187 protein-coding genes, 5 tRNA genes and 2 pseudogenes (1 of these 194 running past the window's edge) are annotated in these 230686 nt (G+C 65.0%); 122 read left to right on the top strand and 72 right to left on the bottom strand.

What is annotated here, in order from left to right; translation table 11 throughout:
• Positions 1–110: 110 nt before the first annotated feature.
• A complete protein-coding gene (locus NKF27_RS17050; RefSeq protein WP_253553604.1) occupies positions 111–833 on the bottom strand; it encodes a hypothetical protein in 723 nt (240 codons plus the stop codon).
• A gap of 324 nt (positions 834–1157) precedes the next feature.
• Between NKF27_RS17050 and NKF27_RS17045 the strand changes: the two genes are divergently transcribed.
• Entirely contained in the window at positions 1158–3293 is a 2136-nt protein-coding gene (locus NKF27_RS17045) for a PhoX family phosphatase (protein WP_253553601.1), read from the top strand.
• 342 nt (positions 3294–3635) lie between these two features.
• On the opposite strand, the gene ppk1 is transcribed toward NKF27_RS17045, so the two are convergent.
• Positions 3636–5858 (bottom strand): polyphosphate kinase 1, encoded by a 2223-nt coding sequence (gene ppk1 / locus NKF27_RS17040; protein ID WP_253553586.1) that lies wholly within the window; start codon positions 5856–5858, stop codon positions 3636–3638.
• 47 nt (positions 5859–5905) lie between these two features.
• Positions 5906–6913 carry a porphobilinogen synthase gene (gene hemB / locus NKF27_RS17035; RefSeq protein WP_253553583.1) on the bottom strand — a complete coding sequence of 336 codons (1008 nt, stop codon included), beginning with the start codon at positions 6911–6913 and terminating at the stop codon, positions 5906–5908.
• A 204-nt stretch (positions 6914–7117) separates the two neighbouring features.
• Between hemB and elbB the strand changes: the two genes are divergently transcribed.
• Positions 7118–7783 carry an isoprenoid biosynthesis glyoxalase ElbB gene (gene elbB, locus NKF27_RS17030; RefSeq protein ID WP_045991160.1) on the top strand — a complete coding sequence of 222 codons (666 nt, stop codon included), beginning with the start codon at positions 7118–7120 and terminating at the stop codon, positions 7781–7783.
• A 167-nt stretch (positions 7784–7950) separates the two neighbouring features.
• Here the strand turns inward: elbB and tatC are convergent, their stop codons facing one another.
• The 13 genes from tatC to NKF27_RS16965 all read right to left on the bottom strand — a co-directional run bounded on the left by tatC (position 7951) and on the right by NKF27_RS16965 (position 20580).
• Positions 7951–8727 (bottom strand): twin-arginine translocase subunit TatC, encoded by a 777-nt coding sequence (tatC, locus tag NKF27_RS17025; protein WP_045991159.1) that lies wholly within the window; start codon positions 8725–8727, stop codon positions 7951–7953.
• The gene (gene tatB, locus NKF27_RS17020; protein WP_253553580.1) at positions 8724–9200 is read right to left on the bottom strand and encodes a Sec-independent protein translocase protein TatB; all 477 of its coding nucleotides are present in this window, start codon (positions 9198–9200) and stop codon (positions 8724–8726) included. Before tatB ends, tatC begins: the two co-directional genes overlap by 4 nt.
• Positions 9201–9206: 6 nt before the next feature.
• Positions 9207–9470 carry a Sec-independent protein translocase subunit TatA gene (gene tatA / locus NKF27_RS17015; protein ID WP_045991157.1) on the bottom strand — a complete coding sequence of 88 codons (264 nt, stop codon included), beginning with the start codon at positions 9468–9470 and terminating at the stop codon, positions 9207–9209.
• Positions 9471–9527: 57 nt separating this feature from the next.
• On the bottom strand, positions 9528–9860 hold the full coding sequence (locus NKF27_RS17010) for a phosphoribosyl-ATP diphosphatase (protein ID WP_045991156.1): 333 nt from the start codon (positions 9858–9860) through the stop codon (positions 9528–9530).
• 22 nt (positions 9861–9882) lie between these two features.
• Positions 9883–11505 (bottom strand): ubiquinone biosynthesis regulatory protein kinase UbiB, encoded by a 1623-nt coding sequence (ubiB, locus tag NKF27_RS17005; protein ID WP_253553577.1) that lies wholly within the window; start codon positions 11503–11505, stop codon positions 9883–9885.
• Entirely contained in the window at positions 11502–12143 is a 642-nt protein-coding gene (locus NKF27_RS17000; protein ID WP_253556499.1) for an SCP2 domain-containing protein, read from the bottom strand. Before NKF27_RS17000 ends, ubiB begins: the two co-directional genes overlap by 4 nt.
• 7 nt (positions 12144–12150) lie before the next feature.
• Positions 12151–12897: a bifunctional demethylmenaquinone methyltransferase/2-methoxy-6-polyprenyl-1,4-benzoquinol methylase UbiE gene (gene ubiE, locus NKF27_RS16995; RefSeq protein WP_253553574.1), complete on the bottom strand. Its 747-nt coding sequence runs from the start codon at positions 12895–12897 to the stop codon at positions 12151–12153.
• Between the two features lie 128 nt (positions 12898–13025).
• Positions 13026–13409, bottom strand: coding sequence for a gamma-butyrobetaine hydroxylase-like domain-containing protein (locus tag NKF27_RS16990; RefSeq protein WP_253553571.1), 384 nt, complete (start codon positions 13407–13409; stop codon positions 13026–13028).
• A 123-nt stretch (positions 13410–13532) separates the two neighbouring features.
• On the bottom strand, positions 13533–14855 hold the full coding sequence (gene hslU / locus NKF27_RS16985) for an ATP-dependent protease ATPase subunit HslU (protein WP_045991152.1): 1323 nt from the start codon (positions 14853–14855) through the stop codon (positions 13533–13535).
• 2 nt (positions 14856–14857) lie between these two features.
• On the bottom strand, positions 14858–15376 hold the full coding sequence (gene hslV / locus NKF27_RS16980) for an ATP-dependent protease subunit HslV (RefSeq protein WP_045991151.1): 519 nt from the start codon (positions 15374–15376) through the stop codon (positions 14858–14860).
• A 273-nt stretch (positions 15377–15649) separates the two neighbouring features.
• Positions 15650–16384 carry an SPOR domain-containing protein gene (locus tag NKF27_RS16975; RefSeq protein WP_108132302.1) on the bottom strand — a complete coding sequence of 245 codons (735 nt, stop codon included), beginning with the start codon at positions 16382–16384 and terminating at the stop codon, positions 15650–15652.
• Positions 16385–16387: 3 nt separating this feature from the next.
• On the bottom strand, positions 16388–18073 hold the full coding sequence (gene argS / locus NKF27_RS16970; protein WP_045991149.1) for an arginine--tRNA ligase: 1686 nt from the start codon (positions 18071–18073) through the stop codon (positions 16388–16390).
• A gap of 281 nt (positions 18074–18354) precedes the next feature.
• Positions 18355–20580, bottom strand: a complete 2226-nt coding sequence (locus NKF27_RS16965) for a primosomal protein N' (protein ID WP_253553567.1) — start codon at positions 20578–20580, stop codon at positions 18355–18357.
• Positions 20581–20749: 169 nt separating this feature from the next.
• On the opposite strand from NKF27_RS16965, the gene rpmE reads away from it, so the two are divergent.
• Complete coding sequence (gene rpmE / locus NKF27_RS16960; RefSeq protein ID WP_045991147.1) at positions 20750–20962, top strand: 50S ribosomal protein L31; 213 nt, start codon at positions 20750–20752, stop codon at positions 20960–20962.
• A gap of 489 nt (positions 20963–21451) precedes the next feature.
• Positions 21452–22723: a malic enzyme-like NAD(P)-binding protein gene (locus tag NKF27_RS16955; protein ID WP_253553565.1), complete on the top strand. Its 1272-nt coding sequence runs from the start codon at positions 21452–21454 to the stop codon at positions 22721–22723.
• A gap of 451 nt (positions 22724–23174) precedes the next feature.
• Here NKF27_RS16955 and NKF27_RS16950 read toward each other — a convergent pair whose 3' ends face one another.
• Together NKF27_RS16950 and NKF27_RS16945 are read right to left on the bottom strand one after the other, a co-directional pair.
• Positions 23175–23879, bottom strand: coding sequence for a YdiY family protein (locus NKF27_RS16950; protein ID WP_231498599.1), 705 nt, complete (start codon positions 23877–23879; stop codon positions 23175–23177).
• Positions 23880–24026: 147 nt separating this feature from the next.
• Complete coding sequence (locus NKF27_RS16945; protein WP_253553562.1) at positions 24027–26555, bottom strand: penicillin-binding protein 1A; 2529 nt, start codon at positions 26553–26555, stop codon at positions 24027–24029.
• A 239-nt stretch (positions 26556–26794) separates the two neighbouring features.
• Between NKF27_RS16945 and pilM the strand changes: the two genes are divergently transcribed.
• The 12 genes from pilM to eno all read left to right on the top strand — a co-directional run bounded on the left by pilM (position 26795) and on the right by eno (position 43207).
• The gene (pilM, locus tag NKF27_RS16940; protein ID WP_045991143.1) at positions 26795–27847 is read left to right on the top strand and encodes a type IV pilus assembly protein PilM; all 1053 of its coding nucleotides are present in this window, start codon (positions 26795–26797) and stop codon (positions 27845–27847) included.
• Positions 27844–28416 carry a PilN domain-containing protein gene (locus NKF27_RS16935; RefSeq protein ID WP_222570016.1) on the top strand — a complete coding sequence of 191 codons (573 nt, stop codon included), beginning with the start codon at positions 27844–27846 and terminating at the stop codon, positions 28414–28416. Before pilM ends, NKF27_RS16935 begins: the two co-directional genes overlap by 4 nt.
• On the top strand, positions 28413–29081 hold the full coding sequence (locus NKF27_RS16930; RefSeq protein ID WP_253553559.1) for a type 4a pilus biogenesis protein PilO: 669 nt from the start codon (positions 28413–28415) through the stop codon (positions 29079–29081). Before NKF27_RS16935 ends, NKF27_RS16930 begins: the two co-directional genes overlap by 4 nt.
• The gene (locus NKF27_RS16925; protein WP_253553546.1) at positions 29078–29569 is read left to right on the top strand and encodes a pilus assembly protein PilP; all 492 of its coding nucleotides are present in this window, start codon (positions 29078–29080) and stop codon (positions 29567–29569) included. The genes NKF27_RS16930 and NKF27_RS16925 overlap by 4 nt, the downstream gene beginning before the upstream one ends.
• Positions 29566–30981 (top strand): type IV pilus secretin PilQ, encoded by a 1416-nt coding sequence (locus NKF27_RS16920; RefSeq protein ID WP_367399244.1) that lies wholly within the window; start codon positions 29566–29568, stop codon positions 30979–30981. Before NKF27_RS16925 ends, NKF27_RS16920 begins: the two co-directional genes overlap by 4 nt.
• A complete protein-coding gene (gene aroK / locus NKF27_RS16915; RefSeq protein ID WP_045991139.1) occupies positions 30981–31529 on the top strand; it encodes a shikimate kinase AroK in 549 nt (182 codons plus the stop codon). Before NKF27_RS16920 ends, aroK begins: the two co-directional genes overlap by 1 nt.
• Positions 31526–32644, top strand: a complete 1119-nt coding sequence (gene aroB / locus NKF27_RS16910; protein WP_108449770.1) for a 3-dehydroquinate synthase — start codon at positions 31526–31528, stop codon at positions 32642–32644. Before aroK ends, aroB begins: the two co-directional genes overlap by 4 nt.
• A 578-nt stretch (positions 32645–33222) precedes the next feature.
• A complete protein-coding gene (gene gltB, locus NKF27_RS16905) occupies positions 33223–37668 on the top strand; it encodes a glutamate synthase large subunit (RefSeq protein WP_253553532.1) in 4446 nt (1481 codons plus the stop codon).
• A gap of 34 nt (positions 37669–37702) precedes the next feature.
• On the top strand, positions 37703–39121 hold the full coding sequence (locus tag NKF27_RS16900; protein ID WP_045991136.1) for an FAD-dependent oxidoreductase: 1419 nt from the start codon (positions 37703–37705) through the stop codon (positions 39119–39121).
• 174 nt (positions 39122–39295) lie between these two features.
• A complete protein-coding gene (locus tag NKF27_RS16895) occupies positions 39296–40951 on the top strand; it encodes a CTP synthase (protein ID WP_045991135.1) in 1656 nt (551 codons plus the stop codon).
• A 5-nt stretch (positions 40952–40956) separates the two neighbouring features.
• Positions 40957–41808, top strand: coding sequence for a 3-deoxy-8-phosphooctulonate synthase (gene kdsA, locus NKF27_RS16890; protein ID WP_108449773.1), 852 nt, complete (start codon positions 40957–40959; stop codon positions 41806–41808).
• A gap of 103 nt (positions 41809–41911) precedes the next feature.
• Entirely contained in the window at positions 41912–43207 is a 1296-nt protein-coding gene (gene eno, locus NKF27_RS16885) for a phosphopyruvate hydratase (protein WP_253553529.1), read from the top strand.
• Between the two features lie 758 nt (positions 43208–43965).
• On the opposite strand, the gene fdxA is transcribed toward eno, so the two are convergent.
• Entirely contained in the window at positions 43966–44289 is a 324-nt protein-coding gene (gene fdxA / locus NKF27_RS16880) for a ferredoxin FdxA (RefSeq protein WP_045991132.1), read from the bottom strand.
• Positions 44290–44541: 252 nt separating this feature from the next.
• Positions 44542–47133: a DNA mismatch repair protein MutS gene (gene mutS, locus NKF27_RS16875; protein ID WP_253556498.1), complete on the bottom strand. Its 2592-nt coding sequence runs from the start codon at positions 47131–47133 to the stop codon at positions 44542–44544.
• Between the two features lie 351 nt (positions 47134–47484).
• Between mutS and NKF27_RS16870 the strand changes: the two genes are divergently transcribed.
• The 11 genes from NKF27_RS16870 to NKF27_RS16820 all read left to right on the top strand — a co-directional run bounded on the left by NKF27_RS16870 (position 47485) and on the right by NKF27_RS16820 (position 56524).
• Entirely contained in the window at positions 47485–47643 is a 159-nt protein-coding gene (locus NKF27_RS16870; RefSeq protein WP_045991131.1) for a YqaE/Pmp3 family membrane protein, read from the top strand.
• 190 nt (positions 47644–47833) lie between these two features.
• Positions 47834–48334 carry a CinA family protein gene (locus NKF27_RS16865; RefSeq protein ID WP_253553526.1) on the top strand — a complete coding sequence of 167 codons (501 nt, stop codon included), beginning with the start codon at positions 47834–47836 and terminating at the stop codon, positions 48332–48334.
• A 293-nt stretch (positions 48335–48627) separates the two neighbouring features.
• Complete coding sequence (recA, locus tag NKF27_RS16860; protein ID WP_045991129.1) at positions 48628–49698, top strand: recombinase RecA; 1071 nt, start codon at positions 48628–48630, stop codon at positions 49696–49698.
• A gap of 144 nt (positions 49699–49842) precedes the next feature.
• Complete coding sequence (locus NKF27_RS16855; RefSeq protein WP_253553523.1) at positions 49843–50316, top strand: regulatory protein RecX; 474 nt, start codon at positions 49843–49845, stop codon at positions 50314–50316.
• A 183-nt stretch (positions 50317–50499) separates the two neighbouring features.
• Positions 50500–53106, top strand: coding sequence for an alanine--tRNA ligase (alaS, locus tag NKF27_RS16850; RefSeq protein ID WP_253553520.1), 2607 nt, complete (start codon positions 50500–50502; stop codon positions 53104–53106).
• A 113-nt stretch (positions 53107–53219) separates the two neighbouring features.
• Positions 53220–54470, top strand: coding sequence for an aspartate kinase (locus tag NKF27_RS16845; RefSeq protein WP_253553517.1), 1251 nt, complete (start codon positions 53220–53222; stop codon positions 54468–54470).
• Positions 54471–54661: 191 nt separating this feature from the next.
• Positions 54662–54856 carry a carbon storage regulator CsrA gene (gene csrA, locus NKF27_RS16840; protein ID WP_045991125.1) on the top strand — a complete coding sequence of 65 codons (195 nt, stop codon included), beginning with the start codon at positions 54662–54664 and terminating at the stop codon, positions 54854–54856.
• Positions 54857–54941: 85 nt separating this feature from the next.
• Positions 54942–55034 (top strand) — tRNA-Ser (locus NKF27_RS16835).
• An 83-nt stretch (positions 55035–55117) separates the two neighbouring features.
• Positions 55118–55194: transfer RNA gene (locus tag NKF27_RS16830), tRNA-Arg, on the top strand.
• Positions 55195–55260: 66 nt separating this feature from the next.
• Positions 55261–55337, top strand: a tRNA-Arg gene (locus NKF27_RS16825).
• Positions 55338–55657: 320 nt separating this feature from the next.
• Positions 55658–56524, top strand: a complete 867-nt coding sequence (locus NKF27_RS16820) for an urea carboxylase-associated family protein (protein ID WP_253553503.1) — start codon at positions 55658–55660, stop codon at positions 56522–56524.
• A gap of 52 nt (positions 56525–56576) precedes the next feature.
• Here the strand turns inward: NKF27_RS16820 and NKF27_RS16815 are convergent, their stop codons facing one another.
• Positions 56577–57602, bottom strand: coding sequence for a tRNA-dihydrouridine synthase (locus NKF27_RS16815; protein WP_253553500.1), 1026 nt, complete (start codon positions 57600–57602; stop codon positions 56577–56579).
• Positions 57603–57789: 187 nt separating this feature from the next.
• On the opposite strand from NKF27_RS16815, the gene NKF27_RS16810 reads away from it, so the two are divergent.
• The 4 genes from NKF27_RS16810 (at position 57790) to NKF27_RS16795 (ending at position 63345) form a co-directional block, all read left to right on the top strand.
• Positions 57790–58038, top strand: a complete 249-nt coding sequence (locus tag NKF27_RS16810) for an OadG family protein (RefSeq protein ID WP_253553497.1) — start codon at positions 57790–57792, stop codon at positions 58036–58038.
• A 72-nt stretch (positions 58039–58110) separates the two neighbouring features.
• Positions 58111–59922, top strand: a complete 1812-nt coding sequence (gene oadA, locus NKF27_RS16805) for a sodium-extruding oxaloacetate decarboxylase subunit alpha (RefSeq protein WP_253553494.1) — start codon at positions 58111–58113, stop codon at positions 59920–59922.
• A 9-nt stretch (positions 59923–59931) separates the two neighbouring features.
• Positions 59932–61254: a sodium ion-translocating decarboxylase subunit beta gene (locus NKF27_RS16800; RefSeq protein WP_045991120.1), complete on the top strand. Its 1323-nt coding sequence runs from the start codon at positions 59932–59934 to the stop codon at positions 61252–61254.
• Between the two features lie 312 nt (positions 61255–61566).
• Complete coding sequence (locus tag NKF27_RS16795) at positions 61567–63345, top strand: lysophospholipid acyltransferase family protein (protein ID WP_253553480.1); 1779 nt, start codon at positions 61567–61569, stop codon at positions 63343–63345.
• Positions 63346–63422: 77 nt separating this feature from the next.
• On the opposite strand, the gene NKF27_RS16790 is transcribed toward NKF27_RS16795, so the two are convergent.
• Positions 63423–64049, bottom strand: coding sequence for a YigZ family protein (locus NKF27_RS16790; RefSeq protein ID WP_253553478.1), 627 nt, complete (start codon positions 64047–64049; stop codon positions 63423–63425).
• A complete protein-coding gene (gene lexA / locus NKF27_RS16785) occupies positions 64049–64525 on the bottom strand; it encodes a transcriptional repressor LexA (protein ID WP_045991117.1) in 477 nt (158 codons plus the stop codon). The genes NKF27_RS16790 and lexA overlap by 1 nt, the downstream gene beginning before the upstream one ends.
• A gap of 276 nt (positions 64526–64801) precedes the next feature.
• Between lexA and ccmA the strand changes: the two genes are divergently transcribed.
• From ccmA to NKF27_RS16720, 13 genes are all read left to right on the top strand, one after another.
• Positions 64802–65443, top strand: a complete 642-nt coding sequence (ccmA, locus tag NKF27_RS16780; RefSeq protein WP_108449931.1) for a cytochrome c biogenesis heme-transporting ATPase CcmA — start codon at positions 64802–64804, stop codon at positions 65441–65443.
• Positions 65440–66174: a heme exporter protein CcmB gene (gene ccmB / locus NKF27_RS16775; RefSeq protein WP_108449932.1), complete on the top strand. Its 735-nt coding sequence runs from the start codon at positions 65440–65442 to the stop codon at positions 66172–66174. The genes ccmA and ccmB overlap by 4 nt, the downstream gene beginning before the upstream one ends.
• A 51-nt stretch (positions 66175–66225) precedes the next feature.
• Positions 66226–66966, top strand: coding sequence for a heme ABC transporter permease (locus NKF27_RS16770; RefSeq protein ID WP_045991114.1), 741 nt, complete (start codon positions 66226–66228; stop codon positions 66964–66966).
• Positions 66963–67175 carry a heme exporter protein CcmD gene (ccmD, locus tag NKF27_RS16765; protein ID WP_231498600.1) on the top strand — a complete coding sequence of 71 codons (213 nt, stop codon included), beginning with the start codon at positions 66963–66965 and terminating at the stop codon, positions 67173–67175. Before NKF27_RS16770 ends, ccmD begins: the two co-directional genes overlap by 4 nt.
• Positions 67165–67635, top strand: coding sequence for a cytochrome c maturation protein CcmE (gene ccmE / locus NKF27_RS16760; RefSeq protein ID WP_253553475.1), 471 nt, complete (start codon positions 67165–67167; stop codon positions 67633–67635). The genes ccmD and ccmE overlap by 11 nt, the downstream gene beginning before the upstream one ends.
• A gap of 221 nt (positions 67636–67856) precedes the next feature.
• Positions 67857–69857 carry a heme lyase CcmF/NrfE family subunit gene (locus tag NKF27_RS16755; RefSeq protein WP_124803422.1) on the top strand — a complete coding sequence of 667 codons (2001 nt, stop codon included), beginning with the start codon at positions 67857–67859 and terminating at the stop codon, positions 69855–69857.
• Between the two features lie 61 nt (positions 69858–69918).
• Complete coding sequence (locus NKF27_RS16750; RefSeq protein WP_253553472.1) at positions 69919–70467, top strand: DsbE family thiol:disulfide interchange protein; 549 nt, start codon at positions 69919–69921, stop codon at positions 70465–70467.
• Positions 70458–71060, top strand: a complete 603-nt coding sequence (locus NKF27_RS16745; RefSeq protein ID WP_367399243.1) for a cytochrome c-type biogenesis protein — start codon at positions 70458–70460, stop codon at positions 71058–71060. The genes NKF27_RS16750 and NKF27_RS16745 overlap by 10 nt, the downstream gene beginning before the upstream one ends.
• Complete coding sequence (ccmI, locus tag NKF27_RS16740) at positions 71057–72277, top strand: c-type cytochrome biogenesis protein CcmI (RefSeq protein ID WP_108132331.1); 1221 nt, start codon at positions 71057–71059, stop codon at positions 72275–72277. The genes NKF27_RS16745 and ccmI overlap by 4 nt, the downstream gene beginning before the upstream one ends.
• Positions 72278–72280: 3 nt before the next feature.
• A complete protein-coding gene (gene smc, locus NKF27_RS16735) occupies positions 72281–75778 on the top strand; it encodes a chromosome segregation protein SMC (protein WP_108132332.1) in 3498 nt (1165 codons plus the stop codon).
• Positions 75779–76003: 225 nt separating this feature from the next.
• Entirely contained in the window at positions 76004–78013 is a 2010-nt protein-coding gene (gene zipA / locus NKF27_RS16730) for a cell division protein ZipA (RefSeq protein ID WP_253553469.1), read from the top strand.
• A gap of 192 nt (positions 78014–78205) precedes the next feature.
• A complete protein-coding gene (gene ligA / locus NKF27_RS16725; protein WP_253553466.1) occupies positions 78206–80248 on the top strand; it encodes an NAD-dependent DNA ligase LigA in 2043 nt (680 codons plus the stop codon).
• Positions 80245–80517: a YheU family protein gene (locus NKF27_RS16720; RefSeq protein ID WP_108449937.1), complete on the top strand. Its 273-nt coding sequence runs from the start codon at positions 80245–80247 to the stop codon at positions 80515–80517. The genes ligA and NKF27_RS16720 overlap by 4 nt, the downstream gene beginning before the upstream one ends.
• A gap of 139 nt (positions 80518–80656) precedes the next feature.
• Here the strand turns inward: NKF27_RS16720 and mnmC are convergent, their stop codons facing one another.
• Together mnmC and NKF27_RS16710 are read right to left on the bottom strand one after the other, a co-directional pair.
• Positions 80657–82702 (bottom strand): bifunctional tRNA (5-methylaminomethyl-2-thiouridine)(34)-methyltransferase MnmD/FAD-dependent 5-carboxymethylaminomethyl-2-thiouridine(34) oxidoreductase MnmC, encoded by a 2046-nt coding sequence (mnmC, locus tag NKF27_RS16715; protein ID WP_253553463.1) that lies wholly within the window; start codon positions 82700–82702, stop codon positions 80657–80659.
• 260 nt (positions 82703–82962) lie between these two features.
• Positions 82963–83262, bottom strand: a complete 300-nt coding sequence (locus tag NKF27_RS16710; RefSeq protein WP_045991104.1) for a YciI family protein — start codon at positions 83260–83262, stop codon at positions 82963–82965.
• A 220-nt stretch (positions 83263–83482) separates the two neighbouring features.
• Here NKF27_RS16710 and NKF27_RS16705 point away from each other — a divergent pair, with 220 nt between their 5' ends.
• Positions 83483–84505, top strand: coding sequence for a PHP domain-containing protein (locus tag NKF27_RS16705; protein WP_253553460.1), 1023 nt, complete (start codon positions 83483–83485; stop codon positions 84503–84505).
• 79 nt (positions 84506–84584) lie between these two features.
• A complete protein-coding gene (locus NKF27_RS16700; protein ID WP_045991103.1) occupies positions 84585–85208 on the top strand; it encodes an L-threonylcarbamoyladenylate synthase in 624 nt (207 codons plus the stop codon).
• Positions 85209–85388: 180 nt separating this feature from the next.
• Here NKF27_RS16700 and NKF27_RS16695 read toward each other — a convergent pair whose 3' ends face one another.
• Together NKF27_RS16695 and NKF27_RS16690 are read right to left on the bottom strand one after the other, a co-directional pair.
• Complete coding sequence (locus NKF27_RS16695; RefSeq protein ID WP_253556497.1) at positions 85389–86357, bottom strand: ion transporter; 969 nt, start codon at positions 86355–86357, stop codon at positions 85389–85391.
• Between the two features lie 98 nt (positions 86358–86455).
• Positions 86456–87337, bottom strand: a complete 882-nt coding sequence (locus NKF27_RS16690; protein ID WP_253553457.1) for an inorganic triphosphatase — start codon at positions 87335–87337, stop codon at positions 86456–86458.
• A gap of 135 nt (positions 87338–87472) precedes the next feature.
• On the opposite strand from NKF27_RS16690, the gene NKF27_RS16685 reads away from it, so the two are divergent.
• The 6 genes from NKF27_RS16685 to glrR all read left to right on the top strand — a co-directional run bounded on the left by NKF27_RS16685 (position 87473) and on the right by glrR (position 95487).
• Entirely contained in the window at positions 87473–88153 is a 681-nt protein-coding gene (locus tag NKF27_RS16685) for a TIGR00153 family protein (RefSeq protein WP_045991100.1), read from the top strand.
• A gap of 83 nt (positions 88154–88236) precedes the next feature.
• Positions 88237–89502, top strand: a complete 1266-nt coding sequence (locus NKF27_RS16680) for an inorganic phosphate transporter (RefSeq protein ID WP_045991099.1) — start codon at positions 88237–88239, stop codon at positions 89500–89502.
• A 244-nt stretch (positions 89503–89746) separates the two neighbouring features.
• Positions 89747–91057: an amino-acid N-acetyltransferase gene (argA, locus tag NKF27_RS16675; RefSeq protein WP_213228518.1), complete on the top strand. Its 1311-nt coding sequence runs from the start codon at positions 89747–89749 to the stop codon at positions 91055–91057.
• 771 nt (positions 91058–91828) lie between these two features.
• Entirely contained in the window at positions 91829–93376 is a 1548-nt protein-coding gene (locus NKF27_RS16670) for an ATP-binding protein (RefSeq protein ID WP_253553454.1), read from the top strand.
• The gene (locus NKF27_RS16665; protein WP_231498601.1) at positions 93373–93960 is read left to right on the top strand and encodes a hypothetical protein; all 588 of its coding nucleotides are present in this window, start codon (positions 93373–93375) and stop codon (positions 93958–93960) included. The genes NKF27_RS16670 and NKF27_RS16665 overlap by 4 nt, the downstream gene beginning before the upstream one ends.
• 141 nt (positions 93961–94101) lie before the next feature.
• Positions 94102–95487: a two-component system response regulator GlrR gene (gene glrR, locus NKF27_RS16660; protein WP_253553451.1), complete on the top strand. Its 1386-nt coding sequence runs from the start codon at positions 94102–94104 to the stop codon at positions 95485–95487.
• A gap of 120 nt (positions 95488–95607) precedes the next feature.
• Here the strand turns inward: glrR and xseA are convergent, their stop codons facing one another.
• Positions 95608–96996: an exodeoxyribonuclease VII large subunit gene (gene xseA, locus NKF27_RS16655; RefSeq protein WP_253553448.1), complete on the bottom strand. Its 1389-nt coding sequence runs from the start codon at positions 96994–96996 to the stop codon at positions 95608–95610.
• Positions 96997–97182: 186 nt separating this feature from the next.
• Between xseA and NKF27_RS16650 the strand changes: the two genes are divergently transcribed.
• The 4 genes from NKF27_RS16650 (at position 97183) to NKF27_RS16635 (ending at position 102405) form a co-directional block, all read left to right on the top strand.
• Positions 97183–98916, top strand: coding sequence for an alkaline phosphatase D family protein (locus NKF27_RS16650; protein ID WP_253553435.1), 1734 nt, complete (start codon positions 97183–97185; stop codon positions 98914–98916).
• Positions 98917–99086: 170 nt separating this feature from the next.
• Positions 99087–99707 (top strand): hypothetical protein, encoded by a 621-nt coding sequence (locus NKF27_RS16645; protein ID WP_253553433.1) that lies wholly within the window; start codon positions 99087–99089, stop codon positions 99705–99707.
• A complete protein-coding gene (locus NKF27_RS16640; protein ID WP_253553430.1) occupies positions 99704–101275 on the top strand; it encodes a GMC oxidoreductase in 1572 nt (523 codons plus the stop codon). The genes NKF27_RS16645 and NKF27_RS16640 overlap by 4 nt, the downstream gene beginning before the upstream one ends.
• Before the next feature lie 35 nt (positions 101276–101310).
• Positions 101311–102405, top strand: coding sequence for an alpha/beta hydrolase (locus tag NKF27_RS16635; protein ID WP_253553427.1), 1095 nt, complete (start codon positions 101311–101313; stop codon positions 102403–102405).
• Between the two features lie 31 nt (positions 102406–102436).
• On the opposite strand, the gene NKF27_RS16630 is transcribed toward NKF27_RS16635, so the two are convergent.
• The 4 genes from NKF27_RS16630 to NKF27_RS16615 all read right to left on the bottom strand — a co-directional run bounded on the left by NKF27_RS16630 (position 102437) and on the right by NKF27_RS16615 (position 106749).
• Entirely contained in the window at positions 102437–103507 is a 1071-nt protein-coding gene (locus NKF27_RS16630; protein ID WP_253553424.1) for an AbrB family transcriptional regulator, read from the bottom strand.
• A 235-nt stretch (positions 103508–103742) separates the two neighbouring features.
• On the bottom strand, positions 103743–105248 hold the full coding sequence (locus tag NKF27_RS16625; RefSeq protein ID WP_045991091.1) for a tripartite tricarboxylate transporter permease: 1506 nt from the start codon (positions 105246–105248) through the stop codon (positions 103743–103745).
• 95 nt (positions 105249–105343) lie between these two features.
• Positions 105344–105778, bottom strand: coding sequence for a tripartite tricarboxylate transporter TctB family protein (locus NKF27_RS16620; RefSeq protein ID WP_222570041.1), 435 nt, complete (start codon positions 105776–105778; stop codon positions 105344–105346).
• On the bottom strand, positions 105775–106749 hold the full coding sequence (locus NKF27_RS16615) for a tripartite tricarboxylate transporter substrate binding protein (protein ID WP_253553422.1): 975 nt from the start codon (positions 106747–106749) through the stop codon (positions 105775–105777). Before NKF27_RS16615 ends, NKF27_RS16620 begins: the two co-directional genes overlap by 4 nt.
• Before the next feature lie 124 nt (positions 106750–106873).
• On the opposite strand from NKF27_RS16615, the gene NKF27_RS16610 reads away from it, so the two are divergent.
• The 6 genes from NKF27_RS16610 (at position 106874) to NKF27_RS16585 (ending at position 114766) form a co-directional block, all read left to right on the top strand.
• A complete protein-coding gene (locus NKF27_RS16610; protein WP_253553405.1) occupies positions 106874–107542 on the top strand; it encodes a response regulator in 669 nt (222 codons plus the stop codon).
• Positions 107539–108984 carry a sensor histidine kinase gene (locus NKF27_RS16605; RefSeq protein WP_253553401.1) on the top strand — a complete coding sequence of 482 codons (1446 nt, stop codon included), beginning with the start codon at positions 107539–107541 and terminating at the stop codon, positions 108982–108984. The genes NKF27_RS16610 and NKF27_RS16605 overlap by 4 nt, the downstream gene beginning before the upstream one ends.
• Positions 108985–109109: 125 nt before the next feature.
• The gene (locus NKF27_RS16600) at positions 109110–110213 is read left to right on the top strand and encodes an ABC transporter substrate-binding protein (protein ID WP_253553398.1); all 1104 of its coding nucleotides are present in this window, start codon (positions 109110–109112) and stop codon (positions 110211–110213) included.
• Positions 110214–110339: 126 nt separating this feature from the next.
• Entirely contained in the window at positions 110340–111809 is a 1470-nt protein-coding gene (gene guaB / locus NKF27_RS16595) for an IMP dehydrogenase (protein WP_045991087.1), read from the top strand.
• Positions 111810–111975: 166 nt separating this feature from the next.
• Complete coding sequence (gene guaA / locus NKF27_RS16590) at positions 111976–113553, top strand: glutamine-hydrolyzing GMP synthase (protein ID WP_045991086.1); 1578 nt, start codon at positions 111976–111978, stop codon at positions 113551–113553.
• Positions 113554–114241: 688 nt separating this feature from the next.
• Positions 114242–114766 (top strand): AlpA family transcriptional regulator, encoded by a 525-nt coding sequence (locus tag NKF27_RS16585; protein ID WP_253553395.1) that lies wholly within the window; start codon positions 114242–114244, stop codon positions 114764–114766.
• Between the two features lie 210 nt (positions 114767–114976).
• Here NKF27_RS16585 and NKF27_RS21260 read toward each other — a convergent pair.
• Positions 114977–115192, bottom strand: a pseudogene (locus tag NKF27_RS21260) (type II toxin-antitoxin system HigB family toxin); the annotation flags it as partial.
• Positions 115189–115491, bottom strand: coding sequence for a hypothetical protein (locus tag NKF27_RS16575; RefSeq protein ID WP_045991267.1), 303 nt, complete (start codon positions 115489–115491; stop codon positions 115189–115191). The gene NKF27_RS16575 and the pseudogene NKF27_RS21260, both read right to left, overlap by 4 nt.
• A 268-nt stretch (positions 115492–115759) precedes the next feature.
• On the opposite strand from NKF27_RS16575, the gene NKF27_RS16570 reads away from it, so the two are divergent.
• On the top strand, positions 115760–117481 hold the full coding sequence (locus NKF27_RS16570) for a GGDEF domain-containing protein (protein WP_253553393.1): 1722 nt from the start codon (positions 115760–115762) through the stop codon (positions 117479–117481).
• A 148-nt stretch (positions 117482–117629) separates the two neighbouring features.
• Entirely contained in the window at positions 117630–118421 is a 792-nt protein-coding gene (locus NKF27_RS16565; protein WP_253553390.1) for an META domain-containing protein, read from the top strand.
• 93 nt (positions 118422–118514) lie between these two features.
• On the opposite strand, the gene NKF27_RS16560 is transcribed toward NKF27_RS16565, so the two are convergent.
• Complete coding sequence (locus NKF27_RS16560; protein WP_253553387.1) at positions 118515–119615, bottom strand: GGDEF domain-containing protein; 1101 nt, start codon at positions 119613–119615, stop codon at positions 118515–118517.
• 191 nt (positions 119616–119806) lie between these two features.
• A complete protein-coding gene (locus NKF27_RS16555; protein WP_108132350.1) occupies positions 119807–120526 on the bottom strand; it encodes a YebC/PmpR family DNA-binding transcriptional regulator in 720 nt (239 codons plus the stop codon).
• Between the two features lie 156 nt (positions 120527–120682).
• Between NKF27_RS16555 and NKF27_RS16550 the strand changes: the two genes are divergently transcribed.
• The 4 genes from NKF27_RS16550 (at position 120683) to NKF27_RS16535 (ending at position 127960) form a co-directional block, all read left to right on the top strand.
• A complete protein-coding gene (locus NKF27_RS16550; RefSeq protein ID WP_253553384.1) occupies positions 120683–121870 on the top strand; it encodes a Xaa-Pro peptidase family protein in 1188 nt (395 codons plus the stop codon).
• A gap of 69 nt (positions 121871–121939) precedes the next feature.
• Positions 121940–123778 (top strand): ABC transporter ATP-binding protein, encoded by a 1839-nt coding sequence (locus NKF27_RS16545; protein ID WP_253553381.1) that lies wholly within the window; start codon positions 121940–121942, stop codon positions 123776–123778.
• A gap of 170 nt (positions 123779–123948) precedes the next feature.
• On the top strand, positions 123949–126978 hold the full coding sequence (locus NKF27_RS16540) for an EAL domain-containing protein (protein WP_253553378.1): 3030 nt from the start codon (positions 123949–123951) through the stop codon (positions 126976–126978).
• A 43-nt stretch (positions 126979–127021) separates the two neighbouring features.
• Positions 127022–127960, top strand: a complete 939-nt coding sequence (locus NKF27_RS16535) for a CorA family divalent cation transporter (RefSeq protein WP_222570050.1) — start codon at positions 127022–127024, stop codon at positions 127958–127960.
• A gap of 112 nt (positions 127961–128072) precedes the next feature.
• Here NKF27_RS16535 and NKF27_RS16530 read toward each other — a convergent pair whose 3' ends face one another.
• From NKF27_RS16530 to NKF27_RS16495, 8 genes are all read right to left on the bottom strand, one after another.
• Positions 128073–129314, bottom strand: a complete 1242-nt coding sequence (locus NKF27_RS16530; protein WP_253553374.1) for an MFS transporter — start codon at positions 129312–129314, stop codon at positions 128073–128075.
• A complete protein-coding gene (locus NKF27_RS16525; RefSeq protein ID WP_253553371.1) occupies positions 129311–130258 on the bottom strand; it encodes a hydroxymethylglutaryl-CoA lyase in 948 nt (315 codons plus the stop codon). The genes NKF27_RS16530 and NKF27_RS16525 overlap by 4 nt, the downstream gene beginning before the upstream one ends.
• A 19-nt stretch (positions 130259–130277) precedes the next feature.
• Positions 130278–130826, bottom strand: a complete 549-nt coding sequence (locus tag NKF27_RS16520) for a TRAP transporter small permease (RefSeq protein WP_108132356.1) — start codon at positions 130824–130826, stop codon at positions 130278–130280.
• Between the two features lie 7 nt (positions 130827–130833).
• Entirely contained in the window at positions 130834–131880 is a 1047-nt protein-coding gene (locus tag NKF27_RS16515) for a TRAP transporter substrate-binding protein (protein WP_045991077.1), read from the bottom strand.
• 68 nt (positions 131881–131948) lie between these two features.
• Positions 131949–133241 (bottom strand): TRAP transporter large permease, encoded by a 1293-nt coding sequence (locus NKF27_RS16510; RefSeq protein WP_045991076.1) that lies wholly within the window; start codon positions 133239–133241, stop codon positions 131949–131951.
• Between the two features lie 52 nt (positions 133242–133293).
• The gene (locus NKF27_RS16505; protein WP_108449960.1) at positions 133294–134502 is read right to left on the bottom strand and encodes a CaiB/BaiF CoA-transferase family protein; all 1209 of its coding nucleotides are present in this window, start codon (positions 134500–134502) and stop codon (positions 133294–133296) included.
• A gap of 74 nt (positions 134503–134576) precedes the next feature.
• Positions 134577–135278, bottom strand: coding sequence for a GntR family transcriptional regulator (locus NKF27_RS16500; protein ID WP_108132359.1), 702 nt, complete (start codon positions 135276–135278; stop codon positions 134577–134579).
• Positions 135279–135556: 278 nt separating this feature from the next.
• Positions 135557–136303 (bottom strand): Crp/Fnr family transcriptional regulator, encoded by a 747-nt coding sequence (locus tag NKF27_RS16495; RefSeq protein WP_253553368.1) that lies wholly within the window; start codon positions 136301–136303, stop codon positions 135557–135559.
• 178 nt (positions 136304–136481) lie between these two features.
• On the opposite strand from NKF27_RS16495, the gene thpD reads away from it, so the two are divergent.
• From thpD to NKF27_RS16480, 3 genes are all read left to right on the top strand, one after another.
• Entirely contained in the window at positions 136482–137405 is a 924-nt protein-coding gene (gene thpD, locus NKF27_RS16490; protein WP_253553366.1) for an ectoine hydroxylase, read from the top strand.
• An 89-nt stretch (positions 137406–137494) separates the two neighbouring features.
• On the top strand, positions 137495–137704 hold the full coding sequence (locus NKF27_RS16485; protein WP_108132360.1) for a hypothetical protein: 210 nt from the start codon (positions 137495–137497) through the stop codon (positions 137702–137704).
• A 198-nt stretch (positions 137705–137902) separates the two neighbouring features.
• On the top strand, positions 137903–138256 hold the full coding sequence (locus NKF27_RS16480; protein WP_253553363.1) for a DUF488 domain-containing protein: 354 nt from the start codon (positions 137903–137905) through the stop codon (positions 138254–138256).
• Positions 138257–138278: 22 nt separating this feature from the next.
• Here the strand turns inward: NKF27_RS16480 and NKF27_RS16475 are convergent, their stop codons facing one another.
• Genes NKF27_RS16475 through NKF27_RS16465 form a run of 3 tightly spaced genes read right to left on the bottom strand, consistent with a single transcriptional unit; the run spans position 138279 to position 139191 of the window.
• Positions 138279–138611 (bottom strand): Rha family transcriptional regulator, encoded by a 333-nt coding sequence (locus NKF27_RS16475; protein WP_253553360.1) that lies wholly within the window; start codon positions 138609–138611, stop codon positions 138279–138281.
• Positions 138612–138614: 3 nt separating this feature from the next.
• Positions 138615–138908: a type II toxin-antitoxin system RelE/ParE family toxin gene (locus NKF27_RS16470; RefSeq protein WP_253553357.1), complete on the bottom strand. Its 294-nt coding sequence runs from the start codon at positions 138906–138908 to the stop codon at positions 138615–138617.
• Positions 138895–139191 carry a type II toxin-antitoxin system RelB/DinJ family antitoxin gene (locus NKF27_RS16465; protein WP_253553354.1) on the bottom strand — a complete coding sequence of 99 codons (297 nt, stop codon included), beginning with the start codon at positions 139189–139191 and terminating at the stop codon, positions 138895–138897. Before NKF27_RS16465 ends, NKF27_RS16470 begins: the two co-directional genes overlap by 14 nt.
• Positions 139192–140079: 888 nt before the next feature.
• Between NKF27_RS16465 and NKF27_RS16460 the strand changes: the two genes are divergently transcribed.
• A complete protein-coding gene (locus tag NKF27_RS16460) occupies positions 140080–140400 on the top strand; it encodes a DNA-binding protein (protein ID WP_253553351.1) in 321 nt (106 codons plus the stop codon).
• 120 nt (positions 140401–140520) lie between these two features.
• Here NKF27_RS16460 and NKF27_RS16455 read toward each other — a convergent pair whose 3' ends face one another.
• Positions 140521–141336: an acyl-CoA thioesterase II gene (locus NKF27_RS16455; RefSeq protein WP_108132364.1), complete on the bottom strand. Its 816-nt coding sequence runs from the start codon at positions 141334–141336 to the stop codon at positions 140521–140523.
• Positions 141337–141458: 122 nt separating this feature from the next.
• Here NKF27_RS16455 and tadA point away from each other — a divergent pair, with 122 nt between their 5' ends.
• Positions 141459–141911, top strand: a complete 453-nt coding sequence (tadA, locus tag NKF27_RS16450) for a tRNA adenosine(34) deaminase TadA (protein WP_253553337.1) — start codon at positions 141459–141461, stop codon at positions 141909–141911.
• An 86-nt stretch (positions 141912–141997) separates the two neighbouring features.
• On the opposite strand, the gene NKF27_RS16445 is transcribed toward tadA, so the two are convergent.
• The 4 genes from NKF27_RS16445 to mltF all read right to left on the bottom strand — a co-directional run bounded on the left by NKF27_RS16445 (position 141998) and on the right by mltF (position 150056).
• Positions 141998–144073 (bottom strand): GGDEF domain-containing protein, encoded by a 2076-nt coding sequence (locus tag NKF27_RS16445; RefSeq protein WP_253553334.1) that lies wholly within the window; start codon positions 144071–144073, stop codon positions 141998–142000.
• Between the two features lie 120 nt (positions 144074–144193).
• Positions 144194–146218, bottom strand: coding sequence for a diguanylate cyclase (locus NKF27_RS16440; RefSeq protein ID WP_253553332.1), 2025 nt, complete (start codon positions 146216–146218; stop codon positions 144194–144196).
• 377 nt (positions 146219–146595) lie between these two features.
• The gene (locus NKF27_RS16435) at positions 146596–148566 is read right to left on the bottom strand and encodes a diguanylate cyclase (protein WP_253553320.1); all 1971 of its coding nucleotides are present in this window, start codon (positions 148564–148566) and stop codon (positions 146596–146598) included.
• Between the two features lie 14 nt (positions 148567–148580).
• Entirely contained in the window at positions 148581–150056 is a 1476-nt protein-coding gene (gene mltF, locus NKF27_RS16430; protein WP_253553317.1) for a membrane-bound lytic murein transglycosylase MltF, read from the bottom strand.
• Between the two features lie 140 nt (positions 150057–150196).
• Between mltF and purL the strand changes: the two genes are divergently transcribed.
• Both purL and NKF27_RS16420 read left to right on the top strand, forming a co-directional pair.
• On the top strand, positions 150197–154114 hold the full coding sequence (gene purL, locus NKF27_RS16425; protein ID WP_253553303.1) for a phosphoribosylformylglycinamidine synthase: 3918 nt from the start codon (positions 150197–150199) through the stop codon (positions 154112–154114).
• A 109-nt stretch (positions 154115–154223) separates the two neighbouring features.
• A complete protein-coding gene (locus NKF27_RS16420) occupies positions 154224–155099 on the top strand; it encodes a crotonase/enoyl-CoA hydratase family protein (RefSeq protein ID WP_253553301.1) in 876 nt (291 codons plus the stop codon).
• Between the two features lie 90 nt (positions 155100–155189).
• Here the strand turns inward: NKF27_RS16420 and NKF27_RS16415 are convergent, their stop codons facing one another.
• A complete protein-coding gene (locus tag NKF27_RS16415) occupies positions 155190–158261 on the bottom strand; it encodes an efflux RND transporter permease subunit (RefSeq protein WP_253553297.1) in 3072 nt (1023 codons plus the stop codon).
• Positions 158262–158264: 3 nt separating this feature from the next.
• Positions 158265–159386, bottom strand: a complete 1122-nt coding sequence (locus NKF27_RS16410) for an efflux RND transporter periplasmic adaptor subunit (RefSeq protein ID WP_253553294.1) — start codon at positions 159384–159386, stop codon at positions 158265–158267.
• 229 nt (positions 159387–159615) lie between these two features.
• Between NKF27_RS16410 and NKF27_RS16405 the strand changes: the two genes are divergently transcribed.
• From NKF27_RS16405 to nadA, 7 genes are all read left to right on the top strand, one after another.
• Positions 159616–161457, top strand: a complete 1842-nt coding sequence (locus NKF27_RS16405; RefSeq protein WP_253553291.1) for a DEAD/DEAH box helicase — start codon at positions 159616–159618, stop codon at positions 161455–161457.
• Between the two features lie 163 nt (positions 161458–161620).
• Positions 161621–162793, top strand: a complete 1173-nt coding sequence (locus NKF27_RS16400; protein ID WP_253553288.1) for a ScpA family protein — start codon at positions 161621–161623, stop codon at positions 162791–162793.
• Positions 162790–163782 carry an SMC-Scp complex subunit ScpB gene (gene scpB, locus NKF27_RS16395; protein WP_253553285.1) on the top strand — a complete coding sequence of 331 codons (993 nt, stop codon included), beginning with the start codon at positions 162790–162792 and terminating at the stop codon, positions 163780–163782. Before NKF27_RS16400 ends, scpB begins: the two co-directional genes overlap by 4 nt.
• Positions 163779–164648, top strand: coding sequence for a 23S rRNA pseudouridine(2605) synthase RluB (gene rluB, locus NKF27_RS16390; RefSeq protein WP_045991996.1), 870 nt, complete (start codon positions 163779–163781; stop codon positions 164646–164648). Before scpB ends, rluB begins: the two co-directional genes overlap by 4 nt.
• A gap of 69 nt (positions 164649–164717) precedes the next feature.
• Positions 164718–164793, top strand: a tRNA-Lys gene (locus NKF27_RS16385).
• Between the two features lie 41 nt (positions 164794–164834).
• Positions 164835–164910, top strand: a tRNA-Lys gene (locus tag NKF27_RS16380).
• A 482-nt stretch (positions 164911–165392) separates the two neighbouring features.
• Entirely contained in the window at positions 165393–166421 is a 1029-nt protein-coding gene (gene nadA, locus NKF27_RS16375) for a quinolinate synthase NadA (protein ID WP_045992009.1), read from the top strand.
• Between the two features lie 198 nt (positions 166422–166619).
• Here the strand turns inward: nadA and NKF27_RS16370 are convergent, their stop codons facing one another.
• Positions 166620–168182, bottom strand: coding sequence for a M48 family metalloprotease (locus NKF27_RS16370; protein WP_239452522.1), 1563 nt, complete (start codon positions 168180–168182; stop codon positions 166620–166622).
• Positions 168183–168329: 147 nt separating this feature from the next.
• Here NKF27_RS16370 and NKF27_RS16365 point away from each other — a divergent pair, with 147 nt between their 5' ends.
• Both NKF27_RS16365 and NKF27_RS16360 read left to right on the top strand, forming a co-directional pair.
• The gene (locus tag NKF27_RS16365) at positions 168330–168572 is read left to right on the top strand and encodes a sulfurtransferase TusA family protein (protein ID WP_045991997.1); all 243 of its coding nucleotides are present in this window, start codon (positions 168330–168332) and stop codon (positions 168570–168572) included.
• Positions 168569–169690 carry an AI-2E family transporter gene (locus tag NKF27_RS16360; RefSeq protein WP_253553282.1) on the top strand — a complete coding sequence of 374 codons (1122 nt, stop codon included), beginning with the start codon at positions 168569–168571 and terminating at the stop codon, positions 169688–169690. Before NKF27_RS16365 ends, NKF27_RS16360 begins: the two co-directional genes overlap by 4 nt.
• 94 nt (positions 169691–169784) lie before the next feature.
• Here the strand turns inward: NKF27_RS16360 and NKF27_RS16355 are convergent, their stop codons facing one another.
• On the bottom strand, positions 169785–170261 hold the full coding sequence (locus tag NKF27_RS16355; protein WP_253553280.1) for a peroxiredoxin: 477 nt from the start codon (positions 170259–170261) through the stop codon (positions 169785–169787).
• Positions 170262–170474: 213 nt separating this feature from the next.
• On the opposite strand from NKF27_RS16355, the gene dapA reads away from it, so the two are divergent.
• The 4 genes from dapA to purC are packed head-to-tail and all read left to right on the top strand — an operon-like array spanning position 170475 to position 173952.
• The gene (gene dapA, locus NKF27_RS16350) at positions 170475–171359 is read left to right on the top strand and encodes a 4-hydroxy-tetrahydrodipicolinate synthase (RefSeq protein WP_045992000.1); all 885 of its coding nucleotides are present in this window, start codon (positions 170475–170477) and stop codon (positions 171357–171359) included.
• Positions 171360–171419: 60 nt separating this feature from the next.
• The gene (locus NKF27_RS16345) at positions 171420–172385 is read left to right on the top strand and encodes a lipoprotein-34 (RefSeq protein ID WP_162816537.1); all 966 of its coding nucleotides are present in this window, start codon (positions 171420–171422) and stop codon (positions 172383–172385) included.
• Complete coding sequence (locus NKF27_RS16340) at positions 172385–173182, top strand: MBL fold metallo-hydrolase (RefSeq protein WP_045992002.1); 798 nt, start codon at positions 172385–172387, stop codon at positions 173180–173182. The genes NKF27_RS16345 and NKF27_RS16340 overlap by 1 nt, the downstream gene beginning before the upstream one ends.
• 56 nt (positions 173183–173238) lie before the next feature.
• Positions 173239–173952: a phosphoribosylaminoimidazolesuccinocarboxamide synthase gene (purC, locus tag NKF27_RS16335; protein WP_045992003.1), complete on the top strand. Its 714-nt coding sequence runs from the start codon at positions 173239–173241 to the stop codon at positions 173950–173952.
• A 42-nt stretch (positions 173953–173994) separates the two neighbouring features.
• Here the strand turns inward: purC and tsaA are convergent, their stop codons facing one another.
• Positions 173995–174711, bottom strand: a complete 717-nt coding sequence (gene tsaA, locus NKF27_RS16330; RefSeq protein WP_253556496.1) for a tRNA (N6-threonylcarbamoyladenosine(37)-N6)-methyltransferase TrmO — start codon at positions 174709–174711, stop codon at positions 173995–173997.
• Positions 174712–175008: 297 nt separating this feature from the next.
• Here tsaA and NKF27_RS16325 point away from each other — a divergent pair, with 297 nt between their 5' ends.
• Entirely contained in the window at positions 175009–175530 is a 522-nt protein-coding gene (locus tag NKF27_RS16325; protein WP_253553277.1) for a GNAT family N-acetyltransferase, read from the top strand.
• A gap of 170 nt (positions 175531–175700) precedes the next feature.
• Here the strand turns inward: NKF27_RS16325 and nadC are convergent, their stop codons facing one another.
• Positions 175701–176558 carry a carboxylating nicotinate-nucleotide diphosphorylase gene (gene nadC / locus NKF27_RS16320; RefSeq protein WP_045992832.1) on the bottom strand — a complete coding sequence of 286 codons (858 nt, stop codon included), beginning with the start codon at positions 176556–176558 and terminating at the stop codon, positions 175701–175703.
• Between the two features lie 107 nt (positions 176559–176665).
• Between nadC and ampD the strand changes: the two genes are divergently transcribed.
• The 6 genes from ampD to NKF27_RS16290 all read left to right on the top strand — a co-directional run bounded on the left by ampD (position 176666) and on the right by NKF27_RS16290 (position 184907).
• Positions 176666–177223, top strand: a complete 558-nt coding sequence (gene ampD, locus NKF27_RS16315) for a 1,6-anhydro-N-acetylmuramyl-L-alanine amidase AmpD (RefSeq protein WP_253553274.1) — start codon at positions 176666–176668, stop codon at positions 177221–177223.
• A 358-nt stretch (positions 177224–177581) separates the two neighbouring features.
• Complete coding sequence (gene aceE, locus NKF27_RS16310) at positions 177582–180254, top strand: pyruvate dehydrogenase (acetyl-transferring), homodimeric type (RefSeq protein WP_045992830.1); 2673 nt, start codon at positions 177582–177584, stop codon at positions 180252–180254.
• A gap of 74 nt (positions 180255–180328) precedes the next feature.
• Positions 180329–182398 (top strand): pyruvate dehydrogenase complex dihydrolipoyllysine-residue acetyltransferase, encoded by a 2070-nt coding sequence (aceF, locus tag NKF27_RS16305; RefSeq protein WP_253553271.1) that lies wholly within the window; start codon positions 180329–180331, stop codon positions 182396–182398.
• Between the two features lie 289 nt (positions 182399–182687).
• The gene (gene adk / locus NKF27_RS16300; RefSeq protein ID WP_253553268.1) at positions 182688–183344 is read left to right on the top strand and encodes an adenylate kinase; all 657 of its coding nucleotides are present in this window, start codon (positions 182688–182690) and stop codon (positions 183342–183344) included.
• Positions 183345–183444: 100 nt separating this feature from the next.
• Positions 183445–184164 (top strand): tRNA (adenosine(37)-N6)-threonylcarbamoyltransferase complex dimerization subunit type 1 TsaB, encoded by a 720-nt coding sequence (gene tsaB, locus NKF27_RS16295; RefSeq protein ID WP_045992827.1) that lies wholly within the window; start codon positions 183445–183447, stop codon positions 184162–184164.
• A gap of 38 nt (positions 184165–184202) precedes the next feature.
• Positions 184203–184907 carry a class I SAM-dependent methyltransferase gene (locus NKF27_RS16290; RefSeq protein WP_301271195.1) on the top strand — a complete coding sequence of 235 codons (705 nt, stop codon included), beginning with the start codon at positions 184203–184205 and terminating at the stop codon, positions 184905–184907.
• On the opposite strand, the gene plsB is transcribed toward NKF27_RS16290, so the two are convergent.
• On the bottom strand, positions 184891–187335 hold the full coding sequence (plsB, locus tag NKF27_RS16285) for a glycerol-3-phosphate 1-O-acyltransferase PlsB (RefSeq protein ID WP_108448211.1): 2445 nt from the start codon (positions 187333–187335) through the stop codon (positions 184891–184893). The two genes, NKF27_RS16290 and plsB, sit on opposite strands and share 17 nt — an antisense overlap.
• Positions 187336–187476: 141 nt before the next feature.
• On the opposite strand from plsB, the gene NKF27_RS16280 reads away from it, so the two are divergent.
• Positions 187477–188589, top strand: coding sequence for a phosphatidylserine/phosphatidylglycerophosphate/cardiolipin synthase family protein (locus NKF27_RS16280; RefSeq protein ID WP_253553265.1), 1113 nt, complete (start codon positions 187477–187479; stop codon positions 188587–188589).
• Between the two features lie 118 nt (positions 188590–188707).
• Here NKF27_RS16280 and NKF27_RS16275 read toward each other — a convergent pair whose 3' ends face one another.
• Positions 188708–189445 (bottom strand): YecA family protein, encoded by a 738-nt coding sequence (locus NKF27_RS16275; RefSeq protein ID WP_222516007.1) that lies wholly within the window; start codon positions 189443–189445, stop codon positions 188708–188710.
• A 97-nt stretch (positions 189446–189542) separates the two neighbouring features.
• Here NKF27_RS16275 and NKF27_RS16270 point away from each other — a divergent pair, with 97 nt between their 5' ends.
• The 3 genes from NKF27_RS16270 (at position 189543) to NKF27_RS16260 (ending at position 193150) form a co-directional block, all read left to right on the top strand.
• The gene (locus NKF27_RS16270) at positions 189543–190133 is read left to right on the top strand and encodes a SprT-like domain-containing protein (protein ID WP_253553262.1); all 591 of its coding nucleotides are present in this window, start codon (positions 189543–189545) and stop codon (positions 190131–190133) included.
• A 170-nt stretch (positions 190134–190303) separates the two neighbouring features.
• Positions 190304–192253: an acetate--CoA ligase gene (acs, locus tag NKF27_RS16265; RefSeq protein WP_253553248.1), complete on the top strand. Its 1950-nt coding sequence runs from the start codon at positions 190304–190306 to the stop codon at positions 192251–192253.
• 234 nt (positions 192254–192487) lie between these two features.
• Positions 192488–193150 carry a response regulator transcription factor gene (locus NKF27_RS16260; RefSeq protein WP_045992823.1) on the top strand — a complete coding sequence of 221 codons (663 nt, stop codon included), beginning with the start codon at positions 192488–192490 and terminating at the stop codon, positions 193148–193150.
• 108 nt (positions 193151–193258) lie between these two features.
• On the opposite strand, the gene NKF27_RS16255 is transcribed toward NKF27_RS16260, so the two are convergent.
• A complete protein-coding gene (locus NKF27_RS16255; protein WP_253553245.1) occupies positions 193259–194206 on the bottom strand; it encodes a LysR family transcriptional regulator in 948 nt (315 codons plus the stop codon).
• Between the two features lie 249 nt (positions 194207–194455).
• Here NKF27_RS16255 and NKF27_RS16250 point away from each other — a divergent pair, with 249 nt between their 5' ends.
• Both NKF27_RS16250 and NKF27_RS16245 read left to right on the top strand, forming a co-directional pair.
• A complete protein-coding gene (locus tag NKF27_RS16250) occupies positions 194456–195955 on the top strand; it encodes a CoA-acylating methylmalonate-semialdehyde dehydrogenase (RefSeq protein ID WP_253553242.1) in 1500 nt (499 codons plus the stop codon).
• Positions 195956–196194: 239 nt separating this feature from the next.
• Positions 196195–196782, top strand: a complete 588-nt coding sequence (locus tag NKF27_RS16245; protein ID WP_253556494.1) for a peroxidase-related enzyme — start codon at positions 196195–196197, stop codon at positions 196780–196782.
• 2 nt (positions 196783–196784) lie between these two features.
• Here NKF27_RS16245 and NKF27_RS16240 read toward each other — a convergent pair whose 3' ends face one another.
• The 4 genes from NKF27_RS16240 to NKF27_RS21190 all read right to left on the bottom strand — a co-directional run bounded on the left by NKF27_RS16240 (position 196785) and on the right by NKF27_RS21190 (position 200086).
• A complete protein-coding gene (locus tag NKF27_RS16240) occupies positions 196785–197450 on the bottom strand; it encodes a hypothetical protein (protein WP_253553240.1) in 666 nt (221 codons plus the stop codon).
• 179 nt (positions 197451–197629) lie between these two features.
• A complete protein-coding gene (locus tag NKF27_RS16235; RefSeq protein WP_253553227.1) occupies positions 197630–198781 on the bottom strand; it encodes a diguanylate cyclase in 1152 nt (383 codons plus the stop codon).
• A 240-nt stretch (positions 198782–199021) separates the two neighbouring features.
• The gene (locus NKF27_RS16230; RefSeq protein ID WP_253553225.1) at positions 199022–199687 is read right to left on the bottom strand and encodes a hypothetical protein; all 666 of its coding nucleotides are present in this window, start codon (positions 199685–199687) and stop codon (positions 199022–199024) included.
• A 114-nt stretch (positions 199688–199801) separates the two neighbouring features.
• Complete coding sequence (locus NKF27_RS21190) at positions 199802–200086, bottom strand: XRE family transcriptional regulator (protein WP_071211119.1); 285 nt, start codon at positions 200084–200086, stop codon at positions 199802–199804.
• Between the two features lie 323 nt (positions 200087–200409).
• On the opposite strand from NKF27_RS21190, the gene NKF27_RS16220 reads away from it, so the two are divergent.
• From NKF27_RS16220 to NKF27_RS16195, 6 genes are all read left to right on the top strand, one after another.
• Positions 200410–201831 (top strand): APC family permease, encoded by a 1422-nt coding sequence (locus NKF27_RS16220; RefSeq protein ID WP_253553223.1) that lies wholly within the window; start codon positions 200410–200412, stop codon positions 201829–201831.
• A 165-nt stretch (positions 201832–201996) separates the two neighbouring features.
• A complete protein-coding gene (gene glaH / locus NKF27_RS16215; RefSeq protein WP_253553221.1) occupies positions 201997–202992 on the top strand; it encodes a glutarate dioxygenase GlaH in 996 nt (331 codons plus the stop codon).
• 142 nt (positions 202993–203134) lie between these two features.
• Entirely contained in the window at positions 203135–204337 is a 1203-nt protein-coding gene (gene lhgO, locus NKF27_RS16210) for an L-2-hydroxyglutarate oxidase (protein ID WP_124803342.1), read from the top strand.
• Between the two features lie 245 nt (positions 204338–204582).
• Entirely contained in the window at positions 204583–205545 is a 963-nt protein-coding gene (locus tag NKF27_RS16205) for a TAXI family TRAP transporter solute-binding subunit (RefSeq protein WP_253553219.1), read from the top strand.
• A complete protein-coding gene (locus NKF27_RS16200) occupies positions 205545–206144 on the top strand; it encodes a DUF1850 domain-containing protein (protein WP_253553217.1) in 600 nt (199 codons plus the stop codon). The genes NKF27_RS16205 and NKF27_RS16200 overlap by 1 nt, the downstream gene beginning before the upstream one ends.
• A 139-nt stretch (positions 206145–206283) precedes the next feature.
• Positions 206284–208287 carry a TRAP transporter permease gene (locus NKF27_RS16195; RefSeq protein ID WP_253553215.1) on the top strand — a complete coding sequence of 668 codons (2004 nt, stop codon included), beginning with the start codon at positions 206284–206286 and terminating at the stop codon, positions 208285–208287.
• A 91-nt stretch (positions 208288–208378) separates the two neighbouring features.
• Here NKF27_RS16195 and NKF27_RS16190 read toward each other — a convergent pair whose 3' ends face one another.
• A complete protein-coding gene (locus NKF27_RS16190; protein WP_253553213.1) occupies positions 208379–209077 on the bottom strand; it encodes a YbaY family lipoprotein in 699 nt (232 codons plus the stop codon).
• Between the two features lie 249 nt (positions 209078–209326).
• Here NKF27_RS16190 and purE point away from each other — a divergent pair, with 249 nt between their 5' ends.
• The 3 genes from purE (at position 209327) to NKF27_RS16175 (ending at position 212126) form a co-directional block, all read left to right on the top strand.
• The gene (gene purE / locus NKF27_RS16185) at positions 209327–209848 is read left to right on the top strand and encodes a 5-(carboxyamino)imidazole ribonucleotide mutase (protein ID WP_253553206.1); all 522 of its coding nucleotides are present in this window, start codon (positions 209327–209329) and stop codon (positions 209846–209848) included.
• 37 nt (positions 209849–209885) lie between these two features.
• The gene (locus NKF27_RS16180; protein ID WP_253553204.1) at positions 209886–211001 is read left to right on the top strand and encodes a 5-(carboxyamino)imidazole ribonucleotide synthase; all 1116 of its coding nucleotides are present in this window, start codon (positions 209886–209888) and stop codon (positions 210999–211001) included.
• A gap of 135 nt (positions 211002–211136) precedes the next feature.
• Positions 211137–212126: a BMP family protein gene (locus NKF27_RS16175; RefSeq protein WP_253553202.1), complete on the top strand. Its 990-nt coding sequence runs from the start codon at positions 211137–211139 to the stop codon at positions 212124–212126.
• A gap of 137 nt (positions 212127–212263) precedes the next feature.
• Here the strand turns inward: NKF27_RS16175 and NKF27_RS16170 are convergent, their stop codons facing one another.
• Positions 212264–213274, bottom strand: a complete 1011-nt coding sequence (locus NKF27_RS16170) for a YeiH family protein (protein WP_253553200.1) — start codon at positions 213272–213274, stop codon at positions 212264–212266.
• A 201-nt stretch (positions 213275–213475) separates the two neighbouring features.
• Here NKF27_RS16170 and NKF27_RS16165 point away from each other — a divergent pair, with 201 nt between their 5' ends.
• Positions 213476–214420, top strand: coding sequence for a LysR substrate-binding domain-containing protein (locus tag NKF27_RS16165; RefSeq protein ID WP_253553198.1), 945 nt, complete (start codon positions 213476–213478; stop codon positions 214418–214420).
• A gap of 57 nt (positions 214421–214477) precedes the next feature.
• Here NKF27_RS16165 and NKF27_RS16160 read toward each other — a convergent pair whose 3' ends face one another.
• Entirely contained in the window at positions 214478–215278 is an 801-nt protein-coding gene (locus tag NKF27_RS16160; RefSeq protein ID WP_108132396.1) for a TraX family protein, read from the bottom strand.
• A 183-nt stretch (positions 215279–215461) separates the two neighbouring features.
• Between NKF27_RS16160 and NKF27_RS16155 the strand changes: the two genes are divergently transcribed.
• The 10 genes and pseudogenes from NKF27_RS16155 to NKF27_RS16115 all read left to right on the top strand — a co-directional run bounded on the left by NKF27_RS16155 (position 215462) and on the right by NKF27_RS16115 (position 225409).
• A complete protein-coding gene (locus NKF27_RS16155) occupies positions 215462–216421 on the top strand; it encodes a LysR family transcriptional regulator (protein WP_045992806.1) in 960 nt (319 codons plus the stop codon).
• Positions 216422–216604: 183 nt separating this feature from the next.
• Positions 216605–217180, top strand: coding sequence for a TRAP transporter small permease subunit (locus tag NKF27_RS16150; RefSeq protein ID WP_108132397.1), 576 nt, complete (start codon positions 216605–216607; stop codon positions 217178–217180).
• Between the two features lie 90 nt (positions 217181–217270).
• On the top strand, positions 217271–218593 hold the full coding sequence (locus tag NKF27_RS16145; protein WP_045992804.1) for a TRAP transporter large permease subunit: 1323 nt from the start codon (positions 217271–217273) through the stop codon (positions 218591–218593).
• 136 nt (positions 218594–218729) lie between these two features.
• Positions 218730–219788 carry a twin-arginine translocation signal domain-containing protein gene (locus NKF27_RS16140; RefSeq protein WP_045992803.1) on the top strand — a complete coding sequence of 353 codons (1059 nt, stop codon included), beginning with the start codon at positions 218730–218732 and terminating at the stop codon, positions 219786–219788.
• A gap of 99 nt (positions 219789–219887) precedes the next feature.
• Positions 219888–221267, top strand: a complete 1380-nt coding sequence (locus tag NKF27_RS16135; protein WP_253553190.1) for a glutamine synthetase family protein — start codon at positions 219888–219890, stop codon at positions 221265–221267.
• A 60-nt stretch (positions 221268–221327) separates the two neighbouring features.
• Positions 221328–222713 carry an aldehyde dehydrogenase family protein gene (locus NKF27_RS16130; protein ID WP_253553188.1) on the top strand — a complete coding sequence of 462 codons (1386 nt, stop codon included), beginning with the start codon at positions 221328–221330 and terminating at the stop codon, positions 222711–222713.
• A 7-nt stretch (positions 222714–222720) separates the two neighbouring features.
• The gene (locus NKF27_RS16125) at positions 222721–223899 is read left to right on the top strand and encodes an iron-containing alcohol dehydrogenase (RefSeq protein ID WP_185696393.1); all 1179 of its coding nucleotides are present in this window, start codon (positions 222721–222723) and stop codon (positions 223897–223899) included.
• 124 nt (positions 223900–224023) lie between these two features.
• Complete coding sequence (locus NKF27_RS16120) at positions 224024–224758, top strand: GMP synthase (RefSeq protein WP_253553186.1); 735 nt, start codon at positions 224024–224026, stop codon at positions 224756–224758.
• 260 nt (positions 224759–225018) lie between these two features.
• A pseudogene (locus tag NKF27_RS21255) lies at positions 225019–225171 on the top strand (BrnT family toxin); the annotation flags it as partial.
• Positions 225140–225409, top strand: a complete 270-nt coding sequence (locus tag NKF27_RS16115) for a BrnA antitoxin family protein (RefSeq protein WP_108132401.1) — start codon at positions 225140–225142, stop codon at positions 225407–225409. The pseudogene NKF27_RS21255 and the gene NKF27_RS16115, both read left to right, overlap by 32 nt.
• 94 nt (positions 225410–225503) lie before the next feature.
• Here NKF27_RS16115 and NKF27_RS16110 read toward each other — a convergent pair whose 3' ends face one another.
• A complete protein-coding gene (locus tag NKF27_RS16110) occupies positions 225504–227591 on the bottom strand; it encodes a cation-translocating P-type ATPase (protein ID WP_253553184.1) in 2088 nt (695 codons plus the stop codon).
• A gap of 503 nt (positions 227592–228094) precedes the next feature.
• Between NKF27_RS16110 and cadR the strand changes: the two genes are divergently transcribed.
• Positions 228095–228544, top strand: coding sequence for a Cd(II)/Pb(II)-responsive transcriptional regulator (gene cadR, locus NKF27_RS16105; protein ID WP_045992798.1), 450 nt, complete (start codon positions 228095–228097; stop codon positions 228542–228544).
• Positions 228545–228687: 143 nt separating this feature from the next.
• Here cadR and msrA read toward each other — a convergent pair whose 3' ends face one another.
• From msrA to iadA, 3 genes are all read right to left on the bottom strand, one after another.
• Positions 228688–229197 carry a peptide-methionine (S)-S-oxide reductase MsrA gene (msrA, locus tag NKF27_RS16100; RefSeq protein WP_253553183.1) on the bottom strand — a complete coding sequence of 170 codons (510 nt, stop codon included), beginning with the start codon at positions 229195–229197 and terminating at the stop codon, positions 228688–228690.
• Positions 229198–229199: 2 nt separating this feature from the next.
• A complete protein-coding gene (gene msrB, locus NKF27_RS16095; RefSeq protein WP_045992796.1) occupies positions 229200–229646 on the bottom strand; it encodes a peptide-methionine (R)-S-oxide reductase MsrB in 447 nt (148 codons plus the stop codon).
• Between the two features lie 115 nt (positions 229647–229761).
• A protein-coding gene (iadA, locus tag NKF27_RS16090) for a beta-aspartyl-peptidase (RefSeq protein WP_253553181.1) crosses the window boundary here: on the bottom strand, positions 229762–230686 show its 3' portion. 233 nt of this gene lie beyond the right edge of the window; the window shows 925 of its 1158 coding nt (coding positions 234–1158); its start codon lies beyond the right edge, outside the window; it ends in the stop codon at positions 229762–229764.

The following is a 230686-nucleotide window of genomic DNA, read 5'->3' as shown; positions in this document are numbered from 1 at the left end:
TCGTCATCGCTCACGATATGACTTCAGCATTCCCTCTCGTCGCTTCAAACGCCTCTACACGTTTTTTGGGCCAGTGGCAGCGAAGTTTAGCGATAGCGATCACGCTGCCTCTACGCGGGCTCGGGTTCCCTCTCCCTTGGCTGACCCTCGCCTTCAATGTCCGAGGGCACCAGCGGCAGGTCTACGGGCAAGTGGCGGGCACAGAAGTCCAGGCAGTCGAGGCCGGTGACGGCCTGGGGGGCCAGTGGGCAATTCCAGGGCGACTCGCGCAGACGCTCCGGAAGAAGGTCGCTCAGGTCCTCCATGTCCTGGCTCTTGGGCCAGCACAGCCAGCGTTCCCGTTCCGGGGCCTCGGGGTGGCGCCACTTCAGCATCCAGTCGTCGCCCCAGGGCAGCACGCCCAGGGTGTCGGGTTCGGGCGGCGGCAGACCCTGGAAGGCGCTGGCCCACCAGCGGGGCGAGAGGTGATGGCGTCCCAGGCGTCGGCTGCACTGGGCCAGCAGGGTACGCTGCACCACCATGACATCCAGGGCGCTGTCATCACGATAGAGCACATGGAGCGCGAGAGTGTGCGGTATTACGCAAAGCTCCCGCTCAACCAGTTCATCCAGTGACTCCCTGCTGTCGACCTCCTCGGCCAGGGCGCCGTCCAGCGTTACCAGGGTGACCGATTGAGGCGGTATGACGAGACAACAGGGAAGTGCCTGGTCGAGGCATGAAAGCGATTGGACATTGGCGGCGCTGCCCCGGTCGAGGCTCTGTTGATCGACACAGTGGACCCAGTACCAACGAGGCTCGGGATCTTCGTCGGCTGAAGGGGCGCGTTGGGGCATAAGAAGTATGCGCTGATGTCGGTGTCCCAGATTCCACATGGTTCTGGTCCTGTCGATAGCGATTGTTGGTGCACTGTGTCGACGAGCGAAGCCATTTTCTTTCACCAACTGTTACTCTTTTTACAATAGCGCTACTTCCTGTGCTCTGCGTCAACCTCGTCTATCGTCATACGAGTGTCATCTGGACTACCTAGTGTTGTCGGCGGACCGCCGTCGCCCCTGTGATCGACTTTCCCCTCCGATACCCGAGGCCGGCAACAGTGACTGGCACCGACAGCCCACGCCTTGACGGCGAACAGAGGGCTGCAAGAAGAGGACTGCGCAATGAGCAAGGAAATTGAAGATCATCGTCTGTTGAACCCCAGCCGTAATGAACCCTTCTCCTCGGTGCTCGACCGTCGTCTTTCCCGGCGAGCGGTGATGAAGGGTGGCATGGGCATGGCGGCCATGACCATGCTGGGAAGCTTTGGTCTCTCGGCCTTCGCCAACGAGCCGTCGTCAGGGATGGCCAAGACGCCGCTGGCGCTGGCCTTCGAGTCGATTGCCGGTTCGCGCAGCGACGCCGTGGTGGTGCCGCCGGGCTATACCGCCCAGGTGCTGGTGCCCTGGGGTACGCCGCTTGACGACAGCGCGCCCGAATGGAGCGAGGATCTGACGATGACGCCCCAGGCCCAGGCCCAGGCGGCCAGCGTCGGCATGCATCACGACGGCATGCATCCTTTCGCGCTGGATGAGAGCACGGCTTCCGAGCGCTTCCTGCTGGTGATGAACAACGAATACATCGACGAGAACGCGCTGTGGGCGCCCCAGGGCGGCCCCACCAACATGACCGAAGGCAAGCGTCCGGCGGATGAGGTGCGCACCGAGATCAACGCCCACGGGGTGACCGTGGTCGAGGTGAAGAAGGACGCCGATGGTCGCTGGAGCCACGTCAAGGGCTCCGCCCATAACCGTCGCTACACCAGCGCCACCCCGATGCACCTGTCAGGGCCGGTGGCGGGCAGCGACTACGTCAAGACCCGGTATTCCCCGGGCGGCACCCAGGCTCGCGGCACCAACAACAACTGTGCCCACGGTTACACGCCCTGGGGTACCTACCTCACCTGCGAGGAGAACTGGCCGGCCTACTTCGTCAAGAACGAGGGCCGTACCCTGGACGATGACCGACTTGGCATCGCCAGCGGGCGCGGGCGCTACGGCTGGGAGACCGCCGCGGGCGATGACAGCGAACGCGACGACGAATTTACCCGTCTGATCGGCGACCCCGTCGCCGACGACGCCAGCGGTGACTACCGCAACGAGCCGCGTCAGTTCGGCTATATCGTCGAGATCGACCCCTATACCGGCAGGCAGGCGATCAAGCGCACGGCGCTGGGCCGCTTCCGCCACGAGGGCTGCTGGCCGGGCAAGCTGGTAGCAGGCGAGCCGGTGGTGTTCTACTCCGGTCACGACTCGCGCAACGAGTACATCTACAAGTTTGTCTCCGAGGCGGCCTGGGACCCGGCGGATGCCATCGCTCCTGGCGCCGAGGCCGATCGCCTGGCGATCGGTGACAAGTACATGGACAGCGGCACCCTTTACGTCGCTCGCTTCAACGCCGATGGCAGCGGCGAGTGGCTGCCGCTGACGCCGGACGCCACCACCCAGGATGGCCGTACCCTGGCCGAGGCGCTCGAACTCGACGCCGATGACCTGGCTGGGGTGATCATCCACACCTGTGACGCCGCCGACCTGATGGGTGCCACGCCAATGGATCGCCCTGAGTGGGGCGCGGTGGACCCGTCCACCGGCGAGGTCTACATGACCCTGACCAACAACTCGAAGCGTACCGAAGACGGCACCGAGGCGACCCTGACCGGCGACGGCGACAACATCACCGCGCTGGGCAACGGCTACGCCACGGCACCGGTCAATGCGGCCAACCCGCGGGCGAACAACGAGGCCGGTCAGATCATCCGCTGGCGCGAGGGCAGCGATGCCACCGCCTTCGACTGGGAGGTATTCGTGTTCGGTGCCGCGGCCAGTGACCAGAACAACCTGTCCGGGCTGACCGCAGACAACGAATTCGCCAGTCCCGATGGGCTCTACTTCGATGAGCGCGGCGACGGCCAGGGCATCCTGTGGATCCAGACCGACAACGGCTACGAGGGCGTCACCGAGAGCACCAATGACCAGGTGCTGGCGGTCGTGCCGGCGGGGCTCGAGCGTGCCGATGGTGCCGCCGCGGTGATCTCCTGGGCCAACCAGGACAAGCTCAAGCGTTTCTGCGTGGGCCCCAACGGCTGCGAGGTCACTGGCATCTTCCCCACGCCGGACAAGACCGCGCTGTTTATCAATATCCAGCATCCGGGCAACTGGCCGGCCAGTGACGACGCGACCCAGACGTCTGATGCCAGCGTGCGGCCGCGCGCCGCCACGGTGGTGATCCAGCGCGAAGACGGCGGCCAGATCGGCGTCTAGGACGTGTCCGAAAGGTGTCGGCTTGCGTCGGCCTTTCGGGCAACCTCCAGGGGCGTTCTCTACGTCTGACGTCTTGCGCCGCCCCAGCACCCCGGCTCCCTTTTCAGGGAGCCGGGGTGTTTTTTCTAGGGTCTGGGTGTTCAGGGCTGGATGATCGGCAGCCTGAAGCGGGAGGCGGTTGGTCCGGGAACCGCTTGGGTTGGCCAAGGCGCAGGTCGAGCGGCAACCGGCAGCCGTCAGGACACATGACGACAACATGAAAAAGCCCCTCGCCAGCGTCGCTGGCGAGGGGCCTGGGTGGTGTTATCGACGCGCCGATGGCGCGTCAATGCGGGGCGTTATTCAAGCGCGAGCGGCGTAGGCGTACAGCAGCGTTTCCTGGGCGGAGATCGGTGCGGCCTCGCCCGGGTCCTGCTTGATGTAGGTGCCGTCGGCCTGCAGCAGCCAGCTCTGGCAGTTGTCGACCAGGTAGGTCTCGAGGTCCTTGCGCACCCGGGCGGCGAGCTTCTTGTCGAGCAGCGGGAAGCAGGTCTCGACCCGATGGAACATGTTGCGCGCCATGAAGTCCGCGCTGGAACCCCATATCTCGGGCTTGCCGTCGTTGTGGAAGTGGAACACCCGGGTGTGTTCGAGGAAGCGACCGATCACCGAGCGCACCCGGATATTCTCGGAGATGCCGGGCAGGCCAGGGCGCAGGCAGCACATGCCGCGGATGATCAGGTCGCACTCGACGCCGGCCTGGGAGGCGCGGTAGAGCGCCTGGATCAGCTTGGGTTCGGTCAGCGAGTTGCACTTGACGATGATATGGGCGCGCTTGCCCTTGCGCGCGTAGCTTGCCTCCCGCTCGATCATTTCCACGACCCGTTCGTGCAGGGTGAAGGGGGCGTGGAGCAGCTTCTCGATCTGGCGGGTGCGGCCCATGCCGGACAGTTGCTGGAATACCTTGTGCACGTCGGCGCACAGCACCGGGTCCGCGGTGAGCAGGCTGTAGTCGGTGTAGAGCTTGGCCGTCTTGGAGTGATAGTTGCCGGTGCCGAGATGAGCGTAGTGGCGCAGCGCGCCCTTCTCGCGGCGCACGATGTGCATCATCTTGGCGTGGGTCTTGTAGGCCATCACCCCGTAGATGACGATGGCGCCGGCCTCCTGCAGGCGTGACGCCAGCGCCAGGTTGTCGGCTTCGTCGAAGCGGGCGCGCAGTTCGATGACCACCGTCACTTCCTTGCCGTGGCCGGCGGCCTCGACCAGGGCGTTGACGATGGGTGAGTCGGCACCGGTGCGATACAGGGTCTGCTTGATCGCCAGCACGTCGGGGTCGCGGGCGGCCTCGCGCAGCAGGTCCTCCACCGGGGTGAACGACTGGAAGGGGTGGTGCAGCAGGATGTCGCCTTCCTGCATCGACTGCATGATGGAGTTGGGTTGCTTGACCTGCTTGGGCACGCCGGGGGTAAAGGAGCGGTACATCAGATCGGGCCGGTCGGCGTCACCCAGTACCGACATCATGCGGGTCAGGTTGACCGGGCCATTGACCCGATAGAGGTCACTGGCTTCGAGCTGGAACTGCTTGATCAGGAAGTCGGAGAGCTCCTCGGGGCAGTTGTCGGCCACCTCCAGGCGCACGCCGCTGCCGTAGCGCCGGGCCAGCAACTCGCCGCGCAGGGCCGAGGCCAGGTCCGAGACTTCTTCGGGATCGACCGTCATGTCGGCGTTGCGGGTCAGACGGAACTGGTAGCAGCCCTTGACCTTCATCCCCGGGAACACCTCGTCGGCGTGGGCGTGGATCATCGACGACAGAAACAGGTACTCGGTGAAGCCTTCCTCGCACAGATCTTCCGGCAGCGCGATGACCCGGGGCAGCGAACGTGGCGCCGGCAGGATGGCGAGGCCGCCCTCGCGGCCGAAGGCGTCCTTGCCCTCGAGCTCGACGATGAAGTTGAGGCTCTTGTTGACCAGCCGCGGGAAGGGGTGCGAGGGGTCCAGCCCGATGGGGCTGACCACCGGGATGATCTCGGTAGAGAAGTAATCATGGACCCACTTGCGCTGCTGCTTGGTCCAGTCCCCACGCCGACGGAAGCGGATGTTGTGGGCTTCCATGGCAGGGATCAGCTGCTCGTTGAGGATGCGGTACTGACGCTCCACGTGCTCGTGGGCGATCTTCGAGATCTCGTCGAGCACCGAACGTGGGCTGCGGCCGTCGGCACCGGTGGAGTCGTCGCCCAGGGCCAGCTGGCTTTTCAGTCCGGCCACCCGGATCTCGAAGAACTCGTCCATGTTGGAGGAGAAGATCAACAGGAACATCAGGCGGTTGAGCAGCGGGTGCGCCTGGTCCAGCGCCTGTTCCAGCACCCGGATGTTGAACTGCAGATGCGACAGCTCGCGATTGAAGTAGAGGCTCGGGTCAGTGAGGTCGGCCTCCGGGTCCGGCATTGCCTTGGGCTTGATGCCGGTGCGCGTCTGGTTAAGGCGCGGCACCGGGGTATCGGCCTGGGGCGCGTCGCTCATCGAGACGTCGGACTTGCCCAGGGTCGCATGTTCAATCGTGGCGTTGTCGCTCTGCGCGTCTTCCATGGTGGTTCCTCATCGGGGCTCGGGAAGGGCGCCGCTCCCTCCCCTGATCAGCGGGCCAATAGCCTGGCCGCGCGTTTGGCAAAGTAGGTCAGCACGCCGTCGGCGCCGGCACGCTTGAAGCACATCAGCGACTCGAGGATGACAGTGTCAGGGTCCAGCCAGCCGTTGTCGAAGGCGGCCATGTGCATGGCGTATTCACCGCTCACCTGGTAGGCGTAGGTGGGCACCCGCAGCTCGTCCTTGACCCGGCGGACCACGTCCAGGTAGGGCATGCCGGGCTTGACCATCACCATGTCGGCACCTTCGGTGATGTCCATGGCGACCTCGTGGAGGGCCTCGTCGCTGTTGGCGGGGTCCATCTGGTAGGTCGACTTGTCGGCCTTGCCCAGGTTGGCCGCCGAGCCCACCGCATCGCGGAAGGGGCCGTAGTAGCGTGAGGCGTACTTGGCGCTGTAGGCCATGATGCGGGTGTTGGGCAGGCCTTCACGCTCGAGCAGTTCACGGATGGCACCGATACGCCCGTCCATCATGTCGGAGGGGGCGACCACGTCGGCCCCGGCCTCGGCATGGGACAGCGCCTGCTTGATCAGGGTCTCGACGGTGCGGTCATTGGCCACATAGCCGTCTTCATCGAGGATGCCGTCCTGACCGTGGCTGGTGTAGGGGTCCAGGGCGACATCGGTGATCACGCCGAGCTCGGGCAGGGCGGCCTTGAGCTCGCGCACGCTGCGCTGGACCAGGCCGCTGGCGCTGTAGGCTTCTTCCGCCAGCTCGCTCTTCTTGTCGGCGTCGACCACCGGAAACAGCGCAATGGCGGGAATGCCCAGCTCGACGGCCTCGCGGGCCTCTTCGATCAACAGGTCCAGCGACAGGCGCTCGACCCCGGGCATGGACGGTACAGCCTCGCGGCGGCCTTCGCCCTCGAGCACGAAGACTGGCCAGATCAGATCGTCGGCACTCAGCTGGTTCTCGCGCATCAGGCGGCGGGAGAAGTCGTCCTTGCGCATGCGGCGAGGACGGCTGGCGGGGTAAAGACGAGGGGTAATGGCACTCAAGACGGCACTCCACGGAAGCAAGGATTCGGCGCCACGCGCTAGTCTGGTGGCACTTCATGACAAAAGCATGACATTGATTGAGTATATTCCTCCTCTCCCGTTCGCCGAAAGTCGCGTCTTGTCGCACCCGTGGCGACTCTCTAGAGTAGTGGCAGTCTTGGCCGCGTCCGGCCCCGTTCGCGACGCGCTATAAAGGAGAATGACATGAGTAAACAGGTAGCGATCGTCTTGTCGGGCTGCGGCGTACAGGATGGTTCCGAGATCTACGAGACCACCCTGACCCTGCTGCGCCTGGACCAGCTGGGCATCGCCTATCGCTGTTTTGCCCCGGATATCGCTCACCAGGAGGTGATCGACCACCACAGCGGGGAGGCCGTCGAGGAGACGCGCAATGTGCTGGTCGAGTCCGCCCGCCTGGCCCGGGGCGAGATTTCGCCGCTGGACGAACTGTCGGCATCGGACTTCGATGCCCTGATCCTGCCCGGTGGCTTCGGGGCGGCCAAGAATCTTTCGAACTACGCCACGGCCAAGTCCGAGATGGAGGTCCACGAAGACCTGGCTGAGCTGTTGATCGAGTTTCACGATGCGCGCAAGCCGATCGGCCTGATGTGCATCGCGCCGGTGCTGGTGCCCAAGGTGCTGGGGCCGGGCATCGCCGTCACCATCGGTACCGACCCCGAGGTGTGTGGTTGCATCAGCGCCATGGGCGGCCTGCATCGCAGCTGTGCGGTGGACGATATCGTGGTGGACTTCGAGCATCGCCTGGTGACCACCCCCGCCTATATGCTGGCTACCCGCATCAGCGAGGCGGCGCTGGGCATCAACAAGCTGGTGGATCGAATCGACGAGATGATGGACGTCAACACCTGAGCGCCGTCTCAGCGGGGCCAGGCCCCGCTGAGACGCCAGACGATGGCGGATCATTGTCGCCAAGCGCCTTGAACACCACCGGCGCGAGAGCGGTAAAAAAGCAAAGCCCGAGGCCAATGCCTCGGGCTTTGTGCATTCTGCTGACGGGGGCTTTGCCGGTGTGGCGATCACGCCTCGTCCGGCGCTTCCTCGTCATCGCTGCTCCGCCTCTTGACCAACCGGCCGAACAGCAGCCCGACCTCGTAGAGCAGGTACATGGGTACCGCCAGCAGGCTCTGGCTGACCACGTCCGGCGGGGTCATCAGCATGCCGATGACGAAACAGCCGAGGATGACGTAGGGGCGCTTGGCGCTCAGGCTCTTGACGCTGGCGGCGCCGGTGAGGATGAGCAGGAAGGTGGCAATCGGGATCTCGAAGGCGATACCGAAGGCGAAGAACAGCTTCAGCACGAAGTTGAGATACTGGTTGATATCGGTCATCACCTGCACGTTCTCCGGCCCGGTCTGGGTGAAGAAGGCGAACAGCAGGGGAAAGACCACGTAGTAGGCGAAGGCCGCTCCGAGATAGAACAGCAGGACGCTCGAGGCCAGAAGCGGTAGCGCCAGGGCCTTTTCCTTGTCGTACAGCCCTGGCGCCACGAAGGCCCAGGCCTGGTGCAGGACGAAGGGAATGGCCACGAACACCGCCACTACCAGGGTCAACTTGAACGGCGCCAGGAAGGGCGACGCCACCTCGGTGGCGATCATCTGGGAGCCTTCCGGCAGCAGCTCCATCAGGGGGTCTGCGACAAACTGGTAGATGTCGTTGGAAAAGGCGTAGAGCGCCAGGAAGATCACCAGAATGGCGATCACGGCGCGCATCAGCCGCGAGCGCAGCTCCACCAGGTGTTCGATCAGTGGGGCGTGGCCCTGGCTTGACGGCGGAGTGTCACCGGTATCGCTCATCGGGTGGCGGAGTCCTTGTGCTCGGAAGAGGCGGTGTCATCGCTGGGCGCTGATGCGGGGGAGAGCGTGGAAGCCGAAGCGCTGGACGACGAGGCGCGTGCGGCACTGTCGACGGCGTCGTCCAGCCGCTGGCCGGCCGAGGCAGACTGGGCGCCGGTGGAATCCGCCTGCCCGCCGTTGCCCTTGTTCGGGGTGTCGGCGATGGATTCCACGCTGCGCTTGGCTTGTTCGGCGCTGCGCTTGGCCTGGTTGACGCTGTCGTCCAGCTTGCGTTCCTGCTCCTTGAGCTTCTGGCGCAGTTCCTCGGCCTCGAGCTGGGCGCTGATCTCGCGCTGCATGCCGGCCACCGAACGCTTGATGCGTCCGATCCACAGGCCGGCGGTACGCGCGGCCTTGGGCAGGCGCTCGGGACCCAGCACCAGCAGTCCCACCACCCCGATGATCAGCAGTTCCAGAAAGCCGATATCGAACATGTGGCGTTACTTGCGCTCGTCGGAGGATTCGGGCTTGCGCTCCGCCTCGACGTCGTAGGTGTTGTTGGGCGTATCGGTCTCGTCATGACGGACCTGGGCCTGGGGCTTGGCCTCCTCCGACTTGTCCTCATCTTCGTTGACGGCCTTCTTGAAGCCCTTGACCGCGCCACCCAGGTCGCTGCCAACGTTGCGCAGCTTCTTGGTGCCGAAGATCAGGATGATGATGCCGAGCACGATCAGCAGTTGCCAGATACTGATACCACCTAACATAAGAACTTCCTCAATATGCGGCGCCAGGCGCCGTGAATCGTTGGTTCCCGCCGAGGCTCAGGAGCGGCGCGAGGCCTTCTCCTCATGCCCCGAAACGCCGAAGCGTCGGGCGAGTTCATCCAGCACCTGCCGATGGTCGAGTCCCAGGTGCGAGAGCATCACCAGACTATGAAACCACAGGTCTGCCGTTTCGGCGATCAACGCCTCGCGACTGGCTGGATCCGCGTCAACATCCTTGGCGGCAAGTACGGTCTCCACCGCCTCTTCGCCCACCTTCTCGAGTATCTTGTTCAGCCCCTTGTGATGCAAGGAGGCGACGTAGGAAGTGTCAGGATCGGCGTGCCGACGTTCGCTGAGGGCGGCGTCGAGCTGGTTCAGAATATCGCTCATCGGTGAAGATTCCATTAAAAGATCAGTTCCAGATCACCAGCAATGTGCCGATGCCCGCGGCCACCAGTACCGGCCAGGGCTGGTCGGACAGCCAGCCGGACAAAGGCTGCCAGGCCAGCGCCACAGCGGCCAGGGCGAGCCCTAGTCGGGTCCGGCGTATGCGCCTGGCCTGGCGGGTTAGCTGGCCGAGGATGTGGGTCATGACCTCACCCTGCTGGGTGATCTGGCGCGATCGCTTCTCGGTCTGGGACAGTGCCTGGTGGGCCAGCACCGGCAACTCCGGTAGCTGCCGGGTCAGCTCCGGCGCCTGCCGCTTAAACGACTCCCACAGGCCCTGGGCGCCGGCGCGCTCCTTCATCCAGCGCTCCAGGTAGGGCTTGGCGGTGGCCCACAGATCCAGGTCCGGGTAGAGCTGACGGCCCAGGCCCTCGATGTTGAGCAGGGTCTTCTGCAGCAACACCAGCTGGGGCTGGACCTCCATGTTGAAACGTCGCGCGGTCTGGAACAGGCCCAGCAGCACCTGGCCGAACGAGATGTCCTTGAGCGGCTTCTCGAGGATCGGCTCGCAGACCGTGCGTACCGCAGCGGCGAACTCGTTGGCGCGGGTATCTTCGGCCACCCAGCCGGACTCGATGTGCAGCGCCGCGACCTCGTAGTAGTCCTGGTGGAAGAAGGCCAGCAGGTTGCGCGCCAGGTAGTCCTGGTCTTCCCGGGTAAGGCTGCCGACGATGCCGCAGTCGATGGCGATGTACTGGGGATCGGACGGCGCCTGGCGGGAGACGAAGATGTTGCCCGGGTGCATGTCGGCGTGGAAGAAGTTGTCGCGGAACACCTGGGTGAAGAAGATCTCCACGCCGCGCTCGGCCAGGCGCTTCAGGTCGGTGCCCTGGGCCTTGAGCGCCTCGATGTCGGCCACCGGCACGCCGTGGATGCGTTCCTGGACCATCACCTTGTGGCGGGTCAGCGGCCAGTGGATCGACGGCACGTACAACAGTGGCGACTTGTCGAAGTTGCGCTTGAGCTGGGAGGTGTTGGCCGCTTCCTTGGTCAGGTCGAGCTCGTCGAACAGGGTGGTCTCGTAGTCGCGGACCACTTCCACCGGGTGCAGGCGGCGCGCTTCCGGCACCTTGTTCAGCGCGCGTGCCAGCAGGTACATCAGCGCCATGTCCTGGCGCATGACCCGCTCGATGCCTGGGCGAATCACCTTGACCACCACGTCCTGGCCGTCGGGCAGCCTGGCGGTGTGGACCTGGGCAATCGAGGCCGAGGCCAGCGGCTCACGGGAAAACTCGGCGAACAGTATCTCGAGCGGCTCGCCCAGGGATTCCTCGATCAGCGCCTCGGCCTGTTCGCCGGGGAAGGGCGGTACCTGATCCTGCAGCCGCTTGAGCTCATTGGCGATGTCGTCGGGGAACAGGTCGCGCCGGGTCGACAGCATCTGGCCGAACTTGACGAAGATCGGTCCCAGTGATTCCAGCGCCAGGCGCAGGCGTTCGCCACGGGAGCGCTCGCCGACCGGAATCAGCTTGAGCGGCGACCAGGTGAATATCAGGCGCAGCCACCAGGGCAGCTTTTCCAGCGGCAGCAGGGTGTCGAGACGGTAGCGGGTGACGACCCAGATGATACGCAGCGGGCGGAGGATCATGAGGCGTCGTTCTCCCGGGCCAGCCGTCGAGTCAGACGCTTGAGGCGTGCCTCGGTGCGGTCGGTGGCCAGCTCCAGCTCGGTCAGCGCCTCGCGCATGGCCTCGAGCTGATGGCGGCCGGGCAGCCAGCGGGCCTCTTCGAAGACATACTCGGAGACGTCGGCACATAGCTCACGGTGGGTACGCAGGCCCCAGCGTGACAGGCCGCGCAGTCCTTCGGCGAGCTGGTGAGCCGGCAGGTCGCCGAGATAGCGGGCAAGCTCAGCCTCCCAGTCCAGATCGAGATCCAGCAGCAGGTCGCGGGTCGCCTCGAGCAGGTGGATCTTGCCGCGTACCGCCAGACGGCCCTCGAACATTAGACGTTCCATGTCGGCGCCGCCGGCCAGTCGGCCAAGGGTATCGCTGTCCAGCTCGACGATGGCGTCCCAGGCGCCTTCATCGACTTCGTCTACCAAGAGCAGGTCAACCCCCTGGGGGTGATAGCACAGCGCCAGCTGGACACGCGGGGACTCCAGGCACATCAGCACCCGCTGGCCGGCCAGCGAACGCAGCCGAGAAGGCGAGGCAGGGTCGCGTGCGAGCAGGGCGTTGACGGTCTTCTCGATGCCGGCCAGCAGCAGGGTCGGGGTCAAGGCCATCATGTCCTCAAAGCTTGATGCCGCGGTGCAGCGCGACGATGCCGCCGGTGAGATTGGTGTATTCGACGCGCTCGAGTCCGGCGGTTTCCATCATGCCCTTGAGCGTTTCCTGGTCCGGATGCATGCGGATCGACTCGGCCAGATAGCGATAGCTGTCGGCGTCGCCGGCCACCAGTTCGCCCATCCTCGGCAGCAGACGGAAGGAGTACTCGTCGTAGGCACGGGTCAGAAGCGGGTTGTCAGGCTTGGAGAATTCCAGCACCAGCAGGCGGCCGCCGGGCTTGAGGATGCGCGCCATGGAGGCCAGTGCGGCGTCCTTGTCGGTGACGTTGCGCAGGCCGAAGGCGATGGTGATGCAGTCGAAGGTGTTGTCGGGAAATGGCAGGCATTCGGCATTGGCCTGGACGTACTCGACGTTGCCACCGACACCACGGTCGATCAGCTTGTCGCGTCCCACCCCAAGCATGGAGGCGTTGATGTCGGCCAGCACCACCTTGCCGCGCGGTCCCACCATGCGCGAGAACTTCAGCGCCAGGTCGCCGGTACCGCCGGCGATGTCGAGTACGCTATGACCAGGCCGGACGCCAGAACGTTCGATGGTCAGTCGCTTCCACAGCCGATGGATACCGAAGGACATCAGGTCGTTCATCACGTCGTAGCGAGCCGCCACGCTGTGGAAGACATCGGCGACACGTGAGGCCTTTTCCTCGACCGGCACGTCCTGAAAACCGAAGTGGGTGGTGCGCTTATCCATGGGACTCCCGAGTCGTGAGCGATTGCGAGAAGAGCCGATGGGGGCTCTTTGGCAGCGGCCATTGTAGCCTTGCCGAGGTGGCTTGTCTTTGACCGTCACCCGGCTTGTCGCCACACCGGTGTCGATCGCTACAGCTGACGGATCTCGATACCCAGCGGCTCGCGACTGGCGCCGGCCTCGTCCAGACGCTGGAGATAGTCGGTCCAGTTGGCCTCGCGCTCGCGGATCAGCCAGTCCAGATAGTCCCAGCTGTAAAGGCCGCTGTCGTGGCCATCGTCGAAGTGCAGCTTGAGGGCGTAGCGGCCCGCCTGGGTGATGTCGGCAAGGCCCACGTCCTTCTTGCCGACCTGAAGGGTGGCGGTGTCGCCGCCGTGGCCACGGACCTCGGCGGAGGGAGAAAACACCCGCAGGTACTCCACCGACAGGCGGTGGCGGGAGCCGTCGGCGTAGCCGATCTCGAGCTCGCGGGCCTTTCTGTGGTAGTGCACCAGGGTCGGAGTGGGGGCGCTCATGGCGATCCTCTCTGTTTCAGCACGGTGGGCGTGCCCTGACTTCAGCATTTGCGGCATCGAAAGCACGACCGGGCCGCGGCGCAGTGCGCGGCGGCCCGGTCATCGAGGGTGCTTGGCCGGTGGTTACAGGATATACCGGCTCAGATCCTCGTCCATGGCCAGTTCGCCGAGCTGAGAATCGACGTAGGCACGGTCGATGACCAGCGGGTTGCCGAGATCCGAGCCCTTGAACGAGGCCTCCTCGAGCAGCCGCTCCATTACCGTGTGCAGGCGACGGGCGCCGATGTTCTCGGTGCCTTCATTGACGTTGAAGGCGATCTCGGCGATGCGCTCGATGCCGTCATCGGTGAAGCGCACTTCGAGGCCGTCGGTGGCCAGCAGCGCCTCGTACTGACGGGTCAGGGCGGCGGACGGCTCGGTCAGGATGCGCTTGAAGTCGTCCGGCGTCAGCGCCGACAGCTCGACACGGATCGGCAGACGGCCCTGCAGCTCGGGGATCAGATCCGAGGGACGCGACAGGTGGAAGGCGCCGGAGGCGATGAACAGGATGTGGTCGGTCTTCACCATGCCGTACTTGGTCGACACCGTGGAGCCTTCGATCAGCGGCAGCAGGTCGCGCTGGACGCCCTCGCGGGAGACCTCACCGCCGCTGGACTGACCGCTGCCCTTGGCGACCTTGTCGATCTCGTCGAGGAAGACGATGCCGTTCTGCTCCACCGCCTCCACCGCGCGGGACTTGATGTCGTCCTCGTTGACCAGCTTGCCGGCCTCTTCGTCGCGCAGGATGGTGAAGGCCTCCTTGACCGTGACCTTGCGGGTCTCGGTCTTGCCCTTGCCCATGCCGGAGAACAGGTTCTGTAGCTGGCTGGTCATCTCTTCCATGCCCGGCGGTGTCTGGAACTCGAGGTTGGGCGCCTGGGGCGACACCTGGATCTCGATCTCCTTGTCGTCGAGCTGGCCTTCACGCAGCTTCTTCCTGAACATCTGGCGCGTCGAGGAGTCCTCGCGCGGCTCGTTTTCCTGGCCACGGGGCGGCGGCAGCAGGGCGTCGAGGATGCGATCCTCGGCGGCGTCCTCGGCGCGGTGGCCGACCTCTTCCTTGGCCTGCTCGCGTACCAGCTTGATCGCTGCCTCGGTCAGGTCACGGATGATCGACTCGACGTCACGGCCGACGTAGCCCACCTCGGTGAACTTGGTCGCCTCGACCTTGATGAAGGGAGCCTTGGCCAGCTTGGCCAGGCGCCGGGCGATTTCGGTCTTGCCGACGCCGGTGGGGCCGATCATCAGAATGTTCTTGGGGGTGACCTCCTGGCGCAGCTCGCCGTCGAGCTGCATGCGGCGCCAGCGGTTACGCAGGGCGATGGCCACGGAGCGCTTGGCATCCTGCTGACCGACGATGTACTGATCCAGCGCGTGGACGATTTCGCGGGGCGTCATCTGGGTCATGATCAAAGCTCTTCCAGGGTCACGTGATGGTTGGTGAACACGCAGATGTCACCGGCGATCTCCAGCGACTTCTCGGTGATCTCGCGGGGCGACAGTTCCGTGTTCTCGAGCAGCGCGCGGGCGGCGGACAGGGCGTAGTTGCCGCCGGAGCCGATGGCGATGATGCCACGCTCGGGTTCCACCACGTCACCGTTGCCGGTGATGATCAGCGAGGCCTTCTTGTCGGCCACCGCCAGCAGCGCCTCGAGGCGGCGCAGGGCGCGATCGGTGCGCCAGTCCTTGGCCAGCTCCACCGCGGCCTTGACCAGGTTGCCCTGGTACTTCTCCAGCTGGGCCTCGAAGCGTTCGAACAGGGTGAAGGCGTCGGCGGTGCCGCCGGCAAAACCGGCCAGCACCTGGCCGTGATAGAGGCGACGCACCTTGCTGGCGTTGCCCTTCATCACCGTGTTGCCCAGTGACACCTGGCCATCGCCGGCCAATGCCACCTGGTCGCCGCGGCGAACGGAAACGATCGTGGTCATGGAGAATTCTCCTTGGGGAAGCCGAGGCCTCCGGTGACTGTCGAGGGGCAGAGCCCTCTGCATAAGCGATAGGCTGGTAGGTGCGGGCGGGTCGCAAGGATTTCAAGCGCGGGCGACTCGGGAATGCGGCTCGCTGCGCCAAGAAGACGGTGCAACAGAGGAAGAGAGACGCCGCCACGATGGGTGCTTGAGCGGTGGCCAGTACGCACCAGGCCCAGACGTGATGTTCTGGGCCTGGTGGGCGTAGCTTCAGAAGGAGGAGGTGTGCCGACGTCAGTTCTGCAGCTGGATCAGCAGCGGCTCGATGCCTTGAGTGCTCATTAGATCCTGGGCCCGCGACAGTTCATTGCGATCGCTGTAGGGGCCGACCTGCACGCGATGCCAGGTGGCGCCGCCGGTGGCTTCGACCTCGCTGATCTTGGCCAGCAGGCCGAAGTCCTTGAGTCGCCCGGCGAGCTGTCGGGCATCGTTGACCTCGCGGAAGGAGGCCGCCTGCAGCATGTAGCGACGCTCGGCGCTGCGCGGTGTCTCGGATGGCGTGGACGACGCTTCCTCTTCGCGGGAGTTGGCGGCGATCACCGCGGCGATGGGGTCGTCCGCGGAGATCTCGTCCTCGCTCGGCTGGGCCGCCTCGGGGCGCTTGGCGGTGGACGCCGGCATCTCCTCGTCGGAGGCGATGACTTCGGACTCCGGCAGCAGGGTATAGAACTCGAACGTCGGCATCGGCGGCTCGCTTTCGCTGGCCTGTCCGCCTTGTGCACTGCCACTCGCATTGCTGCCCTGCTGCTCGCCGCTGGAGGGCTTGGGCAGTACCGCCGCCACCGGTGAACGGGGATCCTGCCAGGGAGCGGTACCGTTCTGGTGGTGGGCCAGCAGGAAGCCTGCGACCACGCCGACGGCGGCCCACAGCCAGCCGGGGATACCTCCGCGGGCCTGCTTGGGTGCTTGCCTGCGCTTCTGGCTGGTGGTTGCTCCGCGCTTGCGCGGGGGCGCCTTGCGAGTGGCCATGGCTTACATCTCCTCCGGTGCACCGACGCCCATCAGGTCGAGTCCATTACGCAGCACCTGACGCGCGGCCAGGCCCAGCGCCAGGCGCGCATTGCGCAGGGCGTCGTCGTCGACCATGACTTTGCAGGCGTTGTAGCAGCTATGGAAGTCGGCTGCCAGATCCTGCAAATATTGGGCGATCTGCTGCGGCTCTCGGGCCTTGGCGGCGTGCTCGACCACCTCGGGATAGCGCGCCAGGCGATTGAGCAGGGCCTTTTCCTGGTCTGCCTCAAGCAGGCCCAGGTTGGCCATGGCGGTGGCGTGGTCGAAGGCCAGGCCTTCGCTCTCGGCCTTGCGCAGCACGCTGCACACCCGGGCGTGGGCGTACTGGACGTAGTACACCGGGTTGTCATTGGACTGCGAGCGCGCCAGATCGATGTCGAAGGTCAGCTGGGAGTCGGCGCGACGGGCGGCGAGGAAGAAGCGGGTGGCGTCGCGGCCGACCTCGTCGATCAGGTCGCGCAGGGTGACGTAGCTGCCGGCCCGCTTGGACAGCTTGACCTCGACCCCGGAACGGGTGACCAGCACCATCTGGTGCAGCACATAGTCCGGCCAGCCCTGGGGGATACCGACATCCAGCGCCTGCAGGCCGGCGCGTACCCGGGTCACGGTGGAGTGGTGGTCGGCACCCTGCTCGTTGATCACGCTGGTGAAGCCGCGCTGCCACTTGTCCAGGTGGTAGGCCACGTCGGGCAGGAAGTAGGTGTAGCCGCCCTCGCTCTTGCGCATCACCCGATCCTTGTCGTCACCGAAGTCGGTGGTGCGCAGCCACAGGGCGCCGTCCTGCTCGTAGGTGTGGCCGTTATCGGTCAGGCGACGGGCGGTCTCCTCGACCTTGCCCTGCTGGTACAGCGAGGACTCGAGGAAGTAGACATCGAAGCCGACGCCGAAGGCGCGCAGGTCCAGGTCCTGTTCGCGACGCAGGTAGGCCACTGCGAACTCGCGGATGGCGTCGAGATCCTCCGGGTCACCCTTGGCGGTGACGTGGCGGTCGTCGGCGTGGATGGTCTCGCCGGCCAGGTAGGCCTTGGCCACGTCCTCGATGTAGCCACCGCGGTAGCCGTCCTCCGGCCAGCCGTCGCTGTCCGGGCCCAGCCCCTTGGCGCGGGCCTGCACCGACAGCGCCAGATTGGTGATCTGGGCGCCGGCGTCGTTGTAGTAGAACTCGCGGGTGACGTCGTAGCCGGTGGCCTCGAGCAGGCGACACAGGCAGTCGCCCACCGCGGCGCCCCGACCGTGGCCGACATGAAGGGGGCCGGTGGGGTTGGCGGAAACGAACTCCACCTGCACCTTTTCGCCAGCGCCGGCCAGGCTGCGGCCGAAGGCGTCGCCGGCGTCCAGCACCTGGCGCACCACCTGGGCCGCGGCGTCGGTGGCGGCGAAGAAGTTGATGAAGCCGGGGCCGGCGATCTCGACCTTGGACACGGCGGCGCTTTCGGGCAGGGCCGCGACCAGTTTTTCCGCCACCTGGCGCGGTGCGGCCTTGGCCGGCTTGGCCAGCATCAGGGCGAGGTTGGTGGCGTAGTCGCCGTGGGCCTTGTCCTTGGTCGGGTCGACCTTGTAGGCCGGGGAAAGCTCCTGGGGAACGACTTCCTGCTGCTTGAGCTCGGCAAGAGCGGCATCCAGCAGCGCAACGATGGTGTCTTTCATGAGGCGTCTATGTCCTGTGGCACGGTGGCCGAGCGTGGCGAATCCTGGCGGGAGCACCTGTCGGCGGGCAGACCGCGTATTATCGATGATTGCGCCTGGCCTTTAAAGGCCGGGGCGGCAAAGCTCAGCGTATCGGACCTCAGCTCAGGGTCTGCGGATCGACGTCAATGGACCAGCGGATACGCCGCGCCTCGGGCCAGGCTTCCAGACGGTGGGCCAGCCATTCCAGCGCGGAGCGTAGAAAGCAGCGGCTGCGACGCAGCCTCTCTTCTTGTGGGTCCTCAGCTCAGGGTCTGCGGATCGACGTCAATGGACCAGCGGATACGCCGCGCCTCGGGCCAGGCTTCCAGACGGTGGGCCAGCCATTCGAGCGCGGGGTGCAGCTGACTGCGTCGCTCCGCCATCAGCGCGATCTGCAGGTGGTAGCGGTTCTGACGGCGCTCCATGGGGGCAGGTACCGGGCCGAGGCAGTCGAGATCCAGAGCCAGGCTACGTACCTGCTCGCGCAATTCGCCGGCGATCTCCCGGGCGAGTGCCGTCAGGGCGTCTTCCCGGGGGCCTTCCAGGCGGACCAGGGCCATGAAGCGCAGTGGCGGCAGGGCGGCGATGCGGCGTTCTTCCAGCAGCGACTCGGCCAGGGCGTCGTAGCCGCGCTCGGCCAATAGACGAAGGCTGGGGTCGTCCGGGTGCATGGTCTGCACCAGCACTCGGCCAGGGTGGGCGGCGCGGCCGGCGCGCCCGGCCACCTGCTCAAGCAACTGGGCCGAGTGCTCCAGCGCGCGAAAGTCGCTGGCGTAGAGGCCGGCGTCGGCGTTGACCACCACGACCAGGGTGACGTGGGGCAGATGGTGGCCCTTGGCCAGCATCTGGGTCCCGACCAGGATCGCTGGTTCGCCACGCCGGACCTCGGTGAGCATCTTCTCGAGCGCGTCCTTGGCCCGGGTGCTATCGCGGTCGATGCGGTGGACCGGGGTCTCGGCAAAGGTTTCGGCCAGGCTCTCCTCCGTACGCTCGGTGCCGCTACCCAGCGGACGCAGGTCGGCGCTGCCGCAGTCCGGGCAGGCGTCGGGAATGACCCGGCGGCGATCGCAGTGGTGGCAGGCCAGCATCGGCGGCTGGCGGTGCCAGGTCATGCGTGCGTCACAGTGGTCGCACTCGGCCATCCAGCCGCAGGCGTGACAAGCCAGGGTGGGGGCGAAACCGCGGCGATTGATGAACACCAGCACCTGGTGGCCGGCATCCAGCGTTGCCTTGATGGCGTCGATGACCGGCGGAATCAGGCCGCCGCGTCGAGGGCGCCCCTTGAGGTCGACCAGCTCCAGTCGAGCGGGAGCGTGGCGAGTGGCCCGCCGGGTCAGCCGCAGGTGAGCGTAGTCACCGGTGCGCGCGCGGTGCAGGCTCTCCAGCGATGGCGTGGCGCTCCCCAGCAGCAGCGGAATGCCATGGCGCTTGGCGCGCACCACCGCCAGGTCGCGGGCGTGGTAGCGTAGCCCGTCCTGCTGCTTGAACGAACCGTCGTGTTCTTCGTCGACGATGATCAGGCCTGGACGTGCCAGCGGGGTGAAGATGGCCGAGCGGGTACCGATGATAATCGGCGCCCTCCCGCTGGCCGCCGCCTCCCAGGCGTCCAGGCGCTCGTGGTCGGTCAGCCCCGAGTGCAGCGCCACCACCGGGACCCGGAAGCGCTGGCGAAAGCGCCCCAGGGTCTGCGGAGTCAGGCCGATTTCGGGAATCAGCACCAGCGCCTGGCGCTTCTTGGCCACCACCGCCTCGATCAACTGCAGGTAGACCTCGGTCTTGCCGCTGCCGGTCACCCCGTGCAGCAGGCAAGGGTGGAAGCGATCGAGCCCCTGGTGGAGCTGGTTCAGCGCCTTGGCCTGCTCGTCGTTCAGGGCCAGCGCCGGGCTCGCCAGCAGGCCCTGGCTGTCGTCGGGGGTGGGGCCGGTGAGGGTTTCCTCGTGGCAGCTCACCAGCCCCTTGGTTTCCAGCGCCTTGAGCTGGTCGCGGGTGAAGGATTGCGCATGGATCACCTGGGTGGTGAGGCCCTGGGGATGCTGGCGCAGCATCTCCAGCAGTTCGGCCTGGCGCGGAGCCCGGCCCAGGCGGGCAGGATCGCCGTTCAAGGCGACCTGCCAGCGTTCGCGTACCCGCGCCTCCAGCGGGCGTCCCTGACGCAGCAACACCGGCATGGCATGGGCCAGGGTGTCGCCGAGGGCGTGCTGGTAGTAGCGCGAGGTGAATCGACATAACCACAGCCAATCGCCTGGCAGCGGCGCCTTGTCCAGACAGGCCTGGATCGGCTTCAGCTTGGCCAGCGGCAGGTCGCTGTCGTCACGACAGTCGACGATGACGCCCACCACCTGGCGGCGGCCGAACTCGACGCGCACGCGCAGCCCCGGCGACCAGCCCCCTTGCGGGGGCACCCCCTGGGGGAGGTAGTCGAACAGGCGGCGAAGGGGGGATGGAATGGCGATCCGCAGCACGCGCGGGGCAGGAGAGTCAGCCAATTGGCCTCCACAATGAAGTCTGCTAGAATACTCCGCCGCTTCCTTGATGGGAGCGGATCACCGGCCGGCACAGGGGCTTGACGACGCACCAACGAGTGCCCGTGCCATTACCCGTATGCGGTGCCTGGCAATGGATCAGGTGGCGGCATACCGAAAAGTGAGGTTCACGATGAAACAAGGTATCCACCCGGATTACAAGACGGTCAATGCGACCTGTTCCTGCGGCGCCACCTTCGAGGTCGGTTCCACCGCTGGCCACGACCTGAGCCTGGACGTCTGCTCTCAGTGCCACCCGTTCTACACCGGTAAGCAGAAGCAGGCCACCACCGGTGGTCGCGTCGAGCGCTTCAACAAGCGTTTCGGTGCCGCGCTCAAGCGTTGATCGTACGGAGCTGAACGCGCCAGCGAGAAACGCTGGCCGACGATGCTCGGGCAATGTCCCCTTCGAACCCGCCTTCATGGCGGGTTCGTTGCGTCTTGGGGGCGCGCAGAGGAACGGGGGCAAAGGACAGGGCCCGCGACCGCGTGAGCGTTCCCGTTATTGCGTTGCATCAATGCGCAACGCGCGGCGGGCGACTAGGCTTCAAGCAGCAAAGGGAGGCGATGGTCGGGCCTCATCGTTGTCACTGAGCGAACTCGCGCTTGCCCAAGCGGTGAGCTTCCAGCGTCACCCTTGGCCCATCTCTGCGCTCACCTTCCTTGCATCTTTCTTCATGACAAGGGTTGGTGCAATGCAGCAAAAGTTGTCGACATTGTCAGCGAAAATCCTGAAACGGGCGTATAACTGACGCTTTTCTCAATCGTGTTGAGAAATGGAATATTTTTCTATATTGTGTTGCCACCGTTCCACAAGGACATCCGGACACCAAGCATGACGGACGCAAAGAAGCAGGCTGCGCTGGACTATCACGCCCTCCCCATTCCCGGAAAGCTGTCGGTCGAACTGACCAAGCCGACCGCCACGGCCAAGGACCTGGCGCTGGCCTACAGTCCCGGCGTGGCGGAGCCGGTGCGAGAGATCGCGCGGGACCCGGAAAACGCCTATCGCTATACCGGCAAGGGCAACACCGTGGCGGTGATCTCCGACGGCACCGCCATCCTTGGCCTCGGTAACCTGGGGCCGCTGGCGAGCAAGCCGGTGATGGAAGGCAAGGGTGTGCTGTTCAAGTGCTTCGCCGGCATCAACTCTGTGGATATCGAGGTCGACGCCGAGAGTCCCCAGGCATTCATCGATACCGTGGCGCGGATCGCCGATAGCTGGGGCGGCATCAACCTCGAGGACATCAAGGCACCGGAGTGTTTCGAGATCGAGCAGGCGCTGGTCGAGCGCTGCAAGATCCCGGTGTTTCACGATGATCAGCATGGCACCGCCATCGTCACGGCGGCGGGTATGCTCAATGCGCTGGAAATTGCCGGCAAGTCCCTCGATCAGGCGCGTATCGTGTGCATGGGCGCCGGCGCCGCGGCGATCGCCTGCATGAAGCTGCTGGTGGCCTGTGGTGCTCGCCCCGAGAACCTGGTGATGCTCGATCGCAAGGGCGTTATCCATACGGGTCGTGAGGACCTCAACCAGTACAAGGCGATGTTTGCGGTGGACACCGACAAGCGCACCCTGGATGACGCCATCGATGGTGCCGATGTGTTCATCGGTCTGTCCGGCCCTGGCCTGATGACCGCCGATCATATTCGCAAGATGGCCAAGGACCCGATCGTCTTCGCCTGCACCAATCCGGATCCGGAGATCCATCCCGACCTGGCGCGGGAGACCCGCCCGGACGTGATCATGGCCACCGGACGTTCGGACTATCCGAACCAGGTCAACAACGTGCTCGGTTTTCCCTTTATCTTCCGCGGAGCCCTGGACGTGCGCGCCACCCGCATCAACGAAGAGATGAAGGTCGCCGCCGTCCACGCGCTCAAGGACCTGGCGCGGGAGCCGGTGCCCCAGGCGGTGCTGGAAGCCTACGAGAAGGACGCCATGAGCTTCGGCCGTGAGTACATCATTCCGACCCCGGTGGACGTGCGTCTGCTGGAGCGGGTGACCTCGGCGGTGGCCCAGGCAGCGGTGGACTCCGGCGTGGCCAGAAAGCCCTACCCGTCGCACTATCCGCTCAAGACCATCGACGACGTCTACGGCGGCTGAGCCAGGCGCCGATAGATCCAGGCGCCGCTAGATCCAGACGCCGATAGATCCAGACGTCTCGACAGCAACGACAAGGCCCTCCAGTGGAGGGCCTTGTCGCGTCTGGTGGCTGTAATCCGATCGGTCCTGGTCGCTAGAACTCGTAGCGCAGCGAGGCCATCGGGGAATGGACGCTGCTTTAGAACTCGTAGCGCAGCGAGGCCGAGGTGATGCGGTCGGTCTTGGCCTCGGCGTCCTCAAGGGATGAGAGCTGCTTGGGGACTCGTAGCTTAGAACTCGTAGCGCAGCGAGGCCATCGGGGAATGGACGCTGCTTTAGAACTCGTAGCGCAGTGACGCCGAGGTGATGCGGTCGGTCTTGGCCTCGGCGTCCTCGGGGGGATCCCAAGGGATGGGAGCTGCTTGAGAACTCGTAGCGTAGCGAGGCCGAGGAGCCGGTCGGTTCTTGGTCGCTAGAACTCGTAGCGTAGCGAGGCCGAGGTGATGCGGTCGGTCTTGGCCTCGGCGTCCTCGGGGGGATCCGAGTTGTGCTTGATCTCGTGGGACAGGCGCAGCGACATATGGGCGTTGATGCGGGTATCCAGGGCGGTATAGGAGCGCACCGTCGAGTTCTTGCGGGTGGTCTCCAGCGACAGTTCCTGTTCGAGGGTGGCGCTATCGCTCAGCGCATAGCCGGCCTCCAGGGCGCCGTAGGCCACCGCCAGACGCTGGTCGTTCTCGCCGGGCAGGATGTCGGCACGATAGCCGGGGCCTGCCTCCAGCGCCAGGTGGGCGCGGTCGTCGTCGATCAGCTGGCGGCCGTAGCCGGTAATGGCGGTGAACTGGTGGTCGTAGCCGCTGAAGCGATCCTTCTCCCAGCGGCCGAAGCCGAACAGATAGTGCGGGCCGACCAGTTCCCGGCGTTGGCGAAAGGACACCAGATACTGTTCCGCACTGGTCTCGCTGTCCTCGCTGGCGTGGCGGGCCTCGCCGCGCAGGCGTGACAGCCAGGCCCCCTGCAGCCAGGTGAGCTGAGCCTTGCCGAGAAAGGTCTCGCTGTTGGAGTTGCCCGACAGATGGGTGTAGCCGAACTCGACATGGCCGAGAAAGTCCGGCGAGTCGTCATGGACGGGGATCGGGGCGTAGAAGGCGTCCGCCAGCGCGGCTTTTATCGGCACAAAAAGCCCGAAAATGCATAGTGCCGTCGCGGGCAAATAAAAACGGGAAATCACCATAAGGTGGTCTCTAGGAAGGTTCAAGGCGTGGTGGGTAGCGCGAAGTGACAAGGGACCCCTCCTTCCCGACGGGAAGGAGGGGTAATGGCCTTAGAAGATGGCTTCGTAGGCGCCGGTACCCTGGGAGCCGCTGTGGCGCTCGACGGCGCTTTCGACACGGCGGGGCTGTACGGTGGGCATGTGGTCTTCGTCGAACAGTTCCTCGACGCCGCCACCCTGGCCGTCGCGCAGCAGGCGACCGCTGTTGGCGTCGACCCTGGCGGTGATGATGCCGGGCGGCTGTTCGGGGATGTTCTCCGGCTTGCCGGCCAGCGCCTGGCCCATGAAGTCGACCCAGATCGGCAAGGCGGCCTGGGCGCCGTACTCGGCGGTGGGGGTGTTGTCGTCCTTGCCCACCCACACGGTAGTAGCGTAGTCGCCGTTGAAGCCGGCAAACCAGGCATCACGCTGGTCGTTGGTGGTGCCGGTCTTGCCGACGATGTCGGTGCGCTCGAGTGCCAGGGCGCGGCGGGCGGTGCCGCGCTCGACCACGTCGCGCAGCATGTCGCGCAGCAGGTAGACGGCACGCTCGTTGGCGACCCTGGGCGCCACCTCGTAGGTCTTGCCGTCGATCTGTGTGGTGGTCTGGCCTTCGCTGCATTCGCGGCAGGCCACGCGGGGGCTTGCCTCTTCCACCAGGGTCTGCTGCTCGCCCTGGGTGATCTTCTCGATGAACCAGGGCGACACCCGGAAGCCGCCGTTGGCCAGCACCGCGTAGGCGTTGGTCATTTCCAGCGGGGTCAGGCTGGCGCTGCCCAGTGCCAGCGACAGGCCGTTGGGTAGACGATCACGGGAGAAGCCGAAGTCCACCAGGAAGTCGATGGTGCGACTCAGCCCGATGTTCTGCAGAAGGCGAATGGTGACCAGGTTGCGAGAGCGGGCAAGGCCGACCCGCAGTCGGGTCGGGCCGAGGAAGTCACCGCTGGAGTTGGACGGGCGCCACAGTTCGTTGCTGCCGTCGTTGAGTACCACCGGGGCATCGTTGATGACGGTGGCGGGGGTCACCTCGCCACTGTTCAGGCCCGCCAGGTAGATGAACGGCTTGAAGATGGAGCCGGCCTGGCGACGGGCCTGAATCGCGCGGTTGAACTTGCTGGCGTCGAAGTCGAAGCCGGCCTGGAGTGCGAGGATCGCGCCGGTCTGCGGGTCCATCACTACCAGTGAGCCCTCGGCTCCCGGTTGCTGGGACAGGCGCCAGCTACCGTCCTCGCGCTGGAGGATGCGTACCAGGTCACCCCGGCTGGCGATCTGGGACGCCGAGGAGGGCGCCGCGCCGCGATAGCGGGCGCTCTTGTAGGGCGCGGCCCAGTCCAGCCCATCCCAGGCCAGGGTAATCAGCTCGCCCTCATGGGCCAGCACCTGCATCTCGCGACCTTCGCTCTTCACCACGATGGCGGGTTCCAGCGGACCATAGGTCGGGGTGCGCTCCAGTACCTGCAGCCAGTTGCTGACGTCGCCGTCGACGCCCTCGACGCTGGTCTGGCTGCGTTCGGCCGCGCGACGGGCCGTTTCCATGACCTCGGGGGACTCGGACAGCTCTTCCTCCAGGCCGGTGCGCTCGGTCTTTTCCTGGGCTTCGGCCAGACTCTGAGGAATCTCGGTGTCCTCAGGCCCGCGCCAGCCATGGCGGGTGTCGTAGGCGATCAGGCCATTGGCCAGCGCCTGGCGAGCCATGGGCTGGAGCTCGCTGTCGATGGTGGTGGTGATGCGATAGCTGCCGGTATAGGCCTCGTCACCGAAGCGATCGGTGGCGAACTGACGGGCCATCTCGGCGACATAGTCGGCCTGAACCTCGGCCTTGGCCACGTGGCGACTGGCGGTGATCGGCGCCTGAACCGCCTCGTCATAGGCGCTCCGGTCGATGTAGCCCAGCTCGCGCATGCGAAACAGGATCCAGTTGCGGCGAATCAGCGCGCGCTCGGCGTTGGCCAGGGGGTTGAAGGCCGAAGGCGCCTTGGGCAGGCCTGCGATCATCGCGTGCTGGGCCAGCGTCAGCTCATCGAGCGGCTTGTCGTAGTAGACCTCGGCGGCGGCGGCGATGCCGTAGGCACGGTGCCCCAGGAAGATCTTGTTGACATAGAGCTCCATGATTTCCTGTTTGCTCAGGATCTGTTCCATCTGCAGCGACAGCAGGATCTCACGCAGCTTGCGGGTAAAGGTGCGGTCCAGCGTCAGCAGATAGTTGCGCGCCACCTGCATGGTGATGGTCGAACCGCCCGACTGGATATCGCCACCGCTGGACACCAGTTCCACTGCGGCCCGGGCCAGGCCCTTGGGGTCGACGCCGGGGTGTTCGAAGAACGCCGAATCCTCTGCTGCCATCAGTGCCTGGAGCATTGGCTCGGGAATGTCCTCGAAGTCGACCGGCATGCGGCGTTCCTCGCCGAATTCGCCGATCAGCTGACCGTCGCGGGTGTAGATGCGCAGTGGCGTCTGCAGCTCGAAGTCCTGCAGTTGACGGACATCGGGAAGCCCAGGAGCGAAGTAGAGGGCGGCACCGACGACGCCCAGGGCCGCGGCGGCGCCAAGCGATATCACCAGCCACACGGCGGAGAAAATGAGCGTTCTGAGATACTTCATGAAATCGCGGTGTCCATGCTGAGAACGAAAAACGGCGGGGCGAAGAGATGGGGTAAGGCAGTCCTTTGCGTCGGCCATTATAGGAACTGGGAGGGCCTGTCACCACCATTGTGACGAATTGCCCGTCTTGTTGCACAAAGTGCCGTCATGGATCAGTAAGGCCCGGCTCGGTTTTGGCTAGGCTGGCGCCACAGCGTCGTGCATCGGGCGCGGTGCCATGGTGGCAGTGTGATGGGCTCATGTGGTTTTCCTCGAAGGACAAGGGTCTGGTCGGTGTCGATATCACCTCCGCCTCGGTCAAGTTGATCGAGCTGGTGGAGGACGACGCCGGCCACCGCGTGGCCGGCTACGCGGTCAGACCGCTGCGTCAAGGGGCCGTGGTGGAGCGCCGCATACGTGATATGGGCGAGGTCATCGAGGTGCTGTCGCGGGTGGTCGAGCTGGCCTCTCCAGGGAGTCGAGAGGCCGCCGTGGCGGTGCCATCCCGCGCGGCGATAACCCGGGTACTGCGCTATCCGGCAGCGCTCGATGATGAAGAGATCGAGGCCCGTATCGAATGGGAGTCAGACAAGCACATACCGTTTCCGTTCCGTGAGGTGGCCTTTGACTTCTATCGCCTGGGGCGCTGCTCCGACGATCCGCAGTGGCAGGAGGTGCTGCTGGTGGCCTGTCGTCGCCAGGACGTCGAGCAGTTGACCCAGGCGCTGGAGGCCAGCGGGCTCATGCCTGCGGCGGTGGATGTCGAGAGCTTCGCCATCGAGCGGGCCATCGCTGGCCTTTGCCGTCGTCGCCGACTGGGGGACGGCGCCCTGGCCCTGGTGGACGTGGGCGCCTACCTCAACACGCTGCACGTGGTGGTGGCCGGGCGCATCGTCTACAGCCATGACAGCCTGTTCGGCGGCATGCAGCTCACCGAAGCGATCCAGCGTCACTACGGTATCGGCATGGATGAGGCCGGCTTCGGCAAGAAACGGGGCGGTTTGCCGGACGACTATTCGCAGACGGTGCTGGGGCCCTTCGTCGAGACCCTGGTGGAGCACATCCAGCGATCGTTGCAGCTGTATCAGGTGTCGGACCATGTGCGCCCGCTCGAGCGACTGCTGTTGACGGGAGGTGGCAGCCTGGTCGCGGGGCTTGCCGATCGTCTGAGCCAGGCCCTCGGCCTGCCGGTCAGCCAGGTGGACCCGCTGGAGGGGATGGCGCTCAAGCCATCGCTGGACGCGGCGGCACTACGCGGCGAAGCGCCGGCCCTGCTGACCGCCTGCGGCCTGGCCATGCGAGGACGACCATGAAAGATGTGACGATCAACGAGGTCCAGGTCAATCTGCTTGACTGGCGCGAGGCCGCTCGCGCCAGGCGCACGCGACGCTTCTGGCTGGCGGTGGCGCTGTCGGCGTTGGCGGGTGTCGGGCTCGCGTTGATGGCGACGCTGTGGCTGCAGTGGGGGTTGAGGCAGATGGAGGCCCGCCAGCGACATGTCGCCGCTGCCGTCGAGCGTCTGGAAGAAAAGTCCGCCGAGATGGTCGATCTCGAACGCCAGCTCTCATTGCTGGATCAGGAACAGGCGTTGCTCGAGCGGCTGCAGGACGAGCGGCGCCAGACGCTTGCGGTGGTCAACGCCCTGGCAGCCACCCTGGCGCCGGGGGTCCGCTATCAGCGTGTCGAGCGCATCGGCGACAGATTGATGCTCGAGGGCGAGGCCGTGGACAGCGCCAGGCTGGTCGAGCAGCTGCGCTCCCTCGAGCGAGCGCAGGTCTTTGCCGAACCACTCTTGTCGCGGGTGGGGGCCGAGCAGGGCTATCAGCATTTTGCGCTGGAGATGACCCTCGCGGCATTGCCGGCGCTGGAGCCCTTGCCATGAATTCAGAGCAGGGCGGTGACGTCAGCTGGCGTGAGCGCTGGCTCGATGAGTGGCGCCGGCTCAAGGCGCTGGACTGGCGTCGGCTGGAGCTGAGTGAGGCCGGGCGCTGGCCGATGTCGCTGCGGACCCTGGTGGCGATCCTGGCTTTCGTGCTCGCCCTGGTGGCCATGGTGGTGGGCTATCTGCATCCCCTGTCACAGCGTCTGGTGGAGCTGCAGCGTCAGGAGCGAGAGGTGGTCGCCGACTTCGAAGGTCGCGCACGCGAGTTGGCGGAGCTTGATCGCCTCAAGCGGCTGTTGGTAGATCTCGATCAGCGTGTCAGCGATCGGCGTCGCATGTTGCCGGATGGTGCCGCCATCCCATCGCTGTTGGAAGGTATCGGCCAGGTGGCCAAGCGTCGCGGGCTATCGCTGGAGGAGCTCGAACTGAGGCCGGCGCGTCCCCTGGAGCTGTATGTCGAGCGGCCTTTTGATCTGCGGGTGCGGGGCGACTACCACGCCATCGGTGGTTTCGTGGCTGATCTGGCCAACCTGCCCCGACTGGTGACGTTGCACGATTTCAGCCTGTCGCCGGTCGAGGGAGGGCTTGAGCTGCACGCGCTGGCGCAGACCTACAGTATTGGTGACGGGGCGCGCGTCGCCGATGCGCTGGTGGAGGGTTCATGAGGTGGCGCCGGCTGGTGGGCGTGCTGATGGGCGCCTTGTTGGGTGCGGCCCTGACGGGTTGCCAGCAGGCGGACCTCGACGCCCTGGATCGGCGTCTGGCCGAGGCGCTGGCGCCGGAGCTCGATCGGCGGCCGGTAGCGTTGCCTGAAGTAGTGAGCCTGCCGGTGCTGCAGTATCGCTACGCCAACGCGAGAAGCCCCTTTCGCTTCGAGGGCCAGGGCTTCGGCGGTCAGCGGTTTGGGCAAGGCAGCGGTCTTGCTGCCTTTTCCCTGGACGAACTTGAACTGGTGGGAGTGCTGGGTCGAGGGCAGCGGCATTGGGCGCTGTTCGAGGCGCCCGATGGTCATCTCTATCGGGTGGCGCAAGGGGAGATGCTGGCCAATCCGCCCGCCAGGGTTGCGGCGATCAGCGCTGAGGCCGTCAGGCTGGAGGCGGTTGCAGGCAAGGACTATCGCTGGAAGGAGCGTGTCATGAGGGTAGGCGAGTGAGCAGGCGACCTGATATCGGTTCATGTCGGACAGGCGAGTCGGCGTTTTCGCCTGGGCAGGCGATCGCGCGGTGGCTGGTGGGGCTGGTGGTCGGTGTGCTGCTGGTGTCGCCGGGCTGGGCGCAGGGCGAGGGCTATCAGGGCGCGCCGATCACTCTGAACTTTCAGGATGTCGAGGTGCGCTCGGTGCTGTCGGTGTTGAGTGACTTCACCGGCCTCAATATCGTCGCCAGTGACAGCGTCGCTGGGCGGGTGACCCTGAACCTGGAGGCGGTGCCCTGGGACCAGGCGCTGGACATGGTGCTGGAGAGCCAGGGGCTCGATAGTCGTCGGCAGGGCGACATCCTGCTGGTGGCGCCGGTCTCGGAGCTGGCCGAGCGTGATCGTCTCAAGCTCGAGGCGGCCTCGCGGCTGGACGAGCTTGAGCCACTGGTGACCGAGCATATCGAAGTGCGCTATGCCAAGGCGGCGGAGCTCGCCGCCTTGCTGCGTGGCGAGAACGGTTTCGGGCTGTTGTCCGATCGCGGGCGCGTGGCCACCGATCCGCGCACCAATACCCTGCTGGTCCAGGACGTGGCCAGTCAGCTCGACGAGATTCGCTGGACCCTGGCGCGCCTGGATGTGCCGGTACGCCAGGTGCAGATTTCGGCGCGCATCGTGGTGGCCCGAGACAACACCGCCGAGGAGATTGGCGTCAACTGGGGGGCGCGCAGCCGCCACGACAAGTTGCCTGTGGGGAGCGGGGACGGTGCCCTGTCCGGGGCGCTGGGTGAATCGGTACAGATCGGTGATGGGGTCTTCGGCAATCGAGGGGATGCCTACGGTGGCCTGGGGGTGGATCTGGGCGATGCCCTGGATCCGGGAAGCTCGTTCAAGTTCGGCTATCTGGCCGGGGATGTGCTGCTGGATCTGGAGTTGCATGCGCTGGAGAGCGAGGGCAAGAGCCAGACCATCTCCGAGCCGCGGGTGATCACCGCCAATCAGCACACCGCCCTGATCAAGCAAGGCAAGGAGATCCCCTACCAGGAGTCCACCTCCAGCGGTGCCACCAACGTGGAGTTCAAGGAGGCGGTGCTGGCGCTGGAGGTCACCCCGCAGATTACCAGCGATGACCGCATCGTCATGGATCTGACCATCAACAACGACACCCTGGCCGAGCAGAGCTTCGACGGCGAGCCGGCCATCGATACCAACGAGATCCAGACCCAGGTACTGGTCGAGGACGGCGAGACCGTGGTGCTGGGGGGGATTCTCACCACCCAGCAGCTGCATACGCTGTACAAGACGCCCTGGCTTGGCGATATCCCCTGGCTGGGAAAGCTGTTTCGCTATACCGAGGACGTCAACGATAAGGTAGAGTTGTTGGTATTCATCACTCCTCGGATACTCGACGACGGCCTGGCGACTCACTGATGCAGGAAGTACCCAACCTGATTCTGATAGGCCCCATGGGGGCGGGAAAGAGCACCATCGGCCGCCTGCTGGCGGCCGAATTGTCACGTCCGTTCTACGACAGTGACCACGAGATTCAGTCACGCTGTGGCGCGGATATCCCCTGGATATTCGATGTCGAGGGCGAGAGCGGCTTTCGTGACAGGGAAAGCGCCATGATCAGCGAGCTGGTGGACTACGACAAGGTAGTGATCGCCACTGGCGGCGGCGCGGTGCTGCGCGAGGAAAATCGCCAGCGTATCCGCGAGGGCGGCACCGTCATCTATCTGTTCACTACCGTGGAGCAGCAGTTGAAGCGCACCGCCAAGGATCGCAACCGGCCGCTTCTGCAGCGCGGCGATCGCGAGCAACTGCTGCGCGACATGTTCGCCCTGCGTGACCCCTTGTATCGCGCCACCGCGGACCTGGTGATCCGCACCGACCGCCGCGGGCCGCGCTCGGTGGTCAACGATATCGTTCGTCGCGTCCATCGCCTCCTCGATCCTCTCACCTGCAAGGCCTCATCATGAGCACACCCACGTCCGTGAATCCCTTGACCCTGACCGTCGCCCTGGGCGATCGCAGCTACCCCATCCATATCGGACCGGGGCTGGTCGATGACGGTGAGCGTCTGGCCTCCTATCTCAGCGGTCGCCAGGTGATGGTGGTGACCAACGACACCGTCGCCGCGCACTATCTCGAGCGGCTGACCTCGGCGCTGGCAGCGGCCGACGACCGCCTCAGGATCGAGACCCTGGTGCTGCCGGATGGTGAAGCCCACAAGAATGTCGATGGCGTCTCGCGCATCTGGGACGCCCTGCTGGAGGCCGGCTTCAACCGCAAGGCCACGCTGGTGGCGCTGGGCGGCGGGGTGATCGGCGATATGGTCGGCTTCGCCGCGGCGTCCTACCAGCGCGGCATCTCCTTTATCCAGGTGCCCACCACCCTGCTGTCCCAGGTGGATTCTTCGGTAGGGGGCAAGACCGGGGTCAATCATCCGCTGGGCAAGAACATGATTGGCGCCTTCTGGCAGCCCCGCGCAGTGCTGATCGATACCGCCACGCTCTCGACCCTGCCCGAGCGCGAACTGTCCGCGGGTCTTGCTGAGGTGATCAAGTACGGACTGATCCATGACAGTGACTTTCTCGGCTGGCTGGAAGATGAGATGGCTGCGCTGCGTGACCTCGACGATGTTGTGCTCGCCAAGGCCATCGAACGTAGTTGCGCGATCAAGGCCGAGATCGTCGCCCTCGACGAGACCGAACAGGACGTGCGGGCGCTTTTGAATCTGGGGCACACCTTCGGGCACGCCATCGAGGCCTACATGGGCTACGGTACCTGGCTGCACGGCGAGGCGGTGGGTGTGGGCATGCTGATGGCGGCTGACCTGTCGATGCGCCAGGGCTTTATCGAGCAGGCCGATGTGACGCGCACCCGTCGAGTGATCGAGCGGGCGGGTCTGCCGGTGGCGGCGCCCAGGGAGATGACGGTTGAGGATTTCGTGTCGCGCATGAAGCTCGACAAGAAAAATACCGATGACCGCATGCGCCTGGTGCTGATGCGCGCGCTCGGCGAGGCCTGCGTCTACGATCAGACCCCGCCGGCGCTGCTCGGCGAATGCATCGAGGCCTATCCACGGGCCTGATGATGCCAGTCTCCAGCGTATCGACTGCGACGCCCGCCTTGTGCGGGCGTTGTCGTGTCTGGGGCACGCTGAGCGGCAAGGTTGGCTTTGGTTGGCACGGGTCGCTTTGGCGTGGCTTTGGCGTGGAAAGGGGCGGCTAGAGACGGAACAGGTATTGGCCGAACAGGGCTTCACGGAGTGCGCTACGAGGTGCTGTCGACGGCTTCGGGATAGGGGGAATAGGCGCCGCTCATGCGTGGATCTGTATGTCGTATGCCTGATCGGCATGGGGTGTCGACAGTTTTTGCGACTAAAGTCTAGTGGCGAAAGGCGTACAGCAAGACTTGCTGGAAACGGCTTCCAAGTCGTTGACCTGATAAGGTTTTTTTTCGAAGCCTTGGTGCAAGCATCAGATTTACGGTGTTTTTTTATCGGGCGTGCGCGGCGGGGAGATTGCGCGAGGGCGGGGGGCTGGCTATGCTGGGTACCCATTTTTCGTGCAGTTAGCGAAAGCCCTTAAGGGCTTAAAATCAAAAGAAAAACCGATAATAATATCGCGATTATGCTGTGACTACAACCCTTTCACCTGAGGCGCGCCCATGAACAGAGGTCTTCACCAGCCCGGCGAGTTCCGTGACAACTGCGGGTTTGGCCTGATCGCCCACATGGAAGGGCAGGCTAGCCATGAACTGCTCAGTACTGCCATCGAATCCCTGACCTGCATGACCCACCGTGGCGGTATTGCTGCCGACGGCAAGACCGGTGACGGCTGTGGCCTGCTGTTGAAGATGCCCGACGGCTTCATGCGCCACGCCGCCAAGGAAAGCCTGGGTATCGAACTGGGCGACAGCTATGCCGTGGGCGTGATCTTCCTGCCCGACGACGACCAGCGTGAGGAGCGCGCCCGCCAGGTGCTCGAGGCGAGCCTGACAGAGCGTGGTGTCAAGGTGCTCGGCTGGCGCGAGGTGCCGGTGGACCCCAGCGTGTGCGGCCCGATGGCGCTGGAGTGCCTGCCGCGTATCCGTCAACTGTTCGTCGAGCCCGGTGACGCCGAGGAAGCCTTTGACGTCTCGCTGTTCATGGCCCGCCGACTGGCCGAGCAGGCGCTGATCGACGAGCCGGACTTCTACGTCAGCTCGCTGTCCAGCGACGTCGTCTCCTACAAGGGACTGGTAATGCCGGTGGATCTGCCGGCCTTCTATCAGGACCTGGGTGACGAGCGCCTGGAAACCGCCATCTGCGTGTTCCACCAGCGTTTCTCCACCAACACCGCGCCGCGCTGGCCGCTGGCTCAGCCGTTCCGCCTGCTGGCCCACAACGGCGAGATCAACACCATCGAGGCCAACCGTGGCTGGGCCAACTCGCGCAAGGAGAACTTCGTCTCCGAGCGGCTGCCCGACATCGCCAGCCTCGACCAGATCGTCAATACCACCGGTTCCGACTCCTCGAGCATGGACAACATGCTCGAGGTGCTGCTGACCGGCGGCATGGAGCTGCATCGGGCGGTGCGCATGATGGTGCCGCCGGCCTGGCAGAACGTAGAGATCATGGACGGCGATCTGCGTGCCTTCTATGAGTACAACTCCATGCACGTGGAGCCCTGGGATGGTCCCGCCGGTGTGGTCATGACCGATGGCCGTCAGGCCCTGTGCATGCTCGACCGCAACGGCCTGCGCCCGGCGCGCTGGGTGATCACCCGCAACGGCTTCATCACCCTGGCCTCCGAGATCGGTACCTACGACTACAAGCCCGAGGATGTGGTGGCCAAGGGTCGTGTCGGCCCCGGTCAGGTCCTCGCCGTGGACACCGAGACCGGCGAAGTGCTGCACACCAGCGACATCGACGAGCGGCTGAAGTCGGCCTATCCCTACAAGCGCTGGCTCAAGCAGGAAGCTCAGTTCCTGGAGTCCGCGCTGACCGAGCTCGCCGCCTTCAAGAACATGGACTCCGACACCCTTCAGGTGCAGCAGAAGATGTTCCAGGTCAGCTTCGAGGAGCGTGACCAGGTGCTGCGTCCGCTGGGCGAAAGCGGCCAGGAAGCGGTGGGCTCCATGGGTGACGACACCCCCATGGCGGTGCTCTCCGGCAAGCACCGGATGCTGTCGGACTACTTCCGTCAGAAGTTCGCCCAGGTCACCAACCCGGCCATCGATCCGCTGCGCGAAGCCATCGTGATGTCGCTGGAGACCTGCATCGGTGCCGAGCGCAACGTGTTCAAGGCGACCCCGGAGCACGCCCACCGCATCGTGCTGACGACCCCGATCCTGTCGCCGCGCAAGTTTACCGCTCTGGTCGGCCAGGACGACCCGGCCTTTGCCAGCCAGCGTCTGTCGCTGGGCTATGACCCGGAGCAGACAGGGCTCAAGGCGGCGCTGCTCGAGCTGTGTCGCGAGGCCGAGGCGGCGGTTCACGAGAACAAGGTGATCCTGGTGCTGTCCGACGCCGACCTGCCCCAGGGGCAGGTGCCGATCCATCCGGCGCTGGCGGTGGGCGCGATCCACAACGAACTCGGTCGCAAGGCCCTGCGCCCGCGGGTCAACCTGATCGTCGAGACCGGCTACGCCCGTGACGCCCACCAGATGGCGGTGCTGTTCGGGGTGGGCGCCACCGCGGTCTATCCGTGGCTGGCCTATCAGGTGATGGCCGACATGCACCGCACTGGCGAGCTGTCCGGCAATCCGGCGGACGCCCGCGAGAACTACCGCAAGGGCCTGCAGAAGGGGCTGTTCAAGATCCTGTCCAAGATGGGCATCTCGACCCTGGCCTCCTACCGTGGTTCGCAGCTGTTCGAGGCGGTGGGTCTGTCCTCCGAGGTGATGGATCTTTGCTTCACCGGCATGGCCTCGCGCATCGAGGGCACCGGCTTCAACGAGATCCAGCTGACTCAGGTGGCGCTGGCCAAGGACGCCTGGAAGCCGCGCAAGGGCATCTCCCAGGGCGGCCTGATGAAGTACGTCCATGGTCACGAGTACCACGCCTACAACCCCGATGTGGTCAAGGCGTTGCAGGAGGCGGTGCAGGAGGGCGACTACGCCAAGTGGAAGAAGTTTGCGCAGCTGGTCAATGATCGCGCGCCCGCCACCATCCGTGACCTGCTGAAGCTGAAGCCCGCCGCCGAGGCGTTGCCGCTCGAGGAAGTCGAACCGGTCGAGGACCTGCTGCCACGCTTCGATAGCGCCGGCATGTCGCTGGGTGCGCTGTCGCCGGAGGCCCACGAGGCCCTGGCCCAGGCCATGAACGAGGCCGGTGGGCGCTCCAACTCCGGTGAGGGTGGTGAGGATCCGTCGCGTTACGGCACCATCAGAAGCTCCAAGATCAAGCAGATCGCCTCCGGGCGCTTCGGTGTCACCCCGGCCTATCTGGTCAACGCCGAGGTGCTGCAGATCAAGGTGGCCCAGGGCGCCAAGCCCGGCGAGGGCGGCCAGCTTCCCGGTGGCAAGGTCAACGAGTTGATCGCCCGGCTGCGTTATTCGGTGCCGGGGGTGACCCTGATCTCGCCGCCGCCGCACCACGACATCTACTCCATCGAGGATCTGGCCCAGCTGATCTTTGACCTCAAGCAGGTCAATCCCGACGCCCAGGTGTCGGTCAAGCTGGTCTCCGAGCCCGGCATCGGCACCATCGCCACCGGCGTGGCCAAGGCCTACGCTGACCTGATCACGGTGTCCGGCTACGACGGCGGCACCGCGGCGAGCCCGCTGACCTCGATCAAGCACGCCGGTTCACCCTGGGAGCTGGGTCTACCGGAGGTGCATCAGGCGCTGCGCATCAACGGCCTGCGCGACAAGATCCGGCTGCAGACCGACGGCGGCCTGAAGACCGGCCTGGACGTGATCAAGGCGGCGATTCTTGGCGCCGAGAGCTTCGGCTTCGGTACCGCACCGATGGTGGCGCTGGGCTGCAAGTACCTGCGCATCTGCCACCTCAACAACTGCGCCACCGGTGTCGCCACCCAGATGCAGTACCTGCGCGACGAGCACTTCCGTGGCACCGTCGACATGGTCAAGCACTACTTCCGCTTCATCGCCGAGGAAGTGCGCGAACTGATGGCGCTGGTGGGTGTGCGCAAGCTCACCGACCTGATCGGGCGCACCGACCTGCTCGAGGTGTTCGAGGGGCTGACGCCTTCGCAGCACAAGCTTGACCTGACGCCGTTGCTGGCCAACGACCATGTGCCGGCAGATGCCCCGCAGTACTGCCAGGTCAGCCGTAACGTGCCGCATGACCCGGGCGCCAAGAACCTCGAGGTGCTGGAGGCGCTCAAGGACGCCATCGAGTCCAAGGGCGGGGCCGACGTGTCCTTCACCATCACCAACTGTGATCGTTCGGTGGGTGCGCTGACTTCCGGCGCCATCGCCAAGCGTTACGGCGAGGCGGGTCTTGACGACGCGTCGGTGACCGCGCGCTTCACCGGTGTCGCCGGTCAGAGCTTTGGGGTGTGGAACGCCCGCGGACTCAATCTGTACCTGGAAGGTGACGCCAACGACTATGTCGGCAAGGGCATGAACGGTGGCAAGATCGTCATCACCCCGCCGAAGAATAGTCAGTTCGAGAGCCACAAGACGGCGATCATCGGCAACACCTGCCTGTACGGCGCCACCGGCGGCAAGCTGTTTGCCGCGGGTACCGCCGGCGAGCGCTTCGGCGTGCGCAACTCCGGCGCCCACGCGGTCATCGAAGGCTCGGGCGATCACTGCTGCGAGTACATGACCGGCGGCATCGTCTGCGTGCTCGGCGAGACCGGCGTCAACTTCGGTGCGGGCATGACCGGCGGCTTCGCCTACGTGCTCGACGAGGATCGCTGCTTCGTCGACCGTTACAACCACGAACTGGTGGAGATCCATCGGGTCAACACCGAGGCCATGGAGGCCTATCGGAGACACCTCAGGGAAACCATCGAGGAGTATGTGGCCGAGACCGGGTCATTGCGCGGTCAGGCGATCCTCGAGGACTTCAGCGACTTCATCCGCCACTTCTGGCTGGTGAAGCCCAAGGCGGCGAGCCTGAATGGCCTCTTGGCCCAGTCCACGCGTCAGCCCGAATAACCCGACGGCGTCCCGAACAAGGCAGGAGAACATCATGGCAAACCGTTTGAACAACGACTTTCAGTTCATCGACGTCGGTCGTCAGGATCCGCAGAAGAAGGCGGCGCGCACCCGCGCCCGCCAGTTCGCCGAGATCTACGAGCCGTTCAAGCCCATGGAGGCGGCCAGCCAGGCGCATCGCTGCCTGCACTGCGGTAATCCGTACTGCGAGTGGAAGTGTCCGGTCCACAACTACATTCCCAACTGGCTGCAGCTGGTCAGCGAGGGCAACATCCTTGAGGCGGCGGAGATGTCGCATCGCACCAACTCGCTGCCCGAAGTGTGTGGCCGGGTGTGCCCCCAGGACCGCCTGTGCGAGGGTGACTGCACCCTCAATGACGGTTTCGGCGCGGTGACCATCGGTTCGGTGGAGAAGTACATCACCGACACCGCCTTCGCCATGGGCTGGCGCCCGGACATGAGTCAGGTGACCTGGACCGACAGGAAGGTCGCGATCATCGGCGCGGGCCCCGCTGGCCTCGGCTGCGCCGACATCCTGGTGCGCAACGGCGTCAAGCCGGTGGTCTTCGACAAGTACGCCGAGATCGGCGGCCTTCTGACCTTCGGCATTCCTGAGTTCAAGCTCGAGAAGACGGTGATGGAACGTCGTCGTGCGGTGTTCGAGGAGATGGGCGTGGAGTTCCGCCTCAACGTCGAGGTGGGCAAGGACGTCGCCTTCGAGGACCTGTTGGCGAAGTACGACGCAGTGTTCCTCGGCATGGGCACCTATACCTATATGGAAGGTGGCTTCCCCGGCGAGGACCTGCCCGGGGTGCACAAGGCGCTCGACTACCTGATCGCCAACGTCAACCACCGCCTGGGCTTCGAGAAGAACCCCGAGGACTTCGTCTCGCTGGAAGGTCAGCGTGTAGTGGTGCTGGGTGGTGGCGATACCGCCATGGACTGCAACCGTACCGCCATTCGCCAGGGCGCCCGTGAGGTGACCTGCGCCTACCGCCGTGACGAAGAGAACATGCCGGGCTCCCGGCGCGAGGTGGCCAACGCCCGTGAGGAGGGCGTGGACTTCCTGTTCAACCGTCAGCCGGTGGCGGTGGTCGGTGAAGAGCGGGTCGAAGGCGTCAAGGTGGTGCGTACCCGCCTGGGCGAAGCCGACGAGAACGGCCGTCGCCGTCCCGAGGTGGTACCGGGCTCCGAGGAGATCATCCCCGCCGACGCCGTGGTCATCGCCTTCGGCTTCCAGCCGAGCCCGGCGCCCTGGTTCGAGTCGGTGGGCATCGAGGTCGATGAGCGTGGCCGGGTCAAGGCGCCTGAGCATGGCAGCTTCGCCTTCCAGACCACCAACGAGAAGATCTTTGCCGGTGGCGACATGGTGCGCGGCTCCGATCTGGTGGTGACCGCGGTCTACGAAGGTCGCCAGGCCGGCGAGGGCATCCTCGACTACCTCGACATCTGAGGCTCTGCCGAGCCCCGTCCCCCGCGTGAGAACCATGGCGGAGGGGCGGGGCGGTTTCTCCAGGATGACTTCCTGTTGTGCAAATTGAGCCGTTAGTCGATATCTGCTAGTCTGTCGTCCCATCCTGGCGCGGCTTCCTGCCGGGCCTACCGATCACGTTTCGACAGGTTCTCCATGACACGATATATCTTCGTGACCGGCGGCGTTGTGTCCTCTCTTGGCAAGGGCATTGCGTCGGCCTCGCTGGCGGCGATTCTCGAGGCTCGCGGCCTCAAGGTCACCATGCTCAAGCTCGACCCGTACATCAACGTGGATCCGGGCACCATGAGTCCCTTCCAGCACGGCGAGGTGTTCGTCACCGAGGATGGCGCCGAGACCGACCTGGACCTGGGCCACTATGAGCGCTTCATCCGCACCAAGATGACCCAGTCCAACAACTTCACCACTGGCCGGGTCTACGAGCACGTGCTGCGCAAGGAGCGTCGTGGCGACTACCTGGGCGGCACGGTACAGGTCATCCCGCACATCACCGACGAGATCAAGCGTCGTGTCTACGAAGGTGGCGAGGGCTTCGACGTGGCACTGGTGGAGATCGGTGGCACCGTGGGTGACATCGAGTCGCTGCCGTTCCTCGAGTCCATCCGTCAGATTCGCAGCGAGAAGGGCGCCAGCAACGCCATCTTCATGCACCTGACGCTGGTGCCCTACATCCAGACCGCCGGCGAGACCAAGACCAAGCCGACTCAGCACTCGGTCAAGGAGCTGCGCTCCATCGGTATCCAGCCGGATATCCTGATCTGCCGCAGCGAGGTCGAGCTGGAAGAGACCGAGCGTCGCAAGATCGCGCTGTTCACCAACGTGGAAGAACGCGCGGTGGTACCGCTGCAGGACGCCGATACCATCTATCGGATTCCGCTGATGCTGCACGAGCATGGGCTCGATGACATCGTCTGCGACAAGCTGCGCCTCGAGGCCGACGAGGCCGACCTCAGCGAGTGGGTCAAGGTGCTCGACGCCAAGCTCAACCCGCTCAAGTCGGTGAACATCGCCATGGTCGGCAAGTACATGGAGCTGCTGGACGCCTACAAGTCTCTGAACGAGGCGCTGATCCACGCCGGCATCCAGACCCGCGTGAAGGTCAACGTCGACTACATCGACTCCGAGGACATCGAGCGTCACGGCACCGACCGGCTGGCCGGCAAGGACGCCATCCTGGTGCCCGGCGGCTTCGGTGAGCGCGGTGTGGAAGGCAAGATTGCCACCGCGCGTTTCGCCCGCGAGAACGACATTCCCTACCTGGGCATCTGCCTGGGCATGCAGGTGGCGGTGATCGAGTACGCGCGCCATGTGGCCGGCTGGAACGATGCCGACTCCACCGAGTTCACCCACGACACCCAGCACCCGGTGGTGGGCCTGATCACCGAATGGCTCAACCCCGAGGGCAAGATCGAGGTGCGTGACGAGGCCTCCGATCTGGGCGGTACCATGCGTCTGGGTGGCCAGGAGTGCCGTCTGGCCAAGGGGTCCAAGGCCCGCGAGGCCTACGGTGACGACATCATCGTCGAGCGTCATCGTCATCGCTTCGAGGTCAACAACCAGTTCATCGAGGACCTGGAAAAGGCAGGCCTGGTGGTCTCCGGACGCAGCGTCGACAACTCCCTGGTGGAAATGGTCGAGCTGCCGGACCACCCTTGGTACGTGGCCTGTCAGTTCCACCCGGAGTTCACCTCGACGCCGCGTGATGGCCACCCGCTGTTCACCGGCTTCGTCAACGCGGCCCTGGGTCACAAGGCCAAGCGCACCCGCGCCCAGTCCGCGCATCAGGAGTGATCGCCATGTCAGACGCCCAGCGTACCATCGAATTTGCCGGCCTGAGGGCCGGCAATTCATTGCCTCTGGTGCTGTTTGCAGGGATGAACGTGCTCGAATCTCGTGAGCTGGCCCTCGAGGTCGCCGAGGCTTACGTCGAGGTGACCGGCAAGCTCGACATCCCCTATGTGTTCAAGGCCAGCTTCGACAAGGCCAACCGCAGCTCGGTGCATTCTTACCGGGGCCCTGGCCTGGACAAGGGGCTCGCGATCCTCGATGAGGTCAAGTCGCGCTTCGGGGTGCCGGTGATCACCGATGTCCACGAACCGCACCAGGCGGCACCGGCGGCCGAGGTGGCCGATGTCATCCAGCTGCCGGCGTTTCTGGCTCGCCAGACCGACCTGGTGGTGGCGATGGCCGAGACCGGTGCGGTGGTCAACATCAAGAAACCGCAGTTCCTGGCCCCCCACGAGATGCGCCACATCATCACCAAGTTCCAGGAAGCCGGCAACGAGCGGCTGCTGCTGTGCGAGCGCGGCTCGAGCTTCGGCTACAACAACTTGGTGGTGGACATGCTCGGCTTCGGCGAGATGAAGGACACCGGCTTCCCGCTGCTGTTCGACGTGACCCACTCGCTGCAGCGCCCGGGCGGGCGCAGTGACAGCGCCGATGGCCGCCGCGCCCAGGTGCTGGACCTGGCCAGGGCCGGGGTGGCGGTAGGCATCGCCGGGTTGTTCCTGGAAGCTCACCCCGATCCCGATTCAGCAAAATGCGACGGCCCCTGTGCACTCCCGCTTGATAAGCTCGAGCCTTTCCTGTCGCAGATCAAGGCGCTGGATGACGTAGTAAAAAAACTACCGTCGATCGAGATACGCTGACGCTACCTCCGTTGGATCGTGTGTTCTGGCCCTGGGGCCTATGGTGTCACCCGGGCGGATCGACAACGCTGACACGAGTTTTTCACCCACAAGGATCCTCAAGATGACCAAGATCGTCGATATTCGTGCCCTCGAGGTGCTGGACTCTCGCGGCAACCCCACCGTGCAGGCGGAAGTCCGCCTGGAAAGTGGCGCGATCGGTGTCGCCTGCGCACCGAGCGGCGCCTCCACCGGCTCTCGCGAGGCGCTGGAGCTGCGTGATGGTGACAAGAGCCGCTACCTCGGCAAGGGCGTGCTGAAGGCGGTGGACGCGGCCAACGGCAAGATCCGTGAGCGTCTGCTGGGTATGGACGCACGCGATCAGCGCGGGCTGGATGATGCCATGCTCGAGCTCGACGGCACCGACAACAAGGAAAACCTGGGCGCCAATGCCATCCTGGCGGTCTCCCTGGCCGCGGCCAAGGCCGCCGCCAACGCCAAGGGCATGCCGCTCTACGCGCACATCGCCGAGCTCTACGGCCAGCCGGGCAAGTACCTGATGCCGGTGCCGATGATGAACATCCTCAACGGGGGCGAGCACGCCGACAACAACGTCGACATCCAGGAGTTCATGGTCCAGCCGGTCGGCGCACCGAGCTTCCGCGAAGGGCTGCGCGTCGGCGCCGAGATCTTCCATGCGCTGAAGAAGGTGCTGTCGGCGCGTGGTCTGGCCACCGCCGTCGGTGACGAGGGCGGCTTCGCCCCCAACCTGGCCTCCAACGCCGAGGCGCTGGCGGTCATCAAGCAGGCCGTCGAAGACGCCGGCTACGCGCTCGGCAAGGACGTCACCCTGGCGCTGGACTGCGCCGCCAGCGAGTTCTACAAGGACGGGCAGTACCTGCTGGCCGGCGAGGACAAGAGCTTCGACGCCGAGGGTTTCGGTGACTACCTGGTGGGTCTCAGCGACGAGTACCCGATCGTGTCCATCGAGGATGGTCTGGACGAGTCCGACTGGGACGGCTGGAAGTCGCTGACCGCCAAGCTCGGCGATCGCGTGCAGCTGGTGGGTGACGACCTGTTCGTGACCAACACCCGCATTCTCAAGCGCGGCATCGACGAGTCCATCGGCAACTCCATCCTGATCAAGTTCAATCAGATCGGCTCCCTGTCCGAGACCCTCGATGCCATTCGCATGGCTCAGGACGCCGGCTTCACTGCGGTCATCTCCCACCGCAGCGGTGAGACCGAGGACACCACCATCGCCGACCTGGCCGTGGGCACCTGTGCCGGTCAGATCAAGACCGGCTCTCTGTGCCGCAGCGATCGTGTGGCCAAGTACAACCGTCTGCTGGTCATCGAGCAGGATCTGGGTGAGCGTGCGAGCTATCCGGGTCGCTCCGCCATCAAGGGGCAGGCGTAGGCCCTTGGCAAGGCACCGATGGTGCTAGTGTCGACGCGTCTTGTAAGAGATTGACTACAGTTCTTGTAAGACATTGACTATTTTGACGCCGAAAAGGCTCGCAACCGTGTTGCGGGCCTTTTTTATCGCCTTGATTTTTTGAGACTTTTTTCACCAGGCCCTCTCGGTCTGCGTCATGGGTGAGAAAAGTAGGGTGCTTGTGATGACCCCAGAAACTGACAGAATGGCCACACGAATCGAGAGGTCAGGCTTCGCGGCGGCAAGCCGCCCGTCTGTCCCACGGAAACTTCATTGTTTCGGCATCGTTTCCGCAAGGAGGTGGAGTCGACGTCGGCAGTGAAGGGGCATGGATGTCCTCGGTGGTTGACACCCGGATGGGCCGGACTTGCCACTCTACGGTTCAGGTAGGTGTTTTCGGGATGCGTTCAGGAGTCAAGAGCGCGCCTGGTGCGACAGGAAGTCGCTTCTGGGCACGGAGGGCGCTCAGGGAGTAGGGCGGAGGGAGCCGCCCAAGGAAACGCTTGGAGCGGGCGGCCTACGGGCCGCCTTTTTTTATGCCTGCCTGTCGGGCACCTGCTTCGAAAGGCCATTGCGCCACGTCCTTCCTGCGCCGATGTCGGGCAGAAGTCCGGGCCGGTCGATGCTTGTCCGGGGGCGAGTGGGCCGGAACCCTTCTTCAAGATTTGCTTTACACAAACGCGACAGCCGCCCGGATAAGGCGGCTGTCGCGTTTGTTCAGGTGCTGCCTGGCGCGGTGCTCAGCGCTCGAGCTTTTCCAGCTTGCCCGGCTTGCCGTCCCACTGCTCGGCGTCTTCCGGCGGATCCTTCTTCTCGGTGATGTTGGGCCACACCTCCGCCAGCTCGGTATTGATCTCCAGGAACTGTTCCTGGCCCTCGGGCAGTTCATCCTCCGAGTAGATCGCCTCGGCCGGGCATTCCGGCTCGCACAGGGCGCAGTCGATGCATTCGTCGGGGTGAATCACCAGGAAATTGGGGCCTTCGTAGAAGCAGTCCACCGGGCAGACCTCGACACAGTCGGTGTACTTGCACTTGATGCAGTTTTCGGTGACGACGAATGTCATGCCAGTCTCCCTTCCTCGGGCCAGCGCCTTGCCGGCCTCTCTGTACAGTGGTGGCTTTCGCCCGGGTCGTTGGTGACGTGCGTGCGGCGTGGCGCCCATGCAGGCCATGCAACCTTCGCGTCCGGCGCGATATGCCGGCGCCTCTTAAGCCTATATGTTATATAAAAATGGCTTTTTTATAATCTACGGTCCTTGGGTGCCACATTCTAGTCCTCGCGCCGCCATCGGGCAAGAGTATGGCCCACAGGGGCGTCATAGTGCCGACTTCCAGCGGTAGAGCAGTTCCAGCGCCTGGCGTGGACTGAGGTCGTCGACCGCCAGGCCGCCGAGCTCTTCCACCAGCGGGTGGGGGGTGCTGGCGAACAGGTCTGCCTGCTGTGGGGCGGCCTGATGGTGCCGGTTGCCACTGTCAGGATCGGCGCTCTTGCGGCCGTGATCGATCTCCTGCTGCTCCAGCGCGGCGAGCTTGGTCCGTGCCTCGGCGATGACGGTCTGGGGCACACCGGCCAACTGGGCCACCTGCAGGCCATAGCTCTGGCTCGCGGGGCCGTCCTCGACCCGGTGCATGAAGACGATGCCATCATTGTGTTCGGCGGCGGTCAGGTGGACGTTGGTCACCGCCGGCGCCTCTGTGGCCAGCGCCGTCATCTCGAAGTAGTGGGTGGCGAACAGGGTAAAGGCGCGGGTACGGGTCAGGTGTTCGGCGCTGGCCCAGGCCAGTGACAGGCCGTCGAAGGTGCTGGTGCCCCGGCCGATCTCGTCCATCAGCACCAGGCTGTGGTCGGTGGCGTTGTGCAGGATATTGGCGGTTTCGGTCATCTCCACCATGAAGGTGGAGCGCCCGCCGGCCAGGTCATCGCTGGAGCCGATGCGGGTGAAGATGCGATCCACCGGGCCGATGGTGGCGCTGTCGGCGGGCACAAAGCTGCCGCTGTGGGCGAGCAGGGTGATCAGGGCGGCCTGGCGCATGTAGGTCGACTTGCCGCCCATGTTGGGGCCGGTGATCACCAGCATGCGGCGATCGTCGTCCATGCGCAGGTCGTTGGGCACGAAGGGGCCGTCGCTGACCTGTTCGACCACCGGATGGCGACCACCGCGGATATCGAAGCCGGGGGTCTCTGACAGCGTCGGGCGGACGAAGTCCAGCGCCCGGGCACGCTCCGCCAGGGTGCACAGTACGTCGAGTGCGGCCAGCGCCCTGGCCGTCGCCTGGAGCCTGGCAAGTTCGGCGTTGAGACTGTCGAGCAGGCCGTCGTACAGCAGTTTTTCCCTGGCCAGGGCGCGGGACTTGGCCGACAGCGCCTTGTCCTCGAATTCCTTGAGCTCCGGGATGATGAAGCGTTCGGCGTTCTTCAGCGTCTGGCGGCGAATATAGTCGGCTGGGGCCTCCTTGGCCTGGGCACGGGGGATCTCGATGTAGTAGCCGTGAACCCTGTTGTAGCCGACCTTGAGCCCGGCAAGCCCGGTGCGCGAGCGTTCGCGGGTCTCGAGCTTCACCAGGTAGGCGCCGGCGTGTTCGGCCAGACCCCGGTGCTCGTCGAGCTCGTCGTCGAAGCCTTCGGCGATGACGCCGCCGTCGCGGATCACCACGGGGGGATTGTCGACCAGGGCTCGGGTCAGCAGTTCGGCCAGCTCCGGGAAGGGGCGAATGTGCTGACGCAGGCTGTCGAGCGTGGTGCCGTCGGCGTAGCCGGCAAGGCTCGCCTCGAGTGCCGGCAGGGCGTTGAGGGCGTCGCGGAGCCGTGCCAGGTCCCGCGGGCGGGCACTGTTGAGGGCCACCCGGGCCAGAATGCGTTCGACGTCACCGATCGCCTTGAGGTCGTCGCGCAGCGGCTCATGGCCGTCATGGTCGAGCAGCAGGCTGATAGCCGCCTGGCGTCCCATGACCTGCTCGCGATCACGCAGCGGTCGATTGAGCCAGCGCTTGAGCAGGCGTGAGCCCATGGCGGTGGTGGTGGTGTCGAGCACGCTGGCCAGGGTGTTGTCGCCGCCCCCGCCAAGGTTGGTGTCGATCTCCAGGTTGCGCCGGCTGGCAGCGTCGATGACCACGGTGTCGTCGCGACTCTCGACGCCGATGGCGGTGACATGGGGCAGGGCGCTGCGCTGGGTGTCTCTGGCGTAGTCCACCAGTACCCCGGCGGCGATGATCGCCGCGTGCAGGTGGGCGCAGCCGAACCCCTTGAGGTCCTGCACGCCGAACTGGTCACACAGCACCCGATGGGCGCTCTCGTGGTCGAACAGCCAGTCGCTCTGACGCCGCAGGCCCCGGCGTTCGCCAAGCGCCGGCGGCAGCTCGGTACTTTCCGGTACCAGCAGCTCCGCCGGGTCCAGGCGGGTCAATTCCGACAGCATCTCTGCCTCGCTTTCCACCTCGAGCACGCTGAAGCGGCCGCTGGAGACCTCGAGCCAGGCCAGCCCGATGCGCTCGCCCTGGGGCGCGATCGCCACCAGCAGGTTATCGCGGCGGGCGTCGAGCAGGGCTTCGTCATGGAGGGTGCCGGGGGTGACGATACGCACCACCTTGCGCTCCACCGGTCCCTTGGAGGTGGCCGGGTCGCCGATCTGTTCACAGATCGCCACCGACTCGCCGGCGCTGACCAGGCGTGCCAGGTAGCCCTCGGCGCTGTGATAGGGAATGCCGGCCATGGGAATCGGCTTGCCGGCGGACTGCCCGCGCTGGGTCAGGGTAATGTCGAGGGCCGCGGCGGCGCGCTTGGCGTCCTCGTAGAACAGCTCGTAGAAGTCCCCCATGCGGTAGAACAGCAGCACCTCGGGGTGCTCGCGCTTGATCCGCAGGTACTGGGTCATCATCGGCGTATGGCTGGGGGCGCTGGGCTTGGCCATGTCGTTCATGGGATCTCGAAGCGATGTTGATGAGTCGTCGGCGGCGGGCCGGCATCGCGAGGGACGCTGGCGAAAGGCGTCAAGGATAGCATGGGCGCAGGGCGCGCCTGTACCGCTGTGCCGAGATCCGTCTCGGGCTTTCTTCCCGGGGGCCAGGCGTGTCAGCATGATGTATCCACGATGCAGCATTTGTGGGGCCAGAGGGTGTCCGTCTACCCTTGTGGGTGATCGGTCGACGCCTTTTCTGGTGAGTGCGGAGCGATTTTCAAGGAACTCTCTTCCCTTGCGGGACTCTCTCAAGGAGTCGTCCACAAGGAACTGTCTTTACGGACTATTCAAAGGAGCTGTCATATGGATGTTGTACGCATTATTCTCGCGATCCTGCTGCCCCCGCTGGGCGTCTTCCTGCAGGTGGGCTTTGGTCTGCACTTCTGGCTCAATATCCTGCTGACCCTGCTGGGCTATATTCCCGGTATCGTTCACGCCATCTGGATCATTGCCAAGCGCTGAACCTGCCTGGATGACGGGTATCACTGTCGCGGCGACCTCGGTCGCCGCGATGCGTTGGTGGGCGCTGTACCTGTCGGCTTGTTGTCGCGGTTGTCGTGGCAAGACGTTTCCGAGGCGACGACGAGCCTGTCATTGTTGTCGTGATGTCGTATCGTGACACCCTGTTTTCACCACAAGAGACGGGCCTGCGATGACAAATGCAAACGATCGTGTTCGTCGCCTGGCGATTCGGCTGGGTGAGTTGTGTGTCGAGCGTGGGGTCTCGGTGACCGCCGCCGAGTCCTGTACCGGTGGCGGCGTGGCCGCTGCCATTACCGATATCGCCGGCAGTTCACGCTACTTCGAGACCGGCTACGTGACCTACTCCAACGCCGCCAAGCAGCGGCTGCTGGGGGTGCCCATCGAGACCCTGGACGCCCATGGCGCCGTCAGTCAGCCGGTGGTGGAGGCGATGGTAGAGGGTGCTTGTCGCGACAGCGGTGCCCGACTTGGCGTCTCGGTCAGTGGCGTCGCCGGTCCGGATGGCGGCAGCGCTGAAAAGCCTGTCGGTACGGTGTGGTTTGCCTTCGCCGTCGACGGGCGGCTCGAGGCCGATCGGCAGCGCTTCGCCGGCGGTCGCGATGAGGTTCGCCAGGCCGCCGTGGTCCATGCGCTCGAAGGCCTGATCCGGCGGCTCGAGAGCCTGACCTGAGCCTAGCAGGCGGTGCCCTTGAGGTGGCCGCGGGCGTAGCGTCCAGCGCCGTGCGCCGGGCGTGGAGCGCAAGCGTTCCGGCCCCGCGGCTGTGGCGGTGCAGCGATCAACCCCTCATCCACTATTGATTTGCCCTATGCGCTCGATTCGTCACCTCGAAGGGCTGGTCGTCGTCCGCAAATTTCGTCATACTACTGTTCAGTCATACAGTAATTGCCAGGGTCCGGCGCAGGGCCCGATGGGGACTCGGGCAAGGCGCTCGACCCCGATCCATTGTCTACAGGAGCTCCGTAATGGCGCAGGATCAGAACCGCAGCAAGGCGCTGGACGCCGCCCTTTCCCAGATCGATCGCCAGTTCGGCAAGGGTACGGTGATGCGTCTGGGAGACGCTCCCAGGGTGGTGATGCCGTCGGTATCCACCGGCTCGTTGGGTCTCGATATCGCACTTGGCATCGGCGGTCTGCCCTATGGTCGAGTGGTGGAGATCTTTGGTCCGGAGTCCTCGGGCAAGACCACCCTGACACTGTCGGTGATCGCCCAGGCCCAGAAGGACGGCAAGACCTGCGCCTTTATCGACGCCGAGCATGCCCTCGATCCCAGCTACGCCGAAAAGCTCGGCGTCAATCTGGATGATCTGCTGGTGTCGCAGCCGGATACCGGTGAGCAGGCGCTGGAAATCTGCGACATGCTGGTGCGTTCCGGTGGCGTCGACGTGATCATCATCGACTCGGTGGCGGCGCTGACGCCCAGAGCCGAGATCGAAGGCGAGATGGGCGACTCCCACGTCGGCCTGCAGGCCCGACTGATGTCCCAGGCGCTGCGCAAGATCACCGGCAATATCAAGAACGCCAACTGCATGGTGGTGTTCATCAACCAGATCCGCATGAAGATCGGGGTGATGTTCGGTAGCCCCGAGACCACCACCGGCGGTAACGCCCTGAAGTTCTACTCGAGCGTGCGTCTGGATATCCGTCGTACCGGCTCGGTCAAGCAGGGCGACGAGGTCACCGGCAACGAGACCCGGGTCAAGGTGGTCAAGAACAAGGTGGCGCCGCCCTTCCGTCAGGCCGAATTCCAGATCCTCTACGGCAAGGGCATCTACCACGCCGGCGAGGTGGTGGACCTGGGTGTTCAGTGCAAGCTGGTGGACAAGGCCGGCGCCTGGTACAGCTATCAGGGCAACAAGATCGGCCAGGGCAAGGCCAACGCCGCCCAGTTCCTCGAGGACAACCCGGCCATCATGGAAGAGATCGAGTCCCAGATTCGTGCCCAGCTGCTGACCCAGCCGGAGCCGAAGAAGAGCGAGAAGGAAGCGGAAGCCGCGGCGCCCGCTGGCGACGACCTTGGCGACGATCTGCTGTAGCAGGTCGACTCGCGGCAGGCCGGCACGCCGGCCTGTGACGTCGCAACGTACGACTTTCCTCGGGCCCCTCGACAGGGGCCCGAGGCGTTTGTGAGGCGGGCTCGCGCCGTCGGTGCTCGCCGTCCCGTGCCAACAGGAGATGACATGCACAAGGCTGCCAGCCAGATGTCCCCACGTGAGCACGCCATCGATCTGCTCGCTCGACGCGAATACGGCCGTGAAGAGCTGCGAGGGCGATTGCTGGCCAAGGGTCACGTCCTCGAGGAGATTGACCAGGCCCTGGAAGCGCTTGCCGATCAAGGTCTGCAGAGCGACCGGCGCTTCGCCGAGAGCTTTCTGCGCGGTCGGTTGATGCGGGGGCAGGGGCCGGTGAAGATGCTGGCGGAACTGGGCCAGAGGGGCGTCGATCGAGCGCTGGCCAGGGAGGCGCTGGCAGAACTGGAGCGCGAGGAGTCCGTCGACTGGTATCGACTGGCGAGCGAAGCGCTGGAGCGGCGCTTCGGCCGAGAGCTGCCAGCGGATCCCAGGGAACGTGCTCGGCGTGAACGCTTTCTGGCCGGGCGCGGTTTCGACTTCGACCAGGTGCGCGAGGCGATACGGGCCCTCGGCGATCATTGAACCGCCGCCAGACGGGCCTTCTCGGAGGCGGTTTTGCACGACCCACTTTAGTCGCTTGACAACTACGCTATAATGTCCCCTTTTGCGACAGCCCCGGGTCGCGGTTTCATGCTCGGATGCTCCGGCGTGCCACGGCAGTGGGCCGGTTCGACGCGCTCTATCGCTCATCGCCACGGATATTTCATGAAAAGCGCAGATATCAGACAGGCCTTTCTGAGGTTCTTCGAAGAACAGGGTCATACCCGCGTGCCGTCCAGTTCGCTGGTGCCGGGCAACGATCCGACGCTGTTGTTCACCAACGCCGGCATGGTGCCGTTCAAGGACGTCTTTCTCGGGCGTGACCCCAGGGACTATGTGCGGGCTACCTCCTCCCAGCGCTGCGTGCGTGCCGGTGGCAAGCACAACGATCTGGACAACGTCGGTTACACCGCGCGTCACCACACCTTCTTCGAGATGCTGGGCAACTTCAGCTTCGGCGACTACTTCAAGCGCGACGCCATCGGCTTTGCCTGGACCTTCCTGACCGAGGTGCTGGGACTGCCCAAGGAGAAGCTGTGGGTCACCGTCCACGTCAGTGATGATGAGGCCGAACGCATCTGGAAAGACGAGATCGGTATCGATCCCGAGCGCTTCTCCAAGCTGGACGAAGACAACTTCTGGCAGATGGGCGACACCGGCCCCTGCGGACCCAGCTCCGAGATCTTCTACGATCATGGCGCCGAGGTGTGGGGCGGCCCTCCCGGCAGTCCGGAGGAAGACGGTGATCGCTACATCGAGATCTGGAACCTGGTGTTCATGCAGTTCGATCGCGACGCCAGCGGCGAGATGAAGCCGCTGCCCAAGCCGTCCATCGATACCGGCATGGGGCTGGAGCGCATCGCCGCGGTCATGCAGGGGGTCCACTCCAACTACGAGATCGACCTGTTCCAGAATCTGCTCAAGGCCGCCGCCGAGGCGACCGGTGCGAGCGACCTGGAGGCGCCGTCGCTGCGCGTGATCGCCGACCATATCCGTTCCTGTGCCTTCCTGATCGCGGACGGCGTACTGCCTTCCAACGAAGGGCGTGGTTACGTGCTCAGGCGGATCATTCGCCGGGCGATCCGCCATGGTCACAAGCTGGGCGCCCAGGGAGCCTTCTTCCACCGCCTGGTGGCGGCGCTGGACGCCGAGATGGGCGAGGCCTACCCGGAGTTGCGCCAGGCTCGCGCGCAGATCGAGCGCGTGTTGCTGAAGGAAGAAGAGCAGTTCGCTCGCACCCTGGATCATGGCATGGGCCTGCTGGAGCAGGCGCTGGCCGCGCTCGACGGTGACACCCTGCCGGGCGAGACGGTGTTCAAGCTCTATGACACCTACGGCTTTCCCTATGACCTCACCGCCGATGTCTGTCGAGAGCGTGGCGTCACCCTCGATGCCGAAGGCTTCGAGCGGGAGCTCGAGGCGCAACGCGAGCGGGCCCGCGCGGCCAGCCAGTTCGGCGCCGAATACAGCGCCACCATCGAGCTTGAGGGACAGACTGAGTTCACCGGCTACGACCGCCTCGAGGACAGTGCCAGGGTGGTCGCGCTCTATGACAGCGAAGGCAATGCGCTCGAGCGCCTGACGCCTGAGCATCCCGCCGTGGTGGTGCTGGACCGCACCCCCTTCTACGGCGAGTCCGGTGGCCAGGTCGGCGATACCGGCTACCTGAACGTCGAGGGCGGGCGGTTCCTGGTCAAGGACACCCAGAAGCAGGCAGGGCATCACCTGCATCAGGGGGTGTTGCTCGAGGGTGAGCTGGTGGTCGGCAGCGAGGTCACGCCCCAGGTGGACGAGAGCCTGCGTGCGGCGACAGTACGTAACCACTCGGCGACCCACCTGCTGCACAAGGCCCTGCGTCTGGTGCTGGGCGATCATGTCCAGCAGAAGGGCTCGCTGGTGACCCCCGAGCGCCTGCGTTTCGACTTCAGCCACTTCGAGGCCATGAGCGCCGAACAGCTCAAGGAAGTGGAGCGCCTGGTCAACCAGCAGGTGCTGGCCAATGCGCCGACCCGGATCGAGAGCATGACCCTCGATGAGGCCAAGGAAAAGGGCGCCGCTGCCCTGTTCGAGGCCAAGTACGCCGACAGCGTGCGGGTGCTGACCATCGGTGCCGACGATTTCTCCATCGAGCTGTGTGGTGGTACCCACGTGGCCCGCAGTGGCGACATCGGCTGCTGTCATATCGTCGCCGAGAGCGGCATCGCCTCAGGCGTGCGGCGGATCGAGGCGATCACCGGTGAGGGGGCGCTGGCCTACTTCGGTGAACAGGAGGCGCGCCTCGCGCGTGTGGCCGAACGTCTCAAGGCCAAGCCCGAGCAGCTCGAGGAGCGCGTCGACAGCCTGGTCGAGCGTAATCGCGGCCTGGAGAAGGAGCTCGAGCGGCTCAAGGCCAAGCTTGCCAGCGCCGCCGGCAGCGACATGCTGGCAAGTGCCACCGAGGTCCAGGGCGTCAAGGTACTGGCGACGCACCTGGACGGCGTGTCGGGCAAGGAGCTGCGCGGTGTGCTCGACCAGCTCAAGAACAAGCTCGGCTCCGGCATCATCGTGCTGGGGGTGGCCGACGAGGCCGCCGGCAAGGTCAGCCTGATCGCCGGGGTGACCGATGATCTGACCGCCAGGGTCAAGGCCGGGGAGCTTGTCAATCACGTCGCCGGGCAGGTCGGCGGCAAGGGCGGCGGTCGTGCCGACATGGCCCAGGCCGGTGGCAGCGACGTCAATGCACTGCCGGCGGCGCTGGAGAGCGTGCCGGCCTGGGTTGACGCCAAATTGTGAACCCTGCGGGGTCGGGGGCTCGAGAGGGTCCCCGGCCCTTTTTTCTGCCCTGACAAAACTTCGCAGAGACAACAGTTTCATTCATTGAATCCAACGAGCGAGGAAGACGGCATATGGCACTATACGTACAGAAGTTCGGTGGGACGTCGGTCGGCTCGGTGGAGCGCATCAAGGCCGTGGCCGAAAAGGTCAAGGGCTTCCGCGACCAGGGCCATCAGGTCGTGGTGGTGGTCTCCGCCATGAGCGGCGAGACCAACCGCCTGATCGGGATGGCCAACGAGATCAACGACGAGCCGACCCCGCGCGAGATGGACATGCTGGTGTCCACCGGCGAGCAGGTGACCATCTCCCTGCTGGCGATGGCGCTGCACAAGCTGGACGTGCCGGCAACGTCCTACACCGGTTCCCAGGTCGGCATCATGACCGACAGCGCCCACACCAAGGCGCGCATCCAGCGCATCGAGACCGATGAGATGCGCGAGGACCTGGACGCTGGCCAGGTGGTGGTGGTCGCCGGTTTCCAGGGGGTCGATGAGGAAGGCAATATCACCACCCTGGGGCGCGGCGGCTCGGACACCACCGGTGTGGCGCTGGCGGCTGCGCTCAAGGCCGACGAATGCCAGATCTACACCGATGTGGACGGCGTCTACACCACCGACCCGCGGGTCTGCTCCAAGGCCCAGCGCCTGGATTCGATCACCGTGGAGGAGATGCTGGAGCTCGCCAGCCTCGGCTCCAAGGTGTTGCAGATTCGCGCCGTCGAATTTGCCGGCAAGTACAATGTTCCGCTGCGCGTGCTGTCCAGTTTCGAGGACGGCCCCGGCACCCTGATCGTTGCAGACTCCGAACAAGACGAGGATTCCATGGAAGAACCGCTGATCTCAGGCATCGCCTTCACCGCCAACGAAGCCAAGCTGACCCTGCTCAACACGCCTGACGTGCCGGGCGTGGCCTCGCGCATCCTGGGCCCGATCGCCGACGCCAATATCGAGATCGACATGATCGTGCAGAACGTGGCGCCGGCCGGTGACTACACCGACTTCACCTTCACCGTGGCCAAGGGTGACTACAAGCAGACCATGCGCATCCTCGAGCAGCAGGTCATTCCCGATCTGGGCGGTGGCGAGTTGCGTGGCGACGATAATATCGCCAAGGTGTCTCTGGTAGGGGTGGGTATGCGCTCACACGCCGGTGTCGCCTCGAAGATGTTCCGCGTGCTGGCCGAGGAGAACATCAACATCCGCATGGTCTCGACCTCGGAGATCAAGATCTCCGTGGTGATCGACGAGAAGCAGATGGAACTGGCGGTACGTGCGCTGCACAAGGCATTTGGTCTCGACAAGGCCGATATCGAGAGCGAATAAGTTTCTCGGCGCGGCGCACACCTTCTACGCTTTAAGGAGTCCCCTTCCGCCAATGCGGAAAGGGGGCTTCCCTTAAACGGCACAATCAGGTGTCATGAGTCGCTCGTGCTCGCCACCAAGAAAGAGGGCACGTCGTCCGGAAGCGTGACGGCGTAGCGACTCACGTAACAAGTCTGAGAAGGAGATCAGTCATGCTCATCCTGACACGCCGCGTCGGCGAAACCCTGATGATCGGGGACGATATCACCGTCACCGTTCTGGGGGTGAAGGGAAATCAAGTGCGTATCGGCGTGAATGCGCCCAAGGACGTTGCTGTCCACCGTGAAGAGATCTACCAGCGCATCCAGCGCGAGAAGGCTGACGATGGCGCCGCCGATGACGAATGAAATCGGTGGCCGGTCGGAGAACTTTTTTTACCTTGGGCTGGACAAAGGCCTTACGTCTCGGTAGGATACGCACCGTGCCGATGAGGGAGAGGTGGCCGAGTGGCTGAAGGCGCTCCCCTGCTAAGGGAGTATGGGGTTTATAGCCTCATCGAGGGTTCGAATCCCTCCCTCTCCGCCATTTTACGATGCATGTCGTGAAGCGGCTTCATGGGTACCGATGATCAGGCATGTTGGATGCCTGGTGCATCAAGAGATTGATACGCGCCCGTAGCTCAGCTGGATAGAGTACCTGACTACGAATCAGGTGGTCGGAGGTTCGAATCCTCCCGGGCGCGCCATCTTCTCCCAGGTTGCATTCCGATAGTTTCCTGGAATACGACATCGCAATGAATTTCATTGCCTACGCGCCCGTAGCTCAGCTGGATAGAGTACCTGACTACGAATCAGGTGGTCGGAGGTTCGAATCCTCCCGGGCGCGCCAGATTCAGACCCGCTCTCTTCGGAGGGCGGGTTTTCTGTTTCCTGCCAAGTTTCGTGCTGACCGGCTGGCGATCACTGCCGGTTGCGATCGTTTAGGCGCCTGTCGAAGGATGGGCGCCTTTTTTTATGCTGTTTCCTGACTCCTTTCCTGACTCCTTTCCTGACAAGTTTCGTGCCGACCGGCTGATGGCGTCGATCAGTTGCGAACGTTGCCGTGTCGCGCGTCGGTCGTTGTCTCCCTTGGCCTGGTCTAGGCTGAAGCCTTGTGGCTTTCACACATAGGGGAAGCCTTGTGGCTTTCACGCGTAAGGAGGGTGGTGCATGGGCAGCAAGGTGGCGGCAGCGTATCAGGCGACCAGGGGCTCGATGCTCGAGGTGGATCGCGCCTTCTATGACGGCCTGACCGAACGGGCGGGGAGTCGGCGTCGGGTGGCCAGTCACCGGGTGCCGATTCGTGATGGGCTGGCCTGGGAGGTCAAGGCGGGGCAGGTCTTTCGCATCGCCATCGTCGATGGCGCTCAGGTCGGGGACTTCAATATGTGGCACCGCCATGACCCGCGCGAACGCATGTGGGCCTCACGCACCCGTCAATTGCAGCGGGCCCATGTCAGTACCTACGACAGGCTGTGGTCGACGCTGCCCTTCCTGCGTCCGATGGCCACCATCATCGACGATACCCTGGCCGGCTACGGTGAAGACGTCGAAGGCGGGCGTGTGCATGACCTGCTGGGAACCCGCTGCGACCCCTACGTCAATCGCCTGTTGACTGGCGAGGACTTCGACTTTCACTGCCATTCCAACCTGGTGCGGGCGGTCGCTCCCTGGGGACTGACCGAGTTCGACGTGCATGACGTGCTCAACGTCTTCCAGTGCACCGGGCTCAACGACGATGACCAGTACTTCATGAAGGCCTGCCCGGCACGGCCAGGGGACTATCTCGAGCTGTTCGCCGAGATCGACCTGTTGTGCGCACTGTCCTGCTGCCCGGGTGGCGACCTGTCGGTGGATCTATGGGGGCCTGACGCCAGGGATCCGCTGTCCACCTGTCACCCGCTGGCGGTGGAGGTGTTCGAGGTGGCGCCCGAGCGGCTGGCGCAGTGGCAGCCGCCCAAATCTCCGCCCTACGCCGGCGCCCACGGGCGGCGTGATCCCGATGTGGATTGGGCCGATCTCAAGGACAAGAGCTAGGCGCTGCTCCGATCGGATTCCTCTTCGGGAGGGGAGGTTGGCCTGCCTATCCCTATTGGGCGGCGGCGACTGCCTCGCCTCGGTGCTTGGGGGAGGCGAGATTCTGGCGCAGTGTGGCGTCTGGAGTCGTGACGGGGCCTGGTTCAGGGTGCTGGGCGCCGAGCCCCGCAAGGAATTCATCGAGGTCGGTGATGCGTCGCAGGGCCTGAAAGCGGGAGGCGGCCTCGCGATCGCGCGCCTTCATGTGGTTCATCCACTGCTTTAGTAGGGACACCACCACTTTTGCCGGGAGTGTGGTACGCTGCATTGCAGCATAGGACGTCAGGATGTCGGCACGCTCCGTCCAGGATGTGGCCGGCAGGCGCTCTCCGGTGCGCTGCCAGTGGCGGATGCGCAGGGCGAGTCTAGGGTCGGCAAGGGCGCCGCGGCCAAGCATGACGTCGCGACAGCCGGACAGGGTGCGTGCCTTCCAGTAGTCCTCGAGGCTCCAGATGTCGCCGTTGGCGACGACCGGGATGCGCAGGCGCTGGTTGATGCGTCCGATCCACTCCCAATGGGCCGGCGGGCGATAGCCCTCGTCCCGGGTGCGGGCATGCACCACCAGTTGGGTGGCGCCGGCGGCCTCGGCGGCCAGGGCGCAGTCCAGTGCCCGACGGCGATCGGAGAAGCCGAGGCGGATCTTGGCGGTGACCGGGATGCTGTCGCCCACGGCACGGTGGACGGCGTCCACGGCACGCTCCAGGCGTCGTGGGTCGCGCAACAATGAGGCGCCGCCGTCGTGGCGATTGACCAGTTTGGCCGGGCAGCCGAAGTTCAGGTCCAGGCTGATGGCGCCGAGGCGCAGCGCCTGCCGGGCATTGGCGGCCAGGGCATCGGGGTCGGAGCCGAGCAGCTGCAGGTGCACCGGGATGCGGTTGCGTGTGATGACGCCTTCGGTCGCCAGTTCCGGGCAGTGCTTGTAGAACACTCGAGGCGGCAGGCGCGCGTCCACGACCCGCACGAACTCGGTGACCGTCCAGTCGAAGCCGGCGTCACGGGTCAGCAGGTCGCGGGTGTGGGCGTCGATCACGCCCTCCATGGGCGCTAGCCCAATGCGACCTTCGTCTAACCCCTGTTTATGTAGTAATTTAACAACCAAAACTGCTACCTTTAGACCATGGTGCTGTGCCGGGGATGTGGCAGGGTATAGCATCAAAATTTTTGCGCAAGCCGTACGATCCAGAAAGATCAAGGCAACTTTGGCGCTACAACGCGGAGGATCCCGCATGCAAGACACTCAGTTGCTCAACGAGGGCCTCAGCCTGATGGCGCTCGGCATGGGTTTTGTTTTTGTTTTTCTTACGGTGCTGGTGATCACCACCACGCTGATGTCTCGCATCATCGGTCGCTACTTTCCCGAGCCGATGCCGGTCGAGGCGCCCAAGCGCGGGGCGACACCCGCCGCGCCAGGCCAGGACGATGCGGTGATGGCGGCGATCTCCGCCGCGATTCACCGTTACCGCCAGCGTCGCTGAGGTCGTCCGTACCAGGCGACGACCCTGACCGTGAATTTCGACAAAGCGCTTCATAACGATAAGGACCCAGCCATGAGCGAATCTGCACGCCCGCTAGGCATCACCGATGTCGTGCTACGCGACGCCCATCAGTCTCTGTTCGCCACCCGCATGCGTATCGACGACATGCTGCCCATCGCCGAGAAGCTCGACAAGATCGGCTTCTGGTCGCTGGAATCCTGGGGCGGCGCCACCTTTGACGCCTGTATCCGCTATCTCGGCGAAGATCCGTGGGAGCGGATACGGGCGTTGAAGGAAGCCATGCCCAATACGCCGCAGCAGATGCTGCTGCGCGGCCAGAATCTGCTGGGTTATCGCCACTATGCCGATGACGTGGTCGACCGCTTCGTTGAGCGCGCCAAGACCAACGGCGTCGACGTCTTCCGCGTGTTCGACGCGATGAATGATCCGCGCAACCTCGAGCGTGCGATCCAGGCGGTCAAGGCCAACGATGGCCATGCTCAGGGTACCATCTCCTACACCAAGAGCCCGGTGCATACCCTGGACAGCTGGGTGGAGCTGGCCAAGTCCATCGCCGAAATGGGCGCCGACTCTCTGGCGATCAAGGACATGGCGGGGCTTCTTACCCCCTATGACGCCTTCGAGCTGGTCACCAAGCTCAAGTCGGCGCTGAATATTCGCATCCATCTGCACTGTCACGCCACCACCGGGCTTTCGTCGGCGACGGCACTGAAGGCCGCTGAGGCTGGCGTCGACAACGTCGATACCGCCATCTCCTCGATGTCGATGACCTACGGTCACAGTCCCACCGAGTCGCTGGTGGCGATGCTCAAGGACACCGAGCGCGACACTGGCCTGGACCTGGAGGCCCTGGAAGATATTGCCGCCTACTTCCGCGAGGTGCGCAAGAAGTACGCCGCGTTCGAGGGCTCGCTCAAGGGCATCGACTCGCGCATCCTGGTGGCCCAGGTGCCGGGCGGCATGCTGACCAACATGGAAGGCCAGTTGAAGGAGCAGGGCGCCGGTGACCGTCTCGACGAGGTGCTCAAGGAGATTCCCCGGGTCCGTGAAGACCTCGGCTATATCCCGCTGGTGACGCCCACCTCCCAGATCGTCGGCACCCAGGCGGTGATGAACGTGATGATGGGCGAGCGCTACAAGTCCATCTCCAAGGAGGTGCAGGCACTGCTCAAGGGCGAGTACGGCGCTGCGCCGGCGGACTTCGACAGCGAATTGCAGAGCCGGGTGCTGGACGGTGCCTCACCGATCACCGAGCGTCCCGCGGATCGGCTGGACCCCGAGATGTCGCGGCTGACCGATGAACTCGCGGCCAAGGCCAAGGATGACGGCATCCGTCTGGCTGAAGGCGAGCGTCGGGTGGACGACGTTCTGACCTATGCACTGTTCCCGCAGATCGGGCTCAAGTTCCTCAAGAACCGCGACAACCCCGACGCCTTCGAACCTGCGCCCAGCGTCGAGGCGGCGACGCCCGCTGCGCCCGCCAAGGCGCCGGCGGCCAAGGCTGGTACCGCCGGACCCGAGACCTACACCGTCAAGGTCAACGGCACCGCCTACGTGGTCGAGGTCGCCGAGGGTGGCGACATTTCCCAGGTCAAGGAAGCGCCCGCTGATGGCTCTCCTGCCGCTGCACCGGCGGCGCCGGCAGCCTCCTCCGGCGAGACCATCGATGCACCTCTGGCCGGCAACATCTTCAAGGTCAACGTCAAGCCCGGCGACAGCGTGGCCGAGGGCGACGTGGTGGTTATCCTCGAGGCGATGAAGATGGAGACCGAGGTCCGTGCTGCCGCTGCCGGCACCGTGTCCGATGTCCAGGTCGCCGAGGGCGACAGCGTCTCCGTCGGCGACACCCTGATCGTGCTTTAAGGACCTCCCATGGAGAAGATTCTGACCCTATGGTACGGCTCCGGGCTGTACAACCTGACCCTGGGCCAGGCGGTGATGCTGGTGGTGGGCCTGCTGCTCTTGTGGCTGGCCATCGCCAAGAAGTTCGAACCGCTGTTGCTGGTGCCGATCGGCTTTGGCGGCATCCTGGCCAATATCCCCGAGGCGGGGCTGGCGCTGTCGGCGGCGGAGCAGGCGGCCCACCTGGGCCGTCCCGAGCTGCTGGCGCAGATGGCCCAGGCGCTCGGCACCAGCCTGCCGGCGGGTGCCGATGTGGATACCTGGCGCTACGCCATCAGCGAGACGCTGCACGGCGATATCTCGCCGGCGCTGCTTCGCACCGCCAATGACCTGGCCATGGATGGGGGTTATTCCCATGGCATGCTGTATCAGTTCTACAGCGTGGCCATCGCCTCCGGTATCGCGCCGCTGGTGATCTTCATGGGGGTCGGCGCGATGACCGACTTCGGTCCGCTGCTGGCCAACCCGCGCACCCTGTTCCTCGGTGCCGCCGCCCAGTTCGGCATCTTCGCCACCCTGATCGGGGCGGTGGGCATGACCGCCATGGGCTGGATGGACTTCAGCCTCAACCAGGCTGCGGCCATCGGCATCATCGGTGGTGCCGACGGCCCGACCTCGATCTATGTCTCGAGCATTCTGGCCCCCGAGTTGCTGGGTGCCATCGCCGTGGCGTCCTACTCCTATATGGCGCTGGTGCCGCTGATCCAGCCACCGATCATGAAGGCGTTGACCACCCAGAAGGAGCGCAGCATCGCCATGACCCAGCTGCGCCCTGTGTCGAAGCTCGAGAAGATCGTGTTTCCGCTGGCGCTGCTGATCCTGGTGGTATTGTTCCTGCCTGATGCGGCGCCACTGCTCGGGATGTTCTGCTTCGGCAATCTGATGCGCGAGTGCGGGGTGGTCGAACGGCTCTCGGACACGGCGCAGAACGCCCTGATCAACATCGTGACCATCTTCCTCGGGCTGTCGGTGGGCTCCAAGCTGATGGCCGACCGCTTTCTGGCGGTGGAAACCCTGGGCATCCTCGGGCTCGGCATGGTGGCCTTTGCCATCGGCACCGCCTGCGGTGTGCTGATGGCCAAGCTGCTCAACCTCATCAGCAAGCATCCGATCAATCCGCTGATCGGCTCCGCCGGTGTCTCGGCGGTGCCCATGGCGGCGCGGGTGTCCAACAAGGTAGGGCTCGAGTCCAATCCCCACAACTTCCTGCTGATGCATGCTATGGGGCCCAATGTCGCCGGCGTCATCGGCTCGGCAGTGGCCGCCGGGGTGATGATCAAGTATCTGGGGTGACACCCCGCGATAGTGATCAAACACCAGGAACAAGGTCTTCCGGGCGATGGGCCCACTCCCTATGAGCCACAGGCGTCCGCCGGCGTCATCGGATCAAAGGTAGCCGCCGGGGTGATGATCAAGTGCCTGGGCTAAGGGCATCCGGGCCCGCAGCCCTGGTTTGACCGAACGCAGCGCCCCCGCCGCCAGGTGGGGGCGCTGCTTTTGTAGCTGACTCCGGTCGAGCCCGTCATCCCGCTTACATGCGATCGCCACGGTGCTGTCATGCGCGCTTTCTAGTCTGGCGGCTATTGCCACCGACGGAGGACGGGCATGATCGATGTCGAAAAGGCCTTGATGGCCAAGGTGCCGAAGGCACAGAGCTGGCCAGCCTGGTGCCGCCGCCTGTTGAGTGCCGGCCTCAAGCGCCTGGTGCACGAGCGCGAGATCAACGCCTTTCTCGAGCGTCATCGCCGCGCCGGAGGACTCGAGTTCATCGACGCGGTGCTCGATCATCTGAACTTCGGCTATTCGCTGTCGTCGCGTGATCGCGACAACATTCCGGTCGCCGGCAGGGTGGTGATCGTCGCCAATCATCCCCTCGGTGCTCTGGATGGGCTGGCGCTGGTACGCATGGTGGCGGATGTACGCCCTGACGTGAAGATCGTCGCCAATGATCTGTTGATGCAGCTTTCGCCGTTGGCACCGTTGCTGCTGCCGGTGGACAACCTGTCGCGCAGGGGCTTTCGCAAGAGCCTGCAGGGCATCGTTGATGCCCTCGACGATGAACAGGCGGTGATCGTCTTCCCCGCCGGCGAGGTGTCGCGGGCGGGACCCAAGGGGGTAAAGGACGGCAACTGGCTGTCGGGTTTCCTGCACGCGGCCCGGCGCACCAATGCGCCGATCCTGCCGGTGCACGTTGGCGGTCGCAACTCCTCGCTGTTCTATTCGTTGGCCTCGCTGTACTCGCCGCTGGGCACGCTGCTGTTGCCCCACGAGATGTTCCGCCAGAAAGGGCGGCACATCACGCTCAAGGTGGGGGGCGAGATCCCGCTGTCACGCTTCGACCGCGAGGACCTGGCCACCGTCGCCAAGCTCAAGCTGTTGCGCAAGCACGTCTACCGTCTGGGGCGGGGACGCAAGGGCGTGTTTGTCTCCGAGGCCGGTATTGCCCATCCGGAAAATCGCCAGCACCTGCGAGAGGAGCTGGTCGACGCCGAGGTGCTGGGCAGGACGCCTGACGGCAAGCAGATCCTGCTGTTTGACCATCGTCCCGACTCTGCGGTGATGCGTGAGATCGGGCGGCTGCGTGAAATTGCCTTTCGCCGGGTCGGCGAGGGCACCGGCAAGAAGCGGGATCTGGACGAGTACGACGAGCACTATCGTCATCTGGTGCTGTGGGACGATCGTGACCTGGAAATCGCCGGGGCCTATCGTCTCGGTGAGGTCGGGCGCATCCTCGATAGCAAAGGCATCGAAGGGCTCTACAGCGCCACCATCTTTCATCTCGAACAGGCGCCGATGGATCGCTGGCGCCACGGGCTGGAGCTGGGCCGCAGCTTTGTCCAGCCACGCTACTGGGGACGTCGCAGTCTCGACTATCTCTGGCATGGTCTTGGCGCCTACCTGCGCCATCATCCCGAGGTGCGCTGGCTGTTCGGGCCGGTGACCATTCCCAATCATCTACCGCCCCTGGCCAAGGACCTGCTGGTCAGCTACTACCGGCACTACCACGGGGACGGTGACAGCCCGATCCGGGCCAAGGCGGTGTGCACGATGTCGCGCGCCGGGCGCGAGGAGGCGGATCGGCTGTTCGCCGGCAACGATGCCGGCGAGGACTTTCAGCGCTTGAAAGGCGCCCTGCAGGCCATGGGGGCGGGGGTGCCGGCGCTCTACAAGCAGTACGTGGAGGTGGCCGAACCCGGTGGCGTCAGCTTCAAGGCCTTCGGCGTGGATACCGCCTTCGGCTACTGCATCGATGGCCTGGTGGTGGTCGACGTGGCACGGCTCAAGGCCGACAAGCGCAGACGCTATATCGGTGAAGACGCTGTCTCGTCTGGAGAGGAGGCTCTCACCAAGGACGAACACGCCGTCCTGGAGCGGCCGCTTTAGCAGGGGGCGCGTCGGACCGGCCCCGGAGGCGGAACAGACGGGGCTGGAGGCTCCCACGACGTTAGCATCGAGCGGGCCTAGCCTGCCCGATGGTCCAGGGACTCGATGCGGCCCTTCAGGCGAGTGCTGAGCTCGCTCAGGTCGGTGGACCGTTCACTGGGCCAGCCCAGGGTCAAGGTGACGCCTTCGGCCCCGTAGTCGACCGCCTGCACCGGGATATCCTGCGCCTGGCACCACTGCCGGGCGTCGGCCTCGCCGGCAAAGTCGACCCGTATCTTGAGTGGGCGGCGCTCGATGCATTCGCCCCTGGGCAGGCTTTCCAGCACCGTGACCAGCGCCTGGGTATAGGCGCGGGCGAGTCCGCCGGTACCGAGTTTGGTGCCTCCGAAGTAGCGGGTCACCACCGCGCCCACCTGGCCGATGCCATCGCCATCGAGTGCCTGAAACATCGGTCGGCCGGCGGTACCGCCCGGCTCGCCGTCATCGGAGAAGCCAATGTTCACCTGCTCCCCGGGCGGGCCTGCGATGTAGGCGCTGCAATGATGGCTGGCATTGGGATGCTGCCTGCGAGCCTCGGCCAGCAGCGCTTCGAAGTCCGCCACCTTGGGGGCGTGGGCCACCCAGGCGATGAAGCGGCTCTTTTCCACCTCGATCTCGCTTTCGTGCCACTCACCGGGGGCAAGCTCGGGTATCGGGTAGCGCATCAGGCGGCCATTTCTTCCTGGCGGGCGACACCCATGACCAGGCCCAGCACACGGATGTCACTGTTCTTCAGGTAGATCGGGGGCATGGTCTCGTTGGCCGGCTGCAGGCGAACACCATTCTTCTCGATATAGAGCTTTTTCAGGGTGACCTCCTGGTCATTGATCATCACCACCGCCGTTTCGCCGTTCTCGGCGCTTTCCTGGCGTTCGATGATGATCACATCGCCGTCGAAGATATTGCAATCGATCATCGAGTTGCCGCACACCTTGAGGGCGTAGGTGTTGCGCCTGACCATGCGCGATGGCACCTGCAGGGTGGCGTTGTCCAGGCAGGCCTCGATCGGCATGCCGGCGGATACCTGCCCCAGCAGGGGGACCTCCACCAGGGCATCCGAGGTGGAGTCGACGGGAGCCCAGCTGTCGGCGATGGGCAGGTTGGGCAGGCGTTCGAGGAACTGGCAGGTCGCGATATCCATGGCGCGGGGTCTCCCTTGTTGTGAGGGTCGGGCTGTCACGGGATGGAGTAGCGGGTGGCGATTGGTGTCAACGTCGAGGGATCTTGATACTGTCGATTCATACAGTATGTGAAAGATAGCAGGCCTCGCCGCTCGTGCAAGTGCCATGGATCAACGAAAGGTGCATTGCCTGTGCGATTGCGGCTGTCAGCTGCGCTGGCTGTCTGGTTCGGGTAGTGCAATCGGTGTAAAGTCTGTGCGTGATTTGCTGCCCCGTCCCTGGTTGTGGAGTGCCCTTTGCGTCTGTGTCTTGAAGCCCGACAACTGGCCTGTGAGCGCGATGGCCGCTGGTTGTTTCGAGGATTGGATGTTGTCCTCAAGGCGGGGGAAGTGCTCCGAGTCGAGGGACCCAACGGCAGTGGCAAGACCACGCTGTTGAAGATCCTGTGCGGCCAGATCGCCGACGTCGATGGAGAGGTGCGCTGGCAGGGGCGGGCGCTGCCCCGCGCCCGCGCCGACCTGCTGGCCAACCTGCTGTATCTGGGCCATGCCCCGGGTATCAAGGCCAACCTGAGTGCCCTGGAAAACCTGCGCTGGTATCAGGCGTTGGGGGGCGAGGGGCGCCCCGACGCCGAGCTCGAGGCGGCCCTGGCCGAAGTCGGCCTGGCCGGCTTCGAGGACGTCCCCACCGCCCAGCTATCGGCCGGCCAGAAGCGCCGGGTGACCCTGGCTCGTCTGGTGTCGAGTCGCCGTGCCCTATGGGTGCTGGACGAACCTTTTACCGCGATCGATGTGGCCGGCGTGGCCGCCCTGGAGCGCCGCCTGGCCAACCATGCCGCCAGCGGCGGCGCGGTGCTGGTCACCACCCACCATCCGCTGTCCAATGTGCCTGGCGTACGCCGGCTGACCCTGGACGGACACCGACAGGTGGCTTCATGAACACGCCGACGTCTGGGTCGATCGAAGCCGCCGAGCCGGTCAGAGAGGCCGGTGATGGCCTTGGTCGCGCGATGGCTGCCACCTTCCGCCGTGACTTGACGGCGGTCGCCCGTCGACCGGGTGACGCCCTGACCCCGCTGGTGTTCTTCGCCATGGTGATCACCCTGTTTCCGCTGGGGATCTCGCCGGAACCCGAACGCCTGGCGCTGATCGCCCCTGGCGTGTTGTGGGTGGCCGCCTTGCTGTCGGCACTGCTGTCGCTGGACGGCTTGTTTCGTGGCGACTTCGAGGACGGCACCCTTGAGCAACTGTTGCTTGCACCGCACCCGCTGTCGTTGCTGGTGCTGGCCAAGGTCGCCGTGCACTGGTTGACCACCGGGCTACCGCTGGCGTTGATGGCCCCCTTGCTGGGGGTGCTGCTGGCATTGCCCCAGGGCAGCTACCTGGCGCTGAGCGCGACCCTGGCACTGGGAAGTGGCTGCATCAGCCTGATCGGTGCCATCGGCGCAGGGCTGACGGTGGGGCTGGCGCGTGGTGGCATGCTGCTGTCGCTTCTGGTGTTGCCACTTTTCATGCCGGTGCTGATCTTCGGCACCGGCGCCATGGGCGCGGCGCTGGGCGGCGGGGAATGGCTTGGGCACCTGGCGGTGATCGGCGCGCTGTTGTCGGTAGCGCTGATGGCGGCTCCTGTGGCCATTGCCGCGTCGCTGCGCATCAGTATCCATGGTTGATCGGGCCGTCTTGGCCATCACGAATTCAAGGTTGATCGAGGTACAACGCTCATGTGGGCCTTCTTTCACAAGCTGGGATCGCCGCGCTGGTTCTACGGCATAGCCGCGCGTCTCTCTCCCTGGTGCTGGGCGCTGGCGCTGGCGCTGATCCTGGTCGGCAGCGTCTGGGGGCTGGCCTTCGCTCCGGCGGACTACCAGCAGGGCAACAGCTTTCGCATCATCTACGTGCACGTGCCTGCGGCCTTCCTGGCCCAGTCGATCTTCATGGCGCTGGCCGCCTCCGGCTTCGTGTTCATGGTCTGGAAGATCAAGATCGCCGACATGGCGGCAGCGATGATGGCGCCGCTGGGCGCCGCCATGACCGCCATCGCCTTGCTGTCGGGGTCGGTCTGGGGCAAGCCTACCTGGGGCACCTGGTGGCAGTGGGACGCCCGCCTTACCTCGATGCTGATCCTGCTGTTTCTGTATCTTGGCGTGATGCTGATCCGGCGCGCCTTCGCCCGCCCCCAGAGCGGCGCCAAGGCGGCGTCGGTGCTGGCCATGGTGGGGGTGATCAACATACCCATCATCAAGTACTCGGTGGAGTGGTGGAACACCTTGCACCAGCCCGCCAGCTTCACCATCACCGAACGCCCGGCGATGCCGGTCGAGATGTGGATGCCGCTGTTGATCATGGTGCTGGGGTTCTACGCCTTCTTCGCGGCCTTCACCCTGACCCGCACCCGTACCGAGATCCTGCGCCGTGAAGGCCACAAGCGCTGGGTGAAAGAGCTGTTCGAGGAGCGTCCATGATGGCTTTCGAGTCGCTGGCCGAGCTGGTCAGCATGGGCAGCCACGGCCCCTATGTGTGGACCGCCTGGGGTGCGACCCTGGGCTTTCTGCTGTTGAGCGTGATTCTGGTTCGCGGCGAAAGCCGCGGTGTTCGGCGCACCTTGCGCCGCCGGCTGAGGCGTGACGCCGCGGTCGCAAGTTCCCCCTCGGAGGATCAAGATGAGGGCTAAACGCCGAAATAAGATGCTGCTGGTGCTTGGACTGGTGGCGCTGTGTGCGGTGGCGGTGGGACTGACGCTGTACGCCCTGCGCTCCAACATCAACCTGTTCTTCAGCCCGGTGCAGATTGCCGCCGGAGAAGCCCCCGTGGACCGGCAGCTACGTGCCGGCGGGATGGTCAAGGAAGGCAGCGTCCATCGTGACAGTGACAGCCTGGACGTCAGCTTCGTGGTCACCGACTACGTCGACGATGTCGAGGTGCGCTACAGCGGCATCCTGCCGGACCTGTTTCGCGAGGGGCAGGGCGTGGTGGTGGTCGGCGAACTGACCGGCGACGGCTATATCGCGGCCGACAAGGTGCTGGCCAAGCACGACGAGAACTATATGCCGCCCGAGGTCGCCGAGGCATTGGAAGACGCCGGCTATTCGCCGGCAGACTACAAGCAGGCGGGCCCAGGCACGGCGCAGTAGGCTGCGTGCATCGACAAAAAAGGTATCCCGACAACGGGGCTCCGTGGTGCGGGGCCTTGTTTGCCCGAGGGGGCAGGGCCGAAGGCGCTTCTTCGGACCAGGATGGGACAGGGTCAATCGACCATAACGCAGGCGTTCCGGGCCCATGGGCCCACGCGATTCAGTCGCAGAGCCAGGCGCCAGGGGACTGACGCGGACGGAAGGCGGGCCAAGGTGAATCCATGCTGATCAAGATGATTCCGGAAATCGGACACTACGCGCTGATCGTGGCGCTGCTGATGGCCTGCGTGCAGGCGGTGCTGCCGCTGGCCGGGGCTGCCACTCGGCGCCCGCTGTGGATGGCCTACGCGCGGCCGATGGCGGCGGGCCAGCTGGCCTTTCTGTTGATCGCCTACGGCTGTCTGACGGCGAGCTACATGCTCGACGACTTCAGCGTGGTCAACGTCGCCAACAACGCCAACTCGCTATTGCCCTGGTACTACAAGTTCAGCGCGGTGTGGGGCAACCACGAAGGCTCGGTGCTGCTGTGGAGCCTGATCCTCGGAGTCTGGACCTTCGCCGTGGGCTGCTTCTCCCGGGGGCTGCCACCGGACATGGTGGCGCGCGTGCTCGGCGTGATGGGGCTGGTCAGCGTGGGCTTTCTGGCCTTTGTGCTGATCACTTCCAACCCCTTCGAGCGTTCGCTGCCGAATATCCCCGCCGACGGCGCCGACCTCAATCCGCTGCTGCAGGACGTCGGTCTGATCATCCATCCGCCGATGCTGTACATGGGTTACGTGGGCTTCAGCGTGGTCTTCGCCTTTGCCATCGCTGCGCTGCTGGGCGGACGCCTGGATAGCGCCTGGACCCGTTGGGTGCGCCCCTGGACCAATATCGCCTGGGCCTTTCTCACCGTCGGCATCGCGCTCGGTAGCTGGTGGGCCTACTACGAACTGGGCTGGGGCGGCTGGTGGTTCTGGGACCCGGTGGAGAACGCCTCGCTGCTGCCCTGGCTCGCCGGCACCGCGCTGATCCACTCCCTGGCGGTGACCGAAAAGCGCGGCACCTTCAAGAGCTGGACGGTGCTTCTGGCGATCACCACCTTCTCGCTGTCGCTGATGGGCACCTTCCTGGTGCGCTCAGGGGTGCTGACCTCGGTGCACGCCTTCGCCAATGATCCTTCGCGGGGCCTGTTCATTCTGGTGCTGCTGGGCATCACCGTGGGCCTGTCACTGTTGATCTTCGCCCTGCGCGCGCCACGGGTCAGCCAGCCCGGAGGCTTCAACTGGGTATCCCGCGATGCCCTGTTGCTGGTCAACAACATCCTGCTGGTGGTGATGACGGTGACGGTGCTGCTCGGCACCGTCTATCCGCTGCTGCTCGACGCGCTGAACCTGGGCAAGATCAGCGTGGGGCCTCCCTACTTCAACGCCCTGTTCGTGCCCCTGACCGTATTGCTTTGCGTGTTCATGGGGCTTGGCCCCAGCGCCCGCTGGAAGCGCATGGCCGGGCGCGAGTTGCTGACCCGCCTGTGGATCGCCGGTCTCGGCGCCCTGGTCATCGGCGTGGCGGCGCCGCTGGTCTACACCGGGCAGTGGAACCTGAAGGCGTCGCTGGGCCTGGTCGCGGCGCTGTGGCTGGTGCTGTCGCTGGTGCGCGACCTGTGGGGCAAGACCTCCCGCGCCGGCTCGCGCCTTGGCGCCCTCAAGCGCCTGACGCCAGCCTACTGGGGCATGGTGCTCGGCCATCTGGGGCTTGCCGTGACCATCATCGGGGTCGCCTTGGTGTCCAACTATTCGGTGGAGCGCAACGTGCGCATGAATGTCGGTGACCGCGTTGAGGTCAACGGAATCGGCTTTCACATGACGGCGCTGGACGAGCGTCGTGGGCCGAACTATGTCTCCGACGCGGCCACCATCGAGGTGACCCGAGAGGGCGCCAGCGCAAGCTTCGAGATGCACCCGGAGAAGCGCCTGTACATCGCGCGCGGCATGCCGATGACCCAGGTGGCGCTGCGGCCTGGCCTGTTCCATGACCTCTACGTGGCCATGGGCGAGGAGCTCGACGACGGCAGCTGGGCGCTCAGGGTGCAGATCAAGCCCTTCGTGCGCTGGCTGTGGCTGGGCGCACTGCTGATGGCCGCCGGTGGCATCATCGCCGTCGCCGACAGGCGCTACCGTCGCCGCTTGAGCGTACGTGAGCCCGAACCTGTCGTGACGGCCAGGGAGGCCAGTGCATCATGAAAGATCGTCAGCCGCTGGCCTTTGCTCCTGTCATTGTCGTCACGGCCAGGGAGACCCGTGCATGAAACGTCGACTTTTATTGCTGTTGCCGCTGGTGCTGTTTCTGGCGCTCGGGATCTTTCTCTACAAGGGGCTGTCGATCAACCCCTTTGAAAGGGAATCCGCGTTGATGGCCAGGGAGTTCCCGGACTTCGAGCTGTCGACCCTCGAGGATCCCGAGCGCCGGGTGAGCCAGGACGCGCTGTCCGGCGAGCTTTCCCTGGTCAATGTCTGGGGCAGCTGGTGTCCGACCTGTCGTCAGGAGATGCCGCAGCTTCTGGATCTGGCCGAGCGCGGGGTACGCCTGGTCGGGGTCGACTACAAGGAAGAAGGTGCCAGCGACGGCGAGCGCAGGGCCAGGGGACGCGCCTTCCTGAACCAGTTCGGCAATCCCTTCGAGTTCAATATCTTCGATCCCGAGGGCACCCTCGGCTTCGATCTCGGCGTCTACGGGGCTCCCGAGACCTTCCTGGTAGACGCCGAGGGGTTCATTCGCTACCACCACACCGGCTATATCACCGCCGACGATGTGGAGAAGATCATCTTGCCGGAGGTGGAAAAATGGCGTTGATCGATCTGTGCTGCTCGAGCGCTATCAGCGCCCGCACCCGCGCTATCAGCTCCAGCGCCCGCACCCGCGCTAGCGGCGACGACAGCAGCGCCCGTACTCGCCACCTGGCTGGCTCGGGCCTTGGCTGGCTGGCGAGCATGGTGCTGGCGCTGTTGATGCTTGTCGCTGCGCTCGACGCTCGGGCGGAAGCCATCGAGGTGCGTGGCTTCGACAACCCGGTGACCGAGAAGCGCTATCAGGAGCTGACCGCGACCCTGCGCTGCCCCAAGTGCGAGAATCAGGCCATCGGCGACTCCAACTCGCCGATCGCCGCCGACATGCGCGAGCGGGTCTACGCCCAGCTTCAGGACGGCCGCTCGGACAAGGAGATCATCGACTTCATGGTCCAGCGCTTCGGCGACTATGTCCTCTACAATCCGCGTCTCGAGGGACGCACCCTGCTGCTGTGGGGGCTGCCCGGCGCGCTGGTCGTCATCGGCGCCCTGGTATTGTGGCTGATCATCCGCTCACGGCGACGCACCCAGGTACGCAGGCTGTCCGCCGAGGAGCAGGCGCGCCTGGACGATCTGATCGATAGAGAGGGATCCGCATGACCCTGTTATGGCTGGCCTTTGCCGTTCTGCTGCTGCTCGCGGCCTGGCTGCTGATCCTGCCGCTGCGCCGTGCGGCGAAGGTGGAACGCCTGCAACGTGCGCTGGAAGACAGCGATGACGCCGCCGCCCAGAACGTGGCGGTCTATCGTCGTCGGGTGGCGTCGCTGGAAGCGGCCAAGTCTCGGGGAGACATCGACGCAGCACGCTTCGACGAGGATCTCAGTGAACTCCAGCGCAGCCTGCTCGATGACACCGAGCGGCTCAAGCGCTCACCGCTGAAGTCTGCCGCTGCGGGCAAGCTGGCGGTGCCGCTGGTGCTGGTGGCGGTTGTGGTGGTCAGCGTGCTGTGGTACCGCTGGGAGGGCGCCGAGGGCGACCTGGTGCTGTATCAGGCCATCGAAGAGGTACGTAACGACCCCGAGGCCAGCCTCGCGCTGATGATCCAGCGCCTCGAGCAGCAGGCCGAGAGCCAACCCGACAACCCTCGCGTGTGGCAGACGCTGTATCCGCTTTACCGCGACAGCGGCGCCTACGCCGAGGCCAGTGATGCCATCGAGCGTGTGCTTGCGCTGGAGGGGCGTTCACCCTGGTGGATCGGCGAGTTGGCCAAGATGCAGTACTTCATCAACGAAGGGCGGCTCGACGATCGCATTCTGGCGCTGTCCCGGGAGGCCAGTCGTGAGGCGCCGAATCTGCCCTCGGCCATGTGGTTTCTGGGGGTCGAGGCCTTCCAGCAGGACGACTACCAGGGCGCCCTGGGCTTCTGGCGGCGCGGTCTGTCGACGGCAGACGACTCGCCGTTGTCCGAGGCCATGCGCCAGGGCGTCGCCCAGGCCGAGCAACGCCTGGCCCCTGCGGCGAGCGAGCGCAATGTCCTGGTCAGCCTGTCGCTGGCCGACGAACTGGTCGGGCGTCTGGCGCCGGAGACCACGGTGTTCGTGGTGGCGCGGGACAGCGAAGGCAAGCTGCCGCCGCTGGCCATCGAGCGCCTGACCCTGGCCGACCTGCCGGCCAGTCTGACCCTTGACGCCAGCGATGCCATGTCGCCCATGGCAAGCCTCGCGCAGGTCGATGAGGTACGTCTGCTGGCACGGGTATCGTCCAGCGGCCAGGCCCAGCCCCAGGCCGGCGATCTCATGGGTGAACGACAAGGGGTTGCAGTAGGCGGCCCGGACATGGATCCTGTCGCGCTAATCATCGATCGAGTGATTGAATAGTCCATGCGTCTGACGTCGATCCGGCTGGCCGGGTTCAAGTCCTTCGTCGATCCGGTCACGGTGCCCTTTGACGGCAACATGACCGCCATCGTCGGTCCCAACGGCTGCGGCAAGTCGAACATCATCGACGCCGTACGCTGGGTCATGGGCGAATCCTCGGCCAAGACCCTGCGTGGCGAGTCGATGACCGACGTCATCTTCAACGGCTCCACCGGGCGCAAGCCGGTGGGCATGGCCTCCATCGAGCTGACCTTCGACAACCGTGACGGCACCATGGGCGGGGTCTACGCCCAGTACGCCGAGATCTCGGTCAAGCGTCAGGTCACCCGGGACGCCCAGTCCAGCTACTTCTTCAACGGCCAGAAGTGTCGCCGACGCGACATCGCCGACCTGTTCCTGGGCACCGGCCTGGGGCCGCGCTCCTACGCTATCATCGGCCAGGGCATGATCTCGCGGCTGATCGAGGCGCGTCCCGAAGAGCTGCGCGCCACCCTGGAAGAGGCCGCCGGTATCTCCAAGTACAAGGAGCGCCGTCGCGAGACCGAAAATCGCATGCGTCGCACCCAGGAGAACCTGGACCGGCTCGACGATATCCGTGAGGAGCTGGACAAGCAGCTCGAGCGGCTCAAGCGTCAGGCCGAGGCGGCCAGACGCTACCAGTCGTTGAAAGAAGAAGAGCACCGGGTCAAGGGCGAACTCGCACTGCTGCGCGGACGCGCCTTGCGTGCCGCCCAGACCGAGCAGGACACCCGGGTGCGCGAGCTAGAGACCGCGGTGGAGCGCGAGGTGCTCGGCATGCGCCAGTGCGAGACCCGGCTGGAAGAGGCCCGCGCCGAGCACGATGGCCTGGCCTCTGAGCTCGACCAGCGCCAGGCACGCTTTTACGAGACCACCACTGCCATCGCCCGCCTCGAGCAGGAGCTCGAACACACCCGCTCCCGCGATCAGCAGCTGGCGCGGGATCTCGAGAGTGCCCGCCGCGAGCTCGAGGAGCTCGATCGTCTCGGCGAGGACGACAGTCAGCGCCTGCTGGCCCTCGAGGATCGCCTGGAGACCCTGGGCCCCGAGCAGGAAGAACTGGCAGAGCAACTGGCCGAGCTGGAAGCGGCGCTGGAGGAGGCCGAGCCCGCGGTGGAGGAGGCCGACGCCGAATGGGAGGCCTTCAACGAACGCTGGCGCAGCGACAGCCACGAGGCTGAACGCACCCAGGACCGACTGCGTGAGCTGGAAGCTCGGCTCGAGCGCATCGCCGCCGACCGTGCCAAGCGCCGTCAGCAGCTCGATGAATTGCCGGACCTGGCCGGCCTCAGCGCTCAGCGCGAAGAAGTGAAGAGTCAGCTGGCCGAGCACGAGGCCCGCGCCGAGGAGCTCGAGGAGCGTCGTGAACGGCTGATCGAGCAGCGCGACGCCAACCGTCGCGAGGTTGTCGAACATGACCGCGCGCGCGAGCAGGCGCTTGCCCGTCACAGCGCCCTGGGTGGCGAGATCGCCTCGCTGGAGGCGCTGATCGAGGCGGCCCTGGCCGACCACGACGAAAGCCTGGACCGGCACCTGGCCGAGCATGGCCTTGCCGAGGCGCCACGCCTGGGCGAATGCCTGAATGTCGAGCCCGGCTGGGAGGAGACGGTGTCCTGGGTGCTGGGTCCCTGGCTCAGGGCCCGCATGGCGTCGTCGAGTCACTGTCGTGAGGTGATGGCCTCGCCGCTTGCCGCCGAACTGGCACTGCTCGATTCAGAGGCCAGCGTCGACGCTGCCGGCGACAGCCTGGCGGCGAGGGTCAAGGGCGCCGGTGCGGCCGCGCAGTGGCTCGCCGGCATTCGCTGTGCGGCCTCCCGTGACGAGGCCTGGCAGGCACAGGATCGGCTCGAGGCGGGGGCCAGCCTGGTGACCGCCGACGGCCTGTGGCTAGGCCCTGGTTGGGCGCGCCAGCGGGGCGAGGGAGATGGGCCGGATGCGTTGCTGGTGAGCCGTGCCCGGCTGGACGAGGCAAGTGCTGCCCTGGCAGAGCAGGAACAGCGGCTGGCGTCAGTCGAGCAGGCCCGCGAAGGTGCCCAGGCGCTGGTCGATCAGGCCGAGCAGGGGCTCGAGCAACTGCGGCTGTCGGAGCGTGAGCTGGATCAGGCGCGTCAGCAACTGGCGGTTCAGGACAATGGTCTGGCCAGCCGGCTTGAGCATCTGTCCAGTCGCGGCGCCGAGATCCACGAGGAGCTCGAGGGCCTGGCCGAAGCCGACGAGGAAGCGCGGCTGGCCATCGAGGAAATGCGCGAGCAGTGGCAGAGCGCCATGGCTCGGCTGGAAGAGGGCGCTGAGGTACGCGAGCGTCTCGAGCGCGAGCGCACCCAGGCGCGCGAACGGCTGGCCTCGCTGCGTACCCGCCAGCGTCCGCTGAGCGAGCGCTCCCAGCAGCTCACCCTGGAGCACCAGCGGTTGACCACCGAGCGTGCTGGCCTGGCCGAGCAGCAGGGGCGCGCGGGGGATACCCGCTCACGCCTGGAGGAGCGGGTGGCCGAACTCGAGGAAGCGCGTGAGGGACTGCATGAGCCGGATGAGGAACGTCGCGAGCGCCTCGATGAGCTGTTGCACCGGCGCGAGCAGGAGGAGCGCCAGCTCAATGAGTCGCGGGCACGGGCGGCGGCGCTGGTCGAGCGCCTGCGCGACGACGAGCAGGCGCGGCAGAGCCACGAGCGAAATCTCGATGGCGTGCGCGAGCGTCTGCAGGAGGCGCGTATGCAGGTTCAGGCATTGGCGCTGAAGGCCGAGACCCAGGATGAGCAGCTCAGGGAACTTGGCCACGATGCCGAGGCTCTGACACAAGGGCTGGACCCCAATGCCACCGAGTCCGCCTGGCAGACCCGGCTGGAGGAGCTGGGCGAGAAGATTCGCCGGCTGGGGGCGATCAACCTGGCCGCCATCGAGGAGTACGAGCAGCAGGCCGAGCGGCGTGACTATCTCGAAGCGCAGCAGGCCGAGCTGAACGAGGCCCTCGAAACCCTGGACAAGGCGATCCGACGTATTGATCAGGAGACGCGGATGCGATTCCGCGATACCTTTGAGCGGGTCAATGCCGGCCTGCAGTCGCTTTTCCCGCGAGTCTTCGGTGGTGGAACCGCATGGTTGACTCTGACAGGCGATGATTTGCTGGAAACCGGGGTGGCCATCATGGCGCGACCTCCGGGCAAGAAGAACAGCACCATTCATTTGCTGTCCGGGGGAGAAAAAGCACTGACGGCGTTGTCCATGGTATTCGCCATCTTTCAGTTGAACCCGGCGCCGTTCTGTATGCTCGACGAGGTGGATGCGCCCCTGGACGATGCCAATGTCGGGCGCTATGCCAAGCTGGTGAAGGAAATGTCCGAGAGCGTTCAGTTCATCTATATCACCCATAACAAGATCGCCATGGAGGCCGGTGAACGACTGATGGGTGTGACGATGCAGGAACCTGGCGTCTCGCGACTGGTCTCGGTGGGCGTGGACGAGGCGGCCGCGCTGGCAGAAGCATGATGCACTTGAAAGGTGGTTATAATAGGGTTACCAAGTAAGACCATGATACTGCATGGCAAGGTAAGCAAAGGGAGTTGGAAGGGCGAATGCGAAGGGCACTGTCGAGAAGACCGGAGAAAATCCGGCGCTTGACAAATAAAAAAAGTGGCCCTTTTTTTCGCAATCACGCTATGCTGTTGACGGACAACCATCAGGCATGGCGCCTTAGCAAAGGCATGACGACCCATGGAACTAAGAGAGTGGCTGATCATTCTGGGGCTGGCACTGGTGACCCTCATCGTTATCGATGGGGCGCGTCGCCTCCAGCGCCAACGTCGCACTCCCCGCCTTGATGAGGTGCAGGGAGACGTCCTCGATAGTGGCTACGGTAGCTACGAAAGCGGCTATGGCAGTGGTCATGGCAGTCGCCATGATCAGGAACCCGCCATGGCGGCGAGCCCCGGACCCAGCGCGCCAGAGCGTCGGGAGGTGGCCTCGGTAGAGGACGACCCCGAGGAGCGTGCGCGCCAGGAAGAAATCAACTGGGAGCTGCCCAATGGAGGGGCCAGGGTCGTCAGGCCTGCGGACTTCTCCAATGTTCAGCCCAAGCCCAAGCTGCAGCGCCAGGAGCACCCCGGGCCATCCCGGGTGTTGTCCGAATTCCGCTCCAGTCAGGCCAGTCGCGCTCAGGAGGCTGGTGACAGCCACCGCGCCGATGGATCGTCGACCAATGACCGGCCGGCGGACACCGTTGCCCCGCGAGCCAGTCAGCCGGCGCCTGCAGCCCGGGCCGAGCAGCCCACCCAGGCAGAGGGTGAAGAAAAGGTTGCAGAAAAGGGTGCAGAACAAGCGCCCGCCGAGGCAGAACCGACTCCGGCACAGGCTGAGCCGTCGGTGCGGGTCGATAAAGCGCCCGCGCAGGCCCCGAACGCTGAAAACGCTGAAGAAGTGGCCGAGCAGTCCTCCCTGACCGACGAGCCCATGGCGGCCGACAGCCACGAGGAGCCAAGGGCCACCAGCGAGACGACGATGGACGCTCCGGTGGACGCTGACGCCTCCACCGGCAAGGCTGCCCAGGACGAGCACGCGGTGCGTGACGATGTCGCCGACGCGGGTGATGGGCGCCGCGAGCCCAGCTTGAGCGCGCGTCGTGACGATGACGTCGCCAGCGAGCCCGGCGACGCTGCCATGCCGTCTCTGGCGGCGGACCCACAGGACCACGAGGAATTCGACGAGGATCAGTATCGTCTGGTGGACTTCGAGGGGATGGGAGATTCGTTGAAGGATCGCTCTCGTCGCATGGGGTCCTCCGTGCATCGTTTTGGCGCTTCGCTGCAGAAGTCGCTGGGAGAACGCCGGGAACAGAAGCGTATCGAACGCGAGAAGCGTGAGAAGGAAAGAGCCGAGAAGGCACGACTCAAGGCCGAGCAGAAGGCCGAACAAGCCAAGCTCAAGGCCGAGGAAGAAGCTCGCCGGCAGGCCGAACAGGCACAGCATCAGGCCGAACAGCAGCGTCAGCGGCAGCAGGAAGAAGGGCTGCGTCAGGAGCAGGCCGCTCAGGAGGCCGAGCGCCGCCGTCAGGAAGCCTTGCTTGCCAGGCAGGCCGCTGCCGATCAGCGTGGCGCCTCGTCGATGGAAGACGAAGCCTCGTTCGACGATGCCACGTACGACGAAGCCGCGTATGACGAAGCCGCATTTAACGAAGCAGCGGACGCCAATGTCGAAGACTCCAGGGTGCGCACCCATCCGGTGCTCGAGAAGGCCCTGCGCCACGACGTCAACGCCGAGCATGCCCGTGACAGCCTGAGCAATGCCGAGGAAATCATCGTCATCAGCGTGATGTCCCGTGACGAGGACGGCTTCCCTGGCACGACCCTGCTGGAGCTGATGATGGCCTGTGGTTTGCGCTACAGCCGAGACATGGGCATCTTCCATCGCTTCGAGACCGAGGATGAGGGCAGCGCCCTGCAGTTCTCCATGGTCAACGTGCTCAAGCCCGGGACCTTCCCGATCGAAGCCATGGACGACTTCACCACACCTGGCATCACCCTGCTGATGCCGCTGCCCAGCGCCAAGGACAGCTCGGCGGCCTTCGAGGCCATGGTCGAGACCGCGATGGTGATCGTGCGCCATATGGGGGGTGAGCTGAAGGACGAGAATCACAGCGTGATGACCGCCCAGACCGTGGAGTTTGCCCGCCAGCGGGTGCAGGAGTTCGAGCGCCGCCACCGCCTGCATCGTTATCAGGTGAACTGACCGCGCAGGCGCTGCCTGCTACGCGACGGCCCCGTGGAGACACGGGGCCGTCTGCGTTTTCCTTCTGTGTCTTGATGGGGCGGACCGGGCTTGCCTGTCGGAGGCGGTGATGTCTGGCGGTTTTCTCCCGGCGGGCATGGGGTAGAATGGCCGATCATCAGCACTTCGCACTTCGCCAGGACAAGGGTTTACATGACCACCGATGCTTCGACCCGTGACGAGGTCGCGCGGCTTCGCACCGAACTCGATGACGCCAACTACCGCTATCACGTGCTCGACGACCCGCGCCTGCCCGACGCCGAGTACGACCGGCTGCTGCGTCGGCTGACGGAGCTCGAACAGGCCCATCCCGAGCTTGCGAGCCCCGACTCGCCGACCCAGCGGGTCGGTGCCAAGCCCGCCGACGGCTTCCCCGAGGTGACCCACGCGCTGCCCATGCTGTCGCTGGACAACGCCTTCGATGACGATGAGATACGAGCCTTCGTCAAGCGGGTGGCCGAGCGTATGGAACTGGACGCCGAGGCGCTGTTCTTCAGTTGTGAGCCCAAGTTCGACGGCGCCGCGGTCTCGCTGGTCTACGAAGACGGTGTGCTGGTCAGCGGTGCCACACGTGGCGACGGCCGTACCGGCGAGGGCATCCTGTCCAATCTGAAGACGCTGAAGTCCATTCCGCTGCGCCTACGGGGCGAGACGCCGCCGACGCTGATGGAGGTGCGCGGCGAGGTCATCATGCGTCACCAGGAGTTCGAGGCGATGAACGAGCGTGCCCGTGAGCAGGGCAGCAAGGTCTTCGCCAATCCTCGTAATGCCGCCGCCGGCAGCCTGCGCCAGCTCGACCCCAGGGTGACCGCCACGCGGCCACTCGAATTCCGTGGCTACCAGGTAGCGCGCCTTGAGCCCGATGGAGGCGCGAGCACCCATAGCGAACTGATGCAGCGGGTGGCCGAGGTCGGCCTGCCGGTCAGTCGCGAGCTCGAAGTGGTCAAGGGGGCGGACGGTGTGATCGACTACTGCCGCCGCCTGGGGGAGCGTCGTGAGCGCCTGGACGTCGATATCGACGGGGTGGTGATCAAGGTCGACGAGCTACGCCTGCAGCGCGAGCTGGGCTTCGTTTCGCGGGCGCCGCGCTGGGCCATCGCCTTCAAGTTCCCGGCCCAGGAGCAGACCACGACCCTCACCGACGTGGAATTTCAGGTGGGGCGCACCGGGGCGATCACCCCGGTGGCACGGCTCGATCCGGTCAGCGTGGCCGGGGTGACGGTGTCCAACGCCACCCTGCACAACGCCGACGAGATCGCGAGGCTTGGCGTGCGCATCGGCGACCGGGTCGCCATTCGCCGCGCCGGCGACGTGATCCCCCAGGTGGTCAGGGTGGTCGAGGCGGCAGGCGAAGGCCAGGATATCGTCTTCCCCGAGCGCTGCCCGGTGTGCGAGTCCGAGATAGAGCGGATCGAGGGCGAGGTGGTGGCACGCTGCTCCGGCGGGCTGGTATGCGCCGCCCAGCGCAAGGAGGCGCTCAAGCACTTCGCCTCGCGCCGGGCGATGGACATCGATGGCCTCGGCGTCAAGCTGATCGATGCCCTGGTCGAGCGGGACCGGGTCAAGACCCCGGCGGACCTGTTCAGCCTGTCCGCCGAGCGACTGGCAGAATTGCCGCGCATGGCCGAGAAGTCGGCGAGCAATCTGGTCGAGGCGCTGGAAAGGGCCAAGGCCACCACCCTGGCACGCTTTATCTACGCCCTGGGTATCCGCGAGGTCGGCGAGGCCACCGCGGCCAACCTGGCGAGCCACTTCGGCAACCTCGATGCCCTCAAGCAGGCCGACCGTGAGACGCTGGAGGCGGTGGACGACGTGGGTCCGGTGGTGGCCGCCCATATCGCCACCTTTTTCCAGCAGGCGCACAATCTCGAAACGCTGGAGGCGTTGATCGCCGCGGGGGTGCACTGGGACGAGGTCGACGTCGGCGAGCGCCCCACGCCATTGGAAGGCCAGACCTGGGTGCTCACCGGTACTCTGGAGACCATGACAAGGGACGAGGGCAAGGCGCGCCTGCAGGCGCTGGGCGCCAAGGTGGCCGGCAGCGTGTCGAAGAAGACCCATTGCCTGGTGGCCGGCCCCGGTGCCGGCAGCAAACTGGCCAAGGCCGAGCAGGCGGGGGTCGAGGTGATTGACGAGGCGACCTTCCTCGCGCGCCTGAACGAGTGGGAATCCGAGAGTTCGGAGGAGCAAGCATGAGCCGTTTCGTCGAAGTACCCTATCGCATGTTGCCCGGGGAGACACTGGACGCCCTGCTCGAGAGTTTCGTCACCCGTCAGGGCTACGACACCACCGACACCGGAGAGGGCATGAACGGCTGGGTCAAGGAGCTCAAGGGCCAGCTCGAGCGCTCGGAGCTGATCATCGCCCACGATCTGGAGACCGAGAGCACCGAGGTGCTGACCCTGGCCCAGTGGCGATCCTTTGGCAGAGACATCGCAGATGACGAGGAAGAAGGAGACATCTGATCTGCCGATGCCCCCGGCCGCCTGACGCTTGCTGCGGCGGGTGAAAAAGACGACGGCCCGCCTTCAAGGCGGGCCGTCGGCGTCTGGGCGTTGCTGCTCGCGTCCAGCCCTGGAGCAAGCCCTGGCGCTCATCCTGGAGTCAGCCCTGGCGTTTGCCCTGGACGATATCGCGGATCAGCCGCCGCCCCGGGTGCAGGTGGTCGGCCAGGGGGGCTTCCAGCGGCAGCGGTTCATCGCAGATCCGCGAGGCCAGCAGTTCGGCGCACAGCGGCGCGCTGGCCAGCCCCCGTGAGCCGTGGGCGGCGCTGATCCATAGGCCGGGATGGTGGCTGCCCGCGACGTCCGGCACCCGGGTGGCGTCCTTGGCCAGCACCGCGTAGTCGCGAAGCCATGCCGGTTGATCGGGTAGGGGGCCTGCGTAGGGCGTCTTGTCGGGGCTTGCACAGCGCACACCGCCACGGCCATCGAGGTCTTCGAGCGCCAGCGGGTGGCCGGCTTGGCGCAGCTGGTCGAGGTAGCCCGGCAGGGTTCTGTCGAGTTCCTCCAGGTTGGCCTGGTGGTCTTCGTCGAGGGTGTCGTCGTCGCTACGCCCCGGGGCAAAGGTCGCGCCGAAGGTCAGCACGCCATCCAGCGGCGGTGCCACGTAGCCACCGGCGCAGACCACTCGCTTCGGCGCCGGGGCCTCGAGCGCCAGGGGCGCGCGGCTGACCTGGCCGCGTACCGCCTGCAGCGGCAGGCCAGTGACCTGGCTGAAGTCAGCCGAGCGATAGGCGGCGGCGACGATGACCTGATCCACCTCGATGGCGACGCTGGAGTGATCGCCCTTCAGGGCGTGGCTGCCGACAAGACGCCAGCCGCCGTCCTCCAGAGGCTCGATGCTGTCGATGCTGGCCTGGACGAAGGTCACCCCTGGCGTGCGGGCGAGCTGCTCGCACAGCTCGCGCGGCCTGGCCCAGCCTGCCAGCGGATAGTAAAGGCCGCCGTGGGGCAGCGAGAGCCCGGCGAGGCTGGAGGCCTCGTCGGCGTCGATGCCACGCACCACAGTGTGGGGAAGGCCGTGGTGATCGAGAAAGCGTCGCTGACGACGGGCCTCGCGCTCGTTGGCACCGAGTTGCAGCACGCCACAGGGCGACCACAGGCGCTGCTCGGGGTCGAGCCGGGCGAGCCAGCGCTGGCTGTAGAGCAGCCCGCCCAGATAGACCCGGCTCTGGTGGTTGGTGTCGGCGGCGAGCTTCACGTATAGCGCGCCCTGGACATTGCCGGAGCCCCCGCTGCCGGGTCGCGAAGCGTCGATCAGGGTGACCTCGACACCACGTCGGGCCAGCGCCTCGGCGGCGCTGCAGCCGGCGATGCCCGCGCCGACGATGGCCACGCGCCGACAGGGCCGCGCCTCAGGGGGACGAAACCAGGGGGTGTGACGTCTGCCGGTGTCGTCGGGAGGCGTGTCGATCTCGCCGGCGAGCATCTCGCGCTTGCGTCCGTGGCCCGGTACCTTGCGCCAGGTGAAGCCGGCGGCCTTGAGCCCGCGCTTGACGATGCCTGCGCAGGTGAAGGTGGCGAAGGTGGCGCCAGGACGGGAGTGCGCCGCCATCGCGGCGAACAGTGCAGGCTGCCACATTTCGGGATTCTTCGAGGGGGCGAAGCCGTCGAGGAACCAGGCGTCCACCAGGCCGTCGAGCAGCGCAAGGCGTTCGCTGCTGTCACCCAGGTGCAGATCGAGAATGACCCGGGGCGACAGCACCAGTCGATGCACCCCGGTGACCGCCGCCGGCCATTGACGAATCAACGCCGCCGCCTTGTCGGCCAGGTCCGGCTGGCCTGCCAGGGCCCGAGTCAGATCCTCGGCGCTCATGGGATAGCGCTCGGTGGAGACGATGTGCAGCCGCGCCCCGGGGGGCGCCAGCGCCTCGAAGCTGTGCCAGGCGCACAGCACGTTGAGCCCGGTGCCGAAGCCCGTTTCACCGATCACGAAGGGGCGCTGCTCGTGCCAGGCGGCAAAGCGCTGGGGCAGCCGGTTGGCGGCGATAAACACGTGCTCGGTCTCGGCGCGACCGTCGTGGCGCGAGAAGTACACATCGTCGAAGGCACGGGAGTGAGGGCTGATTCCGCTGTCGTCCTCGCGCCAGTCCAGTTCGGCGGTAGTGGCGGCGGTCAGGGCGGGGAGGCCATCTGGAGATGATGTCACGTCGAAGATTTCCGGCTGGCGGGGCTGGTCAAGAATTGATCACTCTGTTGTCGAGGGCGTGGCAACAGGGTTACAGCAATGCGTCCGCGGCGTTTCAACAGACTTTTCCACAGACTCTGTGAACAAGCAGGCTGTAAACAAACCCGGTGCAAACAGGCTGTCCGTGAACGGTAGCCAGGATATCGCCTGTCCACGTACAGGTGCCAGAAGCAGGGTGCCCGCGATCCCGCCAGGTGCGCGGGGCAGGCACTCGGCTCGCCTCAGGGCAGGACCTTCTTGAACGGCTTGACGGTGACCGACGCGTAGACGCCGGCGATCATGTAGGGGTCGGCATCGGCCCAGGCCTGGGCGCTGGCCAGGTCGTCGAACTCGGCGACCACCAGGCTTCCGCTGAAGCCGGCGTCTCCGGGATTTTCGCTGTCCACCGCCGGGTGCGGTCCGGCCAGCACCAGGCGTCCCTCATCGCGCAGGGCCTCGAGTCGAGCCAGGTGGTCGGGCCGGGCGGCCAGTCGACGTTCCAGGCTGTTGTCCACATCTTCGCTGATGATCGCGTAGAGCATCGATAGTTCCTCGATAGGGCCCGGTTGACGTTGGCCCGGGCAGACTCGCCGGGCGGTCGGATGCCGCTCTACGGCATCCTGGATGACGATCACCCGGCTCGGGGAGGCGCATGCGCGACGCGACCAGCATTGACCGCGGCAGGCGCCACGCGCACCATGGAGGCCATATTCTGTCAAAGTCGCCGCCCGGCGTCATGTCGAGGAGCCAGTTTCCTGTCCCATGCCAGCCCTTCCTGAGTCCTTCGAGGGCACGGCCCTCGCCATCGATCTGCATATGCACTCGACCGCTTCCGACGGCGCTCTTGCGCCGTCGGAACTGGTGACGCTGTGCCACGCCAAGGGGCTTTCGCATATCGCCCTGACCGACCATGACAGCCTCGAGGGAGTCGCCGAGGCCGACCTTCGCGCCCGCGAGCTTGGGCTGTCGGTGCTGCCCGCCAGCGAACTGTCCTGTCAGTGGCGGGGACTCAATATCCATGTGGTCGGGCTGTTGCCGTCGGGGCCGGGGGCCATGCTGGAGGCCGGCCTTGCCGAGCAGGCCATCGCCCGCGAGAAGCGTGCCGAGACCATTGCCCGGCGACTCGAGCGCATCGGCCTGAGCGACGGGCTGGCCAAGGCGCGTGCCTGGGCCGGCAGCGACCGGCCGCTCAATCGCCCCGACTTCGCCCACGTGATGGTGGCAGAAGGGCTGGTGGCGGATCTGTCCGGGGCCTTCAGCAAGTATCTTGGCAACGGCAAGATCGGCGACGTGAAGTCGCATTGGCCCTATCTGTCCGAGGTGGTGGAGTGGATCCTCGACAGCGGCGGCGTGGCGGTGCTGGCTCATCCCCTTCGCTACAAGCTGACCCGGCGCAAGCGCGGCCTGCTGCTCGATGAGTTCTGTCGGGCGGGGGGCCAGGCGGCGGAGCTGGTCAGCGGCTTCCAGAACCCGGATGTCACCCGGGACCTGGCGCGACAGTTGATGGAGCGCGACCTGTACGGATCGCTGGGCAGCGACTTTCACTTTCCGGGAGGACACCTGGCGCCGGGCAGCATGAGTCCGATTCCGCGCACCGCGGTGGCGCCGGTGTGGGCCCATCCGCGCCTTGCCGACTGGTTCGCCAGCGCGGCGAGTACGGACGTGGCGGGCCCTGGCACGATAAATGAGAGCGTGGACGATGGCACCCCGCGCGCCCTAGGCCCTGAAGACCAGAGCCCGGAAGACCAGAGCCCCGAAGACAAGAACGCCGCCCATTCGGTCTAGTCTCAGAGGGAAGGCCCGCGCTGCGCCTCGTGCTTTCTTCGCCAACTTCTTTTGCCCGTTTGTTCGCCAGGGAGGCAACATGACCCAGTACTTTCAGATTCACCCCGACAACCCCCAGAAGCGTCTGATCGACCGCGCGGTCGAGATCATCCACAAGGGCGGAGTGGTGGCCTATCCGACCGACTCGGGCTACGCCCTGGGCTGCCACCTGGGGGACAAGAAGGCCATCGAGAAGATCAAGTGGCTCAGGTCGCTGGACGACAAGCACAACTTCACCCTGGTGTGTTCGGACCTGTCGGAGATCGGCACCTACGCCAAGGTGGACAACGCCGTCTTCCGCCTGCTCAAGGCCCACACCCCGGGCGCCTACACCTTTATCCTGCACGCCACCACCGAGGTGCCCCGGCTGCTGCTGCATCCCAAGCGCCGCTCCATCGGTGTACGGGTGCCGGACCACGAGATCTCGCGTGCCCTGCTTGAACGCCTGGGCGAGCCGCTGATGAGCGTGACCCTGATTCCGGTGGGGGAGGCGTTGCCGATGACCGACCCCGAAGAGATTCGCGATCGCTTCGGTGCGCACCTGGACCTGGTGATCGACGGTGGCGCCTGTCAGCTGGAGCCGACCAGCGTAATCGACCTGCGCGACATGCCGCCGGTGATCGTGCGCGAAGGGCGCGGCGATATCTCGCCCTTCCAGGAGTAGCGCTCGACGCAAACCAGCGACAGCATGCGGCGTATTGTCAGCAAGGCGACTGGCGTATGCCGCCACGATGATGGGGTCCCGTTCCTGGCTCGCTCTCCCGGGCCGCGGTTGTGGACCCCGCTTGGACAGGGGCCCGCTGCGCCCAGGGCCTTGGACAGAGGGCCCGTTGCGGCCAGGGCCTTAGACAGAGGGCCCGCTGCGGTCGGGATTGCTGACGCCATCGTCATCGTCATCTTCGCGCTTTGCCTTTTCTTCCTCGCCGCCGTCGTCTTCCGGTTCCTCTTCAGGTTCTTCCTTCGGTGCATTGGGGTCGGGGGTGTCCTCGTCGAGCCAGGTGCCACAGATCAGGCAGTACTTGGCACGTTGCTCGTGGCGGTCGTGGCCGCAGCCCGGGCAGGCTTCGTCGGAGTAGCGATCGGCACGAATCGAGCGGATCACCTCGGCGGAGAAGACCCCGGTGGGGACCGCGATGATCGAGTAGCCGATCAACATGACCACCACGCTGATGGCCTGGCCAAGCGGCGTCACCGGTGAGATATCGCCGTAGCCCACCGTGGTCAGGGTCACCACCGCCCAGTAGATGGCTACGGGAATGCTGGTGAAACCGGCCTCCCTCGGCTCGATCAGATACATCATCGAGGCGAAGATGGTCACCAGCATGAACACCGTGAACAGGAACAGGAAGATCTGGTGGCCGCTGCGCTTCAGCGCGTCGATCAACAGGCGTCCCTCGCCGACGAATTCCATCAGTCTCAGTATCCGGAAGATGCGCAGGCTGCGCAGCAGGCGGATGACAATCAGCGACTGGGCCCCGGGGATCAGCAGCGCCAGCCAGCTCGGCAGGATGGCGATCAGGTCGACGGTGCCGTAGAAGCTCTTCAGATAATTGAGCGGCCGCTCGAGGCAGTAGAGCCTGAGGACCAGCTCGATGGTAAAGAGGATGGTGAAGGTCCATTCGATGGCCCGGAACAGCTCGCCATACTGCATGCGCAGGCTATCGACGCTCTCCAGCACCACCACCAGCACGCTGGCCAGGATGGCGGTGATCAAGGCGATGTCGAAGCCCTTGGCCAGCCGGGTATCCGACTCGAAGATGATCTGAAAGATGCGCGTCTTGAGGCCTTCGGCGGCCGGCTTGTAGCCGTTGATCACGGGCGTGTCCTTGTGGTCTCGGGGCATTCTCCTGCAGGGATTGGGCTATCGCCTACAGGAAATGGGGCCATCGTCGGCGTTGCTCGCTATTGACGTTACTCCATCTCGACGTTGTCGGGTAGCCGGCGACCGAGTCTCAACAGGCCGGCGCCGACCTCGGCACTGAGCCAGTCGGGACGGTGCTCTGCGTCCTCGAGGGAGCCTTGCAGGTGCTTCACTTCCTCACCGACACCGGGCGCCGACGAGCACTGTGCAAGCCGCTTTAGCGTCTCCCGGGCGGTGACCATCCAGCCGCTGTCCTGGGTGTCGGCGTAGGCGTCGAGGGCGACCACCAGGCGATGCAGCAGGGTCGAGGGGCTGTCGCCGGACGGCAGCCGCCAGCCCTCCGCCAGTGCCGTCCCGCGAGCCGCCTTGCTGGTGTCCGATGGGCGCAGCGGCACGCTCTCGGCGAAGCCGTCGGCCAGTTCCAGCAAGCGCTCGGCGTCTCCCCGCTTGAGCTCGAGCTCGACCTCGCGAATGGTAACGCTTAGCTCCCCCACGCGAATCTCACCCTCGTCGAGGGCGATTTCGACCTCGCCACCATCGCTTTGCAAAAGCCACACCTCCCGCTGAAAGTCGGTGGTAAAGCAGGGGGCGAGGCGGGTCAGCAGGGTCTCGTCCAATGCCTGGATCGGCTCGAGCCCCTTGAGACCTTCCAGGTCGAGGGTGTCGCCGGCCACCTTCCATTCCCATTCTCCCCGGGTGGACAGGCCACCACCGCCCTGGCCGCTGGTCTTCAGGGTCTGGCGCCACTCGTCGCCGATACGCCGCAGACGCAGGGCGACGCGGGCCTCTTTGAGATCTCCCTCAGGGGTGTCGTAGTAGGTATTGACCAGCGTCTGACGGCGGGAAGCCTCTCCGGCGAGGCGGGGGTGGCGTCGTAGCGCATCCGGGCCATCCGGCCCCAGGGCGAGTTTGAGTTCGACTTCATGGCTCATGCGGAGCGTCCTGGCAGGGATAATGGAGGGTGAATCACATCAATGTGACGTTAGTGAGGCAGTATTTTTTCCATGACGTGACAGTTTGGGGTCACTATACTGTCGCCGCCATTTCTCCAGTGTCCGTGACTCCCTATGGTGACATCAAATCCGTTTTCGGCGATGTTTGGCCGCTCCCCCTTTCAACCGCTGCTGGCCCATATCGAAAAGGCGCACGACTGCTCTGCCGAGCTGCTGCCCTTCTTCGAGGCGACCCTTAGGGGCGACTGGGATGCGGCGGCCTCGCATCGTGAAGTGATTACCCGGCTCGAACACGAGGCGGACTCGCTGAAGACCGAGCTGAGGCTGAACCTGCCCAACACCCTGTTCCTGCCGGTTTCCCGTTCGGACCTGCTGGACCTGGTCAGCGTTCAGGACAAGATCGCCAACAAGACCCGAGACATCACCGGCATCATGCTCGGCCGCCAGATGCAGGTACCCGACGCCCTGGCGACCCCGATGCGCGAGTACATCGCCACCGCCGTCGACTGTGTCGCCCAGGCGCGTCAGGCCCTCGAAGAACTCAAGGACCTGCTCGAATCCGGCTTCGGACGCAATGTCACCGAGCTGATGCAGAAATTGATCCGTGGGCTGCATGATCTGGAGCAGCGTGCCGACGAGCAGCAGATCGCCATTCGTCGCCAGCTGTTCGCCCTCGAGAAGGACCTGCCGCCGGTAGACGTGATGTTCCTCTATCAGATCATCGAATGGATCGGAGAAGTGTCGGACCGCGCCGAGCGGGTCGGCAGCCGACTCCAGATCATGACGGCGAACTGAAGACCGTCTTTCCATCCGACCGCCCGCGGGCGGTCTGACGTCATTCAGACTTTCCTCAGTCAGCAATCAAGGGATCTTCTCCCATGTCGATCATTGCCCAGCACGGTGACATCTTCATCCTACTGGCCTGCGCGTTCGGTTTCTTCATGGCCTGGGGCGTCGGTGCCAATGACGTGGCCAACGCCATGGGTACCTCCGTAGGTTCACGGGCGGTCACCATCAAGCAGGCGATCATCATCGCCGTCATCTTTGAATTTCTCGGTGCCTGGCTGGCCGGTGGCCAGGTCACCGAAACCATCCGCAAGGGCATCATCAATCCGGCCCTTCTGGAAAACGACCCCCAGTTCCTGGTCTACGGCATGCTGGCCTCGCTGCTGGCCGCCGGCACCTGGCTGCTGATCGCTTCGATGAAGGGCTGGCCGGTGTCCACCACCCATTCCATCGTCGGTGCCATCGTCGGTTTTGCCCTGGCCGGGCTCGGCATCGAGGCGGTGGGCTGGGGCAAGGTGGGCCAGATCGCCGCCAGCTGGATCGTCTCGCCGCTGCTCGCGGGCTCCATCGGTTTCATGCTGTTCAAGTCGGTGCAGCGTCTGGTGTTCGAAGCCGACGACCCGTTCGCCGCTGCCAAGCGCTATGTGCCGATGTACGTGTTCCTGGTGGGTTTCATCGTCGCCATGGTGACCCTGACCAAGGGCCTCAAGCACGTGGGCCTGCACCTTGCTCCCTTCGAGAGTCTGTTGATCGCGGTGCTCTTTGGCCTGGCGCTGATGGGCCTGGGTATCTGGCGCGAGCGCAGCATCGGCCGTAGCCAGCGCAAGACCGACTCCTTCGGTTTCGAGGGTGTCGAGCGGGTGTTCGGCGTGCTGATGATCTTCACCGCCTGTGCCATGGCCTTCGCCCACGGTTCCAACGACGTGGCCAATGCCGTCGGCCCTCTGGCCGCGGTCATCAGCGTGGTGCATGAGCATGGCAGCATCGAAGGCGCCTCGGCGGTGCCCTGGTGGGTGCTGGTGCTGGGCGGTGGTGGCATCGTGGTCGGCCTGGTGACCTATGGTCACAAGGTCATCGCCACCGTCGGCACCGGCATCACCGAGCTGACCCCGAGCCGTGGCTTCGCCGCCACCCTGGCCGCCGCCACCACCGTGGTGCTGGCCTCGGGAACCGGCCTGCCGATCTCGACCACCCACACCCTGGTGGGTGCGGTGCTGGGCGTGGGTCTGGCCCGCGGTCTTGCCGCCCTCAACTTGCGGGTCATCGGTACCATCGTGATGTCCTGGCTGATCACCCTGCCGGCAGGGGCGGGCCTTGCGATCATGTTCTTCTTTATGTTCAAGGGGATCTTCAACTAGGCAAGGGTTCTTCAACTAGGCAGCGGGGTGCTTCCCCCTATGCGGGAACGAGGAGATCGCCTGGCGATCATGTCGCTCACTCCTCCCCCCCCACGACGGCGCCTTCGGGCGCCGTTGTCGTGTCTGGCGTCCGCAGCTGCGCAGGTGGCAACAGGGCGTAACGGGCGGGGCGGGTGTGGGTCGATAGCAGGCTCTGATATAGTGAGAACTCCTTTCTCCTTGTCCGCCGCAGCAGGTCCGGTCCTTGAACACGTCCTTTTCCTTCGTCGACTGGTTTCGCCATTCCTCGCCCTATATCAATGCCCACCGTGGCCGCACCTTCGTCGTGCTGGTCGAAGGGGAGGCGATGGCGGCGGGGCGAGGGGAGTCGCTGATCCAGGACCTGGCGCTCTTGCACACCCTGGGGGTCAAGCTGGTGGTGGCCTTCGGCATTCGCCATCAGGTACACAGCGTGCTCGAGGCCGAGGGTATCTCGCCGGTGCGCCATCAGGGGCGCTGGGTCGCCGACGAAACCATCATGGCCAGGGTCGAGCGGGTCGCCGCCGAGCAGCGCCTGTGGCTCGAGGCGCGGCTGTCACTGGGGCTGCCCAACACGCCGCTGCACGGTATCGAGTTGACCACGGTGTCCGGCAATCTGGTCATGGCCAAGCCCCTGGGGGTGCGTGACGGCGTCGACTTCCAGCGTTCCGGCGAGGTACGCCGGGTCCGTTCGGGGGCGGTCAGAGCCCTGCTCGAGCAGCACTCGCTGGTGCTGCTGCCGCCGCTCGGGTTTTCCAGCACGGGCGAGGTCTTCGACCTGGACGCCGCAGAGGTCGCCCAGCAAGTGGCAGTGGCGCTGAAGGCCGACAAGTTGATCCTGCTGGGGGAATCCGACGGTCTGCGCGATGACAGCGGGCGGTTGTTGCGACAGCTGTCTCCGGCGGAGGCGCGGCCGCTGCTGGACGACGCCTCTCTCGGTGAGGAGCGCGCACGCCACCTGGGGGCCGCCTGCGAGGCGGCGTCCCATGGCGTCGCACGCACCCATCTGTTGTCCTGGCGCGACGCCGACGCTCTGCTGGGTGAACTCTTCACCCGTGACGGCGTCGGCACCATGATCACCCAGCATCGCTACGAACAGCTTCGAGCGGCGGGCGTGGAGGATATCGGCGGGCTGCTGGAACTGCTGGATCCGCTGGAGAAGCGCGGCATGCTGGTCCCGAGATCCCGCGAACGGCTCGAGCACGAGATCGACGACTACCTGGTGATCGAGCGTGATGGCATGGTCATCGGTTGCGCCGCCCTGCACCGTTTCGACGACGCCAACGTCGGTGAGCTGGCCTGCGTGGCGGTGCACCCGGACTATCGTAGCGGGGCCCGTGGTGAGCGCCTGCTGGCAGAGATCGAGCGTCAGGCTCGGCGCCAGGGCATCGATCGTCTGTTTGCCCTGACCACTCACACCGCCCACTGGTTTCTTGAGCACGGCTTTGTCCCCTCGGCGCTCGATGAACTGCCACCGCTGCGACGCGACGCCTACAATCATGCGCGGAAGTCGAAGGTAATGAGCAAGGCCTTGTAGGGCGTACCAGGGAAGGTGCTCGTCGACGTTTCGGTCAACCATTACGGCGTCTCCATTTGGAGACGCCGTAATGGTTTGTTAAGTAAGGGTATTTTGATTTCAGCTCGTTTTGCGTCTGGATTTGGCGACGTTTGTTCAAGGTTCAGACCTCGAAAGTCGGCCATGACGCTCAAGATGGCTGTGGTTGGCAATTTTTGATAATTTTAAGTTATTGATAATAAATAGGTTGCTTTGTTTTTGGCACGGTGATCGCAATAGTCTTGGCGAGCAGGGAAGGTGGCGATCAAGTGTCGTTGTCCTTCCGGGATCGGCGGAGAAATCACTGCCCTGTGCGACTCCGACGAACCCAGCGCCTGCTCCGCGTGATGTGCGACACAAGGTTGCGATGAGACGGCACCGGCCGATCAGGCATGGAGAGGTGTCGTGAAGAGCAAGGATGCTCTGGCAAGGAAGCCGACCCCTTCGGGGGAGTCTTTCGCTCCGCCGCCCAGGCGACGGAGCCAGAACGAGGCAGGATGGGAGACCATCCAAGAGGTGAGATCAGGTTCCTGGTAACGACGATCCCACCTTGGCTTCGGGCCCTTTGGGCCACCCGAAAACCGTTCAATGGGCGGACCAGGCCATCGATTGATCTGTTTTCGACCCTTCAGTTCCCTGCGTATTCGGGCCGGCCTAGCCGGCCCCTTTTTTTTCATACGGTTTTTTGCGAAGTCGGCTGAGCGTTTGACGCGGGGGTAATGGGCCAACTCTGGTATTCTTCTGGATGGATTGATGGACGCTTCATTCACCTTCCTTCACAGAACTCTGGTCATGACCTCTGCTGCCACGCGCCGTTGGCGCCCCCGCTCGTTGTTGCAACTGGTGCTGCTGGCCTTCGTGGTGGTCATGCTGCCGCTTGGTGTGCTGATGTACCAGGCTGGTCAGGCGCTGTCGGAGCTGTCGCGGTTGGCCGAGGTCAGCGCTCGTCAGGCGGTGTCCGAGACACGTCGAGCACGCACGCTGGGGTCGCTGGCGGTGGAAATGGAGCGTGGTGCGCGCCAGTACGCGGTGATCCAGGAAGAAAGCCTGCTCGACATCTATGCCGATCGTCTGGCCGAGTTCCGTGAATTGCTGGCGCGCCAGCGCCTGCTGCTGCCCGATGACCCCGACATCCAGGCGCTGGAACGCCTGCTCGACGAACTCGCGACCCTGCCGCAACAGCCGCCGGAGGCCTACGCGGCTTCGCTCGACGACTTTGTAGCCTTTTCCCGACACGTCGAGGGTATGCGCCAGGCCACCAACAGGCGCATCGATCTGCGCCTGGACGCCATCCGTGAACGGGCGCGACAAGTGCAGCAACGCCTGTGGTGGCAGACCGGGGCGCTGGTCTCGGCGAGTCTGATGCTGATGCTGTTGTTCACCCGCTTGATCATACGCCCGGTGCGTCAGCTCGAGCGGCGCATCCTCGGCATCGGCAGTGGCTATCAGGACAGCCAGCAGCGCCACGTTCAGGGTCCTGCAGAGCTGGTGGCGCTGGGCGAGCGGCTCGACTGGTTGACCCATCGCCTGGAAGAGCTCGAAGCCCAGAAACAGCAGTTCCTGCGCCATATGTCCCATGAACTGAAGACACCGCTGGCCAGCGTTCGTGAGGGATCGGCGCTGTTGTCCGATGGCGTGGCCGGTGAGTTGAGCCCGCGTCAGCGTGAAGTGCTGGACCTGATCGACGCCAGCGGCGCCGAACTGCAGCGCCTGATCGAGCAACTGCTCGACTATAATCTGTTGCAGCACCACCGCAGTGCGGCCATCGAGCGCCTCGACATGGCCACGGTGGCACGCGAGGTGCTGGCCAAGCATCGATTGAGCCTGCAGTCCAAGGAAATGTCGGTCGAAGTGTTCTCGGGCCCGCTGCAGTGGCGTGCCGATCATCAGGCCACCGCCCGATTGCTCGATAATCTGGTGTCCAACGCCGTGGCCTACGGTGAGGATGGTGGCAAGCTGCTGATTCGCGCCCGTGCCCGCCACGACAGGCTCGAGCTCGAGGTAGCCAACACCGGTGAGCCGATCGCCGAGCAGGATCGCGACCACCTTTTCGAGGCCTTCTACCAGGGACGAGCACGACGCAAGGGTGCGCTCAAGGGCTCCGGCATCGGACTCTCCGTGGCGGCCGACTGCGCTCGTCTGCAGCACGGCCGGCTCGAGCTGATCGATGATCCCGAGTGGCCGGTGTGCTTTCGACTGACGCTGCCGGCAGCACCACCGGAAGATGGCCGACATTACGGCCTACATAACGATACAAGGCCCGCACTGACGGGTCAGGACGCAAGGAATCTGACGCTATGAACTCTAGGGGTGTGACCCTGACACCTCGACGCTCGCTTACCCGAGTCGTCGGCCCTGCCGCTGTTGTCAGTCTGATGCTGGTGATCAGCGGCTGTGAAATGCTGCCTATCGAGTCAGTCGGTGACGAAACACCGGCGGTCGAAGCGCTTGATCTGACCACCTGCCATGCAGAGGTGCCGACCTTTGCCGAGTCTTCTTGCATGTTGACCGACTGGATCGCCTTCGGTCTGGCCTCCCAGCGTGGCGATCGCCAGTGGCGTGACGCCATGCTGGCGCGGCTGGAAGGTCATGCGCCCGAGCAACGCCTGGGGCGCGCCGTGGCCTTGAGCTGGGGCAGCGAAGCCCAGTGGGACCAGGCCTCGGAGCTGTACAAGGCGGACCTGAGCCTGGCGCCCGTTGAACTGCAGCCCCTGCTGCGCTACTGGCTCAACGAACTCGAAGGGCGGCGCGCCCTGGATGACCGCGCCGGTCGCCATCATGGCGAGGTGGCTCGGCTACGCCAGGAAAACAAGGAACTGGCAGACAAGCTCGATGCGATGACCGCCATCGAGCAGAACATCAATCTGCGACAGCAGGCGGAGTAAGCGCTGTCAGGACGCTGGCGGGCTAACGCAGAGAATGCCATGCCTGCCATCGAGCAGAACATCAATCTGCGACAGCAGGCGGAATGAGAGCAGAGCACCAACCAGCGACAGCGGATGGAGTGAAATTGTGGAGACGGTGATATGAAGCAAGTCGCAGCGACCGCGAACGCCAGGACATCGGCCCATGTACTGCTGGTAGACGATGATGTCAGCCTGCTGAAGCTTCTGGGCATGCGCCTGGAAAGCCGCGGCTACCGGGTGACCACCGCCGAGAGCGGTCGCGAGGCGCTCAAACGGCTGGAAGAAGGGCGGCCGGATCTGGTGCTGTCTGACCTGCGCATGGATGAAATGGACGGCATGGCGCTGTTCCAGGATATTCAGCGGCGCATGCCCGGCCTGCCGGTGATCATCCTGACCGCCCATGGCTCGATTCCGGATGCGGTCAGCGCCACTCGCCAGGGCGTGTTCAGCTTTCTGACAAAACCGGTGGACCGCGAAGAGCTGTTCGGGGCCATCGATGATGCTCTGTCCAATACCGCCAGCAGCGGCGAAGGCGACGACAGCTGGCGCGACGAGATCATCACCCGCAGCCCTGAAATGGAGCGCATTCTCGAGCAGGCGCGGATGGTGGCGGGGTCCGATGTCAGCGTGCTGGTCACTGGACCATCGGGCTCCGGCAAGGAGCTGCTGGCCAATGCCATCCACAAGGCCAGCGCCCGCGCCGACAAGCCCTTTATCGCGATCAACTGCGGCGCGCTGCCGGAGCAGTTGCTGGAAAGCGAGCTGTTTGGCCACGCCAAGGGCGCCTTCACCGGGGCCATCAGCGAACACGGCGGGCTGTTCCAGGCGGCCGACGGTGGCACCCTGTTCCTGGACGAGATCGGCGACATGCCACTGGCGATCCAGGTCAAGCTGCTGCGGGTACTACAGGAGCGACAGGTGCGCCCGGTGGGCTCCACCACGTCGGTGCCGGTGGACGTGCGGGTGCTGTCGGCGACCCATCGCGATCTGGATCAGGCCATGCATGAAGGCGAGTTCCGTGAGGATCTCTACTATCGCCTCAACGTGGTCAATCTCAAGCTGCCGGCGCTCAAGGATCGCGCCGAGGATGTGCCGCTGCTGGTCAAGCATCTGGTGGCCCAGGCGGCGTCGCGCCACAAGCCCTTCGTCAAGGGGTTCTCGCCGGAGGCGCTCAATCTGCTGGCAACCTGTGCCTGGCCCGGCAATGTGCGTCAACTGGTCAACGTGGTCGAGCAGTGCGTGGCACTGTCCAGTGCGCCGATGATCCCGGAAGCCCTGGTGGCCCAGGCGCTGGCGGCGGAAGACAACGCCATGCCGACCTTCAACGACGCTCGCGCAGGATTCGAGCGTAGCTACCTGGTCAAGGTGCTGAAGATCACCGAGGGCAACGTGACCCAGGCGGCGCGCATCGCCGGACGTAACCGCACCGACTTCTACAAGCTATTGTCCCGCCACGAGCTGGAACCCGCCTCGTTCAAGCCGGGGGTGGCAGGCCCTTCTCGCTAGCCCGATGGGCAGGCTCGGTGCGATGGGCCGAGCCCCCGAAGATCCCCGCTCCGGCCCCGTCCGGCTGCTTCAGCCGGCGGCGGTTCGCCGCCAAGGTGCCGCCGGCAAGATACCGACAACCTAGGCCTCGTCGGATCGGTTGTCCGGGGCCCGCTCGGCTGCCGGCCATGTCTCGATCACCTCGACGTCCAGCTCGCCATCGGCGAGGCGAGCGTGCAGTCGCTCGCCGGGCGCGGTCTGATCGGCGCGGCGCACCGCCTGGCCGTCGCTGGCGGTGAGGATGGCGTAGCCACGGCCCAGTACGGCCAGCGGGCTGACCGCCTGTAGCTCCCGGGCGGCGGCCGCCAGGCGCTCGCGTTGATGGACCAGCGATAGCCGCTGGGCGCCGTCGAGACGGCGCTTCAGGCTTTCCAATTGACGTCGGTGCTCGTTCAGGGTGAGTCCGGGCGAGCGCAGCGACAGACGGTGAGCCAGGTCTGTCTGGCGTCGACGTTCGGCAACCAGCCGGCCGCTGATGGCGCGCCCTAGGCGTTCCTTCAGCTGGCCAAGACCCTCACGCTGGCGTGCGATCGCCTCGCCAGGATGGCGCAGGCGAGAGCGCAGGTGGTCGAGCCGCTGGCCTTCCCGCTGCAACAGACGTGCATGTGCACCCTTTAGACGATTGTCTGCCTGGGTTAGCCGGGCCGTCAGTTCCTGGCGCGAGGGCACCAGGCGCTCGGCGGCGGCGGAGGGTGTCGGTGCGCTGGCGTCGGCGGCCAGATCCGACAGGCTCTGGTCGGTCTCGTGGCCCACCGCAGACATTACCGGCAGGCGCGAGTGGTGGATCGCTTGGGCCAGATGTTCATCGTTGAAGGCCCACAGATCCTCGAGGCTGCCGCCGCCACGGGTGATCAGCACCACGTCCTGGGTCGGGTCCAGCGTCGTCTGACGATTGAGCAGGCCCAGTGCGGCGATGATCGAGGGGGCCGCCTCGGCCCCCTGGACCGGTACCGGTATCAGGGTCACCGTGACCAGCGGCCAGCGTGCCCGGAGCACCGCCAGCACGTCACGCAGGGCGGCGCCGCTGGCGGAGGTCAGCACCAGCAGGTGACGTGGGGGAAAGGCCAGCGAGCGAGCGTTGGTGAAGACCCCCTGTTCGTCCAGGCGTTGCTTGAGCGCTGCCAGGGCGGCGAGCAGGGCGCCGGCTCCGGCGGCCTGCACCGCCTCGACGATCAACTGGTAGTCGCCTCTTGGCTCGAATAGCGAGACGCGGGCGCGCACCCGGACCAGGTCACCGTCGCGCATAGGCGTCGACACAAAACGTCCACGCGTGCGAAACAGCACCGCCTTCACCTGGGCGCGTTCGTCCTTGAGGGTGAAGTAGACGTGCCCCGAGGCCGGGCGCGAGACGCCCGACAGCTCGCCCTCGATCCACTGTTCGCCCAGATCGGCTTCCAGCGCAGAGCGCGCACGTCGGTTGAGGTCGCTGACCGAGAGTACGTCCTGGGCGCTGTCCGACGTCGCTGTCATGGCGTCTTCCTGAAATTGTCGTAGAAGATGATCGACGAGAATCAGCGGCTGACGAGGCAGCGCTGGCATGCGACAGGGTACCAGAGCTCAGGTCGCCGCTTCAGCAAAGTCGAACTACGCTTAACCAGACAGGCGGGCAGCCGGTCTGCCTTGTACCAAGCGCCGCGACGCGACGGAGGAGGGCACATGTCGGGTCTTCGAGCGCCCGATATCGGGCCAATCGTAGGGCACACCACGGCACAAAGTTGTCGGTTGTGGGTACGCGGTATCGCTCCCAGCGACGATGGCATCGCCCTGTCTGCATCGCTGCGTACCGTGGGTCTGGTGGCGGTGGTCGAGGACAATGGCTCGCCCCGCCTGATCGACGGTGATCCGTCCCGCCCCCACGCCTTCTATTTTCGTCTGCACCGGGAGTTTGATCGTACCGGGACCTTCGAACTGGGGGCCGAAGAGGGGCTGGGAGCGATCGATGGCGTGGCGCCGCTGGGCCAGCCCGGCGGTGTGGTACCGCTGGCGCCCGACACCCGCTACAAGGTGCGTGTCGCCACCTTGACCCTGGACGACACGACACCCGATGTGGAAAGCCTGAGCGATGCCGAGATCGCCGCCAGGCTGCCCGATGTCGACGGTATGGCGGGCCTGCTTGCGAGCCTTGATGGCGAGCACTGCGAGGCCGAATTCACCACCTTCGCCGCCGCAGTGGAGCCACGACTGGCCTTTCTGCTGGGCTCCTGTCGCTATCCCGGGGTCCTGTGGAAGACCAAGGAAGCCGATCGCATCTTCGGCCCCATGGCGAGTCACCTCCGGCGCCGAGGCAGTCGGCCGGCGGCGCGATTCAGCCTGCTGGTAGGCGATCAAATCTACGCCGATCAGTACCATCGCTTCGTGCCGATCGGTCGCGCCGACACCTACGCCGAGTTTCAGCAGCGCTACAGTGAAGCCTTTGGCTCGCCGCGAATGCGGCGCTTCCTTAGCCAGGCACCGGTGTACATGATCCTCGATGACCACGAGATCGAGGACAACTGGCATCGTGACCGCCTCGCCGCCAAGCGCGAGCTGTTCAATGTCGCCATTGGCGCCTACATGAGCTACCAGTGGTCACACTGCCCGCGCAGCTTCGGGCGTCATCTGCACTATCACTTCGACTGCGGCGGCTATCCCTTCTTCGTCTGTGACACCCGTACCCATCGTACCTACGGTCGCGAGAACCGGGTGATGGACAACCATCTGCTGGGACGGCCCAGCATCGACCCCCAGCATCCTTCCCAGCTGGACGTGCTGCTCACGTGGCTGAGCGACCAGCAGGCCAAGTGCGGCGCGATGCCCAAGTTTGTCGTTACCTCGACGGTGTTCGCGCCCAGTCCGCTGGATGAAAGGCTCGATCCGGCCCTGGATGGCCATGACGCCCAGGCGCCGACGGATTTGGTGCGGACCAACCTCTCCCGGCGTGCCGAAAGCGATAGCTGGTCGGGGTTTCCGGCCACCCGCAAGGCGCTGGTCGAACATATCGTCGAGGCCGGCATCGACAACGTGATCTTCCTCAGCGGCGACGTGCACTGCGCCAATATCGCCGAGATGGTGGTAGAGGGGGACGGTGGCGAGCCGCGACGGCTGTATGACGTCACCTCCTCGGCGCTGTACTGGCCGTTCTTCTGGGCCGACGGTGACCCCAACGGCTTTGTTCACGACTCCCGTCTGCCCGGCCAGGTGGATGGCTTTCCGCTGTTTGATGGTGACGTGACGCTGCACTACCGGGCCTTTGGCTTCTATCAGCAGGAAAACTTCTGTCGCCTGGAGCTGGACCGCACTCACCACCGTCTGCGGGTCAAGGTGATCGATCGCTACGGCGATGAAGTCAGGGTGACGGACCCCGATGGCTCCGTGGTGCCCTACAACGATCTGGCGCTGCTGCCCTGGTAGCGAGCGATATGGCCGGTAGCGGCAATGTCGAAAGCGGGGCTGAAGGGCGCTGGGCTGGAGAGCGCTCGTCGGAAGAGTGCTCGTCGGAAGAGTGCTGACGGGCCGGTCGCCAAGGGGCGGGCGGCCCGGACGACAGGCGCAGGAGCAGGTCCTTTCCTGGAGAAATGGCGGTGAATACGACTAACCCCTTGCTGGCGGGATTGCTGTTCGAGGAAACCATGCGAGGCCATTTTTCGCTCGGAAGCCAGGCGCCCGAGCGTGGTGAACGGCTGGGGCATACAGAAGGCACCGAACTGGCCCTGCACGCCAAGGTCCAGATCGATGACATGGGCGCCTTCCTGGCCGAGGACCGCCACCACGGCAGGCTGGGTGGTGTCGTCGATTTTGCCCCGCTGGGCCTTGGGCTGGTGATTCTCGAGGGCGACTTTCAGTTGTTTTCCCAGGGCCCCGGGGCGGGGCGTCAGATGGTCTACGACGCGGTTCTGGAACTGGATGAGCGGCGATTGTTCCTGCACGGGGTGAAGCGGGTCAACGACGATCCGGGGCCTGATCTCTGGCGCGATACCACCACCCTCTATACCACTCTGCATGAGGGCGAGAGCGCCACGGCCGACATTCTCGGGGCGGGCATCCTGCACCTGGGCGTGGCCGAGTTGATGGCCATGCTCAAGACCATGACGCCGACGGGCCAAGGGGACCTGCGCACGGTGGCGGATTTCGGTCGCTTCTTCTTTGGTGAACTGTGGCACCTCTATGCGCCCTGGGTCATTCGCCGGGAGCCCGAGGCATGAACTACGACGCCATCGTGGTGGGGTCAGGGTTTGGTGGGGCCGTGGCGGCCTGCCGGCTCGCCGAGGCCGGGCTCAAGGTGCTGGTGCTTGAGCGCGGAAGACGCTGGGAGCGCGAGGACTTTCCCCGGGGGCCGGATGATGACTGGTGTTTCGATGTGGACGCCCCTCGGGAGCGTCATGGCTGGCTCGACCTGCGCTTCTTTTCGCGCATGGCGGTGGCACAGGGCGCTGGCGTGGGTGGTGGTTCGCTGGTCTACGCCAATGTCTCGGTGCCGGCTGAGCGCTTCGCCTTCGACAGTGGCTGGCCGGAGGCGATCGACTTCGATGAACTCGTCCCCTACCAGGACCGGGTAGGCCAGATGCTGGAGGTGGCCGAGGTCCCCGCGGGCCAGGTCAGCGAGCGCTATCGACTGGTCCAGGAGGCCGCCGTGCGCAGCGGTGACGGCGATCGCTTTCGCCCCTTGCCGCTGGCGGTGCGCTTCGACCCCGACTGGAACTATCGGCTAAGTGAGCCTCACCACCGTCGACACAGTCGGCAGGCCCTCAATGTCCACGGCAAGGAACAGGGGACCTGCATCCACTGCGGCTATTGCGATATCGGCTGCCCGGTGGGGGCCCGCAATACCCTTGACCTGAATTACCTGGCCCGGGCGGAGCAGCTGGGGGCACAGGTCCGTCCATTGAGCATGGTGCGATCGCTGGTGCCGGAATCCGGGGGCTATCGGGTGACCTTTCAGCATCTGGAAGGCGCGCCGACGATCCGTCACGAGCGCGCCGAGCGGGTGATCCTTGCCGCCGGCTCGCTGGGGTCCACCGAGCTTTTGCTGCGGGCCAGGGACCAGTACCGCACCCTGCCGGAACTGTCGCCGCTGCTCGGCCATCACTGGTGCGCCAATGGCGACTTCCTGACTCCCGCGATCTACCCGAACAGACGCATCGATGCCTGTCGCGGGCCGACCATCAGCGCCGCCATCGACTATCTCGACGGCAGCGACGGCGGTAAGCGCTACTTCGTTGAGGACGGCGGCTACCCTGACTTGATCGCCCACGCCTTGACGCAATTGCTGTCGCGCTCCGCCACCGCGAACATGTTACGGGGTGGCTGGCGTGCGGTGCTGGCCGAGGCGCTCAAGGAGAATGACCCCGATCGCTGCCTGATGCCCTGGTTCGGCCAGGGCATGGACACCGCCGACGGGGTGCTGAGGCTGACGCGGCGTTGGCTGGAGCGAGAGCCGTCGTTGAGCCTGGACTATCGGGTGGCCGCGTCGCGAGCCACGGTGCAGGCGCTGTGCGAACGCCACAAGCGCCTGAGCGCGGCCACCGGAGGCGTCGCCATCGAGCCACCGAGCTGGCGCCTGCTGGACTATTTGATCACCCCGCATCCGCTGGGCGGTTGTCCCATGGGAGAGAATCGCTGGGACGGGGTGGTCGACCATGCCGGGGAGGTGTTCGGCTATCCGCGACTGTACGTGCTCGACGGTGCCATCGTGCCGCGCGCGCTGGGGCTCAATCCCTCGCGCACCATCGCCGCCCTGGCCGAGCGCGCCATGGCGCGGATGCTGGCCTAGCAGACGGAAGCGGCGACCCACCGGGAGGTAACATCATGGCCCGCGAGATCCCCCTCTATACCCTCGACGGCGTTGTCGACGCCGAGGTCACCCAGCACGGCTTCTGTACCGAGGACGGCCTGGGGCTGTCACTGCTGCGCTTTCGTCGTGGCCAGGGGCGCATGGCGGTAATGATCGTTCACGGCCTGACCACCTCCAGCGACATGTTCATCCAGCCCGAGCATCGCAATCTGGTCAGCTTCCTGCTGGACGAAGGGGTCGACGAGGTGTGGACGCTGGACTTCCGCATGAGCAACCGCCACCCCTACAACCTGCAGCCCAACCGCTACTCCATGGATGACTGTGCGCTGTTTGACTTTCCCGCGGCGGTGGCAAAGATCCGGCAGGTCGCCGGTGACGACGTCGAGCTGCACGTGATCGCTCATTGCCTCGGCTCGATGGGCTTTGCCATGGCACTGTTCGGCGGCACCGTCAGCGGCATTCGCTCCTGCATCCTCAACAGCGTTGCGCTGACGCCCCATGTACCGCGCTGGTCGAGGATCAAGGGCCACATCTTTCCCTTCGTGATCGAGCGCATCTTCCAGCAGCCCTACGTCAGCCCGCGCTGGAGCGAGGATCCAAGATTCACGCTGGGCAAGCTGTTGTCGAAAGGCGTATCGCTGTTCCACCGCGAATGCGACGTGCCGGCCTGCCATATGCTGTCACTGATGTGGGGCACCGGCTGGCCGGCACTGTACAACCACGAGAACCTGGACGAGCGCACCCACCGACGGGGTGGTGACCTCTACGGCCCGGTAGGGCTCAACTACCACCGGCATGTCTTGAAGATGCTGGGCCGGGGCCATCGCACGGTGAAGATGCGCGAGGCGCCCGAATACGCCGCGCTACCCGACGACTACCTGCTCGAGGCGCGCCGCGTCGATACCCCCTGCCTGTTGCTGACCGGACGCGACAATCGCGTCTTCACCGACAGCAACGTGCACTGCCATCGGGCCCTGGAGGAGGCCGCCCCAGGCCGCCATGAGCTCGCGATCATCGACGGCTACGGTCATCAGGACGTGTTCATGGGCGCCCGGGTCGACCGTGAGGTCTTTCCCCGGTTGATGACGTTTCTGAACGCCCACACTTGAGCCCAGGCGCCACGCCTGAATCCAGGTGCCGTCAGGCCCTGAGGCGGCGATGGGCCCAGCCCACCAGCGGCGGCAGCGCCACCAGCAGAACGGTGATGCGCAGCAGATGGTGGGAGGTGACGAAGGCCGGTTCGATGTTCAGCGAAAGCGCCACCAGGCTCAGCTCCGGCGCCCCGCCCGGCATGTAGGCCAGCAGTGCCGCGGCCACCGAGATGCCGGTCAGCGCCTGGCCGACCCAGGCTGCCGCCACCGCCAGCACCACCAGGATCAGCGCCTGGACCACCGCCAGACCCAGTTGCCGCGCCATGTCGGACAGCGCCACGCCGACGAAGCGCACGCCCACCGAGGTGCCGATGACCACCTGAGCCAGGGCGATCAGCGCCGGTGGCAGCACCGCGTGGGTCAGCCCGGAAAAGTGCAGCAGCGACGACACCAGCGCCGGGCCGAACAGCAGGGCGTTGGGCAGACGCAGCACCCGGCCGACCATGGCGCCGAGCGCCGCCGCTACCACCAGCCAGGCGGTGCCGGCGAGCGATGGCAGTTGACTCCACTGGGCCGGCCCGTTGCTGGCGCCGGCCAGATCCACATGGCCAAACAGGCCGAGGATCGGCGGAATCGCCAACAGCAGCACCAGGATGCGCACCGCGTGGGTGATACCGACGGCGCGCAGGTCGGCGCCTGACTCGTGGGCCATCATCAACAGCGCCGACAGTCCGCCCGGGGCGCCGGCGTAGAGCGCGGTGTCCAGCGAGTGACCGGCCACGCGGTAGCTGAAGGCCACCGCCACCACCATCATTACCGCGGTGGCGGCGAGCATGATCGCGGCGCTGGCGGCCCAGGCGGTGATATCGCCGGACAGCTCCGGGGTGAAGGCCGAGCCCAGCATCACCCCGATGACCACCAGAACCCCCTTGCGCAGCCGCCCTGGCGAGCCCAGACGCACCCCGGCGAGGCTCGCCAGGGTGGTGGTGATCAGGGCGCCGAGCAGCCACGGAAGCGGCAGGTCGATCAGGTAGGCGATGCCCCCGCCCAGGCTGCCCAGGGCCAGTGTGGGCAGGAAGCGCCAGGCGCCGGGGGGAAGGAGTGAGGGGGCGGCGGGCATGGCGTCTCCTGTGTGCGTTGCCTGTACTCTGTGCACAGGTGGTGATCGAGCCTGACGACGGCGCGCGGCGCCAGATGGCGCCGCGCAGGGACTACATAAGGGCTACATAAGGACTATATAAGGGCTACGCAGGGGCTTCGTGCGGGCCACACAAGAGCGATGCCGAGATCTATGCCGAGAGCTATGCCAGGGCCTTTGCCGGGGCGACTCGAGCATGGCCCTGAAGCCCGTTGCATCAAGCCTGGCTCGAGGGCCGTTGCTTGAGCAGCTTGGGTACCAGCCAGGGCAGTACCAGCAGTGCCGAGGCGGCGATCCACAGCGACAGCGAGATGCCGGACTGCCACAGGATGGCGGTGTCGCCACCGCTGATCGCCAGCGCCCGACGCAGGTTCTCTTCCATCAGGCCGCCCAGCACGTAGCCGAGGATGACCGGCGCCAGCGAGAAGCCGAGCTTGCGCAGCAGGTAGCCGAAGACACCGATGACCAGCATCAGATAGATGGCGGTCAGGTCGGAATGCAGCTGATAGACCCCGACGAAGGATAGCACGGCGATGGCCGGCACCAGCACCCAGCGCGGGATGGTCAGCACCTTGGCGAAGACCCCGGCCAGCGGCAGGTTGAGCGCCAGCAACACCAGGTTGCCGATGTACAGCGAGGCGATCAGGCCACCGGCGACCTCCGGGTTGTCGGTGAACATCATCGGACCCGGGGTGATGTTGTAGAGCATCAGCGCGCCGAGCAGCACCGCGGTGGTGCCGGAGCCGGGGATGCCCAGGGTCAGCATCGGTACGAAGGAGCCTGCGGCGGAAGCGTTGTTGGCCGCTTCGGGCGCCGCCAGGCCACGCATGTCGCCGGTGCCGAAGGTGTTGTCCTTGTCCACCAGCCGCTTTTCGGTGGTGTAGGACACCGCCCCGGCCACCGAGGCGCCAGTTCCCGGCAGTACGCCGATGATGAAGCCGAGCACACCGGAGCGCAGCATGGTGCCCTTGCAGGCCATCACTTCCTTGAGGCTGACGAATACCCGGCCCAGCGGAGGCAGGGTGTCATCGACGTCGTCGCGATGGGCGTGCTCGAGCATCAGCAGGATCTCGCTGATGGCGAACAGGCCGATGATCATCACCACGAAGTCGATACCGTCATAGAGCTCCGGCATGCCGAAGGTGTAGCGCATCACGCCGGTGCCGGAGTCGACGCCGACGGTGCCGATCAGCACGCCGAGCACGGCGCCGATGGCAGTCTTGATCGGGTCCTTGCCCATCATTACCGACATCGACGAGAAGGCGAACACCATCAGCGCGAAGAATTCGGCGGGACCGAACATCACCGCCACCCGGGCCAGCAGCGGGGCGAACAGGGTCAGGCCGATGATGGCGATGGTGGCGCCGACAAAGGACGCCACCGCCGACAGGCCCAGCGCCGGACCGGCCAGGCCACGCTTGGCCAGCGGATGGCCGTCGAGGGTGGTCATCACCGCGCCGGCGTCGCCGGGCACATTGAGCAGGATGCTGGACATGCGCCCGCCGTACTCGGCACCGGTGTAGATGCCGGCCAGCAGGATCAGCGCGGATTCGGCGGGCAGGCCCAGGGTGTAGGCCAGCGGCATCAGGATGGCGATGCCGTTGATTGGCCCGATGCCCGGCAGGGCGCCGAACAGAGTGCCCAGCAGCGCGCCGAGGAAGGCCAGGCCAAGATTGAGCGGCGTCAGGGCGACGCCGAAGCCTTCAATAAGAAAGTCGAACATGGGAACACCTTGATCAGGGATCGGTGGCGGTCAGGGCTGGGGCTGCGCTGGCAGCTAAGCTGTTACAGGAGCTGGCTTCAGGACGGCGGTTCGCGCTACCACGGCAAGCCGGGCAGGCCGATGCCAAGGCCATGAGTAAACAGCCACTGGCCGCCCAGCGCCATCAGCACACCGGTGGCCACGGCCTTGAGCGGACTGGCCTCGAACAGCCAGGCCAGGGCGGCGATCACCAGCATCGAGCTCAACAAAAAGCCCAGGCGCGGGAACAGCACGGCGTAGACCAGCAGCAGCACCAGCACGCCGACCAGGCGCAATCCCAGGCGCTTGTCGGGCCAGTGGCCGTTTTCACCCGGACGTATCACCAGAACCAGCGACAGCAGCCCCAGCAGGATGGAGAGCCCCAGCGGAAAGGCCTTGGGGCCGACGGGGTCGTAGCTGAAAGGCACCTCGAGGGACAGGGCGTTGACGGCGGTAAACGCCGCCAACCCCATCAGGGCGATACCTAGACAGCGGTCGGCGGCGATTCTCATTGGGTCAGACCCACTTCTGCGGCCAGCTCCTTGAAGCCGGCGACCTGATCCTTGACGTAGCCGTCGAAGTCGTCACCGAAGCGGGCCATGGGGAACAGGCCGCGGGCTTCGCGCAGCTCGGCGAAGGTCTCGTTGCCGGCCAGGTTCTCGAGGCGCTCGACCCAGGCCTGGTAGGCCTCGTCGCTGACCTCGGGGCCCATGTAGTAGCCGCGCCAGATCGGCCACTGGACGTCGTAACCCTGTTCGGCGGCGGTGGGAATCTCGGCGTAGGGGCCGCCCATGCGCTCCTCGGACAGCGCCGCCAGCACGCGGATGTCGCCGCTCTCGAGCTGGGACTTGAGCTCCGACAGGTCACCGGAGAACACCTGGATATGGTTGCCGAGCAGTGCGGCCAGGGCTTCACCGCCACCCTCGAAGGCCACGTAGCGCAGGCTGCGCGGGTCGACGTCGGCGGCCTTGGCGGTCAGCGCGGCCTTCATCCAGTCCTGGCTGCCCACGCTACCGCCGGCGCCGAAGGCGACCTGGGTGGGGTCTTCCTGCAGTGCCGTCATCAGCTCATCCAGGGTCTGCCAGGGCGCGTCGGCCTTGACCACGATGGCGCCGTAGTCGACCCCCAGGGCGCCGACCCAGCGCACTTCGCTGGCGTCGTACTGGCCGAACTTGCCCAGCGCCAGGTTGACCGCGGCGCCGGTGCTGGCGGCGACGATCAGGTTGGGGTCGTCGGTGCGCACGCCGTTGACGTGGTTGTAGGCCACCGCACCGATGCCGCCGGGCATGTAGGTGACCAGCATCGGGTCTTCGATCAGTCCGGTCTCGAGCAGACCATTGGCGGCCAGCCGGCAGGTCAGGTCGTAGCCACCGCCGGGCTTGGCCGGGGCGATGCATTCGGCCTCGTCGGCGGCCTGGGCGGTGCCGACGCTGAGGCTGGCGCCGAGCAGCAGGGCGGCGGGCAGAGCTGTGATATTCTTCATGCGGACTCCTGACAACTATTATTATGAACGGATGAAACTCAGGTGGTTTACCTAGCGCGATGCTAGGCCGACTAGCTTTCATCAACCTGTCATGCCCTCCCTGCCTGGATAAGACATTAGTCGCATGCGCCTTCTCGTCGTCGAAGATGATGCCCTCATCAGCCGCTCGCTGGTCGAGGCCCTGACCCCCCTTGGCAATACCGTGGAGGTGTTTGCCTGCTGCAGTGATGCCAGGGCAGCGCTGCGCCAGGGTGGGGTCGACCTGATGCTTCTGGATATCGGCCTGCCCGACGGTGACGGCCTGTCGCTGCTGGCCGAGTTGCGTGACGCGGGCGATCGCACCCCGGTGATCCTCCTGACCGCCCGGGATGCCCTGGATGACCGGGTCAGGGGACTCGACCTGGGGGCCGATGACTACCTGGCCAAGCCCTTTGAGCTGGCCGAACTTGAGGCGCGGGTACGCGCGCTGCTCAGGCGCAGCCAGCAGCGTGCCGACAACCGTCTTGGCCTGGGGCCCTTGTCCTTCGATCCGGCCAGCGGCGCCGCCAGTCTGTTCGGCGAGCCCATGGCGCTGCCCCATCGCGAATTGCTGCTGGTCGAAAGCCTGTTGCTGCACGCTGGAGCCATCGCGCCTCGCGAGACCCTGGAAGGGCGACTTTTCGGCTTCGGCGAGGTGGGCTCCAACGCCCTGGAGGTCTACGTCAGCCGGCTGCGCAAGCGGCTCAAGGGCGCAGGTCTGCGTATCCGCACCTTTCGCGGACTTGGCTACCGCCTGGAAGAGGACGACGGGTGATCGAGGTCGAGGGATCACTCAAGCGTCGGCTCGGTGGCTGGCTGGTGGTCACCGTCGGGGTGCTGGGACTGGCGCTGATGGTGGAGGCCTGGGTCAGCAGCCAGCGGGCGGCGGCACGGGCCTTCGACGCCCAGTTGCAGGCAGCGGCACTGACCATCGCCGAGGCGGTGCGCTGGCAGGACGGGGTGCCCCAGGTGGTGGTGCCGGCGGCGGCGCTGCAGATCCTCGCCACCGACAGCCAGGCACGGGTGTTCTACGCGGTGCTGGACGATGACGGCAGGACGCTGTCGCGTAACTGGCCGGTGGACATCCCCGCCACCTGGCAGCAGGCGCTGGATGAAGGCGGCATGTCGCGGGACCTGACCACGACGCTGGGAGAGCTGCGTCTGCATGCCCAGCGGGTGGCCTCGGCGGGTTGGGTCACCCAGCTGCCGGTGCAGGTGTGGGTCGGGCATACCCTCGAGGGGCGTCGAGCCCTGGCGCGCTCACTGTTCGAGCGTTCGCTGTCGCGCTTCGTTGCCATGGTGCTGCTGACCGGCGTGCTGATGGGCTTGACCATGCGCGCGGCGCTGTCTCCCCTGCGCCGCCTGCGCCGCCAGATTCGTGGGCGCGGCGCCGATGACTTCAGCCCGCTGGCGGCCAGGGTGCCCAGGGAGCTTCATGAGCTCGCCCAGGCCCTGAACCACCTGTTCGCCCGTCAGCGCCAGGGCCGCGAGGATCTTCTGCGCTTCACCGCCGACGCCAGCCACCAGCTCAAGACGCCGCTGGCGGGACTCAAGACCGTCAGCGAGCTGGGCCTTCGCAGCGGTGATCCGAACGAGTGGCGCCAGGCGCTCACGCGCGTCCACGCCCGTGCCGAGGACACCAGTCGACTGGCCGGTCAATTGCTGTCACTGGCGCGACTGCGTCACCTCGACCGGGAGACGGCGTTGCCCGCGCTCGACCTGGGTGCGCTGGTACGCGAGGTCGCCCTTGACTGGGCGGCGCGAGAGCGGGCGGCCGAGCACGACCTCGGGCTTGGCAGCCTGCCAGCCGAGCCGCTCAAGGTCCGCGTCGAGGCCTGGGCACTGCGCGAAGCCCTGGGCAACCTGATCGACAACGCCCTGCGCTACACGCCGCCGGGTTGCGAGATCACCCTGCATCTGGCGCGCGAGGGCAACTGGGCGCGGTTGTCGATCGTCGATGACGGCCCCGGTGTCGCTGACGCGGCGATGGCGACGCTGGGGCAGCCGTTTCAGCGGGGTGGGCGCCAGGACACCGAGGGCTCCGGGCTGGGCCTCGCCATCGTCGATACCACCGCCCGGCGCATGGGTGCCCGCGTGCAATTCGCCAACCGCTCGCCGCAGGGACTCGCGGTGGTGCTGTGGCTGCCGCTGGCGAACGATGATCAGGGAGTCACCGGTGCCTTTGCGGCCGACGTGAATCCAGGAGAGAGTACTTGATGTCCCTGCCGCCCGGAAAACGCCTTCGATCCTGTGAACGTCTCCCGGTCCGCTGTGCAACGCAGGTCACTCGGCGGCAGCCCCTGGTGGCGTCGCCGTGCCTGCCCCTTTTACTGCTCATTCTCATGCTCATGCTCGTGCTGCTGGGCGGCTGTCACAGCGGCGACAGCCGCACCCCCTCGGACGATGATCCGCTGGTGATCTCGGCGGCGCTGGATCTTGACGTGGTGGCGCCGCTGCTGGACGCCTTTCGCCAGGCCTACCCTCAGATTCCCCTGCGCTTTGAGGATCGCACCACCCGGGAGGTGGACGACAGCGTGGTGGGACATCTCGCTGGGGGCGGGGCAGAGGGCGAAGGGACGAGCAGAGCGCCGGACGTGGTGATCAGCTCGGCGATGCCGTGGCAGATGGCCAGGGTCAATGAAGGACTGGCGCGGCGCCTGAACGGGCCGGAGATCGAGCGCTGGCCCGAGTGGGCGCGCTGGCGCGACGAGGTCTTCGCCTTCACCTTCGAGCCGGTGGTGATGGCCTATCGGCTGGATCTGTCGCGGCATATGCTGCCGCCCCAGACCCATGGCGACTTGCACGCACTGCTGGCGACCCAGGCCCGCTGGCTGACGGGCAAGGTGACCACCTACTCGCCGCTTTCCAGCGGGGTGGGCTACACCCTGGCCCAGCAGGATGCGCGCTACTCCTCGCGCTTCTGGGAGCTGGTCGGCGCCATGGGGCGTGTCGATACTCGCCTGGAGACGACCACCCGGGCCATGCTCGAAGGGCTCAGCCAGGGACGCTACTGGCTCGGCTACAACCTGCTGGGTTCCTACGCCATGGTCTACGCCCAGGAACATCCCGAGGTGATCGTGCAGGTGCCCAGGGACTATTCGCTGGTGCTGATGCGCATGGCCTTCGTGCATCGCGATGCCCCCCACGTCGAGGCCGCCGAGACCTTCGTCAAGTTCCTGCTGAGTCACCGTGGCCAGCGGGTGCTGGCGGGGCAGACGCCACTGTTCAGCGTGCTGCCGGGGGTGACCGGCCCCTACACCGCCGCTAGGCTGCGTACCCAGGTGGGGGAGCGGCTCTACCCGATACTGCCCAACGCCACCTTGCTGGCCTTTGTCGATCCTGCCCGCCGGGAGGCCTTCACCGACCACTGGCGAGCGCGTTTTCAGGGCGAGCCGGCGGCCAACGATGCGGTCGAACGGGGTAGCGGGGCGCTGGCGCCGGAGTAGACGCCGGGTGGCAAGCGAGGAGCATCAATGTGTCAAGCTGGCACATTGCCGGAGGCCGGGGCGGAACGTTATAATGGGCGATTAACTTCTTCCCTCCCTCTAAAGCCTCAGTGGGTGTTGCCGATTATGCTACGTATGGCCCAAGAAGCACTTACGTTTGACGACGTATTGCTCGTTCCCGGCTATTCCGACGTTCTCCCCAAGGACGTCAGTCTCCGGACCCGCCTGACTCGCGACCTCTTCCTCAATATTCCCCTCGCCTCCGCCGCCATGGATACCGTCACCGAAGCCCGCCTGGCCATCGCCATGGCCCAGGAAGGTGGCATCGGCATCATCCACAAGAGCATGGGCATCGCTCAGCAGGCGCTGGAAGTGCGCAAGGTCAAGAAGCACGAGAGCGTCATCGTCAAGGACCCTGTCACCGTCGGACCCAAGGCCAAGCTGCAGGACCTGCTGGCGATGGCCAAGGAACACGGCTTCTCCGGTTTCCCGGTGGTCGAGGGCGAGACCCTGGTCGGCCTGGTGACCGAGCGTGACATGCGCTTCCAGCCCAACCATGGCGACAGCGTCGCCGACATCATGACCCCGAGCGATCGCCTGGTGACCGTGCCCGAAGGCACCCCGCTGGACGTCATCAAGGGCAAGATGCAGGAGCACCGGGTCGAGAAGATGCTGGTGGTGGACGGCGACTTCCGCCTGCGTGGCCTGGTGACCTTCCAGGACATCGAGAAGGCGCGCACCTTCCCCAGCGCCGCCAAGGACGCCGATGGCCGCCTGCTGGTCGGCGCCGCCGTCGGCACCGGCCCGGAAACCCCTGACCGGGTCAAGGCGCTGGCCGAGGCCGGTGTCGACGCCCTCGTCGTCGATACCGCCCATGGTCATTCCCGCGGCGTCATCGAGCGGGTGCGCTGGGTCAAGGAGCACTTCCCGCAGATCCAGGTCATCGGCGGCAACATCGCCACCGCCGACGCCGCCCGGGCCCTGGCCGAGGCCGGTGCCGACGCGGTCAAGGTGGGCATTGGCCCCGGCTCCATCTGCACCACCCGCATCGTCGCTGGTGTCGGCGTGCCGCAGATCACCGCGGTGTCCAACGTGGCCGAGGCGCTCAAGGAATTCGACATCCCGCTGATCGCCGACGGTGGCGTGCGCTTCTCCGGTGACATCGCCAAGGCGGTGGCCGCCGGCGCCAGCTGCATCATGGTCGGTGGCCTGCTGGCCGGCACCGAGGAGGCGCCGGGCGAGGTCGAGCTGTTCCAGGGGCGTACCTACAAGGCCTACCGTGGCATGGGGTCCATGGGCGCCATGTCCCAGACCCAGGGCTCCAGCGACCGCTACTTCCAGGACAAGGACGACGGCGTCGAGAAGCTGGTGCCGGAAGGCATCGAAGGCCGGGTGCCCTACAAGGGCGTGATGGGTGCCATCGTGCACCAGCTGATGGGCGGCCTGCGTGCCTCCATGGGCTACACCGGCTGTGCCAGCATCGACGAGATGCGCACCAAGCCCGAGTTCGTCAAGATCACCGGCGCCGGCTTCAACGAGTCCCACGTCCACGACGTCCAGATCACCAAGGAAGCGCCCAACTATCGAGCAGGGTAGGCGCTGACGTGACGCGCCAGGCGTATCGCACCCGTCGCGTCGCACCACAAGGCGCGCGGGGCGACTCGCCCCTCGTCACCCTGAGCTGGAAGCGGTCCGTCGCTTCCAGCTTTTCGCTTTTCGATTGCTCGGCCCACCGGCCCCACTGCCTGCAAGGTAAGTCCCCATGACCGATATCCACGCCCACAAGATCCTGATCCTCGACTTCGGCTCCCAGTACACCCAGCTGATCGCTCGCCGGGTGCGCGAGATCGGCGTCTACTCCGAGATTCGTGCCTTCGACATCACCGAGGAGGAGATCCGCGAGTATCGCCCCAATGGCATCATCCTGGCCGGTGGCCCGGAGTCGGTGACCGAGCTGGACTCGCCGCGGGCGCCGGCCTGCGTGTTCGAGATGGGGCTGCCGGTGTTCGGTATCTGCTACGGCATGCAGACCATGGCCGAGCAGCTGGGTGGCAAGGTCGAGGGCTCCAACAAGCGCGAGTTCGGCTACGCCCAGATCCGCCTGGACGCCGAGACGGCGCTGTTCAAGGACATCAAGGATCACGTCGATCCGGACAGCGGGCGCGGCCTGCTGGACGTGTGGATGAGCCACGGTGACAAGGTCGCCCAGGTGCCGGAGACCTTCACCGTCACCGCCTCCACCCCGAGCTGCCCGATCGCTGCCATGGCCTGGGAGGAAAAGCGCTTCTACGGCGTACAGTTCCACCCCGAGGTCACCCACACCCTGCAGGGTCAGCGGATCCTCGAGCACTTCGTGCTGGAGATCTGTGGCGCCGAGCGCAACTGGACGCCGGCCAAGATTATCGAGGACCAGATCGCCCGGGTGCGTGACCAGGTCGGTGACCGCCACGTGCTGCTGGGACTGTCAGGCGGGGTCGACTCCTCGGTGGTCGCGGCCCTGTTGCACAAGGCCATCGGCGATCAGCTGACCTGCGTGTTCGTCGACAACGGCCTGCTGCGCAAGAACGAAGGCGATCAGGTGATGGAGACCTTCGCCCAGCACATGGGCGTGCGGGTGATCCGCGTCGACGCCGAAGAGCTGTTCCTCGGCAAGCTCGAAGGTGAGGCCGACCCCGAAGCCAAGCGCAAGATCATCGGCAACACCTTCATCGACGTCTTCGACAGCGAAGCGGCCAAGATCGAGGGTGTGGACTTCCTGGCCCAGGGCACCATCTACCCGGACGTGATCGAGTCGGCCGCCGCCAAGACCGGCAAGGCCCACGTGATCAAGTCCCACCACAACGTCGGTGGCCTGCCGGAGACGATGAAGCTCAAGCTGGTCGAGCCGCTGCGTGAGCTGTTCAAGGACGAGGTGCGCAAGCTCGGCCTGGAACTCGGCCTGCCCTATGACATGGTCTACCGTCACCCCTTCCCGGGGCCGGGCCTGGGCGTGCGTATCCTCGGCGAGGTCAAGAAGGAGTACGCCGACATCCTGCGCGAGGCCGACGCCATCTTCATCGAAGAGCTGCACAACTCCGGTTGGTACCACAAGACCAGCCAGGCCTTCGCGGTGTTCCTGCCGGTCAAGTCCGTCGGTGTGGTCGGTGATGGCCGCCGCTACGAATGGGTCATCGCCCTGCGTGCCGTCGAGACCATCGACTTCATGACCGCCCGCTGGGCCCACCTGCCCTACGAACTGCTGGAGAAGGTCTCCAACCGCATCATCAACGAACTGTCCGGAGTCTCCCGCGTCACCTACGACGTCTCGTCCAAGCCGCCGGCGACGATCGAGTGGGAATGATCCCTTATCCGACGACCTGACGGCGTCGGTGCAATGTTCGAAAACCACAACACCCGCCACTTGGCGGGTGTTGTGCATTCAGGTGCAGACGATTGGACCGGGCCAGGCGGGTCATCTGACTTGCTCCAACGCGGTGGTGCCCGGTACCGGCTCTCGATCCGCCATGGCGTGGGCGTCGATGAATACGCTGAATCAGGTGAGTTTTGATGGTTATTGATCCCCTGTGGGAAGGAACGCTACTGCTGGTCCCCATCCCCCCTCACCATGTCCGTATTGGCGCCGGCTTGATTGAAGCCGTCGTACACCCTTGGTGACTGGGGTGAAGCCATCGCGAAGGAGTTTTTCTGGCACAAGGGGCGGGTGAGGGTTGTCAGTTGACAACCATGAGTGGCCGTTCCCATACTGGAGGCAAGGAATGACTCGTCCATCGCACCCGAAAAAGGAGATTGAAGCCGCGATCAGGCACGCGGAAGGGGAGGGCTGGCGAGTTGAAGTGGGTGGTGGACATGCCTGGGGAAGGATCTACTGTCCCTACAATGACGACGACTGCCGCTGTGGTGAGTTCTGTATCGCGAGTGTGTGGAGTACACCGAAAAATCCTGGTAGCCACGCCCGGGCGCTACGCAGGGTGGTGGACAAGTGCGCCATGCATAGGCGCCAGGGCGGAACGGAACCGGAGGATTGAGCCGTGGAGTATATTTTCACACTGAAGTACCAACTGGCTGACCACGACTGCGACCCGGATGCCCTGGTGGAGCGCCTTGGCGCTGCGGGTTGTGACGATGCTTTGGTGGGCGTGGGACTGCCGGGGCGCCTGGCGCTGGAATTTTCCCGGGAAGCAGACAGTGCCGAAGAGGCGATGCGCTCTGCCTTGTCCGACGTCAAGAGCGCCGTGTCGTCGGCACGTCTTGTCGAGGCTTCGCCGGACCTGGTGGGTTTGACCGATGTGGCGGATGTTGTGGGTGTTTCCCGACAGGCAATGCGCAAGTTGATGCTTTCCCACCGAGCGACGTTTCCCGTTCCGGTTCACGAAGGTAGCGCCTCGATCTGGCATCTCGCCGAGGTGCTTGAGTGGCTCAAGGGCAGGGGAGGCTACACGATAGATGCCGGTGTGCTGGAAGTGGCGAAGGTGGCTTTGACGGTGAATATTGCCAAGGAGACCCAGCGCCACCCCGTGCATACCGGTGGGGATATGGAGCTTCTGACCGCCTAGTCCTTCTTATAGCCCGTCACATAGCCCATAACATGGCACGTCGCATATACGGTCGGACTATCGTTACGACCTTCACTGGCTCTGTGGCCAGCAAGGAAACGTCATGTGGGTGAGGATGATCGGTGGCGACGTTTCTATGCGTGTTCCTTGGGTGGTTTGATGAGTGCTTCGGCTGGAATACCCAGCCCCTGGTGAAGCTTCCATATCATTTCTGTAGGCGTAGTTGATCCAGACGACGAGTCGATACTTGTTTCCAGCGATATTGAACACCGCCCGACCATCTTTGAGAATGCTGGCGTTTCTGAAATCGAGCTTCCACAAACCACAACACCCGCCACTTGGCGGGTGTTGTGCGTTCAGGTGCAGACGATTGGCCCGGGCCTGGCGCACCATCAAGCCGCGCCGGTCGGGGACTCTGTCGTTCAATCGCTCTCGTACAGTTCTGCCTTGGCGTCACGCATGATGTCCTCGCAGGCGGCCTGCTGGGCCAGCTCGGTCATCAGGGTCTGGGAAAGGGCAAAGCCCTTGCCCAGGCAACGATCCACATCGTCCTTGGCGATGGAGGGCTGGACATCCACATCCAGAATCAGGGTGCGGCGGCCTCCTTCGAGACGGTCTGCCATCTGCCTGAGCTGCCAGGCCAGGCGATTCTTCCAGCTTGCGGTCTGCTCTGCGCCCTCGGTCACGTTGAGGGTACATTGCCACTGAGGTTTGTAGACCTTCATGTGAACCTCCTTGCTGGTGAAGTGAGCGATCTCCTGTTCTTTCATCACGTTCAGGTCCCAGCATACTCGCATATGACGTCCTTGCCACTCCCTCCCTCGGGGGCGCTACCTCAACCCTGTTGGGTCGTCTCTTGTAAGTGAGTCCTTGCTGGGGGATGCGGGCACTATCCTTCCACTGGGTTGAAACTTCGCTGGCGGCACAGTGCTGCAGGAAAGGTATGCCGGAAGGAAGCGGCTACACTGAGTCTGGGCGACAAGGAGTGCTGCGATGCAGTGGGGCGGCGGAGGTGAGTCGGGCAGAGGCATGGGGCGGCTGTGGCTTTTGTTGACCGCGATGGTGGTGCTGCTGGCGTGGGAGCTGGCGGGGGAGGCCTCACGCCCACAGCCCAATGTGTCGCTGTGGGTACTCGACCACCAGGGGCAGCAACCACCGGAGAAAGGGGCGCTTTCTACGGTTACCGCAGAGTCTCTCGATGAGCAGGTCAGCCTGGGACTCAAGGCGCATCCGGTATGGCTGCGACTGAGGGTGGTGGGTGCTCTCCCCGGGCAGCGCCTGGTGCTGTCCAATCCGCTGGTTCAGGGAGTCGAGCTGCTGGTCTGTGACGACTCGGGGTGTCGCCCCGTGGCGAGGGAGACGCATTTTGCCGATGATCCGGGACTCGCTGCTGCCTTGCCCCAGTTCCGCTTGCCTGCGGCTACGAATGAACTGCTGTTGCGCGTCGAGACCGATCAGGCGATACGCTTCAATGTGCAGGTACTGGATGACGTCGATCTGCACCGTTACTGGCGTGACTTGTTGCTGGGGCAGGGGCTCTATTTCGGCTTGATCGCGGGTCTGGTGATCTACAACAGCCTTCTGCTGTTCAGTCTTCGCGATACCAACTACCTCTGGTATCTGGGGTTCTTGAGTGGAGCGGGCGCTTACTTCTTGTGTCAGAACGGCTTGCTGCTGCTTTATTTTCCGCAGATGGGGGCACGCCTGAACGAGGCCTTGCTGCTGACGGCCCTGTCGGTGATCAGCATCTGCGGGTTGCAGTTCTGCCGGCGTTTTCTGATGACGGCGCGCCAGGACCCGAGAGTGGACTCGTTGATGCGGTGGCTGTGCTGGCTCCTGGCGCTGGCCGCCACCATCGCCTGGCTGCTGCCGAGCTTCTTGACCGTGGTGTTCTATTCGCTGCTGGGGGTGCTGACGCTAACGGCTTTTCTGCTGTCGTCGGTGCGCGGCTTGTGGCGCGGCTTCCGCGCAGCGCAATGGCTGTTGATGGCGTGGTCGGTGCTGGTGGTCGGGGTGGTTCTGTTGCTGCTGGTGACCTATGGGTTGTCCCCCCACAACTTCTGGACGCTGCACGGTTTCCAGATCGGTTCCGCGCTGGAGGCCATCCTCTTGTCGCTGGCCCTGGCCGATCGCATCAGTCTGTTGCAGCGCGAGCGAGAGACGCTGCTGGAGGAGAAGGCGCGGTTGCATGGCATGAGCTATCTCGATGGTCTTACTGGCGTGCACAATCGCCGCTATCTCGATGAAGCCTTGCCCGCTGCGGTGGCCCAGGCCGAGGTAAGCGGGCGACCACTGTCGTTGATCATGCTGGATATCGATAACTTCAAGCGGTTCAACGATGGCTGGGGGCATGCCGAGGGCGATCGCGCGCTGCAGCATCTGGGCAAGGTGATCGAGGAGGTCGTGCGCGACATCGATCCGGTGTGTCGTTACGGGGGAGAAGAGTTCGTGATTCTGCTCAAGGAGCGCGACGAGCATCAGGCGCTGGATATCGCCGAACGCATTCGCAAGGGGCTGGCGACGACGCCATTGACGCTGCTTACCGGAGAGCAGGTGTTGTTGACCTGTACCCTGGGGGTGGCCAAGCGACTCGAGGGCGAGAGCGCCTCAGCCCTGTTGCGGCGGGCCGACCAGGCGCTGTATCGAGGCAAGTACGCCGGCCGCGATCGGGTGGTGCTGAATGCCTCTGGTGGCGTCGCCTCGACAACCTCATGAAGGTACCTTCTGAAGTCTGGCGTCTGGCCGGTTCCCTGATCTTCGACATGCGCAGGCGGGGAACCCTTGGCAGGATGGCGGTCCAAGATGCGTTATATGTTGCCACAGCCGTGTGCCAGCATCTCTTCTTCAACACCAAGGGGGCACCATGAAACCGACTCCAGGAACTCTACGCCAGTCGCGCCTGTGGGGGACGGCCTGGCTGTTGCTGCTGATGGCCGGTTGTACCGGGGCGTCGTCGAGTGGCACCGGGTCGAGCGAGTCGTTCCAGGCAGAGGCGTCCAGCCTGGCGCCACTTCCTGCGAGCTTTCGTGGTGAAGTGTCCTGTGATGACTGCAAGGCGGTACGTCTCGATCTGGCGCTCGATGACGGGGGGCGATATCTGCTCAAGGAGACGCATCTGGGACCCGGCGAGCAACCTCGCCGCCGCCACCGTGGTCAGTGGCAGTTGACGGAAGGCGAACTGTTGCTGGGCGAGCCCGCCCCGGAGGCGGCGCAGCGGTGGCAAGTCGCGCAGGGTGGCGATCTTGTGTCGCAGGCGTCACGTACGCCAGATGGCGCGTCTGCCCGCCTGGCGCGTCTGCCCGAACCGCTGCGCGAACCACTGGAAGAGCGCTACTGGAAGCTGGTGCAAGTCGACGGAGAAGTCGCTGTCGACGGTTCTGCGCATATCGTGCTGCACTCCCAGGAGGGTCGCCTGGCCGGATCCGGAGGGTGCAACCGCCTGATGGGCAGTTACCAGCGCGAGGGGGATGCGCTGTCGCTGGCCCCGCTGGCCACTACCAGGAAGGCTTGCCAGGGGCCTGTCATGGCCCAGGAGCGCGCGCTGGTCGAGGCACTGGGGGCCACCAGAGCGTTTCGTCTGCTGGCTGATGAGCTTGAACTGCTCGATGAAAACGACAAGGTGCTGGCGCGCTTCGAGGTGGTCCACCTGACCTGAGTCCGGCCTCAAGGCAGGCTTTGACGGGCGGCATTTGATTGGCGTGGGAGCGACGACCTGGCGTTGTCCGGGTGGTCGCTTGGCGCTTGCCGGTTAGAGCGGCGGAGGGACCTGCTCCCCGGTCTGATCGCTGATGATCCGGTCCCGACCTTCGGCCTTGGCTCGGTAAAGCAGGTGATCGGCGCGATTGATCAGCAGATCATAGTGCATGCCGGGCGTATGGCTGGTCACGCCGACGCTGACGGTCAAGGAAATGACGTCGCCGTTGTGCATGATGGGCAGGCTGCGAAGGCGTTCCTGGAAACCTTCGAGCACCGGCAGGATCTCGTTCAAGTCGGCGCCGGGGAAGATCAGCAGGAATTCCTCGCCGCCCCAGCGGCAGAGTACATCCGAGCGGCGAAAGTGGCGCACCAGCAAATCGGAAATCTGGATTAGGCACTGGTCGCCGACCTTGTGCCCATGCTTGTCGTTGATCAGCTTGAAATGATCGATATCGATCAGCGCGAGGCTGTAGGGCGTGTTGGTGCCATCCTGTCTGTCGCCTGATAACTGGCGCAGGTATTCGCCGGCAAAACGACGGTTGTGCAGGCCGGTGAGGGCATCACGGGTCGCCATGCTGGTCAGCGTTTCTTCCTGGGTCTCGTAGACGTGGCGCGCCAGCATGGCGAAGCCGACCATGGTGAACAGCGCACAGGAGAGGTTCAGGGTCGCCAGCATCAGCGGGAAGCCGGGGCCGCTTTCCAGCGGAAACATCTGGGACAGCGGGAACTCCAGGAACAGGAAAATCAGCATCCCCATCAGGCCGAGCACCAGCGCGACCCACTTGACCGAGTGGGTGACGGCCGCCCAGCAGGACAGTGTCAGCAGGTAGAAGTGGAAACCGGCGGACGTACCCAGGATCACGGTGGCGATGATGGCGTGGCAGTAAGCCTCGGTGGTGATCAGGTAGACCGCGCGGTCCTGCTCGCCATGTTGATTGGCGAGATAGGCACCAAGCCACATGGCCACGCTGATCACGTTGATCAGTGCCAGCAGCGAGTGATCGAGCACCCAGAACAGTGGAATGAAGAGGAAGTGCACCGCCGCACCCATCAGACTGGCCCAGCGGGTGAGCAGGTGCTTGCGAAGATTGCGGTGTCGAATGTTGTCCGGGCGTTGTGCGGCAGCCTGGGTCAGGGTTGAAAATGGGGCCATGCACGGAAACTCGCTCTCGGTGGAAGTAGTCGTCGAAGCGTTCCAACGAACGGTAGAGTCCTCGCAGTTCTATCGAATCCCATGCCCGGAAGCAGTGTCAGGGCAGGGCTCATGCCTGGGTACGAGCCCCTGCCGGGCACTGCGATGCTACTTAACTGTAGCAGTTTCGTCAGTCGAAAGGCGTCAATGCGCTAGGGTAATTCAGCGCTGTGGTAAACGTTCTGGACATCATCGAGGTCGTTGAGCATGTCGAGCAGCTTTTCGAACATGGCCAGGTCATCCCCTTCCACCGGCGTGGTGGCCTGGGGCAGGAACTGGATCTCGTCGATCTCGAACTCCTCGGCACCGAGGGATTCGCGCAGCGCCTGACGTGCCTTGGCGTAGTCGGTCGGCGGAGCAAACACGGTGATCAGGCCGTTCTCGTTCTCGATGTCGGTGACATCCACGTCGGCTTCCATCAAGGCTTCCAGCGCGGCTTCTTCATCCTCGCCGGTGTAGGCGAGGATCGCCAGATGGTCGAACATGTGGCTGACGCTGCCCGGTGTGCCGATCTTGCTCTTGGTCTTGGTGAAGCAGGCACGAACGTCGCCGAAGGTCCGGTTGGGATTGTCGGTCAGACATTCGACGATCACCATGGCGTTGCCGGGACCGAAGCCCTCATAGCGTGCCAGCGAGTAGTCCTCGCCGCCGACGCCCGACGCCTTCTCCAGCGCCCGATCGATGACATGACCCGGTACCTGGTCCTTCTTGGCGCGGTCGAGAAGGCTGCGCAGCGACAGATTGGCGTTCGGATCGACGCCTCCGGACTTGGCGCAGACGTAGATCTCGCGTCCGTACTTGCTGTAGACCTTGGTCTTGGCGGCGGCCGTCTTGGCCATGGATTCCTTGCGGTTCTGGAAGGCCCTGCCCATTGCGTATTCCTGTGGCGTGTCTACACGAGTCTGGAATTCTACGAGAGTCCGCCCCTCGGCGAGAAGTCTTATTTCCCCTCGGCTTGCCCGGGATCGCCTGGAAGACGAACCGGCTTGACTGTCTACACTGTGGTGAATCGATCAAGGAGACGGCCCATGGACCACCATCAGTACCGCCAGGCCCTGGCGGTAGAGCACGCCGGAAGCGAACTGCCGTTTGCCGCCGAGGAGTTCGATCGCCGGTTGGCGCGCGCTCGCAGTGCCATGCAGCGACAGGGACTGGACGCCCTGCTGCTGTGCCAGGCGGCGGACATCTTCTATCTGTGTGGCTATCACACCTTCGAAGTCTCCGTGCACGCGGCCCTGGTGGTCACCCCTTCGCGCACGCTGCTGCAGGTGGCGTCCATCGAGACCGGGCCCGCGGTGGTGACGGCGAGGGTCGATGAAGTGGTCGGCTATCGCTGGGAAGCCCTCGATGAGGTGATCGATCCGTTGGCTGACGCCTTGGCGGACAGTCACGACATCGGCATCGATGGCAGCAGTAGCGGTCTACGGTTTGGCCTGATGCGTCATCTGCAGGGGCGACTCGGTGGCGATCGCTTCCATGATCGTGCCGGCGGCCTGATGGCGAGCCTGAGGCTGGTCAAGAGCGACGCCGAACTCGATTGCCTGACGCGCAGCGCCAAGATGACATCGCTTGGGCTTGCGCGTGCCATCGAGGTGGTCGAACCCGGTGTCACCGACAACCAGGTGGCCGCCGTCGGTGCCCAGGTGATGCTCGAGGCCGGCAGCGAATTTTTCAGCCTGGCCCCGATCGTCACCAGCGGGTCGCGCAGTGGCATCATCCACGTCAACCACAAGCGCCGGGGCATCGATTCGGGCGATGCGGTGTTCCTCGAGTTTGGTGCCGTCTGGCAGCGCTACACTGCGCCGACCATGCGCACGGTGGTGGTCGGGCCGATCAGCGACGAGATGCGCCTCGCCGCCGACCTGTGTGTCGAGATGGAGGCCCGCATGTGCGAGGCCATGACGCCGGGCACACCTTTCGAAGACGTCGCCCGGCTCGCCGATGCTATCCTGGCGCCACACCGCGAACGCTTCTTCCATTCGGGGGTTTACGGCTACGCGGTCGGTGCCCAGTTTCCGCCGAGCTGGGTGGAAGGCACTGGTTTTCTGGCCGCCGGGCAGACCACACCGCTTGCCCGCAACATGGTCTTCCACCTGCCGCTGTGTCTGCGCTTGCCGGGAGGTTTCGGCATCGGTCTAAGCAATACGGTGAGGGTCACCGATCGAGGCGCGATGCGCCTGACCGACCACGACATGGCACTGGTGCACCGACCCTGACAGGACACGCCGCATGAACGGCACAAGGGTATGATGAGCGGCTGGCGTCATGCGATACGAGAGCGGAACATGCTGCGTTTTTTCGAGAGGCTGGTGGATCCCTATCCCGACCAGCCCGAGTCGGTACCCGCGGACCGGTTGTGGCCCTTCGTGCTGCACTACTCGCGTCCCTTCACCGGGCTGTTGGCGGCCATGGCGGTGGTCACGGCGCTGGTCTCCATCGCCGAGGTGGTGTTCTTCACCGCCATGGGCGAACTGGTGGATTGGCTGGCCGAAGTCGACCGTGAGGGCTTCGTCGACACCCACCTGACCAGCTTGATCGGCCTGGGAGCGGCGGTGCTGGCAGGACTGCCACTTCTGGTGCTTTTGCTGTCGTTGATCACCCACCAGGGAATCTTCGGCAACTACCCCATGCTCGGGCGCTGGCTCTCCCATCGGCTGATGCTCGAGCAGAGCCTGTCGTTCTTTCATGACGAGTTTGCTGGGCGCGTCTCGCAGAAGGTGATGCAGACCGCGCTGGCCATGCGCGAGACCGTCACCAAGGTGCTCGACATGCTGGTCTATGTGCTGGTGTATTTCACCGGCGCGCTGGTGGTGCTGGGGGCCGCCGAGCCCTGGTTGATGGCTCCTCTGGTGCTATGGCTTGCGGGCTACCTGGCATTGATGAGGGTGTTTATCCCCCGGCTGCGCAGGGTGTCCATGGCCCAGGCAGACGCGCGGGCGGTGATGACCGGGCGGGTCGTGGACAGCTACAGCAATATCCAGACGATCAAGCTGTTTGCCGATGCCGGGGCGGAGCGGGCCTATGCCCGGGAAGCCATGGATGGCTTCATGGGAACGGTACATCGGCAGATGCGCCTGGCCACCTGGCTATCGGTGTCGTTGGCGACCCTCAATACCCTGCTGCTGGTGGGTATGGCGGGACTGGTCGTGCTGGCCTGGTATCACCGCTGGGTGTCCCTCGGAGAAACGGCGGTGGCGATCGGTCTGGTCATGCGGGTGCGTTCCATGTCCGACTGGATCCTGTGGGAAGTCGCTGGCCTGTTCGAGAATGTCGGCACCGTTCAGGACGGTATCAACACCCTGTCGCGTATCCCCGAAGTGCAGGATCGACCAGCGGCCCCTGCGCTGCGCGTCCAGCACGGCGAGATTCGTTTCGAGGACGTGGTCTTTGGCTACGCCCGGGGAAGCCAGGTGGGCCCCAGGGTATTCGACGGTTTCGATCTGAACATTTCCCCGGGCGAAAAGGTGGGCATCATTGGCCGCTCCGGCGCCGGCAAGTCGACCCTGGCGTCGCTGCTGATGCGCTTTCATGATCTGCAGGCCGGGCAGATAACGATCGATGGTCAGAATATCGCCGAGGTCACCCAGGCATCGCTGCGTCGACAGATCGGTATGGTGACCCAGGATACGTCCCTGCTGCATCGATCGCTGCGCGAGAATCTGACCTACGGCTGTCGAGACTGCAGCGAAGAAAGGTTGTGGCGGGCGGTGCGCCAGGCGCATGTTCACGAGTTTATCGAGGATCTGGTCGATCCTCATGGGCGTCGGGGCCTGGATGCCCAGGTGGGAGAGCGCGGCGTGACCCTGTCCGGGGGGCAGCGCCAGCGGATCGCCATCGCTCGAGTATTGCTCAAGGATGCGCCGATCCTGGTGCTGGACGAGGCCACCTCGGCGCTGGACTCCGAGGTGGAAGCGGCAATTCAGCAGCATCTCTATACCCTGATGGAGGGCAAGACCGTCATCGCCATTGCCCATCGTCTGTCGACCATCGCCATGCTCGATCGACTGGTAATCATCGACAAGGGGCGCATCGTCGAAATGGGTGAGCACGAATCTTTGCTGGCCCAGGATGGCCTGTATGCCTCCCTGTGGCGCCGCCAGGTCGGAGGTTTTCTGGGGGAATGACGGGCCATGGCCAGCTTGGTGCAATCAAGAAACTGGGCGGTTTAATGCGCGAGTGGTGCGAAAATACTACAGGGTTGGCTATGATCACTCGTTCATGCCCAAGACAGTCGACGGAATCTGGATGCACACCTTCCACATGAATGCTCTAGAGGCGAAACGACGACGTGTCCGTGTCAGTTGATCCATCCCCCTTTGTGACGAATGCGTCCGACTCGGGGCGTCGTCGTGCCATTGCGCTCTATGTGACCGCCTTGATGCTGCTGGTCGCCGGCATCGTGTGGACCCTCAGGGGCCAGTATCTGGCCGAGGTGGAGCGTGTGGAGCAACGTCTCGATGCGCGAGCGGAGGTGGTCGAGGCGCTGGTGGCCGAGCCTTTTGATGTCGCGACTCACGCCCTTGCCGGGCTACTGGCTCTCGATGAAATGATCAATCCTGCCGGCAATGGGCCGCCGATGGCACCCTTGCTCAGGGAGCGAACCAGGTCCCTTCCCCTGGTAGAAGACCTGGCGATCCTCTCGGACCCGACAAGCGCAGAAGCTCGCTTTTTCGAGGGTTGGTTGCCCCAGGATGCGTTTCTTCGACAGTTGGACGGATTGAGGGGGGGAGAGACCCTGGTCTCGTCTCTGCACTATTCGCCGTCTGCCGGCGAATATCGCATGACCCTGGTGCAACGGAGCACGGCAGAGACCACTCGGACGCAGTTTGCCATGGCATCGATCGACCCCGGGCCCCTGGCGGAAGCGATCAAGGGGTTCGGTCTGATGCAGGGAGAAAGCATCGCCCTGGTCGATAGCGAGGCACGACTGGTGGTCCGCGTGCCTGCGGCTGGGCTGGGGCCGGGAGAATTGGTATCGCAGTCGGGAAGGCGATCGCTGACCGCGGACTCGCCGGATACGCTTCACTTTCGTCAGCAATCCCCGCTGGACGGTCAGGAGCGGTTGTTCGTGGCGAGGCGAGTGGCCGAACTGCCTCTGTGGCTGGTGCTGGGCTACAGTCACGAGGCGTTGCTGTCCGGCTGGAGCCAGCGCCTGTGGCCACTGGTAGTGCTGGGGGCGTTGCTGGCCCTGCTCGGATTATGGTTGCTGCGTCACGTGCTGGCGCAGGGGCGTGCCCAGCTGGCGCTGCAGGGGGAGGTGGTCGAACGGCAACGCGCCGAACAGGCCGCCCACCGCCGCGAAGCCCGCTTGAAGGCGTTGATCGGTTCCATGCAGGACCTCGTGCTGGTGCTGGATCGCGGTGGCCACTTTTCCTTCGTCCATGCCGGAGACGAAGCCTTGCTGCTGGCACCGCCGGATGTCCTGGTCGGCAGCCACTACCGCGCCTTTCTGCCGCCGGACATCGCCGGACGTCTGGACGAGACGCTGGCCGAGGTGGCGGCCAGCGGTGAAGTACGTCGGTTCGACTATCCTCTGACCGTAGGCGGCGGCCACCGCGACTTCAGTGCATTGATCAGTCCGCTGCTCAGCGGCAACGGGGAGCATGACGGTGTCCTGCTGGTGGTGCGCGACGTCACCCAGGAGCGGTTGCATCAGGCCAACATGAGTATCGCTGCGGTGGCCTTCGAGACCCACCTGGGCATGATGATCACCGATGTCGATGGCCGCATTCTCAAGGTCAATCGGACCTTTACCGACATCACCGGCTATCGCGAAGACGAGATCCAGGGGAGTCGCCCAGACATCCTGCGCTCGGGGCGACATGACGAGCACTTCTATCGACAGCTATGGCAGCGGATCGGCGATACCGGTGCCTGGCAGGGCGAGATCTGGAATCGTCGCAAGAGCGGAGACATCTATCCTCAATGGCTGACCATCAGCGCGGTGCGTGACGAGCGGGGGCAGCTGCGCAATTACGTGGCGACGCTCAGCGACATCACCGAGCGCAAGGCGGCGGAGGAAGAAATTCATCAGCTTGCCTTCTTCGACCCGCTGACGGGGCTGGCCAATCGACGCCTGCTGCTCGATCGACTCGGCGAAAAACTGGAACGTTGTCAGCGGCATGGCTGCTACGGCGCACTGTTGCTCATTGATTTCGATAACTTCAAGCAGGTCAACGACATCCTCGGCCACCACGGCGGTGACGAGCTGCTCAGAGAAGCCGCCCGTCGCTTCGAGTCGGTATTGCGTGAGGAGGATACCCTGGCACGTCTCAGCGCCGATGAGTTCGTGGTGGTCCTCGAAGGCGTGGGCGTGGAACTCGAGACCGCGGTGCGCGTGGCCGATACCGTTGCTCGCAAGCTGCTGAACACGCTGGATATGCCGGTCTGGATCGAAGGACGTCCGGTGTCGCCGAATGCGCGCGTCGGTATCAGTCCGTTTCGCGACGAGGTCTCTCGTGAACGCTTGTTGCAGCAGGCCGACATGGCCTTGTTCCAGGCCAAGAGTCAGACCGCCAGCGACGTCTGCTTCTTCGACCCGGGGATGCAGCGACGGATGCAGCAGCGTGCTCAGCTATACGAAGACCTGCTTGGCGCGCTGGCGCGCTCTGAGCTGTATCTGGTCTACCAGAAGCAGGTCGATCAGCTTGATTGTGTCACCGGGGTCGAGGCGCTGATCCGCTGGCGACACCCCAACAGGGGCCTCGTTCCGCCGTCCGAGTTCATTCCGCTGGCCGAGGAGCGCCCACTGATCCATGAACTCGGTCTCTGGGTCATCGAGCAGGCCTGCCTGACGCTGGTGGATTGGGTGCAGCAGGGTGATGACAGCACCAGGACCGTGTCGGTCAACGTCAGTCCCAGGCAGTTTCAGGATCCCGGCTTCGTTGCCCGGGTCAGTGATATCCTCGCGCGCACCGGGGCGCCGGCCCAGCGTCTCAAGCTTGAGGTGACCGAGTCGCTGTTCGTGGCGGATCGCGACGGGGTCGAGCGCACCATGGCGCAGCTCAAGGCACTGGGCGTGACCTTCGCCCTGGACGACTTCGGCACCGGCTACTCGTCGCTGGCCTATCTGAAGCGTCTGCCGCTGGACGAGCTGAAGATCGACCAGTCCTTCGTTCGGGACGTGCTCGACAACGCCACCAGCTCCGCCATCGTGGCAAGCACCATTGCACTCGCCCGCAGCCTGGGGCTCGATGTCATTGCCGAGGGGGTTGAGTCAGCGGAGCAGCGAGATTGGCTTCATCGTCACGGTTGCCACCGCTACCAGGGCTTTCTGTACGGACAGCCGGCGCCGTTGTCCGAGCTTGATTTCTCGACCTTGTAAGTGGCGGGCGCGGCCCGCCTGACGAACACCTGATGGAGCCTGCATGACCGCGCCTTTTTTCATCGACGCCTGGTCGTTTGGCCAGGAAGTGCGTCAGTTGCCCGAGCCAGCGCCTGGCCCGCTTCAGGCAGGCGCCTGGTACCACTTTCAGCGGGATGCCGAAGCCACCTGCGAGCGCCTCGAGCTGGCAGGAATCCCCGAATCCGCCATCGACGGCGTGCTGGCCGAGGACACCCGGCCGCGCTTCGAGACCCTGGGCGACGGCAACTTCCTGTTGATTCTGCGTGGGGTCAACCTCAACCAGGGCGAGCAGCCCGACGACATGCTCAGTATCCGCATCCTCTATTACGATGGGGTGCTGATTTCCACCCGCAAGCTGCCTTCCCGGGCCATCGCCGACATACGCCGTGAGCTCGAACAGGGCAAAGGGCCTGACGATCTGGGGGCAGTGGTGGTGGATATCATCGAAAAGCTCCACGAGCGCATCGAGGATTTCGTCGAGCCCTTCGACGCCACCATCGCTGCCCAGGAAGAAGAGCCTGAGGCCGACAACGCCGTCCTGATGTCGCTGAACAAGCGGTTGATCAAGCTGCGTCGCTTCCTCAAGCCCCAGCGCTACGCCATTGAAGCGATGATCGACAGCCTGCCACCGCTGCTTGCCGATGATCGATTCGATCTGGCCAATGCCCGCGACACCATCCAGCGAATCAACGAGTCGGTGGACTTCTATCTTGAGCACGTAGGCATGGTTCAGCAGTACCAGACCCACCAGCACACCGAAAAGGTCAACCGCAACACCTACCTGCTGTCGATCATCTCCGGCATCTTCCTGCCTATCAGCTTTCTGACCGGCCTGCTGGGCGTGAATATCGGCGGCATGCCTGGCGTCGACAATCCCATGTCCTTCGCCCTTTTCTGCACCTTCATGGTGGTGCTGGTGGCGGTGGAGCTGGTGGTGCTCAAGCGCTGGCGTTTTATCTAGGCCCCGTCAGCCACTTGAGCCAGCCGCTTGAGCCGGCCTCTTGAGCCAGCCGCTTGAACCAGCCGCTTCAGCGACCCTTGGCAGCCGAACGCTGGTCACACCGCGTCGATGGTTAGCCGGGAGCGGCGATGGCCCGTCGGGCCTTCAGCAGAAAGCCAAGGCCCACCAGGGAAAGTCCTGCCAACAGCCCGAACAGGGCGGTATAGCTGCCGAACAGCCCATGCAGCGCACCCAGCAGGGGTAGCCCGACAAGCACCCCGCTGTAGGTCAGCACCAGGCAGCCACCGGCGGCGTCGGCCACCCGTTCGGCGGGGGCCAGACGGGTGATCTCGGCCATGAACACGCCGTTCCAGCCAAGCGCCGACAGGCTCATGAGGCACAGCACCGCGACCATTGCCCAGCGCGGCCAGTCGGCGTCCATGGTGGCGATGGCCAGGCCGCTACCGGCGCTCAGGCAGGCCAGCCCCATCAGGGTGATCAGGCGATCGTCGAGGATATCGCCGACAAGGCCCCACAGCACTCGGCCGATGATGCCGAAGACCTGGACCGCGGACATGGTGGCGCCGGCGACGACCAGGCCGACGCCCAGATCCTCGACCAGCAGCGCCACGGTGAAGGCCGAGACCGATAGCTGGATGGCCGAAAAGCAGAGACTCAAGAGGGCCAGGTAGCGCAGCGCCGGGCGCTGCCAGACGACCTGGAGACCGGCCAAGGGGGTGGTCAGCCAAGGAGTGCGAGGGTCGCGCTCGCGGTCCCAGTGATGGCGCTGAATCTGCAATAGCAGAATACCGATGACGGCGACCAGGAACAGGCAGCCCAGAGCCGCCTGCCAGCCGATGGCCAGCGCCAGGGCGGGGGCGACAAGGCCCGCCAGCACGCCACCGAAGGGCACCCCGGTCTGCTTGAGCGAGAACACCAGGCCCTGGCGGTGACGCGGAGTCACCCGAAACAGCAAAAGCGACGCAGAGGGGTTGGTCAGGCCATAGCCGAGCCCGGCGATCAGCGAGGCCAGGGCGAAGGTGGTCAGCGACGGCAGGGTCAGCAGCGCCGCGCCGCCGCCAAGCAGCCCCAGCGCCAGCTGGCTGACTCGACAGGGGCCATAGCGTCGGGTCAGCGGGCCACCGACCAGCGAGGTCAGCATGGCGCCACCGAAGATCAGGCTGACCTGGATACCTACGGTGGCGGTGGAAACCCCCAGCGAGTCTGCCAGGGTCGGCGCGATCGCCGAGGGAAACAGCGCCACCAGCGACGAGAAGGCCAGCACCAGGGTCGTTGCCAGCAGCGCGATACCGACCTGGGGAGGCGGAGAGGGCGGTAAAGAGGGAGCTGGAGAGGGCGCCGTCTGCTGGTTCATGCCCCCGCGTCAGCCCCGGCCAGGCCCTCACGCGGAACCCGGCGCAGGTGGCTTTCGGTCTTGCCGCCAGGCAGTGCCGCGATCAAGTCGGCCGCGTGCAACAGCGCGCCAAGATCGATGTCACCTGCCATCCCGCCCCCCTGCAGGGCGTAGACCAGGTCTTCACTGGCGGTGTTGCCGGTGGCCCCCGGAGCGAAGGGACAACCGCCGAGTCCGGCGCAGGCGGCGTCGAGTGCGGTGGCACCGTGGCGGGCCGCGAACAGGGCGTTGGCCACGCCCATGCCGAAGGTGTCGTGGCCGTGGAACGCCCAGGACAGGGCGGGGGATCGGTGGCGCTCGGTCAGCTCGGTGAAGTGGTCCGCCACCTGGAAGGGTGTGGCGCGACCGGTGGTGTCGCACAGGGCGACTTCCACCGGCAACTCGCCGGTGATGGCGAGCGCCTTAGTGAGCACCTCATCGACCCGGCGCCAGTCGACCCTGCCATCGAAGGGGCAGTCGAAGCTGGTGCCAAGGTCCAGGCGCAGGGCGGTGTTGCCCTTGGCGCGCACCGCCTCGACCACTCGGGCGAAGGCCGCCAACGATTCATCCACCGACTGGCGCACATTGTTGCGGTTGTGCGCCTCGGACACCGAGACCACGTAGACCAGCTCGCTGACATCGTGTTCAAGCGCAAGCTCGGCTCCCTTGAGGTTGGGAACAAGCGCGGAGAAGCGCACGTCGCCACGATGGGCGAAGGCGCGGATCAGCTCACCGGTGTCCGCCATCTGGGGAATCGCCCGGGGGCTGACGAAGGAGCCGATCTCCATGCGTCGGATGCCGGCGTCGAGTAGCGCCTGGATGACCTCGATCTTGCGCTCTGTCGGCAGCGGATCGGCGATCGACTGGAAGCCGTCGCGCGGGGCGACCTCGACCAGTTCGAGCGGGGCGGGTGACGTGGTGGTCATGCGGGAGTCTCCGTCGGGTTCAAGGGTGGGTGGCATCGATGTGATCGGAGCCGTCCGGCGGCGGCAGTGGGGCGCCGCGGGAAAGGCTCGCCAGGGTGTCGATCAGAAACTGTAGGCCGAGTGCGGTGAAGCCGATCGGCAGCAGTGCGTAGGGGATGCCCATGGGGGTGCCGAGGGCGCTGGACACCCGTTCGCCGTACTCGAAGGCCTGGGCCGCCATCAGATAACCGCGCCAGGCGAGGATCGCGCAGAACGTCATCCCGGCAAGACCAGTGAACACTTCCAGCAGCCGACGCGCCTTGGCGGGAAGCTTGTCCTTGAAGAAGGTGATACGGATATGGGCGTCGAAGCGTTGGGCCTCGGCGGCTCCCATCACCGCCAGATACACCAGCAGGAAGGAGTTGATCTCCAGGCTCCAGTGGGTGGGGGCGGAGAAGGCGTAGCGCATGACGGTGTCGTAGCAGATCGACACCGTCATGAACACCAGCACCGCCATCGAGGCCAGGCGCAGGATGGCGAGTACGCCATCCCAGCCCTTGAGGGGGATCCTCTGTGCGTGCGCTTTCATGGCGACCTCAGGCCTGTCCCAGCGCGAGCTTGATGGCGCGTTCGCCGAGTTCCTCACCGACCTCGCCTTTCCAGTGGTCCCATACCTTGTGGGTGGCCTCGTTGAAGGCGGCCAGATCCTCGTCGCTGGGGGCGATGATCTCGACGTTCTCCTCGCGCACCTGGGGCCAGTACTCGTTGGGATAGATATCGTCGTTGCAGTGGCTGATGAAGTTCTCGTCGTACCAGCGGGCGGCATCTTCGAGGATCGCACGGCTGTCGTCGTCGAGGCTGTCCCAGCGGTCTCGCAGCATGAAGGGCGCCACCGAGAAGCCGGTGATCGGCAGCTGGTAGCACACGTCCACCTGCTCCTGCAGGCTGCGCCCGATGATGGTGGAGATATTGAACACGCCGGCGTCCACAGTACCGCGCTGCAGCGCCATGTAGGTCTCGGACGAAGGAATGCGCACCGCACCGATGTCGTAGGCCTCCAGCGCCGAGGTGGCCTCGAAGCTGACCACCCTGACCTTCTTGCCGCGAATGTCCTCGAGGCTGCGCACCGCGTTGTCCTGGGTGCTCCAGATGTATTCGGGCTCGAGGATGCCGCCGCCGGAGGTCAGCATGTAGAGGTTTTCCTTGGCCAGCTCCTCATTGATCAGGTCGAACAGCGGGCTGCCCTGACGCAGCCGCTCGGGGTGGCGGTACAGCTCGCCGACGACACCGGGCAGCCCGGTGATGCCGAGGATCGGCAGCGAGCGGGTGATGTAGGAGGTGGTGTGGAACATGAAGTCGATATTGCGCGAGCGCAGTGCGGGAAGCTGTTCGTCGGCCTTGAGCAGTTGGCCCGAGTCGTAGAAATCGACCTCGAGCACGTCGCCGCCGTTGTCGCGCAGGTAGTTGACGAAGCCGGCGGAGCCATAGGTCAGCGCCTTGTAGGACGGTGGCAGGTAGGTCACGCCGGTGAAGGTGGTGGCGGCGCGGGCATGGCGTGGCATCAGCGCCTGGGGGCCCAGCAGCGAGGCCCCCGCGGTGGCGAAGGCGGTGGTCTTGAGCAGTTGGCGGCGGGTCAGGTTCATGGGAATGTCTCCATCTTGTCATTGTCGTTGTTGCCCCTGGCCAGCGGGGCGAGTGAATCGGGGCCCCTTCAGTGCATCAGGCTCGGTAGCCACAGGCTGATGCTGGGGAAGAACACGAACAGCATCAGCACCAGGAACTGCACCGCCACGAAGGGCAGCGCGCTCTTGATGATCTCCTCCACCGACAGCTCCGGGCAGACGCCCCTGAGCGCGTAGAGGTTGAGTCCCACCGGCGGGGTGATCACCGCGATCTCCAGGTTCAGCACCATGACGATGCCGAACCACAGGGGGTCATAGCCCATGGCCTGGATCAGCGGCAGCAGCACCGGCGTGGTGACCACGATCAGCGAGACCGCATCGACGATCATGCCGAGCAGGATCAGCAGCAGCATGACCGCCAGCAGGATCGCCCAGTCCGGCAGGCCCGAGGCGGTCAGCGATTCGGTCAGCAGCTGCGGCACCCGCACCATGTTGAGGTAGTCGCCGAAGATCTTGGCGCAGCCGATGATCAGCAGGATGGCGCCGCTGACTCGCGCGGTGCTGGCCAGGATGCGGCCGAAGGAGGCAAGCGTCAGGCAGCGGAAGATCAGCGCGGCGATCACGAAGGCGCCGAAGGCTCCGATGCCGGCGGCCTCGCTGGGGGTGGCCAGTCCAGAATAGATAGAGCCAAGCACCACCAGCACCAGCAGGGCGGCGTGCCAGATGTGGGCAAGGCTGGCGAAGCGCTCGCGCCAGCTGAAGCGCTGCTCGACGCTGGGCGCTTCCTCGGGCTTCAGACTCACCCGGATAAAGATGTAGAGCGACAGCGCCAGGGCCAGTACCACCCCGGGGACGATACCGCCGATGAAAAGATCGGCCACCGATACGCTGGCCACGGCGCCATAGATGATGAAGGGCACACTGGGCGGGATCAGCATCGCCAGGGCGCCGGCGCTGACCACCGCACCGGCGGCCAGCGAGCGGCTGTAGCCGCGCTCGAGCATCTGCGGTACGGCGATCGAACCGACCGCGGCGACGCCGGCCAGGCTCACCCCGGACACCGCGCCGAACACCGCCGAGGCACCCACCGAGGAGATCGCCAGGCTACCCCTGAGCCAGTGCAGCCACCTCACCGCCGCCTGGAACAGGTTGCTGCCCACCGGCGTAGCACCGAGCAGGTTGCCCATCAATATGAACAGCGGCAGGGCGATCAATTCGAAGGCATTGAGCTGGCCAAACAGCGACGACGGCGCGAAGAAGAACGCCATGGAGCCCCGGGCCATGTACAGGCCGGCGAGCCCGGCCAGCCCCAGGGACAGAAAGATCGGCAGGCCGACGGCGATCAACACGATCAGCAGCGCCAGGACGAGTAGGGGTTCCATGCAAGAGCCTCTAGGTTGTTGTTGTCGGCAGAGTGGTCGCTGGTTGGCGGTGCTAGATCACGCTGTCCTTGCGCAGGGCATCGATGCTGTTGTGGTCGAGTTCCAGCCAGTCGCCGAGCACCGCCTCGGTGTGTTCGCCCAGGGCCGGACCGACCTGGCGTACCTTGCCAGGCGTCTGCGACAGCCGCGGAAAGACGTTCTGCATCGGCAGCGGCTTGCCGTGGCGGTCCGGCACCTCGACGATGGAGCCGCGCTCCTTGATGTGCTCGTCTTCGAGCATGTCCTTGGCGGTGTACACCAGGCCCGCCGGGACACCGGCGTCGGCCAGCAGGTCGACGATATGCTGGGCGTCGTGGTGGGCGGTCCAGGCGGCGATCAGCTCGTCGATGGCCTGCTGGTTCTCGCCTCGCGCGCGATGGTCGGCATAGTCCGGATGATCGGCCAGGGTGGGCTGGCCCATGGCCTCGCACAGCCGGCGGAAGACGGTGTCCTGATTGGCGCCGATGATGACATCCCGGCCGTCCCTGGCGGGATAGGCGTTGGACGGGGCGATCTTGGGCAGAAAGCTGCCTGCGCGCTCACGGATCTTGCCGGCCCGGGCGTAGTCGGGGATCAGGCTCTCCATCATCGCCATCACCGCCTCGAAGATGGCGCTGTCCACCACCTGGCCACGTCCGGTCTTCTCGCGCTGGTGCAGCGCCAGCAACGCGCCCATGGCGCCCTGGACCCCGGCAAGGGTGTCGCCCAGCGAAATCCCCACCCTGACCGGGGGGCGGTCCGGGTAGCCGCTGATGTAGCGCAGCCCGCCCATGGCTTCGCACACCGCCGCGAAGCCGGCACGCGACGCGTAGGGGCCGTCCTGGCCGAAGCCGGTGACCCGCACCATGATCAGCCCCGGGTTGTCGGCCGACAGGCTCTGGTAGTCCAGGCCCCAGCGCTCCATGGTGCCGGGGCGGAAGTTTTCGATCAGCACGTCGGCCTTGGCCGCCAGTCGCCGCAGCAGGTCCTGGCCCTCTGGCTTGCGCAGATCGAGGGTCAGCGATTGCTTGTTGCGGGCGATCACGTTCCACCACAGCGGTTCGCCGCTCTCGTCGGTCTGGCCCCATTGGCGCATGGCGTCGCCCTTGCCCGGTGGCTCGATCTTGACCACCTGGGCGCCGAAGTCGGCCAGTACCTGGCCGCAGGTGGGCCCGGCGATCAGCTGGCCGAGTTCGAGCACCTTGAGGTCGTCCAGCGGGAGTGAGGCGATAAGCTCGTTCATGTTGGAGGTCCGTGGTCAGAGGTCGAAGGTGGAAGATGAAGGGTGAACCGCAAAAAAAGGCCGCGCCGGGAGGATCACGGGGGCGATGAGGTCGCGGTCGAGGTGTCGACGGTCACGTGCAGTACCCGTGCGGCCAGCAGATGGGCGCGCATCACGTTCTCCGCCCAGGCGGCGTTGCCGGCGCCGATGGCGATCAGCATCTCGCGGTGGTGCTGCATGCTGCGCTTGAGCGCCGAACGGTCGTAGCTGGCGAAATTGCGTCGGATGATCGAGGTACGAACCACGCTCTCGAGGATCTGGGCCAGACGCTGGTTGTCGCTGGCCTGGATCAACAGGCGGTGAAACTCGTGGTTGAGCGAGGCCAGCTCGCTGTGGCCCGCACCATCGAGGGGGCTCTCGGTCAGGGCCTCCATGCGCGAGGCCAGGTCGTCCAGATGGGCGAGGGTGTCAGCGTCGATGTGTCGGCAGGCGAGTCCGACCGCCATGGGTTCGAGTACCAGGCGCAGTTCGAACACTTCACGAGCGTCCTTTTCGGTCCACTCGGCCACCCTGGCGCCCTGATGGGGAATGGCCTCGAGCCAGCCCTCGGACACCAGCTCCCGCAGCGCCTCGCGGACCGGGGTACGGCTGACCTCGAGTTCCCTGGCAACCGCCGCCTCACGCACGAATTCGAGCGGTCGATAGGCGCCGTCGAGGATGCGTTGCTTGATGGCTTCATGGACCTGGGCGGTGGCCGTGCGGGCACCGCTGGCTTCGAGCGGGGTGGTCGGAGTCACGAGGAAATCTCTTACATTGCATACAATCGTAAGAGTAGAGGGCTTTATAGCTGGGCGAAGTTAGACTTTTGGTCGAAATTGCATGCAGCGGCTGGTGATTCCCCGGTGATGGGCCAGTCCTAGGCGCTGTCCGAAAAGTCGACGAGCGAAGGTTAGACAAGGCAAAAATCGGTGAGAAAGCGCAGTTTACGGGGTGTAAATGAGCATTTTGACCGGGCTGGCGCACCAGCCGATTTTTAACGCCGTATTACCGAGCGCAGACACTTTTCAGACAAGCCCTAGCCCACCGCGTCGTTGGCCGCGAATACGCTGTCGGCCAGATAGCGTTCGTCGAACTGGCCGGCATCGGCCAGGGCGGCCGGATCAGGCAGCAGCAGACGATGACGGTTTCGGTGCAGCAGGCCTTCCTCGTCGAGTGCGCTGAAGGTGCGACTGACGTGCACCGGACTCAGCCCCAGCACGTCGGCCAGCATTTCCTGGGACAGTGGCAGACGCAGGCTGTGGTCTTCCTGCCGGCCAGCGGTCTTGGCCAGGCGCTCGTACATTTCCATGATGAAGTGGGCCAGCTTCTGTCTGGCGCTGCGTCGTGACAGGTTGACCAGGCGCTCGGTCAGCAGCACCTGCTGGCGGCTGGCCATGGCGAAAAGGATCGAGGTCAGGGTGGTCGACTGTTGAAAGATGTCGGTCAGACGGGCGTGGGGGAAGCGGCAGATGGTGCCGTCCTCGATCATCTGGACGCCGGTAAGACGCTGATGAAAGGCGTATTCGCGTAGCCCGATCACGTCGCCGGGGAGGTAGACCTCCAGGATCTGGCGCGCGCCGTCTTCCAGCTGCCGGTAGGAGAAGGCCCAGCCCTGGCTCAGGGTGAAGAAGTCCTGGGCAGGATCGCGTTCTTCCCAAAGACTATCGCCGGCCTTGACCTCCAGCGGTGACTTCTCGAGCGCGCCCAGCAGCTGGCGATCGCCATCGCTGAGTGGGTGATAGTGGCGAAAATGCTTGACGATGCAGCTGTCCCGGTTCGACACGGCAAGGCTCCTTGCACGACAGGCTCGATGGAGAATGCGTATTAGGGGTTTACGTTAACTCAGGTTATGTCGGCGCGGTAGATACACGCCCAGGATGGGGGGCCATCGCCGAGGTCGGTCAAGGCACAGCGTCTCCGGTCACGGCGATCCATTCTGGAATCGTTACGGAGGCGGAGTCATGACTTACGCACCCAACCAACTGTCGATCCGTTCGGATGATGGCTATCCCACACGGCTCGACGCGCCAATGGGCAATATCGCCCGCCATTGCCCGGTCGTCCATGCGACGCCCGAGCAGCGCCAGGCCGGGCCGCTCGACGAGCAGGAGCTGGCCGCATTCGAAGAACGTGGCTTTCTCTGGTTCGACAGCTTCTTCGAGGCCGACGACATCGAGCCCTTCTTCGATGAGCTAAGCGCTATGGAGCGCGATCCCGAGCTGACCGGCAGCGACAAGGTCATCACCGATCCTGTCTCTGGCGCCATTCGTTCGGTGTTCGGCATGCACGAATTGTCCGAGCGTTTCGATCGCCTGACTCGCTCGCCGCGGCTTCTGAAGATCGTCGAGCAGCTGCTCGGGGGCGGTGTCTACGTGCACCAGTCGCGGATTAACGACAAGGCCGGCTTTCAGGGCAGTGGCTTCGATTGGCACTCGGACTTCGAGACCTGGCACGCAGAAGACGGCATGCCCGGCATGCGCGCGCTGAGTGTCTCGCTGATGCTCACCGACAACGGCGAGTTCAACGGACCGCTGATGCTGGTACCGGGGTCCCATCGCCAGTTTGTTCCCACCGTGGGACGCACCCCGGACCAGAACTGGGAGACCTCGCTCAAGGCGCAGCACATCGGCATACCCACCCGAGAGCAGCTGGGACCGATCATCGAAAAGCAGGGCATCGAGGCGCCCAAGGGGCCGGCCGGGTCGATTCTGCTGTTCGACTGCAACGCGCTGCATGCGTCCAACAGCAACCTGTCACCGTGGCCGCGCTCCAACCTGTTCTTCGTCTACAACAGCGTCGATAACCGCCTGGTCACCCCCTTCGGCGCCAAGTCCCCACGGCCCGAGCACCTGGCGGCGCGCGAGCGCACGCCGGCACTGGGATGATCCGGCGCCAGCCAATGTCGGTAGATGGCTTCGCCCTTGGGCGTGGCCGCTCCCCATCAAGAGAAAAGAGCCATCAAGAGGAAGCCCCCATGCACATTGGCGACACCCTGCTGATTGCCCGTGATCTGGTCATGGTAGCCGAGGACCAGTTGTCCTCGGGTAACACCGCCGAGATCATCGATACCTCGGCCCTGGTCGAAGGTGACGGTGACGACATACGTCTGCCGCGCTATCGGGTACTGATCGACGAGGTGGGGGAGCGGGATTGCTCCTGCACCATTCTCGAACGCCTCGAATAGTCGGGTGCTGGCGCCGGGTCTGATTGTCTGATTGTCTCATTGGCATCGGCATCGGCATCGGCATCGGCATCGGCATCGGCATCGGCATCGGCATCGGCATCGGCATCGACATCGGCTGCGACTGCCAAAGCCACACGGGGTGACGGCCAGGCCGTGTGTCTGTTAAGGATGGAGCACATTCTCGGACGTGGAGGCACGATGACGATTCAGCTCAAGCGGGCCTACGATGCGCCCGCCGACAACGACGGCTATCGGGTGCTGGTGGACAGGCTCTGGCCGCGGGGGATCGCCAAGGACGAGGCGCGTATCGATGAATGGATCAAGGAGGCCGCCCCCAGCGATGACCTGCGCAAGGCCTTGCACAGCGAAGCACTGGGCTGGGGCGAGTTTCGTCAGCGCTATCTGGCTGAGCTGAAGGAGCAGCGGGAAACGCTCAGACCCCTGGCCGAGCGCAGCCAGCAGTACAAGGTAACCCTGGTGTTTTCCTCGAAGGATGAGACCCACAACAACGCCGTGGTACTCAAGGACTACCTGGCCATGCTGACCGGGTGACATTCGGGCGGACCACCGGGCATCACGGCCTCGAACTGATCTTGCCCAGTAGCGCTGCTGCGGGTTTAGCTGCACCAGTTTCCAAGTCCATGCAGCGCTTGATGACGGCTGCCATACGCTTCACGTCGCAGCCAGTGACGAGGACTTCGGTATGGTAGCGGTCGAGTTCGGAGCACGGAAGGAAAGGTCCGGTGCTGTCCCGGTACTGAGCGCAAAACTGCGCTGAGTCCGCATCAAGCTGATCAAACATGTTGCGGATGTCCCGCATCACGTTGTCGTGACACTTCTCTGTGAATTTCGCAATCTCTCGGCTGGACATGCTGAGGTTTTTTTGAAAGTTTACTGCTGCGTTCAAATACTATTCCTTTTTCGATTCTAAGGCCATTTTTTGCGCAGCATGCAGCACCCGCAAGATGGTAATCAATGCTTCAGACTCTCGGTAAACAACGATGTAGTTATCTGTGACAACCATCTCGCGTGTTCGAGGCTCCCTTCCTGGTTTATACAGCTTTGGATGGTCAGGGAGACGATCTACCTTGTTCTTTATATGATGGAAGAGTTTTAGAGCCGCATCAGGGGTGTCTTCAGAAATGTATTCAACAATCCCTGATGCGTCTTTAAGCGCCAAGATTGACCACTCAATCTTCACCATTGCGCTTGCTCTCTATAATGGCCTGGATATGGCTCATTGCGTGATCGTGTGGGATGCCCTGGCGTGTATCAGCCAGCGCCTCCTGTACCTTCATGCGAAACCAAGCATCATGCGCCTGGGGGTCACTGGTGAGTCCCGCTGGCAGCCCTCCTTCGGCGCTAACCCGTGTCAGGAGAATCCGTACAGCCTCCGACACCGTAAGACCCACTTTCGCAAGAGTTTCAGTGGCTTCTGCTTTCAGATCTTCGTCCACTCGAACATGCAGCATCGTTGTGCGGGCCATCGCCGTTGCCTCCTGGATGTGGATCCTTGAGTTTGTATCTCAATTGAGATGCAGTCAAGCTCAACCCTCTCTGAAGCCAACACTCATACAGCGCTTGCTCTTGATACCCTTCTGCAATACCTCGTCCAGCAAGCCGCTCAACAGTCTGTTTACGTTGTCATGACGAGACTCCAACAGTTCAGCGATCTCCAGGCTGGACATGGTGAGGTTTGTTTCAGCGTGTTAGCGGGCAGGGCGAAAGCACGGGCGGGTATGGTTCTTTCTGAGTGCGGCTAAGCTTGAACGCCCCTTATCGACAAGGTGCAAGTGTGATATGTGATCAATTAGGTATGAGACTACAGCTTCTGACCACTCTTCCTATCGATACTTTCGGCGTCCCATCCTTGGCATAGCTTCATCGCCAGCTTCTTGTCATGTTCTTCCCGCTTCTCCTTCTCAAAGTCCCACCCTCTTATCTTTGCGCGTATATCGTAGAACCAAACCATGGATAATATGAACACGAAGGGCATGCTTGTTACCAGACATAGCTTAAAAAGTTCAGTCATATTTACAATCCCTTTATCTTTAGGCCAAAGGCGATGATAACCCATACCCTTCAAACGCAGATGCCTCCCTTCCTCGCTATCATCAAGCAGTCTTGTCCGTCAACGTTCTTCTGTGCCCCATGGGCTTGTTTTGAGCGTGGATTACATGTTGGCTTTATCCCGCATATTTCAAACAGGGTGAGGGTGATGCTCGCCCTAGTTCATTCATGCATCCGCACGTGCTCACGATTTTCTGTGATCAATAGAGTATACCTGAGAGAGCACGGGCTAGAGAGGCCCGGATTCGCATTTATAAAGACTGATTTACAACTCAGATTTGAATCTTCGTGACTATCTGATTTACATGAAGAGCCATGATGACGCCGTGATCGAGATGTTGTGCGAGGATCCCGACATGGCGGTTGACTACTTGCGCACGGCCTTCGATGAGCTGGATCAGGAAGGTGGAGGGTCTGCCTTCCTGATGGCGCTCCGCCATGTGGTGGAAGCACGAGGCGGCATGATGGTTGTGGCCGAGCGTGCCGCAGTGTCACGCGAGAGCTTGTACCGGGCGCTTTCGAAGGGAAACCCGACCCTGAGCACCATGACTGCGGTGATCAAGGCAACCGGCATCCATTTTCATGAACTGACGGGTCAGGCTCCCGAAGTTGCCAACAAGCGATAGCGGGTTCGTTCAACGTCAAGTGCGGTTCCCTCGGGCCTGCTACCCGTCTTTTCGATCTCACCTGGTGCCTCACCATCGCGTCCAGCGGAGTTGTCGCTGCCCTGACCGCCCCCCTGTGCGCTAGTCCCGGGGCTCCCTCAGGCGCGTCAGGCCTTCCTGGGCGCTGGAGGCCACCAGTTCGCCTTTTCGATTGTAGATGCTGCCACGAGCCAGGCCTCTGGCGCCGCCGGCCCAGGGGCTGTCCATGTCGTACAGCAGCCAGTCGTTGACCGCCACGTCCTGGTGAAACCAGAGCGAGTGGTCGAGGCTGGCGATCTGCAGCTTGGGGTCGCCGAAACGGATGCCATGGGGCACCAGGGCGGTGGTCAGCAGGTTGAAATCCGAGCTGTAGGCGAGCAGGTAGCGATGCAGAGCGGGGTCATCGGGCAGCTCGCCATTGAGCCGGAACCACAACCGCTTGCGTGCGGGCGCGCCGTCCTCGGCGGTGTCTTCCACATGGCGAAATTCGATCGGGTGGCCTGGGAAGCGCAGGATCTCGTCGCTGTCGCCGGGCTCTGTTGCCTCGAGGGCGGGCATGCTGGCCTGGTGGCTCAGGCTGTGTTCCTGGCCATGGAAGGAAGCGCTGCAGAAGAAGATCGGACGGCCCTTCTGGATCGCGGTGATGCGGCGGGTGGTGAAGCTGCCTCCGTCACGAACGCGGTCGACCTGATAGACCACCGGCATGGCGGCGTCGCCGGGACGCAGGAAGTAGCCGTGCAGCGAGTGCACCTGACGCTCCGCCGCGACAGTCTGGGTGGCCGCTGACAGCGCCTGGCCCAGTACCTGGCCGCCGAACAGCTGGGGAAGCCCCAGGTCCTGGCTGCGTCCACGAAACAGGTTCTCTTCCAGCATTTCCAGGCCCAGCAGGTCTACCAGACCCTTCAAGGCGTCCGACATTCGCGTATCCTCCTTGCGCCGGGGTAGCCCGGCTGGTCGATGGCGGTGACACGGTGGCGATTGCCGTGCCCGCGACAATGGTTCAGCATTTGCCTGGGCTCAGTGTACGGGAGTGCAACACCTTGCGCAGTGACGAATTTTACATGCATCGAGCGCTGGAACTGGCGGAGCGGGCGGCCCAGGCAGGAGAGGTGCCGGTCGGTGCGGTGGTGGTGGACGCGGCCGGAGAGATCATCGGTCGCGGCGCCAATGGTCCCGTGGCGAGCCATGATCCCAGCGCCCACGCCGAGGTTCAGGCGCTCAGGGACGCCGGGGTGAGCCTGTCGAACTATCGGCTCGAGGGCTGCACACTGTACGTGACGCTGGAACCCTGCATGATGTGCTCCGGTGCCATCATCCACGCCAGGATCCGGCGCCTGGTCTACGGTGCCGCGGAGCCTCGTTCCGGCATGGTCGAATCCCGAGCCAACCTGTTCGCCCAGCCCTGGCACTTCCACCAGGTGGAGGTCGACGGTGGGGTGCTGGCGAGCCGAGCCTCTCGCCTGCTCAAGACGTTTTTTGCCGAGCGCCGATGAGCCTTTGCCGAAGCGCAAAGCACTGAGGCAACGTCGGCGGAGCCGACAGGGTGCTCAAGACTCTCGTTACAGGCCTCGAGCCTCGCTCAGGCGGTGAAGGGCGGTGTGTCCAGGTCCGATGCGCCCTCGACGGTATCCGCAAAAAGCTCGACCCGATTGCGTCCCTGGTGCTTCGCTAGATAGAGCGCCTGGTCCGCCTGCTGTATCAGGCGTGCCAGATCTAGCGGTGCCTGGTCCTGGCATGCCACGCCCAGACTGATGGTCAGTGGCGTGCCGTCGTGATGAGCCAGCGGTGCCTGTCGGACGGCACGCCGCAGACGCTCGGCCACAGCGCTGGCTTCGGCTAGCCGTCCTTCGGGAATGATCACCAGAAACTCTTCCCCGCCGTAGCGTCCCAGCAGGCCGTCATCCCCCAGGGAATCCTTTGCAAGTCGACCAACCGCCTTGAGCACTCTGTCGCCTTCGGCATGGCCGAGGCAGTCGTTGATGCGCTTGAAGTGGTCGATGTCGACAAGAATGATGCTCAGGGGCAAGCGCTCACGCCAGGTCTGGGCGGTGGCCTGCAGGCGACGTCGGTTCGGCAGACCGGTGAGCTCGTCGTGATCGGCGAGCCAGCTGAGTTGCTGCTGCAGGCGATGGCGAGTACGGACCTCGCGGCGAAGGTCTCCGTTGGAGCGAGCAATCGCACGATGCTGGGAGGCCATCTGATGCTGACTGAACAATGTCAGATAGAGGAACTGGCTGAACAGCAGACCCAGCACCAGGGTGACGGCCGGAAGACGGCTGCGCAGACGCTCCAGCAGTCGCGTGTCGGGACGCAAGGACAGTTCGAGCGAGAGATATCTGGTTCCCGAGGTGGCTTCCCCATCACTGAGCGGGTCGAGAGGAATGGCCTCGAGGGGAAGCGAGACCGCCCATGGTGCCGGATGTCCCCGCATCTGCCACTCCTGGATCAAGCGCTCGTCATGGGAAAGGCGTACCTGCAGACTCCCCGTGCCAGCGGGGCCAGGCTGGTATATGCCAGCGGTCATGGTCGGCAGTGACAGCGTGGCCGCGAGCTGACCGAGTGGATGGCCGAGTGGGCGGTCATCGGCATGGGTGAGGGGTAACGAGAGCATGATCGCCAGCTCCGCCGGATGGGTGTAGGCGGCAAGTCGAGGCTCGAGAAAGACGCGGGTAGGGGGCGAGTCGGTACGATGGACGGTGGTCGTGCTGGGCTCTGATTTACCCTCTAACCTGGATTCTGACCCGGACCCGGTATTCTGTAGTCCTTCCAGGTGAAGGGATGTCAGGTAGGGAAAGTGATGTTCCAGTGGCTCGGTCAATTGTTGCCAGCGCTCGGAGCCGAGGGGCACAGGTGACTGCGACAGAAAGACTCGAAGTTGCTGTAGAGAGTGCAGAACGTCATTGAATTCGCTGGCCAGGCGTTCCTCCATGGCACGGCCTTCGCGCTGTCCTAGATATTGCAGTTCGTCATCGGCCTGAACCTCCAGGTACTGCCAAAGCGCCAGGGTCATCACGACCAGAAGTGTCGAGGGCCAAAGACCCTGTCTGAGGCTGTCGCGGGTGGGACGCCAGCCGCTTACCACGCCCACCCACTGGCCGGCCAGCAGCAGGCCGAGGACGGCGGTGACGGGGAGCGAGTGGGCGTGCAGCAGTGCCGCTGAAGGCAGCCAGCGATGCAGTGGTGTCTGGTCCACCAGCAACAGCAGGAAACAGGACATGTGGAGCAAGGGGACGCCCAGGCTCGAGCGCGTGCGCGCCAGTATCCCCAGGGTCAGCAGCGTCAGCACGACTAGTTCGACCAGCGGCGGGCGCCAGTCCAGCAGAGTCGAAGGCGCTGTCAGCCAACGGAAGGGTTCGGACAGGCGCTCCAGTGACAGCCAATCGTCCGGTGCACAGGTGCCGAATAGCAGAGTGAGCAGGCACAGACACAGTGGCCATAGCACCAGGGCACTGGTGAAGACCCCCTTGCGTGTCCATTGCCATTGACCGATGGCGACGATAAGGGCCAGCGCCAGGGTCGTCTGATTCGCCGGCAGAGAGGCAACCCGAGTATCGAGCACGGCAAGGGAGGCGACTGCCAGTACCAGAGCGAGCAGGGTTAGCCCCTGGCTCAGCAATCTGTAGTGACGAACAACGTGTATCGAGGTGAACCACATTCAGGCGTTCCAACCCTGGCGGCTCGCGGCCTGACTGGCCGCGCTACGACCAGCTTACCCAGGCGCTGATCGAGGCTCAGGAAGAAGTGCGCCGCCTCGCGCCAATGGGGTTGACCTGAGTCATGAGTGCAACAGGCCGTTGGGCTCTGTGGCCTCGCTGGTCTCAGCAACGGGCGCCGCCTCGGCGATCTCCACCCGATTGCGGCCCAGCCGCTTGGCACGGTACAGCGCCATATCCGCTCGATGCAGCAAATCCCTTGGCACAACGGTACCTTCGGTCTGGGTGATCAGGCCGATACATACCGTCATGGGAGTGCCGTCTTGGTGTTGCACGCCGCAGGCCTGAACCTCCCGCCTCAGGTGTTCTGCCCAGTCATGTACCCAGGCGATATCGCCCAGTGGCAGATAGACCACGAATTCCTCGCCGCCGTAGCGGGCCAGCACCCCGCCCTGGGGAAGCAGCTTCTGCGCGCAGGCGGCGAAACGCTTGAGCGCCTGGTCACCGGCCCGATGGCCTTGTTGGTCGTTGATGCGCTTGAAATGGTCGAGGTCGCATAGCAGCAGGCTGAGTGGGTTCTGACCGGCATCCTTCGGCAGGCTGGCGAGAAAGGTGCGTCGATTGGCCAGGCCCGTGAGGTCGTCGTGTCCTGCCAGCCATTCGATGTTTTTCTGCAGGCGTGAACGACGCCGCATCTCTCGGCGTAGTTCGAGATTGGTATCGGCAATCTGGCGGTGCTGCTGGCGCTGCTGGTGCCGGCTGAACAACAGCAGATAGAGCAGTAGAGCCATGATCAGGCCAGTGCACAGCGTTGAACTCGGATAGTGCAGCTTCAGGTGCTTCAGCAACGGGCGGTTGGGGTGGAGCTCCAGGCTCAGGGTGTGGGACAGCAGACGAACATCGCTGACAAGCTTCCAGGGCGAATTCGTCGCTGACGCCGGTACCCGCCATAGGGTGCTGTCGCCGTCTTTCAAGGTCAGCGTCATGGCGTCCGGTATATCGGCGAGCGCGGGTATCAAGTTGGCGGCGAAGGCATCCAGGCTGAAGACCATGGCGACCGAACCCAGCAGCCGACCACCATCCATCGTGTGGATCGGCAGAAAGTGGATGATGCCCCAGCCTCCATCGGGCAGTGGCAGGATATCGGATGACACAGCGTCGCGCTGGTGAAAGCTCTGCTGCAGCTCTTTCGCCCACGGCCTGTCGAGGGTCCCGTCCAGCAACCGGATACCTTGATAGGCCTGGTGGAAGCTATCGTCGGGATAGAGGTGCTGGACCCGCCCGGAGGGATCGATCAGGGCCAGCAGGGGCAGCTCCGGAAAGTCGTGCAGAAAGCTCTGGGCTTCGTGGTGCCACATCGATGCCGAGGGCAGGCGTTGATCGATCTCCCAGACCAGATGAAACCGATGCATGGCTCGAAGGGTGTCGTCGATGCGGCCTGTCATCGTCGCCGACAGGCGATCGGCTTCACGCTGGGCACGTTCAAATAGCTGTCGATTGGCCTCGTTGTCCTGTTGGCACCACAGCAGAATCGTTGCCGAGGCAATCAGAAGACCGGGGCCCAGGGCGCGCAACACGCTCGGCAGGTTGTGGCGCCAGCCGGTCACCACCGCGAGGAACTGGGTCAGCAACAGCAGCCCGCTGCCCGCCAGCGCCCGGGGCCCCGCAGGTGGGGTCAGTGGTGGCAAGGCCTCGGGTGATGCCTGCTGGAACGCCAGGGTCCCCCACAGCAGGGCGGCGATGGCGTGAAGCAAGGGGGTACCCAGGCTGGCACGGGTGCGCAGGGCAAGACTCAAGGCCAGACACGCCAGAAGCAGGCTGTCGGCCAACCCAGGCGATTGCCAGGCAAGCGGCAGGCCGACAGCCTCGAGGGGCGCCAAAGGATGGAAACTGGCCAGAGACAGCCAGCTCTGGGGCATGATTTCGCCGGCCACGTCGATCAGCAAGGCGCCCAACACCGCCACCACCAGCGTCAGGCTCAAGCCCAGCCGCTGGCGGTACCAGGCTAGTTGAGCAAGCCCGATCAAGCCGCCCAGTACCAGGGTGGACAAGGTGGTCGAGGCGGTAGTCCCGGCGAGGCTGGCGCTCAAGCCAGCGATGTAAAGTGCCAGGGATAACAGTGTCAGCGGGGTTCCGAGACGCAGCATGTACCCATTTTCCAGGCGAGGATCTGGCGGTTGTTGGACGTTGTGGTCAGCGAAATATCTCGCCGAACCGATCAGCGAGAAGAAAAGACGTTAGGGGGATTGTGCTGGAAAATGCGGCCAGGTGGGCGCGGAACCGTGACTTTCCTGATATGGATCAAGGACATCGAGGGGGCAGGTGGGTGTCTGGTTGGCGCCGGGTGTTGAGGCCGCGCGCCAGATCCGCGCGTCCGCGCGGGGCCGCGTTTAAACAGGAGAGCGCTCAGGCAGGTGATCCACAAACCTCGATGCGATTTCTCCCCTGTCGCTTGGCGCCTGGTGTTGAGGCCGCGTGCCAGATCCGCGCGCCCGCGCGGGGCCGCGTTTAAACAGGAGAGCGCTCAGGCAGGTGATCCACAAACCTCGATGCGATTTCTCCCTTGTCGCTTGGCTCGATAAAGCGCCAGATCCGCGCGGTGGAGCAGGTCTTCGGCGATCAGGTCGCCGGCGCCGTGGCTCGCGATGCCGATGCTCACCGTCATGGGGCGCCCATCGGCATGCTCAACGCCGCAGTTCATCACGCTCTGGCGAAGGGACTCGGCGATCTCGACGGCCTCGTCCGCGGCCACCCCGGTCAGCAGGGCGACGAATTCCTCGCCGCCGTAACGGGCCAGCACCACCCCTTCGGGCATCGCCAGGCGTCCCACTCGGGCGAAGCGACGAAGCGCCTCGTCCCCCGCCTGGTGGCCGAGCTGGTCATTGATGCTCTTGAAGTGATCGATGTCACACAGAAGAACGCTCAGCGGGCGGCACTCCTGCTGTTCTCGCAAGGTCGACATGAACAGGCGGCGATTGGGCAGCAGCGTCAGCTCGTCGTGGCCGGCCAGCCACTCCACCTCACGCTGCAGTTCGGTACGATGGCGGACCTCTCGGCGCAGCTCCTCGTTGGAGCGGTACATCGACGAGTGTTGTACCGACATGCGGTGGTGGCCGAATACCACCATGTACAGCAGGTAAGCCAGCAGCAGCCCGATGCTGAGACTGGCCACCGGCTGGCGCGAACGCAGACCCAGCAGGTAGCCGGTGGAGGCGTTCAAGGCGACGGTCAGCTCTTGTTCGTCAAGAGCAAGCAGGCTCAGCGTGGTCCATGGGCCTGGCGACTCGCTGGTCGGCCAGTCGCGGATGGTGTCACCGTCCACGGCAAAGCGCATGCGGATATGGTCACGGTCCAGCAGGGTCTCGGCGTAGAGCTTGTCGGCCAGCACCGGGAGGCTGAGCACCATGGCCGCAGCGCCGGTGACGCGCTGCTGGTCGGGGGAGGTGATCGGCAGGTAGTAGATCATGCCGGGCATCCCCTGCAGCAGTGGCACGACGCCGGTGTGGCCCTCCTGGTTGTCGGAAAGTGCCTTCGCCAGTGCGTCGATGTAGGGGCGGTCCACGTCTAGTGCATTGATGCCGATGATCGCCCGGTTGCTGTCATCGCGTGGGTGGACAAGGCGGATGGTACCGTCGGCTTCGATATAGGCGATGTTGAGAAAGTAGCTGAAGTCCTGGTGGTAAAAGGCGGCCTGGCGCTCCCACTCTTCGGCGCTGGGGGCCTCTTCCAGCAGGCTCCAGAAGCTGGCGAAACGTCTCACTGCCTCCAGGTGGGCCGTTATCTCGGCGCCAAGCTGAGTCGCCAGACGATCCGCTTCCCCCTGCAGCTCGTCTTGAAGCTGCTGGTCCACGTAGACACGTTGCTGGTTCCAGACGAACAGACTGACCAGCACCAGGGCGAGCGAGGGGATCAGGCTGCGCAGGATGCTGATCCGGGTGTGGCGCCACCCCGAGACCACGCCGACGAACTGGGCAACCAGCAAGAGCGCCAGCAACAGCATGCTGGCGGGGGTGCCTGCCAGGTTCTGCGGCGAGCGGATCTCCTCGGTGATCACCAGCAGCGCTTCGGTGACCAGTAACAGCGCCGCCAGCGCCTGCAGCAGCGGGGCGGCCAGACTCGCCCGGGTGCGCCCCAGCAGCCCGCCAGTCAGCGCCAGCAGGATGAGCAGCTCCATCAAGGGCGGTCGAAGATCGTCGAGGCCCTGGACCCCGGGTAGCCACGATGCCCATTGGTCGAGCGTGACGTAAGGGATCAGGGCTTCGGGCAGCAGGTAGCTGGCCAGGCCCAGCAGCAGGATCGCCAGCACCGGCAGCAGACACACGACCGACATCCTCACCCCGCGCCAGTACCACACCGCCTGGCCGAAGCCGGTCAGCAGCAGCAGGGTCCAGCTGACACTGTGGCTCTGATCCTGGATCATCGAGGGATCGACGATCAGTCCCGCCGTGGCCAGCAGGATGACCAGCAGCGTCATGGACAGGGCAATTCGAGACATGAAGGCAAGGTGTCCTAGGGCATGGGGGGCACGAGTTCGAAGATCTCGGCGTCGGCTTGATCGGGCAGGCGGGCATTCAGCTGGTGGAACTGCTGCTGGCTGCGATCGACGTAGTCGAGGATCTCGAGATAGCGGCGAATATTCTGCACATAGATGACCGGTTCGCCACCCCTTGCGTAGCCGTGGCGTGTCTTGCTGTGCCACTGGCTTTCCTGCAACAGCGGCAGCGCTTCACGCACATCACGCCACAGATCCGGGTTGCCACCCCGCATGCGAGTGATGTCACGGGCGTCATAGAGGTGGCCGAGGCCCACGTTGTAGGCCGCGAGTGCCATGTAGAGGCGGTCCTCACCGGTGATCGACTCGGGCAATCGCTGTTCGACGCTGCGCAGATAGCGTGCGCCGCCCTCGATGCTCTGGGCCGGGTCGAGCCGGTTCGATACTCCGACTTCTTCGGCGGTGGCGTTGGTCAGCATCATCAGACCACGCACCCCGGTGGGCGACGTCGCCTCGGGGTCCCAGTGGGACTCTTGATAACCCACCGCTGCCAGCAGCTTCCAGTCGAAGTGCTGGGTGCGGGCGGCCTCTCGAAACAGGGCATCGAATCGTGGCAGGCGGTGGTTGACGTGGTTGATGAAGACCCGGGCGCCGACGTACTCGAGATAGTCATCATGACCGAAATAGCGGGCGGTAAGGCGGTCGAGTTCACCGTCTGCGCGAAGCTCGTCGAAGAACGTATTGGCGCGTTCGATCAGCGCCAGACCGTCTTTCCCGGAGAAGGCCCAGGCCATGGTCACCGGCTCGCCGACGTCGAAGCCGTCTTCCACTTCGGGGAAGAACAGACGATTGAGGCGGAACTGGTGGGCGTACACCACCGCGGCGTCCAGCTCGCCATCCTCGATGCGCCTGAGCAGCGAGGCGATCTCCAGGTCTTCCGCTTCCTTCCAGCTGAGGCGAGGGTGCTCGCGCTGCAATTCGTGCATGACGCGGCTGATGCCGGTGCCCTTGGCGATGCCGATGTTCCAGTCCTTGAGGTCATCGAGCGCCTTGGGCGGCTGCAGTCCTCGGCGATACACCACCATCGGCTGCATCGACAGGATCGGGCGCGAAAACACCAGGCCTTCTGCCAGCGGGTCCAGCGGCAGGGCGGCCGCGCCGAGGTCGCCCTGGTGGCGCACCGCGTCGAGCACGCTCTGCACATGGTGGTCATCGCTCAGGTTCAGGCTGACCCCGAGGCGGTCGGCGAAGCGACGCATCAGTTCGTACTCGAAGCCGGTAGGTCCCTGGCGCCCCTCGTAGTAGGTAAAGGGGGTATTGCGGGTGTGCACGGTGATGAAATCACGTGCCAGTACTCGCTCCAGGGCAGCGCTTGAGGAGGGGCCGGGCGGTGTTGGCCAGAGCGCCCACAGCAGGCCCAGGCCACTGGTGGCAAGGATGCGCAGGCGCCGCGCATGACGGAAACCGTCCTTCATCGGGGCAAAATCGCTCATGGTGGAGCGCCCACCTTACCCAGCCCACGGGGCGCTGTCATCCGCATCGATTTCTCGCACCCGTCGGTTTCCAGTATCATATGCCGTCTCGCCCGCCGCGGCCCCCTTCTTTTATCGCTGATCTTCAGAGGCTCCTGGATATGCTCGAACTGCGCGGAGCGCCCGCCCTGTCCACCTTCCGTCACGCCAAGCTGCTGGCTCAACTGCGTGTGTCCGTCCCCGAGATCGAGGCGCTGCACGCCGAGTATGTGCACTTTGCCGATCTGGAGCGGGAGCTCGATGCCACCGAACTGAGCCTGCTCGAGCGCCTGCTCGACTACGGGCCGGCACAGCAGGATAGCGATGTGGAGGGGCTTGCGTTGCTGGTGGTGCCACGTATCGGCACCCAGTCTCCCTGGTCATCCAAGGCTACCGACATTGCCCATAACTGCGGTTTGACCCAGATCAACCGCTTGGAGCGCGGCATCCTCTATCGCATCAAGGTGCGCGGTACGCTGAAGGAAGCCCACTTCGACGCCATCGTCGCCGGCCTGCACGACCGCATGACCGAGACGGTGCTGCGAGACAGCTCCGACGCCGCCACCCTGTTCGCCCACCATGAGCCGGCGCCGCTGGGCCAGGTGGACGTGCTCGAGGGTGGCCGTACTGCGCTTGAGGTCGCCAATCGCGAGCTGGGGCTCGCCCTGGCCGAGGACGAGATCGACTACCTGGTCGAGGCGTTTGTCGAGCTGGGCCGCAACCCCAGCGACGTCGAGCTGATGATGTTCGCCCAGGCCAACTCCGAGCACTGCCGCCACAAGATCTTCAACGCCGACTGGGTCATCGACGGCGAGGCCCAGAGCCACTCGCTGTTCAAGATGATCAAGAACACCTTCGAGGCCTCGCCGGACGGCATTCTGTCGGCCTACAGCGACAATGCTGCGGTGATCAAGGGCAGCGAGGCGCGTCGCTTCTTCGCCACCCCGCTGACCGGTCGTGACGGTGAGCGCGCCAGCTACGGCGGGGAAGTGGAGCCGATCCACATCCTGACCAAGGTCGAGACCCACAACCACCCGACCGCCATCGCGCCTCATCCCGGTGCGGCCACCGGTGCCGGCGGCGAGATCCGCGACGAAGGCGCCACCGGCATCGGCGGCAAGCCCAAGGCGGGGCTGACCGGCTTTACCGTGTCCAACCTGCGTATCCCCGAGTTCGTGCAGCCCTGGGAGGCGTTCGACTACGGCAAGCCCGAGCGCATCGTCAACGCCCTGGAGATCATGCTCGAGGGCCCCATCGGCGGCGCCGCCTTCAACAACGAATTTGGCCGTCCCAACCTCACCGGCTACTTCCGTACCTACGAGCAGGACGCCCTCGGTGCCAGCGGCATCGAGCGTCGCGGCTACCACAAGCCGATCATGATCGCCGGCGGCTACGGCAACATCCGCGAACAGCACGTGGCCAAGGGCGAGATCCCGGTGGGCGGCAAGCTGATCGTGATGGGTGGCCCTGCGATGTTGATCGGGCTCGGCGGCGGCGCAGCGTCGTCGATGGCCTCCGGCTCGTCGAGCTTCGATCTCGACTTCGCTTCTGTTCAACGCGACAACCCCGAGATCGAGCGGCGTGCCCAGGAGGTCATCGACCGCTGCTGGGCGCTGGGTGACGACAACCCCATCTGCTTCATCCACGACGTAGGCGCCGGTGGTCTGTCCAACGCCTTGCCGGAACTGGTCAAGGACGGCGATCGTGGTGGTCTGTTCAGCCTGCGTGAGGTGCCCAACGCCGAGCCCGGCATGAGCCCGCTGGAGATCTGGTGCAACGAGGCCCAGGAGCGCTACGTGCTGGCGGTGGCACCTGCGGATCTCGAGACCTTTGACGCCCTGTGCCGGCGTGAACGCTGCCCCTACGCGGTGGTCGGCGAGGCCACCGCAGAGCACCACCTGGCGGTGGTGGACGGCCACTTCGACACCCGCCCGGTGGACCTGCCGATGAGCGTGCTGTTCGGCAAGCCGCCCAAGATGCAGCGTGGGTTTGAGCGTGCGCCGCTGGAGCTGCCCGGTGTGATGCTCGACAACCTGGACCTGCGCGAGGCGCTGGATCGGGTGCTGCGTCTGCCCACCGTGGCCTCTAAGAGCTTCCTGATCACCATCGGCGACCGCTCGATCACCGGCCAGGTCGCGCGTGACCAGATGGTCGGTCCCTGGCAGGTGCCGGTGGCCGACGTGGCGGTGACCACGGCAAGCTTCGATACCCACGCCGGTGAGGCCATGGCCATGGGCGAGCGGTCGCCGGTGGCGCTGATCGACCCCGCCGCCAGCGCACGCCTGGCGGTGGCCGAGTCGATCACCAACCTGGCCGCTGCCCCGATCGCCCAGCTTGGCGACATCAAGATGTCGGCCAACTGGATGAGCGCGGCGGACCATGAAGGCGAGAACCAGGCGCTGTATGACGCCGTGCACGCCGTCGGCATGGAGCTGTGCCCGGCGCTGGGCATCGCGGTGCCGGTGGGCAAGGACTCCATGTCCATGCGCACCGCCTGGGAGCAGGACGGTGAGCAGAAGGCAGTGACCTCGCCGCTGACCCTGGCGATCACCGGCTTCGCTCCGGTGACCGACGCCATGAAGACGCTGACCCCGCAGATTCGCCTCGACCAGGACGAAAGCGACCTGCTGCTGATCGACCTGGGCGCCGGCAAGAATCGTCTGGGCGGCTCCGCCCTGGCCCAGGTCTACGGTCAGGTCGGCAACGACTGCCCGGACCTGGACGACGCCGAGGACCTCAAGGCCTTCTTCAGCGTCATCCAGGGGCTCAACGCCGACGGTCGACTGCTGGCCTACCACGACCGCAGCGACGGTGGCTTGATCGTCACCCTGCTGGAGATGGCCTTCGCCGGTCGCGCCGGGCTCGAGATCAAGCTCGACTGGCTGATCGACGAGGCCGCCGAGGCGGTGGACGCGCTGTTCAGCGAGGAGTTGGGGGCGGTCATCCAGGTCAGCCGTGAGCACACCGAAGAGGTGCTGGCCCAGTTCGCCGCCGCCGGCATCGAGACCTGCGGCGTCATCGCCCGTCCGCGCTACGACGACCAGATCCGCGTGACCCTGTTCGAGGAGCCGTTGCTGGAGACCACCCGGCAGCTGACCCAGCGCACCTGGAGCGAGACCAGCTACCGCCTGCAGGCTCTGCGCGACAACCCCGAGTGCGCCAAGAACGAGTTCGACAACCTGCTCGACACCCGTGACCCGGGCCTGAGTGCCAGCCCGACCTTCGACGTCGACGAGGACATCTGCGCGCCCTTCGTCAACAGCGCACGTCCGCGTGCCGCCATCCTGCGCGAGCAGGGCGTCAATGGTCACCTGGAGATGGCCTGGGCCTTCGACAAGGCCGGTTTCGAGGCGGTCGACGTGCACATGAGCGACCTGCTCGAGGGACGTGTCGGCCTCGACGAATTCAAGGGGCTGGCCGCCTGCGGTGGCTTCTCCTACGGTGACGTGCTCGGCGCCGGCGGTGGCTGGGCCAAGTCGGTGCTGTTCAACCCCCGTGCCCGCGAGCAGTTCGCCGACTTCTTCGCGCGCGACGATAGCTTCGCACTCGGCGTGTGCAACGGCTGCCAGATGCTGTCCCAGCTCAAGGAGCTGATCCCCGGCGCCGAGAACTGGCCGCGCTTCGTGCGTAACGAGTCCGAGCAGTTCGAGGCCCGAGTGGCCATGGTGCAGGTGGAGAAGACCCCGTCGATCCTGCTGGCCGGCATGGAAGGCTCGCGCCTGCCCATCGCCGTGGCCCATGGCGAGGGCCGCGCCGAGTTTCGCGATAGCGCCCACCTGCGCAGCATGCAGGGCTCGGGCCAGGTGGCCCTGCGCTATATCGACAACTACGGCCAGTGCACCACCCGCTATCCGGCCAACCCCAACGGCTCGCCCTCCGGTATCACCGGCCTGACCACGCCGGATGGCCGGGTGACGATCATGATGCCCCACCCGGAGCGGGTGGTGCGTGCCGTCACCAACTCCTGGCGGCCGGCCGAGTGGAGCCAGGACGGCGCCTGGCTCAGGCTGTTCCGCAATGCCCGGGTGTGGCTGGGCTGATCCTCCAGTCCCTCCAGTCCCTCCAGACCCACGACAACGCCGCCTGCGGGCGGCGTTGTCGTATCCGGGACAAAGTCAGGTGTTGTATCGAGCGGCGCCAGGTGCCAAGTTGAAGTTCCCGCTTTCGCAGTTTCGCCCCTTTATCGATCACCTGACCGGCCACTTTATCGACGGAGCTTCCATGTCCTCATCCACCCAGCGCAGTTTTCATGACCGCTTGAGCGTCTCCCTGATCGACCATGTGGCACGGGTACATCTCGAGCGGCCCGATCGCCACAACGCCATGGATCCGCCGATGATCGACGCCCTGCTCGAGGTTCAGCGCTGGCTCGGCGAGCGGGTGGGCCTGCGCGCCGTGGTGCTTACCGGCGAGGGCGAGAGCTTCTGCTCGGGACTGGACGTGGCCTCGGTGGTGGCAAGCCCCGAGCGCGTGGCCTGGCTGCTGACGCCGGACGCCAGTGGGGTCAATCCGGCCCAGCGCCTGGCGCTTGGCTGGCGCGACCTGGGAGCACCGGTGGTCGCGGCGCTGCATGGTCACGTCTTTGGCGCCGGCCTGCAGATGGCGCTGGGTGCCGATCTGCGTATCGTCCACCCGGAGGCGACGCTGGCGCTGCCGGAGATCGAGTGGGGGCTGATGTCGGATATGGCGGTCAGCGTCACCGCCGCCGCGCTGCGTCAGGACGTGATTCAGGATCTGATGCTGACCGGCCGCCATCTGGCCGGCGACGAGGCCATGGTGCTGGGGCTGGCCTCGCGGCTGGACGAGGACCCACGCGAGGCGGCGCTGGAGCTCGCCGTGTCCATGGCCCGGCGCTCGCCCAAGGCGGTGGCCGCGGCGCGTCGGCTGTGGCGAGAGGCGCCGCGCCTGGATGAGCGCGGACGCTTGGCCATGGAGGCCGAACTGCAGCGCAACCTGCTGGCCGGGCGCGAGCAGCGAGAAGCGACCCGGGCACGCCTGGACGGTCGCCCACCACGCTTCGATTGAGCGCCGGCGGCCTATGCCGCAAGCCAACGACAAGGCCCTCGCGGGTATCGCCCGCGAGGGCCTTGTCTTGCAGTCACCTTCCGATAGGGGTCAGGTTCCGGTAGCCCCCTCGACTGGCGACGGAGGATGGATACGGAACAGGGTGGCGTAGATCACCGGCAGGATCACCAGGGTCAGCAGGGTGGCCGCACCCAGACCGAACACGATGACCACCGCCATGGAGGCGAAGAAGGCGTCGCCGAACAGCGGGATCATGCCCAGCATTGTGGTGATCGCCGCCATGGACACCGGCCGTACCCGGCTGATGGCGGCGGCCATCACCGCATCGAAGGGCGCCTCGTACAGCGGCATCTGGATCTTGATCTCCTCGACCAGCACGATGGCGTTCTTGAGCACCATGCCCACCAGGCTCAGGGTGCCGAGCAGCGCCATGAAGGTGAAGGGGGCGTTGAAGGTCAGTAGACCGCCGACGATACCGATCACGGTCAAGGGCACGATGGCCCAGATCGCCAGCGACTGGCGCAGGTTGCCGAACAGCAGCATGGTCAGGATGAACATGCCGAGGATGCCCAGCGGCAACAGCTTGAACAGCGCCTTCTTGGCGTCACGCGAGGTCTCGTCCTCGCCGCCCCAGCCCAGGTGGTAGCCCTCGGGGAGATCGATGGCCTCGATCTGGGGCTTGAGCCGCGCAAGGATGTTGGCCGCCGTCTCGCCGGACAGCGGTAGCGGCTCGGCGTAGACCGCCAGCATGCGCTGACGATCGCGACGCTTGATCAGCGGATCATGCAGCTGGGTCTCGAGCGGCCCCAGCACACTGCCGGCGCTGATGTAGGTCTGCTGCTCGGCGCTCCAGACGTTGAGGCTGGCGATGTCGTTGAGGCCGTAGCGCTCTTGCCGTTCATCGCGCAGCACGATGGGGATCAGGTCGGAGCCCTCGCGGTAGACGCCGGCCATCTGGCCGTCGTTGTGGATCAGCAACGCCTGGTGCAGCGCCTGGCGGGTGACGCCGACGCGCCGCGCCTGCTGCTCGAGAAACTCAGGCGTCAGCTCCTCGACCCGATTTCCCCAGGACAGGCGGATACTGTCGACGAAGGGATCGGCGCGGAACACCTCGCTGACCTCGGTGGCGAGCTTGCGCAGGGTATCCGGGTCCGGGCCGTACAGGCGCGCCTCCAGGCTGGCCTTGGCCGAAGGGCCGACCTGCAGCGCCTGGACCTTGTACTGCACCTCGGGGTAGTCATCGCGCAGCAGGGTGATGATCTCGGCCATGCGCCTGGCCCGGCTGTCGAGATCCTCGGTCTCGACAATCAGCTGGCTGTAGCTCGGATAGCGGTCCTCGGGCGAGTAGGTCAGGGTGAAGCGCTGGGCGCCGCCGCCGATCACGCTGGTCACGTGGGTGACCTGGTCCATCTTCGCCACCTGGGCCTCCAGGCGCGAGGCCACCCGCTCGCTCTCGAGAATGTCGGTGCCCTCCGGCATCCACACATCGACGAAGAACAGCGGTGTGGTGGAATCCGGGAAGAAGGCGTTCTTGATGTTGGAGGACAGCGCGAAGGCACCGACCAGAAGGCCCACGCAGACCGCGATGGTCAGCCAGCGAAAGCGAATGCCCTTGTCGACCAGCCAGCCGAACAGCTGGAAGATCACTCCCTTGTAGGGATCCTCGTGACTGTCGCCGTCGCCGATCTCACGATCCTTGAAGAAGATGTCGAAGAAGAAGGGGGTCAGCGTCAGGGCGGTGATCCAGCTCAGCAGCAGCGAATAGAACAGCACCCAGAACAGCGAGCCCACCAGTTCGCCGGTGGCGTCCGGCGACAGGCCGATGGGGGCGAAGGCGGTGATGGCGATGGCGGTGGCGCCGAGCAGTGGCAGCCAGTTCTGGCCGGCCACCTCCTTGGCTGCCTCGAGCTTGCTCTTGCCCTTGCCAAGGCCGATCAGCATGCCTTCGGTGACCACGATGGCGTTGTCCACCAGCATGCCCAGGGCAATGATCAGGGCCCCCAGCGAGACCTTCTGCAACTGCAGGCCGTGGGCGGCCATCAGCATCAGCGTGCCGAGGATGGTGATCGACAGGATCAGCCCCATCAGAAGGCCGGAGCGCAGGCCCATGAACACCAGCAGCACCACGATGACGATGCCCACCGACTCCATCAGGTTGATGACAAAGCCGGACACCGCCTCCTTGACCACCTGGGGCTGGTGGTAGACCGGAGTCAGCTGCATGCCCAGCGGCAGGCGGGATTCCAGTTCGGCCAGGCGGGCGTCCACCGCCTCGCCGACCTTGACCACGTTGACCCCGGACACGAACGACAGGCCAAGCGAGATCGCCGGCTTGCCGTCAGCATGGTAGAGCTGGCCGGGACGGTCGGTGAGCGCGCGCGTCACCGTGGCGATGTCGCCCAGGTGCACCGGGTTGGCGCCGGGGCGACCGACGATCAGGTCCTCCAGCGCCTCGACGCTTCTGAATTCACCGCTGGGCTGCAACGAGATGATCTTGCCGTGTCGACGCACGCTGCCGGCGTCGGCCACCGCGTTCTGGGCGTTGAGCAGGCCGATCAGCGCATCCGGGGGAATGTTCAGAGCCTGCATGCGCTCGCGGTTGAGCGAGATGGTCACCTGCTCCGGGCGATCACCGGCGATCACCACCTTCTTGACGCCCTCGATCAGGCGCAGTTCGCGCTGCAGGAAGTCGGCCTGATTCTTCAAGTCGTAAAGGCTGTAGTCATCGCCGGATAGATTGAACAGCAGACCGTAGACGTCGCTGAAGTCGTCCACCACCAGCGACTCCGAGGTGCCGGGGGGCAGGCCCGCCTGGGCGTCGCCGATCTTGCGCCGAAGCAGGTCCCAGTACTGGGGCAGGGCAGTGCCCTGGACGTCGGTGTCGAGCTCCACCGTGATCTGGGAGAGCCCGGCGCTGTTCACCGAGCTGACCCGCTTGAGGTTGGGGATCTCCTGGATCGCCTTTTCCAGGCGCAGCGTCACTTCTTCCTCGACCTGCTGCGGGCTGGCGCCGGGGTAGGCGGTGCTGACCAGCGCCATGCGGATGGTGAAGTCGGGAAACTCCAGCTGGCCCAGGCCCAGAAAGGAGACGATACCGCCCACCGACAGCAGGATCGTGACCATCCAGCTGATGGTCTTGTTGCGCAGAAAATAGCCGACCATGACCTAGAGCCCCTCTTCCTGGGTCCAGGCGGTGACGCGAAGACCTTGGCGCATCAGATGAGCGCCGGCGCCGACCAGTCGGTCGCCGGCCGCCAGGTCGCCGGCGATGAAGATGCCGTCGTCGCTGGCGGTGCGGACCTGTACCGGTACCGCTTCCACCTTGCCCGAGGCTTCGTCGTCGGCGATATAGCGCCACACCACCGTGGCCTCGGGGTCGTCCTCCAGGGTGACCATGGTGCCCAGCGGCACCCGCCACAGGCCGTCGCTTTCGCCGGTCAGGGCGTTGAGGTCCATCGATACCACGGCGCTCATGCCGGCCAGCACGTAGACGTCGTCCGGCGTCGGCAGGGTCAGGGTGACGGTGTAGCTGAGGGTGCCGCTGGAGGCGCGGGTATCGTGCTCCTTGTAGCGCGCGGGGAAACGACGCTCGTCATCGCCGAAGCGCACCCAGGCGACGCTGTCGGCCTTCTCGAGGGCGGCACGCACGCGTTCCAGATCGAGCTGGCGGATCTGCTGTTCGGGCAGGTCGAAGGTCACGTCGATATTGCCGGGCTGCTGCAGCACCGCGATGGTCTGCTGGGGGGCCACCACCTGGAAATTGTCCACCGGCACACTGGCGATGACGCCGTCGAAGGGTGCCTTCAGCTCGGTGTAGCCGAGCTGGTCCTTGGCCAGGTCGAACTGGGCCTGGGCCGACAGGAAGGCCGCCCGAGCTTCATCGAAGGCGGCACGGCTGATGGCGCCTTTTTCCAGCGATATCTGCATGCGGCGGTAGGTCGCCAGCGCCAGGTCGTAGCTCGACTGGGCGTTGGACAAGGCGTTGCGGGCGTCGCGGTCGTCGAGCAGGGCGATACGCTCGCCACTGGTCACCGCCTGGCCGGCCTGGACGTTCAATTCCTTGAGTTCCCCGCCGATGCGAAAGGCCAGGTCGGTGCGTTCGGAGGCCTCGACCACACCGGGGTAGCGAGTCAGGGAGCGATTGCCCATCTCGTCCAGGGTGAGCAGCTTGACCGGGCGGGTGACCTGCTTGGCCAAGGGCGGATCTCCCTCGGAGCAGCCCTGCAGCAGGGGCAGACCGGCAAAGACGAGCAGGGAGGCCATCTGACAGAGTTGGCGAAGCGACATGGCTGAGTCCTTGAAGACGGAGCCGCTTGACGTGCGGCGTGACTCGCCGAGGCCGGTGCCCCAGGGCTGCCCGGAGGGTGGGGGAGGGGCAGGCCCTGTTGTGGAGCATCGAGCGCTTGGCGTAGAGTGCGTCGGTTCGACGCGCAGGCGCCTATGCTACTGGCGCCGAGTGCACGCTGATGTGCCCTGGATCAATATTTGCCGAACCCTGCAGAGGAAAGGCGTCGTCATGCCCCAGACCGAGTCCCGGCTCCCGCCATCGTCGCCTCCCGCCTCCGCAGGGCCAGAGCTGCGGCCCTATCAGCGTGAGGCGGTGAAACGCGTCATCGGGCACTTTCGTCAGTCCGATGAGCCCGCGGTGGTGGTGTTGCCCACCGGCAGCGGCAAGTCACTGGTCATCGCCGAACTGGCCCGCCTGGCCCGAGGGCGGGTGCTGGTGCTGGCCCACGTGCGTGAGCTGGTCGAGCAGAATCATGCCAAGTACCTGGCCTACGGCCTCGAGGCGGACATCTTCAGCGCCGGACTCGGGCGCAAGGAGAGCGCTCGCCAGGTGGTGTTCGGCTCGGTGCAGTCGGTGGTTCGCCACCTGGACGCGGTAAGCGACGAGCAGAACGCCCATGGCCCCTTCACCCTGCTGGTGATCGACGAGTGTCACCGGGTATCGCTGGACGCGGACTCCTCCTATCGGCGGGTCATCGACCATCTGCGTTCTCGCAATCCCTCGCTCAAGGTGCTGGGATTGACCGCGACTCCGTATCGGCTGGGCCAGGGCTTCATCTACCACCGCCACCACCACGGCATGGTGCGCGGTGACGCGGACAGCTTCTTTGGCGACTGCGTGTTCGAGCAGCCGCTGCGGCTGATGGTGCGCCAGGGCTACCTGGCAAGCCCGCTCAAGGTGGATGCGGCGGTGGCCCGCTACGACTTCTCGCAACTGTCGCCGGGGACCGGTGGGCTATATCGCGAGGAAGAGCTCAATCGCGTGGTGGCCGGGCACCGGGCCACGCCGGGCATCATCGCCGAGGTGATCGAGCGGGCGCGGCAGCGCGAGGGGGTCATGCTGTTTGCGGCAAGCGTGGCCCACGCCGAGGAGATCCTCGGCTATCTGCCGGCACAGGCCTCGGCACTGATCACCGGCGATACCGACAGCGACGAGCGCACCCGGCTGATCGAGGACTTCAAGGCGAAACGGCTCAAGTACCTGGTCAACGTCTCGGTGCTGACCACCGGCTTCGATGCGCCCCATGTGGACCTGATCGCGATCCTCAGGCCCACCGAGTCCGTCGGCCTGTACCAGCAGATCGTCGGGCGGGGGCTCAGGCTCTCGCCCGGCAAGCGCGACTGTCTGATCCTCGACTACGCCGGCAATCCCTGGGACCTGTATGCGCCGGAGGTGGGCAGCCCGCGACCGGACAGCGACAGCGAGCCGGTGCAGGTGCCCTGTCCGCTGTGTGGCCACGCCAACCTGTTCTGGGGCAAGCGCGATGGCGAGCTGGTGATCGAACACTTCGGCCGTCGCTGCCAGGGCCTGGTCGACGCCGAAGGCAGGGCGCTGGCCGCCGCCGAGCCAGGGGCGCGCCAATGCGACTTTCGTTTTCGCTTCAAGACCTGCGGCGACTGTGGCGCCGAGAACGATATCGCCGCCCGACGCTGCCACGGTTGCCAGACGCTGCTGGTGGACGCCGACGACAAGCTGCGCGAGGCCTTGAAGCTCAAGGACGCCAGGGTACTGCGGGTCAGCGGCATGCTGCTCGAGTCCACCGTCAATGGGCGGGGGCTGCCGCGGCTCAAGGTCACCTACCATGATGAGGATGGCGCCACCCTGGCCGAGTGGTTCGCACTGGAGACGCCCGCCCAGCGGCGGGCCTTCGAGGCGGTGTTTCTGCGTGATCACGCCCGGGCGCCCGGTGTGCCCTGGTCGCCGACGTCACCCGATCAGGTATGTCGCGAGCAGCAAAGGCTCAGGGCCCCGGATTTCGTGGTCGGGCGCAAGGTGGGGCGTCACTGGCAGGTGCGTGAAAAGCTGTTCGACTACCGCGGCCGCTATCGCACCGCCGACAGCGCCGACTGAAGTGCCGCCTGAAGTGCCGCCTGAAGCGCCGACTGGGCCTCGCTGATTTAGCCAGATCGCGCGGAGCTTGATAGACTGGGGGATTGGTGGCGCCTCGGTCCAAGCGGCCGCATCCTCCCTTGTTCATCGTAACCACTACCATGGCAACCCAGGTCCCCCACGCGTGAGCGACTCGCCGACGACACAACAACCCCAGGGTGGGACTGACGAGGAAGGTGCAGCGGCTCGGCCTGACACCGAGGGCGATTTCGATGCCCAGGCTCAGGCCCAGGCCGGTGCGGCCCCTCACGCCGAGGTCGAAGCCCACGCCCAGGTGCTGGGACGCCTGTTCGATGAGCCGATCACCGAGCTGCCCGAGGATCTGTACATTCCCCCGGAGGCGCTCAGGGTCTTTCTCGAGACCTTCGAGGGACCGCTTGACCTGCTGCTCTATCTGATTCGCCGGCAGAATCTGGATATCCTGTCGATCAATGTGGCCGCCATCACCCACCAGTACATCGAGTACGTGGAACTGATGAAGGCCATGGAAATCGAACTGGCCGGCGAGTACCTGCTGATGGCGGCGATGCTGGCCGAGATCAAGTCGCGCACCCTGTTGCCGCGCCCGCCCAGGAGCGAGGACGGTGACGAGGACGAAGACCCCCGCGCCGAGCTGATTCGCCGCCTGCAGGAGTACGAGCGGCTCAAGCTCGCCGCCGAGGCCCTGGCGGAGTTGCCCCGGGTTGGACGTGACTGGTTTCCGGCCCGGGCGGCGCTGCCCCCGGTGGAGGCCCGGATCATCCATCCGGACGTCGAGCTCGATGAATTGCTTGGCGCACTGGCCGGCATTCTGCGCCGGGCCGAACTCAACCAGGCCCACCAGATCGAAAGTGAAGTGCTGTCGACCCGGGAGCGCATGCTGGCGATCATGGAGCGCCTGACCCATGAGCACTACACCCCCTTCGAGGCGTTGTTCTCGCTTGATGAGGGCAGGGCCGGGGTGGTGGTGACCTTCATGGCGATCCTGGAACTGGCCAAGGAGGCGATGATCGAAATCGTCCAGAATGCGCCGATGTCGCCGATCCATGTCAGGGCGCGGTTGGCCGAGGACGGCGACGAAGATCCGTACGAAGGGCTCGAGGACGAGGGCGAGAGCGCCTTCGACGACGAAACCTTCGGCGATACCTTCGGCGATGCCTCTGATGATGCCTTTGATGATGCCTTGGACGATAGTGCCGCCGAGGACAGCGCTGTTGACGACGAGGCGGGCGACGACAGAGCCTTCGATGATGCTGGTGAACCGGATAGGCGTATCGGTCAGTCGGTTGACAAGACACAGGGAGATGAGCCCGCATGAGCGTGATGGAGACGCCCGATGCGTTGGACGACATCGTAGAGGCGGCGCTGCTGGCCGCCGGCCAACCGCTGGCGCTGGACCGCCTGGAACAGCTGTTCGATGAACACGAGCGCCCGCCGCGACGGGCGCTCAAGGAAGCGCTGGAGCGATTGTCCGAGCGTCACCTCAGAGGCGCCATGGAGCTGATCGAGACCGCCTCCGGGTACCAGCTGCGCATTCGCCCGCGGCTGGCCAACTGGGTCGCCCGGTTGTGGGACGAACGCCCCCAGCGCTATTCCCGGGCGCTGCTGGAGACGCTGGCGCTGATCGCCTATCGTCAGCCGGTGACCCGGGGCGATATCGAGGAGGTCCGCGGGGTCACGGTGAGCGGCTCGATCATGCGCACCCTGCTCGATCGTGGCTGGATTCGCGTGGTCGGGCACCGAGACGTGCCGGGACGACCGGCGGTGTTCGCCACCACCCGTGGCTTTCTCGACGATTTCGGGCTCAAGACCCTCGACGAGCTGCCGCCGATGCACGAGCTCAAGCAGTTCGAACAGTTCGACACAGAGGACGAGCCACCGCCTCCGCCCTCGGCGCTGCTGGCCCAGGCCGACGAGCCGCTGGACGACGATGGTGAGACCGCCGAGGGTGAAACTGCCGAGGGTGAACCCACTGAAGATGGAAGCGCTGAAGATGGAAGCGCTGAAGTTGGCAGCGCTGAAGCTGGCAGCGAAAGAGGCGAGACCGAGGAAGGCGAGGCATCATCGCCCGATAAGGATGAAGTGACGGCTTCCCGCGAGGAAGCCGAGACGACGGCGGGCCAAGCGCCCGACGTCAATGAACCGACGGCCGGGACGGCCGACGACGAGCACGCCGGGATGGCGTCAGAACGGGCTCGCCTGAGCTTTGCCGATCTGGAAGCCAGGCTGTCCGAACGCGCCCGGGGCCGCGTCGATGATGACGCTGCCTCGGGGGTGGAACCCACAGAGAGTGAGAACGACGAATGACGACCACCAGCGAAAAACTGCAGAAGGTGCTGGCGCGTGCCGGCCTGGGATCCCGCCGGGAGATGGAGGCCGCCATCGCCGATGGCCGGGTCAAGGTCAACGGCAGCGTGGCGACCCTGGGCGACCGAGTGGAGGCCCGTGACCGGGTCAGTTTCGATGACCGACCGATCACCCTGCGCGCCGCCGACGAGGTGCCAAGGCGGGTGATCATGTACAACAAGCCCGAGGGCGAGCTGTGCACGCGCAAGGATCCAGAGGGGCGGCGTACGGTATTCGACCGCCTGCCGCGCCTCAAGGGCGAGCGCTGGATCGCGATTGGCCGCCTGGACATCAACACCAGCGGGCTGTTGCTGTTCACCACCGACGGCGAGCTGGCCAATCGGTTGATGCATCCTTCCACCGAGATCGAGCGCGAATACGCGGTGCGAGTCATGGGGGAGGTCAAGCGCGAGCACGTGGTGGCCATGGTCGAAGGGGTGATGCTCGAGGATGGCCCGGCACGCTTCAGCGACGTCCAGGAGTTCGGTGGCGAGGGCATCAACACCTGGTTCCACGTGGTCATCATGGAAGGCCGCAACCGCGAGGTCAGGCGTCTGTGGGAGTCCCAGGGGCTGACCGTCAGTCGCCTCAAGCGGGTCCGCTACGGCAACATCTTCCTCGACAAGCGGGCCAAGGCCGGCGAGTGGACCGAGCTTTCTCAGGACGAGGTCGACGACCTGGCCGGACTGGCGGGACTCGAATCGCGCAAGGTGCCTGAGTTGACGCCGGACGAGAAGAATCGCTGGAGCCGCGACAAGAACAAGCGTCGCCCGGTGCACACGATGAAGCGTGGCGGCAAGCCGGATCGCGGCGACAAGAAGCGCTAAAGATACGGTAATCGAAAAAAACACTTGCGTCGAAAGGGGCATATCCGTAATATCTGCACCCGTTCGGAAGGGTCGTTAGCTCAGTTGGTAGAGCAGTTGGCTTTTAACCAATTGGTCGTAGGTTCGAATCCTACACGACCCACCATCCGAACCTGTGCATGGTCAGGACGATGTCCTGTCATGATCGGGTCGTTAGCTCAGTTGGTAGAGCAGTTGGCTTTTAACCAATTGGTCGTAGGTTCGAATCCTACACGACCCACCAGATTCACGGCCCTCGCTGCTTGCAGCGGGGGCCGTTTTTCGTGTGCGCAGTCCGCGGTTGGAGCCGCCGCCGCAGCCACGACGGCGCTGTCAGCCTGAACAGAGCGTTCCTCAAGCGGCGCGAGTACGCCGCGCCGACGGCGTCGAGCCGATGCCATCGTGTCGGCAGGGAGTCGAGAACAGGTATGCCGCAGGCGCAATCTTGCGCCGATGCCATGCGTGGAGACTCGGCATAACCGTCCGCCTGCGTTAAACTGTCAAGTGACTCGCCGCTGCGATAGACGCATGGGCGAGGGAGAGAACCACCGGCAGCGGGTCTGGAGCGGCAGTGACGCCTTTCCAGCGCCGCATCAGGAGTCGCCGCTGGCGCTATCGGCGCCGGGCTCCACGCTCGAGGGTTCTCCTGGCGTGTCGCCGAACGGAGCGTTCGCGGCACTGTCCCATCAGCAGGGGGATCCCCTGTCGATCACAGTGGTAGACACGATGACGATCATGACTTCTCGCGCCGAGATCAGAGAGCATCTCGCGCGCCCGTACTGCCCTACCCGTATTCCCTCGGAAGACGCTGCGCGCGTCGAAGAGATCAAGCGCCTGCTCAAGGCTCACAATGCCGTACTGGTGGCGCACTACTACACCGATGACGCTATCCAGCAGCTGGCCGAAGAGACCGGCGGCTGTGTCGCCGATTCGCTGGAGATGGCGCGCTTCGGTGCACGCCACGAGGCCGATACGCTGGTGGTCGCCGGCGTGCGCTTCATGGGCGAGACCGCCAAGATCCTGTCACCGGAAAAGCGCGTGCTGATGCCGACTCTGGAGGCCACCTGCTCGCTGGACGTGGGTTGCCCGGAGGACGAGTTCGCGGCCTTCTGCGACGCCCATCCGGATCGCACCGTGGTGGTCTATGCCAACACCTCGGCGGCGGTCAAGGCGCGTGCCGACTGGGTCGTTACCTCCTCCATCGCGGTGGACGTCATCGAGCACCTCAAGGCCAGGGGCGAGAAGATCCTGTGGGCCCCGGACAAGCACCTGGGCGGCTACATCCAGAAGCAGACCGGCGCCGACATGCTGCTGTGGGACGGCGCCTGCATCGTCCACGAGGAGTTCAAGGCCAAGGGGGTCGAGGACCTCAAGTCGGTCTATCCGGACGCTGCCGTACTGGTGCACCCGGAGTCGCCCGAAGCGGTGGTCAGTCTGGCCGACGTCGCCGGTTCCACCTCCCAGTTGATCAAGGCGGCCAAGGAGCTGCCCAACGAGCAGCTGATCGTCGCCACCGATCGCGGCATCTTCTTCAAGATGCAGCAGGCGGTGCCCGACAAGACCCTGTTCGAGGCCCCGACGGCGGGCAATGGCGCGACCTGTCGAAGCTGCGCCCACTGCCCGTGGATGGCGATGAATGCCCTGGACAATCTGGCCGCCGCGCTGCGAGAGGGCAGCGGTGAAATCCAGGTCAGCGACGCCCTGCGGACCCAGGCGCTGAAGCCGCTGACGCGTATGCTGGAGTTTCAGGCCTGAGGCCAGCCGTCACTTTTCCTGGTGACACCCCGCGCCCACGAGCCCACGCCCACGAGAGAGTCTCGTGGGCGCTTTTGTTCATGGGCCGAGTCGTCTGTGGGCTGGCGGGGCTGAGCGCTGCGTCGCCCGAGCACTGTGTCGCCTGAGCACGGTGTCGTCGCCGCGTCCGTCGCTGTCGGGTTCAGCGGAGCTTCCTGCTCAGCGGAATTTCTCCATGGTCCGGCGGTAGTCGAGGAAGGCGTCTCGACGACGCTGAATGCTTGACCTGGCGTTGAGGTCGCCTTCGCGCTCGGCCATCGCCTCGGCGACCTCCAGCTGGCGAATGGCGCGATCGATCTCACCGGTCAGCTGCAGTTGCTCGGCTCTGGCCAGATGGCCCCAGGCTTCGCGGCCACTGCGCCCGGCGGCTTCCGCCAGCAGCCCGAACACGGTGGGGTCCTCGGGACGGCGCTGGGCCAGTTCGTGGAGTTCCCGGTAGGCCGCGTCGGGGTCGCGCTGCAAGAGCGCCTCGCCCAGCAGCTGGCTGGTCGGTGGGTAGCCTGGCATCAGGCGCAACTGACGCCGGGCACGCTCGATGGCCTCGTCGACGCGCCCGCCTTCCAGCGCCACCTGGACGGCGCTGGCGGGCAGCAGGGCGGTATCCGGGTGGGCCCGTGCCAGGCCGTCGAGCGTATTCAGTGCCGAGCCGGTCTGGCCGGCCCGGGCGTCGATCAGCGCCTGCAGATAGCGCTGGGCGTCCGCCGGCGCCTGGTCCTGGCGCATCACCGTCATCGCCTGGCCGGGCGCACGCTCGTGGATCGCCAGCAGTGCCCGGGCACGGATGAACTGGTACTGCAGTTCATCCGGTGCCGAGCCCGTCACCCGGGTCTGGTTGACCCTGGCCTGGGTGTCGCTGATGCGTGATTCGGTGATCGGGTGGGTCAGCAGGAATTCCGGCGGAGTGCCGCCCTGGAGGCTCATCAGACGTTGCATGGAGCGAAACATGTCGACCATCGCCTGGGGCTCGTAGCCGGCGCTGGCCATGGCCTGCAGGCCGATGCGGTCGGCCTCTTCCTCGTAGCGACGCGAGTAGCGAAGCTGGTCCTGGATCATCGCCGCCTGGCTGCCGGCCAGGGCCGCGATGCCGGCGTCACCGGCGCCGCTGGCGGCCAGGATCAGGCCCGCCAGCATGGTGGCCATGGCAGGCACCTGGGTCTGCTCGGCGCGTGCCTTGCTACGGGCGTAGTGGCGCTGTGACAGGTGGCCCAGCTCGTGGGCCAGTACCGAGGCCACCTCGGCCTCCTGGTCGGCGAAGGCGAACAGGCCGGTGTTGACGCCGACCACGCCGCCGGGGACGGCGAAGGCGTTCAGGGTCTTGTTGTCGACCAGGGTGATGGTGGTGTTGATGCCTCCCAGGTCGCTGTAGGGCACCAGGCGGCCGACCAGCGTCTCCACATAGTGCTGGGCCAATGGGTCGCGCCATTCCGGCACGTGGGCGCGAAACTGGCGTAGCCAGGCACGTCCAAGGCGGGTTTCCTCGCCGCTGATGGCGTTGCTGCCGGTGGACATCAGCGAGGGCAGGTTCAGCTCCCTCGGCTGATCGAGCAGGGTGCCCTGGTCCAGATACTGGGCCTGGACTGTGGTGGCGTTCAGGCTCAACGCAAGCGTCGACGCCAGGGCCAGGCCCGGCATCGGGCGCCAGCGGCCACGATGCCAAGGCGATGCCTGACGGCGTGCCCGCGCGGGGCGAGCGGTGACGGCAAACAGCGTGCGCTTGGGCATCGAAATCCTCGTCGATAGCGTTGGAGGGGGTTGCCTTGGGACATTGATTCAGCCGGAAAAGTGCCTTTAAATCGCAAGGGCTCGCCCCTCGGGGCAACGGCGCTGCGATGTGCAGCGATCCGATATCGCATTCTCTCGGGAGAGATCATGGCAGTGCAACCTGACGATGTGCTAGATGCGTGCGGACTTCCGTGTCCGCTGCCGCTGCTCAAGGCGAAGCAGGCGCTGTCGCGCCTGTCGCCTGGGCAGGTGCTGGAGGTCAGGGCCACCGACGCCGGTTCCTGGCGAGACTTCGAAAGCTTTGCCGAGCACAGCGCCCACGTGCTGGAAGGGCGCGAAGAACGCGACAAGGTCTATGTCTACTGGTTGCGCAAGGCGGGTGATGCATGAGTCTGCGTAGCGTATTTCGCGGCTGGGTCGATCACTACTTCTCCGATGAAGAGGCGGTGCTGCTGCTGGTGTTGCTGGTGGTGGGGCTGGCGGTGGTGATCTGGCTCGGCCAGATGCTGGCGCCCTTTCTCACCGCGCTGGTGGTGGCCTTTCTGCTGCAGGGCGCGGTCAACGCCCTGACGCGACGCAAGGTGCCACACCTGGTGGCGGTCATGACGGTCTTTCTGGCCTTTGTCGGGGTGCTGCTGGCGTTGGCGCTGATCCTGCTGCCGTTGATCTGGAACCAGCTCGCCAGTCTGATCCAGGAAGCGCCGCGGATGTTTGCTGCCGGCCAGCAGATGCTGGATGACCTGCAGATGAGCTACCCCCAGCTGATCACTCCGGACCTGGTCCAGGACTGGATCGCCGTGCTCAGCCGCGAGGCGACCCAATTGAGCCAGCGTGCGCTGACGCTGTCGCTGGCGTCGCTCGGCAATGTGCTGGGACTTATCATCTACCTGGTGCTGGTGCCGATCCTGGTGCTGTTCATGCTCAAGGACCGTGACCGTCTGGTGGGCTTTACCGTGTCGCTTTTGCCGGCCAAGCGTGACCTGATGACCCGGGTGTGGAAGGAGATGGACTGCCAGATCGCCAACTATGTGCGCGGCAAGGCCACCGAGATCGTCATCGTCGGTAGCGTGACCTTCTTCACCTTCGCCTTCTTTGGCCTTCCCTATTCGGCGCTGCTGGCGGTACTGGTGGGTTTTTCGGTGCTGGTGCCCTACATCGGCGCCGCGGTGGCGACACTGCCGGTGGCGGCAGTAGCGGGCTTTCACTTTGGACTGGGGGATCAGTTTCTCTATGTGATCGTCGCCTACGGCGTGATCCAGGCGCTGGATGGCAACGTGCTGGTGCCGGTGCTGTTCTCCGAGGCGGTCAATCTACACCCGGTGTCGATCATCCTGGCGGTGCTGTTCTTCGGCGGCGTCTGGGGCTTCTGGGGGGTGTTCTTCGCGATCCCGCTGGCGACCCTGTTGAAGGCGCTGGTCTACGCCTGGCCTCGCGGGATCAAGGAGCGCAGCATGGCAAGGTTGCCGCCCCACTCTGATGCAGGTACGGGGACCGGCACCGACGGCTGAGCCCTGCTCTCGAGGCGAAACACAATGCCCGGCCAATGGCCGGGCATTCGTTCTTTGCCGGGGAGGACGAGGCTTGCATCCGTGGGCCGGCGTGTCAGGCCTGGGCGTGCAGTTCGCGGGCGGCTTCCAGCACTTCTTCCACGTGGCCCTTGACCTTGACCTTGCGCCACTCCCTGGCCAGGCGACCTTCGCTGTCGATCAGGAAGGTGCTGCGCTCGATACCCAGGTGCTCCTTGCCGTAGAGCTTCTTGAGCTTGATGACGTCGAACAGACCACACACGGCTTCGTCCTTGTCTGATATCAGCTCGAAATTGAAGCCCTGCTTGGCCTTGAAGTTTTCCTGGGCGCGGATGCCGTCACGGGAGACGCCGATGACCACGGTGTTGGCGTCGTCGAAGTCTGCCTTGTGGTCACGAAAGTCGCCGCCCTCGGTGGTACAGCCGGGGGTGCTGGCCTTGGGGTAGAAGTAGATCACCACCTGGCGACCGCGCAGTTGCGACAGGGTGATGGTGTTGTCGCCGGTGGCGCTGGCGCTGAAGTCGGGGACCGGCTCGCCGATGGACACTGTCATGGTGGCTCCAGAATCGCAAAAATAGGCGTCCGATTACACGCAATGACGCTCTTCATGTAAAGACGCGGCTGTACAGGATATGGCCGCCTGAGTACCATTTGTGCTCTGGTCACGACCACGCTTCCCCGGGTCGCGACCCCCTTGGCCACATTCGTTCACCCCGACCGCCATCGTCAGGGTCGCGGGAGGGCAGACAACAGAGGAACAACGAGGATGATCACGGGCAGTATTGTCGCCTTGGCGACACCGATGAAGGCCAACGGCGATATCGACTGGGAAGTGTTGCGCAAACTGGTGAATTTCCACCTCGACAATGGCACAGACGCCATCGTGGCGGCGGGTACCACCGGTGAGCCCACCACCATGACCTTCGCCGAGCACTTCGACGTGATTCGCAGCGTGGTCGAAGAGGTCAATGGCCGCATTCCCGTCATCGCCGGCACCGGCTCCAACAACACCACCGAGGCGGTGGAGCTGACCCGCTACGCCAAGGAAGTGGGGGCCGACTACTGCCTGACCGTGGCGCCTTACTACAACAAGCCGACCCAGGAAGGTTTGTATCAGCATTTCAAGGTAATCGCCGAGACCAGTGATCTGCCGGTGATCCTGTACAACGTGCCGGGGCGTACCTGTTCGGATATCTACAACGAGACCGTGCTGCGTCTGGCCGAGGTCGACAACATCATCGGCCTCAAGGATGCCACCGGCAATCTGGAGCGCGCCGAGGACCTGATCGAACGCCTCAAGGGCAGCGACTTCATGCTCTACTCCGGCGATGACGCCACCGCCTGCGACTTCATGCTGATGGGTGGTCATGGCGATATCTCGGTGACCGCCAATGTGGCGCCGAAGGCGATGCACGAGTTGTGCGCCGCCGCCGTGGCCGGCGAAAGCGACAAGGCCCACCAGATCAACACCCGGCTTCTGCCCCTGCATACCAACCTGGGCATCGAGGCCAATCCTATCCCCGTCAAGTGGGCGCTCAACCGCATGGGTATCATCGAGCCCGGCATCCGCCTGCCGTTGACCTGGCTGAGCGAGAAGTATCACTCCACCATCAGCGAAGCCCTGCAGCTGGCAGGACTGATCGAGGACTGACGCCTGAACCGTGCCTCCGGTCGTGATGTCGTGGACCCAATTTTCAATCAAGGTGGATGCATGAATTCTGCGCTTAAAGGACTGCCGCTGGCGATGATCGCGGCCCTGACCCTGGCCGGCTGTGCCAAGGACGGTCACTATCACGATCGCAACGAGGATTACGCGGGCGCCCGTCAGGCGGCTCCGCTGACCCTCCCCGGCAGCCGCGACCAGAGCCGCTATCGCGATATCATGCCGGTGCCTCAGGCCCGCGGGGACTTCTACGCCCGCGAGGGGGACTTCGCCGCGCCCTTGCCCCAGACGCTGTCTGCCAGCACCGCGGTGGCCGCCGGTGACGTGGCGGTGCGCGAGACCGACGCCGATCGCTGGCTGGTGGTAGGGGCCGCGCCTGCGGTGGTATGGCCGGAGCTCGAGCGCTTCGTCGAACAGCGCGGGCTGGAGATCACCCGCAGCGACAGCGCCAGCGGTGTCATCGAGACCTCCGACGCCAGCCTGGTACTGCGCCAGGGCCTCCGGTCGGGCACCAGTGAGGTTCGCTGTGATACCGCGGGCCAGCTCAACCGGCTGTGCCTGAACTCCCTGCAGCGTCACTTTGAAGCGCGTAGCGCCTCGGCCAGCATCGCCTCGGCGTCGGCCCAGCAGGCCCCCGAAGCCGACAGCGTTCGCTTCGAGCCTCGCGGCGATGACTGGGTGATGGTGATGCCCTTCGACATCGAGCGGGCTTACGCCGAGCTCGCCTTCCAGCTCGAGAACAACTTCGAGATGGAAGATCGCCGCGAGCTGGTCTCCGTGGATGAAAGCGGCAAGCGCTTCGTGATCGACTACATCACCGAGAGCGAGCGTACCCGTGGCTTCATCGACTCCTTGACCTCGATGGATCTGCTTGAGTCGATGCAACGCATCGAGCTCAGGTTGTCGCCCCAGGGGCAGGAAACCCTGATGGAGGCACGTAGCGCCGACGACGAGCCGCTTTCCGGCGATGACCAGCGTGAGCTGCTGCAGCGCATGGAGGGCTTGCTGCGCTGATGAGCGTCGGGCATGCCAATGGTTCCCGGGGAGGCTTGCGTTTCGCCTCCCTGGGTAGCGGAAGCAAGGGCAACGCCACCCTGGTCAGCGACGGCGAGTCGATGTTGCTGGTGGACTGCGGTTTCGGTCTCAAGGAGGCAGAACGCCGGCTGGCGCGGCTGGGTGTACATCCGCGTCAGCTCGATGCCTTGCTGGTCACCCACGAGCATGGCGACCATGTGCGTGGCATCGGCCCCCTGGCCCGTCGCTATGACCTGCCGGTACACCTGACCCCGGGCACCTGGCTGTCCGGCAAGCTCGGCCGACTGCCCAGGACCCACTGGATCACCCCTCAGTCGCGTTTTGCCATCAAGGGACTCGACGTCGACGCCATCACGGTGCCCCACGACGCCCGCGAGCCGGTGCAGTTTCGTATCGCCGCAGGTGACAGGAAGCTGGGGCTGCTGACCGACCTGGGCCACCCCAGCGAACACGTGCGCCAGGCCTTCCGTGGCTGCGATGCCCTCGTGCTCGAGTGCAATCATGACGTGCGCATGCTGGCTGAAGGCCCCTATCCGCCCAGTCTCAAGCGCCGTGTCGGCGGACGTTGGGGGCACCTGGCCAATGGCCAGGCTGCGGCGCTGTTGACCGAACTGGGGCTGGATCGGCTGCAGCGTATCGTCTGCTCCCACCTGTCGGAGCATAATAACCGCCCCGAACTCGCTCTGGAGGCATTGACGCCTCTGCTGGATGGCGACGAGACCCGCCTGACCGTGGCTGCCCAGGATGACGGCCTGGATTGGCAAGCGATTCACTGATTCAGGACCCTGGTCCTGCTTGAACCCCTTTTTTTGATTTGCCTGTGGAGGCACCCATGGAAAAGCGCGAAGAACTCTATGCCGGCAAGGCCAAGTCGGTCTATGCCACCGATGACCCGGATCGTCTGATCCTGCACTTTCGTGACGACACCAGCGCCTTCGACGGACGCCGCATGGAGTCGCTCGAGCGCAAGGGTATGGTCAACAACCGCTTCAATGCCTTCATCATGGCCAAGCTGGAAGAGGCCGGCATCCCCACCCACGTGGAAGAGCTGCTGTCGCCCACCGAGTGCGTGGTCAAGAAGCTCGACATGATTCCGGTGGAGTGCGTGGTGCGCAACATCGCCGCCGGTAGTCTGGTCAAGCGTCTCGGCGTCAAGGAAGGCGAGCCGCTGACACCGCCGACCTTCGAGCTGTTTCTGAAGAACGACGAGCTCCACGATCCCATGGTCAACGAGTCCCTGGCCGAAAGCTTCGGTTGGGCCAGCGCCGAGCAACTGGCCGAGATGAAGGCGCTGACCTTCAAGGTCAACGAGGTGCTCAAGCAGCTGTTCGCCGACGGCGGCATGCTGCTGGTGGACTACAAGCTCGAGTTCGGCGTATTCCACGGCAAGATCGTGCTGGGTGACGAATTCTCACCGGACGGCTGCCGCCTGTGGGACGCCAAGACCCGCGAAAAGCTCGACAAGGATCGCTTCCGCCAGGGGCTGGGCAGCGTCATCGAGTCCTACGAGGAAGTCGGCCGTCGTATCGGCATCGATTTCAGCTGATCCTTCCCCTGAAGAGTTGGCCAGCAGCGGTGTAAGCCAAGCTTACAGCGGCTCAAGGGCGTCCACGCGAAAGCGCAGGGCGCCCTTGTCGTTTTCGGCGCGAAAACGCACGTTGAAGCCTCTCAGGCTGACGCCGTACTGGCGATCGTCGTCACTGCCCTTGCTGCGATAGGCGGGGCGCGGGTCCTGGGCGAGGACCTGGGCGATCAAGCGACGCAAGGAACCATCGTTGTCTCTGCTGGAAAGCACCGCTTCGGCCTCGGCCGAGAACACCACCGGATGCTGCGTCGGCGCTTCAGGTGCAAAACCGGTACGGGCGTCGGGGCGACTCTCGGCCCAGGGCAGGTAGGGCTTGATATCCACCACTGGCGTGCCGTCGACCAGATCGGCGCTCTTGAGCACCAGGCTGACGCCGTCGCGCGTATCGACGTCGATCAACTCCACCAGCGAGAGCCCGAGACGGTTGGGGCGGTGGGTGCTGCGGCTGGCAAATACGCCTATTCGTGCATTTCCCCCCAGTCGAGGCGGACGGACCATCGCTTTCCAGCGGGGCGGACTAAGGTGAAAGATGAAAGTCAGCCACAGGTGGCTGAACCCCTCCAGCCCACGCACGGCCATGGGATCGGCGAAGTCGCCTTCCAGCACCAGACGCGCTCTGGCATCTTCTGCAAGCCCTGGCTGACGGGGTACGCCGAACTTGTCCGGGAAGTCGCTGCGTATGGTGCCGATGGGCGTCAGGGTATAGAGGTCGTCGGGCATGATCTGGTGAGGCTCTGATGTCGAGGCGTTGAGGTGGATGCTGTTACGTCGATGCTTGGATGTCGAAACTCTGATGCCGAAACTCTGATGACGCAGGAAGTGGGTCAGGAGGGACCTCAATGGCTCCAGCAACGCGCTTGCAGGTATCGTGACATGACAAAGCTCCAGTTGGGCATGAAACAACGTCGCCGGGCATCAGGGTGGTCAGGAGTGTTGGATCGTGCCCGCTATCTGGTTAGGCTTGGCGAACCTCGTCGCGCCGGGTTATCCGTCACCGGCCCTGCAGGAGTTCCTTACATGTCCGACCCCAGAATGTCGCAAGCCGTGCCGGCCGAGCGACGTTCCCGTATTCACTACCGTGAGGCCCTCGCCAAGGATGGCTCGGATCAGGCCGAAGTGTTCTATCACGCCGTCATGATGGGGGCCAGTCGCCACTACAGTCTGGCCCAGCGTCAGGCCTGGGCATCGGCGCTGCCCAGGGATGGCTCCGCCTGGCGTGCTCGTCAGGCATTGTTTACTACCCTGGTGGCCGAGTGTGACGGTCGCTGCGTCGGCTTTGTCGAGTTGGATCCCGGTCGCGCGCGCGTCGAGACGCTCTATGTGTGGCCCTCGCTGGCCGGCCAGGGCATCGGCGGCCGCTTGCTGTCGCTTGCCGAGGAGCGCCTGAGAAACGCCGGCGCCCGGCGGATGATCATCGAAGCCAGCCTGATGCTGGCAGAGCCACTGCTCGACGCCGGCTGGGAATCCCACGGTGAAGAGTGGGTCGAGCGCGCCGGAGAGCTGCTGCCACGGCTATGCATGAGCAAGCCGTTGGAGTGACCTCCGCTGGACGTTGGAATGCCCCCCGCTGGACGCTGGAGAGCCCCCCCGCTGGAGAGCCCCCTGAGAGTAATCTCCAGGAGTGCCCCCCGAGAGTGCCCTTCAAGAACAGCCCCCAGGCATAGGCCAGGGTCCAGGCCGGGGGAGCGCTTCTCGAAACGGGCAGGGCGTCAGCCTGCCGGGCCTTCCTCGACCATGCGCATGGACAGGTCGATGGCCTTCACGTCCTTGGTCAGTGCACCGCTCGAGATGCAGTCGACACCTGTCTGGGCGATGGCTTTCAGCGTCGTCTCATCGACATTGCCGGACGCCTCCAGCGTCGCCTGGCCTGCGACGCGGCGCACCGCTTCTCGCATGTCATCCAGTGAAAAGTTGTCGAGCATGATCACGTCGGCGCCGGCGGCCAGCGCCTGATCCAGCTCCTCGAAGGTCTCGACTTCCACCTCCACCGTCAGGTCGCGCGCGATGCTGCGGGCCTCCTTCACGGCGCCGGCGATGCCGCCGCAGGCGGAGATATGGTTTTCCTTGATCAGGAAGGCGTCGTAGAGGCCGATCCGGTGGTTGCAGCCACCACCACAGGCTACCGCGTACTTCTGGGCGATACGCAGACCTGGCAACGTCTTGCGAGTGTCGAGCAGCCGCACACCGGTGCCCTCGAGCAGGTCGACGTAGTGGCGGGTGCGCGTGGCGGTGGCCGACAGCGTCTGCAGCAGGTTGAGAGCCGCGCGCTCGCCGGTCAGCAGGCTGCGTGCGGGGCCTGCCAGTTCGAGAAAGGGTTCGTCTGGCGTCAGTCGATCGCCGTCCGCGGCATGCCAGGTCAGAGCGACCCGGGGATCGAGGCGGCGGAACAGCTCGTCGACCCAGGCCACGCCGCAGAGTATCGCCGGCTCGCGGCTGATGACGCGGGCCTTGCCCAGATGCTTTTCGGGGATCAGTTGGGCGGTGATGTCCACCGGACCGACGTCCTCGGCCAGCAGGCGAGCGGCACTGTTGCGGATGTCTTCGGCAAGGGCGTCCTGAAAGTGCATGGGTATCTCTGTATTGCGGCGCGTGGAGCCGACATTATAGGGGCACTAGCACCTCGACGTCAGTGGGCGAGGTAACGATCCCATATTCAGACAATGGAGACACCAGCATGCAGTGTCACGACGGGTGGCTCGACGGGGCCAGGCGAGTGCCTTCGCCCAACGTCAATGAACGACCCGAAGGAGAAGTATCGGCGGTGGTGGTGCATTCCATCAGTCTGCCGCCGGGTCAATTCGGCGGCGAGCACATCGAGGAACTGTTCACCAACCGTCTGGATCCCGAGGCCCACCCTTACTTCGCGAGCATCGCCGGGCTCAAGGTGTCGGCGCATCTGTTGATCCGTCGCGACGGAGAGTGTGTTCAGTTTGCGCCCTTCGAGGCGAGGGCCTGGCACGCGGGTCGCTCCAGCTGGTTCGATGGCCATTGCTTGCGCCGCGAGCTCAACGACTTCTCGATCGGGATCGAGCTCGAAGGGGACGAGATGTCTCCCTATCGAGACGCCCAGTACCGTGCCCTGGCCAAGGTGCTGCACGCGCTGTTTGACGCCTATCCCGAGATCACCCCCCAACGACTGACCAGTCACGCGCGAATCGCTCCCCTGCGAAAGACCGATCCCGGCCCATCTTTCGACTGGGGGTACCTGCGGCGCTGTTTGCAGCACCGCTAGATGAAGATGCGATGCATCGTTTCGGCATAGCCTGAGCCATCGCCTTCAGGTCAAACGGTAGTTTGTTTACAAGTTGCTGACTTGAGGCGCTTAAGTCATACCCACTTTGGGTTAAGCCATTGTGTTGCAGTGCAATATGAGGTAATTGAAAAATATTTCCATAGCTGCTTCAATTGGCAGTGCAGGGCGTTTGAGGTATCTTCTTGCCCAATCGTGCTCGTTTGGCACGGACATTCTAGTAATATTACTACATGCCTGACGCTGCGAGGCGGGCGGGGAATCATCCCCTCTAACCCGCTCGCTCATTGGCCTCGATCGTGGGGCAATGGACCCCCATCGTCATTCGGAGAGACGTTCTATGAGTCTTGGTTCAAGAGAAGATCTCGATCCGGTCGAAACCCAGGAATGGTTGGATTCCCTGGAGTCTGTTCTGGATCGTGAGGGCGAGGATCGTGCCCGGTACCTGATGACGCGGCTCGCCGACCGTTATCGCCAGGACGGCATGCAGGTGCCCTTCTCGGTCACCACCCCGCATCGCAACACCATTCCGGTGCACTGCGAGGCCCCGATGCCTGGCGATCTGTTCATGGAGCGTCGTATTCGCTCGGTGATCCGCTACAACGCCATCGCTCAGGTCATTCGCAACAACAAGGCGAAGCCGGGACTGGGTGGCCACATCGCCAGCTTCATGTCCTCCGCGACTCTCTACGACGTGGGCTTCAACCATTTCTTCCGTGCCCCCAACGGCGACTTCGAAGGTGACCTGATCTACATCCAGGGTCACGTGGCACCGGGCATCTACGCCCGCGCCTACCTCGAGGGCCGGCTGACCGAAGAGCAGATGGACAGCTATCGCCAGGAAGTCGACGGCAACGGCCTGTCATCCTATCCGCACCCGTGGCTGATGCCGGAGTTCTGGCAGTTCCCGACGGTTTCCATGGGTCTGGGCCCGATCCAGGCGATCTACCAGGCCCACGTCATGAAGTACCTGCACTCCCGCGAGCTGCACGACATGCAGGATCGCAAGATCTGGTGCTTCATGGGCGACGGTGAGTGTGACGAGCCGGAATCTCTCGGCGCCATCCACCTGGCCAGCCGCGAGAAGCTCGACAACCTGATCTTCGTGATCAACTGCAACCTGCAGCGTCTCGATGGCCCGGTGCGCGGCAACTCCCGCATCATCGACGAGCTCGAGGGTGTCTTCCGCGGCGCCGGCTGGAACGTGCTCAAGGTCGTCTGGGGTCGTCACTGGGACCCGCTCTTCGAGAAGGACAAGAAGGGCATGCTGCAGAAGCGCATGGACGAGGCGGTCGACGGCGACTACCAGAACTACAAGGCCAACGGCGGCGCCTACACCCGTGAGCACTTCTTCGGCAAGTACCCGGAGACCGCCGACCTGGTCAAGGACATGTCCGACGAGGACATCTGGAAGCTCAATCGCGGTGGCCACGATCCATTCAAGGTCTACGCGGCGTACCACGAGGCGACCACCAAACCCAATGGTCGCCCCACCGTGATCCTGGCGCATACCGTCAAGGGCTACGGCATGGGTGGCGGCGACGGCGAGGCGGCCAACGAGGCGCACCAGGTCAAGACCATGGAGTACGAGGCGCTCAAGCGCTTCCGTGATCGCTTCGGCATCCCGATCTCCGACGACCAGCTCAAGGAAGTGCCGTACTACAAGCCGGACGACGATTCGCCCGAAATGAAGTACATGCACTATCAGCGCGAACAGCTGGGCGGCTATCTGCCGAGCCGTCGCAATGACTTCGAGGCGCTCGAGATTCCCGGCCTCGATGACAAGACCTTCGCCTCCCAGACCGGCGGCTCCAAGGGCCGCGAAGTGTCTACCACCATGGCCTTCGTGCGGATCCTCAATGGCCTGGTCAAGGACAAGAAGATCGGCAAGCGGGTGGTCCCGATCATCCCCGACGAGGCGCGTACCTTCGGTATGGAGGGCATGTTCCGTCAGCTCGGCATCTACACCTCCGAAGGCCAGAAGTACGAGCCGGTCGACAAGGGCCAGATCATGTTCTACCGCGAGGATCAGAAGGGTCAGATCCTCGAGGAAGGCATCACCGAGGCCGGCGCCATGTCTGCCTGGATCGCCGCGGCCACCTCGTACTCGAACAACAACACCACCCTGCTGCCGTTCTACATCTACTACTCGATGTTCGGCTTCCAGCGGATCGGTGATCTGGCCTGGGCCGCCGGTGACATGCAGGCTCGCGGCTTCCTGTGCGGTGGTACCGCCGGTCGTACCACGCTCAACGGCGAGGGTCTCCAGCACCAGGACGGTCACAGCCTGCTGCAGGCAGCGATGATCCCGAACTGCCGCACCTATGACCCGACCTACGGGCACGAAGTCGCGGTCATCGTGCAGGATGGTCTGAAGCGGATGTTCTCCGACAAGGAAAACTGCTTCTACTACCTGACCCTGATGAACGAGAACTACGAGCACCCCGAGCTCGAGGAGATTCCCGCCGAGGACATCATCAAGGGCATGTACCTGCTGCGCGAGACCAAGGGCAAGAAGGGCCACGTCCAGCTGCTGGGCTCCGGTACCATCCTGCGCGAGGTCGAGGCTGCCGCCGAGATACTGGCCGAAGAGTGGGGTGTGGGCTCCGACATCTGGAGCGTGACCAGCTTCAATGAGCTGCGCCGCGAGGCCCTGGGGCTCGATCGTCAGGCCTTCATCAACCCGGATGCGGACCCCGAGAAGCCTCACGTCACCAAGTGTCTGGAAGGGCGCAAGGGACCGGCGATCGCCTCGACCGACTACATGAAGCTGTACGCCGACCAGGTCCGCGCCTGGGTGCCGACCGACTATCATGTACTGGGCACCGACGGCTATGGTCGCTCCGACACCCGCGAAGCGCTTCGCCGGTTCTTCGAGGTCGACCGCTACTACGTCACCGTGGCGGCGCTCAAGGCGCTGGCCGATCGTGACGAGATCGACCGCAAGGTCGTGGCCGAGGCACTCAAGAAGTACGACATCGACCCGAACAAGCCCAACCCGCTCGAGGTGTAAGGCATCGGTTGGACTGTCCGGTGGCATGGCGGGCCGGTGGCCCGCCTCCGTCAAGAGTTTGAAGGAGCGCGACCTTGAGTAGCGAAATCATCAAAGTGCCCGATATCGGTGGTGACACCGATGTGGAAATCATCGAAGTCGCGGTGTCCGAAGGTGACGTGATCGAGCCGGAAGACACCCTGATTACCCTGGAATCCGACAAGGCCAGCATGGACGTGCCGGCGCCCAAGGGCGGCAAGGTCCTCAAGGTTCTGGTCAAGGAAGGCGACACCGTCTCGGAAGGCGATGACATCGTCGAGATCGAGGCCGAAGGTGGTGGCGACGCCGACGAGGATGCTGACGCCGACGCCGATTCGGCTGAAGAGTCGCAGGCCGATTCCGGCGGCGACGAGCAGGAAGCGCCCAAGTCCGACGACAAGCCGGCACCGAAGAAGAAGAGCGGCGGTGGCAGCAAGACCGTCGAGATCAAGGTGCCGGACCTGGGTGGCTCCAGCGACGTCGAGATCATCGAGGTGGCGGTGTCCGAAGGCGACGAGGTCGGCGAGGAAGACACCCTGATCACCCTGGAGTCCGACAAGGCCTCCATGGACGTGCCGAGTCCCCACGCCGGCAAGCTGGTCAGCCTGACCGTCAAGGAAGGGGATACCGTCTCCGAAGGTGACGTCATCGGCTCCATGGAAGTCGCCGGTGAAGGCGATGATGGCGATGACGAGTCTGCTGATGAGTCTGGCGATGAGTCTGCCGATGATAGTGCAGCCGAGTCCGCCGAAAGCGCGTCGGAAGAGCAGGAAGAGGACGATTCCGACGACGAGGCCGCCGAAGGTGGTCGTCAGGAGGTTCGTGTCCCCGACCTGTCCGGTTCCAGCGACGTGCCGATCATCGAGATGGCCGTCAGCGAAGGTGACGAGGTGGACGTCGAGGACGCCCTGATCACCCTGGAGTCCGACAAGGCCTCCATGGACGTGCCGAGTCCGTTCAAGGGCAAGGTGGTGGAGCTGTCGGTGAAGGAAGGCGACAGTGTCTCTGAGGGTGACCTGATCGGCTACATCGAGGTCGCCGGCGCGGCGCCCAGGAAGAAGGCGCCGAAGAAGGACGCTCCCAAGAAGGACGCCCCGAAAAAGGATGCCCCGAAGAAGGATGCCCCGAAGAAGGACGCACCCAAGCAGCAGGCGGCCTCCGGTCAGGGCTCTGCGGTGGCCGACAAGCCGCGTGATGCCAAGAGCGTCCACGCCGGCCCCGCGGTGCGCATGCTGGCCCGCGAACTGGGTGTCGACCTGGCCCTGGTGAAGCCCTCCGGTCCCAAGGACCGAGTGCTCAAGGAAGACGTGCAGAACTACGTCAAGCAGGCCATGGCCAACCAGGGCAAGGGCAAGAGCGACGCCGCTGCGGCACCTGCTGCCGGGGGCTCTGGCATTCCGCCGATCCCGGATCAGGACTTCAGCCAGTTCGGCGAGATCGAAGAGAAGCAGATGGGCCGCCTGATGAAGATGGGCGCCAACAATCTGCATCGCAGCTGGGTCAATATTCCCCACGTCACGCAGTTCGACGAGGCGGACATCACCGAGCTCGAGGCCTTCCGCAAGTCGATGAAGGCCGAGGCGGAAGCCCAGGGCGCCAAGCTGACTCCGCTGCCGTTCCTGATCAAGGCGTGCGCCTATGCCTTGAACAAGTACCCGCAGTTCAACGTCAGCCTCAAGGCCGACGGCGAGACCGTGGTGCAGAAGAAGTACGTGCACATTGGTATCGCCGTGGATACGCCCGATGGCCTGATGGTGCCGGTGATCCGTGATGCCGACAAGAAGTCGCTGATCGACCTGGCCAAGGAGTCGGTGGAGCTGGCCAAGAAGGCTCAGTCGAAGAAGCTCAAGCGTGACGAGATGACCGGTGGTTGCTTCACCATCTCGAGCCTGGGCTCCATCGGCGGGACCGCCTTCACGCCCATCGTGAACCCGCCGGAGGTGGCGATCCTCGGGGTCTCCAAGGCGTCGATGAAGCCGGTGTGGAATGGCGCGGACTTCCAGCCGCGACTGATGATGCCGCTGTCGCTGTCCTATGACCACCGTGCCGTCAACGGCGCCGATGCCGCGCGCTTCACCGCGTTGCTGGGACAGTTGTTGACCGACGTGCGACGCCTTCTGCTGTAATTCAGGCTGAATGCGAGAACAGAACGGCGCCGCAAGGCGCCGTTTCTCGTCCTGCCGTCAGCTCTGACAGGGTGCCATGTGGATGTGCCAGGCCGGGCGAATCGTGACGCTTTGATGACTCCTGACCAAAGTGCAATCTAGATGCCAGCAGGTTGATGTTAAACGCTTTTTCTGCAGGTTTTCGGTGAGTTGCGAGTAACCTCAGGTTGTGTCGCCAAGACGGCACGGGTATTGTTCGCTTAACTCATTCTTCACCCCGACTTTTCGCTTTCTCTAAGGAGTTCCAACGATGCGTTTGATCCTCTTGGGTGCCCCGGGTGCCGGCAAGGGCACCCAGGCCCAATTCATCTGTGAACGCTACGATATCCCACAGATTTCCACTGGTGACATGCTGCGTGCGGCGGTCAAGGAAGGCAGTGAACTGGGCCTCAAGGTGAAGGAAATCATGACCACCGGTGGCCTGGTCTCCGATGACATCATCATCGCCCTGGTCAAGGAACGCATCGCCCAGCCTGACTGCGCCAATGGTTTCCTGTTTGATGGCTTCCCGCGCACCATTCCCCAGGCCGATGCCATGAAGGAAGGTGGCGTCAAGATCGATCACGTGCTCGAGATCGCCGTGGCCGACGAGGAAATCGTCAATCGTCTGGCGGGGCGTCGGGTCCACCCGGCGTCCGGCCGCGTCTACCACGTCGACCACAATCCGCCCAAGGAAGACGGCAAGGATGATGTGACCGGCGAGGCGCTGGTTCAGCGTGATGATGATCGCGAGAATACCGTTCGCAATCGTCTGTCGGTCTACCACGAGCAGACCGAGCCGCTGGTGGGCTACTACCAGCAATGGGCCCAGCAGGCGCCTGAGGACGCCCCGCGCTATCATCGCGTGGAAGGCGTGGGGAGTGTCGACGACATTACTCGTCAGGTACTCGAGGCCCTCGAAGGCTGATCTAACGCACCACGCTTGCTGCATTCGACTCACGGCTCGCCCCAAGGCGGGCCGTGAGTCGTTTATAATGTGCCGGATTCACTACCAGGATGAGCCTGACATGACCTTGATTGTGGCCCTCGATGCCTCCTCGAGCGCCTGCTCCGCGGCCCTGCTGCGTCGCCAGGAGGGTAGCCCGGACGAGGTGATAGCGCGTTTTGCGCAGACCCCGCGAGAGCATACCCGCCGTCTGTTGCCGATGGTCGACGAGGTGCTGGCCGAGGCCGGGGTGGCGGCCAGCGAACTGGACGCCGTGGCCTACGGGCGCGGACCAGGCTCCTTCACAGGCTTGCGGATTGCCGCGGGTGTGGCCCAGGGGCTGGCCTACGGACTGGACCGGCCGCTGGTCGGTGTATCGACGCTGGAGGCACTGGCGCTGGGCGGCCACCTGCGCCATCGCTATCGCTACATGGTCACCGCGCTGGACGCCCGCATGGGCGAAATCTACGTCGGTGCCTGGCGGGTCGAGGATGGGCGGCCGTTGGCACTGATGGACGAAGCGGTGCTGCCGCCCGAACGACTGGTGCTGCCCCGCGAGCATGAAGACCATGATTGGGTGGGACTGGGGTCTGGCTGGGCGCTGTGGGATCAGATGCCCGCCGAGATCCAGGCCAGCCTCAATCTGACCGTGACCGATGTCGACCCTGCCGCCGAGGACATGGTGCGGCTGGCCGTCGAGGTCTTTGCCGCAGGCGATGCCCAGCGCCCCCATGACGCCCAGCCCGTCTATCTGCGCGACCAGGTGGCCTGGAAGAAGACCGAGCGAAAGGCGCGTTCGTGAGTGTTCGCCTGAGCCCTGACCTGGTGCTGCCCTTCGTGTTGGACAGCGATCCCGAGGCGGCGCTGGCGCTGGAACGGGATGACCAGGGTCGGCTGGTGCTGGTCGGTGACGAGGCCCGCTATGGCAAGCCGCTGTGGGTGGACTTCGTCGGTGGGCGAGCCGGCCACCGACGGCGTTTCGGCGGCGGGCGCGGTCAGCTGGTGGCTCGGGCCTGTGGTCTGGCCAAGGGCGTCACCCCGAGCATCATCGATGCCACCGCGGGTCTAGGCCGTGACGCCTTCGTGCTGGCGAGCCTGGGCGCCGAGGTGCTGCTGATCGAGCGGGTAGCCGCGATTGCGGCCCTGCTGGATGACGGACTCCGGCGTGCCCGGGAGGATAGCGACACTCAGGAAATGGCGGCGCACATGCACCTTGCCCACGGCGACAGCAGTCGTGAGCTTGGCGCCATCGTGGCAGCGGCCGGGGTAGCCCCGGAGGTGATCCACCTGGACCCGATGTTCCCCCACCGCGACAAGTCGGCCCTGGTCAAGAAGGAGATGCGGCTGTTTCGCGAGTTGGCGGGGGACGATGACGATGCACCGCGGCTATTGGAAGCGGCGCTGGACGTCGCCAGCCACCGCGTGGTGGTCAAGCGTCCGCGCAAGGCGCCTCCCATAGCAGGCCCCGAGCCGAGGCATCGACTCGAGGAGAAGACCAGCCGCTACGACATCTACGTGCACCGCTCGCTCAAGGCTGAGCGCTGACCTCCGAGGGAGTCTCGATGGCCTCCTCGCGGTGACGGCTGATCAACGCCAGCCGCCGTCGCAGCGAGGCGTCGAGCAGGCGTGAGGCCCGCTGGGCCGCGCGCTTGAGGCACTCGTCGAAGTGCAGCCGGTCCTGCTCGAGCCACACCCAGCCTTCCTGTTCCAGGGTATCGATCAGGGTCTCGAACAGCTTGGGGTCGAAGAACTCCGGTGCCTCGCGACCGCTGAGCAGTCCAAGGCGTTCCGACAGCGCACGCGAGCGCTCCTTCAGGGTGGCCCGGTCCAGTGCCCCCGATCCGGATCGCAGCAGCACCTCGATCAGCAGGGCGTTGCGCTCCAGCGATGGCTGGATCATACGGCCGATCAGCTCGAGGCGTTCTCGGCCTTCGAGGCTTTCCACCGGCGTAAAGCCTTCGCCATGGCGCTCCAGTAGCCCCAGGTCCACCTGGACGGCAAGAATGGCCGCGAGGCGTTCTTTCATGTCCGCGCTTTCATCGACACAGAACTCCCGGGCCAGCGGTGGCCAAAGCGGCGTCAACAGGTCGCAGAGTTCGTGGAGGCTGCGTTGATGGCGGCTGCGAAAGGCGAAGGCAACCAGCGCCGGCAGGGCGAACAGGTGCAGCACGTTGTTGCGATACCAGGCCAGCAGTGCCGCCTGCTCGGGCGTGGCGCTGACGATGTCACCAAGGCTATGGGCGTGGCGCTCGACCATGTCCAGGTCCACCGCCCTGGCGATGCAGGCTTCCGGAGACTCGTCGGGCAGACTGGGTCTTTCGCCGCAGGCGGGGCTGTCGGCCAGGCGACAGAGCAGGGCAAGCTGGTCGGTCAGGGTGGCGTACTCCAGGGCGCGGTGCGGGGACGATAGTAGCGCGAGGCCTGTCAGGTTGATGGCATTCAGCGCCGCCACCCGATTGATGCGTCGGGTCAGGGATCTGCCAAGCGTGGTGACCGTCGGCGCCAGCCAGTCGGGGCGCGGCGATTCGTCGTCTCGCCAGCCGGGGGCGTGGCTATCGAGAAAGCCCCCGATGGGCAGCGGCTCGCCGATATTGACCGATACCCGGCCGTAGGGCTCGCGCAGACGTCCGAGCACCCGCAGCAGGTCCAGCGGGGACTCCTTGCGCTTCTTGCCACCGCCCAGTTCGCGCTGGTAGCTGGAGTTCTCGAGAATGCGCTCGTAGCCGATATAGACCGGAACAAAGACCATCGGCCGCTCGTCGACCCGCTGGCAGCGCAGGAAGGACCGCAGTGTCATCGCCAGCATGCCGGGACGAGGCGTGAGCATGCGACCGCTGCGGGAACGACCGCCTTCGATGAAGTACTCCATCGGATAGCCCCGGGCCAGCAGGCGGTGCAGGTATTCGTTGAACACCGCGCCGTAGAGGCGGTTGTCGCGAAAGCTGCGACGCAGGAAGAAGGCGCCACCACGTCTCAGCAAAGGGCCGATCAACGGCATGTCAAGGTTGCGTCCTGCGGCGATGTGGGGCGGCATCAAGCCTTCGCGGTAGAGCACGTAGGACAGCAGCAGGTAGTCGATATGGCTGCGGTGGCAGGGCACGTAGATCAGGGTGTGATCCTCGGCCAGGGCCTTGACCTCTTCCAGACCATTGACGTCGACGCCGTCGTAGAGCCGGTTCCACAGCCGCTTCAAGGCGCCGGCCAGAAAGCGCAGCACCGGATAGGTCATGTTGGCCGCGATCTCGTGGCCATAGCGTCTGGCGCGTCGCTTGAGTCGTTTGCGTGAGCTGGCCTTCTCTGCCAGTTGGTCGATCTCCCGACGCACCTCGTCGCTTGCCACCACTCCCTGGATCATCGTGCTGCGGTGCGACAGGTCCGGCCCCAGCACCCGCGTACGCACCCGGCGAAAGTGTACCCGCAACAGCCTTGCCGCCTTGCGGTTGGTGCGTGGGGCGTCACCGTCATGCAGTTCTTCGAGGTGCAGCGGGGCGCCGAACTGGATCTCCACGTCGCGGCCGTTGACCAGCACCGACAGCGCTCGCCGCAGTCGTCCGGTCAGGCGCCAGCTGTCCGCTGCCAGCAGATGCCAGAGGCCGAAGTCCTTGCCCGGGGCTCGCCCCCAGAACACACTGACGGGCACCAGCTGTATCCGGGTGTCGCTGGTGATCAGCTCGGTGAAGGGCGCGACACCGGTGGCTTGGCCCGGCCACAGCCGGAACCGGCGTGCCGGCAGCGCCACGCAGCGCGGCAGGTTGCTGTCGGGCAGCGCCAACCGGCCACGCGCCGGGGGCAGGCCATGACGTTGGCAGTAGCTGTCCAGCAGCAGGGCGTCGCTCAGCGAGGGGCGCGGTAGCACATAGAGCGTCGGTAGCTGCGGATCCAGCGCCAGTTTATCCGGCGTCGGTTCCGCCAGCCGAACCTCGGTCCACAGTTCGATGAGTCGGCGCAGCGGTGCGCGAAGCATGCCAGGCATAGCAATTCCGTTGTTCGGGGCAGTAGGCGAGGACCGTCTGCGGGCCATCCATGTCGTGCCGTCAGTATAACGATCGGGTAGGGTGGCGCCATGGTCTGCTTGATATCCGGTTGATATGACACCGCCAGGGAGACGTGCAGCATGACCACCGCGTGGCGACAGCATAATCGCGTCGAACTATTGCCGGAGGCCGATCGCTTCCTGCCGGCGCTGTTCGAGGCGGTGGCCGAGGCCCGTCAAAGCGTACTGATCGAACTTTATCTGATGGAGTCCGGCGAACTGGCCGACCGCGTCATCGAGGCGCTGGTGGCCGCATCGCAGCGCGGCGTCGCCGTCTATCTGCTGTTGGACGGTTTCGGCGCCATGGGGCTTTCAGGCCAGGATAGAGAACGCCTGGTCGCATCCGGCGTGTGGTTGCGAGACTTCAACCCGCTGGGCTGGCACTCGTTGGGACGCAACGTCAGTCGTGATCATCGCAAGCTGGTGGTGGTGGACCAGCGCCTGGCCTTTACCGGGGGCTTTGGCGCCGTCGATGAGTTCCTGGCGGCCTGGTTCGAGGTGGCCGTGCGTGTCGAGGGCCCGGTGGTGGACGACTGGGTGGCTCTGTTTGCCCAGGTGTGGAACTCGCCGTTGACCAGAGGCGCCCCGCAGGCGCCGGCGCTGCCTCCGTCGAGTGGCGAGAGGCGCCATGACCCTGGAGTCAGGGCACGGGTGATCTGGGGACGGGGTTACCGCTTTCAGGCCATTCGCCACTCACTGCAGGAGCGAATCGCCCGCGCCGAACGGCGCCTGTGGCTGTGTACGCCCTACTTTGTGCCCACCCTGGGGCTGAGGCTCAGGCTGCAGCGCGCGGCGCGCAAGGGCCGTGACGTGCGCCTGCTGCTGCCAGGACGGGACCACGACCATCCCGGTATCCGCTACGCCGGGCAGCGCTTCTACTCTCGGTTGCTGCGGGCAGGGGTGCGCATCTACGAGTTCCAGCCAAGCTTCATCCACGCCAAGTTCGTGGTCGCCGATGACTGGGTCAGCCTGGGGTCCTGCAATTTCGACCACTGGAGCCTGCAGTGGAACCTAGAGGCCAATCAGGAGGTCGAGGACGCCGTCCTGGCCGACGAGGTCGCGGCGCTGTTCGAGCGCAATTTCGCGGCGAGTCGGGAGATCACCCGGGAAAGCTGGGCGCGCCGCTCCTGGTGGGCCAGGATCAGGACCTGGCTGTACGGCACCCTTGATGGCTGGCTGACCCGCTTGCGCTGAGGCGCCGGCTATCGCTTGCTCCGGTGCTGACCAGCGCCTGGCCTGTGACTCGCTATCGCTTGGCCTGTTATTCGCTAGCGCTTGGCCTGCAACTCGCTAGCGCTTGGCCTGTTATTCGCTATCGCTTTCCTTTGGGGCCTTTGGCCTGGGGTCTGCCCTGGCCGCCCTTGCTCTTGTTGCCAGGGCCCTTGTTGCCATGACCCTTATGGCCTGCCTTGCCACCCCTGCCGCCGGCTGGCGCCTTGCCGCGGGGCTTGGGCTTGGGGGTGTCCGGCGGTACCCGGAAGTGCAGGTACAGATCCAGCACCAGTTCCGGCAATTGACCGACCAGGCGCTCGAGTCGCTCGCCTTCCCCGGCCAGATCGGCCATGTCGGGCTCGTCGGCGAACAGTCCCGACAGCGCCATGAAGGGCAACAGCAGTGTGGCCACGGTTTCTTCATCGCCCTCGAACCAGGCGGCCTCGTCGAGGAAGACGCCTTCCATGAAGCCGGCACACCAGTCGCCGATCGGCGTCTCTTCCGCTGCCATGCCGTCCAGCGTCAGCTCGAAGGGCAGCTCGGGAAGGCCGCCGCCTTCCAGCACGCCGATGGCGTTGGTCCTGAGCTGCTCGAGCAGGCCCAGGATGATCTCCCTTTCCTGGTCGCTTTCGAACTCGGGGGTGCCGTGGAACAGCTCCGCGACCCAGGCGGCAGCCTCGACATCCCGCGGCGCCACCGCCAGCGCGACCAGGAAGCCGTGGGCGCCGATCAGGTCCAGCGCATCGGGACCGGCGCGCTCCTCGAGAAAGTCATCGAGCAGGTCCAGAGCGTCGTCTTCGAGCAAGGGGAGGGGGAGCGGCGTTTCGGCGTCGGACATGGGGCGCTCACTTGGCGAGGGGATGACTGGACGGTGGTCTTTACCGTCCCCGTTCGAGGCGGCATTCTAGCACTCCTTTACCGACTCTGACTGCGTCATGACCTCGACCCGGCCATCAATTCGCCCGCGCGCTCGCGGTGACTCTCCCACCCCGGTGTTGCCCGACGTCGACGACGCCTGGCTTCAGTCACTCGACGTCGCCGCTCTGCGCCAGGCGCTGATGGCAAGAGTCGTGGAGGCGGTGGCGCTGTGTCGTGACTATCATCCTGGGCTGCCGGAGCCGAAGGTGTGGTGCGATCTGCGCGGCAAGGGCGCAGGGCAGGCCCACTTCGGTCGCGGCGGACTGCGCTTCAATGGCCAGCTGCTGGAAGAGAACCGCCACGCCTTCTTCACCGAGGTGGTGCCCCACGAGGTGGCCCACTGGCTGGTCTGGCACCTGGAAGATGGGCCTACCTTTCGTCCCCATGGCAGGGAGTGGCAGACCGTCATGCTCAGGCTGTTCGGCCTGCCCCCCCGGGTCACCCATCGCTTCGATACCGCCCGCTCGAGCCCTGTCCCGTATCGCTATCGCTGCGCCTGTCGCGAGCACGGATTCTCGGCACGGCGTCACGCCAACGCCCAGGCCGGTCAGGAGTATCGCTGCCGGCACTGTCGCGGCCGACTGTGCCTGGTTGGGAAGAAGTGCTGAAATTTGAGCTTAAGCTATTGTTATAAAATAAAAAAATAGTCATACCAATGTCTAAGGGGAAACCCTGGCCTGGCGACGTTATGCTGGCTGTCAGGTTATTCGCGCCGGTCGGTCTCTCTTATTCAGGCGGCTGGCTCTTCACTTCGATGGGTATCCAAGGACAGAGCACCATGAGCGATCATCAGCACGTCTATCCGGTTTCCGATGCGTTTGCCAAGACCGCCTGGGCCGACAAGGCCACCTACGACAAGCTCTACCGGCAGTCGGTGGAAGATCCCGAGGGCTTCTGGAAGGAGCAGGCCGCACGCCTTGACTGGATCAAGCCGCCGCAGACCATCAAGTCGGTATCCTTCGCCAGCGACAATGTCGATATCCGCTGGTTCGAGGATGGCACCCTCAACGTGGCGGCCAACTGCCTGGATCGACACCTCGACAAGCGTGGCGACAAGCCGGCGATCATCTGGGAAGGGGACGATCCGAACGAATCTTCGGTGATCACCTACCGCGAGCTGTACGAGCGTACCTGCCAACTGGCCAACGCCCTGAAGTCCATGGGGATCGGCAAGGGTGACACCGTGACCCTGTACATGCCGATGATCCCGGAAGCCGCCATGGCCATGCTGGCCTGCGCTCGTATCGGTGCGGTGCACTCGGTGGTGTTCGGCGGCTTTTCTCCCGACGCTCTGGCCCAGCGGGTCAAGGACGCTGCCTCACGGGTCATCATCACCGCCGACCAGTCCGTACGTGGTGGCAAGCAGGTACCGCTGAAGGACAACGTCGACGCCGCCCTGACCCGTGACGGCACCGACGTGGCCGAAAAGGTGCTGGTGGTCAAGCGTACCGGCGGTGACATCGAATGGCACGAGGGACGTGACGTCTGGTACCACGACGCAGTGGCCGACCAGGACACCGACTGCCCCGCCGAAGAGATGGGCGCCGAGGATCCGCTGTTCATCCTGTATACCTCCGGCTCCACCGGCACCCCCAAGGGGCTCAAGCACACCACCGGTGGCTATCTCACCTACGCCAGCCTCACCCACCAGTACGTGTTCGACTATCACGAGGACGAGGTCTACTGGTGCACCGCGGACGTGGGCTGGGTCACCGGCCACAGCTACATCGTCTATGGGCCCCTGGCCAACGGTGCGGTGACCCTGATGTTCGAGGGGGTGCCGAGCTATCCGACCCACGGCCGGATGGGTGAGATCGTCGACAAGCACAAGGTCAATATTCTCTACACCGCCCCCACCGCGGTGCGCGCCCTGATGGCCCACGGCGACAACGTGATGGATTCCAGCTCGCGGGATAGCCTGCGCCTGCTTGGCTCGGTGGGCGAGCCGATCAACCCCGAGGCCTGGGAGTGGTTCTACCGGGTGATCGGCAACAGCAAATGCCCGATCGTCGATACCTGGTGGCAGACCGAGACCGGCGGCATCATGATCACCCCGTTGCCCGGTGCCATCGACCAGAAGCCGGGCTCCGCGACCCTGCCGTTCTTCGGTGTGCAGCCGGCGCTGGTGGACAACGAAGGCAAGCGCCTCGAGGGCGCCACCGACGGCAACCTGGTCATCCTCGATTCCTGGCCGGGGCAGGCGCGCTCCATCTGGAACAATCACGAACGCTTCATCCAGACCTACTTCTCCACCTACGAGGGGACTTACTTCACCGGTGACGGCTGTCGCCGTGACGAGGACGGCTACTACTGGATCACCGGCCGGGTGGACGACGTCCTCAACGTGTCCGGTCACCGCATGGGCACCGCCGAGATCGAGTCCTCGCTGGTGGCACACTCAGCGGTGGCCGAGGCCGCCGTGGTGGGCTTCCCCCATGACATCAAGGGTCAGGGTATCTATATCTACGTGACCCTCAACGACGAGGCCGAACCCACCGACGAGCTCAAGAAGGAACTGACCCAGTGGGTGCGCAAGGACATCGGCCCGATCGCCTCGCCGGATCATATCCAGTGGGCACCGGGACTGCCCAAGACCCGCTCGGGCAAGATCATGCGCCGGATTCTGCGCAAGATTGCCGCCAATGAGTGCGATGGCCTCGGCGACACCAGTACCCTGGCCGATCCTTCGGTGGTCGAGGATCTGATCGAGCACCGCGCCGCCAAGTAAGGCTCATGGCGTAACAGCAGGTCCCGCGGGCCGGCTGCCGGAAACTTCCGGCGCCGGCCCGTTTTTGCATAGTGACGGAGGCCGCAGAGTCGGCACCACGGGTAGCCGTTGAGGATGCTTGCGTCAGGGCGCTTGGGAAAGCCGGCAACCATGGGGTAACATGCTGTGCAAACAAGCGTCTTGCGTTGCGGCGTCCAGGCCTGACACGCTGCATCGGAATCCGGAGGAGAGTCCATGGCCTTTGCCCAGAAATTCATCGTAGCCGATGATCATCCGCTGTTCCGTGCCGCCCTGACGCAGGCGCTTCGCCAGCTCGCGCCCCAGGCCGAAATCATCGAGGCCGACACCATGGAGGCCACCTCGGACGTGGTCATTCGCCACCCCGACGCGGACCTGATCCTGCTCGATCTGCACATGCCTGGAGCCCACGGCTTCTCCGGGCTGATCCAGCTGCGTGGTCAGACCCCGGATGTGCCGGTGGCGGTGGTATCCGGCAGCGATGAAGTGCACGTGGTACGCCGCGCCATCGACTACGGTGCCTCGGGGTTCATTCCCAAGTCCTCGTCGCTGGCGTTGATCGCCGAGGCGGTGGGCGAGATCCTCGACGGTGAAGTGTGGCTGCCGGAAGAGATGGCCGACGCCCTGGGTGAGGCCAACGAGGAAGAGGCGCGCTTTGCCGAGGCCATCGCCTCGCTGACACCTCAGCAGTTCCGCGTACTCAACATGTTGACCGAAGGCCTGCTCAACAAGCAGATCGCCTACGAGCTGAACGTCTCCGAGGCCACCATCAAGGCCCACGTGACCGCCATTCTCAGAAAGCTGGGCGTGCACTCGCGCACCCAGGCGGTGATCGCTGCCCAGAAGCTCGAGGTCGAGCCACCCAAGGTCGAATCCTGACGCGGTTGCTTGCGCATCGACGACACCCCGCCCAGGCGGGGTGTCATGGTTCTGGGGCGGGGGCCCAGTCCTATGCTGGTGCCGGCCCTGGTGGCAGCCAGCCGGTGTTCATTCGACGTCGTCCGGCAGCACCAGCCGGTCATGGCGTCCCATCAGAAAATCCTGATTCATTGCCAGCGCCTCGCGCAGGAAGTCCCACAGCAGACGCACCCGGGCAAGCTGGCGCTGTTCCTGCCGGGCGGTGATCCAGAACTGACGCACCACCGATACTTCATCCTCCAGCAGCGGCATCAGCCCGTCTCGTCCCGCCGTCATGAAGCACGGCAGAATGCCCAGGCCTGCGCCGCTCTCGGTGGCCATCATCTGGGTCGTCACGCTGGTGCTGCGAAGCGCAAAGTGGGTCTGCTGCGTCTGTTGCACCTGCGGCGACAGCAACGGATCCAGGTAGTTGAGCTGCTCGCTGAACAACAGGTCGTCCACGTAGCCGATCAGCGGATGTGTGCCCAGCTGGGCAAGCTGCTGCGGTGCCCCGTGGCGCTCGACGTAGTGCCTCGCCGCGTAGAGCTTGAGCCGGTAGTCGCACAGTCGCGAGGTGACCAGGCCGGGGTTGCCCGGTCGTTCGATGGTGATCGCCAGGTCTGCCTCATGGCGGCTGAGATTGACCACGCGAGGCAGCGCCAGCAGGTCCAGGGTGAGGCCGGGATGACGCCTGCAGAAGGCGCTGAGCAGCGGGGCCACCACCCAGGTCCCGAAGCCTTCGGTCACGCCAAGTCGGATCTGGCCCTCCAGGCGCAGGTTCTGATCGGTCAGACTGTCGGCGGCCTCGTCGGCGTGTCGGGCCATCTGTTCCGCATGGCTCTTCAGACGTTCGCCGGCGGGAGTCAGGCGGTAGCCATGGGTGCTGCGTTCGAACAACTGGGTGTTGAGTCGCTGTTCGAAGCGGCGGGTTCGCCGCGACAGGGTCGAGTGGTCAACGCCCAGCCGTCGGGCGGCGTCGGACAGGCGGGCATGCCTGGCCACCTCGAGAAAGACCTGAAGGTCCTGCCAGTCGAGCAAAAATCACCTCCGCTGAGCGACGACGTCGTGGACTTCGATGTGTTTGTTGGTTGTGCATCAGTGCACAAGCAATGTGCCTGGCTGGCCGTTGTTTGGCCATCCTACCTGTGTCTAGACTGGTCAGCATGGATAGCCGTGCCGTGGTGCACACCGCCACAGCGATCAAGGCGGCTGCTGGCATGGCAGTACGCCCAGTCCATCTCATACGACGCCACGCTCATGCACAACGACAACAGCCGGAGCACGCCCATGTCAGTCCGCGAAATTCCCATGATCATCGATGGCCAGGCCGTCCCCTCGCAGTCCAGCGAATGGCGCGATGTGATCAATCCGGCGACCCAGCAAGTGGTCGCGCGGGTGCCGTTCTGTACCCTGGAGGAGGTCGACCGGGCCGTTGCCAGCGCCCATCAGGCCTTTGCCACCTGGCGCAAGGTGCCGTTGGCCAAGCGCATGCGCATCATGCTCAAGCTGCAGGCGCTGATTCGCGAGCATACCCCGGAGCTTGCCGCCCTGGTCACCGAGGAGCACGGCAAGACCCTGCCCGACGCCGAAGGTGAAGTCGGTCGTGGTCTCGAGGTGGTCGAACACGCCTGCTCGATCACCTCGCTGCAACTGGGGGAGCTTGCCGAGAACGCCGCCAACGAGGTGGACGTCTACACCCTCAACCAGCCGCTGGGGGTAGGTGCCGGCATCACCGCCTTCAACTTCCCCATCATGTTGCCCTGCTTCATGTTCCCGCTGGCCATCGCCACCGGCAACACCTTCGTGCTGAAGCCCTCCGAACAGGACCCGAGCTCCACCCTGCGCCTGGTGGAACTGGCGCTCGAGGCCGGTGTCCCCGCCGGTGTGCTCAACGTGGTGCATGGCGGCCCTGATGTCGCCAATCACCTGTGCGAGCACCCGGATATCAAGGCCATGTCGTTTATCGGGTCCACCCATGTCGGCACCCAGCTTTATCGCCGTGCCAGCGAGTCCGGCAAGCGCGCTCAAGCCATGATGGGCGCCAAGAACCACTGTGTGGTGATGCCGGACGCCAACCGCTCTCAGGCCATCAACAACCTGCTGGGGTCGGCCTTCGGCGCCGCCGGCCAGCGCTGCATGGCCAACTCGGTGGTGGTGCTGGTCGGCCAGGCCCGGGAGTGGCTCGATGACATCGTAGAGGGGGCTCGCAACATGAAGGTGGGGCCGGGCACCGACCGCGAGGCGGATCTCGGGCCTCTGGTGTCACCGGCGGCCAAGGATCGTGTCGAAGGCTTGATCGCCAAGGGCGAACAGGAAGGCGCCCGGCTGCTGGTCGACGGACGTGGCTGCCAGGTCGAGGGCTACCCCGACGGCAACTTTGTCGGCCCGACCCTGTTCGCCGGCGTGACAGCGGACATGAGCATCTATCGTGAAGAGGTGTTCGGTCCGGTGCTGTGCGTGGTCGAGGTGGACACGCTGGACGAGGCCATCGCCTTCGTCAACGCCAACCCCAACGGCAATGGTACTTCCATCTTCACCAATTCCGGCTGGGTGGCGCGTCGCTTCGAGAGCGATATCGATGTCGGTCAGGTGGGCATCAATGTGCCGATCCCGGTGCCGGTGGCCTACTTCAGCTTTACCGGCTCGCGCGCCTCCAAGTTGGGTGACCTTGGCCCCAATGGCAAGCAGGCCATCAGCTTCTGGACCCAGACCAAGACGGTGACCGCGCGCTGGTTCGAACCGGAGAACGTCTCGAGCGGCATCAACAGCACCATCTCGCTCGGCTGATCCTGGGCCGAGCAGGCATGCTGGCGCAGCGGCCAGGTCCTGCCTGACTCGAGCTCTCCGGCCTGGCCCTGCTGCAGGCTGCGATGCCCCCGTCAAGGGGGCATCGTCGTTTTCGGCAGCGGCGACCCGGCATTCGATCAAAGTACCAGAGCGCCAGATTGACCTTTACGTTAACGTCAATGTATTGCCTGGCCCTTCTTCCATGCCCACGTCAGCCCGGAGCCCCCATGAGCCCCTCGATCAGCCCATCTCTCAGCCGCTTTCCCGTCCCTGAATCTCTCGACGATCTGCCCGACGATATCCGAGACAGCATCCTGGCGGTTCAGGAGAAGGCGGGCTTCGTGCCAAATGTCTTCTTGATGCTGGCCCACCGACCGGCGGAGTTTCGCGCCTTCTTCGCCTATCATGATGCGCTGATGGAGCGTGAGTCCGATAGCCTGACCAAGGCCGAGAAGGAGATGATCGTGGTCGCCACCAGCGCCCGCAACCACTGCCTCTACTGCGTGGTGGCCCATGGTGCGCTGGTCAGGATCTACAGCAAGGATCCTCTGCTCGCCGACCAGGTGGCGGTCAACCATCGCAGTGCAGGCTTGAGCGAGCGACATCGCGTCATGCTGGAGTTCGCGCTGCACTGCGCAATCGATCTGGGCGAGCTGACCGATGAGTGGGAGCAACGTCTGCAGGCGGTGGGGTTCAGCCGCGACGATATCTGGGATATCGGTGCGATCTGCGCCTTCTTTGGGCTGTCCAACCGCCTGGTGACCTTGACCGGGACGCCACCCAACCCGGAATTCTATTTGATGGGCAGGGTGCCCAGAGACGCCTGAACTCAGCCCATCAGCTTCGACAGTGGTTGCTCCGCCAGATCGGCAAGCCAGTGGGTGAGGGCGGAGCGCTGGGCCGCATGAAGGACCAGGCCCACGGTGTCATCGCTGACGGCGGGGGAGTCATCGTGGGGCAGGCTGACGGCGAAGTCGCCTTCTTCCAGGTGGAACTCGTGAATCTCGCGCAGGCCCACCGGGGTCTCACAGCGAATCGAGCGGTAGCTGTCGTCTTCGCCATAGATGAGGCGATGGCAGACCTTGTAGCGTGTGTAGAGCGAGAGTCCGCCGGGGAAGGCCGGCCACTTCGCCGGGTGAAGGCGAATATCGCTATCCAGCCCCATGGCATTGGCGCTGGACAACGCCTCTTCCAGGGCCGGGGCGAGCAGTGGGCGTGACTGGGTGTGTGGTGCGGCGTTGATGAGGTCCTGGGGGCGGTGGATGTCGGCGTCCCGGAAGTTCAGGGTGTGCTGTTCGCAGTCGCCGTTTTCCCAGCCATCGAGCAGTCGTAACGTCAGGCGGCCCTGGCGCATCGGCGCGAAGACCAGCAGATTGAGGGCCAGCAGCAGATGCAGGCGTCGCTCGCTGGTCTGGTTGTCGAAGGCGGTATAGGGCGAACTGAATAGCCGATGCAGGCGACCGGGCGCGTGTTCCTTGGCTTCATGGTAGGACATGGGGCATTTTCCTCGAGACCGTACGACAACCAGCACATGCCACCATCAGGACCTGGTTGAAGCAGGGGCGTCTGCCGAGCTTCACGCATGCCCTGATCGAGGCTTTTTATTTTAGATCAAACTTTATTAGCAGAAATTTAAATTTTTATCGAGACAATGCCGAGCCAGGCGAGTGGAAGTCAGTGATCGTCACTCTGGGCGGCCGTTGAGCTGGTTGTCTTCTCTGCTGCCTGGGCGGGGGCTGGCAACGTCTTGGCTGAGGTCTTCGAGGCGGCCTCTGCGGCACTGCGCTTTCTGGCTTCCTTGTTGCGATACATCATGGCGTCGGCGGCGCGCAGCAGTTCTTCCTCGCGCAGGTAGTCTCGATCCCCGGTCTCGGCGACGCCCAGGCTGATCGAGAAGTTCGGGTACTTGCTCTGGAAGGCCAGTTCAATCTTGCTGCCGATGGTCTTGGCGCTCTTGGCATCACAGTCTGGCAGGATACAGCAGAATTCATCCCCCCCGAGGCGGCAGCAGATGTCGCTGCTGCGGACCGTTTCACGCATGATCTGGCCGAAGGTGACGAGGATTTCATCACCCTTGTGGTGGCCGTGGGTATCGTTGATCTGCTTGAAGTCATCGATATCGCAGTAGATCAGGCTGACCAGCGAGTGACGTCGCTCGGCCATGCGGATCTCCCTGCTCAAGGCCTCGCTCATCCCTCGCTTGTTGAACAGCCCGGTGAGGGCGTCCTTTTCTGCGTAGGCGGCCAGCTCCTTGGTCTTCTCTTCCAGGTTGCGGGCGTAGAGCTCCATCCGGCGCTTGGCACTGTGGACCTCGTTGAGCAGGGTATCGATGTAGGTATCGAAGACCAGGGTGATATCGAAGTACATCAGCTTGTCGAGGTTGTTCTTCGCCGACTTGGTCGCCTGATCGTCCTCGAGGTTCTCGTCGATGACGCGAAACAGGATTTCCTTGAGCGTGCGCATGGCGGCCAGAAACAGCTTGGGCTCGACGCCGATACGCTTGTGCACCAGACCGATGCGCAGCCGACTGTTGACGTATTCCGCGTCGTAGTAGCCGGTGAAGATGTCGAGGACGTACTGGCGCTGGGCCGAGCGCAGTCGCTGCAGGGTCTCGGAGTCGCCGATCAGCAGGCTGATCTCGTCGATCTCGGTCTGCCGCTCGTAGAACTCTTCGACGATGATCTCGATATGCTCGTTGATGAGGGGCTTGAGCGCTGCCAGATCGGCCAGGTCGGCTTCGTCGAGGTTCAGGAATTCCTTGCGACGCTGGATCTCGACCTCGCTGATGTGCATCTGTTCCAGCAGGGACTTGTCGATTGGCCTCATGGCAACTCTCACTGGATGGGTGCGACCACTGCGGAACGACATCGAGCCGTGCGGCCGCACCTTGTCTTGACGGCTACCTTCAAGATATATCGTGGATTGGAGACTCCTGCATCGCATTTTCGCGGTTTTACACGCAATTGACACACACCTATTCCACGCGGTGCGCGATCAAGTACACCATCCTAGGTATGCTGTGGATCTAGTGCTGGAGAGGGGGAAAGTTGGCGCCTGGCCCTAAGTCTATTGAATGACCGAACGCAACAGCTCACCAACGTTGCCACTCTGGGACGGCAATGCCAGCAGGGCAGGATCGGGCGACGTCGCCGTCAGGCTGGCCACCTGAAACTTGTCGCCAAAACGCAGAAGTCCGAGCCCCTGTTGCTCGAGCCTTGCCGCCACCGGGTCCGGTTGCCCCGACAGAATGCTCTGATAGCGGTCGACGACCCGTAAAAGCTCGATGACCTCCGGTCGCTGGCTGAGTACCAGTGCATCCTCTCGGCGATCGCCCTCCTGGGTAATCCAGTCAAGACGATAGACCTCGCCCTCGATGCCGGCGACGCTTTCCCGCGTGCCGACAGGCTCCAGCGACAGCACCTGCTGGGCCTGGTAACTGCCGAGGTCGGACAGGTCCTGGCCACCGAGTTGCCCGGCGATGGATTGAACATCGCGGATGCCCAGCACCACCGTCTGACCACCGAAGTTGGTGACCACGTGGCCCTTGCCGTCTCTCAACAGCAGATAGCCCTTGGCCGCGTGGCGGGGAAAGTCCAGGCGCAGCTGATCACCGATCCAGCGTGCGGTGACGGCGCTCTCGGGGTCGCCACTGCCATCGACCAGGGTGGCCTGGCCATCGGCCAGGGCGCTTGCGGACACACATAGCAGACAAGCCGCTAGCAGACGGCGCATCGATGATTCCTCATGGCATGAAGATCAAGGGGAAGGGCGGGGCAATGGCTCGCGCGAACGAGACGCGGCGCCCTGGCAGAATTGCCGTCCAGGGCGCCGTCCAGCACTGGCCATTCAGGAGAGTGACAGATGGCCATCGTCGATGATGCGGCGAATGGCCTGCAGCTCGTCGCAGGTGAAGTGTTCCAGTCGTCCCGACAGCAGATCACTGATCTTCTGCATGGGGAGACCCGCGCGGCGTGCGATCTCGCGGCTTCCGAGATCAGATACGGCGATAAGCCGCGTGACAATGCGCATCAGTCGTGTGCGCTGTTCCAGGTCCCTGACATCGAGGTCAGGGCATCGTCGAGGAGGCGGTTCGGAAGCGTCTGCTCGAGACAAGGAATCTGCGGTGCTCATGGTACTCCAATGGGCGTTTTCGACCCCTACAGCATGCAACCTTTTTTGCCCTCTTGCCAGTCCAATTTGGTGTCCGTTCTGGACGTGGCGCAGCGACGAAAACTCCTCATTCCGCAGACGCCGCGGGAGACTGCGGCTGACGGCGATGGCGCCATCTGCAGGCCCTACAAACTTAGACCAAAGAGGTATAAACGAAGGCTGCGGACGGCAAACATCCTCATGATGAGTTGCACGCGCGATTGATAAATTCAACGGTGCGTCCTGTCCCCGGTCAACAATCACTGTTCTGCGGGAACGCACCACTGCGGCGAGAGGTTTATCTCATGGACAATAACAGCAATGGCGGAGCCCAGCTGAGCCGAGTGCTGGCACGCAAGGACGTCCTGGCGCTGGCCTTCGGTGCCATGGTCGGCTGGGGCTGGATCGTATTGACGGGTGGCTTCATCACCTCGGCAGGAAGCCTTGGCGCCATACTGGCATTCGTGCTGGGCGGCATGGTGATCGTGCTGGTGGGGCTGACCTACTCTGAGCTCGCTTCGGCGATGCCCCAGGTCGGTGGTGAGCACGTCTATAGCTACCGTGCCCTGGGCCATTTTGCCTCCTTCCTGTGTACCTGGGCGATCGTGCTGGGTTATCTCAGCGTGGTGGCCTTCGAGGCGGTAGCGCTGCCCACCGTGGTCGAGCATCTGTTCCCCGGCTACGCCGTCGGTCACCTGTGGACCCTGGCGGGCTGGGACGTCAAGGCCACCTGGGTTGCCGTCGGTGTGGCCGGCTCGGTGGTCATGATGGCCATCAACTATGTTGGCGTGCGCACCGCGGCGCTGGTCCAGAAGGTGGTGACGCTGCTGATTCTGGCCGTCGGTGTGATGTTCATCACCGGCGCACTGTTCGAGGGTAGCAGCGCTTCGTTGACGCCGTTATTCAACACCGAAGAGGGTGTGCTGGGCGGGATCACCATGGTGCTGATCATGGTTCCTTTCCTGTTTGTCGGCTTCGACGTCATCCCGCAGGCGGCGGAAGAGATCGACCTGCCGTTTCGCGAGATCGGTCGGGTTTTGATGCTGTCGGTGGTCCTGGCGGTGTTCTGGTACGCCTTCATCGTGCTGGGAACGGCATTGATGCTGCCCAAGGCGGAGCTCGAGAACAGCTCCCTGGCGGTACCTGACGCCATGGGGGCGGTGTTCAATACCCCCTGGGCGGCCAACCTGATGGTACTGGCGGGTATCGCCGGCATCCTGACCAGCTGGAACGCCTTCTACGTCGGTGGCTCTCGCGCCATCTATGCACTGGCCCACTGCGGCATGCTGCCGGCCTTTCTGGCCAAGCTGCATCCTCGTCACAAGACGCCGGTCAACGCCATCCTGTTGATGGGAGCCTTGTCGAGCCTGGCGCCTCTGCTGGGCCGCCAGGCCATGGTGTGGCTGGTGGTGGCCGGTGGTCTCGGCATCGTCATCGCCTACCTGTTCGTATCCATTTCGTTTCTGGTGCTTCGGCGCAAGGAGCCGGAACTCGAAAGGCCGTTCAAGGTCAGCCATCCTCGCCTGGTCGGTTGGCTGGCGGTGGTGCTGTCGCTGGGACTGATCGGGCTCTACCTGCCCGGCAGCCCCTCGGCGCTGTCACCCATCGAGTGGGGGCTGTTCGCCGGCTGGATGGGTGCCGGGCTTTGCCTGTACCTGTGGTCCCGCCGCCGCTATGGCACGGCCTACAGCCAGCGACAGATGCGTCGTGAGCTGGAAGGCACCTGACGCCTTGACCGCAACGCCGGTCGGCGGCTTTGCCGGCCGGCGGACGCTTCAAGAACTCTGGACCTTGTCCCGAAAATCAGCACCCGGCGGCAGCCGGGTTTTTGTTGACCAAAAATAAAAATGTAGATATTTTTACAAAACGTCAAAACAATACGGAGCCCTGCCATGTCCATCCTTGCCTCTGCCCAGCTTCAGGATCGTGATGATCAGACCACCGCCCCTGGCGCACGCGATCCACGCGGGTTCACCCTGGTCCCGTCGACCTCTTCCGAGCGTCTGCAGGAGCTGCGTGTCGAGCGGTCGGTCGTCGCTGCCTTCCTCGACGCCTGTGCCGAATGGCCGATTCAGGCGCTGGAGTACAAGTCGATGCTGCGTTTTCGTGTCGCGGGAATACTCGATGAGCTGTGCGAGGGGACGCTCAGGCCGCGGCTGGCCAATATCCTGCTGGACCGTCGCCAGGGAGCGCTGCAGGTCGTGCCGGAAGGGCTGGACCGGGTCGAGCAGGCCGAGGACATGGTCAAGTTTGCCACCGCCGTTGCCCACCTGATCGGACGATCCAACTTCGATGCCATGAGTGGTCAGTACTATGCCCGCTTCGTGGTCGAGAATGTCGACACCTCCGACAGCTATCTGCGGGCGCCGCATCGGGTGATGGAGCTTCACAACGACGGCACCTTCGTCGAGCAGGTCACCGACTACGTACTGATGATGAAGATCGACGAGCAGCACATGGAAGGCGGCAACTCGCGGCTGCTGCATCTGGACGACTGGCACGAGCTGGAGCGGTTCTGCCGTCACCCGCTGGCGTTCAGCGAGATGCGCTGGTCGGCTCCGCCCAGCAAGAATGTGGTGCGCGACGTCTTTCACCCGGTATTCGACGTCGACCGTGATGGCCGCCCGGTGATGGCCTACATCGATCAGTTTGTCCAGCCACGTGATCTGGAGGAGGGCAACTGGCTCTGCGAGCTGTCCGACTCGCTGGAGTCGAGCGACGGCGTCATCTCCCTGCCCAACCCGGTCGGAAGCTTCCTGCTGATCAACAACCACTTCTGGCTGCACGGTCGCGACAAGTTCAAGGCTGACCCGCAGCTCAGACGCGAGCTGATGCGCCAGCGCGGTGTCTTCACCTGTGGCAGCACCCTGCGAGCGCGCCAGGGCTGAGGTGTCCTCCGGGGAAGAGGGGTGCAGCGGGGCACGGCCCGACGCGGTACTCTAGGGTGATGGGCCCCGCGATACCCGGCTGCCCACGATGTATCCGGCCCCGTCCCGGCGGTGGGGCAAGACCAAGGACAACGAGACCCCCATGTACGACTTCATCATCATCGGCGGTGGCATTCTGGGCATGTCCACCGCCATGCAGCTCAAGGACGCCTATCCTGAAAAGCGCATGCTGTTGCTGGAAAAGGAGGACGGTCCGGCTCGCCATCAGACCGGTCACAACAGTGGCGTGATACACGCCGGGGTCTACTACACACCGGGCAGCCTCAAGGCGCGCTTCTGTCTGGAAGGCAACCGTGCCACCAAGGCGTTCTGCGAGACCCACGACATCGCCTACGACAGCTGCGGCAAGCTGCTGGTCGCCACCAACGAGGTGGAGTTGGGGCGGATGAAGGCCCTGTGGGAACGTACCGAGGCCAATGGGCTCGAGCGTGAATGGCTCGACGCCGGTGCCCTGGCAGAGCGTGAGCCCAACATCACCGGCGTCGGCGGCATCTTCGTGCCGTCCAGCGGTATTGTCGACTATGCCGAGGTCACTCGCGCCATGGCCGCCGAGTTCGAGCGACGCGGTGGCGAGATCCGCTACTCACGGGAGGTCACCGGGCTCGACGAACGTCGCCAGGAAGTGGTGGTGACCACTACCACCGAGACCTTCAGTAGTCGCTACCTCGTGAGTTGTTCGGGGCTGATGGCCGACCGGGTGGTGCGCATGCTGGGTCAGACTCCGAGCTTCACCATCTGCCCCTTCCGCGGGGAGTACTTTCAGTTGCCCGAGCACCGCAACGCCATCGTCAATCATCTGATCTACCCGATTCCGGACCCCAGCATGCCGTTTCTCGGCGTCCACCTTACCCGCATGATCGATGGCAGCGTGACGGTGGGGCCCAACGCCGTGCTGGCACTGGCCCGCGAGGGCTATCGCAAGCGTGATGTCTCGGCAGCGGATCTGGTCGGCATGGTCAGCCATCCGGGTATTCTCAAGGTGCTGTGGCGTCATCTGGGCCCTGGCATGCGCGAGATGAAGAACTCGCTGTCACGGCGTGGCTATCTGGAAGAGGTGCGCAAGTACTGCCCGAGTCTCACCCTCGATGACCTGAAGCCCTACCCGGCCGGGGTGCGTGCCCAGGCGGTGACACGAGACGGCAAGCTGGTTGACGACTTCCTGTTCGTCAACACGCCGCGCACCATCAACGTAGGCAATGCGCCATCGCCGGCGGCGACCTCGGCGTTGCCGATCGGTGCCCATATCGTCGCCAAGGTACGCGAGCAGGTCGACAGTCAACGCTGAGGCGTGAAAAGCCGGCGCGACGCCAGCTCCCTGAGAAGCGCGCCCTTCGGGGGTTCGACGGGCAGGATGGCGGGCCAGTGTCTCTAAGACCTTGTGAGAATTGCAGACAAAGATAAAAAACGTCGAAATGTCTGCAGTGGCAAGCGAGGCCGGCTCTTGCTAGCTTGCCTAGGCGATTGTTGTATCGACACTTCAATTCCGCACAATAAATTCTAAGCGGTTCCCACGAGGAACGGAGGAAGACCATGCGAGCACTGACCCTTGCCCTGACGGCATCCCTGCTGGTTGCCAGCCACAGCGCCGTGGCCCAGAGCCAGCTGTCGATCGCCACCGGTGGAACCGGCGGCACCTACTACCCCTACGGTGGAGGCCTGGCCGAGCTGATCAAGAAGCACGTCGACGGCTACGACGCCGTGGCCGAAGTGACCGGCGCCTCGGTGGAGAACATGGGACTGGTCTGGCGTGGTGACTCCGATCTGGCGCTGGCGCTGGCCGACACCGTCCACCAGGGCGCTACCGGTACCGGTGACTTCGAGGGGCGCAAGCTCGAGAACATTCGTGCCATCGCCTCCATCTATCCCAATGCGGTGCAGATCGTGACCATGGCCGACTCCGGCATCGACTCGCTGGATGACCTGGAAGGCAAGGTCGTGTCCGTGGGTGCGCCGGGCAGCGGCACCGAGCTCAACGCCCGCGCCATCCTCGAAGCCAACGGCATCAGCTACGACGACTTCGACCCGCGCCGCTTGAACTTCAACGAGACCGCCGACGCCCTGCGTGATGGCGATATCGATGCCGGTTTCTGGAGCGTGGGGCCGCCCACCAGCTCGATTCTGAACCTTGCCACCACCAGCGATGTACGGCTGATCGGCCTCAGCGACGAGGAAGTCGCCAAGGCCCGCGAGGACGAGCCGGTGTTTGCCGCCTATGAGCTCAAGGCCGGTCTCTATGAAGGCATGGAAGAAGCGGTACAGACGCTTGGCGTGCCCAACGTGCTGATCGCCAGCAGCGAGATGGACGAGGAACTGGCCTACCAGATCACCAAGACCCTGTTCGAGCAGACCGACGAGCTGATCGCCATCCATCCGGCGGCCAATGACACCACCGTCGAGTTCTCGGTGAACTCCACGCCCATCGCCTTCCACCCGGGCGCACTGCGCTATTACGAGGAAGTCGGTGCCGAGGTGCAGGACAAGCAGCGTCCCTGATGGCGGGGCGTCGATTCATGGCAGGGCGGGCCTCCGGGCTCGCCCTGCCTGCGCTTGGGCTGGTCACGCTGATGACCGTGACCGGCGCTGGCCAGGCGAACGATGCCGATTGCGATCTCCCTTTCAGCCTGAGCGTACGCGACGCCGAGGGCGCGGCGCTGGTGGAGTTGCCGATGCCCGATGGCGCCGGCTGGTGCCTGGCCTGGAACCACTCGGTAGAAGGCTTCGAGGTGCTCGACTGCTATCGCAACCTCGGCGGTGCCATGGTGCTCGAACGTAGCCACCTGCCGGACTTCGCTGCGGGGCTCGACCACGTGCCCGGGCGCGGACGCCAGGTCAGCGACGGCCAGGGCGGCTACTGGATCGAGGACATCGACGAGCCGGTCCCCGGCAATCGCTACCGGCTGAGAGTCGGTGCCAAGCGCGTCGATCACCGCCTGGTCAGCCGTGGCGAGCCGACCCTCGAGACCTTGATCAAGGCTCGGGCCGACTGTCCGGACGGGGAGTCCCTGGCCGTGCCGGCGGCCTCCACGCCCATCAGCCTGAGTGATCTGGCGGCGGGGCGTTTGGTCAGCGTTGGACTCGAGCGGCGCGACTAGCCTGTCGTTGGCCCAGGCTATCGAGTGACGCCACCGACCGTGTGGCCACCTTGTCCCTCGAGGCGCAGGCGGCCTGCGACAGCATTCCGAACTATGCCGACCGGCCAAGCGCCGGCAAGGCCTGACGAGAATCACGACAATGAGCGAAACGGCAGCTTCTCCGGTGGTGCCTGGCAGCCAGGCCAACCACCCCAAGACCATCCTATGGCTGATCACCCTGGTGGCGGTCGGCCTGTCGCTGTTCCAGCTCTACTCGGCGGGGATTCAGCCGCTGGGGCTGTTCTATCAGCGCAGCATCCACCTGGCGCTGGTGATGATGCTGGCGTTCCTGATGTTTCCGATATTCGGTCCCAGCCGAGACAGGGGCGTACTGGGCGGGGCGATCGACCTTTTATTCTTCATCGGGGCGATGATCACCGGCGGCTACATGGCGCTGTTTCTGGACGAGATCATCACTCGCGCCGGTTTCTGGAGCCAGACCGACATCACCGTCGGCATCATCGCCACCATCACGGTGCTGGAGGCCAGCCGTCGCGCGGTGGGTCTGGGCATGACCATCATCGGTCTGATCGCCATCCTCTACGCCTTTGCCGGGCCCCGCGGCGAGCTACCCTGGCTCGGCCAGTTCCTGCCCGGCATCCTCGAGCATCGCGGCTACAATCTCGATCGTCTGGTGGGCCAGCTTTACCTGGGGCAGGAAGGTATCTTCGGCCTGCCCATGGGGGTGGCCGCGACCTATATCTTCATCTTTGTGCTGTTCGGTGCCTTTCTCGAGATCACCGGGGCCGGCAAGTTCTTCATCGATCTGGCCTACGCCGCCACCGGCCGCCAGCGTGGCGGGCCTGCCAAGGCTGCGGTCATCGCCTCCGCCGGCATGGGCTCGATTTCGGGTAGCGCCATCGCCAACGTGGTCACCACCGGCGCCTTTACCATCCCGCTGATGAAGCGCCTGGGCTACAAGCCTCACCAGGCCGGTGGCATCGAAGCGGCGGCGTCCACCGGTGGCCAGATCATGCCACCGCTGATGGGGGCCGGCGCCTTTCTGATCGCCGAATACACCCGGCTGCCGTATCTCGAGGTGGTCAAGGTCAGCATCCTGCCGGCCTTCATGTACTTCGCCACCGTCTATCTGTTCGTGCATATCATCGCCCTCAAGGAGGGCATGCAGGGCATGGCCAAGGACGAGCTGCCGCAGATGAGCGACGTGCTCAAGTACGGCTGGCACTTCCTGCTGCCGCTGGCGGTGCTGGTGTGGCTTTTGATGATGAACATGTCGCCGATGCGAGTGGGCTACTACGCCATCGTCTGCATGCTGCTGGTGGCGGTGCTGCGTTTTGCGGTGTGGTTCCTGTTCGTGGCGCCAGGCGAAGGTCAGCCGGTGACCGCCGAGCGTCTGGGGCTGGCCTGTCGCAATGGTCTGCTCAAGCTGCTCGAAGGCCTCGAACTCGGTGCGCGCAACGCCGTGGCGGTGACCATGGCCTGTGCGGTGGCAGGGATCATCGTCGGGGTAGTGGGGCTGACCGGTCTCGGCCTCAAGTTCTCGGCCATGATGCTGGCCTTCTCGGGCGGTAACCTGCTGCTGGCGCTGATCATGGTGCTGCTGGCGAGTCTCGTGCTGGGCATGGGGCTGCCGGTGACGGCCAGCTATATCGTGCTGATCGTGCTGGTGGGACCGGCGCTGGCCAATGAGTTCGGGGTGCCGCTGCTGATCGCCCACCTGGTGGTGTTCTGGTATTCCCAGGACTCCAACGTGACGCCACCGATCGCGCTGGCCGGCTTCGCCGGGGCCGCCATCGCCGGGGCCAAGCCCATGGAGACCAGCTTCCAGTCGTGGAAGTTTGCCAAGGGCCTCTACCTGGTCCCGCTGTTCATGGTCTACAACCCCGAAATCATCGTCGGCGGGCCGGTCTGGCTGCTGATCTGGAAGGGCTTCACCGGACTGCTGGCGCTGGGCGCCTTCGCCGCCACCCTGGAAGGCTACCTGTTCACCCGCATGGCGATCTGGCAGCGCCTGCTGCTGCTGCCGGCGATCGTCGGGGTGTTCCTGCCGTCGCTGGTATTCGACGTCGCCGGTGCCGCCGTCATGCTGGCGATCATCAGCCTCAACTTCTGGCAGGCCCGCCGCTCGCCGGCAACAGTGTAGCGGCGCCAGGGCAGCCGCCAACAGCGACAACGCCGTGCCCTTGGGCACGGCGTTGTCGTCTCTGGAGGAGCCGCTCCGTCCGGGCGCTCGCTTACTGCGACTGGCTGGACGGCGCCTCGGTATTGGTGCCGGTTTCGGCGTTTTCGCCGCTCGCCGCGGCGGCGCCCTGGCTGGGCTCCTGCATGCCGGCGGCCTGTTCGGCCACGGCGTCGGCCTCTTCCACGGCCTGCTTCTCGGCGGCGGTGGGCTCATCGCCGCTGGACAGCAGTGCCTCCTGGGCCTTCTGCATGCTGTCGCTCTGGGCGTTGCCATCGGCACCCACCGGGCGCAGCACCACCGACACCGGCGGCTGATCGGCGTCGGCGCCGACTTCCACCGGGGTGGCTTCGGTACTGGTCCACACCAGCTGACCTTCATCGTTGCGGATCTCGCCACGCACGCTGTGGGTGTGGCGCGGGTTCACCGCGTCGCTTGCGTAGCTCAGCGAGAAGTCGGTCGGTGCCTGGCGCTCGATGGTCACCGTGGTTTCGGCGATGGTCCGGGCCGGGGCGTCGGCGAGGGCAACGTCGTTGAGCAACACCGTGACCTCGGCATTGTCGGGCAGGCTCTGGCCGGCCTCGGCGAAGCTCAGGGTACCGTCAAGCGTCATTTTCTGCGCCTGCTCGGTGGTGCTCTGCTGGCTGGCGTTCGAGCCCTCCTGCGTGGTGCTGGCGGTGCTCTGTCCCTCGTCGCAACCGGCCAGCGCCAGGCCGGAGGTCAGGGCGGCAATAAGCAGCAGGGTCGGTTTCATGGCTCTCTCCTTGGGTGAGCGGGTCTTCCTGTCAGGCGGCGTGGAGTGTCGGCGATGGCCGCGACAGCAGCGTTACCCTAGCAGGCCAATGCGCAGTCAGGGTGAAAGGCGCTGTCGCTGGCTGGCGACGTCTCCGCATAGGGAGAGGTACTGCTCCCCCGGCTCTGCTAGACTATGCCGCTTCCCGATTGTTCCCTTGTCGTGGCGATTTCTTTGCCGCGGCGCCGTCGTTTCTTCGAGGAGTTGCCGATGTCATCCACTTCCCCAGCGCCCCGGGTCGGCGTGATCATGGGTTCCAAGTCCGACTGGCCGGTCATGGAACACGCCGTGACCATGCTCGAGCGCCTCGGCGTGAGCTACGAGACCCAGGTGGTCTCCGCCCACCGCACCCCGGATCTGCTGTTCGACTACGCCAAGGGTGCCGCCGAGCGTGGTATTCAGGTGATCATCGCCGGGGCCGGCGGTGCTGCCCACCTGCCCGGCATGGTCGCCTCCCAGACCGCGCTGCCGGTGCTCGGCGTGCCGGTGGAGTCCAAGGCGCTCAAGGGGCTGGATTCACTGCTGTCGATCGCCCAGATGCCGGGCGGCGTCGCCGTCGGCACCCTGGCCATCGGCAAGGCTGGTGCTACCAATGCAGGCCTGCTGGCGGCCCAGATCGTGGGGCTTGGGGACAGCCAGGTTCGCGAGGCCGTCGAGGCCTTCCGCACCGAGCAGACCCAGACCGTGCTCGACAATCCCGATCCTCGTCCGCCCGAGTCTCGCCAGGGCTGAACGGCGTCGTGTACCCGCAGGAAAACAGGAGCAAGTCATGAAGATTGGCGTTCTCGGGGCCGGACAGCTCGGCCGCATGCTGGCGCTGGCCGGCTATCCGCTGGCCAACCGGTTCCGCTTTCTCGATACCACCGGCCACCCCAGCGCCGGGATCGGCGAGGTGATGATCGACACCGACCAGAAGCACGTCCAGAGCTTCCTCGAAGACGTCGACCTGGTCACCTACGAGTTCGAGCACCTGCCGGTGTCGCTGGTCCAGGCGATCGAAGCCGAGAAGCCGGTCTACCCCGGTAGTGAGGCGATCCGGGTGTGTCAGAACCGCGCCGAGGAGAAGGCACTGTTCGACCGACTGGGTATTCCGACGCCGGCCTATCGTCTGGTGGACAGCGCCGAGTCGCTGGAAGCCGCCGCCCGTGAACTGGGGACGCCGGTAGTCGCCAAGTCGATCACCGAGGGCTATGACGGCAAGGGTCAGGCGGTGCTCAAGGACCCGGCGGAAGCGGCCGAGGCCTGGAAGCGCATCAATCACCCGCGGCTGATCGTCGAGTCCTTCGTCGACTTCGTGCGCGAGGTGTCGATCATCGCCGTGCGCGGACGCGACGGTGAGGTGGTGTTCTATCCCATGGCGGAAAACGTCCATGTCGATGGCATCCTGCGTTACTCGCTGGCACCGATGCCGGATCTTGACGATAGCGTCCAGCACACCGCCGATGAGTACATCCGGGCGCTGCTGGATGAGCTGGACTACGTCGGTGTGCTGACCCTGGAGCTGTTCCAGTGCGCCGACGGTAGCCTGCTGGCCAACGAGATGGCGCCGCGGGTGCACAACTCCGGCCACTGGACCATGGATGGCGCGGTGACCAGCCAGTTCGAGAATCATCTGCGTGCCATCCAGGGCCTGCCGCTGGGGGACACCAGTGCCCGGGCGCCGACCTGCATGGTCAACGTCATCGGACGCGAGCCCGAGCCGAGCCAGGTGCTGGCCATGCGTGACGCTCATCTTCATCGCTACGACAAGAGCGAGCGCGCCGGTCGAAAGCTTGGTCACATCAACCTGGTCGCCGACGATCACGCGAGCCTGCTTGAGCGCGTGCGCGAATGCGCCGCCCTGGTGCCGGACGCACCCGAGGTGCGCTTCAGCTTCGAAGACTGAGCCAGGCGCTGCCTCGCTTCCTCCACGACGGGCCCCGCTACGGGGCCCGTCGTCGTTTCGGGGTGGCGATCATCTCGCCGCGGCGCTAGAGTAGTTGATGCGTTCTGTATACAAAAATAAGTAATGAGGTGTTCGATGATTCGTAAAATTGGATACATGGCGGCACTGTGTGGTTTCTCGCTCGCGCCCTCCCTGGCCGTGGCGGACGCCTTCGAGGTGGCCATGCTATTGCCGGGGCAGAAGGATGATGGCGGCTTCATGGAGGCGGGCTATCGTGGACTCGAGCGCATCGAGGCCGAACTTGGTGCCGAGATCAGCTACGAGGATGGGATAGCGCCGGAGTCCGACGCACTTGAGGCCGCTCTGCGGCGATTGGCGGATGCCGGGCCGGATCTGGTCATCGCCCACGGCGGTCAGAATTCCGAGGCGGTAGTGGCGGTGGCCCCGGACTATCCCGAGGTGCTGTTCTCCGTTACCCAGGGGGATGTCACCGGCGACAATGTGTCGAGCTACGAGGTTCTCCAGGAGGAGTCCGCCTGGCTCGCCGGAGCCGCAGCGGGGCTGTTGACCCAGAGCGGCGTGGTGGGTCATATCTCGGGGATTCGCGTCACCCCGGGGCTCAAGGGGCGCGGGGGCTTCTACCACGGCCTGCAGCACACCCGCCCGGACGCCGACTTCCTGACCATCTTCGCCGGCGATCAGGACGACGTGGCACTGGCCCATGACGTGGCCAGCGCCCAGATCGATGCCGGTGCCGATATCATCTTCACCATGCTCAACGCAGGTCGCCAGGGGGCCATCGACGCGATGCAGGAGGCCGAAGGCGTGTGGCAGTTCGGCAATGTGCGTGAGTGGCACCAGGACTACCCGGAGGTATTCGCCGGCTCCGCCATCGCCAATGTGTCCATGGCGGGTTTTCTTGCCGCCGAGGCGGTCAAGCAGGGCAGCTGGAGCTCGGGTGAGGTGGTGCGTATCGGCCTGGAGAACCCCGAAGCGGTGCGTCTGTCGCTGGCGCCCTGGGTCGAGGACGAAATCGTCGCCGAGTTGGATCGTCTCGCCGCCGAGATCGCCGAAGGAAGCATCGAGGTACAGACGTCCTACGACGGCGAGGAGTTCTCCCTGTAGCAGGGGGCAAGTCGAGGGAGCAAGTCGAGCGGGCGAGCCGATCGCTGCTCAATGACGGATCAGCACCACGCAAGAAGGCGGCCGCAGGGCCGCCTTCTTTGCTGTGTATCGGGTTCATGCCCGCTCTGTCGATCCCGTCAGCCCATCAGCAGGGCGCTGGCCACTCCGCCACCGACCATCAGCAGCACAAACAGGATCAGGGCGAGCAGGAAGGGCTTGACGCCGAGTGCCTTGAGGCGCGACATCCGGGTGTTGATGCCGAGCGCGGCCATGGCCATGGTCAGAGCAATCTGGCCGGCCAGCACCAGGCCCGAGTGCAGCGGCGCGGGCAGGGTGACGACACTGTTGACGCCGACCATGGCGATAAAGCCCAGGGCAAACCAGGGGATCACCAGCTTGGCCTTGTGTGCGCCCTGACCGCTTGCCTCGGCGCCTTCCTGGGTCGGTTGACGCAGCCACCATTGGCCGACCACCAGCAGGAAGGGCACCAGCAGCATCACCCTCACCAGCTTGACGATGACCGCGTTGGCCAGGGCGTCGGGCCCCACGGCGTCGCCGGCGGCGACCACCTGGGCCACCTCATGCACGGTAGCGCCGATATAGACCCCGAACAGTCCTTCGTCCATGCCCAGCCACGGATACAGCAGCGGGTAGGTCAGCATGGCCAGGGAGCCGAACAGCACTACCGTGGCCACCGCCATGGACGCCGCTGCCGGCTTCGAGCGAATGGTCGACTCGGTGGCGAGCACCGCAGCGGCGCCGCAGATGGCGCTGCCGGCACTGGTCAGCAGGGTGGTCTCGCGATCCATGCCGAGCACCCGGGTGCCGATCTGGTAGCCGACCAGCAGCACCGCGGTGATGATCAGCGCGTCCAGCAGCAGCACCTTGGGCCCGAGCCCGGCCACCTGAGCAAAGGTCAGCGACAGGCCGAACAGCACGATGCCGCCGCGCAGCAGCCAGCGGGTAGCGAAGGCGAGCCCCGGCTGGGCGCCCTCGACGGTGCGCTTGAGCGGCAGATTGCCGACCACGATGCCCAGCAGCAGGGCGAACACCAGCGGACTCACGCCTGCGTCGGCGATACCGGGCAGTCGGCTGATGGCCTGCCCGGCCAGCGTCAATAGTGCGCATAGCGCAAGTCCTTGCCACATGGGCGGATCTCCTCTTCGTGTCAGGGTATCGCCGCTACCGGCTCGTCTGGGTGGAGCCTGAGGCGTCGCTTCGATAGGGAGATTCTAGGCGTGGATATATCAGATGATTATCGTGTAATAACGAAACCTGTTATAAGCTGAGCCGATATAGAAACCGTTGTCGCTTCCCCGCCATCTTCCCTGCAACCGTCGAGCATAGTGATGAGTTTCTCGCCAGACAGTCCCGCCCGCTCCCATATCACCCTGCGCCAGCTCGAGGTCTTCGTGGCGGTGGCTCGGCTGGGAACCGTCAGCGCCGCGGCCAGGCAACTGAGCCTGTCCCAGTCGGCGACCAGCCAGGCGCTGGCAGACCTGGAGCGTCAGCTTGGTGTCACCCTGTTCGAACGCCCGGGAAGGCGGCTTGGCCTGAACGACATGGGCCATCGGCTGCTGCCGCGCGCCGAACAGCTGCTGGATGATCTGGGCGAGCTGATCGCCGCCGCCGAGGAACCGGGAGACGAGCTCCACGGCAGCCTGGCGATCTCCGCCAGCGCCACCATCGGCACCTATCTGTTGCCGCCGCTGGCTGGGGAGTTCGGCGGACTGCATCCGGGGGTCGACCTGCGCCTGCGACTGCGCAATACCGGCGAGGTGATCTCCGAGGTACAGCGCTTCGACGCCGACCTGGGGATGATCGAGGGGCGCTGTCACGAGCCGGGACTCGCCAGCGAAGTGTGGTGCGAAGACCATATGGTGATCGTCTGCGCGCCCGGGCATCCGCTGGTGGCCAAGGGCCGGGTCGAGGATGCTGATCTGGTCGAGCAGTCGTGGATCCTGCGCGAGATCGGCTCCGGCAGTCGGGAGGTGCTCGAGGCGGCGGTGCTGCCCCGGGTGCCGAGGCTCAAGGTACGCATGGAGCTGGGGCAGCACGAGGCGATCAAGCAGGCCGTGGCGGCGGGTTTGGGACTGGGTTGCCTGTCGCACCTGAGCGTGCGGGGGGAGCTCGAACGAGGGGAGTTGCTGGCGCTGTCACATGACCTGCCACTGACCCGTCACTTCTCGCTGGTGTGGCATCCGGACCGCTACCGCAGCCCGGCATGGCAGGCCTTCAAGGTCTTCTTGATGGAACAGAGAAGCCGTTTCGCGCTGCCGGCGCAGGACGCCTAGAGGAACTGAGCGTTGCCGGTCCACAGCAGAATGGCGGCGATCACCGCGCTTTCAATATCACATGATCTGAGCGTTGCCGGTCCATAGCAGAATGGCGGCGATCACCGCGAAGTGGGCCGGATACCATGCGAGCCACATCCGCCGCGGCATGACGATGCCGGGCGCGCGGCATAGCCGGTGAGCACCAGCGGCCAGCAGCAGTACCGCCAGGACCGTGGCCACGGTCACCGACTTGGCCATGTCGGAGCTGTTCATCATGCCTGCCACCAGCAGCAGCGGCAGGCAGCCGACCACCGCCAGCAGGCGCGAGAGCAGTGCGTCGTCGGTACGATGGAGCTGGCCCATGCCGAGCATGAAAAACGGCACCAGCAACAGGCCATGGTGGCCGTATTCGACCCAGAAGCCGGCAAAGTACCAGCCGGTTGCCACGCCGAGGGTTTCCAGCGCCAGGCGTACATGGCCGAGCTCTCCGGCCTCCTGTCGCCGGGTCAGTTGCTCAAGCCAGTGGCCGGCCATCAGCCCGAGCGCCAGGGTAAAGCAGATGTTGAGCTGAAACAGCGCCTCGCGGGGCATCAGTTGGTAGGGTAACTGGGCCAGCAGACCGATGATCATCACCCGGCGTGCGTAGCGCAGCGGATCACGGGTATTGAATAGCCCGTGCCAGGCGACCATGCCGGCGAACAGTGGAAAGGCGATACGGCCCACGCTCGAATCGACCCAGCCAAGGTGCCAGGCGTCGGTGGCCAGGTAGCGTGCCAGGTGGTCCAGGGTCATGGTGACAAGCGCGATCCACTGGCCCCAGCCGGTCCAGTGGGAGGACGGTCGTTCGTGGTAGCTGGCGCTGGCGACGTAGGTCATCGGACTTCCCTGTTGTTCGGCTTGCCAGGGTAGACTTGTGCCGGACCGACAAGTTCCGCAGGAGTCAGAGTAGAGCTTCGACACCGGCCAGGATCAGCACCGGGTCAAGGATCCCTGCGACAGCCCCTGCAAGAGCCGACAACAGCGCCGAGACAATAACAACATCACCACCGAGGAGACGCCATGAAGAATGGCTTCGGCTTCGACCTGCGCAGTATGGAAATCTTCGTCGAGACCCTGGAACGCGGTAGCCAGAGCGCCGCCGCCGAGGCGCTCGGCCTGACCCAGTCGTCGGTGTCGCATTGTCTGGCGACCCTTGAAGAGAGCCTGGGGCTGGCGCTGTTCGAGCGCCGCTCGCGGCCGCTGGAACCCACCAGCGCCGGACGCTTCTTTTATGACCGTGCCCGCCGTCTGCTGGGCGAGGCCCGGGATACCCGCCGCGAACTGATCACCGGCGCCTTCGGTCAATTGCATCAGATGCGCCTGGCGCTGGTGGATTCGCTGGCCACCGCCGTGGGCAAGCCGCTGATCGATGTCATCCGCCGCCACACCCGTGACTACACCCTGACCACCGGGCTTTCGCACATGCACGGCCACTCGCTGCTGACCCGGCACGTGGACGTGATCATCTCCGACGATCGGCTGGAAAACTACGACGGCCTGGAGCGTCACAGGGTGCTGGACGAGCCCTTTGTGCTGGTGTTGCCGGCGAGTTGGACGGGGCCTGCTGACAATCTGCGCTGGCTATCGCGTCAGCTCGACTTCGTGCGCTACGTGCCACAGTCGCTGATCGGCCAGAGTATCGAGCGCCACCTGCGCCTGGCCGGTGTGGAGCTGCCGGCGCGGCTGCACCTGGACAACACCTGCGCCTTGCTCAAGGCGGTGAGCGACGGCGTCGGCTTTACCGTGACGACCCCGTTGTGCCTGTATCAGGCGGGGCTCGATCAGCTAAGGGTGCGCATCGAAGCGCTGCCGCTGGCGCCGCTCAAGCGCTCGTTGACGCTGGTCGCCAGGCGCGACGAACTCGGTGGCCTGCCCGGGCAGCTGGCGCGGGACGCCCGCCGCCTGCTGGACGGCGACTTTCGTGCCACGCTCACCGAGGAGCTGCCCTGGGTCGAGGAGCAGATCGTCACTTCCGTGTGAGGATCTTCCCGGCGATGGCCAGTTTCATGGCCGGTTTCGGTGCAGTGGCTGCTTTTCTCTGCACTTTGCTTGAGCAGTATCGAAAGCTTCGATAGTCATCACGTCGTTGAAGTCGATGCAACTGGCACGTCCGGCCAGGCTGGGCCAAGACTCAGGAGATTCCTCTTGTGTCCGGGAGCGCCCATGCCGGCAGCCATTCGTCTCTACGTCCGCTACGTGGACCGATTCAATCGGCGTATCGGTCGTATCGTCATGTACCTGATCTTCGTGATGATCGGGGTCCTGCTCTACGCCTCGCTCTCGCGCACCCTGTTTGATCGGCCGTTGATCTGGGGCGTCGAGGTCTCTCAGTTCCTGATGGTCGCCTACTTTCTGTTGGGCGGCGCCTACTCCATGCAGCTCGACGACCATGTGCGCATGGATCTCTTCTATACCCGACTGTCGCCACGGGCCAAGGCCATGAGCGACGTCCTGACCATGCTGCTGTTGCTGGTGTTCCTCGCCACCCTGCTGGCCGGCGGCATCTCCAGCACCAGCTACGCGATCAAGTACGGCGAGACCAACTACAGCTCCTGGGCGCCGCCGCTGGCGCCGATCAAGATCATCATGACCCTGGGGGTGGCGCTGATGCTCGCCCAGTGCCTCTCGACCCTGTTCAAGGATATCGCCGTGCTGAGAGGACACCCGCTCGAGCAGACCGAGGGGGATAAGGACGGCAGGGAAGAGCAGGACCGGAAGGACGGGGAGGGCGATCGATGAGCCATGAAATGATCGCGCTGACGCTGCCCTTGTCGAGAGCGTCGATGATGTTGCTGTTTCTAAGCCAGAGCCAGGGACGGAGGGCGATCGATGAGCTATGAAATGATCGCGCTGACGATGTTCTCTTCGATGATGTTGCTGCTGTTGACCGGACAGCGGGTGTTCGGCGTCATCGGCTTCGTCGGCGCGGCGGCGGCGCTCTTGCTGTGGGGCGATGGCGGCATGGAGATGCCGTTCAGCGCTGCCATCCAGTTGATGAACTGGTATCCGCTGTTGACCCTGCCTTTGTTCATCTTCATGGGGTACATGCTCTCGGAGTCGGGCATCGCCTCCGAACTCTACGAGATGTTCCACGTATGGATGGGCGGGCTCAAGGGCGGGCTCGCCGTGGGTACCATCGGCCTGATGGTGGTGGTCTCGGCGATGAATGGACTGAGTGTGGCCGGCATGGCCATCGGTGCCACCATCGCCCTGCCGGAACTGCTGCGCCGGGGCTACGACAAGATCATGGTCACCGGGGTGATCCAGGCTGGAAGCTCGCTCGGCATCCTGGTGCCGCCCAGCGTGGTGCTGGTGCTCTACGGCATGATCGCGCGACAGCCGGTCAGCCAGCTATGGCTGGCCGGAGCCATCCCCGGGTTGATCCTGGCGGCGATGTTCGTCATCTACATCGTGGTGCGTTGTCGCCTGCAGCCGAGCCTGGGCCCGGCGCTGCCGCCGGAGGAGCGCAACCTGTCCACCGCCGACAAGCTGAAGCTTCTGCGCGCGGGCATCATGCCGCTGGCAATCTTCTTCTTCATGACCGGGCTGTTCGTGATGGGCGTCACCAGCCTGGTCGAGAGCGCCGCGGTGGGGGCGCTGTCGGCGACCCTGGCGGCGGCGTTCAAGCGCCGTCTGACGCTGGCGGTGATCGAGACCACGGTGCGCCGCTCGCTCGGCATCACCTGCATGTTCATGTGGATCATCCTGGCGGCGCTGTGCTTTGGCGCGGTGTTCGACGGTCTCGGCGCGGTGCGCGCCATCGAGTCGGTATTCCTCGACCAGTTCGGCCTCACCCCCTGGCAGATCCTGGTGATGATGCAGCTGTCTTACATTCTGCTGGGCATGTTCCTCGACGACACCGCCATGCTGGTGATCGTGGCGCCGCTGTACGTGCCGCTGGTGATCACCCTGGGCTTCGACCCGATCTGGTACGGAGTGCTCTACACCATCACCGTGCAGATCGCCTACATGACCCCACCGTTTGGCTACAACCTCTTTCTGATGCGCGCCATGGCCCCGCCGGAGATCAGTCTCGGCGACATCTACCGCAGCGTCTGGCCATTCGTCGCCATCATGCTGGCGGGGCTTGCGCTGATCACCGCGTTTCCCGAGCTGGCGCTATGGCTGCCGGGTCTGTTCAGGGACTACTGAGGCAGGACTGTCGCGGTCTTGGCCCGGCAGGCAGGGATGTGAAGCAAGAAGCTTTAAAGAAGGCAGGAGAAGACGACAACAGGCGTCCTTTACGGACGCAACGTCAGGCAACAACAACGAAAACGGGAGAGAACGGATGACCAATCGTCGCGACTTCCTCAAGAAGGCCGGTGTCGCCACCGCCGCCACCGTGGGGGCGGGCACCCTGGCCGCCCCCTACGTCCACGCCCAGTCGAAGACGCCGATCCGCTGGCGACTGCAGACCTACGCAGGACCAGCCCTGGCGGAGCACGTGATCAAGCCTTCCATCGAGGCCTTCAACAAGGCCGCCAACGGCGAGATGGAGATCGAGCTGTACTTCTCCGACCAGCTGGTGCCCACCGGCGAGCTGTTTCGGGCGATGCAGCGGGGCACCATCGACGCGGTGCAGAGCGATGACGACTCGATCAATGCTCCGGTCGATGTCTCGGTGTTCGGCGGCTACTTCCCGTTCGCCTCGCGCTATAGCCTGGACGTGCCGACCCTGTTCAACCACTACGGCCTCAAGGAAATCTGGGAGGAGGCCTACGGCGAGATCGAGGGAGTGACCTGGCTCGGCTCCGGCAGCTGGGACCCCTGCAACTTTGTCACCCGGGAGCCGATTCGCAGCATCAAGGACCTGGAGGGCAAACGGGTCTTCACCTTCCCCACCGCCGGGCGCTTCCTGACCCGCTTCGGGGTGGTGCCGGTGACCCTGCCGTGGGAGGACATCGAGGTCGCCATGCAGACCCGCGAACTCGACGGCATCGCCTGGGCCGGCATCACCGAGGCCTACACCGTGGGCTGGGCGGACGTCTCCAGCTACTACCTGACCAACAATATTTCCGGCGCCTGGGCCGGCTCCTACTTCGCCAACAGTGAACGCTGGAACGAGCTGCCGGATCACCTGAAGACGCTGTTCAGAATGTGCATGGACAGCTCTCACTACTATCGTCAGCACTGGTACTGGTGGGGCGAGGCCCACTACCGCACCCAGGGCGGCAAGCTGGAGCTGACCTCGATCCCGGAAAGCGAGTGGCAGACCATCGAGGACGAGGCGCTGAGCTTCTGGGACGAGATCGCAGGCCAGAGCGAGCGCAACGCCAAGGTGGTGCAGATCCTCAAGGACTATCGTCAGACCATGCAGCAGGCGGGACCTCCCTACCGCTACAGCTGACACTCACGGCAGATATCGGGCGTTGCGGGCCGGCCCGGCAATCAAGGTCGGCCCGTTGTTTCTTCGCCCTTGTTCCTTCGCCCATGAGGAGGGTGATCGATGTCAGGACTCAATCCCAGGGACGTGCGCACGGCGGATGACGCCCGCCGGGTGGTCGAGGCGCGCAACCTCTCCCACGTCAAGATCGGTTTCCTCGATCTGGACGGGGTGATGGTCGGCAAGTACATGCACCGCGACAAGTTCTTTGCCGCCCTCGACGGCGGCTTCGCCTTCTGCGACGTGGTGCTGGGCTGGGACAGCAAGGACGAGCTGTACGACAACACGCGCTACACCGGCTGGCACACCGGCTATCCCGACGCCCAGTTGCGCGTGCTGCCGGAGAGCTGTCGCGAGGTACCCTTTGAAGGCGACATGCTGCTGTTCATGGCCGAATTCACCGAGCGGGCCGAGGCGATCTGTCCGCGTGGCCTGCTGCGGCGAGTGCTGGGCCGGGCCGCCGAGATGGGCTTCTCGGTACACGGCTCGCTGGAGTATGAATTCTTCATGTTCCAGGAGACGCCGGAATCGGTGCGCGAGAAGGGCTTTCGCAACCTGCGTCCGCTGACCCCGGACATGATGGGCTACTCCATGCTCAGGAGTTCGGTGCATGCCGAGCTATACCACGAGCTGCTGGAGCTGTCCCAGCGCATGGACTTCCCCATCGAGGGGCTGCACACCGAGACCGGGCCAGGCGTGCTCGAGGCCGCCATCGGCGTCGACGAGGCGCTGGCCGCCGGCGACAAGGCGGCGCTGTTCAAGACCTTCACCAAGGTGTGGGCCCAGCGACGCGGCCTGATGGCCACCTTCATGGCCAAGTGGTCGCCGGACTATCCCGGCCAGAGCGGCCATATCCACCTGTCGATGAAGCACCTCGAGAGCGGCGAGTCGGCCTTCTACGACGCCGGCGCCGAGCACTCCATGAGCGCCATCCAGCGTCATTTCGTCGCCGGCCAGCAGCGGCTGATGCCGGAGTTTCTGGCCATGTTCGCCCCCACCATCAACAGCTACACCCGGCTGATTCCCGGCTTCTGGGCGCCGACGGACGCCACCTGGGGCGTCGAGAATCGTACCACCGCCCTGCGCGTGATCCCCGGCAGCGCCAAGTCCCAGCGGGTCGAATACCGGCTCGGCAGCGCCGACGCCAATCCCTACCTGGCGCTGGCCGCGGCCATCGGTGCCGGCCTTCATGGCATCGAGCAGAAGCTCGAGCCCGATACCGCGGTCACCGGCAACGCCTACGAGCTCGACCATCCCGAGCACCAGGCGCTGCCGCGAACCCTGTGGGAGGCGGCACAGCGGCTCAAGGCATCGACGCCTGCGCGCGGGCTCTTTGGCGACGACTTCGTCGAGCACTTTGCCGCCACCCGGGAATGGGAGGAGCGCGAATTCCGTCGGCATATCACCGACTGGGAGCTCGATCGCTACTTCGAGATCATCTGACGAGGATGCCCGGCATCCCGGCATCCCGGCATCCCGCCAACCGACAGACGAGAGAACTGCATGGTCATTCAACAGACGATATCGCCGGTGGACGGCTCGGTGTACGTGGAGCGCGAGCAGGCCGACGCGGCCGAGATCGAAACCGCCCTGGCCCGCGCGGTCGAGGCCCAGCAGGACTGGCGCGAACGTGACGTCGCCGAGCGCTGCCGCCTGTGCAGTGCGATGGTGGACGCCTTCGTCGCCCGGCGCGATCAGCACGCCGAGGAGCTGTGCTGGCAGATGGGCCGGCCCATTTCTCAGGGCGGCGGGGAAATCGGCGGCTTCGAGGAGCGCGCCCGGGCGATGATCGCCATGGCGCCTGAGGCGCTCTCGCCGCTGCGCCTGGCCGACAAGCCCGGCTTTACCCGCTACATTCGCCGCGAACCGCTGGGCGTCTCGCTGATCGTCGCGCCCTGGAACTTCCCCTACATGACCGCGGTGAACGCCGTGGTGCCGGCGATCCTCGCCGGCAATGCGGTGATCCTCAAGCACTCCGCCCAGACCCCGCTGTGTGCCGAGCGCATGGTCGAGGCCGCCCGAGAGGCGGGTATCCCCGAGGGGGTGTTCCAGTACCTGCACCTGAGCCACCAGGCCACCGAGACGCTGATGGGGGACCCTCGCATCGACCATGTGTCCTTCACCGGCTCGGTGGGCGGTGGTCGCACCGTCGAAGCCGCCACCGCCGGGCGCTTTATCGCCACGGCGCTGGAACTCGGCGGCAAGGACGCCGCCTATGTGCGTGCCGACGTCGACCTGGACAGCGCGGTGGAAGGGGTGATGGACGGCGCCTTCTTCAACTCGGGCCAGAGCTGCTGTGGCATCGAGCGGATCTACGTCGAGCGCGCCATCTTCGATGACTTCATCGAACGGGCGGTGGCCTGGCTCAAGCAGCTCAGGCTCGGCAACCCCTGCGACCCGTCAACCAGCCTGGGGCCGGTGGTCAAGCCCGCCGCCGCCGACTTCGTACGGGGCCAGGTGGAGGCCGCGGTGGCCGCCGGCGCTCGCGCCTGGATCGACCCCGGCGACTATCCGCTGTCGCGCCCGGGCAGCGCCTATCTGGCGCCACAGCTGTTGACCGGGGTCGACCACAGCATGGCGGTGATGCGCGAGGAGAGCTTCGGCCCGGTGGTCGGGGTGATGGCGGTGGACGGCGACGACGAGGCCATCGCCTTGATGAATGACTCCGAGTTCGGCCTGACCGGGGCGATCTTCACCCGCGACCTGGTCGCCGGCGAAGCGCTGGCCGCGCGGCTTCAGGTGGGCACCGCCTTCGTCAATCGCTGCGACTATCTGGACCCGGAGCTGGCCTGGACCGGCGTCAAGCACTCAGGCCGCGGCTGCTCGCTGTCGCGGCTCGGCTTCGACAGCCTGACTCGGCCCAAGTCCTTCCACCTGAAACACGCCTGAGGCAACCATGAGCGATATCAGCCGCTACACCACCAGCTGGAACTACCCCTCGGCCATCCTCACCGGCGCCGGTCGGATTCGTGACCTGCCGGCCCAGTGTCGAGAGCTTGGCATGACGGCGCCGTTGTTGATCACCGATCCGGGGCTCGCGGCGCTGCCGATGGTGCGCGAAGTGCTCGATCACTGCGCCGGCGAAGGACTCAGGGCGGGGCTGTTTGCCGAGATCAAGGGCAATCCCACCGGTGCCAACGTCATCGCCGGCGTCGACGCCTTCCGCCAGGGGGAACACGACGGCGTGATCGCCTTCGGCGGAGGCTCCGGACTCGACGCGGCCAAGGCGGTGGCGCTGATGGCCAATCAGCGCGACGGCCTGTCGCTGTGGTCGCTGGAGGACGTTGGCGACAACTGGAAGAACGCCGACGGCGACGCCATCGTGCCGCTGGTGGCGGTGCCGACCACCGCCGGTACCGGCTCGGAGGTGGGACGCGCCTCGGTGATCACCGACGAGGCCGAGCGGGTCAAGCGCATCATCTTCCACCCCGGCATGGTGCCGGCCCGGGTGATCCTGGACCCGACCCTGACCGTGGGCCTGCCCCCTGCGGTTACCGCCGCCACCGGTATGGATGCCCTGTCCCACTGTCTGGAGGCCTGGTGCGCGCCGGGCTATCACCCCATGGCCGAGGGCATCGCGGTGGAGGGCATGCGCCGGGTCCGCGACTATCTGCCCCGGGCCTACGCCCACGGCGACGACCTTGAGGCCCGGCTCAACATGCTGGTGGCATCGAGCATGGGCGCCACCGCCTTCCAGCGGGGGCTCGGCGCCATGCATGCTCTGGCCCATCCACTGGGGGCGCTGTACGACGCCCACCATGGCACCTTGAACGCCATCCTGATGCCCTATGTGCTCAAGGCCAACGAGCGCGCCATCGGTGAGCCCATGGTGCGCCTGTGTCGCTATCTCGATATCCGCCAGCCGGGCACCTCAAGTGCCATCGACTGGGTGCTCGAGCTGCGCGAGCGGCTCGCGATCCCCCACGACCTGGCGGCCATCGGCATCGATGACGCCGAGGCGGTGAAGATCGGCGAAATGGCGGTGGTCGACCCGTCCGCGGCAAGCAATCCCATCGCCTTTACGGCCGAGGACTATCAACGCATCTTCCTGGCGGCCCAGCAGGGCCGGCTATAGCGCTTGATATTAGCGCTTGGAATAGCGCCCGGCCCCGCCCGATGACGTGGCCCTGGCGGCGCCCGGGTCGTCTCTGGCAAGGTGGCCGGCCAGCGTCAAGGGAGTACTGGTGATGGAGAACATCATGCGAATCGGTCTACTGCAGTGCGACGACGTGGCGGCGGAGCTGATCGACGCCCACGGCAACTATCCGGCCATGTTCGAGGCGCTGCTGGCGCCGGCGGCCTTTTCCCTGGGGGTCAGCCTCGAGTGGCAGGTCTACCGCTGCCTGGACGGCGAGATTCCCGATGATGTCGAGGCCGTGGATGCCTGGCTGACCACCGGATCGAAGTTCGGGGTCAACGACGGCCACGCCTGGATCGCCCGGCTTGAGGACTTCGTGCGCGCGCTCTATCGCGCCGAGAAGCCGCTGGTGGGGGTGTGCTTCGGTCACCAGTTGATCGTCAAGGCGTTGGGCGGCGAGGTGATCAAGAGCCCCAAGGGCTGGGGCGTGGGGCTTTCCAACAATCGGGTCGGCGAGCGCGAGCCCTGGATGACCCCCTGGCAGCATGACCTCGACCTGCTGGTCAGCCATCAGGATCAGGTCGAGGCGCTGCCCGAAGGCGCCTCGACCCTGGGCGGCAGCGGCTTCTGCCCCCACTACCTGATCCGCGTCGGCCGCTGCTTTCTCGGCGTCCAGGGCCACCCCGAGTTTCGCCCCGACTACTCCCGCGACCTGATGCACCTGCGCCAGGGCCTGGTCGGGGAAGAACGGGTACGCCAGGGCCAGGCCTCGCTGGCCGGACGCATCGACGACGGCGTGATGGCCGAGTGGATACTGCGCTTTATGCGCGAGGCGATGGCGGTCAGGGAGGGGTGACGAGACGCAAGATGGAGGCCATTATTTGGTGGTGGCAGCCAAGGCACCTGGCAAGCATTAGTTTCGGCAACGAGTGCGTTGTGGGAGAACGAACCTTCTTGTCCTTTTTTTGTCCATACATTTAAAGCATGATCATCGACTTCGATCCGGGGAAGAGCGCTTGGAATGCCAGAGAGCGCGGCCTGCCCTTCAGCGAGGTGTCTCTTTTCGATTGGGAAGGGGCGCTACTGACCGAGGACTAGCGCAACGATTACCCGGAGCGTCGGTTTGTTGCCATCGGGATGATCGGTCAGCGGGTCCACGTGGTGTGTTTCACGCCGATTGAAGGTGGAATTCGCGTCATCAGCTTGAGAAAGGCCAACGCTCGGGAGGTGCGGCGCTATGACAAGGCGACTCACGGACAGGACAGGTGAGGTCAGGGAACTCACCGATGAGGATATCGAACGTATGCGCCCCATGGATGAGGTGTTGCCTGCAAACCTCAAGCGGGCCATCGGGCAGCGGGGGGCGCAACGAACGCCGACTAAGGTGAAGACGTCGATCCGTCTGTCTCGGGACGTCATTGACCACTTCAAGCAGGGCGGCGATGGCTGGCAGCGCCGCATCGACCAGGCCCTGAAACAGTACATTCGAGAACATGGTAGCGATTGAGGTCTGGCCGCCAAATAGCTGGCGGACACGCCAGGCCAGGCCTCGCTGGCCGGACGCATCGACGACGGCGTGATGGCCGAATGGATACTGCGCTTCAATCAAACCGCTGTCTGAGTATCCTCAGTCCGTTGCCCACGACCAGCAGGCTCGAGCCCAGGTCAGCGAACACCGCCATCCACAGGGTGGCGTGGCCGGTCAGGGCCAGGGCCAGGAATACCGCCTTGATGCCGAGCGCCAGGGCGATGTTCTGCACCAGCAGGCGGCGGGTGCTGCGGGCCAGGTCGATCAGCCGCGGCAGACTGGCCGGGTCGTCGTTCATCAGCGCGATATCGGCGGTCTCGATGGCCACGTCGCTGCCCGCCGCGCCCATGGCGATGCCGATATCGGCCCGGGCCAGCGCCGGGGCGTCGTTGATACCGTCGCCGACCATGGCGCACACACCGCGGCGGGACAGCGCGTCCAGGCGCGCCAGCTTGTCCTCCGGCAACAGCTCACCGTAGGCCTCGTCGATGCCGGCTTCACGAGCGATGGCATCCACCCTGGCCTGGGCGTCGCCGCTGAGCATGCTGACGCTCACTCCCTGGCGATGCAGGCGCTCGATGGCTTGGCGGCTGGTGCTGCGCAGGGCGTCCCTGACGGCGAAGTAGGCCAGCAGCCGATCGTCGCGCCCCAGCCAGACGATGCCGGCGTCGTCGTTGTCGGCGTCACCGCTGGTCAGCTGGGCCTGGCTGACCCCCATCTCGCCGGCCAGGCGGGCGTTGCCGAGCCACACCGTCGCACCGCTATCGGCCTCGCTTGCCACCAGACCACGACCGCCGCGCTCCTCGACACCTTCCAGTGACACCGTAGGCTGAGAGCCCAGCCCCTGCACCAGGGCGCGGGACACCGGATGGTTGGAGCGCTCCGCCAGGGCGAGGGCCAGGCGCTGTCCCTCGGCGTCGCCGCTGTCACCGAGCGCAGCTGAGCGCACCAGCCGTGGCTTGCCCTCGGTCAGGGTGCCGGTCTTGTCCAGCGCCAGGTGGGTGACTCGGGTGGCCTGCTCGAGAAAGACGCCGCCCTTGATCAGGATACCCTGGCGCGCGGCGGCACCGAGGCCGCTGACCACCGTTACCGGGGTGGAGATCACCAGCGCGCAGGGGCAGGCGATGACCAGCAGCACCAGGGCGCGGTAGACCCCGTCGAGCCAGGGGCCGAGGCCGAGCAGTGGCCAGCCCAGCGCGACCAGCCCGGCCAGGACGAACACCACCGGGGTGTAGATGGCGGCGAAGCGATCGATGATGCGCTGCGTAGGCGCGCGACGGGACTGGGCTTCTTCCACCGCGTGGATGATGCGCGCCAGGGTGGTGTCATTGGCCCGCCGGGTGACGCGGTAATCGAAGTCGCCGGCCAGGTTGATGGAGCCGGCGTAGACGCTCTCGCCGAGGGAGCGATCACGCGGCAGGCTCTCGCCGGTGATCGGCGCCTCATCCAGGCTAGGGTCACCGCGCACGATCTCGCCGTCCAGCGCCAGACGCTCGCCGGCGTGAACCCTGACCAGATCACCGATGGCGACGTCGTCGGCGTCGATCTCGCGCCACTCGCCGCTGCCAGACTCTCCTTCATCCAGCACCCGTGCCCTGGGCGGGGCCAGGTCGAGCAGTCCGGAGATGGCCTGGCGCGCGCGTGCAAGCGACCTGGCCTCGAGGTGCTCGGCCAGGGTGAACAGCACGATCACCATGGCCGCCTCGGCCCAGTGGCCGATCAGCATGGCGCCGGTTACCGCCACGCTCATCAGCGCATTGATGTTGAGGGTGCCGTGGCGCAGCGCCACAAGGCCCTTTTTCCAGGTGGGAATGCCGACCAGGGCGATGGCGACGATGGCCAGCAGCGGCGTAAGCCAGCCAGCGGTCAGCCCTAGCCAGCCGATGGCCTCGGCGCCCAGGGCCAGAATGCCGGCCAGCGCGAGGCGCCCCCAGGGCGTCGTCGTGGTGCTGCGGGAATCATCGGCGGCGTCGGCGCCTTGGTCATCCTCGAAGCGAGGCGTCATGCCGGTGTCGCGGACACGGGCGGTCAGGGCGTCTCGATCGACACCGTGGTGATGGACGACCAGACGACGCTGCATCAGCTGGAAGCTCAGTGCCTCGACCCCGGGAAGATCGGCCAGCGCCTTTCTGAGCACGCCTTCTTCGGTGGGGCAGCACATCTCGTCGATGGTCAGCGCAAGACGACTGGCCGAAGGGGACGCTTCGCTGCTCTGTGGGGTGTCGGCAGTCTCGGCTGCCCCGCAGCAGGTACTGGTTCCCGCCGGCCTGGTTTCGCTTGTTGTTTCGTCTCTAGTTTCGGTCTTGGTTTCAGTGCGGGGCGTGGCACTGGAGGCGCAGCAACTGCCAGCGCTTGCCGAGCTGGTTTCGCTTACTGTTTCGGTCCTGGCGTCGGAGCCGCAGCAGGCATCTGTGCTTGCCGGTCTTGCATCAACACTGGAATCGCCGTCTGCGCTTCGGTAAGCGCAGCAGCCGGCCTTGCTCGTACTTTTCGCGCTGCGCTCTTCAGGGGAATCTGCCATCTTGGGGGAATCTACCATCCTGGGAACTCCACTCGGGTCTCTGAGTCAGAGTTGACACCCTGTAGTCACTATAGGGTCAAGGGCTGGCACGAGACAGTCGATGCCTGGCCAGAATGGACGGACGTTTGGCGAGAGGAAAACCCATGAAGATCGGCGAGCTGGCAAGACGCAGCGGGGTCAAGGTGGAGACGGTGCGCTACTACGAGCGCGAAGGACTGCTGCCCGAGCCTGCGCGCAGCGAGGGCAACTATCGACTCTATCGTGAGGCCCACGCCGAGCGCCTGGACTTTATCCGTCACTGCCGCGCCCTGGACATGACGCTGGACGAGATCCGCGCGCTGCTGGTCTGTCAGGACGATCCCGAGCAGCCCTGCGAGGAGGCCGACGCCCTGATCGAGGCGCACCTGGGGCACGTCGAGCAGAGGATCGCCCAGCTCTCCAGGCTCAAGGTCGAACTGGAAGGCCTGCGCCGTCGCTGCGCAGGCCAGGGCAAGGTCGGCGAGTGCGGCATCCTCAATGAACTGTCCCAGCCGGTCGATCCCCCCGAGACGCTGGAGCATGCCCACGTCGGTGGCGTCCATCCGCGGCGTTGAGCCCGGCTGGCGCAAGCCCGCGGCTCCCCTTGCAGAGAGCCCGGACAGGACACCAAGGGCCGGACACGACAGCGCCGCCCCGAGGGGCGGCGCTGGTGGGTCCGTGATGCGATGGCCTGGTTGGCGTTGTCAGACGACGCGCATCAGGCCTCTTCGGTGCGCCTGGGCAGTACCCAGTCCTTGCGCGGGAAGTGGCAGGTGTAGCCATGGGGAATGCGCTGCAGGTAGTCCTGGTGCTCGGGTTCGGCCTCCCAGAAATCCCCCACCGGCTCGATCTCGGTGACCACCTTGCCGGGCCACAGACCCGAGGCTTCCACGTCGGCGATGGTGTCGAGCGCTTCACGCTTCTGCTCCTCGTCCACGTAGTAGATGGCCGAGCGGTAGGACATGCCACGGTCGTTGCCCTGACGATTGGGCGTGGTCGGATCATGGATCTGGAAGAAGTACTCCAGCAGCTTGCGATAGCTGATCACGTCGGGATCGAACAGGATCTCGATACCCTCGGCGTGGGTTCCGTGGTTACGATAGGTGGCGTTTTGCACGTCGCCACCGGTGTAGCCGACCCGGGTGTACTCGACCCCTGGCAACTGGCGAATCAGATCCTGCATGCCCCAGAAGCATCCGCCTGCGAGAACTGCGCGTTGTTGTGCCATGTTCAGACCTCCTCGACTTGATTCAGATATTCGCCGTAGCCCTCGGCTTCCATGTCATCGCGATGGATGAACCTGAGCGACGCCGAGTTGATGCAGTAGCGCATGCCTCCCTTGTCCCTGGGGCCGTCGTTGAAGACGTGACCCAGGTGGCTGTCACCGTGGGACGAGCGCACCTCGGTGCGGATCATGCCATGGGACGAATCCACCAGCTCGTTGACGTAGGCCGGCTCGATCGGCTTGGTGAAGCTGGGCCAGCCACAGCCGGACTCGTACTTGTCCGACGAGGCGAACAGCGGCTCGCCGGAGACGATGTCCACGTAGATGCCGGGCTCCTGGTTGTGCAGGTGCTCCCCGGTGCCGGGACGCTCGGTGCCGCTTTCCTGGGTGACCCGATACTGCTCGCGGTTCAGTCGGGCGATGGCCTCGGGTGACTTTTCATAGGTTTTCATGGGCTCTCCTCGTGGGTGGGGGAGACGCAGGCTCGGCGCGATGGCTTGCCATCAAGGTTACACGCCAGCTTGCGGGACCGTAATCAGTCGTGGTGATGGAGAGATCCTTACACGCCTAACGATTCGTGTCACGCCGATGCAGGCATTGGCCCAGCGCCCAGACCTGGTCGATGGCCCAGTCATCGTCGCCGAGCACCAGCAGGTCGGCGTCCTGACCGACCGCCAGACGTCCCTTGCGCTTGAGCCCGAGGGCGTCTGCGGCGTGGGTGCTGGCGAGGCCCACGGCGACCTCCAGGGCGATGCCGTGGTCGTTGACGCACTCGCCCAGTACCTCGAACAGGCTGTCCAGGCGGCCAGCCTCGAGGCCGACGAATCGCCCCTCGGCGTCAAAGCGGGGCAGGGAAGCGTTGGCGTCGGAGGACAGGCTGATGCGCGAAGGGGCGACGCGGGCCTTGAGCGCCCTGGCGGCGGCCTCGGAGGCCGGCACCTCGCCGTCGGCAAGAAGTTCCTGCGTGGTGCTGGTGGTGAAGTCGATCCGCCCGCCGTCCCGGGCGAAGCGCAGGCCATCCTCGAACAGCGCCGCGGTGCGGTTGATGTGGGTCGGCATGAACTGGGCGATGGGCAAGGCCGTGGTGCGTGCTACCTCACGCAGGATCTCCAGGCCACCTTCGGCGTCGCCGGTGTGGATGAAGACGATCCCGGACTTGCCGGCGAGCATTCCTGCGGTGCGGCTCTCGGAGGCCAGCCGAGCAAGCTCATGGGCGCTGGGCTGGGAGCCGCGATGGTCGCTGATGGCGACCTCACCGACGCCGATGAACTCGGGGATATGGACGATATCCTCGGCCACCGAGCCGGTCAGGGTCACCGGCGGCAGCTGGTAGGAGCCGGTGTAGGCGTAGCAGCTCAGGCCGCCGGCGGCGAGCTCGCGCACCTTGCCGAGCAGGTTGGCCGGCGTGCGGGTCAGGGCGTCGGTGCCGAGCGCCCCCACCAGGGTGGTGACGCCGGAGGCGATGGCATCCTCGAGGCGGAGCTCGGGGGTG

It is taken from the genome of Halomonas sp. DN3, from assembly GCF_024137905.1.
GTDB lineage: Bacteria > Pseudomonadota > Gammaproteobacteria > Pseudomonadales > Halomonadaceae > Halomonas > Halomonas litopenaei.
Note: the sequence above shows the minus strand (reverse complement) of the source record. Positions and strands in the feature narration are given on the sequence as shown.

Excerpts from the sequence above, each read along its gene's own strand:
- NKF27_RS17050 (WP_253553604.1), bottom strand. The coding sequence starts at position 833 with ATGCCCCAACGCGCCCCTTCAGCCGACGAAGATCCCGAGCCTCGTTGG.
- NKF27_RS17045 (WP_253553601.1), top strand. The coding sequence starts at position 1,158 with ATGAGCAAGGAAATTGAAGATCATCGTCTGTTGAACCCCAGCCGTAAT.
- ppk1 (WP_253553586.1), bottom strand. The coding sequence starts at position 5,858 with ATGGAAGACGCGCAGAGCGACAACGCCACGATTGAACATGCGACCCTG.
- elbB (WP_045991160.1), top strand. The coding sequence starts at position 7,118 with ATGAGTAAACAGGTAGCGATCGTCTTGTCGGGCTGCGGCGTACAGGAT.
- tatC (WP_045991159.1), bottom strand. The coding sequence starts at position 8,727 with ATGAGCGATACCGGTGACACTCCGCCGTCAAGCCAGGGCCACGCCCCA.
- tatB (WP_253553580.1), bottom strand. The coding sequence starts at position 9,200 with ATGTTCGATATCGGCTTTCTGGAACTGCTGATCATCGGGGTGGTGGGA.
- tatA (WP_045991157.1), bottom strand. The coding sequence starts at position 9,470 with ATGTTAGGTGGTATCAGTATCTGGCAACTGCTGATCGTGCTCGGCATC.
- NKF27_RS17010 (WP_045991156.1), bottom strand. The coding sequence starts at position 9,860 with ATGAGCGATATTCTGAACCAGCTCGACGCCGCCCTCAGCGAACGTCGG.
- ubiB (WP_253553577.1), bottom strand. The coding sequence starts at position 11,505 with ATGATCCTCCGCCCGCTGCGTATCATCTGGGTCGTCACCCGCTACCGT.
- NKF27_RS17000 (WP_253556499.1), bottom strand. The coding sequence starts at position 12,143 with ATGGCCTTGACCCCGACCCTGCTGCTGGCCGGCATCGAGAAGACCGTC.
- ubiE (WP_253553574.1), bottom strand. The coding sequence starts at position 12,897 with ATGGATAAGCGCACCACCCACTTCGGTTTTCAGGACGTGCCGGTCGAG.
- NKF27_RS16990 (WP_253553571.1), bottom strand. The coding sequence starts at position 13,409 with ATGAGCGCCCCCACTCCGACCCTGGTGCACTACCACAGAAAGGCCCGC.
- hslU (WP_045991152.1), bottom strand. The coding sequence starts at position 14,855 with ATGACCCAGATGACGCCCCGCGAAATCGTCCACGCGCTGGATCAGTAC.
- hslV (WP_045991151.1), bottom strand. The coding sequence starts at position 15,376 with ATGACCACGATCGTTTCCGTTCGCCGCGGCGACCAGGTGGCATTGGCC.
- NKF27_RS16975 (WP_108132302.1), bottom strand. The coding sequence starts at position 16,384 with ATGGCCACTCGCAAGGCGCCCCCGCGCAAGCGCGGAGCAACCACCAGC.
- argS (WP_045991149.1), bottom strand. The coding sequence starts at position 18,073 with ATGAAAGACACCATCGTTGCGCTGCTGGATGCCGCTCTTGCCGAGCTC.
- rpmE (WP_045991147.1), top strand. The coding sequence starts at position 20,750 with ATGAAACAAGGTATCCACCCGGATTACAAGACGGTCAATGCGACCTGT.
- NKF27_RS16955 (WP_253553565.1), top strand. The coding sequence starts at position 21,452 with ATGACGGACGCAAAGAAGCAGGCTGCGCTGGACTATCACGCCCTCCCC.
- NKF27_RS16945 (WP_253553562.1), bottom strand. The coding sequence starts at position 26,555 with ATGAAGTATCTCAGAACGCTCATTTTCTCCGCCGTGTGGCTGGTGATA.
- pilM (WP_045991143.1), top strand. The coding sequence starts at position 26,795 with ATGTGGTTTTCCTCGAAGGACAAGGGTCTGGTCGGTGTCGATATCACC.
- NKF27_RS16935 (WP_222570016.1), top strand. The coding sequence starts at position 27,844 with ATGAAAGATGTGACGATCAACGAGGTCCAGGTCAATCTGCTTGACTGG.
- NKF27_RS16930 (WP_253553559.1), top strand. The coding sequence starts at position 28,413 with ATGAATTCAGAGCAGGGCGGTGACGTCAGCTGGCGTGAGCGCTGGCTC.
- NKF27_RS16925 (WP_253553546.1), top strand. The coding sequence starts at position 29,078 with ATGAGGTGGCGCCGGCTGGTGGGCGTGCTGATGGGCGCCTTGTTGGGT.
- aroK (WP_045991139.1), top strand. The coding sequence starts at position 30,981 with ATGCAGGAAGTACCCAACCTGATTCTGATAGGCCCCATGGGGGCGGGA.
- aroB (WP_108449770.1), top strand. The coding sequence starts at position 31,526 with ATGAGCACACCCACGTCCGTGAATCCCTTGACCCTGACCGTCGCCCTG.
- gltB (WP_253553532.1), top strand. The coding sequence starts at position 33,223 with ATGAACAGAGGTCTTCACCAGCCCGGCGAGTTCCGTGACAACTGCGGG.
- NKF27_RS16900 (WP_045991136.1), top strand. The coding sequence starts at position 37,703 with ATGGCAAACCGTTTGAACAACGACTTTCAGTTCATCGACGTCGGTCGT.
- NKF27_RS16895 (WP_045991135.1), top strand. The coding sequence starts at position 39,296 with ATGACACGATATATCTTCGTGACCGGCGGCGTTGTGTCCTCTCTTGGC.
- kdsA (WP_108449773.1), top strand. The coding sequence starts at position 40,957 with ATGTCAGACGCCCAGCGTACCATCGAATTTGCCGGCCTGAGGGCCGGC.
- eno (WP_253553529.1), top strand. The coding sequence starts at position 41,912 with ATGACCAAGATCGTCGATATTCGTGCCCTCGAGGTGCTGGACTCTCGC.
- fdxA (WP_045991132.1), bottom strand. The coding sequence starts at position 44,289 with ATGACATTCGTCGTCACCGAAAACTGCATCAAGTGCAAGTACACCGAC.
- mutS (WP_253556498.1), bottom strand. The coding sequence starts at position 47,133 with ATGGCCAAGCCCAGCGCCCCCAGCCATACGCCGATGATGACCCAGTAC.
- NKF27_RS16870 (WP_045991131.1), top strand. The coding sequence starts at position 47,485 with ATGGATGTTGTACGCATTATTCTCGCGATCCTGCTGCCCCCGCTGGGC.
- NKF27_RS16865 (WP_253553526.1), top strand. The coding sequence starts at position 47,834 with ATGACAAATGCAAACGATCGTGTTCGTCGCCTGGCGATTCGGCTGGGT.
- recA (WP_045991129.1), top strand. The coding sequence starts at position 48,628 with ATGGCGCAGGATCAGAACCGCAGCAAGGCGCTGGACGCCGCCCTTTCC.
- NKF27_RS16855 (WP_253553523.1), top strand. The coding sequence starts at position 49,843 with ATGCACAAGGCTGCCAGCCAGATGTCCCCACGTGAGCACGCCATCGAT.
- alaS (WP_253553520.1), top strand. The coding sequence starts at position 50,500 with ATGAAAAGCGCAGATATCAGACAGGCCTTTCTGAGGTTCTTCGAAGAA.
- NKF27_RS16845 (WP_253553517.1), top strand. The coding sequence starts at position 53,220 with ATGGCACTATACGTACAGAAGTTCGGTGGGACGTCGGTCGGCTCGGTG.
- csrA (WP_045991125.1), top strand. The coding sequence starts at position 54,662 with ATGCTCATCCTGACACGCCGCGTCGGCGAAACCCTGATGATCGGGGAC.
- NKF27_RS16820 (WP_253553503.1), top strand. The coding sequence starts at position 55,658 with ATGGGCAGCAAGGTGGCGGCAGCGTATCAGGCGACCAGGGGCTCGATG.
- NKF27_RS16815 (WP_253553500.1), bottom strand. The coding sequence starts at position 57,602 with ATGGAGGGCGTGATCGACGCCCACACCCGCGACCTGCTGACCCGTGAC.
- NKF27_RS16810 (WP_253553497.1), top strand. The coding sequence starts at position 57,790 with ATGCAAGACACTCAGTTGCTCAACGAGGGCCTCAGCCTGATGGCGCTC.
- oadA (WP_253553494.1), top strand. The coding sequence starts at position 58,111 with ATGAGCGAATCTGCACGCCCGCTAGGCATCACCGATGTCGTGCTACGC.
- NKF27_RS16800 (WP_045991120.1), top strand. The coding sequence starts at position 59,932 with ATGGAGAAGATTCTGACCCTATGGTACGGCTCCGGGCTGTACAACCTG.
- NKF27_RS16795 (WP_253553480.1), top strand. The coding sequence starts at position 61,567 with ATGATCGATGTCGAAAAGGCCTTGATGGCCAAGGTGCCGAAGGCACAG.
- NKF27_RS16790 (WP_253553478.1), bottom strand. The coding sequence starts at position 64,049 with ATGCGCTACCCGATACCCGAGCTTGCCCCCGGTGAGTGGCACGAAAGC.
- lexA (WP_045991117.1), bottom strand. The coding sequence starts at position 64,525 with ATGGATATCGCGACCTGCCAGTTCCTCGAACGCCTGCCCAACCTGCCC.
- ccmB (WP_108449932.1), top strand. The coding sequence starts at position 65,440 with ATGAACACGCCGACGTCTGGGTCGATCGAAGCCGCCGAGCCGGTCAGA.
- NKF27_RS16770 (WP_045991114.1), top strand. The coding sequence starts at position 66,226 with ATGTGGGCCTTCTTTCACAAGCTGGGATCGCCGCGCTGGTTCTACGGC.
- ccmD (WP_231498600.1), top strand. The coding sequence starts at position 66,963 with ATGATGGCTTTCGAGTCGCTGGCCGAGCTGGTCAGCATGGGCAGCCAC.
- ccmE (WP_253553475.1), top strand. The coding sequence starts at position 67,165 with ATGAGGGCTAAACGCCGAAATAAGATGCTGCTGGTGCTTGGACTGGTG.
- NKF27_RS16755 (WP_124803422.1), top strand. The coding sequence starts at position 67,857 with ATGCTGATCAAGATGATTCCGGAAATCGGACACTACGCGCTGATCGTG.
- NKF27_RS16750 (WP_253553472.1), top strand. The coding sequence starts at position 69,919 with ATGAAACGTCGACTTTTATTGCTGTTGCCGCTGGTGCTGTTTCTGGCG.
- NKF27_RS16745 (WP_367399243.1), top strand. The coding sequence starts at position 70,458 with ATGGCGTTGATCGATCTGTGCTGCTCGAGCGCTATCAGCGCCCGCACC.
- ccmI (WP_108132331.1), top strand. The coding sequence starts at position 71,057 with ATGACCCTGTTATGGCTGGCCTTTGCCGTTCTGCTGCTGCTCGCGGCC.
- smc (WP_108132332.1), top strand. The coding sequence starts at position 72,281 with ATGCGTCTGACGTCGATCCGGCTGGCCGGGTTCAAGTCCTTCGTCGAT.
- zipA (WP_253553469.1), top strand. The coding sequence starts at position 76,004 with ATGGAACTAAGAGAGTGGCTGATCATTCTGGGGCTGGCACTGGTGACC.
- ligA (WP_253553466.1), top strand. The coding sequence starts at position 78,206 with ATGACCACCGATGCTTCGACCCGTGACGAGGTCGCGCGGCTTCGCACC.
- NKF27_RS16720 (WP_108449937.1), top strand. The coding sequence starts at position 80,245 with ATGAGCCGTTTCGTCGAAGTACCCTATCGCATGTTGCCCGGGGAGACA.
- NKF27_RS16710 (WP_045991104.1), bottom strand. The coding sequence starts at position 83,262 with ATGCTCTACGCGATCATCAGCGAAGATGTGGACAACAGCCTGGAACGT.
- NKF27_RS16705 (WP_253553460.1), top strand. The coding sequence starts at position 83,483 with ATGCCAGCCCTTCCTGAGTCCTTCGAGGGCACGGCCCTCGCCATCGAT.
- NKF27_RS16700 (WP_045991103.1), top strand. The coding sequence starts at position 84,585 with ATGACCCAGTACTTTCAGATTCACCCCGACAACCCCCAGAAGCGTCTG.
- NKF27_RS16690 (WP_253553457.1), bottom strand. The coding sequence starts at position 87,337 with ATGAGCCATGAAGTCGAACTCAAACTCGCCCTGGGGCCGGATGGCCCG.
- NKF27_RS16685 (WP_045991100.1), top strand. The coding sequence starts at position 87,473 with ATGGTGACATCAAATCCGTTTTCGGCGATGTTTGGCCGCTCCCCCTTT.
- NKF27_RS16680 (WP_045991099.1), top strand. The coding sequence starts at position 88,237 with ATGTCGATCATTGCCCAGCACGGTGACATCTTCATCCTACTGGCCTGC.
- NKF27_RS16670 (WP_253553454.1), top strand. The coding sequence starts at position 91,829 with ATGGACGCTTCATTCACCTTCCTTCACAGAACTCTGGTCATGACCTCT.
- NKF27_RS16665 (WP_231498601.1), top strand. The coding sequence starts at position 93,373 with ATGAACTCTAGGGGTGTGACCCTGACACCTCGACGCTCGCTTACCCGA.
- glrR (WP_253553451.1), top strand. The coding sequence starts at position 94,102 with ATGAAGCAAGTCGCAGCGACCGCGAACGCCAGGACATCGGCCCATGTA.
- xseA (WP_253553448.1), bottom strand. The coding sequence starts at position 96,996 with ATGACAGCGACGTCGGACAGCGCCCAGGACGTACTCTCGGTCAGCGAC.
- NKF27_RS16650 (WP_253553435.1), top strand. The coding sequence starts at position 97,183 with ATGTCGGGTCTTCGAGCGCCCGATATCGGGCCAATCGTAGGGCACACC.
- NKF27_RS16640 (WP_253553430.1), top strand. The coding sequence starts at position 99,704 with ATGAACTACGACGCCATCGTGGTGGGGTCAGGGTTTGGTGGGGCCGTG.
- NKF27_RS16635 (WP_253553427.1), top strand. The coding sequence starts at position 101,311 with ATGGCCCGCGAGATCCCCCTCTATACCCTCGACGGCGTTGTCGACGCC.
- NKF27_RS16630 (WP_253553424.1), bottom strand. The coding sequence starts at position 103,507 with ATGCCCGCCGCCCCCTCACTCCTTCCCCCCGGCGCCTGGCGCTTCCTG.
- NKF27_RS16625 (WP_045991091.1), bottom strand. The coding sequence starts at position 105,248 with ATGTTCGACTTTCTTATTGAAGGCTTCGGCGTCGCCCTGACGCCGCTC.
- NKF27_RS16620 (WP_222570041.1), bottom strand. The coding sequence starts at position 105,778 with ATGAGAATCGCCGCCGACCGCTGTCTAGGTATCGCCCTGATGGGGTTG.
- NKF27_RS16615 (WP_253553422.1), bottom strand. The coding sequence starts at position 106,749 with ATGAAGAATATCACAGCTCTGCCCGCCGCCCTGCTGCTCGGCGCCAGC.
- NKF27_RS16610 (WP_253553405.1), top strand. The coding sequence starts at position 106,874 with ATGCGCCTTCTCGTCGTCGAAGATGATGCCCTCATCAGCCGCTCGCTG.
- NKF27_RS16600 (WP_253553398.1), top strand. The coding sequence starts at position 109,110 with ATGCTCATGCTCGTGCTGCTGGGCGGCTGTCACAGCGGCGACAGCCGC.
- guaB (WP_045991087.1), top strand. The coding sequence starts at position 110,340 with ATGCTACGTATGGCCCAAGAAGCACTTACGTTTGACGACGTATTGCTC.
- guaA (WP_045991086.1), top strand. The coding sequence starts at position 111,976 with ATGACCGATATCCACGCCCACAAGATCCTGATCCTCGACTTCGGCTCC.
- NKF27_RS16575 (WP_045991267.1), bottom strand. The coding sequence starts at position 115,491 with ATGAAGGTCTACAAACCTCAGTGGCAATGTACCCTCAACGTGACCGAG.
- NKF27_RS16570 (WP_253553393.1), top strand. The coding sequence starts at position 115,760 with ATGCAGTGGGGCGGCGGAGGTGAGTCGGGCAGAGGCATGGGGCGGCTG.
- NKF27_RS16565 (WP_253553390.1), top strand. The coding sequence starts at position 117,630 with ATGAAACCGACTCCAGGAACTCTACGCCAGTCGCGCCTGTGGGGGACG.
- NKF27_RS16560 (WP_253553387.1), bottom strand. The coding sequence starts at position 119,615 with ATGGCCCCATTTTCAACCCTGACCCAGGCTGCCGCACAACGCCCGGAC.
- NKF27_RS16555 (WP_108132350.1), bottom strand. The coding sequence starts at position 120,526 with ATGGGCAGGGCCTTCCAGAACCGCAAGGAATCCATGGCCAAGACGGCC.
- NKF27_RS16550 (WP_253553384.1), top strand. The coding sequence starts at position 120,683 with ATGGACCACCATCAGTACCGCCAGGCCCTGGCGGTAGAGCACGCCGGA.
- NKF27_RS16545 (WP_253553381.1), top strand. The coding sequence starts at position 121,940 with ATGCTGCGTTTTTTCGAGAGGCTGGTGGATCCCTATCCCGACCAGCCC.
- NKF27_RS16535 (WP_222570050.1), top strand. The coding sequence starts at position 127,022 with ATGACCGCGCCTTTTTTCATCGACGCCTGGTCGTTTGGCCAGGAAGTG.
- NKF27_RS16530 (WP_253553374.1), bottom strand. The coding sequence starts at position 129,314 with ATGAACCAGCAGACGGCGCCCTCTCCAGCTCCCTCTTTACCGCCCTCT.
- NKF27_RS16525 (WP_253553371.1), bottom strand. The coding sequence starts at position 130,258 with ATGACCACCACGTCACCCGCCCCGCTCGAACTGGTCGAGGTCGCCCCG.
- NKF27_RS16520 (WP_108132356.1), bottom strand. The coding sequence starts at position 130,826 with ATGAAAGCGCACGCACAGAGGATCCCCCTCAAGGGCTGGGATGGCGTA.
- NKF27_RS16515 (WP_045991077.1), bottom strand. The coding sequence starts at position 131,880 with ATGAACCTGACCCGCCGCCAACTGCTCAAGACCACCGCCTTCGCCACC.
- NKF27_RS16510 (WP_045991076.1), bottom strand. The coding sequence starts at position 133,241 with ATGGAACCCCTACTCGTCCTGGCGCTGCTGATCGTGTTGATCGCCGTC.
- NKF27_RS16505 (WP_108449960.1), bottom strand. The coding sequence starts at position 134,502 with ATGAACGAGCTTATCGCCTCACTCCCGCTGGACGACCTCAAGGTGCTC.
- thpD (WP_253553366.1), top strand. The coding sequence starts at position 136,482 with ATGACTTACGCACCCAACCAACTGTCGATCCGTTCGGATGATGGCTAT.
- NKF27_RS16485 (WP_108132360.1), top strand. The coding sequence starts at position 137,495 with ATGCACATTGGCGACACCCTGCTGATTGCCCGTGATCTGGTCATGGTA.
- NKF27_RS16480 (WP_253553363.1), top strand. The coding sequence starts at position 137,903 with ATGACGATTCAGCTCAAGCGGGCCTACGATGCGCCCGCCGACAACGAC.
- NKF27_RS16470 (WP_253553357.1), bottom strand. The coding sequence starts at position 138,908 with ATGGTGAAGATTGAGTGGTCAATCTTGGCGCTTAAAGACGCATCAGGG.
- NKF27_RS16465 (WP_253553354.1), bottom strand. The coding sequence starts at position 139,191 with ATGGCCCGCACAACGATGCTGCATGTTCGAGTGGACGAAGATCTGAAA.
- NKF27_RS16460 (WP_253553351.1), top strand. The coding sequence starts at position 140,080 with ATGAAGAGCCATGATGACGCCGTGATCGAGATGTTGTGCGAGGATCCC.
- NKF27_RS16455 (WP_108132364.1), bottom strand. The coding sequence starts at position 141,336 with ATGTCGGACGCCTTGAAGGGTCTGGTAGACCTGCTGGGCCTGGAAATG.
- NKF27_RS16445 (WP_253553334.1), bottom strand. The coding sequence starts at position 144,073 with ATGTGGTTCACCTCGATACACGTTGTTCGTCACTACAGATTGCTGAGC.
- NKF27_RS16440 (WP_253553332.1), bottom strand. The coding sequence starts at position 146,218 with ATGCTGCGTCTCGGAACCCCGCTGACACTGTTATCCCTGGCACTTTAC.
- NKF27_RS16435 (WP_253553320.1), bottom strand. The coding sequence starts at position 148,566 with ATGTCTCGAATTGCCCTGTCCATGACGCTGCTGGTCATCCTGCTGGCC.
- mltF (WP_253553317.1), bottom strand. The coding sequence starts at position 150,056 with ATGAGCGATTTTGCCCCGATGAAGGACGGTTTCCGTCATGCGCGGCGC.
- purL (WP_253553303.1), top strand. The coding sequence starts at position 150,197 with ATGCTCGAACTGCGCGGAGCGCCCGCCCTGTCCACCTTCCGTCACGCC.
- NKF27_RS16415 (WP_253553297.1), bottom strand. The coding sequence starts at position 158,261 with ATGGTCGGCTATTTTCTGCGCAACAAGACCATCAGCTGGATGGTCACG.
- NKF27_RS16410 (WP_253553294.1), bottom strand. The coding sequence starts at position 159,386 with ATGTCGCTTCGCCAACTCTGTCAGATGGCCTCCCTGCTCGTCTTTGCC.
- NKF27_RS16405 (WP_253553291.1), top strand. The coding sequence starts at position 159,616 with ATGCCCCAGACCGAGTCCCGGCTCCCGCCATCGTCGCCTCCCGCCTCC.
- scpB (WP_253553285.1), top strand. The coding sequence starts at position 162,790 with ATGAGCGTGATGGAGACGCCCGATGCGTTGGACGACATCGTAGAGGCG.
- rluB (WP_045991996.1), top strand. The coding sequence starts at position 163,779 with ATGACGACCACCAGCGAAAAACTGCAGAAGGTGCTGGCGCGTGCCGGC.
- nadA (WP_045992009.1), top strand. The coding sequence starts at position 165,393 with ATGACGATCATGACTTCTCGCGCCGAGATCAGAGAGCATCTCGCGCGC.
- NKF27_RS16370 (WP_239452522.1), bottom strand. The coding sequence starts at position 168,182 with ATGCCCAAGCGCACGCTGTTTGCCGTCACCGCTCGCCCCGCGCGGGCA.
- NKF27_RS16365 (WP_045991997.1), top strand. The coding sequence starts at position 168,330 with ATGGCAGTGCAACCTGACGATGTGCTAGATGCGTGCGGACTTCCGTGT.
- NKF27_RS16360 (WP_253553282.1), top strand. The coding sequence starts at position 168,569 with ATGAGTCTGCGTAGCGTATTTCGCGGCTGGGTCGATCACTACTTCTCC.
- NKF27_RS16355 (WP_253553280.1), bottom strand. The coding sequence starts at position 170,261 with ATGACAGTGTCCATCGGCGAGCCGGTCCCCGACTTCAGCGCCAGCGCC.
- dapA (WP_045992000.1), top strand. The coding sequence starts at position 170,475 with ATGATCACGGGCAGTATTGTCGCCTTGGCGACACCGATGAAGGCCAAC.
- NKF27_RS16345 (WP_162816537.1), top strand. The coding sequence starts at position 171,420 with ATGAATTCTGCGCTTAAAGGACTGCCGCTGGCGATGATCGCGGCCCTG.
- NKF27_RS16340 (WP_045992002.1), top strand. The coding sequence starts at position 172,385 with ATGAGCGTCGGGCATGCCAATGGTTCCCGGGGAGGCTTGCGTTTCGCC.
- purC (WP_045992003.1), top strand. The coding sequence starts at position 173,239 with ATGGAAAAGCGCGAAGAACTCTATGCCGGCAAGGCCAAGTCGGTCTAT.
- tsaA (WP_253556496.1), bottom strand. The coding sequence starts at position 174,711 with ATGCCCGACGACCTCTATACCCTGACGCCCATCGGCACCATACGCAGC.
- NKF27_RS16325 (WP_253553277.1), top strand. The coding sequence starts at position 175,009 with ATGTCCGACCCCAGAATGTCGCAAGCCGTGCCGGCCGAGCGACGTTCC.
- nadC (WP_045992832.1), bottom strand. The coding sequence starts at position 176,558 with ATGCACTTTCAGGACGCCCTTGCCGAAGACATCCGCAACAGTGCCGCT.
- ampD (WP_253553274.1), top strand. The coding sequence starts at position 176,666 with ATGCAGTGTCACGACGGGTGGCTCGACGGGGCCAGGCGAGTGCCTTCG.
- aceE (WP_045992830.1), top strand. The coding sequence starts at position 177,582 with ATGAGTCTTGGTTCAAGAGAAGATCTCGATCCGGTCGAAACCCAGGAA.
- adk (WP_253553268.1), top strand. The coding sequence starts at position 182,688 with ATGCGTTTGATCCTCTTGGGTGCCCCGGGTGCCGGCAAGGGCACCCAG.
- tsaB (WP_045992827.1), top strand. The coding sequence starts at position 183,445 with ATGACCTTGATTGTGGCCCTCGATGCCTCCTCGAGCGCCTGCTCCGCG.
- plsB (WP_108448211.1), bottom strand. The coding sequence starts at position 187,335 with ATGCCTGGCATGCTTCGCGCACCGCTGCGCCGACTCATCGAACTGTGG.
- NKF27_RS16280 (WP_253553265.1), top strand. The coding sequence starts at position 187,477 with ATGACCACCGCGTGGCGACAGCATAATCGCGTCGAACTATTGCCGGAG.
- NKF27_RS16275 (WP_222516007.1), bottom strand. The coding sequence starts at position 189,445 with ATGTCCGACGCCGAAACGCCGCTCCCCCTCCCCTTGCTCGAAGACGAC.
- NKF27_RS16270 (WP_253553262.1), top strand. The coding sequence starts at position 189,543 with ATGACCTCGACCCGGCCATCAATTCGCCCGCGCGCTCGCGGTGACTCT.
- acs (WP_253553248.1), top strand. The coding sequence starts at position 190,304 with ATGAGCGATCATCAGCACGTCTATCCGGTTTCCGATGCGTTTGCCAAG.
- NKF27_RS16260 (WP_045992823.1), top strand. The coding sequence starts at position 192,488 with ATGGCCTTTGCCCAGAAATTCATCGTAGCCGATGATCATCCGCTGTTC.
- NKF27_RS16250 (WP_253553242.1), top strand. The coding sequence starts at position 194,456 with ATGTCAGTCCGCGAAATTCCCATGATCATCGATGGCCAGGCCGTCCCC.
- NKF27_RS16240 (WP_253553240.1), bottom strand. The coding sequence starts at position 197,450 with ATGTCCTACCATGAAGCCAAGGAACACGCGCCCGGTCGCCTGCATCGG.
- NKF27_RS16235 (WP_253553227.1), bottom strand. The coding sequence starts at position 198,781 with ATGAGGCCAATCGACAAGTCCCTGCTGGAACAGATGCACATCAGCGAG.
- NKF27_RS16230 (WP_253553225.1), bottom strand. The coding sequence starts at position 199,687 with ATGCGCCGTCTGCTAGCGGCTTGTCTGCTATGTGTGTCCGCAAGCGCC.
- NKF27_RS21190 (WP_071211119.1), bottom strand. The coding sequence starts at position 200,086 with ATGAGCACCGCAGATTCCTTGTCTCGAGCAGACGCTTCCGAACCGCCT.
- NKF27_RS16220 (WP_253553223.1), top strand. The coding sequence starts at position 200,410 with ATGGACAATAACAGCAATGGCGGAGCCCAGCTGAGCCGAGTGCTGGCA.
- glaH (WP_253553221.1), top strand. The coding sequence starts at position 201,997 with ATGTCCATCCTTGCCTCTGCCCAGCTTCAGGATCGTGATGATCAGACC.
- lhgO (WP_124803342.1), top strand. The coding sequence starts at position 203,135 with ATGTACGACTTCATCATCATCGGCGGTGGCATTCTGGGCATGTCCACC.
- NKF27_RS16205 (WP_253553219.1), top strand. The coding sequence starts at position 204,583 with ATGCGAGCACTGACCCTTGCCCTGACGGCATCCCTGCTGGTTGCCAGC.
- NKF27_RS16200 (WP_253553217.1), top strand. The coding sequence starts at position 205,545 with ATGGCGGGGCGTCGATTCATGGCAGGGCGGGCCTCCGGGCTCGCCCTG.
- NKF27_RS16195 (WP_253553215.1), top strand. The coding sequence starts at position 206,284 with ATGAGCGAAACGGCAGCTTCTCCGGTGGTGCCTGGCAGCCAGGCCAAC.
- NKF27_RS16190 (WP_253553213.1), bottom strand. The coding sequence starts at position 209,077 with ATGAAACCGACCCTGCTGCTTATTGCCGCCCTGACCTCCGGCCTGGCG.
- purE (WP_253553206.1), top strand. The coding sequence starts at position 209,327 with ATGTCATCCACTTCCCCAGCGCCCCGGGTCGGCGTGATCATGGGTTCC.
- NKF27_RS16180 (WP_253553204.1), top strand. The coding sequence starts at position 209,886 with ATGAAGATTGGCGTTCTCGGGGCCGGACAGCTCGGCCGCATGCTGGCG.
- NKF27_RS16175 (WP_253553202.1), top strand. The coding sequence starts at position 211,137 with ATGATTCGTAAAATTGGATACATGGCGGCACTGTGTGGTTTCTCGCTC.
- NKF27_RS16170 (WP_253553200.1), bottom strand. The coding sequence starts at position 213,274 with ATGTGGCAAGGACTTGCGCTATGCGCACTATTGACGCTGGCCGGGCAG.
- NKF27_RS16165 (WP_253553198.1), top strand. The coding sequence starts at position 213,476 with ATGAGTTTCTCGCCAGACAGTCCCGCCCGCTCCCATATCACCCTGCGC.
- NKF27_RS16160 (WP_108132396.1), bottom strand. The coding sequence starts at position 215,278 with ATGACCTACGTCGCCAGCGCCAGCTACCACGAACGACCGTCCTCCCAC.
- NKF27_RS16155 (WP_045992806.1), top strand. The coding sequence starts at position 215,462 with ATGAAGAATGGCTTCGGCTTCGACCTGCGCAGTATGGAAATCTTCGTC.
- NKF27_RS16150 (WP_108132397.1), top strand. The coding sequence starts at position 216,605 with ATGCCGGCAGCCATTCGTCTCTACGTCCGCTACGTGGACCGATTCAAT.
- NKF27_RS16145 (WP_045992804.1), top strand. The coding sequence starts at position 217,271 with ATGAGCTATGAAATGATCGCGCTGACGATGTTCTCTTCGATGATGTTG.
- NKF27_RS16140 (WP_045992803.1), top strand. The coding sequence starts at position 218,730 with ATGACCAATCGTCGCGACTTCCTCAAGAAGGCCGGTGTCGCCACCGCC.
- NKF27_RS16135 (WP_253553190.1), top strand. The coding sequence starts at position 219,888 with ATGTCAGGACTCAATCCCAGGGACGTGCGCACGGCGGATGACGCCCGC.
- NKF27_RS16130 (WP_253553188.1), top strand. The coding sequence starts at position 221,328 with ATGGTCATTCAACAGACGATATCGCCGGTGGACGGCTCGGTGTACGTG.
- NKF27_RS16125 (WP_185696393.1), top strand. The coding sequence starts at position 222,721 with ATGAGCGATATCAGCCGCTACACCACCAGCTGGAACTACCCCTCGGCC.
- NKF27_RS16120 (WP_253553186.1), top strand. The coding sequence starts at position 224,024 with ATGCGAATCGGTCTACTGCAGTGCGACGACGTGGCGGCGGAGCTGATC.
- NKF27_RS16115 (WP_108132401.1), top strand. The coding sequence starts at position 225,140 with ATGACAAGGCGACTCACGGACAGGACAGGTGAGGTCAGGGAACTCACC.
- NKF27_RS16110 (WP_253553184.1), bottom strand. The coding sequence starts at position 227,591 with ATGTGCTGCCCCACCGAAGAAGGCGTGCTCAGAAAGGCGCTGGCCGAT.
- cadR (WP_045992798.1), top strand. The coding sequence starts at position 228,095 with ATGAAGATCGGCGAGCTGGCAAGACGCAGCGGGGTCAAGGTGGAGACG.
- msrA (WP_253553183.1), bottom strand. The coding sequence starts at position 229,197 with ATGGCACAACAACGCGCAGTTCTCGCAGGCGGATGCTTCTGGGGCATG.
- msrB (WP_045992796.1), bottom strand. The coding sequence starts at position 229,646 with ATGAAAACCTATGAAAAGTCACCCGAGGCCATCGCCCGACTGAACCGC.